Source organism: Metabacillus litoralis, assembly GCF_020524045.1.
In the GTDB taxonomy this organism is placed as follows: Bacteria; Bacillota; Bacilli; order Bacillales; family Bacillaceae; genus Metabacillus; species Metabacillus litoralis_C.
Genome location: NZ_JAIVKL010000002.1, coordinates 1 through 230,686 on the forward strand (window position 1 = coordinate 1; position 230,686 = coordinate 230,686).

Annotated in this window: 238 protein-coding genes, 1 pseudogene and 2 riboswitches (1 of these 241 cut by a window edge); of the genes and pseudogenes, 54 read left to right on the plus strand and 185 right to left on the minus strand. The window is 32.6% G+C overall.

Annotation, left to right across the window (positions count from 1 at the left end):
- Positions 1–386: 386 nt before the first annotated feature.
- Positions 387–602: a hypothetical protein gene (locus tag LC076_RS03350; RefSeq protein WP_226666196.1), complete on the minus strand. Its 216-nt coding sequence runs from the start codon at positions 600–602 to the stop codon at positions 387–389.
- Between the two features lie 536 nt (positions 603–1,138).
- Here LC076_RS03350 and LC076_RS03355 point away from each other — a divergent pair.
- The gene (locus LC076_RS03355) at positions 1,139–1,783 is read left to right on the plus strand and encodes a hypothetical protein (protein WP_226666197.1); all 645 of its coding nucleotides are present in this window, start codon (positions 1,139–1,141) and stop codon (positions 1,781–1,783) included.
- Between the two features lie 82 nt (positions 1,784–1,865).
- Here the strand turns inward: LC076_RS03355 and rfbG are convergent, their stop codons facing one another.
- The 6 genes from rfbG to LC076_RS03385 form a co-directional block, all read right to left on the minus strand.
- Positions 1,866–2,936 (minus strand): CDP-glucose 4,6-dehydratase, encoded by a 1,071-nt coding sequence (gene rfbG, locus LC076_RS03360; RefSeq protein ID WP_226666198.1) that lies wholly within the window; start codon positions 2,934–2,936, stop codon positions 1,866–1,868.
- A complete protein-coding gene (locus LC076_RS03365) occupies positions 2,926–3,903 on the minus strand; it encodes an NAD-dependent epimerase/dehydratase family protein (RefSeq protein ID WP_226666199.1) in 978 nt (325 codons plus the stop codon). The genes rfbG and LC076_RS03365 overlap by 11 nt, the downstream gene beginning before the upstream one ends.
- Positions 3,903–6,068: a putative nucleotide-diphospho-sugar transferase gene (locus LC076_RS03370; protein ID WP_226666200.1), complete on the minus strand. Its 2,166-nt coding sequence runs from the start codon at positions 6,066–6,068 to the stop codon at positions 3,903–3,905. Before LC076_RS03370 ends, LC076_RS03365 begins: the two co-directional genes overlap by 1 nt.
- Positions 6,069–6,088: 20 nt before the next feature.
- The gene (locus LC076_RS03375) at positions 6,089–6,829 is read right to left on the minus strand and encodes a sugar phosphate nucleotidyltransferase (RefSeq protein ID WP_226666201.1); all 741 of its coding nucleotides are present in this window, start codon (positions 6,827–6,829) and stop codon (positions 6,089–6,091) included.
- Between the two features lie 174 nt (positions 6,830–7,003).
- Positions 7,004–7,945, minus strand: coding sequence for a glycosyltransferase family 2 protein (locus tag LC076_RS03380; RefSeq protein ID WP_226666202.1), 942 nt, complete (start codon positions 7,943–7,945; stop codon positions 7,004–7,006).
- A complete protein-coding gene (locus LC076_RS03385) occupies positions 7,927–9,042 on the minus strand; it encodes a polysaccharide pyruvyl transferase family protein (RefSeq protein WP_226666204.1) in 1,116 nt (371 codons plus the stop codon). The genes LC076_RS03380 and LC076_RS03385 overlap by 19 nt, the downstream gene beginning before the upstream one ends.
- A 161-nt stretch (positions 9,043–9,203) precedes the next feature.
- Between LC076_RS03385 and LC076_RS03390 the strand changes: the two genes are divergently transcribed.
- From LC076_RS03390 to LC076_RS03400, 3 genes are all read left to right on the plus strand, one after another.
- A complete protein-coding gene (locus tag LC076_RS03390) occupies positions 9,204–10,145 on the plus strand; it encodes a glycosyltransferase (protein WP_226666205.1) in 942 nt (313 codons plus the stop codon).
- Positions 10,146–10,165: 20 nt separating this feature from the next.
- Complete coding sequence (locus LC076_RS03395) at positions 10,166–11,257, plus strand: polysaccharide pyruvyl transferase family protein (protein WP_226666207.1); 1,092 nt, start codon at positions 10,166–10,168, stop codon at positions 11,255–11,257.
- Positions 11,258–11,752: 495 nt separating this feature from the next.
- On the plus strand, positions 11,753–12,037 hold the full coding sequence (locus LC076_RS03400) for a hypothetical protein (protein WP_226666209.1): 285 nt from the start codon (positions 11,753–11,755) through the stop codon (positions 12,035–12,037).
- Between the two features lie 279 nt (positions 12,038–12,316).
- Here the strand turns inward: LC076_RS03400 and LC076_RS03405 are convergent, their stop codons facing one another.
- Entirely contained in the window at positions 12,317–13,582 is a 1,266-nt protein-coding gene (locus LC076_RS03405) for an MFS transporter (RefSeq protein ID WP_226666211.1), read from the minus strand.
- A 1-nt stretch (position 13,583) separates the two neighbouring features.
- Positions 13,584–14,180, minus strand: a complete 597-nt coding sequence (locus tag LC076_RS03410) for a TetR/AcrR family transcriptional regulator (RefSeq protein ID WP_226666213.1) — start codon at positions 14,178–14,180, stop codon at positions 13,584–13,586.
- A gap of 301 nt (positions 14,181–14,481) precedes the next feature.
- On the opposite strand from LC076_RS03410, the gene LC076_RS03415 reads away from it, so the two are divergent.
- Entirely contained in the window at positions 14,482–14,805 is a 324-nt protein-coding gene (locus tag LC076_RS03415) for a DUF3784 domain-containing protein (RefSeq protein WP_226666214.1), read from the plus strand.
- Positions 14,806–15,544: 739 nt separating this feature from the next.
- Here LC076_RS03415 and LC076_RS03420 read toward each other — a convergent pair.
- Positions 15,545–16,084, minus strand: a complete 540-nt coding sequence (locus LC076_RS03420; protein ID WP_226666216.1) for a hypothetical protein — start codon at positions 16,082–16,084, stop codon at positions 15,545–15,547.
- A 208-nt stretch (positions 16,085–16,292) separates the two neighbouring features.
- On the opposite strand from LC076_RS03420, the gene LC076_RS03425 reads away from it, so the two are divergent.
- Positions 16,293–18,257 (plus strand): clostripain-related cysteine peptidase, encoded by a 1,965-nt coding sequence (locus LC076_RS03425; protein WP_226666218.1) that lies wholly within the window; start codon positions 16,293–16,295, stop codon positions 18,255–18,257.
- 415 nt (positions 18,258–18,672) lie between these two features.
- The gene (locus LC076_RS03430) at positions 18,673–19,122 is read left to right on the plus strand and encodes an AraC family transcriptional regulator (protein ID WP_226666220.1); all 450 of its coding nucleotides are present in this window, start codon (positions 18,673–18,675) and stop codon (positions 19,120–19,122) included.
- 434 nt (positions 19,123–19,556) lie between these two features.
- On the opposite strand, the gene LC076_RS03435 is transcribed toward LC076_RS03430, so the two are convergent.
- From LC076_RS03435 to LC076_RS03500, 14 genes are all read right to left on the minus strand, one after another.
- Complete coding sequence (locus tag LC076_RS03435; RefSeq protein WP_226666221.1) at positions 19,557–19,889, minus strand: DUF1048 domain-containing protein; 333 nt, start codon at positions 19,887–19,889, stop codon at positions 19,557–19,559.
- Positions 19,886–20,239: a DUF1048 domain-containing protein gene (locus LC076_RS03440; protein ID WP_226666223.1), complete on the minus strand. Its 354-nt coding sequence runs from the start codon at positions 20,237–20,239 to the stop codon at positions 19,886–19,888. Before LC076_RS03440 ends, LC076_RS03435 begins: the two co-directional genes overlap by 4 nt.
- 150 nt (positions 20,240–20,389) lie before the next feature.
- Positions 20,390–20,713, minus strand: a complete 324-nt coding sequence (locus LC076_RS03445; RefSeq protein ID WP_226666225.1) for a PadR family transcriptional regulator — start codon at positions 20,711–20,713, stop codon at positions 20,390–20,392.
- Positions 20,714–21,102: 389 nt separating this feature from the next.
- Positions 21,103–21,684: a DUF4256 domain-containing protein gene (locus LC076_RS03450; RefSeq protein ID WP_226666227.1), complete on the minus strand. Its 582-nt coding sequence runs from the start codon at positions 21,682–21,684 to the stop codon at positions 21,103–21,105.
- A 90-nt stretch (positions 21,685–21,774) separates the two neighbouring features.
- Complete coding sequence (locus LC076_RS03455; protein ID WP_226666229.1) at positions 21,775–21,987, minus strand: hypothetical protein; 213 nt, start codon at positions 21,985–21,987, stop codon at positions 21,775–21,777.
- A 135-nt stretch (positions 21,988–22,122) separates the two neighbouring features.
- On the minus strand, positions 22,123–22,380 hold the full coding sequence (locus tag LC076_RS03460) for a lysozyme inhibitor LprI family protein (protein WP_413465936.1): 258 nt from the start codon (positions 22,378–22,380) through the stop codon (positions 22,123–22,125).
- Positions 22,381–22,813: 433 nt separating this feature from the next.
- On the minus strand, positions 22,814–23,521 hold the full coding sequence (locus LC076_RS03465; protein WP_226666230.1) for a DNA alkylation repair protein: 708 nt from the start codon (positions 23,519–23,521) through the stop codon (positions 22,814–22,816).
- A gap of 329 nt (positions 23,522–23,850) precedes the next feature.
- Positions 23,851–24,495 carry a lysozyme inhibitor LprI family protein gene (locus LC076_RS03470; protein WP_226666231.1) on the minus strand — a complete coding sequence of 215 codons (645 nt, stop codon included), beginning with the start codon at positions 24,493–24,495 and terminating at the stop codon, positions 23,851–23,853.
- Between the two features lie 78 nt (positions 24,496–24,573).
- Positions 24,574–24,870 carry a DUF4190 domain-containing protein gene (locus LC076_RS03475; RefSeq protein ID WP_226666233.1) on the minus strand — a complete coding sequence of 99 codons (297 nt, stop codon included), beginning with the start codon at positions 24,868–24,870 and terminating at the stop codon, positions 24,574–24,576.
- A 365-nt stretch (positions 24,871–25,235) separates the two neighbouring features.
- Positions 25,236–25,910, minus strand: a complete 675-nt coding sequence (locus LC076_RS03480) for an NAD(P)H-dependent oxidoreductase (RefSeq protein ID WP_226666234.1) — start codon at positions 25,908–25,910, stop codon at positions 25,236–25,238.
- 231 nt (positions 25,911–26,141) lie between these two features.
- Positions 26,142–26,297: a hypothetical protein gene (locus tag LC076_RS03485; RefSeq protein ID WP_226666236.1), complete on the minus strand. Its 156-nt coding sequence runs from the start codon at positions 26,295–26,297 to the stop codon at positions 26,142–26,144.
- A 94-nt stretch (positions 26,298–26,391) separates the two neighbouring features.
- Complete coding sequence (locus LC076_RS03490; protein ID WP_226666238.1) at positions 26,392–27,048, minus strand: hypothetical protein; 657 nt, start codon at positions 27,046–27,048, stop codon at positions 26,392–26,394.
- Positions 27,049–27,319: 271 nt separating this feature from the next.
- Positions 27,320–28,150, minus strand: coding sequence for a TetR family transcriptional regulator (locus tag LC076_RS03495; protein ID WP_226666240.1), 831 nt, complete (start codon positions 28,148–28,150; stop codon positions 27,320–27,322).
- Positions 28,151–28,182: 32 nt separating this feature from the next.
- Positions 28,183–28,740 carry a hypothetical protein gene (locus LC076_RS03500; RefSeq protein ID WP_226666241.1) on the minus strand — a complete coding sequence of 186 codons (558 nt, stop codon included), beginning with the start codon at positions 28,738–28,740 and terminating at the stop codon, positions 28,183–28,185.
- Positions 28,741–29,240: 500 nt separating this feature from the next.
- On the opposite strand from LC076_RS03500, the gene LC076_RS03505 reads away from it, so the two are divergent.
- The gene (locus LC076_RS03505) at positions 29,241–29,465 is read left to right on the plus strand and encodes a hypothetical protein (protein WP_226666243.1); all 225 of its coding nucleotides are present in this window, start codon (positions 29,241–29,243) and stop codon (positions 29,463–29,465) included.
- A 163-nt stretch (positions 29,466–29,628) separates the two neighbouring features.
- Here the strand turns inward: LC076_RS03505 and LC076_RS03510 are convergent, their stop codons facing one another.
- A complete protein-coding gene (locus LC076_RS03510) occupies positions 29,629–30,270 on the minus strand; it encodes a hypothetical protein (protein WP_226666244.1) in 642 nt (213 codons plus the stop codon).
- Positions 30,271–30,637: 367 nt separating this feature from the next.
- Between LC076_RS03510 and LC076_RS03515 the strand changes: the two genes are divergently transcribed.
- Both LC076_RS03515 and LC076_RS03520 read left to right on the plus strand, forming a co-directional pair.
- Positions 30,638–31,549 (plus strand): ferritin family protein, encoded by a 912-nt coding sequence (locus LC076_RS03515; protein WP_226666246.1) that lies wholly within the window; start codon positions 30,638–30,640, stop codon positions 31,547–31,549.
- Positions 31,550–31,769: 220 nt separating this feature from the next.
- Entirely contained in the window at positions 31,770–31,946 is a 177-nt protein-coding gene (locus tag LC076_RS03520) for a hypothetical protein (RefSeq protein ID WP_226666247.1), read from the plus strand.
- Here LC076_RS03520 and LC076_RS03525 read toward each other — a convergent pair.
- The 5 genes from LC076_RS03525 to LC076_RS03545 form a co-directional block, all read right to left on the minus strand.
- Positions 31,939–32,721, minus strand: coding sequence for a sulfite exporter TauE/SafE family protein (locus LC076_RS03525; RefSeq protein WP_226666249.1), 783 nt, complete (start codon positions 32,719–32,721; stop codon positions 31,939–31,941). The genes LC076_RS03520 and LC076_RS03525 overlap by 8 nt on opposite strands.
- 57 nt (positions 32,722–32,778) lie before the next feature.
- Positions 32,779–33,006, minus strand: coding sequence for a sulfurtransferase TusA family protein (locus LC076_RS03530; RefSeq protein WP_226666976.1), 228 nt, complete (start codon positions 33,004–33,006; stop codon positions 32,779–32,781).
- Between the two features lie 14 nt (positions 33,007–33,020).
- The gene (locus tag LC076_RS03535) at positions 33,021–34,154 is read right to left on the minus strand and encodes an MBL fold metallo-hydrolase (protein ID WP_413465937.1); all 1,134 of its coding nucleotides are present in this window, start codon (positions 34,152–34,154) and stop codon (positions 33,021–33,023) included.
- 63 nt (positions 34,155–34,217) lie between these two features.
- Entirely contained in the window at positions 34,218–34,607 is a 390-nt protein-coding gene (locus LC076_RS03540; protein WP_226666252.1) for a DsrE/DsrF/DrsH-like family protein, read from the minus strand.
- Positions 34,608–34,619: 12 nt separating this feature from the next.
- Positions 34,620–35,192: a sulfurtransferase TusA family protein gene (locus tag LC076_RS03545; protein ID WP_226666253.1), complete on the minus strand. Its 573-nt coding sequence runs from the start codon at positions 35,190–35,192 to the stop codon at positions 34,620–34,622.
- An 836-nt stretch (positions 35,193–36,028) separates the two neighbouring features.
- Between LC076_RS03545 and LC076_RS03550 the strand changes: the two genes are divergently transcribed.
- Positions 36,029–36,850, plus strand: a complete 822-nt coding sequence (locus LC076_RS03550; protein WP_226666254.1) for an STAS domain-containing protein — start codon at positions 36,029–36,031, stop codon at positions 36,848–36,850.
- A gap of 114 nt (positions 36,851–36,964) precedes the next feature.
- On the opposite strand, the gene LC076_RS03555 is transcribed toward LC076_RS03550, so the two are convergent.
- The 8 genes from LC076_RS03555 to LC076_RS03585 all read right to left on the minus strand — a co-directional run bounded on the left by LC076_RS03555 (position 36,965) and on the right by LC076_RS03585 (position 42,048).
- Entirely contained in the window at positions 36,965–37,417 is a 453-nt protein-coding gene (locus LC076_RS03555; RefSeq protein ID WP_319005485.1) for a histidine phosphatase family protein, read from the minus strand.
- Positions 37,381–37,506 (minus strand): hypothetical protein, encoded by a 126-nt coding sequence (locus LC076_RS24315; RefSeq protein ID WP_319005477.1) that lies wholly within the window; start codon positions 37,504–37,506, stop codon positions 37,381–37,383. Before LC076_RS24315 ends, LC076_RS03555 begins: the two co-directional genes overlap by 37 nt.
- 237 nt (positions 37,507–37,743) lie before the next feature.
- A complete protein-coding gene (locus LC076_RS03560; RefSeq protein WP_226666255.1) occupies positions 37,744–38,622 on the minus strand; it encodes a serine/threonine protein kinase in 879 nt (292 codons plus the stop codon).
- Between the two features lie 268 nt (positions 38,623–38,890).
- Positions 38,891–39,346, minus strand: coding sequence for a DUF2262 domain-containing protein (locus LC076_RS03565; protein ID WP_226666257.1), 456 nt, complete (start codon positions 39,344–39,346; stop codon positions 38,891–38,893).
- 237 nt (positions 39,347–39,583) lie between these two features.
- Complete coding sequence (locus LC076_RS03570) at positions 39,584–40,366, minus strand: alpha/beta hydrolase family protein (RefSeq protein ID WP_226666258.1); 783 nt, start codon at positions 40,364–40,366, stop codon at positions 39,584–39,586.
- 337 nt (positions 40,367–40,703) lie between these two features.
- Positions 40,704–41,246, minus strand: a complete 543-nt coding sequence (locus LC076_RS03575) for an HXXEE domain-containing protein (protein ID WP_226666260.1) — start codon at positions 41,244–41,246, stop codon at positions 40,704–40,706.
- Positions 41,247–41,458: 212 nt separating this feature from the next.
- The gene (locus LC076_RS03580) at positions 41,459–41,722 is read right to left on the minus strand and encodes a hypothetical protein (protein WP_226667002.1); all 264 of its coding nucleotides are present in this window, start codon (positions 41,720–41,722) and stop codon (positions 41,459–41,461) included.
- A 41-nt stretch (positions 41,723–41,763) separates the two neighbouring features.
- On the minus strand, positions 41,764–42,048 hold the full coding sequence (locus LC076_RS03585; RefSeq protein WP_226667003.1) for a hypothetical protein: 285 nt from the start codon (positions 42,046–42,048) through the stop codon (positions 41,764–41,766).
- A 420-nt stretch (positions 42,049–42,468) separates the two neighbouring features.
- On the opposite strand from LC076_RS03585, the gene LC076_RS03590 reads away from it, so the two are divergent.
- The 3 genes from LC076_RS03590 (at position 42,469) to LC076_RS03600 (ending at position 43,858) form a co-directional block, all read left to right on the plus strand.
- The gene (locus tag LC076_RS03590) at positions 42,469–42,879 is read left to right on the plus strand and encodes a VOC family protein (RefSeq protein WP_226666261.1); all 411 of its coding nucleotides are present in this window, start codon (positions 42,469–42,471) and stop codon (positions 42,877–42,879) included.
- A 472-nt stretch (positions 42,880–43,351) separates the two neighbouring features.
- On the plus strand, positions 43,352–43,654 hold the full coding sequence (locus LC076_RS03595; protein WP_226666262.1) for a hypothetical protein: 303 nt from the start codon (positions 43,352–43,354) through the stop codon (positions 43,652–43,654).
- Entirely contained in the window at positions 43,655–43,858 is a 204-nt protein-coding gene (locus tag LC076_RS03600) for a helix-turn-helix transcriptional regulator (protein ID WP_226666263.1), read from the plus strand.
- 103 nt (positions 43,859–43,961) lie between these two features.
- Here LC076_RS03600 and LC076_RS03605 read toward each other — a convergent pair whose 3' ends face one another.
- The 6 genes from LC076_RS03605 to LC076_RS24320 form a co-directional block, all read right to left on the minus strand.
- Positions 43,962–44,573 carry an alpha/beta hydrolase family protein gene (locus tag LC076_RS03605; RefSeq protein WP_264191410.1) on the minus strand — a complete coding sequence of 204 codons (612 nt, stop codon included), beginning with the start codon at positions 44,571–44,573 and terminating at the stop codon, positions 43,962–43,964.
- A 185-nt stretch (positions 44,574–44,758) separates the two neighbouring features.
- Positions 44,759–45,181 carry a DUF3237 family protein gene (locus tag LC076_RS03610; protein ID WP_226666264.1) on the minus strand — a complete coding sequence of 141 codons (423 nt, stop codon included), beginning with the start codon at positions 45,179–45,181 and terminating at the stop codon, positions 44,759–44,761.
- A 267-nt stretch (positions 45,182–45,448) separates the two neighbouring features.
- Positions 45,449–46,204 (minus strand): GNAT family N-acetyltransferase, encoded by a 756-nt coding sequence (locus LC076_RS03615; protein WP_226666265.1) that lies wholly within the window; start codon positions 46,202–46,204, stop codon positions 45,449–45,451.
- 42 nt (positions 46,205–46,246) lie between these two features.
- Positions 46,247–47,272, minus strand: coding sequence for a serine hydrolase domain-containing protein (locus LC076_RS03620; RefSeq protein WP_226666266.1), 1,026 nt, complete (start codon positions 47,270–47,272; stop codon positions 46,247–46,249).
- A gap of 251 nt (positions 47,273–47,523) precedes the next feature.
- Entirely contained in the window at positions 47,524–47,703 is a 180-nt protein-coding gene (locus LC076_RS03625; protein ID WP_226666267.1) for a hypothetical protein, read from the minus strand.
- A gap of 150 nt (positions 47,704–47,853) precedes the next feature.
- The gene (locus LC076_RS24320) at positions 47,854–48,339 is read right to left on the minus strand and encodes a DUF4367 domain-containing protein (protein ID WP_226666268.1); all 486 of its coding nucleotides are present in this window, start codon (positions 48,337–48,339) and stop codon (positions 47,854–47,856) included.
- Positions 48,340–48,672: 333 nt separating this feature from the next.
- On the opposite strand from LC076_RS24320, the gene LC076_RS24325 reads away from it, so the two are divergent.
- Positions 48,673–49,299: a CPBP family intramembrane glutamic endopeptidase gene (locus LC076_RS24325; RefSeq protein WP_226666269.1), complete on the plus strand. Its 627-nt coding sequence runs from the start codon at positions 48,673–48,675 to the stop codon at positions 49,297–49,299.
- Positions 49,300–49,683: 384 nt separating this feature from the next.
- On the opposite strand, the gene LC076_RS03640 is transcribed toward LC076_RS24325, so the two are convergent.
- From LC076_RS03640 to LC076_RS03705, 15 genes and pseudogenes are all read right to left on the minus strand, one after another.
- Positions 49,684–50,226, minus strand: a complete 543-nt coding sequence (locus LC076_RS03640) for a GNAT family N-acetyltransferase (protein WP_226666270.1) — start codon at positions 50,224–50,226, stop codon at positions 49,684–49,686.
- A 124-nt stretch (positions 50,227–50,350) separates the two neighbouring features.
- The gene (locus LC076_RS03645; RefSeq protein ID WP_226666271.1) at positions 50,351–50,635 is read right to left on the minus strand and encodes a hypothetical protein; all 285 of its coding nucleotides are present in this window, start codon (positions 50,633–50,635) and stop codon (positions 50,351–50,353) included.
- A 160-nt stretch (positions 50,636–50,795) separates the two neighbouring features.
- A complete protein-coding gene (locus tag LC076_RS03650) occupies positions 50,796–51,131 on the minus strand; it encodes a hypothetical protein (protein ID WP_226666272.1) in 336 nt (111 codons plus the stop codon).
- 85 nt (positions 51,132–51,216) lie between these two features.
- Positions 51,217–51,825 (minus strand): transglutaminase-like domain-containing protein, encoded by a 609-nt coding sequence (locus LC076_RS03655; protein ID WP_226666274.1) that lies wholly within the window; start codon positions 51,823–51,825, stop codon positions 51,217–51,219.
- Between the two features lie 67 nt (positions 51,826–51,892).
- Positions 51,893–52,309 (minus strand): GNAT family N-acetyltransferase, encoded by a 417-nt coding sequence (locus LC076_RS03660; RefSeq protein WP_226666276.1) that lies wholly within the window; start codon positions 52,307–52,309, stop codon positions 51,893–51,895.
- 208 nt (positions 52,310–52,517) lie between these two features.
- Positions 52,518–52,796 (minus strand): hypothetical protein, encoded by a 279-nt coding sequence (locus LC076_RS03665; RefSeq protein WP_226666279.1) that lies wholly within the window; start codon positions 52,794–52,796, stop codon positions 52,518–52,520.
- A gap of 194 nt (positions 52,797–52,990) precedes the next feature.
- Positions 52,991–53,758: a methyltransferase domain-containing protein gene (locus LC076_RS03670; protein ID WP_226666281.1), complete on the minus strand. Its 768-nt coding sequence runs from the start codon at positions 53,756–53,758 to the stop codon at positions 52,991–52,993.
- 188 nt (positions 53,759–53,946) lie between these two features.
- The gene (locus LC076_RS03675; RefSeq protein ID WP_226666283.1) at positions 53,947–54,762 is read right to left on the minus strand and encodes a lipid II flippase Amj family protein; all 816 of its coding nucleotides are present in this window, start codon (positions 54,760–54,762) and stop codon (positions 53,947–53,949) included.
- Between the two features lie 488 nt (positions 54,763–55,250).
- On the minus strand, positions 55,251–56,198 hold the full coding sequence (locus LC076_RS03680; protein ID WP_319005486.1) for a methyl-accepting chemotaxis protein: 948 nt from the start codon (positions 56,196–56,198) through the stop codon (positions 55,251–55,253).
- Positions 56,193–56,672 (minus strand): annotated as a pseudogene (locus LC076_RS24470) (cache domain-containing protein); the annotation flags it as partial. The pseudogene LC076_RS24470 and the gene LC076_RS03680, both read right to left, overlap by 6 nt.
- A gap of 66 nt (positions 56,673–56,738) precedes the next feature.
- Entirely contained in the window at positions 56,739–56,999 is a 261-nt protein-coding gene (locus tag LC076_RS24475; protein WP_413465938.1) for a hypothetical protein, read from the minus strand.
- 402 nt (positions 57,000–57,401) lie between these two features.
- Positions 57,402–58,511 carry a GerAB/ArcD/ProY family transporter gene (locus LC076_RS03690; RefSeq protein ID WP_226666980.1) on the minus strand — a complete coding sequence of 370 codons (1,110 nt, stop codon included), beginning with the start codon at positions 58,509–58,511 and terminating at the stop codon, positions 57,402–57,404.
- Between the two features lie 57 nt (positions 58,512–58,568).
- Positions 58,569–58,802 carry a hypothetical protein gene (locus LC076_RS03695; protein WP_413465939.1) on the minus strand — a complete coding sequence of 78 codons (234 nt, stop codon included), beginning with the start codon at positions 58,800–58,802 and terminating at the stop codon, positions 58,569–58,571.
- 6 nt (positions 58,803–58,808) lie between these two features.
- Positions 58,809–60,017 carry a Ger(x)C family spore germination protein gene (locus LC076_RS03700; protein ID WP_226666285.1) on the minus strand — a complete coding sequence of 403 codons (1,209 nt, stop codon included), beginning with the start codon at positions 60,015–60,017 and terminating at the stop codon, positions 58,809–58,811.
- Between the two features lie 20 nt (positions 60,018–60,037).
- Positions 60,038–61,621, minus strand: coding sequence for a spore germination protein (locus LC076_RS03705; protein ID WP_226666286.1), 1,584 nt, complete (start codon positions 61,619–61,621; stop codon positions 60,038–60,040).
- 228 nt (positions 61,622–61,849) lie between these two features.
- Here LC076_RS03705 and LC076_RS03710 point away from each other — a divergent pair, with 228 nt between their 5' ends.
- The gene (locus LC076_RS03710; RefSeq protein ID WP_226666288.1) at positions 61,850–62,947 is read left to right on the plus strand and encodes a GerAB/ArcD/ProY family transporter; all 1,098 of its coding nucleotides are present in this window, start codon (positions 61,850–61,852) and stop codon (positions 62,945–62,947) included.
- 118 nt (positions 62,948–63,065) lie between these two features.
- On the opposite strand, the gene LC076_RS03715 is transcribed toward LC076_RS03710, so the two are convergent.
- From LC076_RS03715 to LC076_RS03745, 7 genes are all read right to left on the minus strand, one after another.
- On the minus strand, positions 63,066–63,515 hold the full coding sequence (locus LC076_RS03715) for a hypothetical protein (protein WP_226666290.1): 450 nt from the start codon (positions 63,513–63,515) through the stop codon (positions 63,066–63,068).
- 656 nt (positions 63,516–64,171) lie between these two features.
- Positions 64,172–64,876, minus strand: coding sequence for a hypothetical protein (locus LC076_RS03720; RefSeq protein ID WP_226666293.1), 705 nt, complete (start codon positions 64,874–64,876; stop codon positions 64,172–64,174).
- A gap of 52 nt (positions 64,877–64,928) precedes the next feature.
- Entirely contained in the window at positions 64,929–65,480 is a 552-nt protein-coding gene (locus LC076_RS03725) for a GNAT family N-acetyltransferase (RefSeq protein ID WP_226666294.1), read from the minus strand.
- Between the two features lie 86 nt (positions 65,481–65,566).
- Entirely contained in the window at positions 65,567–65,710 is a 144-nt protein-coding gene (locus LC076_RS03730; RefSeq protein WP_226666296.1) for a hypothetical protein, read from the minus strand.
- A 66-nt stretch (positions 65,711–65,776) separates the two neighbouring features.
- Positions 65,777–66,079, minus strand: coding sequence for a hypothetical protein (locus LC076_RS03735; RefSeq protein ID WP_226666298.1), 303 nt, complete (start codon positions 66,077–66,079; stop codon positions 65,777–65,779).
- Positions 66,080–66,302: 223 nt separating this feature from the next.
- Positions 66,303–67,259 (minus strand): DUF2705 family protein, encoded by a 957-nt coding sequence (locus LC076_RS03740; protein WP_226666299.1) that lies wholly within the window; start codon positions 67,257–67,259, stop codon positions 66,303–66,305.
- Entirely contained in the window at positions 67,256–68,191 is a 936-nt protein-coding gene (locus LC076_RS03745; RefSeq protein WP_226666301.1) for an ABC transporter ATP-binding protein, read from the minus strand. Before LC076_RS03745 ends, LC076_RS03740 begins: the two co-directional genes overlap by 4 nt.
- Before the next feature lie 383 nt (positions 68,192–68,574).
- Between LC076_RS03745 and LC076_RS03750 the strand changes: the two genes are divergently transcribed.
- Complete coding sequence (locus tag LC076_RS03750) at positions 68,575–68,826, plus strand: hypothetical protein (protein WP_226666302.1); 252 nt, start codon at positions 68,575–68,577, stop codon at positions 68,824–68,826.
- Positions 68,827–68,958: 132 nt separating this feature from the next.
- On the opposite strand, the gene LC076_RS03755 is transcribed toward LC076_RS03750, so the two are convergent.
- The 5 genes from LC076_RS03755 to LC076_RS03775 form a co-directional block, all read right to left on the minus strand.
- On the minus strand, positions 68,959–69,414 hold the full coding sequence (locus LC076_RS03755) for a GNAT family N-acetyltransferase (RefSeq protein ID WP_226666305.1): 456 nt from the start codon (positions 69,412–69,414) through the stop codon (positions 68,959–68,961).
- A 111-nt stretch (positions 69,415–69,525) separates the two neighbouring features.
- Positions 69,526–70,320, minus strand: coding sequence for a phosphotransferase (locus tag LC076_RS03760; protein ID WP_226666306.1), 795 nt, complete (start codon positions 70,318–70,320; stop codon positions 69,526–69,528).
- A 78-nt stretch (positions 70,321–70,398) separates the two neighbouring features.
- Positions 70,399–71,277 carry an alpha/beta fold hydrolase gene (locus LC076_RS03765; protein WP_226666308.1) on the minus strand — a complete coding sequence of 293 codons (879 nt, stop codon included), beginning with the start codon at positions 71,275–71,277 and terminating at the stop codon, positions 70,399–70,401.
- Positions 71,278–71,360: 83 nt separating this feature from the next.
- On the minus strand, positions 71,361–71,732 hold the full coding sequence (locus tag LC076_RS03770) for a hypothetical protein (RefSeq protein WP_226666310.1): 372 nt from the start codon (positions 71,730–71,732) through the stop codon (positions 71,361–71,363).
- Positions 71,733–71,785: 53 nt separating this feature from the next.
- A complete protein-coding gene (locus LC076_RS03775; RefSeq protein WP_226666311.1) occupies positions 71,786–72,592 on the minus strand; it encodes a GNAT family N-acetyltransferase in 807 nt (268 codons plus the stop codon).
- A gap of 699 nt (positions 72,593–73,291) precedes the next feature.
- Between LC076_RS03775 and LC076_RS03780 the strand changes: the two genes are divergently transcribed.
- Together LC076_RS03780 and LC076_RS03785 are read left to right on the plus strand one after the other, a co-directional pair.
- The gene (locus LC076_RS03780) at positions 73,292–74,311 is read left to right on the plus strand and encodes an STAS domain-containing protein (RefSeq protein ID WP_226666312.1); all 1,020 of its coding nucleotides are present in this window, start codon (positions 73,292–73,294) and stop codon (positions 74,309–74,311) included.
- A 407-nt stretch (positions 74,312–74,718) separates the two neighbouring features.
- Positions 74,719–74,988, plus strand: a complete 270-nt coding sequence (locus LC076_RS03785) for a hypothetical protein (RefSeq protein WP_226666313.1) — start codon at positions 74,719–74,721, stop codon at positions 74,986–74,988.
- Between the two features lie 263 nt (positions 74,989–75,251).
- On the opposite strand, the gene LC076_RS03790 is transcribed toward LC076_RS03785, so the two are convergent.
- Positions 75,252–76,046, minus strand: a complete 795-nt coding sequence (locus LC076_RS03790; protein ID WP_226666314.1) for a fumarylacetoacetate hydrolase family protein — start codon at positions 76,044–76,046, stop codon at positions 75,252–75,254.
- Between the two features lie 498 nt (positions 76,047–76,544).
- Between LC076_RS03790 and LC076_RS03795 the strand changes: the two genes are divergently transcribed.
- A complete protein-coding gene (locus LC076_RS03795) occupies positions 76,545–77,336 on the plus strand; it encodes an SDR family oxidoreductase (RefSeq protein ID WP_226666315.1) in 792 nt (263 codons plus the stop codon).
- 280 nt (positions 77,337–77,616) lie between these two features.
- Positions 77,617–78,411: a histidinol-phosphatase HisJ family protein gene (locus LC076_RS03800; RefSeq protein ID WP_226666316.1), complete on the plus strand. Its 795-nt coding sequence runs from the start codon at positions 77,617–77,619 to the stop codon at positions 78,409–78,411.
- Between the two features lie 118 nt (positions 78,412–78,529).
- On the opposite strand, the gene LC076_RS03805 is transcribed toward LC076_RS03800, so the two are convergent.
- From LC076_RS03805 to LC076_RS03815, 3 genes are all read right to left on the minus strand, one after another.
- On the minus strand, positions 78,530–78,913 hold the full coding sequence (locus tag LC076_RS03805) for a MazG-like family protein (RefSeq protein ID WP_226666318.1): 384 nt from the start codon (positions 78,911–78,913) through the stop codon (positions 78,530–78,532).
- Positions 78,914–78,979: 66 nt separating this feature from the next.
- Positions 78,980–79,606, minus strand: a complete 627-nt coding sequence (locus tag LC076_RS03810; protein WP_226666320.1) for a hypothetical protein — start codon at positions 79,604–79,606, stop codon at positions 78,980–78,982.
- Positions 79,607–79,746: 140 nt separating this feature from the next.
- Positions 79,747–83,538 carry a DEAD/DEAH box helicase gene (locus LC076_RS03815; RefSeq protein ID WP_226666322.1) on the minus strand — a complete coding sequence of 1,264 codons (3,792 nt, stop codon included), beginning with the start codon at positions 83,536–83,538 and terminating at the stop codon, positions 79,747–79,749.
- Positions 83,539–83,874: 336 nt separating this feature from the next.
- Here LC076_RS03815 and LC076_RS03820 point away from each other — a divergent pair, with 336 nt between their 5' ends.
- The gene (locus tag LC076_RS03820; protein ID WP_226666323.1) at positions 83,875–84,726 is read left to right on the plus strand and encodes a DegV family protein; all 852 of its coding nucleotides are present in this window, start codon (positions 83,875–83,877) and stop codon (positions 84,724–84,726) included.
- Between the two features lie 191 nt (positions 84,727–84,917).
- Positions 84,918–85,016 carry a YjcZ family sporulation protein gene (locus LC076_RS03825; protein WP_226666325.1) on the plus strand — a complete coding sequence of 33 codons (99 nt, stop codon included), beginning with the start codon at positions 84,918–84,920 and terminating at the stop codon, positions 85,014–85,016.
- A 741-nt stretch (positions 85,017–85,757) separates the two neighbouring features.
- Here LC076_RS03825 and LC076_RS03830 read toward each other — a convergent pair.
- A complete protein-coding gene (locus LC076_RS03830; RefSeq protein WP_226666326.1) occupies positions 85,758–87,140 on the minus strand; it encodes an L-cystine transporter in 1,383 nt (460 codons plus the stop codon).
- A gap of 425 nt (positions 87,141–87,565) precedes the next feature.
- Positions 87,566–87,781, minus strand: coding sequence for a hypothetical protein (locus tag LC076_RS03835; RefSeq protein WP_226666329.1), 216 nt, complete (start codon positions 87,779–87,781; stop codon positions 87,566–87,568).
- 674 nt (positions 87,782–88,455) lie between these two features.
- Here LC076_RS03835 and LC076_RS03840 point away from each other — a divergent pair.
- Positions 88,456–88,680 (plus strand): Spo0E family sporulation regulatory protein-aspartic acid phosphatase, encoded by a 225-nt coding sequence (locus LC076_RS03840; protein WP_226666330.1) that lies wholly within the window; start codon positions 88,456–88,458, stop codon positions 88,678–88,680.
- Positions 88,681–88,718: 38 nt separating this feature from the next.
- On the opposite strand, the gene nikE is transcribed toward LC076_RS03840, so the two are convergent.
- The 5 genes from nikE to nikA are packed head-to-tail and all read right to left on the minus strand — an operon-like array spanning position 88,719 to position 93,806.
- Positions 88,719–89,543, minus strand: a complete 825-nt coding sequence (nikE, locus tag LC076_RS03845; protein WP_226666331.1) for a nickel import ATP-binding protein NikE — start codon at positions 89,541–89,543, stop codon at positions 88,719–88,721.
- Positions 89,544–89,571: 28 nt separating this feature from the next.
- The gene (gene nikD, locus LC076_RS03850) at positions 89,572–90,402 is read right to left on the minus strand and encodes a nickel import ATP-binding protein NikD (RefSeq protein ID WP_226666333.1); all 831 of its coding nucleotides are present in this window, start codon (positions 90,400–90,402) and stop codon (positions 89,572–89,574) included.
- 12 nt (positions 90,403–90,414) lie between these two features.
- Positions 90,415–91,248 carry a nickel ABC transporter permease subunit NikC gene (gene nikC / locus LC076_RS03855; protein ID WP_226666335.1) on the minus strand — a complete coding sequence of 278 codons (834 nt, stop codon included), beginning with the start codon at positions 91,246–91,248 and terminating at the stop codon, positions 90,415–90,417.
- Positions 91,245–92,189, minus strand: coding sequence for a nickel ABC transporter permease subunit NikB (gene nikB, locus LC076_RS03860; RefSeq protein ID WP_226666336.1), 945 nt, complete (start codon positions 92,187–92,189; stop codon positions 91,245–91,247). Before nikB ends, nikC begins: the two co-directional genes overlap by 4 nt.
- Positions 92,190–92,210: 21 nt before the next feature.
- Positions 92,211–93,806, minus strand: coding sequence for a nickel ABC transporter substrate-binding protein (gene nikA, locus LC076_RS03865; RefSeq protein WP_226666982.1), 1,596 nt, complete (start codon positions 93,804–93,806; stop codon positions 92,211–92,213).
- 252 nt (positions 93,807–94,058) lie between these two features.
- Between nikA and LC076_RS03870 the strand changes: the two genes are divergently transcribed.
- Positions 94,059–95,117, plus strand: a complete 1,059-nt coding sequence (locus LC076_RS03870; RefSeq protein ID WP_264191411.1) for an FAD-dependent oxidoreductase — start codon at positions 94,059–94,061, stop codon at positions 95,115–95,117.
- Positions 95,118–95,365: 248 nt separating this feature from the next.
- Here LC076_RS03870 and LC076_RS03875 read toward each other — a convergent pair whose 3' ends face one another.
- Complete coding sequence (locus LC076_RS03875) at positions 95,366–95,977, minus strand: TetR/AcrR family transcriptional regulator (protein WP_226666338.1); 612 nt, start codon at positions 95,975–95,977, stop codon at positions 95,366–95,368.
- Positions 95,978–96,123: 146 nt separating this feature from the next.
- Here LC076_RS03875 and LC076_RS03880 point away from each other — a divergent pair, with 146 nt between their 5' ends.
- The gene (locus LC076_RS03880; protein ID WP_226666339.1) at positions 96,124–97,011 is read left to right on the plus strand and encodes an ABC transporter ATP-binding protein; all 888 of its coding nucleotides are present in this window, start codon (positions 96,124–96,126) and stop codon (positions 97,009–97,011) included.
- Positions 97,008–97,817, plus strand: a complete 810-nt coding sequence (locus LC076_RS03885; RefSeq protein WP_226666340.1) for an ABC transporter permease subunit — start codon at positions 97,008–97,010, stop codon at positions 97,815–97,817. Before LC076_RS03880 ends, LC076_RS03885 begins: the two co-directional genes overlap by 4 nt.
- Before the next feature lie 1,085 nt (positions 97,818–98,902).
- On the opposite strand, the gene LC076_RS03890 is transcribed toward LC076_RS03885, so the two are convergent.
- The 7 genes from LC076_RS03890 to msrB all read right to left on the minus strand — a co-directional run bounded on the left by LC076_RS03890 (position 98,903) and on the right by msrB (position 107,177).
- Positions 98,903–100,327, minus strand: a complete 1,425-nt coding sequence (locus LC076_RS03890; protein WP_226666341.1) for a dihydrolipoyl dehydrogenase family protein — start codon at positions 100,325–100,327, stop codon at positions 98,903–98,905.
- Between the two features lie 15 nt (positions 100,328–100,342).
- The gene (locus LC076_RS03895; protein WP_226666342.1) at positions 100,343–100,927 is read right to left on the minus strand and encodes a CDP-alcohol phosphatidyltransferase family protein; all 585 of its coding nucleotides are present in this window, start codon (positions 100,925–100,927) and stop codon (positions 100,343–100,345) included.
- Between the two features lie 10 nt (positions 100,928–100,937).
- Positions 100,938–101,594, minus strand: a complete 657-nt coding sequence (locus tag LC076_RS03900; RefSeq protein ID WP_226666344.1) for a TVP38/TMEM64 family protein — start codon at positions 101,592–101,594, stop codon at positions 100,938–100,940.
- Positions 101,595–102,554 (minus strand): ABC transporter ATP-binding protein, encoded by a 960-nt coding sequence (locus LC076_RS03905; protein WP_226666345.1) that lies wholly within the window; start codon positions 102,552–102,554, stop codon positions 101,595–101,597.
- A gap of 1 nt (position 102,555) precedes the next feature.
- Positions 102,556–104,226, minus strand: coding sequence for an ABC transporter permease (locus LC076_RS03910; protein ID WP_226666346.1), 1,671 nt, complete (start codon positions 104,224–104,226; stop codon positions 102,556–102,558).
- Positions 104,204–105,454: an ABC transporter substrate-binding protein gene (locus LC076_RS03915; RefSeq protein ID WP_226666347.1), complete on the minus strand. Its 1,251-nt coding sequence runs from the start codon at positions 105,452–105,454 to the stop codon at positions 104,204–104,206. Before LC076_RS03915 ends, LC076_RS03910 begins: the two co-directional genes overlap by 23 nt.
- A gap of 598 nt (positions 105,455–106,052) precedes the next feature.
- Positions 106,053–107,177, minus strand: a complete 1,125-nt coding sequence (gene msrB, locus LC076_RS03920) for a peptide-methionine (R)-S-oxide reductase MsrB (RefSeq protein WP_226666348.1) — start codon at positions 107,175–107,177, stop codon at positions 106,053–106,055.
- A gap of 211 nt (positions 107,178–107,388) precedes the next feature.
- Here msrB and LC076_RS03925 point away from each other — a divergent pair, with 211 nt between their 5' ends.
- A complete protein-coding gene (locus LC076_RS03925) occupies positions 107,389–108,669 on the plus strand; it encodes an MFS transporter (protein WP_226666349.1) in 1,281 nt (426 codons plus the stop codon).
- Positions 108,670–108,869: 200 nt separating this feature from the next.
- Here the strand turns inward: LC076_RS03925 and LC076_RS03930 are convergent, their stop codons facing one another.
- From LC076_RS03930 to LC076_RS03960, 7 genes are all read right to left on the minus strand, one after another.
- On the minus strand, positions 108,870–109,610 hold the full coding sequence (locus LC076_RS03930; RefSeq protein ID WP_226666351.1) for an ABC transporter permease: 741 nt from the start codon (positions 109,608–109,610) through the stop codon (positions 108,870–108,872).
- A gap of 19 nt (positions 109,611–109,629) precedes the next feature.
- Positions 109,630–110,346 carry an ABC transporter ATP-binding protein gene (locus LC076_RS03935; protein WP_226666353.1) on the minus strand — a complete coding sequence of 239 codons (717 nt, stop codon included), beginning with the start codon at positions 110,344–110,346 and terminating at the stop codon, positions 109,630–109,632.
- A 760-nt stretch (positions 110,347–111,106) separates the two neighbouring features.
- Positions 111,107–111,547 carry a cell wall hydrolase gene (locus tag LC076_RS03940; RefSeq protein WP_226666354.1) on the minus strand — a complete coding sequence of 147 codons (441 nt, stop codon included), beginning with the start codon at positions 111,545–111,547 and terminating at the stop codon, positions 111,107–111,109.
- A gap of 526 nt (positions 111,548–112,073) precedes the next feature.
- A complete protein-coding gene (locus LC076_RS03945) occupies positions 112,074–113,297 on the minus strand; it encodes a sensor histidine kinase (RefSeq protein ID WP_226666356.1) in 1,224 nt (407 codons plus the stop codon).
- Between the two features lie 101 nt (positions 113,298–113,398).
- Positions 113,399–114,115, minus strand: coding sequence for a response regulator transcription factor (locus tag LC076_RS03950; RefSeq protein ID WP_226666358.1), 717 nt, complete (start codon positions 114,113–114,115; stop codon positions 113,399–113,401).
- A gap of 613 nt (positions 114,116–114,728) precedes the next feature.
- Complete coding sequence (locus tag LC076_RS03955; RefSeq protein WP_226666360.1) at positions 114,729–114,953, minus strand: YozQ family protein; 225 nt, start codon at positions 114,951–114,953, stop codon at positions 114,729–114,731.
- Positions 114,954–115,117: 164 nt separating this feature from the next.
- Positions 115,118–115,384, minus strand: coding sequence for a hypothetical protein (locus LC076_RS03960; RefSeq protein ID WP_226666361.1), 267 nt, complete (start codon positions 115,382–115,384; stop codon positions 115,118–115,120).
- A gap of 110 nt (positions 115,385–115,494) precedes the next feature.
- On the opposite strand from LC076_RS03960, the gene LC076_RS03965 reads away from it, so the two are divergent.
- Positions 115,495–116,193, plus strand: a complete 699-nt coding sequence (locus LC076_RS03965; protein WP_226666363.1) for a DUF421 domain-containing protein — start codon at positions 115,495–115,497, stop codon at positions 116,191–116,193.
- Between the two features lie 18 nt (positions 116,194–116,211).
- Positions 116,212–116,436 carry a hypothetical protein gene (locus LC076_RS03970; RefSeq protein ID WP_226666364.1) on the plus strand — a complete coding sequence of 75 codons (225 nt, stop codon included), beginning with the start codon at positions 116,212–116,214 and terminating at the stop codon, positions 116,434–116,436.
- 282 nt (positions 116,437–116,718) lie between these two features.
- On the opposite strand, the gene LC076_RS03975 is transcribed toward LC076_RS03970, so the two are convergent.
- The 4 genes from LC076_RS03975 to LC076_RS03990 all read right to left on the minus strand — a co-directional run bounded on the left by LC076_RS03975 (position 116,719) and on the right by LC076_RS03990 (position 119,063).
- The gene (locus tag LC076_RS03975) at positions 116,719–116,889 is read right to left on the minus strand and encodes a hypothetical protein (RefSeq protein ID WP_226666365.1); all 171 of its coding nucleotides are present in this window, start codon (positions 116,887–116,889) and stop codon (positions 116,719–116,721) included.
- 187 nt (positions 116,890–117,076) lie between these two features.
- Positions 117,077–117,370 (minus strand): spore coat protein, encoded by a 294-nt coding sequence (locus LC076_RS03980; protein WP_226666366.1) that lies wholly within the window; start codon positions 117,368–117,370, stop codon positions 117,077–117,079.
- A 15-nt stretch (positions 117,371–117,385) separates the two neighbouring features.
- Positions 117,386–117,589, minus strand: a complete 204-nt coding sequence (locus LC076_RS03985; RefSeq protein ID WP_226666367.1) for a hypothetical protein — start codon at positions 117,587–117,589, stop codon at positions 117,386–117,388.
- Positions 117,590–118,010: 421 nt separating this feature from the next.
- Positions 118,011–119,063: an LLM class flavin-dependent oxidoreductase gene (locus LC076_RS03990; RefSeq protein ID WP_226666368.1), complete on the minus strand. Its 1,053-nt coding sequence runs from the start codon at positions 119,061–119,063 to the stop codon at positions 118,011–118,013.
- A gap of 246 nt (positions 119,064–119,309) precedes the next feature.
- Between LC076_RS03990 and LC076_RS03995 the strand changes: the two genes are divergently transcribed.
- Both LC076_RS03995 and LC076_RS04000 read left to right on the plus strand, forming a co-directional pair.
- Positions 119,310–120,134, plus strand: coding sequence for an alpha/beta fold hydrolase (locus tag LC076_RS03995; protein ID WP_226666369.1), 825 nt, complete (start codon positions 119,310–119,312; stop codon positions 120,132–120,134).
- 20 nt (positions 120,135–120,154) lie between these two features.
- The gene (locus LC076_RS04000; RefSeq protein WP_226666370.1) at positions 120,155–121,366 is read left to right on the plus strand and encodes a SpoIIE family protein phosphatase; all 1,212 of its coding nucleotides are present in this window, start codon (positions 120,155–120,157) and stop codon (positions 121,364–121,366) included.
- Positions 121,367–121,440: 74 nt separating this feature from the next.
- Here LC076_RS04000 and LC076_RS04005 read toward each other — a convergent pair whose 3' ends face one another.
- The 7 genes from LC076_RS04005 to LC076_RS04035 all read right to left on the minus strand — a co-directional run bounded on the left by LC076_RS04005 (position 121,441) and on the right by LC076_RS04035 (position 128,656).
- Entirely contained in the window at positions 121,441–122,442 is a 1,002-nt protein-coding gene (locus tag LC076_RS04005) for an LLM class flavin-dependent oxidoreductase (protein ID WP_226666371.1), read from the minus strand.
- 114 nt (positions 122,443–122,556) lie between these two features.
- Positions 122,557–123,303, minus strand: coding sequence for an NRDE family protein (locus LC076_RS04010; RefSeq protein ID WP_226666984.1), 747 nt, complete (start codon positions 123,301–123,303; stop codon positions 122,557–122,559).
- A 357-nt stretch (positions 123,304–123,660) separates the two neighbouring features.
- The gene (locus LC076_RS04015; RefSeq protein ID WP_226666373.1) at positions 123,661–124,860 is read right to left on the minus strand and encodes a phosphoglycerate dehydrogenase; all 1,200 of its coding nucleotides are present in this window, start codon (positions 124,858–124,860) and stop codon (positions 123,661–123,663) included.
- A 137-nt stretch (positions 124,861–124,997) separates the two neighbouring features.
- Positions 124,998–125,076, minus strand: a riboswitch (ZMP/ZTP riboswitch).
- Between the two features lie 420 nt (positions 125,077–125,496).
- The gene (locus LC076_RS04020; RefSeq protein ID WP_226666374.1) at positions 125,497–125,988 is read right to left on the minus strand and encodes a hypothetical protein; all 492 of its coding nucleotides are present in this window, start codon (positions 125,986–125,988) and stop codon (positions 125,497–125,499) included.
- 66 nt (positions 125,989–126,054) lie between these two features.
- A complete protein-coding gene (locus LC076_RS04025) occupies positions 126,055–126,333 on the minus strand; it encodes a hypothetical protein (RefSeq protein WP_226666375.1) in 279 nt (92 codons plus the stop codon).
- 527 nt (positions 126,334–126,860) lie between these two features.
- On the minus strand, positions 126,861–127,142 hold the full coding sequence (locus LC076_RS04030) for a hypothetical protein (RefSeq protein ID WP_226666376.1): 282 nt from the start codon (positions 127,140–127,142) through the stop codon (positions 126,861–126,863).
- A 404-nt stretch (positions 127,143–127,546) separates the two neighbouring features.
- On the minus strand, positions 127,547–128,656 hold the full coding sequence (locus LC076_RS04035) for an HD-GYP domain-containing protein (RefSeq protein ID WP_226666377.1): 1,110 nt from the start codon (positions 128,654–128,656) through the stop codon (positions 127,547–127,549).
- A gap of 986 nt (positions 128,657–129,642) precedes the next feature.
- On the opposite strand from LC076_RS04035, the gene LC076_RS04040 reads away from it, so the two are divergent.
- Entirely contained in the window at positions 129,643–130,839 is a 1,197-nt protein-coding gene (locus tag LC076_RS04040) for an OFA family MFS transporter (protein ID WP_226666378.1), read from the plus strand.
- Positions 130,840–131,174: 335 nt separating this feature from the next.
- Here LC076_RS04040 and LC076_RS04045 read toward each other — a convergent pair whose 3' ends face one another.
- On the minus strand, positions 131,175–131,483 hold the full coding sequence (locus tag LC076_RS04045; protein ID WP_226666380.1) for a Dabb family protein: 309 nt from the start codon (positions 131,481–131,483) through the stop codon (positions 131,175–131,177).
- 350 nt (positions 131,484–131,833) lie between these two features.
- On the opposite strand from LC076_RS04045, the gene LC076_RS24330 reads away from it, so the two are divergent.
- Positions 131,834–133,312 carry a methyl-accepting chemotaxis protein gene (locus LC076_RS24330; RefSeq protein WP_226666381.1) on the plus strand — a complete coding sequence of 493 codons (1,479 nt, stop codon included), beginning with the start codon at positions 131,834–131,836 and terminating at the stop codon, positions 133,310–133,312.
- A 208-nt stretch (positions 133,313–133,520) separates the two neighbouring features.
- On the opposite strand, the gene LC076_RS04055 is transcribed toward LC076_RS24330, so the two are convergent.
- The 5 genes from LC076_RS04055 to LC076_RS04075 form a co-directional block, all read right to left on the minus strand.
- Positions 133,521–133,979, minus strand: a complete 459-nt coding sequence (locus tag LC076_RS04055; RefSeq protein WP_226666383.1) for a hypothetical protein — start codon at positions 133,977–133,979, stop codon at positions 133,521–133,523.
- Between the two features lie 442 nt (positions 133,980–134,421).
- A complete protein-coding gene (locus LC076_RS04060) occupies positions 134,422–135,018 on the minus strand; it encodes a cell wall hydrolase (protein WP_413465950.1) in 597 nt (198 codons plus the stop codon).
- Positions 135,019–135,152: 134 nt separating this feature from the next.
- Positions 135,153–135,932: a hypothetical protein gene (locus LC076_RS04065; protein WP_226666387.1), complete on the minus strand. Its 780-nt coding sequence runs from the start codon at positions 135,930–135,932 to the stop codon at positions 135,153–135,155.
- A gap of 99 nt (positions 135,933–136,031) precedes the next feature.
- Positions 136,032–137,402 (minus strand): TrkH family potassium uptake protein, encoded by a 1,371-nt coding sequence (locus LC076_RS04070; protein WP_413465941.1) that lies wholly within the window; start codon positions 137,400–137,402, stop codon positions 136,032–136,034.
- Positions 137,403–137,786: 384 nt separating this feature from the next.
- Positions 137,787–138,515: a DUF2161 domain-containing phosphodiesterase gene (locus LC076_RS04075; RefSeq protein WP_226666388.1), complete on the minus strand. Its 729-nt coding sequence runs from the start codon at positions 138,513–138,515 to the stop codon at positions 137,787–137,789.
- Between the two features lie 352 nt (positions 138,516–138,867).
- Between LC076_RS04075 and LC076_RS04080 the strand changes: the two genes are divergently transcribed.
- Positions 138,868–139,248, plus strand: coding sequence for a GtrA family protein (locus tag LC076_RS04080; RefSeq protein WP_226666390.1), 381 nt, complete (start codon positions 138,868–138,870; stop codon positions 139,246–139,248).
- 399 nt (positions 139,249–139,647) lie between these two features.
- Here the strand turns inward: LC076_RS04080 and LC076_RS04085 are convergent, their stop codons facing one another.
- From LC076_RS04085 to LC076_RS04095, 3 genes are all read right to left on the minus strand, one after another.
- A complete protein-coding gene (locus LC076_RS04085; protein WP_226666392.1) occupies positions 139,648–139,863 on the minus strand; it encodes a spore germination protein in 216 nt (71 codons plus the stop codon).
- 371 nt (positions 139,864–140,234) lie between these two features.
- Positions 140,235–141,953 carry an assimilatory sulfite reductase (NADPH) hemoprotein subunit gene (cysI, locus tag LC076_RS04090; protein ID WP_226666393.1) on the minus strand — a complete coding sequence of 573 codons (1,719 nt, stop codon included), beginning with the start codon at positions 141,951–141,953 and terminating at the stop codon, positions 140,235–140,237.
- Positions 141,954–141,977: 24 nt separating this feature from the next.
- Positions 141,978–143,804 carry an assimilatory sulfite reductase (NADPH) flavoprotein subunit gene (locus tag LC076_RS04095; RefSeq protein WP_226666395.1) on the minus strand — a complete coding sequence of 609 codons (1,827 nt, stop codon included), beginning with the start codon at positions 143,802–143,804 and terminating at the stop codon, positions 141,978–141,980.
- A gap of 614 nt (positions 143,805–144,418) precedes the next feature.
- On the opposite strand from LC076_RS04095, the gene LC076_RS04100 reads away from it, so the two are divergent.
- Both LC076_RS04100 and LC076_RS04105 read left to right on the plus strand, forming a co-directional pair.
- The gene (locus LC076_RS04100) at positions 144,419–145,420 is read left to right on the plus strand and encodes a DUF3231 family protein (protein ID WP_226666397.1); all 1,002 of its coding nucleotides are present in this window, start codon (positions 144,419–144,421) and stop codon (positions 145,418–145,420) included.
- Between the two features lie 314 nt (positions 145,421–145,734).
- Positions 145,735–145,875, plus strand: a complete 141-nt coding sequence (locus LC076_RS04105; protein WP_226666399.1) for a hypothetical protein — start codon at positions 145,735–145,737, stop codon at positions 145,873–145,875.
- 208 nt (positions 145,876–146,083) lie between these two features.
- Here LC076_RS04105 and LC076_RS04110 read toward each other — a convergent pair whose 3' ends face one another.
- Positions 146,084–147,442 (minus strand): IS1182 family transposase, encoded by a 1,359-nt coding sequence (locus LC076_RS04110; RefSeq protein WP_226666401.1) that lies wholly within the window; start codon positions 147,440–147,442, stop codon positions 146,084–146,086.
- Between the two features lie 128 nt (positions 147,443–147,570).
- A complete protein-coding gene (locus LC076_RS04115; RefSeq protein ID WP_226666403.1) occupies positions 147,571–148,548 on the minus strand; it encodes a ring-cleaving dioxygenase in 978 nt (325 codons plus the stop codon).
- A gap of 500 nt (positions 148,549–149,048) precedes the next feature.
- Between LC076_RS04115 and LC076_RS04120 the strand changes: the two genes are divergently transcribed.
- Positions 149,049–149,210, plus strand: a complete 162-nt coding sequence (locus LC076_RS04120) for a DUF1540 domain-containing protein (RefSeq protein ID WP_226666404.1) — start codon at positions 149,049–149,051, stop codon at positions 149,208–149,210.
- Between the two features lie 120 nt (positions 149,211–149,330).
- Here LC076_RS04120 and LC076_RS04125 read toward each other — a convergent pair whose 3' ends face one another.
- The gene (locus LC076_RS04125; RefSeq protein ID WP_226666405.1) at positions 149,331–149,912 is read right to left on the minus strand and encodes a helix-turn-helix domain-containing protein; all 582 of its coding nucleotides are present in this window, start codon (positions 149,910–149,912) and stop codon (positions 149,331–149,333) included.
- A gap of 96 nt (positions 149,913–150,008) precedes the next feature.
- Here LC076_RS04125 and LC076_RS04130 point away from each other — a divergent pair, with 96 nt between their 5' ends.
- A complete protein-coding gene (locus tag LC076_RS04130; RefSeq protein WP_226666406.1) occupies positions 150,009–151,013 on the plus strand; it encodes a multidrug resistance efflux transporter family protein in 1,005 nt (334 codons plus the stop codon).
- Between the two features lie 213 nt (positions 151,014–151,226).
- On the opposite strand, the gene LC076_RS04135 is transcribed toward LC076_RS04130, so the two are convergent.
- Positions 151,227–152,102 (minus strand): LysR family transcriptional regulator, encoded by an 876-nt coding sequence (locus tag LC076_RS04135; RefSeq protein WP_226666407.1) that lies wholly within the window; start codon positions 152,100–152,102, stop codon positions 151,227–151,229.
- 152 nt (positions 152,103–152,254) lie between these two features.
- Here LC076_RS04135 and LC076_RS04140 point away from each other — a divergent pair, with 152 nt between their 5' ends.
- On the plus strand, positions 152,255–153,028 hold the full coding sequence (locus tag LC076_RS04140) for a class I SAM-dependent methyltransferase (RefSeq protein WP_226666408.1): 774 nt from the start codon (positions 152,255–152,257) through the stop codon (positions 153,026–153,028).
- Positions 153,029–153,560: 532 nt separating this feature from the next.
- Here LC076_RS04140 and LC076_RS04145 read toward each other — a convergent pair.
- The 8 genes from LC076_RS04145 to LC076_RS04180 form a co-directional block, all read right to left on the minus strand.
- Positions 153,561–154,583, minus strand: a complete 1,023-nt coding sequence (locus LC076_RS04145; RefSeq protein WP_226666409.1) for a GGDEF domain-containing protein — start codon at positions 154,581–154,583, stop codon at positions 153,561–153,563.
- Positions 154,584–154,635: 52 nt separating this feature from the next.
- Positions 154,636–154,724: riboswitch (cyclic di-GMP riboswitch) on the minus strand.
- A gap of 264 nt (positions 154,725–154,988) precedes the next feature.
- Positions 154,989–155,585: a dienelactone hydrolase family protein gene (locus tag LC076_RS04150; RefSeq protein ID WP_226666410.1), complete on the minus strand. Its 597-nt coding sequence runs from the start codon at positions 155,583–155,585 to the stop codon at positions 154,989–154,991.
- Between the two features lie 42 nt (positions 155,586–155,627).
- Positions 155,628–156,116 (minus strand): GNAT family N-acetyltransferase, encoded by a 489-nt coding sequence (locus LC076_RS04155; protein WP_319005479.1) that lies wholly within the window; start codon positions 156,114–156,116, stop codon positions 155,628–155,630.
- A 113-nt stretch (positions 156,117–156,229) separates the two neighbouring features.
- The gene (locus tag LC076_RS04160; RefSeq protein ID WP_226666413.1) at positions 156,230–156,703 is read right to left on the minus strand and encodes a DUF523 domain-containing protein; all 474 of its coding nucleotides are present in this window, start codon (positions 156,701–156,703) and stop codon (positions 156,230–156,232) included.
- 190 nt (positions 156,704–156,893) lie between these two features.
- On the minus strand, positions 156,894–157,373 hold the full coding sequence (locus LC076_RS04165; RefSeq protein WP_226666414.1) for a GNAT family N-acetyltransferase: 480 nt from the start codon (positions 157,371–157,373) through the stop codon (positions 156,894–156,896).
- A gap of 398 nt (positions 157,374–157,771) precedes the next feature.
- Complete coding sequence (locus LC076_RS04170; RefSeq protein ID WP_226666415.1) at positions 157,772–158,302, minus strand: hypothetical protein; 531 nt, start codon at positions 158,300–158,302, stop codon at positions 157,772–157,774.
- Positions 158,299–159,786: an FAD-binding oxidoreductase gene (locus LC076_RS04175; RefSeq protein WP_226666416.1), complete on the minus strand. Its 1,488-nt coding sequence runs from the start codon at positions 159,784–159,786 to the stop codon at positions 158,299–158,301. Before LC076_RS04175 ends, LC076_RS04170 begins: the two co-directional genes overlap by 4 nt.
- Before the next feature lie 328 nt (positions 159,787–160,114).
- On the minus strand, positions 160,115–161,608 hold the full coding sequence (locus tag LC076_RS04180; RefSeq protein ID WP_226666417.1) for an aldehyde dehydrogenase family protein: 1,494 nt from the start codon (positions 161,606–161,608) through the stop codon (positions 160,115–160,117).
- Positions 161,609–162,458: 850 nt separating this feature from the next.
- On the opposite strand from LC076_RS04180, the gene LC076_RS04185 reads away from it, so the two are divergent.
- Positions 162,459–162,650 carry an alpha/beta-type small acid-soluble spore protein gene (locus LC076_RS04185; RefSeq protein WP_146945867.1) on the plus strand — a complete coding sequence of 64 codons (192 nt, stop codon included), beginning with the start codon at positions 162,459–162,461 and terminating at the stop codon, positions 162,648–162,650.
- A gap of 64 nt (positions 162,651–162,714) precedes the next feature.
- On the opposite strand, the gene LC076_RS04190 is transcribed toward LC076_RS04185, so the two are convergent.
- From LC076_RS04190 to LC076_RS04215, 6 genes are all read right to left on the minus strand, one after another.
- Positions 162,715–163,002 carry a 4a-hydroxytetrahydrobiopterin dehydratase gene (locus LC076_RS04190; RefSeq protein WP_226666418.1) on the minus strand — a complete coding sequence of 96 codons (288 nt, stop codon included), beginning with the start codon at positions 163,000–163,002 and terminating at the stop codon, positions 162,715–162,717.
- A gap of 147 nt (positions 163,003–163,149) precedes the next feature.
- Complete coding sequence (locus tag LC076_RS04195) at positions 163,150–164,394, minus strand: phenylacetate--CoA ligase family protein (RefSeq protein ID WP_226666419.1); 1,245 nt, start codon at positions 164,392–164,394, stop codon at positions 163,150–163,152.
- A gap of 40 nt (positions 164,395–164,434) precedes the next feature.
- Positions 164,435–165,772, minus strand: a complete 1,338-nt coding sequence (locus tag LC076_RS04200; RefSeq protein ID WP_226666420.1) for a phenylacetate--CoA ligase family protein — start codon at positions 165,770–165,772, stop codon at positions 164,435–164,437.
- Positions 165,773–165,930: 158 nt separating this feature from the next.
- Positions 165,931–166,449, minus strand: a complete 519-nt coding sequence (locus LC076_RS04205; protein ID WP_226666421.1) for a hypothetical protein — start codon at positions 166,447–166,449, stop codon at positions 165,931–165,933.
- A 498-nt stretch (positions 166,450–166,947) separates the two neighbouring features.
- Positions 166,948–167,202: a spore coat protein gene (locus LC076_RS04210; RefSeq protein ID WP_226666423.1), complete on the minus strand. Its 255-nt coding sequence runs from the start codon at positions 167,200–167,202 to the stop codon at positions 166,948–166,950.
- Between the two features lie 11 nt (positions 167,203–167,213).
- On the minus strand, positions 167,214–167,399 hold the full coding sequence (locus tag LC076_RS04215; RefSeq protein WP_226666426.1) for a hypothetical protein: 186 nt from the start codon (positions 167,397–167,399) through the stop codon (positions 167,214–167,216).
- Positions 167,400–167,681: 282 nt separating this feature from the next.
- On the opposite strand from LC076_RS04215, the gene LC076_RS04220 reads away from it, so the two are divergent.
- Positions 167,682–168,911, plus strand: coding sequence for a sensor histidine kinase (locus LC076_RS04220; protein ID WP_226666427.1), 1,230 nt, complete (start codon positions 167,682–167,684; stop codon positions 168,909–168,911).
- 235 nt (positions 168,912–169,146) lie between these two features.
- Here LC076_RS04220 and amyS read toward each other — a convergent pair whose 3' ends face one another.
- The 3 genes from amyS to LC076_RS04235 form a co-directional block, all read right to left on the minus strand.
- Positions 169,147–170,661, minus strand: coding sequence for an alpha-amylase (gene amyS / locus LC076_RS04225; protein ID WP_413465951.1), 1,515 nt, complete (start codon positions 170,659–170,661; stop codon positions 169,147–169,149).
- 725 nt (positions 170,662–171,386) lie between these two features.
- A complete protein-coding gene (locus LC076_RS04230) occupies positions 171,387–171,536 on the minus strand; it encodes a hypothetical protein (protein ID WP_226666431.1) in 150 nt (49 codons plus the stop codon).
- 263 nt (positions 171,537–171,799) lie between these two features.
- Positions 171,800–172,057, minus strand: a complete 258-nt coding sequence (locus LC076_RS04235; RefSeq protein WP_226666433.1) for a stage VI sporulation protein F — start codon at positions 172,055–172,057, stop codon at positions 171,800–171,802.
- A gap of 287 nt (positions 172,058–172,344) precedes the next feature.
- Here LC076_RS04235 and LC076_RS24095 point away from each other — a divergent pair, with 287 nt between their 5' ends.
- Both LC076_RS24095 and LC076_RS04240 read left to right on the plus strand, forming a co-directional pair.
- Positions 172,345–172,467, plus strand: a complete 123-nt coding sequence (locus tag LC076_RS24095) for a hypothetical protein (protein WP_264191419.1) — start codon at positions 172,345–172,347, stop codon at positions 172,465–172,467.
- A gap of 433 nt (positions 172,468–172,900) precedes the next feature.
- Positions 172,901–173,353 (plus strand): DUF2512 family protein, encoded by a 453-nt coding sequence (locus LC076_RS04240; protein WP_226666434.1) that lies wholly within the window; start codon positions 172,901–172,903, stop codon positions 173,351–173,353.
- A gap of 51 nt (positions 173,354–173,404) precedes the next feature.
- Here LC076_RS04240 and LC076_RS04245 read toward each other — a convergent pair whose 3' ends face one another.
- From LC076_RS04245 to gnd, 7 genes are all read right to left on the minus strand, one after another.
- Positions 173,405–173,518, minus strand: coding sequence for a YjcZ family sporulation protein (locus tag LC076_RS04245; protein ID WP_226666435.1), 114 nt, complete (start codon positions 173,516–173,518; stop codon positions 173,405–173,407).
- Between the two features lie 129 nt (positions 173,519–173,647).
- A complete protein-coding gene (locus LC076_RS04250; RefSeq protein WP_226666436.1) occupies positions 173,648–173,944 on the minus strand; it encodes a DUF3892 domain-containing protein in 297 nt (98 codons plus the stop codon).
- A gap of 89 nt (positions 173,945–174,033) precedes the next feature.
- A complete protein-coding gene (locus tag LC076_RS04255; RefSeq protein WP_226666437.1) occupies positions 174,034–174,447 on the minus strand; it encodes a GNAT family N-acetyltransferase in 414 nt (137 codons plus the stop codon).
- Positions 174,448–174,582: 135 nt separating this feature from the next.
- Positions 174,583–174,792, minus strand: a complete 210-nt coding sequence (locus LC076_RS04260; RefSeq protein ID WP_226666438.1) for a hypothetical protein — start codon at positions 174,790–174,792, stop codon at positions 174,583–174,585.
- 570 nt (positions 174,793–175,362) lie between these two features.
- Positions 175,363–176,895, minus strand: a complete 1,533-nt coding sequence (gene gntK, locus LC076_RS04265; RefSeq protein WP_226666439.1) for a gluconokinase — start codon at positions 176,893–176,895, stop codon at positions 175,363–175,365.
- A 114-nt stretch (positions 176,896–177,009) separates the two neighbouring features.
- Positions 177,010–178,353 (minus strand): GntP family permease, encoded by a 1,344-nt coding sequence (locus tag LC076_RS04270; RefSeq protein ID WP_226666440.1) that lies wholly within the window; start codon positions 178,351–178,353, stop codon positions 177,010–177,012.
- Between the two features lie 64 nt (positions 178,354–178,417).
- Positions 178,418–179,314, minus strand: a complete 897-nt coding sequence (gnd, locus tag LC076_RS04275; RefSeq protein ID WP_226666442.1) for a phosphogluconate dehydrogenase (NAD(+)-dependent, decarboxylating) — start codon at positions 179,312–179,314, stop codon at positions 178,418–178,420.
- A 151-nt stretch (positions 179,315–179,465) separates the two neighbouring features.
- Here gnd and LC076_RS04280 point away from each other — a divergent pair, with 151 nt between their 5' ends.
- Positions 179,466–180,320 carry a MurR/RpiR family transcriptional regulator gene (locus tag LC076_RS04280; protein ID WP_226666443.1) on the plus strand — a complete coding sequence of 285 codons (855 nt, stop codon included), beginning with the start codon at positions 179,466–179,468 and terminating at the stop codon, positions 180,318–180,320.
- Positions 180,321–180,389: 69 nt separating this feature from the next.
- Here LC076_RS04280 and pepF read toward each other — a convergent pair whose 3' ends face one another.
- From pepF to LC076_RS04360, 16 genes are all read right to left on the minus strand, one after another.
- On the minus strand, positions 180,390–182,177 hold the full coding sequence (pepF, locus tag LC076_RS04285) for an oligoendopeptidase F (protein WP_226666444.1): 1,788 nt from the start codon (positions 182,175–182,177) through the stop codon (positions 180,390–180,392).
- Between the two features lie 59 nt (positions 182,178–182,236).
- Positions 182,237–182,704: a DUF3052 domain-containing protein gene (locus LC076_RS04290; protein ID WP_226666445.1), complete on the minus strand. Its 468-nt coding sequence runs from the start codon at positions 182,702–182,704 to the stop codon at positions 182,237–182,239.
- Positions 182,705–182,735: 31 nt separating this feature from the next.
- Positions 182,736–183,563, minus strand: a complete 828-nt coding sequence (locus LC076_RS04295) for an alpha/beta fold hydrolase (RefSeq protein WP_226666446.1) — start codon at positions 183,561–183,563, stop codon at positions 182,736–182,738.
- Positions 183,564–183,914: 351 nt separating this feature from the next.
- Entirely contained in the window at positions 183,915–184,697 is a 783-nt protein-coding gene (locus LC076_RS04300) for an enoyl-CoA hydratase (protein WP_226666447.1), read from the minus strand.
- Positions 184,698–184,741: 44 nt separating this feature from the next.
- Complete coding sequence (locus tag LC076_RS04305; protein ID WP_226666448.1) at positions 184,742–186,076, minus strand: acetyl-CoA carboxylase biotin carboxylase subunit; 1,335 nt, start codon at positions 186,074–186,076, stop codon at positions 184,742–184,744.
- A 28-nt stretch (positions 186,077–186,104) separates the two neighbouring features.
- Entirely contained in the window at positions 186,105–187,244 is a 1,140-nt protein-coding gene (locus LC076_RS04310; RefSeq protein WP_226666449.1) for an acyl-CoA dehydrogenase, read from the minus strand.
- A 47-nt stretch (positions 187,245–187,291) separates the two neighbouring features.
- Positions 187,292–188,821: an acyl-CoA carboxylase subunit beta gene (locus tag LC076_RS04315; RefSeq protein ID WP_226666450.1), complete on the minus strand. Its 1,530-nt coding sequence runs from the start codon at positions 188,819–188,821 to the stop codon at positions 187,292–187,294.
- 66 nt (positions 188,822–188,887) lie between these two features.
- Entirely contained in the window at positions 188,888–189,793 is a 906-nt protein-coding gene (locus LC076_RS04320; protein WP_226666452.1) for a hydroxymethylglutaryl-CoA lyase, read from the minus strand.
- Positions 189,794–189,807: 14 nt separating this feature from the next.
- On the minus strand, positions 189,808–190,020 hold the full coding sequence (locus tag LC076_RS04325; protein WP_226666454.1) for an acetyl-CoA carboxylase biotin carboxyl carrier protein subunit: 213 nt from the start codon (positions 190,018–190,020) through the stop codon (positions 189,808–189,810).
- Positions 190,021–190,558: 538 nt separating this feature from the next.
- A complete protein-coding gene (locus tag LC076_RS04330) occupies positions 190,559–190,996 on the minus strand; it encodes a YueI family protein (protein WP_226666456.1) in 438 nt (145 codons plus the stop codon).
- 109 nt (positions 190,997–191,105) lie between these two features.
- On the minus strand, positions 191,106–191,711 hold the full coding sequence (locus tag LC076_RS04335; protein WP_226666457.1) for a YitT family protein: 606 nt from the start codon (positions 191,709–191,711) through the stop codon (positions 191,106–191,108).
- Between the two features lie 202 nt (positions 191,712–191,913).
- The gene (locus LC076_RS04340) at positions 191,914–192,873 is read right to left on the minus strand and encodes an ArsA family ATPase (RefSeq protein WP_413465942.1); all 960 of its coding nucleotides are present in this window, start codon (positions 192,871–192,873) and stop codon (positions 191,914–191,916) included.
- A gap of 6 nt (positions 192,874–192,879) precedes the next feature.
- Positions 192,880–193,116, minus strand: coding sequence for a cory-CC-star protein (locus LC076_RS04345; protein ID WP_226666986.1), 237 nt, complete (start codon positions 193,114–193,116; stop codon positions 192,880–192,882).
- 340 nt (positions 193,117–193,456) lie between these two features.
- Positions 193,457–195,193, minus strand: coding sequence for a carbon starvation protein A (locus LC076_RS04350; protein WP_226666461.1), 1,737 nt, complete (start codon positions 195,191–195,193; stop codon positions 193,457–193,459).
- A 251-nt stretch (positions 195,194–195,444) separates the two neighbouring features.
- A complete protein-coding gene (locus tag LC076_RS04355; RefSeq protein WP_226666462.1) occupies positions 195,445–196,605 on the minus strand; it encodes a M20 family metallopeptidase in 1,161 nt (386 codons plus the stop codon).
- A 132-nt stretch (positions 196,606–196,737) separates the two neighbouring features.
- Complete coding sequence (locus LC076_RS04360) at positions 196,738–197,649, minus strand: AEC family transporter (RefSeq protein ID WP_226666464.1); 912 nt, start codon at positions 197,647–197,649, stop codon at positions 196,738–196,740.
- A gap of 155 nt (positions 197,650–197,804) precedes the next feature.
- On the opposite strand from LC076_RS04360, the gene LC076_RS04365 reads away from it, so the two are divergent.
- Positions 197,805–198,119 carry a pyrimidine/purine nucleoside phosphorylase gene (locus tag LC076_RS04365; RefSeq protein ID WP_226666465.1) on the plus strand — a complete coding sequence of 105 codons (315 nt, stop codon included), beginning with the start codon at positions 197,805–197,807 and terminating at the stop codon, positions 198,117–198,119.
- 453 nt (positions 198,120–198,572) lie between these two features.
- Here the strand turns inward: LC076_RS04365 and LC076_RS04370 are convergent, their stop codons facing one another.
- The 4 genes from LC076_RS04370 to LC076_RS04385 form a co-directional block, all read right to left on the minus strand.
- Positions 198,573–199,172 carry a branched-chain amino acid aminotransferase gene (locus LC076_RS04370; protein ID WP_226666467.1) on the minus strand — a complete coding sequence of 200 codons (600 nt, stop codon included), beginning with the start codon at positions 199,170–199,172 and terminating at the stop codon, positions 198,573–198,575.
- Positions 199,173–199,263: 91 nt separating this feature from the next.
- Positions 199,264–200,022: an exodeoxyribonuclease III gene (locus LC076_RS04375; protein WP_226666469.1), complete on the minus strand. Its 759-nt coding sequence runs from the start codon at positions 200,020–200,022 to the stop codon at positions 199,264–199,266.
- A 281-nt stretch (positions 200,023–200,303) separates the two neighbouring features.
- Positions 200,304–200,885, minus strand: coding sequence for a cysteine dioxygenase (locus tag LC076_RS04380; RefSeq protein ID WP_226666471.1), 582 nt, complete (start codon positions 200,883–200,885; stop codon positions 200,304–200,306).
- Between the two features lie 51 nt (positions 200,886–200,936).
- Positions 200,937–201,863, minus strand: a complete 927-nt coding sequence (locus tag LC076_RS04385) for a DMT family transporter (RefSeq protein WP_226666473.1) — start codon at positions 201,861–201,863, stop codon at positions 200,937–200,939.
- 199 nt (positions 201,864–202,062) lie between these two features.
- On the opposite strand from LC076_RS04385, the gene LC076_RS04390 reads away from it, so the two are divergent.
- Positions 202,063–202,956: an MBL fold metallo-hydrolase gene (locus LC076_RS04390; protein ID WP_226666475.1), complete on the plus strand. Its 894-nt coding sequence runs from the start codon at positions 202,063–202,065 to the stop codon at positions 202,954–202,956.
- A gap of 110 nt (positions 202,957–203,066) precedes the next feature.
- Here the strand turns inward: LC076_RS04390 and LC076_RS04395 are convergent, their stop codons facing one another.
- Entirely contained in the window at positions 203,067–203,336 is a 270-nt protein-coding gene (locus LC076_RS04395) for a DUF1292 domain-containing protein (protein ID WP_226666477.1), read from the minus strand.
- A gap of 127 nt (positions 203,337–203,463) precedes the next feature.
- Here LC076_RS04395 and LC076_RS04400 point away from each other — a divergent pair, with 127 nt between their 5' ends.
- Entirely contained in the window at positions 203,464–204,141 is a 678-nt protein-coding gene (locus LC076_RS04400) for an SIMPL domain-containing protein (RefSeq protein ID WP_226666483.1), read from the plus strand.
- Positions 204,142–204,367: 226 nt separating this feature from the next.
- Here LC076_RS04400 and LC076_RS04405 read toward each other — a convergent pair whose 3' ends face one another.
- Positions 204,368–205,465, minus strand: a complete 1,098-nt coding sequence (locus LC076_RS04405; protein ID WP_226666484.1) for a PRK06851 family protein — start codon at positions 205,463–205,465, stop codon at positions 204,368–204,370.
- Between the two features lie 198 nt (positions 205,466–205,663).
- Here LC076_RS04405 and LC076_RS04410 point away from each other — a divergent pair, with 198 nt between their 5' ends.
- Together LC076_RS04410 and LC076_RS04415 are read left to right on the plus strand one after the other, a co-directional pair.
- Positions 205,664–205,966, plus strand: coding sequence for a hypothetical protein (locus LC076_RS04410; protein ID WP_226666485.1), 303 nt, complete (start codon positions 205,664–205,666; stop codon positions 205,964–205,966).
- 17 nt (positions 205,967–205,983) lie between these two features.
- Entirely contained in the window at positions 205,984–206,409 is a 426-nt protein-coding gene (locus LC076_RS04415; protein ID WP_226666486.1) for a VOC family protein, read from the plus strand.
- A gap of 120 nt (positions 206,410–206,529) precedes the next feature.
- Here LC076_RS04415 and fabF read toward each other — a convergent pair whose 3' ends face one another.
- The 14 genes from fabF to LC076_RS04485 all read right to left on the minus strand — a co-directional run bounded on the left by fabF (position 206,530) and on the right by LC076_RS04485 (position 223,541).
- Complete coding sequence (fabF, locus tag LC076_RS04420) at positions 206,530–207,774, minus strand: beta-ketoacyl-ACP synthase II (protein ID WP_226666487.1); 1,245 nt, start codon at positions 207,772–207,774, stop codon at positions 206,530–206,532.
- 365 nt (positions 207,775–208,139) lie between these two features.
- Positions 208,140–208,292, minus strand: coding sequence for a hypothetical protein (locus tag LC076_RS04425; protein ID WP_226666488.1), 153 nt, complete (start codon positions 208,290–208,292; stop codon positions 208,140–208,142).
- A gap of 28 nt (positions 208,293–208,320) precedes the next feature.
- Complete coding sequence (locus LC076_RS04430; protein WP_226666489.1) at positions 208,321–210,027, minus strand: M56 family metallopeptidase; 1,707 nt, start codon at positions 210,025–210,027, stop codon at positions 208,321–208,323.
- A gap of 76 nt (positions 210,028–210,103) precedes the next feature.
- Entirely contained in the window at positions 210,104–211,180 is a 1,077-nt protein-coding gene (locus tag LC076_RS04435) for a LolA family protein (protein ID WP_226666491.1), read from the minus strand.
- 8 nt (positions 211,181–211,188) lie between these two features.
- Entirely contained in the window at positions 211,189–212,646 is a 1,458-nt protein-coding gene (locus LC076_RS04440; RefSeq protein WP_226666493.1) for a sensor histidine kinase, read from the minus strand.
- The gene (locus tag LC076_RS04445; protein ID WP_226666495.1) at positions 212,643–213,350 is read right to left on the minus strand and encodes a response regulator transcription factor; all 708 of its coding nucleotides are present in this window, start codon (positions 213,348–213,350) and stop codon (positions 212,643–212,645) included. Before LC076_RS04445 ends, LC076_RS04440 begins: the two co-directional genes overlap by 4 nt.
- Before the next feature lie 1,289 nt (positions 213,351–214,639).
- Positions 214,640–215,410, minus strand: coding sequence for a DUF4397 domain-containing protein (locus LC076_RS04450; protein ID WP_226666497.1), 771 nt, complete (start codon positions 215,408–215,410; stop codon positions 214,640–214,642).
- A gap of 498 nt (positions 215,411–215,908) precedes the next feature.
- Positions 215,909–216,070 carry a hypothetical protein gene (locus LC076_RS04455; protein ID WP_226666499.1) on the minus strand — a complete coding sequence of 54 codons (162 nt, stop codon included), beginning with the start codon at positions 216,068–216,070 and terminating at the stop codon, positions 215,909–215,911.
- A gap of 27 nt (positions 216,071–216,097) precedes the next feature.
- Entirely contained in the window at positions 216,098–216,655 is a 558-nt protein-coding gene (locus LC076_RS04460; protein ID WP_226666501.1) for a helix-turn-helix domain-containing protein, read from the minus strand.
- A gap of 221 nt (positions 216,656–216,876) precedes the next feature.
- Positions 216,877–217,074 (minus strand): hypothetical protein, encoded by a 198-nt coding sequence (locus LC076_RS04465; RefSeq protein ID WP_226666503.1) that lies wholly within the window; start codon positions 217,072–217,074, stop codon positions 216,877–216,879.
- A gap of 86 nt (positions 217,075–217,160) precedes the next feature.
- Positions 217,161–218,468 (minus strand): MFS transporter, encoded by a 1,308-nt coding sequence (locus tag LC076_RS04470; RefSeq protein WP_226666505.1) that lies wholly within the window; start codon positions 218,466–218,468, stop codon positions 217,161–217,163.
- 668 nt (positions 218,469–219,136) lie between these two features.
- A complete protein-coding gene (locus tag LC076_RS04475; RefSeq protein ID WP_226666506.1) occupies positions 219,137–221,497 on the minus strand; it encodes an FdhF/YdeP family oxidoreductase in 2,361 nt (786 codons plus the stop codon).
- 340 nt (positions 221,498–221,837) lie between these two features.
- On the minus strand, positions 221,838–222,197 hold the full coding sequence (locus LC076_RS04480) for a DUF2294 domain-containing protein (protein WP_226666509.1): 360 nt from the start codon (positions 222,195–222,197) through the stop codon (positions 221,838–221,840).
- Between the two features lie 72 nt (positions 222,198–222,269).
- Entirely contained in the window at positions 222,270–223,541 is a 1,272-nt protein-coding gene (locus LC076_RS04485; RefSeq protein WP_226666512.1) for an OFA family MFS transporter, read from the minus strand.
- Positions 223,542–224,413: 872 nt separating this feature from the next.
- Here LC076_RS04485 and fdhD point away from each other — a divergent pair.
- Genes fdhD through LC076_RS04500 form a run of 3 tightly spaced genes read left to right on the plus strand, consistent with a single transcriptional unit; the run spans position 224,414 to position 226,484 of the window.
- On the plus strand, positions 224,414–225,199 hold the full coding sequence (fdhD, locus tag LC076_RS04490; RefSeq protein ID WP_226666514.1) for a formate dehydrogenase accessory sulfurtransferase FdhD: 786 nt from the start codon (positions 224,414–224,416) through the stop codon (positions 225,197–225,199).
- 19 nt (positions 225,200–225,218) lie between these two features.
- The gene (gene moaA, locus LC076_RS04495) at positions 225,219–226,241 is read left to right on the plus strand and encodes a GTP 3',8-cyclase MoaA (protein WP_226666516.1); all 1,023 of its coding nucleotides are present in this window, start codon (positions 225,219–225,221) and stop codon (positions 226,239–226,241) included.
- Positions 226,242–226,253: 12 nt separating this feature from the next.
- Positions 226,254–226,484, plus strand: a complete 231-nt coding sequence (locus tag LC076_RS04500) for a group-specific protein (RefSeq protein ID WP_226666518.1) — start codon at positions 226,254–226,256, stop codon at positions 226,482–226,484.
- Positions 226,485–226,731: 247 nt separating this feature from the next.
- Here LC076_RS04500 and LC076_RS04505 read toward each other — a convergent pair whose 3' ends face one another.
- Positions 226,732–227,250, minus strand: coding sequence for a DoxX family protein (locus LC076_RS04505; protein ID WP_226666987.1), 519 nt, complete (start codon positions 227,248–227,250; stop codon positions 226,732–226,734).
- 895 nt (positions 227,251–228,145) lie between these two features.
- On the opposite strand from LC076_RS04505, the gene LC076_RS04510 reads away from it, so the two are divergent.
- A complete protein-coding gene (locus tag LC076_RS04510; protein ID WP_226666520.1) occupies positions 228,146–228,679 on the plus strand; it encodes a YceI family protein in 534 nt (177 codons plus the stop codon).
- Between the two features lie 30 nt (positions 228,680–228,709).
- Here LC076_RS04510 and speD read toward each other — a convergent pair whose 3' ends face one another.
- From speD to LC076_RS04525, 3 genes are all read right to left on the minus strand, one after another.
- A complete protein-coding gene (gene speD / locus LC076_RS04515; protein WP_226666521.1) occupies positions 228,710–229,525 on the minus strand; it encodes an adenosylmethionine decarboxylase in 816 nt (271 codons plus the stop codon).
- A 126-nt stretch (positions 229,526–229,651) separates the two neighbouring features.
- Complete coding sequence (locus LC076_RS04520) at positions 229,652–230,320, minus strand: GNAT family N-acetyltransferase (RefSeq protein ID WP_226666523.1); 669 nt, start codon at positions 230,318–230,320, stop codon at positions 229,652–229,654.
- Between the two features lie 253 nt (positions 230,321–230,573).
- Positions 230,574–230,686, minus strand: the 3' end of a protein-coding gene (locus LC076_RS04525) for an SDR family oxidoreductase (RefSeq protein ID WP_226666524.1). The gene runs 532 nt beyond the window's last position; only the last 113 of its 645 coding nucleotides appear in the window; the start codon falls outside the window, past its right edge; its stop codon occupies positions 230,574–230,576.

Consider the following 230,686-nt stretch of genomic DNA (forward strand, 5'->3'; position numbering starts at 1 on the left):
GTTAACTTACCAATAAACCATTGGTGTGTTTGTCAAGAGCGATTGCGCAGCCTTTCCACCTAATAACTGGCAGAGAGCTTAAACTTCTAGGTAGTTTTCATAGAACTTTTGACACTACCCGTTTTATTACACTCGGTTTTTTTAAAAAAATAGATTGAACCTTTGCCATCGTCTGAACCAACTCTTTTAGCTATGAAGACAAAATAAAAGGGATAATGAGGATATATTATGAAATAAAACTGATTTAATAGAAAAACAAGTAAGTTACTAAAGTGAGGATTTTAGATTTTTGAAGTAGTTCATGATGTTGCTACCGAGTTATATTGGGAATCGATATAAAATTCCGATTGATTTTCACAATCGGAATCTTTTGCGACTTTCTATTACTATCTATGATGTTTTTTTGGACGATCTTCTTCATCTAATAGACCATTAACAAGGTCATTGATTAAGCAACGACGGACTGCATCACAAAAATCCTCTCCATCGATTGATGCACGCACAGGAACTTTAAAATCCTCATCGAAAATATCTGCTAAACGTTCTAATTTTTCATCAGAAACACCTGCTACATTGTTATTATTTCTTCTATAGTTTCCCATTCATTCCACCTCCTTGTTGATTCTTAATACATTATATGTTTGATAAGTAACTGAGGAAGGGCAAGTATAATCACTTTATAAAATGTGCTAGTTTCATCGTGTGCATATCTACTTATTTGTGATAAGTTAAACACAAAAATTCAAATAGCTAATAAATAGACCAATAATATAAAGAATAATATTGAAGGAAATGACTAAACCTTTGTATGTACTATGTTTTTTACAAGAATGATTATTTCAGGGATAGCCTATTAATACTATTAGTAGCAGTTTGTCATACATTTACATATGAATACGCGATTCTTTTTTAATCCTTATGAAGTTAAATAGCCATCTTATGTGGAGTTAAAAGTTTAATCTATTTTGAATAAAGTGAGTATGTTTAATATAACTTGTAAACGAAAATTGCTCTTTGGATTTGAAGAAATATGAATTGACTAAGCATAATTTGTAATTAATGTCAAAAGGTACAAACATCTAATAGTTATCAAATGTTGATTTTTCTCTATGGAATTATTGAAAGGGGTTTAACAAGAATGGATATTAATTTGTATGAATGGTTAGGGTACTTAGCTTCTCTCATAGTGCTGATCTCTTTATTAATGAGCTCAATTATTAAGTTAAGATGGGTCAATTTAATAGGATCTAGCTTGTTTTCCCTTTATGGATTTTTAATCGGGGCTTTACCTGTTGGCTTTATGAACTTAGGGATTGTTATCATAAACATTTATTATCTTGTAAAAATATATAGTGCCAGTGCTAAGCAAGAATATTTTAAGATCCTCCCAATTGAAAAGAATTCAGAGTATTTTAACCATTTCCTGGATTTTTATAAAGAAGGACTTAAGAAATTCACAGATCCAGTTAAGCTCAAAGCAAATTCTTACGAAGTTAGTTTTTATATTTTACGAAACATGGTACCAGCAGGGATATTTTTAGCAACTAAGCACAACGAAGACACTTTAAAGGTAGAACTGGACTTTGTTATTCCAGAATATCGTGATTTTAAAATCGGAAGCTTTGTTTACGAAGACAGCAAAAGTCAATTCATAGATAAAGGCTATAGTAAACTAATTAGTTTTACATCAAATGATGAACATATGAGTTATTTAAGAAAAATGGGTTTTAAGGAAAAGGATGAAAATGGTATGGTCTATTTCGAAAAGGTTCTATCGGATTAATACCATAACAAAAAAAAATATCTTTTTTGGTTGTTTTGTTTAGTTCATTTTTAAAAAGCCCCTTTTAATAGGGGCTAAATAATTACTTACTGCAATATTCTTCTATCTGATTTGTACATAAACTGAAAATTTCACAATTTTTGTAGGATTTATACCAATGGACTGTTTTTTCGATTGTTTCATTAATACCCCATCTTGGAGTCCAGTTTAATTTATGTTTTGCTTTACTAATATCTAAGCTTAACAGCTTTGCTTCATGAACATCTGTTTGTTGATCAATAGTCCAGATTCCTTCCCCCCAATTTTCAACCACTAAGCTAACAAGATTTTCAACAGAGATAATCCCTTCATCTCCAGGTCCAAAGTTCCAAGCTCCAGAAAATTCTGGGCCTTGTGAAAGAATTTGAGATGTTAATAAAAGATATCCGCTCAATGGTTCTAATACATGTTGCCAAGGACGAATCGATTTTGGGGACCGAATGGAGATTGGTTTTCCTTTTTCTAATGCACGGATACTATCTGGTATAATTCGATCTTCTGCCCAATCTCCTCCACCGATAACATTTCCTGCCCTTACTGTTGAAATTACCTTCCCATGTTCATGAAATTGATTTTCATTAAAGTACGAGTTACGATAAGATGCAATTAATAACTCACAGCAAGCTTTACTAGAACTATAAGGATCATATCCTCCAACAGGATCATTTTCTCGATATCCCCATACCCATTCCTTATTTTCATAACACTTATCTGTTGTAATAAAAATACCTATTTTTGTTTCATCAGTTTTTCTTATCGCTTCTAGTATATTTAATGTTCCCATTACATTAACATCATACGTTTCTTTAGGATGAACATAAGAATATTTAACTAATGGCTGTGCTGCTAAATGAAATACAATTTCAGGACGGTACTGCTGAAAGACCACTTCAACTGCCTGACTATCTCTAATATCTCCTCTTATATCAATTATCTGATCTGCTATTCCTGACAAGTCATATAAGTTGCTTTTAGTTATTGGGTCTAAAGAATAACCGATTACTTTTGCGCCAAGCATTTTTAACCAAATCGTTAGCCACGTTCCCTTAAAACCTGTGTGACCGGTCACAAGAACTGTTCTATTCTTAAACGTATCCGCAAAATCACCTATCATTAATCAATCCTCCTCCTTTACCAACATAATTTTGCTTATACCAATTTATCGTGCGGTTGATACCTTCTTGAAAAGATATGTTAGGTTGCCAATTTAATAGCTGTTTAATTTTAGAAATATCAGGTTGTGGACTCATTCTTTCATTCTCTCTATAAGTCAATGCACCATATTGTGGTATTAAGTCTGTTTTGGAATAGGCAAAAATGGTATCTATAAAATATTTAATAGGGTGTACTTCACCACTTCCTATATTGAAAATTTCATTTGTTATTTCCTGATTTGATATAGCTAATATGAAAGCATCGATGAGATTTTGAATATAGCAGTAATCCCTCAATTGTTCGCAAGGTGTTAACAACACTACATTGTTCTTTAAAATTTGCTGAATCACATAACTAAATAATTTATGTGATTCCTCCATTTCACCATACAAATTAAACGGCCTAAAAGTAATCATGTTTATTCCTATCTGAGAAGCCAACTGATGACCGATTAAGGTTGCAGACGCTTTGGTGCTGCCATATAAATCTAAGGGTTTTAGCATCATTTCTTCATGAATAATTGTATCTTTATCACCATACTCTGAACTAGAACCTAAATTAATAATTTTTTCTATATTTTTACTGTATTGTGCTGAAATAATTGTATTTGCGGTTCCTTGTATATTTGTTTTAATAGCATCTTGACAATTCTTTTTCGCATTGTTTACCCCATAGGCAGCGAGATGAAATATAACATGTGGTTGAAATTTCTCAACAGCATTCTGAATATCCTTACAAATGGATATATCCCCTGTGAATGTTTGTATATGAGGTAAAGCATTTTGGACTCTCCATGGATTTGAGGTATTTCTTGTGAAAACAGCTACCTCACAATCTTTATAAATTCTATTGATAAGGTGAGAACCAATAAAACCATATCCACCTGTAACAAGGATCTTTTTATTACTAATTGTATTTTGAGTCATTACTTAAACCTTATTTCACTTACATCTAATGGATTTTTCGCAGTATATTTTGAAGAAACTGGAGCTAAGAATGGAGTGAGATTTGAAGTTCCTGTTATGGCTTGTAACTTTAAACTAATTGTTTTTAAATGATGGATATAAGGTAAATAGATATAATTTATCACTTCTTCAGAAAAAGCTAATTTCTCAAGTTTCCAAAGATCATAGTGGTCTTTATTGATCATTAACATACTTCCAAAATGATAAGAAAATAACAGATTTTCATCTATTGTTAATTTTCCACTCTTATTTAAAACAGTATGTTCTCCTTTCATAACTAAATTCCAAGGAGCTACATTTATGCCGTTATTATCAATTATCTTAATATTTGAAAAGAGCTTTGGTATTGACTCTAAATATTTCTGATCTCCCCAACTATCATAATGAGAATTATATACATCTGAACAATGATCAATGCACTTCTCTTTCCACCAATCAAGAATCACAGCAGCACTATTGTCACGTTTAAACCCAATCAAACCTGCTTGGTACTGTCCATGAGTTTTTTCTAAATCCATTGTTCCATTCTGTTTACTTAGAAATATCGAATAACTGCCCCATTCATTCATTAATTCCAGAGGATCATTAAAGAAGTAGATATCAGTATCACAATAGATAATGTGGTCTAATTCTTTATAATGATTTAGAACATATTGACATAATGGTGCTTTTAAAGTCCAACAATACTCATGTATTGCACGTTCATTCTTCACTTTCAGTAATTGTTCATCCTCTATTTCTTCAAGTTGGATAAGTGTTACATTAGGCCAATTCATTTTGCTTAATAATTGGTGGGTTGTTTTATCTATCGTTAAAATCCACATGTGAAAATTTCGCATTTTTTTAAATATAGATTCATACAAAGCCAAACCTTTAATTACATATTCTTTACTCATAATCACGGTGAAATTCATAAACGTATCCCACTGATCCATTTCACGTCTTAATTTAGAATATTTGTAAAAAGTCTTTGCATTTGAAGAGTGTCCTTTTTGCAGACCCTGTTCTATATCAAGATTATCAATTTTTGAAAGTTCATTAATCTTTCTTCGAATAGCTTCTAAATATGGAACATAAATATAGTTAATTATCTTTGTGTCTATTTTCAGATTATTTAAAGACCACAAATCAAATTCTGAAAAATTGTAAATTGAGAGACAAGCAAAATGAAAGACGATTAATGGGTCGTTCTCAATATAAGGTCTATCTTCCTTTTTAGTTATCTCATAATCATTATTGTAAATTGTATTCCAAGGAGCAGCATCCACCCCTAGATGTGATGATATTTTAACTTTAGGGAAAAAACGAGCTAGATCATCTAAATACTTTTGATCTCCAAATCTATTTTGAGAAGATTCTTTAAAACACCACTCTATACATTTTTCTCTCCACCACTTAAGTGCTTCTCGACCATTATGATCATTCTTAAATCCTACAAGACCAGCTTGAAATTTTCCGTACTTTTCCTCTACCCAATCTAAATCTCTTTGGGGGCATAAATAAATTGATTTTTCTCCCCATTCTTTAAAAATGGGTTCAGGACTTGAGAAAAAAAACAAATCTCCATCTAAATAAATGATTGAAGGTAAATTGTAGCTTTCAAGTAGATATTCCATTAGTGGTGCCTTTAAAGTCCAACAATATTCATTTGTTTTTCTTGATTTTTTTACTTTCTTTAGCTTATTATCTTCAAAATCTTCTGATTTACCTAAAATTAAATTTTCTAGAGATAGTTTAGAAAAAATCGAATAGGTTACCTCATCAATGCAACATACAAATAAATAAAACTCATTTGAATATTTTTTTATAGATTCATATAGAGCGAGAACTTTAAAGATATATTCATTTCCTGATATTACACAAAAGTTATATTGCTTCTCTTCCAACTTTCTTGTGATTTTAACTGACTGTGCGTCGGATACTAAATGAGCCACGTTCATGTTTGAATTATTTTTGACTGACGAATCCTTTATACTAGTAGTATTAATAGTCTTCGGCTCTATTAATTCATCATAGTTTTTAGGACTCTTAGAAATAGATGTTGCATTATCCTCTAACTTTTGCTCATTCTCGTTACTCCACAACAATCTGATATTATTTACTAATCTATCAATATAATCACTCATTACTAATGTTTCCCTCCTTTCTAAGAGTTCCATATTTTATTTGCTTCAACTAAATCTTTAGGTGTATCAATTGACATCCATAACCCATCATGTTCAAAAATTGCCAATTCTTCATCTTTTATTAAATTTTTTAAGGGACGATCTTCAAGAACACAACCTCTATCATCACTCAAATAGCGAAAAAAGTCTCGATTACAGACAAAGAATCCACCATTAATAATTGAATTACCCTCAGGCTTTTCAACAAATTTCGTTGCAATGCCATTGTCTACTTCAAGAATTCCATATTGACTTTGTTTTCTTATACCGGTAAGAGTCACTGTTTTCCCCTTTTCCTTATGAAACTTGATCAAATGATCAATATTAATATCTGATAATCCATCTCCATACGTTAGTAGAAAAACATCATCTTCAATATATTTCTCGATATTTTTTATTCTAGCGCCAGTCATCGTTTCTAAGCCGGTATCTGCAAAAGTAATCAACCAATCCTCTACTTTATCCAGCGAAATAGGTTTGTTGTCGTTTAAAGAGAACTCAATATCGCTTTCCTTCCACTTGTAATCAATGAAATATTCTTTAATTTTATCTCCCTGGTACCCAAGTGGTAATATAAATTCATTACAACCATATTGACTATATAATTTCATAATATGCCAAATAATAGGTTTTCCATTCACACGTGCTAAAGCTTTCGGTATATTTTCTTCTAACCCTCTCATTCTAAGTCCCTTACCACCGCACAAAATAACAACCTTCATATCCATCACCCTTTCTATCAATGTAATGCATATGCTATTCAATTATCTCTTCAATGTATGAGGTAAATATATTAGAAGAAAAAAAACAGTTCAAACGAACTAAATTAAATAGACACAAGACATCTAATTTTCATTGGTAAATAGAAAAACACTCTTCCAACTATATTACTAATTTTAGTGAGTAAGATCTTTATTTCGTTGTTTTCTACAACCCAATCGTAAAAGAATTCTTTGTTTCAAATATAAAAATAAAGTTTTTACCTTTTTGATTTTAAATCGTTTTGTACTCATATTTTTAACGATACTGTACCCCTCTTTCGTGCGATTCGTTCTTATAAGTCTTTCGGCATAGTCCAATTCTACTTTAACTAAGTATTCCTTTAATTCGTTTGTTGGCTCCACCTCTTTATTTTGCAAAACATTTTTTAACGTTTTAATTATAGGATAAGGCTGTGTAGTATGGAGAACAGTACACATGCTATTTGGCAGACCACGATAATAAGTTGCTTGGTTTGTATGACTATATGCAATTTGATAATGAAGACTTATTCGAAACCACATATCTTGGTCTTCCCCATGATGATGATTTACAGCAAATACACCAACTTTTTCAAACGTTTTCTTTGGAATAAGAACGGCAGAAGAGATTATAGGGAGATCTTTGAGAACACTTTTACTATATTGATCTATTAGACCTTCCCAGGGTGATGGAAGAATGTATTCAATTTTTGGTGTGATTTTTCTGCCATTCTTTAAAAAAATTTGGTATGCGGTAGCATATGCTCCGGCTTCTGGATATTTTTCTATTAAACGGAATACAGTCTCAAGAAATGTTGGTTTCCATTCATCATCCGCATCTAAAAATGCGATAAAATCATTTTTAGCTTCTTTTATACCCTTATTTCTTGCTGCAGAAGCTCCGGCATTTATTTGTTTAATAATTCGAATTCGAGGATCCTCAATTTCTGCTAGTTTAATTAAGCTATCGTCTGTAGATCCATCATCAATTATCACAATTTCAAATGATTGAACAGTTTGGGTTAAAACAGATGTTACTGCTCTTTGTATAAAGCTTTCCTTATTGTAAAGAGGGATGACTACTGTGACATCGAACATAATGCTCCCTCCCAGTTTTTCATCGCTAGGTCTTTTGCACCTTGAAGAGGTAATTTTGGTGATGTGTACCTATCATGCAATATGTTCATGATAGATAAATACAACTGCTCTTCTTCAAAATTGTTTGAATCGATTGTGAAATTAGGATTTGCGTCAATCTGCTTTGCCCACCCTATGCATTTCGGATGATAAGACAAGATGACAGTAGGTGTTTCAGTTAAATAACCAAATATACAGCTATGGAGTCTCATTCCAACAAGTCCTTTACATCTTGAAATTAAATCTAAAACAGTAGCTGGATTATCTTGATAAGGTATTCGTGAAACGGGGATCTGGATGTTAAGCCTTCTCATCATTTCACTATGAATATCAACATCTCCAAATACTGGGTGCCCATTAAAGTCAATAAAAATCAATTCTTCAACATCTTCTTCTGTAAGACGATTTAACACATTTAAAATCTTCTCGAATCTTATTTTCTCTGTGGCAGTATTTAAACCAATATACCTTTCGTAATGGCATAACGAAATGGCAAGCCCCTTACGTTTTGAGGGACTCTTTTTGACGTTATTTTCTAGTTGAGTAATTGGAAAGAGTGCGGCTAAATCAAACGTTTTCTCTACATTGATGTCATGAGCTAAACTTTTAACAATATCGTAGCTTTCTTGATCACGTACGCCAATATATGAGAGATTATTCACAAATTTTTTACACGCTAGTTCTGCTCCACTATCTCTAAATGGCCCAAAAGAAACCCCTAATGCAATCGCACCTTTTCCTCTACTTAAATCAATTAAATCTGAGTCTCGTGTCAATTTATCCGTAGAATGAAAAACGGATCCTCCACCAAACACAATCATGTCAGATGTTAAAGCATGATAATACATTCTTAATAAATTTTCACTCTTCATGTTTTCTTCTTTCACAAACAAAGGTGCTACAGCAAATTTCTGATCAAGTCTTGGTAATTGTGCTGCAGTTGCTAGTATTTCATCAGATTGAAAAAATTGAGAGCATGCCCAAGATGATGAAACTAAAAGTGCATCATCACCTGTGTTGTATTCACCATAATACCCTGATAATAGAATTTTCCCCATGTTATCTCTCCTATCCTTTTTCTATTAATGTACGTAAATAAATAAACTAGGGTTCTAGTTTTATTTAAAACTAAATAATCTGTCTTGTTCCACAATGTAAATAAATTCATATGTTATGAATATATGATTTCTACCATTTTAAAAATAAGGAGAGAGAAGATATGTTGTTTAAAAAGTTAAAACTACTTTTTATAACAAAGGATTGGTCTAGTGGAATCGAACGAAATAATTACTATCTCTCCCAATCGTTAAGTAAACTTACTAAATTAACTATTTGGGAAGAATCAGGAAATATTCATGATATTCTGTCATCTCTTGATTTTATACCTGATTTTATTTTATTAAACGATTTACGACCAACTAGATGTCCTGAAATACAAGGGTTAAAAACATGTACTATTCCTGTAGGAATGATTATGCATGATTTACAATACAAAACTAGCTACAGAAAACAATTTATTGAAGAAAATAAGATAAAACACCTATTTACTCATTATCGCGATACTTTTATAGATATGTTTCCGGAATATGAGGAGAGAATGATATGGTTTCCTCATTTTGTAAATATAGATGTTTTTCAGAATTATAACCAAGAAAAAGACATTGATTTTCTATTAATGGGTTCAACGTACCCACCGATCTATCCACTAAGAGCAGCTGTATTAAAAGGAATGAAGGATATGCCTAATTTCATTTATCATGAGCATCCAGGATATGATAAAGAAAAATATGATGAAGAAAATTACCTTGTTGGAAGTAGGTATGCAAAAGAGCTTAACCGCGCAAAAATATTTTTCACTTGCGACTCTATTTATAAATACCCCGTGATGAAATATTATGAAGTGCTCGCTTCCCATAGTCTTCTAATGGCCTCACATTCAAAAGAATTAGAAGATTTAGGGTTTATTCCTGGTATACACTTTGTTGAGATTAACGAAGAAAACTATAAAGAAAAAGCCATGTATTATCTAGAAAACTATCAAACAATCGGAAATGAAATCGCTAAAAACGGGTATGAAATGGTTCGTAAAAAACATTCTGTCAAAGCTAGGGCTACGTTCTTAGTTAAAACAATAAAATCAATTCTAAAAAATACTAAGTAATAAGGAGTTGAATATCCAAATTGAAGGTATTATATATTGGCTACTTAGGATTTAATAATGTCGGAGACGATGTCTGCTATGAATCATTTGTCCATTCTATAAATAAATGGTCAAACTCTGTTGAAAAAGTCATTGCATATGACATTAAGGAAAATAAAGGAATAAAGCATTTACTTAGTAAGGAAACGATCAATGCTGTGGTTTTAGGAGGAGGATCACTGTTTCAAGGCGATCTTTTTTTAACACTTGCTGAAGAAGCAATCGAGCTTGGAATACCACTTTATAGTTATGGAACTGGAATCGACTATCTGACAGAGGAAACTGTATCTAAATATATTAATGGAGAGTACTATGAACCATCCACTTTTTTTAATAATCGTAAAATAAATACAAATCGGATAAAAAATGTAGTTGAATCAATCAAATATACGGGAATAAGAGGTCCGTTAACCTACAAATTTTTAGAAAGTTTAACACCAGTAAGATCTTCTGTTGAAGTGATTGGGGACTCAGGTTTTATTTATAGTCCTAATTTTGATCACTATATTATTAATAATTATTTAAACTCGATACAAAACCCACTAATCGCCATTAACTGGGGAACGACATTTAACAAACTTTTTGGATATAATGAAGCTTTACTAGAAGATCAGCTTATTGAAAGTTGTTTCTACTTGCAATCTAAAGGATACCATATTGTCATTTATCCAATGTGGGATCAAGATATTGAATCTTGTTGGAATTTTTATCATCGTCTTAATAACAAAGATCATGTAACGATCATTCCTGAGGTATGTCATGCATCACAAATATACTCTTTTTTAAGCAAATGTCATTTTTCAATTAACTTAAAGCTGCACGCAAATATATTATCGGCAGCAGCTTATACTCCCTTCATCCAGTTTGCTTATCGTTCTAAAGGATTTGACTTTGCTTTATCAGTAAACCAAGAAGACAATACCTTATTACCTACTACCTCAAATATACTTGAAACGATTAAAGAAAAAGAGGTGAATTTCAGCAGTGATCGTGAACGATACGCTAATTTGTTGAAGAAAGAAAAAGAGGTATACACCAACAAGCATAAAGCTTTTATAGAAAGATTTTTCTAGGTGGATCGATAGATGGATTGGTGGTTGTGTCGTTTTTTGTCGAAAAACTAACATATCTTGAATTAGCGCAAATAAATCGTACAAATTAGCAAATATATTTATAAAAAAAGCAAATATAATGGAAAAAGAGCAAATAAAATAGTCAACATAGCAAATATCCTGACCGAATAAATAATTTAAAGGGTGTAATCCTCATTAAATTAGATTACACCTACTCTAAAATATTAAATTAGTTGTCAAAAACATACTTATTGACATTAACATCAATGTTTTAATATGACCTATTCGGGAACTATTAATTATATCTACATATTTGAAACAGATGGTTACCACTTAAAAATAATATTATGATAAAATTTACAAGCAATTAATAAAACAAAGTATGAATTATGTTCACAAAAAAAGTTCTTTTTAAAAATAACCTGACAAACATCTCTTGATAAAGGAGTTACGTTTTCAGGTAATAAATTATAGATAAAAACTGGAGGTTTTAACATGAACGAAAAAGTGGATTTAGTGGCACTAAGAGAAGTATCGAGAGAAGAGTTTCTTGATTTAGCTCAAAATGGGGCAAGAGAATTATTTGAACTTGAAAAATATAAAGTGTTTGATGCGTTAAAAGGTGAAGAACAAAATTACTTTGTCTACGAAATGGGAACACACAAATGTTTTTTAATTAATCAAGATACATGCTATCAATTGGTTACTTCATTCTATTGTGGTGGAAATAAACCATCCATTCTTGACGGTTTAAACAATATTGCATCTTCTTTAACATAACAGAAATCGTCGATACTTAGAGAATATTAGTAATTAAGAGAACTCTTATATAGGGTTCTCTTTCTCTTTATAAATCTCTTTTCCCCATTTTTCTATCCACCGAAAAATAGGACATATTTCTTCAGAATAATAGAAAATTTGTTGAACTAATTATGTATCTTAGATTTTCGCAAAGAGTGACTAATTGTTTTTTGGATATATAAGCATTTGTCCCTGCTGATCAAATAAGCACGTTTGCTATTAGTTAACATACAAATATATACTTCTAGTTACGATCAATTAACTTACATTAGTAATAGTACTCTTTACTTCTTTCCGATTCTGTTTTATTCGATAAATAATAATTAATGATATAAAACCAAATACACCATAAATGATTGATATTTTAAAAGGCTGTATATACTGCATAAGTGGTACAAATAAAAACGCACATAAACCACCTATATGTCCAATTACATCTAGAATACTCAAGTATGTACTTCTATGTTCATCTGGAATTACATCAGCTGAGATTGTTTGTATTACTGGAGAATATATGATTTGACCAATTGACATAATAGCCATAGCTATATATAAAATTGATGGTATTTCACCCATACTAAGAGCTATATATCCTATAAAAAACAACATTACACCAAATAATAGAGATATCATTTCATAGACTTTCTTCAATAGATTAGTGATAACAAAAGTTAAAAAGAAAATAATAAGTGTATTTTCACTTCTTAAAAATCCTAAAATTGTATATCCCTCTGTTTCAAATATATTTACATAATGTACACTTAAATAATATGGTAATTGATTATTCATTAATGAAAGAATTAAAGTTAGCAAAACTAAGAATCGAAAAATAGGAGCTTTTAGCATATGCTGATAAACTTTAAGTTTATTACTATTAGGTTTTAATTGATTTTTTACACGGATATTATTTGTTTCCACTTTTCGCTTAATAAAATGATCCTGGATAAAAATTGCTATACAGATACATGATAAAATAGAACTACAACCTACTAAGAAAAATAATAAAGAAGAATACTGTTTAAATAAAAAACCTCCTAATATACTTCCAAGTGCAAAAGACAAATTTGACACCCATAGAAGTACAACATAGACAGATTTACGATTTTTATTTGTTGTTTCATCAATGATATAAGCACTATAAGCTGGACCTGATAAGCCAGAAAAAAAGTAAATTAAGAGAAAACTAATAAAAATAATAGCGATAAGCATTTCAGTAAATACACTTGAGAAACAGGCTAGGAAAAAACCAATTCCAGTTCCTATTTCCCCTAATATAATCATTTTTTTCCTTCCATATTTGTCTCCTAGCTTTCCTCCTAGTAACCCTCCTAGTATTCCAGCTATCCCTACACCTAAAACCATCAATGAAGCTTTGTTAATTCCAACCCGTTCAACAAAATATACAACAACATAAGGCATAACCGTTGCGTTAAAGAAGACAGATATTAACAAAAGTACAATTCTTAACTTAATCATTTTACTAAATGAATGATAGTCTTTAAGAAAACCTAATTTACTCAGCATCTTATAAAATTGGTCCGAACATTCTAATAGCGATTGAAATGAATTCGTGCTGCTCCTCTTCACTTGGATTATTGGCATATGAAAGGATTGTACCGAAAAGAAAATTAATATAAGCTACCGATAACCTCTCTGCATCTCCATCTATAAGCTGTCCTACCTCCTGACCGTACTTAATAAATTTTTTTATATCATTTTGAATTAGTTCTGTGTGTTGAGTAATCACTTTAAATTCATTTGGAAAACGTTCATGCTGGGCGATAACTTGAACGATTAATCTCAGATAAACCTTCATGTTAGAAAATAATATGAAATGTTGCTTAATCATTTCCTTTAATTGATCAATAATTGAAGTTGGATGTTTATTAAAATTCAAAAAGATATCTACAAACTCTTCTAAAGGTTGTTCAATACAAATAGCAAATAATGACTCCTTATTACCGTAATAAGATGCAACACTTCCAAAGCTCACATTTGCTTTTTTAGATATATCAGACATAGTTGTTGCTTCATAACTTTTCATACTAAACAATTCAGTTGCTACATGAAGTACTTCTCTTTTTTTCATTTCTAATGTTCTTTTATTTTCACTATTTATCATTAATATCCACTCCACATTCTATATACAATTCTAAAATGATTGATTAATCAATCATAATATTATAACAATAATCCAATCGGAAATTTTTGTAAATACTTTCTGTTTATTCTCTTAGTAAATTCTTTAACTAGTCAGATACTATTCTTAAATATGTTAACCAAGTAATTATCATAGAACTAAAAATTTTCGATACTTTTTGTGATCGCTTAATACTTTATGAAACCTATGAATTACTTCAAACGTATAAATAAGTACGGTCAAAAATTATAACTAAGCAATTTTCAAAAAGGTGGTAATTAGTGTGATCGGAGCACTTGTAAATTTTATTATCCTTATTCCATTTTTAATTTTCGCTGTAATCCTATCAAAAGGTAAAGGTGCATTCCTACTTGCAGGTTATAATACAATGTCTGAAAGTGAAAAGGCTGAGTATGACGAAGTAGCATTATGCAAATTTATGGGGAAAATTATGTTTGGTGTTAGCTTTTGTATCCTATTATTTGCATTCAGCGATATAGTGGAAAACCAGGTTTTATTTATGATTGCTCTTATTTTACTAATCTCTATTATCATATTTGCGTTAATATACACAAATACAAAAAACAGATTTAAAAAGAACGGATAAAAATAAAGAGGACTTCTGATCATGAAGTCTTTGGCTAATATAAGGTATTTGCTTATCCCTTTATATGATAAATTCAAAGCCTGTAGCTTCTTTAAAAGGTGCTTTAAATTCTTTAAAAATAAATTTTATTTCTGAAGAATCATCTGGTACAGATGGTGTGACAATAAAAGGATATGATGTATCACCTACAGAGCCTCCACCTCCCTCGTTTTGACAGTCGTATTCAGTTCCTTTTCCGTCATCTACTTCTAAACCAAACCAAGTTTGATCACGTTCTCGAAAATCCCAATTAATTTCATCAGTATCTTCTCTATCAATGCTGAAATGAACAATACTAGCATTATTATATTGGCGAATAAAAGTTACTGAATAAAATAACTCATCTCTTTCAAAAGACCTTAAGATTGGGATATTTTTAACAAAGCCTTGGTAAACGTTTCATTTTAGTGCCTCCTGAATTAAGTGAGTCACTTTACATTAACACAAAATGGAAAATATAAGAAATACAATTGTAGAAGACATTAATCTGACATTTAATAAGCTTTGGTTTACAAAAACTCAGTATGACTTTATTTTCATCTTAATAGATAAACTGAGCATCAAATTTATCTACATACCAATGTTGTTCTACCTCTCATCCTTCTTGTATTTGAGAAAAGCTAACTCTCCTTTCAAGTAAGTAGAAAGAACACATTTTTCATAGATAACATAGATACTTAAATTTTTTTCTTTAACCGATTCATTTCATGATAATTTCTATATCTTCAACTGTAGGTTCTTCGTCAGTGTAGGCAATCCAATACATATACTGCATAGAAAAATCTTCTGTGTATTCTTCTACGTACGTTACTGCTTTAGCTCTCTCTCCAAGTACTTTAACTCCTTTTACATTCGATTCTTGTGGTTGTTTATCTGATAAAATTAATGTTACAGATGGACCATCCTTCCTTCCAAATATCATTCCACCAACCTCTTGAGCTGTCATTGACATTGTTATATCATCTGGACCAGCAACCCATTCTAATCTTTTATTATTACTCTTTAAGATCACTAGATCTGGATTATGATTATTACTATTAATATGGTTATTTTTAAAAATGACATATATAAAATGATCTTTAATGTCATAATCAATAATTTCTTTATCTTCTAATTTATTTTCTACCATAACCCTGCTGATTTGTTCTTCTAAAGACAGTCTTTTTGTAGGTTCAACATCATACTTCGAACAACCGATCAACATAATCATCATGATAATAGCTGAAAATAACGTTTTCATAATATCACTTCTCCCTTTATTCAAGATCTTCTGTTTTAACATTAATCAATTGATTTTCCTAATTTTAACATAACACTTTATGTTACTGTCGCTGTAAATAAGACTCCCCCCCTTGAAACCCTCATAACGTGTGAAAAAACTTTCCCTCATTGCACAAAAAAATGATAAAATCTTCTTGTTTCTTATAAAACATAAGTAGGTGGACATAATGGGTTGGAATAGATCCAAGATTGGTTTGTTATGGACTAGTATTCTAGTACTCTTCGTTTTAGTTGGCTGTATAGATGAAGAGGTAACAACGGACGAACAAGACGAAAAGAAGATAAGTGAGGTAGAAAACAAATTAGACACAAGCAGTGATCCAATTAGAGCGGAACAAGCCGAGTACACATTTATGGTGTTTTTAAATGGCACAGATTTAGAAAGCACCGTCGATGAAGAAACCAATGAAATGTATGGTGCTGGTTCCTCTGATTTAGATGAAATGATGAAAATCGGCTCAAGTCCTGATTTGAACGTGATTGTTCAAACCGGTGGAACAAAGCAGTGGTTGAACGAAGAAATTGACCCCTCACAAAATCAAGTATGGCAAGTGGAAGAAGGACATTTAACAAATTTAGCTGACCTTGGAAATCAGAATATCGGAAAGCCTGAAACTTTAACGAATTTTATCGTTTGGACAATCCATAATTTCCCTGCTGAAAAATATGTATTGGATCTTTGGAACCATGGTGGAGGACCTCTTGGCGGATATGGTGTGGATGAAGTAAATGACTTAGACAATTTAACATTAAAAGAATTACATACAGCTTTACAAGATGCTTATGACCAAACTGGAGTGATATTTGAAGTTATTGGTTTTGATGCATGTCTTATGGCCTCTTTAGAAATTGCGCACACCGTTAGTCCTTTTGGGAAATATTTAGTGGCTTCTGAAGAATTAGAACCTGGGCATGGCTGGAATTATACACCTATTTTAGACGAATTAACTAATAATCCTTCTATGGATGGAGCTGCGCTTGGAAAAGTCATTGCAGACGGATTTTACAAGCAAGCAAAAGAGCAAGATACAGATGCTACCGTTACCTTATCAGTAACCGATTTATCAAAAGTGAAGCACGTTTTGAATGCACTTGATGATCTTATGGAAGTAGCAACTCCTGATTTACAAACTCCTTCCGAACGAAATATGATTTCAGGAAGTCTTAGCAAAGCGGAAAGTTACGGAGGAGGCAGTACCAATGAAGGATATTCAGACTTGTTTGATTTAGGACATTTTGCAAAAAATCTGACGAGTGAATATCCTGAAGCCGAACTTGTTTTATCTGCAATAAAGTCAGCGGTTGTTTATAAAATAAACGGAGACACTCGTCAATATGGTGAAGGTTTATCTATTTATTTTCCTTATAAAGATAAAAAGAACTTCTCTGATAATCTATCAACTTATTTAGAATTTGATTTTTCTGATGATTATGGTGATTTTATCCAAGAATACACAACTGTATCAGGTAGTGAAACTAACACGATTAACATTACAGATGTTTCTGCAGAAGATGATGATGTGTTTACCGTACAATTTAGTGAAAATGAATACGAAAACATTGAACATATTTATAGTACGTTAGGATACTATATTGATGAAGATGAGACAGAGATTCTTCATTTAGGGATGGATAATAACGTTATTTACGATCCCAACACAGGTATTGTTAAGGATAATTTCACAGGATATTGGACTGGCTTAAATGGTCAACTTGTTTCTCTTAATGTTAAGGAAGAGACAGACGCATACAACCGTTATTCGATACCTGTTGTCTTAAATGGACAAGACGTAAATATTATCGCATCTTGGTTTTGGGATGACAGTAAAGAGCCAGGTGGATATTATAAAATTCACGGAGCTTGGAGAGGCTTACTTCCCGAATCGAATATGCCAGATAAAAACCTCATATCCATTAAGCCAGGAGATGAAATTATTCCCCTCTTTGAATATACAAACGAAGAAACCGATGAAGAAGGACTTATGGAGGGTGATGCCTTCATAGTTGAAAACGAACTCATTCTTGAAGATGTGGAAGTTCCAACGGGGGCTTATGTTTACCAGTTTTATATAACCGATTATGCACAAAACGAATTATATACTGAACCGTTTATCATTGATTTAGAGGAATAATAGATCCAGGTATAAAATGTACCCTATAAGTAGACATTGAATTCTGTCTGACTTTAGGGTAATTTTTTATGTAATCCAGATATAGACCATTGTAGGAATAATGAGTAATAAGATAGTTACAGAGATAAATCAACAATATTTTTGAATTTTCCAACGAAATTCCCCTTTCCTCTGCCTACCCCTACGATCTCCATCAAATGACAATAACGAATGACTATGATCCATTTTCTTTTAAAACAATTAACACATAACAAACGCATATTTTGTTCATACTCTACTTCCTTTAGCATAGAAAAACAAGCTTAACTAACTCAATTTTTTTCACTAAATTTTAAAAATTAACATGTATAAATTTTTTAAGCATGCTACATTCGAAACGTACTAAACAAATAAAGATTAGAAAGGTAGGAAAATTATGAAATTCAAAATCGAAACAATACCAAACGATCGAATTGCTTATATGCGAAGAGTAGGTCCTTATGGTCCTGCTAATACGGAAGTAATGGAGAAGTTAAAAAATTGGGCTAAGGAGAAAAATCTTCTTGAAACTGCGATATTATTTGCAATAGCTCAAGATAATCCTGAAACTACACTTCCTGAAAACTGTAGATTTGATGCTTGTATAGTCATTCCAAAAGAATTTCATTGTGATGATTCAGTTTCTGAAGGAGAACTTACTGGTGGAAAGTATATGATTTGCGAAGTAAAACATACAGCAGAAGCTATTCAAAAAGCATATTCTGATATTTTTCAGTTACTTCAAATGCATGGTTATGAAATGGAAAACAAACCAATGATGGAAAAATATATTGGTGATCCAGTTAGCAACCCTTATTGTGACATATGTATTCCTATTAAATCATAACAATATTGCTTTCCTAAGCTTGCTTTCGATAAACAACATTAAAAATAAACGATAAAGACATTAAGGGTAACTCAACGTTTTTTATCGTTTATTTACTTATTTTTTTATCTATATCTATTAATCTTTTACGTTTATTAAAAAACAAGCTAAAATTTATTAACCAATGGTCCAACCTGCTCTTTACAGGTGTTTACAGTTTCTCAATCCTAAATAAAAAAAGCCCTTATTATGAACCGCACCGTTAATAGTGACAGTGTAATAAGAAGCTTTAACCTAATAAAAGGTGATTTCAAAAATAAAAAACACTTATTTATTTTAGCGCACTTAGAAAGTTTAGAGAATTAATATATAACAAGCTCGTTCAATGTACTTCAAGTATTAAAGTACTCAGGCAAAAGATTTATGGATTTTTTCCGTCAAAAGCTACATTTAACCTATCTTTTCATAGCTTTATCCACTTTTTCATTAACCGAATTTTGATAGAGATCCGCATAAGTTGGTGAATCTTCAATCAAAGCATCGCAGAAAGCAGCAACGTCTGTTCCTGTGACTTGAAGCACATCTTTTCCTGCAGCTGCACCTTCTTCAAAGAAGCTGAGAATGTCAGAGAACAGTCCAATACCTTCGTTAAGCTCCACAGGGCCAACTTTGAAGAGATATTTTTGGATTTCTTTATAAACAATTTGATAATCTTGAGGAAGTGCTTTGACGCGCGAAACATGAGCTCTCCATTCTTTTTTGCCTTCAATGATTTTTTTGATACTCATTTCAACCCTCCTAATTTTCTTGCTATGTTCTTGTTGAGTTGGTCACGCCATTTATCTCGATACGTTTTTGCTCCTTCGTCATCAACAAGTGCTGTGCAAAAGCCTTTAATATCATCCCCAAGTACTTCTTCAACGCTCTGACCATCTGCTGATGTTACTTCAAGCAGTTCTAGAGCACTGTCAAAAATAGGCATCAAATTACGACCACTAAAATCTCCGTGAACCCAGAGATTACTAACAATTTCTTTCCAAGCAGTTTGATATTCTGCTGGCAAGACTTTAGATCGTGCTTCAAAACCTTTCATTTCTTTCGTCATATCACTGCCAGTGATTTTTTCTAAAAAGTTCATTTTTCATCTCCTCCTTTAAGTAATAAGTTGTTTTACATATTCTCATTAGTTAATTGTATCTTTAATTTATGACATTCTTACCAAACAACAAATGCCTACTGCGACTTATTAAAAAGATTGCTTAATTGATCTATTTTTGTAAAAAGACTTCTATTGTTTTGCTTTTAATTCATTTAATTTGCTTGAGACAAAATCCCATTTTGTCCAAAAGATTTCTAGTTGCTTTTTACCTGCTGTGTTGAGTGTGTAAAATTTTCTCGGTGGTCCCACAGTAGATCGCTTTTTCTCAAAGTCCACCAGTTTGTTCCTCTCAAGGCGCGTAGTAATTGTATAAACTGTCCCTTCAACAACATCAGTAAAGCCAAGTTCACGTAACTGTTGTGTAATTTCATAGCCATAAGTTTCGCCGCGGCTAATGATCTCAAGCACACAACCCTCGAGTACCCCTTTTAACATTTCTGTTATATTTTCCAATTTTCTACCCCATTTGTATTTTATACTATTTTCCCAGTACTATTTATTACAGATATTCAGTATTACTTACTACCAGTATATTGTATCGCAGAGTAGTGTATCAAGTCAAGAATAAATCTTTTTTTAAAGAGTACTTCATCACGAGAATTTAAGTTTTATTATTCAATTGGTTACGTGTTAATTCAATCTAATTTTGATAGATGCTTTTTAACGACTAAAAATTGAGATAAATACCATTGATGTATTTTGAACAGCTTTGTTCTTTATATTTTAATACGTAGTAACCAGTATAGTACCGACCAAATTAAGTAAACAGAATAGAAAAAAGACACGATTCGTACACGCGTCTTTTCGTTTATTTGTTTATTATATTAACTGTTTGTTTAAATTTAAATACTTAATAAACCACGGAAACCTCTTGATCCATAATATGAGTCCGCTCCGTTATGATAAAGAAACACATGATCATAACGACAGTCACAAAATATTGCACCGCCACGATCTCTAATATCAGAAGGTGTTAGCACCCAACTAGATGTTTTTAAGTCGAATTTTTCAAGTTTCTGTAGCTCTCGATATTGTTCTTCATTTAACAGTTCAATGCCCATGGCAGCTGCCATATCCATTGCACTATTTTCTGGTTTGTTTTTTTTCCTTGAGTCTAGCGCTTTACGATCGTAACAAACACTTCTTCGCCCTTTAGGACTTTCCGCTGAACAATCATAAAAAATGTATTCATTCATCTCTTTATCATAATCAACAACATCTGGCTCACCACCCGTTCTTTCCATTTCATAGAGTGACCACAGTTTGTCATGATTATCATCCAATTTTTCTTGAACTTTACTCCATTCAAGATTTTTATGACGATGCATATTTTTCTCAAAACGCTCTTTCAATACACCGAGTAATTCTTCACGTTGAGCTAGAGAAAGCTCCTTGTTAGCAACAATTTCATCATTTTCTATCATTATAAATTCCCCTTTCACTTAAAATAAGTTTTGTAAACGTGAAATTTTATGTAAAATTATCTTTCGTACTCCTTTATGTTGGAAAAGTTTTTATGTCCTTCTAGTTTTAGTTTGCAAATATTGGATCAATCCTAAAACTCCACCTATAAAACCAGTAATGATAAGTGATATTCCCATTAACAAATCAAAAAAACCTTGTCCATTAAATAAGTAATAAACACCACTAAACCCTAATAAAATTCCCAGAATACTATAGATTATCGTGATTGTTGGATTTTCTAGTTTAGTTTTCTTCCTCACCATTATTTCCCTCCATTACTTTAATAATTTTACCATATTCCACATGTTTAAGATTACTTCTTTGTTATAGAGAAAAGGTTAAGTGAAGTTTTAATACCACACAACGATTTATATATAAGGTTAAGTTTATGAAAAATATTATTTCATATAATTCTCTACTAATTCATAACATCTTTCTTCTGTAAGATTTGCTAGCACAGCCACATATTCTAAGTGTTCCTGTGTACCGCCTTTATATTTTAGTGATGCTTCCAATGCTCGTTCATCTCTACTTTCTATCCAGGTCCGCTGTTCTTCCCTTAATTGGTTCATTTTTTTTTGTGATAATTGCTTCTTCAAAGCAGTATAAATTTCATTCAGCAATTTATCCCAAATTCCCCATCTATTATTTTCCATTTTTTTCAAAGAGTATAATGGAATTTAGTGACTTTTACCTTGTGAACACGGTCGATCCTGTTGGAATTGAAAACTTAAGTTGCAGTGAAACATTTGAAATTATTCGTCTTATCATTAAAATCAAATAATGGTTTTTTATTACATATATTTTGAAAAACAATAAAGAGATTTTAATGTCATGTTTACTTTAGTATTTGTCAGTTTGAATTCGGTTCCATGAGGGAAATCTTTTGGTAATTTCCCATTTTCACCATCAATGCCTGGAAGATCAGTCTTTCCTGTTGTTGCTGCCCATTAATCCCATTGAGGTTCAGCTATTTCCAACTTTGAGAAAAAAAAGAGCAATTTCATTTATAATGATGCTCTACTTTAAAAATTCTTGTTCCTTGAAATAAGCGTAAATCTTGCTTACTTATTTATTTGCAGCTGAAATTTAGCATCTAACATACTTCCGTTTGAAGCCTAGTCTTCCTTTATCGATTTCTTTTTGAATACTTTCGTAAGCATTTAGTAAGCTGCTTTTTTTATTTTCCCGCTTTATTTCTACTGTACCTACTTCTTTTGCTGTCTCAATCGCTTTTTCATTCAGTGGTAAATAGGAAATCCCTACAGTATATAGAAAATTATTCATAGCTGATTTCGTTCGTTCTGGAGAATTATGAATTTCTTTTTTAACAGTATCGAGCATTTGGGAAATCTTGCTTTCAGAAAATTCATTGTCTGGTTTATTTCCTAATAACCAGCAGTAACAACTCCACCCCGATGACATTTTCAGCTCCTGACCACTTGCAATCCAATGATCGGCAATGCTTTGTGCAAGCTCTGACTCAGCTAATGTTACAGCTACCACATAATCAGACAACATATAAAAATATGCTGCTTCAATCCAACGTTCAAAATCCGAATCAGTCATTGCTTTTGGGTCTGCAATTATACCTGCAAAATACATCGCATCATAGTTACCTGTAGCATAAAGCTCCTCAGCTAAAGGTTGATTTATTTTTATTTTCTTTGCGATTGGTTTCATAGCACCTGTTGCTACACCAAAAAGAGGGTCATGTGCTCCATTAGATATGTATATTTTTTTCGTTCGTTCCTTACCTAATGCCTCAAGCTCTTGCATAACTGTTTCGAAATCCATTGGTTTTGTACGTCCCTTCTAGGTATCAATACTAATTCGTTGTAGTGTAAGAATGCTTCATAAACTATAAACCATTCTAACTATAATTAGCTTAAAAAGTTTCTATGGCATATTTTAACTTATTTCCGCTTGATATCTAAATTCCTTTTAAATTCTTACCCTTTACTAAAATAATTCTTTAACATTTACTTTATAAATTCTAACACTATATTTATAGTAATTATTGTTATGATCAAACCAAATTGTTGATATTTCATAAACAAATCACTTTTCCTACTACAATCCATATATCCATTATATTTGCTCCTGATTATAATTAACTAATCTCTTTATTTCATATAATCCTCAACCAATTCATAGCATCTTTCTTCTGTAATATTTGCTGAGACAGCCGAATATTCTAAGTGCTCCTGAGTACCACCTTTATATTTTAGTGATGCTTCCAATGCACGTTCATCTCTGTTTTTTATCCAATTCCTCTGTTCTTCTTTTAATTGCTCCAATTCCTCTGCTGGCAATTGCTCTTTTAAAGCTCCATATATTTCATTCAGCAATTGATCCCACATTCCCCATCTATCGTCTTCTACTTTTTTCAAAGCGTATGTCGAAGAATCTGTAGCTTCCAATTTTTCTGCTTCACTTTTAGTTTCATTAATCTTCTTTACATACTTTTCTTTCATGTTCTCATCAGTATTATTAGAAGATGACGTTTCATCAATTGCTGTATTCTTGCTTGAAGTATCTTCTTTTTCATTTGTATCATTATTGTCTATTTCCTTTTTGTCACGATCATTGCTTTCAGAATCTGGAGCATTCTCCGAAAATTCTTCATTTGTACTTTGATTGGAGCTATTGTTTTGTGACTGATTTTCCAACGTAGTACTTGAATTTTCAGTTGAGCTTCCACAAGCAGACAATACAATAAAACACATTAAAGTAGAAAATATTATTAAAATCCCTTTATTTATTTTCATAATTCAACTCACCTCTTATAGATACATTCTTACTGAGACAAAATTCTTTACTATTTATGTAACTACTACACCGATCAACTAAATTGACATAAAAAGCAATACACCTACTACTATTAAAAATAATGTTATTAAGATACTTAAACAGCTACAAACAATTCCCACGATAGCCATTTTTCTTCCTTCATGTCCGAATCGTTTAATTTCATTTAATCCGATAATACCTAGTATTAACCCTGTAACACCTAATAGGAGACCAAGTCCTGAGAAAGCAATTGCAAGAATTGATAAAATACCTAAAATTAAAGTAGCAATAGCTTTTCCATTTGTTATTGGATTTTCTGATTTATTTTGATAATTAATTTTAATGACCTCCAATTAAAAATTGTGAATTTTTTACTTAACCTATCTATTTACTAACAATAAAAACACAATAATCCTACCCTTATACAATTTAACATAATTTCCTTTATTTTACTTTAAAAATCTTCTAAACTTTTACTTCGGTGTGTAGTAATAGTTTCTTATTAATTTCCACATATCAATTTTAATAATGAAAATAAAAAATAAGACACCAATTACGGCTAAGGGTATCATTCACGTATCCGGACTCTTACATCCAATAAATACGCCCTATGCCAAAAAGGTGTCTATAAGTAAGTTTCTTTATTCTGTTTGAAAAATGCTAATTGAGATTGAAGGTCTTAAGCTACAAGCAAAATCCACATTTTCCCCTCTAAATATTAGTCAATCCATTGAACTACATCTTCAGTAGCTCGTCGCGTTTTCGGACGCGCTGGATCTTCTGCGCGATAACCAAAAGCAACCATAGCAGATGCGGCGAACTTACCATCTTCAAGAAGTCCTTCGTTATCCAACATCTCATTTACTTTTTCATAATCGAAGCCCTCAATCGGACAAGAGTCGATACCAATTTGCGCAGCTGCTGTCATCATATTACCAAGCGCAATATATGTTTGTTTACTCGCCCAATCAAACAATGCTCGGCCGCTTTCGAACAGACGCTGATCATCCTCTTGAAAGCTTCTGTATCTAGGTTTCAGTGTCTCAAGCAAATCATCAGGCATTTGTTTGACAGTTCTTTGTAAATTTTGCACATACTCAGAATCATATCTAGCATCTGTACGTGCAAGAATAACAACAAAATGGCTTGCAGTCGGAAGCTGCCCTTGAGCGCCCCATGAAACTTCTTTTAATTTTTCACGAAATTTCTCATTTTGTACAACAAGAAATTTCCAAGGCTCATATCCAACAGAACTTGGAGACAAACGTCCTGTTTCTAAGATGAAAGAAAAATTCTCATCGGAAATTTTCTTAGTTGGGTTAAATACCTTTGTTGCATGGCGAAAATTGAACGCAGCAAGGATATCTTGTTTTTTTGCGTCATGATTGTTCATGTTGAATTCATCCTTCTCTAAATTGATTTAAAAACTTGAATTTATTCGGTGATCTAGTTTTCACAAAATACATTGTATATGATTTAACTTACTAATAACAAAAAATAAGCTCTAACTCTTAAAGCTTCTTCTTCTTAAGAGCTCGTATAGCCCTAAAATTATTAATTTCTTACTTAAACTATAAAAGTGGAAAAAATAAAAAACGACCCTTTAAAGAATCGTTCTTTTAAACTAATTAAATAGATTCTTAATCAAACGAAATAAGATTCTTGGTATAAACATCAAGATGTTCCAAAATACTTCAAATATGATAGAATCTCGGAATTCAATAAGTATATCCTTAACTATTCCACGGCGATCGTATCTTTTCACTTTTCTGATTTTCATCCTTTGTCTCCTAATTAGTTCTAATTGGACAGTTGTTTAAACAGATATGATAAGCAAGATAATTTTCAAAAAACGAATTTAGTCAAAAAAGCCTTTACCAATCAATATACCTGGCTTCACCCGCCTCAAACAATTTATCTGCAATAAGATGACCATCTTTATCAAGAGCTCTTATTGTCCATGTTGCCTCAGAATATTCATCAAGAACAAATAAGGCATGGTTATTCACTACCTCTTCAAGATGGTAGCTACCCCGATATTTTTCAACTGTATCCATAGTAAAGCTGTAGGTGTCTGATCGTTTCAACTTCTCTAGGTGATTACCAACAACAATATATTTAATGTTTGTGTCTCTAGTTCTAACTCCAACGATAAAACCGTCTTCTTCATCTCGTCCAATACCAGCAGCTTCGAATGGTTCATTTCCTTCTAAAAAATAGTCGGATGTCCCGCCTGCATCATAATACAGAAAGCCAATATTTCGATGAATATTCGCCAAACCAAATGTATTATTGTTTACATCTTCATATAATATAGCTTTTCCATAAACTGTATCTATACTTTTTACTGCTTTAGTTCCAGTAGGTAAAGCACTGTATGGTGTAAAACGAAAACCTAGTAGTAACAAGACACCTATCATTATGATCAAAACAATCATAATGAATCTCCAAGGTATCTTTTTATTTTTATATGTTAAATATAATGTGATCCCAATCAACGTTATGATTAAAAATATCAGTAAATTAAACATATATACTCCTGCTTTTAAATTATTACTTATTTTTATCCTTACTCCAATTGTAAGGCATTCTTGCCCAATGAATAAACAATAAAATCAAGTACATTATAAAACAAACAATTATATTTTCTATCCATCTAATATCTTTATTAATTATTAATTGCCAAGAAATCAAGACGATAAAATACACGAAAGGTAACTTAAGGGTTTTCTTAAACATAGTAATACCTCCGTCACGCTTCTTATGTTAAGTGAATAAATTGTCCCTCTTATAGTTAACTATTCACTCATACTCCTTATGGTTTATAATTCTATAAGTCTTCACATAAAGATCATCTATTGAAATAAAGTGATGTGATTCCTCTTTACCTAATCCCCTTGTAGTTCCTTTGATATTTCCTATTAGATGTGGATGTCTTTTCCCAATTTCCCAGCTATAAAGTTCTCCATTAGAGTTATATCGATCATGAAAATATGCGTACTTTCCTCTTACACAGAGACTATTTGAACCATGAAGAATTTTTGGAGTTTTGAAGGAATGAATCGTTTTGTTTATTGAATTGACTTGAAGTAATGGAAAGTCAGTATAAGGAAATAGCCAAATTGAAGAAGAATCACCTTTACAAATAGCGTAGCAATCAACAATAAACGGTCTACCAGATAAATCACTATGGTATTTAAAAATAGGAGTTCCTTCATAAGAAAATAGAACAAGCCCTTCAGTTGAAATACCTTCTCCAAATACTCCTTCATCGAAATAACTAATCCAAATCCCGTCGTTGCTAACTACGATATCCTCAATACCATCTCCACAATGAAAGGAATTGCGTAATGTGCCATCAGTGTTAAAAATATAAAGATTGTCTGTTTCTCCATCATTCCGTGCGTCAGCAATTAAAAAACTGTTAAAGCTAATCCACCTAACTAAAGGATATTTACAAGTTATTCTAACGTTTGAAAGCATGATTTGAGATTCCTTATATTGAACAATGAGGTTATTATTTTCTCTAAAAGCAACTAGTAAACCAAAATTGTCAGTCCAGTCAGCATCAAGCAACTCCATTTTACCTTTTTCAGGGTTACTCTTGTACAAAATGCTTTCAATAAATTCCATCTGTAAATCCTCTTTTCAACCATTTTTATAAATTAGAATGTTTCTTTGTATTGATTTAACATGTCATCATTATATTTCAAATTGGCTAGTAGCCTTTCCCAAAGTGTTCTTAATTCTATGTAATTCATCCTGGATAATAAATGATAATCAAGGTTTTCATCAAGATATTTTATATCAGTTAACCATATTTCTAGTAAGTCCAATGCTTCTCCATCAGAAACATCATTATTGTTTATCAAAGCTTCAAAATCATTTGAGGATGAAATATCACTGTAAATATCAAATAACTTAGCCAATTCTTTATACTTTTCGTCATTCGGCTCAACGATTTCCATTATATGTGTTGATAATTGTAAGCTCCCAGACATAGAAGTTAGATATTCTGCTTTTTGCTTTAAGGATAGGTCGTTGTAATTACTTACTAAACTATCTCCAAAATTATATGAATAGCTAACACCATTTTGAATTTTTTCAAACTTGGCTGTTCTTGATTCTTCTTTATTTAAAGTTAATTGTTGAAACAAGTAAATATTTACAATGAGGGATAAACCAAATCCAATTAATACTAGTTTTTTTCTATACCTTTTCATATTGCGAACTCCTTCCATCTACTAAATTTTACCACATCTTATCCTATTATTGTTTAACAAACCTAAAGGACATCTTTCTTAGAAAAATTCACAATCAGGTTTGAAGTGATCAATAAATGCAATTGTCTCTTCAACTAGCGGAAAATAAGAATCTGAATTCCCCAAAAAAACATGTGTAATAAAAAAACTGCTTAGTAGCAGCTTTTTAAAGACCCAACATTAGTTCATATAATTCAATGCTAGAAAACATTAGAGAGTATTCTCAGCTATTGGTTCAAATAATTTTATTAAAAAGCGATATTTAGTTACCTCATCATTTATTTATTATTCATGCGAATTGACAAAGGTAAAGTTTCATATTAAAGATACTTACTGCTTTCTTCATGTTCAACATTAAAGTTAGAGAAGTGACACATAATATCACTAAAATCGTAAATAATACGAACGGTATTCTTATATTTTTAAGTTCAATATATTCCACATTACAAGGAGTTAAAGAAATGGAAAACATCGATCATGCTGTTCATATAGGTGAGTTAATTGCTGTGTCTAAAGTTTTTCAATTAAATCCTTTTCAAATGATCACATTACTAGAAAAGGATGAAATGGAGGTATTTGAAAATAAGGACTCTTTTTTAGAAAAATACGGCAAGAAGGAAACGTATGACGAATTAGAAGATTGGTGTGAGTTAAATAATGGGAAAATTTTCACTAAAACAAGATAAAAAGTGATTAGGAAATAATTCATTGATAAAGCTGTTAATGGCAGTGGTAGACAAGTATATTAATCAACCTATTCTTCTTTAGCAAAATAGTCACTATCATCTTTTTCTTCTCTTCCTCATACCATGGAAGATCACTATCAAACCATCAACAGTCCCATTAGTTTCACAACTTATTAATCCTTTTTTGCTCTTGCTTTAGCAAATGATTGTATTTCATAAACTTTCCTAGATCATTCAAATGTTTTGCAAAATATCTAGCTTTATAAAATTTATTGAAAGAATCCTCCTCATTTTCAATTGCACTAAACGCTGTCTCTAAATCTGTATTGTTTCTTAACCACTTTAATCCATCATTTAAAAAAGACGTTTTAACATCGTTTATAACTTCTATAAGATTAGAGCCATCTGGTTCAATCCACCAAATATCATTTCGTTCTTTTTCAGCACGGTGATCAATATGATTGATATACTTTGATTGATCAATATTACAATGTAAGTTTTTTTGTAAATGACACTGAAGGTATTTTGGAAACAATTCACCGTTAGTACCAACTTTTATATCGTCATCCTCTGGGGGAATAAAGTCATAATAGATTCCTAAAACAACATGGATAGACATAGGAGACCAACCCGTAACATCTGAAAAATACTTCCCAACAGCAGTTATGTCCATCACCCAAATGCACTGATCAATCCATGCCCAATTGTGTCTAGTATTAACTTTATTAAATCCTGTTTCCTTTAATGTAGGAGACAGAGTTTTTCTAATTATTTTATTTATGTCAGGAGACCCGATCATCTTCATCCTCCTTGTCATGTGTCTATTTCTTATTATTGGTGCTCCCCTAAAACCTCTTTTTAAAATGATCTCAACATGTATCTCTATATCCCTCACTGTTAACTTTTATTTTTCAGAGTAACAAACTTAACCTTCTTGCTCATTTTAAAATACTTGATAGGTTCTACTTTCTTCTTTCTTAAAGATAAGGATTAAATCTACCAACGCTCATAAGTATGATTTTCTACACTCTCCCCAGATTCCCCAAAAAAGTGATGAATGGTTCCATAACAAGCTTTCAGAAGTGCAAGAAATGAACATGAACATGAACATGCACAACAGCCTATGCTATAAGCATAAGATAAGTTAATAGTGAAACATAAGGAGGAAAATCATGAATCCAAATCAATATTTATATTATTATGGTCCATCGTATACTGATTATGATCGGATAACAAATGACATTCAACTTGTTAATGATATTCAAAAAGCAATTAATGGAGAATACAGTGCTATAAATTGTTATGAGAAGTTAGCCAAGGATGCACCTACAAAAGAAGAAAAAAACCAAATACTTGAGATACAAAGAGATGAAAAACGTCATTTAGAAGAGTTTAGCAAGATCTATATCAATTTAACAGGCAGACAGCCATCTTATAAGATCATCGAACAATGTCCAGACCAATATAGAACAGGAATAGAATTTGCTCTAAAAGATGAACAAAAAACAGTTGATTTTTATTTAGATATAGCTGATAATGCACAAGATCCTCTTATTAAAGGCAAATTTAGGAGAGCAGCCGCAGATGAACAAAATCACGCTGTGTGGTTTTTGTTTTTATTTCAAAAAAATTCAAACGAAAGCTATCGACAGGTTGAAAAATATGGTGCTAAAGGGGCATTAAATTCGACTACATTGGAATTACCACAAATGTTGATTTATGCTCTTCAGGATGAATACCTAGCACAAGCAAGATATGATAATATTCTAGCTACCTTTGGAAATATTCGCACATTTACTGCAATAAAGGAAGCAGAACTTAGACATATAAATGCATTATTACCCCTTTTTGATCGTTATCAAGTGCCGTTACCTGAAGAAAAATCACAGTTATTCATAACTACACCAGAAAGTATTAAGGCAGCATTCGCTGCTGGTGTTCAAGGGGAAATAGAAAATGTATCTATGTATGAAAAATTCCTATCATTTAATATTCCTAACAACTTGAGAACAGTTTTTACACAGCTTCGTAATGCCTCTTTAAATCATCTTTCAGCGTTTGAAAGAGGTCTTGCCAGAGTTTAGCTAATTGTTTACAAAATTATATTAAGTCTATAAAAAACAGAAGAGCATTTCTCTCCTTCTGTTTTTTACTTTATTCACATCTATTAATATCCAGAAATTTTTTCCAACATATATAAAGTTTTACCTTACTACATATCTTTATTGAGTTTTTCAACATTCTCTTGTATAATACCTAGTATATCAATAGGAATTAACGACATAGAGATCAGGAGGAACTTATATGGGTTTTATAAAATCATTATTTACTGAAAAATGTCCTATATGCCATAAAGAGTTGGTTTCAGATAAAACAAACTTTTTGAGCAATATTGTTATAAAATCATGTCCAGAAAATCATTTCAAAAAAGAGTTTCATCCTGCTCTTGAAACATATATAGAGAGTAAAAAAATTAGTTGAATAAAATATCTGACCAGATCTTAATAGACGTACCTAATATTAATAATGCCAAAATCCATTGTAGGATTTTGGTATTTATTTTTTTTCCAACAAAAGCACCAAGAGGTGAAGCAATTAAGCTTGCAACGATCATGATAGATGCAGGGTAGTAAAGCACCTGATCTGTAGTAATCTTTCCAATTGTCGCTCCAATAGAAGATATAAATGTAATAGCTAAAGAAGTAGCGATTGTCATTCTCGTTGGAATTTTCAATACAACAAGCATAATTGGTACAAGAATGAATGCACCTGCAGCACCAACAATACCTGCTCCAATCCCTACGATAAGTGCAAGAGACGCAGCAAGCCATTTGTTATACGTTACTTGATCAAGTGGAATATCATCAATTCCTTTTTTAGGGATAAACATCATTACAACAGCAATGATAGCCAATACTCCATATACTATATTTATCCCTTCCTCTGTCATAAGCCTTGATCCATAGCTACCAATAAAGCTTCCGATTAAAATAGCTCCACCCATATACAATATCAACTGTTTATTTAAGTATCCACCTTTTCGATAGCTCCATACACCACTTATAGAGGCGAAAAAAACTTGAAAAGCTGTTATGCCAGAAACTTCATGTGCACTAAAAGCAATAATTCCAAATAATGGTGGGATGTATAATAACATTGGAAAATTAATAATGGAACCACCAACACCAACCATTCCAGAAATGAAAGAGCCTACAAATCCTATTAGAAATATAACTACAATAAATGCACCCTCCACACTTATACTCCTCCATCTAATAAGAAGGATAGCTGTTAACTACCCTCCTTATATTCTCTATCCTTTTTTTAACCAAAATTTAAAAACACCGTTTTCTTCTTCATCCTTTAATAAATCATGTCCACCTGACTTTACCCATGCTGTTAAATCGTTTTTTGCACCTTTATCAGTTGCATGAATTTCTAAAATATCTCCTGAACTTAAATGATCCATCTCTTTTTTTGTCCGTACAATTGGCATAGGACATGCTAGTCCTTTACAATCTAATACTTTAGTTGCTTCCATCATGTGAATCCTCCTTAGCGAACTGCACAGCGGTTTGGTCCAATCTCCATTTCACGCTGCTTCTCCTCTTCAGGAATGTCTTTCCCCATATTTGTTTCTCTTATTTCTTGATATGAATTAGGTTGAGGAGGAAGATTCTCGGTTACTGTTTTTCTAAATTCATGTTCATCTGTGATATTTAACCCATGGTTTTTATGATATAACGTACTTAGCTTTTCAGAAATGCTTCCATCAGTATTCATCTCTCCTATCCCCATAAAATGGGCTGGTAAGACTAGTAAGTCATCAGAAAGTTCCTTGTAACGCTCATATAAGGTCGCTCTTAAATCACCAACCCAATCCTCAGCTTTCCCTGCTAAATCAGGGCGGCCAATTGAATCAATAAATAAGATATCACCTGTCAATAAATACTGATCTTCAATGATGAAAGATGTGCTTCCAATTGTATGTCCTGGAGAATAGAGGGCTTTAATCGTTGCATGCCCTACCGTGTATTCATCACCATCATTTATTACCTCATAGTTGAATGTAACTTCGTTTGCATCTTTTGGAGGAAGGTAATACTTTGCATCAAGTTTATCTGCAAGCTTTCTACCTCCTGATATATGATCAGCATGTAAATGTGTATCAAGGACATGAGAAAGTTTAATATCATGTTTTTTTATAAAGGTTTCATAAGGTTCTAGCATCCTACTTGTATCAATTACAGCTCCCACTCCGTTTGAAATAATCAAATAGGATAAACACCCCTTACCTATACGTACAAACTGGTAAAGCTCTCCCCCATTCTTTAGCTCTCCAATTTTTATAGGCTCTAAATGCTCACTCCAAGCCTTCATACCTCCTGCTACAGAGTAAACATCCGTAAACCCAGCTTCTGTTATTTGTTGAGCTACAAACTCTGAGGATCCACCCTTTGCGCACACAACATAAATTTCCTTACTTTTTGGTAATTTATCTACTATAGAATCGACTCCTTCTAATAATTCAAAATAAGGAGTATTGATGATTTCAATGTTTTTACCTTCTATTTTCCAATCGTCAAAATCGTCGGTATTTCTTGCATCTATAATAAATAAATCTTCATGATTTAACACTTTTTTCGCCAACTCTTTGACAGTTATCGTTTTAACTTCAGTTTCAAGCACCATGTTAACCTCCCTAACTTTTTAAACAAACAAATAATTTGTGCTTAGGTGATTTCAATTTGATTAAAAAGTTAACGTAACATCTGCGTCTTGTGCAAATGTTAAAAATGTTACAGCTCCCCCTACATCGATACCTTCTACAAATTGTTCTTTTTCTAAGCTCATAACATCCATTGTCATTTGACAAGCTATCATCTTTACACCCATTTCACCTGCCATAGAAACTAATTCATCTACAGGTGGAACATTTGCTTTTTTAAACCCTTCTTGAAAATGCTCTTTTCCAGCTGGTAAGGCTAAGTTTTTATGTGCTTCATTATGAATTAAATTTAACCCCTCAAAAGTAAAAAAAATACCTACTTCAGCATCTGTAGCAGCGGCTGCTGTTGCAATATTGAAAACTTTATATGCATCGAACATCCCACCATTTGCAGCAATAATAGCAACTTTCATTCTTGTTCCTCCTTAGTCATTTTTATCAATAGGGCCTTGCCATTCCATCATCCCAGGAACAACATTTTTTACATTAGTAAACCCTTTTTCCGTGAGTTTTTGTGCAGCAAAATCACTACGACTTCCAGTTCTACAAATAATATGGATATTTTCGGCATGATTTAATTCTTCAAATCGTTCTTCTAGTTCTCCTAGTGGTAAATTGATAGATCCAGGAATATGACCAAAAGCATATTCAGCTGGTTCTCTAACATCAAATACTGTTATGTTTTCGTTTCCATTTAGGCGATTTAGCAATTCTTCTAAATTGACCACGTTGGGGTGTGTCGATTCAGATTTTTCTTCCTCAGCACTCGCCTTTCGAAGGTAATGTTTCAGAACATCCCCTTCTTCAACTGTTCCTAAATATTGGTGTCCCGTGCTATCGGCCCAAGCTCTAATATCAGATGTAGATCCTTTATCAGTTGCCTGTATCTCCATTACCTGACCCGGATCAAGTGCAGTCATTTCTTTCTTTGTTTTTACAATAGGCATAGGACATGCTAAGCCTTTCGCATCTAAGACCTTATTCACTGTTACTTCCATCCAAGTGCCTCCTATTTAGCAACATATATTCATTGACCTACTTACAGTCTCAAAAAGCATACAAGTCATTATTAGAATTAGTTGTTTCCTAATAATTATGTCTTTTACTTTTATCCATTTAAAATAATTATTCATCACATTGATTCTTAGATCAATGTATTACTAAGGAGTGAATTTAACGAATTAAAAAATAATCATAATAATCAATTTTGCCGGAAGTGCTAACTTCAGCTGAAAGTTTGAGAAGATTGGATGAAAATCCAGTTAAAAGAGGTAAGCATATAACCTTCGCAAATTGAAGTATACTTATTCTATTGAGGAAACGATAATAAACAATAGCAAATTAATAGTTCAAACGTTTGAAGATATGAGTAAAAGAATTTAATATAGCTTCAATGTAAGTGAATTAGAGCTGAATGATTCATACTTCCTAGCTAATGCACGTTTTAAACCACAATAAAATACTTACTTGTAATTTAGGCAAATGATCTCGTGGATGATACTTAAAAAAGTCGTTATGTTAAACGAATTTTAAAATTTGAGTTGGTTTTTGAGTAGACCACTTCCTTGTATTAAATTTTTTTATGGGTATTAGGCTTGTTCACTCTAGCTTTAGCTTCTGAATTCGCTGAATATTTTAAATCCTAGTATTTCATTTGTTCATACTAGCAAGAAATTCAATAGAAATCTTAAGCCTCTCCTATCATTATGTAAACAAGAATACTTTCTCTCTAAGGATACAATATTTAATAATAATTGTGGTTTTAACAATCACTATGTTGGGTATAAGTGGTATGAAAATATATCAAGTGGCTATTAGGGGGAACATTGTAGAAATGAACATAAAAGAAATCTTAAAGCATGAATTAGAATCTTACATTAAAAAAAATGAGATAACATTTGAAAACCAATTACTTTCCGAAGCAGTTAATGTTTCAGGAAAGATCAATGATATATTAAGAATGGGAAACATTGATTTATTAAAAAATGCTAAAAAGTTAATTTACTTTATTGTTGACCAAAACGGTGAAGAACTCATCTCTTTTGGTCAACACGAAGGTATTGCATGGGCAGGGCATTCACTAACACTTTCTTTAAAATTAGAATGGGTTCAAGCAATTAGAAGAACTTTGTGGGAGATTATTTCTACTCTTAACGGAGAAAAACAAATACATATTAAAGATTCCGAATTTTTCGAACTGGAAAAGGTAATAAATGACCAGCTTGACCAATTTCTAAATACATTCTTTATTAGTTATTCAAAATACAAAGATGAAATGCTTTTAAAACAGAGAGAAATAGTGGAACATTTATCGGTTCCGATTATTCCTGTCAGCGAAGCAGTTTCTGTTTTACCTTTAATTGGAAATATCGATTCTTTTAGGATTGAAATAATAGAAGAAAAAGTGTTAAATGAACTAGCTAAAACTAGATTTCAAACACTTGTTATAGATTTATCAGGTATCGCTATGATGGAACTAGATGTTATCGATCAATTTGAAAAGATTTTAGCAGGAGTGAAATTGATGGGTTGCCAAGCCATCATCACTGGACTTAGACCTGACCTGGTAAGAAAAATGGTGCATGCAGGTATTCGATTTGAAAAAGATGCAGAAACAAATGGTACACTTCAAGAGACATTAAAAAAATATCTTTAATGAACAAGACCGCTTCGGCTGTCTTGTTTAGTTTTATTTATAGTAGAAGACTTAATAAGCAAAACTTCAGTCTTTCACTATAAAAAGCAACTATAAAATAATCAAGTAACTTATTTATTCCCACACTCGTTGAAAAGTTACTTGATTAGCTTCATTCTTTAACAAAAAGACGTCAGGATTACTAAGCCTTCTCCACTGTTCGAACCTAAAATCCTTGTTAAAATACATTAATAGCAATGACATTAAATTCCCATGCGTAACAATGACTGTATTATTATTGGCTTTGCTATAAGCTTCCTCTACAACTTCAACAACTCGATTCATTGCTTCTCGACTGGACTCTCCCCCTTCAAACTTCAAGTCTATATCATCAAATGTACTTCTTAATTTTTCAAACCAATCAGGAATATTTTTGGTACTTAGAATTCGTTCTGATAATTTTCTATTAATCTCAACGTCTATATTAAACCTTGTTGCAAGTGGGGTTATGGAATCAATCGCACGTTTATATGGACTTGATATAATGCGATCTATATTAGTATTCGAAAAAAATAAGATAGTTCTAATGTTTGTTCAAGACCTACATCTGTAAGTAGTGCATTAGGTGACTGTCCTTCTGCTTCACAATGCCTAATAACATATATTTTCTTCAACATAGACCAACTCCCATTCGATTGTTTCTTTTTTTCGAGAAGGATTTATTCATTTCATGATAACAATCCGATTCTTATCATATTACGTATAGTTCATAAATGTATATTCGTTATTATATGTTTGTCGTAAATGAACGCACGTTACAGTAGCTTCAGTAAGAATCTAGCATTCAACTCATTCTTTTATGTTCAAAAAGGTGCCTATGTTATTACGGATACAATTTCGATTGCGGAACTATATCAATTAATTAATTTAGATGCAGCTGTAAGCCATACGGTGGAAAATTCTTTCACAGACGAATATCTATTATCTCTATTCTCTTCAACTGATTTTTTTGCTATTTCATAAAGTTCTTGGCTTGCATCCCACTTCAACCATGAACGATCTAGCTCTCCACCGAACAAACCAAACGCTATTGCACCCATATTAAATACATTTGTTTTTTCATCAATCATAGATCCATATTGGAACTCTTCTGGAGACATAAACCTTGAGGAACCCCAAAGTCTCCCCATTGAATTTATGAAAGGTTTTCTCTTATACATATCAATATCACATATTTTCGTTACATTATTTGTGAAGTCATATAATATACTTCCATCATAAAAGTCGACTGCTACATAATTTTTATTTTCCACTTCAACATGGAATTCCAATATATTTTTATATGATTCTAACCTCTGTTGGATTGAAAGTTGTCTATATCGACAATATGGAGAGTCAGGGTGAGTATATTTGTGTGGGGGAGGAAATGACCAATGTGAGTGTAAACATTCCCCATCAAACCATTTAAAAACAGCTACATAACCATTTTCAGTTTCAAAATGGTCCAGCAAATTAATTAAGTGTTTATTTTGTAAGTTTTTATAAATCTCAATTGAAGATTTTAACCTTGCTATCGCTTCCTCTGGTTGTCCAGTATATTCTTTCGTTTTTGCACCAGCATATTTCACAAACTTTTTTATTCCTTTAGCTTCGATACCAAAACATATATTACCTGAATCCTGTTGATCGAACACACAAAACACATCACCCATCGTTTTTAGCCAATCGAAATTATGCTTTTCTTTTAATTGGAACGATATTTTATCAAAGTTTACAGTGTGAATTTTTGTCATATATGATCTCAATCCCTCGTTCTCTTTTTGATAAAAAAAGTGTAAGTTAATACCACCATCTAGGCATTAACTATCTATTCCTTTATTTCAATTATAATCAATAATTATAGAAAAATTGCTAGTAGGTTCTTAAATTCTCCAATTCAGATTATTTACAGTAGGACAATTGGCTGAAGAGATATTGGTTTAATATACTTATTACCTTTCCTTATAACAAAGCATCATTCTATATCTCTAACTTTAAATATTGAAAACATCTCATTTCCAACTATATATTAACTCTTAATAACTCATAGCAACTATTAAAGTAAGCATGTATTCTATGCCCACCAAATAAATCACCATCATTATATTCACAGTAAATTTCATTTTCGCTTATTTCAATATCATAAAGAATTATTGCATCTCGAAATTCCTCTATTGTTATATCAAACTCTCCTTCATCTACAGCATCCCAATTAAGAGTTTTATCATTTTCATCATATTCAGGCCAGAAATCATTTTTATATTCAATCATATTCTCTGCAATAGCTACTTTCGCCTTACTATTGAATTCATCCAAACATAAAAAAAGTTTTTCTGCTGCTTTGATCAAGTCATCTACATCAAAAATATTACATATATCGATCTTCCAATGAATATTCCTCTCGTTTGCCTCATATGATTTGTTCCCCTCATTATATGTAAACTCACCAATTAAACTATTTTTTATTGATTTCTTCATCTCTAAATCCTTTCTATTAGACTAGAAAAAACACTATTATCTCTATTCTATTATGTAAGTTACTATCCTTCTTTAAAAGAAATGCCCTGTTCTTCCTCATACACTCAATTAAATCAACGATCATTTGAAAGGTTGTATGGAAAACCTAACATATATACTTTCTCACAAACCTGCTCTTTACATAAAAAAACGCAAATGTTACACATTCACCTTTGATAACTAGTAAGAATGACGCAGTTAGTCTTTATCAAAAACTACACTGATTACGGATTCCCATGCTGTCGAGGTAGGATCAATAATTTTGAAATGCTCAACATTTGGAAGAATTAATAGTTTTACATTACTACCTTTTTTTACTGCCTCTAAATAGTAATCTTTACTTAATTCTACTGGCACATGTCGATCAAGCTCACCATGAACTAAAACATGTTCTATATTCAATGGAGTCAACTCTTTTGGAGAAGCAGCTTTATATCGTTCACAAAACTCTTTTGGAGGTCCACCCATAAGTCCTGCTACAAGACTTTTAATACCTCTTCCTTCGTGATATTCCCACATTTTGTTTAAATCTGTTACTCCAGCTAAGCTTACTACTTTCTTAACGGGTACTATCAATTTGTTAAAGATTTGTTCTGTATTTAATGTGTTCACTCTAGAAGCAACCCAAAGTGCTAAATGACCTCCTGCAGAATGACCAATGATATTTACATTCGTTAAGTCTAAATTGTATGCTTCCTTTAGTTGATACAATTGATTAATTGCGTCAATTACATCATTAAAAGTACCTTTCCAACCTCCTCCTTCTTCCCCTACTCGGCGATACTCGATATTCCATGTAGCATATCCCCTACTCGTTAAATCTTTTGCAATAGGGTTATTTTCTTCAAGATCGAATTTAGATTGCCAAAAACCTCCATGAATCAAGACTATTATTTTGGATGGTTTATTGCTATCAGGAATTCTTAATACTCCAAATTGTGAGCTATGTTCCCCATAAGATATATTAATTGTGCGTGACATAACCTACTCCTTAACGAATTATTTTTAAGAAGATACCTCTCCTATCTATAGTACAAGTCTCATACCCTTTAATATCTATAACATTATTTCATGTTTAACACTCATTATTCCCATTAAAAAAAACGACGTTTCTTTTGGTACAGATAAGCGCTCTTGATTAACATATAATAAAAGCTCCCGTTAATTTAAAAAGAAAATTTCATAAATCATTTTGTTAGTTTGGTTATCACAAAGAACGAAATAAAGGTTATTATTTCCTAATACCAATAGATGTAAAAGCTAGTGTAAAGATGATATCAAGGGTGTAAGATAGATTTGTATACGAGACTAATAGTATCTATATTATGAGTTTTGCTATATAAAGCGCCATTAGTGCAAGAGGAGTTTGGGCGATAAAACCAATAGCAAAATAGCTTAGAAGTCTTAATTTAGTAACTTCTCTTTCTTTAATAAGAAACATAGCTGTAAAAAATGTATAAGGATACAAAATAAAAATAGATGTAATTATGCCGGGAACATAATCCTTGAAGAAAATGAACTGCCCAAAATGACCAATCCCATTTGCTAAAAGAATTCCCGGTACCAAAAACGCAAGGAAAGTAGTTGGTTTCATACCCAAAAACCTTTTGTCCTTAAATGCTATATAACAGCCCATCGAAGCTATAAACCATAGTAAAGTAAAAGCAAATGAAAACTCTAAAGTTGTTATACTAAATGGTAATACATTTGAATTTTTTTCAAGAAAACTCTCAACTGTTATGATCTCTTCAATATCATGAATTAAATATAACGGAGGAAAAAGTAATAAGAGCCTTCTAAACATTGAATCATCGTATTCTTTAACTATTTCCATACTTTTCACCTTTTCAACTTTTTTCAAATGCATTGAAGAAACTCCTTCAAATTTACTTTCTCAACTATCATCCCCTTTTAACTGTATAAGCCTTTTCCTTTTACAAAAAATGCCGTTCTATTGTAGAAAATCATTATTAAACATATTTTTTAATATTCAATCATTTGAATCAATTTCATAATTCACATTTCTAAAGAAACATAGACTTGCAGAATTTTAAACCTTATAAAATTTTGAGGTTAAACTGCTTTTTTCTGATTCAATAAGACATTGATTCGATAAATAACTAATTTTGATGCATTATAAACTAAAGTAACCAGGTCAAAGTGAACTTTGGCACATTTTCCGGTTCGATAATGAACGTTGTTCAATTGGAAGTTTATGCCCCACTCTAGATCTTGGAAAATCTCAGAACGAAGTGTTACTAAAGGAACGTCTAATGGATCTTCAAATTTCTTTTCAAAAAGCGGAAGATTAGATTCACGTTCCGCTTTTTCAATCAACCACTGATCACGTTCTGCCTTAGATTTTAGCCCACGTTTTTTTACCTATTGTTTTCAATTGATTTCGATTTAGTGAAAAGACCGGCAATGATTGTGACGATTCCACCAATCAATATGATGAAGTAAAAAAGCATTAAGGTTGCTGTTCCGTCGAGCCCATGGAGCAAATTGATTTCGTGTAACAACGGTAACATTAATGGATAGGTTAAAATCGATAATATTAAGACAAATCCAGTTATTATTCTATTTTTCTTATTCCTTGTAGTTAGGTATAAAGAGAAACAAACAATTACATTTGCTAATATTATAAAAATGGCTAATGTCATTTTAAATAACCTTCCTTTCATCTTGAATACATTTTACCATTTAAATCCAAAAACCTATATACCAAATCTACTTCTTTAACATTCAATAATAGTGAGTAATTTTCAACTTCAAAAAAACCTCTCAGTAAGGTAATAGTATCAACACCACTACTTGAGTTTGTTTTCCAAAAACACATTCATATCTTGTGATCATTTACCCATTTTAATCAATCCCACCTTAATAACTATAATCAGGAAGGAAATCGCTAGCATGCTTTATAAAAGCATCAGCTAGTTCAGAAACCTATGTTGAATTACAACCTTTACTTTACTTCATGATCTCTTACTTAAATAAACTATTTTTCAAAATCAAGAAGGAAATATATAAAAGCTAGAGAATTCTACTGTTATTAACTAAATTTTAAATTAAGAGGTGCATGTATGAGTGTCCAAGCCGAAAAAATTTTCATTAATTTAGCTGTTAATGATTTGAACAAAACTAAAGAGTTTTTTTCTACAATAGGATTTGAATTTAACCCTCAATTCACGAATGATTTAGCTGCATGCATGGTTATTAGTGAGCATATTTATGTGATGTTGCTAACAGAGGGTCATTTTAAGACTTTTACTAATAAGGAGATTGCAGACTCTACTAAAACAACTGAAGCTATTGTAAGTTTATCTCTAGATAGCAGAGAGAAAGTCAAGGAAATTGTAAACAAGGCTCTAGATGCTGGAGCAAAGCCCTCAAAAGAACCACAAGATCATGGCTTTATGTATGGATGGGGTTTCCAAGATATTGACGGTCATCTTTGGGAACTTTTTTACATGGACCCGAGTGCTATCCAATAAGATCTAATAATTAACTATTTAAACATGATGTTTATCAATTGAAAATTTGTAAATAGACTAATACAAACAATTCTTATACTAAACAAATTCAAAGACCACCAAAAATTTGGTGGTCTTTGAATTATTTATATTTTTTACAATCCAACCTTTAAAATGAAGAGATAAACGTAACCCTTCCATATCACTGGGCTCCATTCTTTAATATGTGAAAATCTTTCTTTTTTCTAACTTCACTTCTTATAATTAAATTTCCACCTACCGTTTCCACTGAATTTTGTTTTAGTGAAAGACCTTCAATGGTAAGTGGCAAGTCCACCAATATGATAAAATAAAATCTTAGTATAATAGATTGTTTTTTATTTTAAATTTCTTGAAAATCCAAAATGTAAAAAACATTTGACATTTTAGACACTAATGCTACAATAATAAATGTAAAATACTTTTTACATTTTAATAAGGAGGAAACTAAAGAATGGATTGGGTTAAATTAGTGTATTCAGTCATATTGTTAGTTTGCGGAATTTTGATTTTTGTAGCATCTTTTTCTAAAAAGAGTGATGAAAGAAGAAAGTTTATCAACACGAAAGCTCAATCATATGCATTTATCGTCGTTGTAGGTATGCTAATTTTAGAAGTTGTAGAGTCAATTTATCTAACTATTCAGGGGAATACTTCTTATGATGGTATGGGAATTTCGCCGATTGTGTTTTTGACGGTGATTTCAATTATATACCTGATAACATTACTAATTTACAGAAAAAAATTTGGTGATTAAATGAATAATCACATTAAGCAATTAAGAAAATCAGCTAAATTATCTCAGGAAGAACTAGCTAAACGCTGTAAGGTATCGAGACAAACAATAAATGCAATTGAAAATGATAAATACGACCCTACCTTACAATTAGCGTTTGACATAGCTTCTGTATTGGATACGACAGTAGATGAGCTTTTCATCAGTGCATCAATTAAAAAGTGAAAAATCGACCTCATTTTCAGAGGTCTTTTTTATACACTTCTCCGCATTTGTATTGTTGGGTTATCTGATCTTTCAACAATTGATCAATAAAAAATAAAACATGTTAACTATTCGTTTTTACAAACTCTAATGTCATCTCACTGACCTTCTTATTACTTGCTTCTGAAAAACCGTGACCTTCACCAGAAAAAATTTCAATTTTAGCTTGAGGATACACCATTGCTGCCTTCTTTCCATAGTCAAGTGGTACAATTTCATCTTGATCTCCATGAAAAATCACTACATTTTTATTAAAATTCCCAATATGTTCGAACACATTATATCCGTGAATTGACTCAAAGAATACTCGACCTAATTGAACACCCCATAATTCATGTGTATCAGGAATGCTCTCAAGTGTTGGAAATTTATTATTCCAATCATCTGCAATACATAACGCTGGAAAGAGCAAAAGAAGACCTTTAATTTCCTCTACATATTCTTCCGCTACTAATGCAGATACTAATCCTCCCTGACTTCCTCCAAATAAAAAGATATTAGTAGAATCAACATTCTCCCAATTCTTTACGTTTTCGATGATCGCACACAGATCATCTTTTTCTGTAAATATAGACATTTCATTCGTCTTAAGATCACTCTTTGAATGAACAGAACCACCACAAAAATCGAAGCATAAAGCAGCTATGTCATTTTTAGCTAAAAAGTCACTATTCATCGCAAAATCTACATTTGTTCCATTAAAACCATGGCTGAATATTACGAGGGGGACTTCTCCTTACTATTAGGTCTATAATAGACACTATGAATTTCCCTATCATGATGCTTAATCTTCACAATTTCTTTTTTATAACTACTCATTTTTATCCCTCCACCCTTAAATTTAATATTGTAAGCCATTTACTAATTCATAAGTCTATATATCTTTATATCTAAACCAGACTCAGCTGGAAGTCCTTCTGCAACTAATATGTCTTCGTTCAAAAAAGCTAACGACTTACTATTTGTAATCACTTTGGGATAAGATCTAAATAATATATTTGTCTTTTGCTTGTTAACATGACCGTTATTCTCAATATAAATGCTGCATCGTTCTCCTTTATCATCTTTTCCTTCAATCATATATCTAGCGGATAAAGTATGTCGATCACCAAAACTTCCAATAATTTGCGTATCAACTCCACCATCAAGGATCTCTCCTGTAAAATATTTACCTGTCACATGACCTTTAAAAGAAATCATGATTACTGTATCGCCTTCATTATTATTTAGCTTGTTCGTATTTTCTATTTTAACATGTACAGTTAAAACTTCTTCAAATTCCATGCTCCTACACCTCCTATAACCCACATGCTTGATACATTATGGTTTTATAAATACTAAAATTCTGAAATATAGTTTAATTATAAATGTTAACCATCAAACTTATTAGGTCAAACTATCTGATGATGTCTCGTTAGGGATTTGAATATATTATTTTGAAAAAATAATATATCCTACTCTCAACTTAAAAGACTGGTTAAAGAAAAGTTTCTATAGTCGTTTAAAAATATTTATTGTACAGGTATTCATTTTTTTCACTAAAGATAATGACTATTCATATATTTTTTGAACTTCATATTTAAATCCTTGATACTGGTAATTTTGTTTTTTGTACATTTCTCTCGGAGTATCTTCTCCGTCAGCTAATAAAATTACAGTTTTTTTGGGAAAAGATTGCATAACATATTGTTGTAATTTTCTTCCTATCCCTCTATTCCGGAATTTTTCATCAACTGTTAGGTTATCTATTTCTGCCGTTTCATTGGATATAATAATATCAACATAGCCAGCAGGATCACCTTTATAATAGGCCAAGATTTGAAGAATATTTTGTTCTAAGAATTGACCTTTGATCAGTTGCGCTTTTTGAGTGGCAAACTCAAATCCATACTCCAAATTATGTTGGTACTGAAGAGTAAGATATGTTTCTAAATTCTCATCTGTCACAACTGCAATATTTATATCTGGGTTATTCTTAAACACTGGAAACTGATTTGGTTGAATAGCATATAACTCCATAAATCCTATCTCATAACCTATCTCATTTAGGTGAGCTATTAATTCTGTTGTAGGCTTTTCATTAGCAGGAAAATGAAATTTTACATGTTTTTGACCCTTTTTCAAATGATATTCTCTCAAATAATTTTCAACCTCTGTAAATTCAGCTAAAGAGGGTAAATGTTTATATTCAATAAAATTACTACTATAACTAGTCAACATCTCCGGAAAATGAAAATGTTTATATTGGTCATTTTCAACCACTACTTTTCCAAGGGTATAAATATCATCAAATGTAATATGTTTCATTTATTTAGTTCTCCTCATTTAATTTTAATTGTAGCCAAACATTCATTCATTTTGCAGACAATTCATTACAGTGTCTCCAAACGATCTAACATCAGATAGATAATCATATCCTTCAGGTGAACCAAAACTATTAAACATACGAACTGCTACTATGTTTTCATTCGGAATGACCAACAAAGTTACACCCGTGTAACCTAGTATCTGGAATGATGCTTTTGGAATTGTTGCACCTATTTCTGATTTTTTAGCAGGTAAATCTTTTACAAACCATAAAAATCCATTTTGAGGTAAGTCTTTGTCTTTTAGTAAAGGACTTTGTAGGGATGTAGCGGTTTGTACAATACCTTTTGGAACAACTTGTTTTCCAGCTATCTTTCCGTTTTTGAGATGTAAATACCCCCAATAAGCTAATTCACGGGTCGACACATACATATTCGCCTTGTCTCCTTCGGTGCTTTCACTTGTTTGCCAATTCTCATCTCCTGAACGGGGAAGAATGACATCTACAAGTTTATCGTGCTTGTGTACATACCAATTTGATTCACTAAAATCTAAAGGACTAAATACATGCTCGTGAATAATATCTGAGACTGATTTCTGGGTCGTCTTCTTTACAATTTCAGTTAAAGCATCTATGCCTACTTGTTGATATGTCCAGCTTTGCCCTGGAAGATACTCTCGAAAAACATTTTCCTGCCTTTGTGATAGACCGTGTGTATGCGTTAATAAATGCCTGATCGTCGTTTCCTTCCAAATAGTTTCGTCAAGTTTAGGTAAGTATTTCAATACAAGGTCATCTATGTTATCAATGTATTTATGATACAAAGCATAAGCAACTGCAAAACCAATATAGCTTTTTCTTACTGAAGCTACATGAAATTGAGTTTCTTCATTCACCATTCTTGCGTCTCTTTTATTGGATTGTTTTCCTATATATTCTTCTAATACGATAGTGTCATTATGGATAATAAAAACTGAAGCTCCAGAACATAGTACTTGTTTAAAAGTATTATGAACATGATTTAATACGGAAGAAAACTGATTTTTAGGTTTATATGTAAGTTTCATAAAATAATCTCCGCCTGTTATCTCTATATCTATAATATTCATTCGATTTTTTTATTGTTTTTCCTTTTTATTTAAGTACAAGCAAGCTAGCATCTTCATATTCTATTTAATAAATATTCTGGAAGTCCAATTTTAGAAAGTACCTCTAAATGTCTTAAACTGAATAAGCGTCTTTCCACAGTTCCAGAAAAACGCACTATTACTAAATTTAATTATTCTCAAAATAACACATCACTCCATACGTTAATGTTTTATTCAGGTTTACTTGTTCTTTCTGATTTAGACACTAGGTAAGCAGTCATGAATATTAAGAATGTAAGGATCACATTACTTAGCATGTTATTAATTTCGTAACTATATTCAAAATGATCCATTATACCTGAGTATATACCAGCCATTATCGCTATTAAAATAACTTTACCTGTTCCCATAAACATCCCTCTTTACAGTTTAATCTAGTTTTTTTCAATTTATTTTAATCTTTTCGTTACAGTAAAATTCTACATACCATTTGCGTTAAATAGAACATTCAGAGGTCTTTTAAAGAAACTTACTCGTTATATGTGAATACAATATTACGCTTACTCAAATGATTTTGCCGTTTTAATTAGATCTTCTTTTGATATTTTGGTGTCAGATTGTTGTACATAAAAAGTTAATACATAATAAACATCATCTTCTATCCAATTTAATATCATTTCTTTTCCATCATTTAGTGCATACTTTCCTTTTAAATCACCTATTTTAACATCTTCATATTCTAGATCTGACTCAACTTTACCACCCTTAACAGTCATTAAACTCAAATGGTCTTTGTTTCCACTTTCATTTTCAGGACCAAAAAAATCAAAAGTAAGGATGCTACTAGGTTGTTGTTCTTTAGGAGGTGGAGTGAAGATTGCTTCTTCCACATCAAAAGGAAGGTTACTAGGCAGTTTTGGTTGAAATGATTGCTCTTTTATTTCTTCTTTTAACTTGGTATGATCAAAATCTATTAGGTTTTTACCCCCACTACACCCCATTACCAGCAATAATATTGGCAACAAAATAATAAAAATTTTTTTCACAAGAACTCCCCTTTTCTTTTTTATTTAGGCTATGTTAAAGCTTAATGTTGATTTTTAGCACTTTGTTGATTGGAGTGAAAGGCATGAGACTCCTGCGGGAGAAGCGTGTCAAAGGGAGACCCCACAGGCGCTTGCCGCCGAGGAGTCTCCCGGACCTAGGAAAAAACGAACTGCATTTTTTCCCGGGAAAGCGAATGTCTGTAACGGAAACCAACAACAAAGTTTAACAGAGCTTTTATTTAAGTTATGTTTCTATGAAATGAACTTATCATGTACAAAAGTATTTCTATATAGTATAATTTTCCAGATCGATTAACACGTCAAGGAGTTTTAGTGATAAAAAATAGAATTCTTTCTTCAATCATTGTTTATTTCGGAATATTAAGTATCATGAGTTTATTGGGTATATTTGTTGAATTTAATCCTCATTCAAAAGCTGTTATTAATTTGTTGTTATTCCCTATTTTATTATCAGTTGTTTTATTTCTATCAAAAGAAGAATTAAAGTTTTCTCCTTTTTCTAAGAAAAAATCTTCATTTTCAAAATCTATTCTAGTTGTAATTGTTGGATTCATCATGTTAATTATAGGCACTAATTTTATTACTCAATTAAAAGAAATATTAGGTGTATCTTTATCCAATTCTAATACAAATAACTTAATAAAAGCTTTGCCGATTGTGGCAACTGTGTCAGTTGTTATTGCACCTATCTTAGAGGAGGTTGTTTTTAGAAGGCATATACAAAGTTTTTTTTATAAAAAAACAAATGCCATGATAAGCATTATTTTAACTTCAATTGTCTTTGCAACTTGGCATTTTACTTTGATTGGATTTCCTAATTTATTTTTATCTTCTCTTATTTTCTCAACTTGTTATTATGTAACGAACAGACTCTCTGTTCCAATTATCATCCATATCCTTCTAAACTCAATAGCTGCATTAGGTAGTTTTTTTGCATAGGATGATAGATTTTAACACTATGGTTCACTTAACAATTATTTGAAAGGAGCTTCAAAATGAATTGGATAACCTTTTTTACTATGGTACCTATTTTCGTCATTTTGTTTTACATAGCTATTATAGGACTTATTATATGGTTTGTTCTAAAAGTACTTAAAAATCAAAACAAAAATTAAAAGTTCTCAAACTTGTTCTAAATATTCACTTTTCCTGGTGTAAATAGGACCCTTTTTTACTAGGTTAGGAAGCTCCACCCTCTATAACGAATGAGGTTTCCTCTTGACACATTTCTCTATATAAGAATCCCAATCACTTTCATTACATTCAACAAGGTGCTATAAATCAACATAAGCTTTATACTAACCAATATTTAATAGCACCAACTTATAACATCTTAATTAATTCTATATCAGCGTAATTTCCTACACTATGTTCTTTATCTCCAAAAATCCCATTGATCGTATTAAGTCCTACTTTGCTCCAAAACCTTAGAGCTGCCCAATTTTTCATAGCAACAATAGCACGAACTTCATTATAATTTTTCCGTTTTAGTATATTTAACAATTCAAAAACCACTTCTTGCCCCAGTCCAAGTTTTTGATATTCTTTATCAATGTAAAGATAGTTAATATACACGATTTCAGGCTGTGGGTATCCGTGATACGTTGTAAGTAAACCAATTATGTGGTCAGTATCCTTCAATCTAATTACATGGGTTTTAAATCGCTCTTTCATTCCATTAGGTGGTAGATCACCAACAGTAAAACAACGATGAACAAACTCTTTATCTAGGTTTCTTCCATCCCAGTTATGTATAAAACTTCCTTGTTCATATAACATTTGAACAGTTTGTATTTCTTCTCGAATTAGGTCCTTCATTTTGAGATTTTTTGTTTCCCAAACACTTGGAATCGTATCTCTAAACACTATCTAATCAACTCCTACTACTCAAATCATCTATATTCTTATCGAATAAATTGCCTTAATATTCACTTAATAGTAGCCCTCAAAAAGCTTAGAAATCAGACCTGAGCTAAGGAAGATAAACGGTTTAGCTTTTTTTCTCAAATACTTTTATTAATCTAACAAGCCAATACAAAGCTACCCAAGGCAAAACAAATTTTGTAGCCCATTCTATTAAACGAAAGGTAATATAAAGTTCAAAACCCATAAAATGCAAAATAGTAAGTAAAATAAATAAAATTGCCGCAAGTTGAACGTAATCTTTTGTTTTTGCAGGTAAAGATGTTTTATTGATATATGTGAAAAAAATGACGATTAGCCATATAATGATAAAATGTTCGATTACATTTATCCAATCAATTTCATATAACAATTTTATGCCCCCCCCATTCCTTTTTTATATTTTAATGGTATCACTTTTGGTGATTTTATGGGGTATTTTTCCACCTTCTAAAAATAAAGGAAAAGCACTAGCCTTTTTTATGGATAGCATTCAATTGTTGAATATACTTCACTAATTTTATCTGTAACAATTAAGTCTCACCATAGTATTCTGCTAAATAAAAAAAACCAAATTTTTTGACAAGGAAATTTCTTAACTCACCTTGTGTAGCTTTTTCAATCGGAGGTTTTATTAAGGTGTATGCTTTGGCATTTAATTTAGCAAATTTATTTCTATCTACTTCGTTATGATATTTATCATCTATAATCTCAGATGTCAAAGCAGCTTTAGGATAACCCATAAATAATACTTGTGTTCTTAATGCCATGCTTGGTGTTGAATGCAATATAAAAAACATAGTTGCTAAAGCTACTAAAATAATGACCTCTTTTTTCCAATCAATTTTTTCATAGAAAAAGTCCTCCACGTTACAAATAAAATTCCAAGTTTACATTAAAGTAAGGGCATCATTACCATCAACAAACTTAGATTTAAGCAATTTCATAGCATGTTTATAGATCATCTGGTAATTGGTATTTATACATTTCTAAAACATTGGTACTTTCTTTCAAAGTATCAATCGTTTTTCTATTAGGTTCGGTATATATAGTTGGATAATCTTTCTCATCGTAATTATTATCTATTTTAAATGCTAAAATTTCCTCATTTGTTGAAAATTCAGCTTTTATACCAGGCTTGTTTCCTCGTGCATCTACGCGAATCCATTTATTTAAACTGTTAATAAAGACTCCATTGAGTGTATGTAGGCAATACCCCTTTTCAGGTGTATCAAATATCATTAATCGTTGATAGCAAAAACCTGTTGGAATACCTTGTGATCTTAATAAAGCAGCTAACAAATTGGATTTAGCGTAGCAAATACCTTCTTTGTATTGCAGAACCTCTGATGCTTTACAAGTAACTTTAGTGCCTTGAATGTCCCATGAGTGAGATATTTTGTCTCTTACAAATTCAAATGCTGTCTTAACCTTTTCGATTTCTGTTTGTTTGTTATTAAACAAATTAAAGACCGTTTTCTCAAATATAGGATGAGAAAAATCGGCTTCTTCTAATTCTTTCAAATAGTCGTTAAAATCTGGGGATTCAACTTTTAGTTGCAATTACCATCACTCCTTTCAACTCTTACAACAATTTCATAAGTAATAAAATTTACTAACAATTGTAAAACTAAATCTTTTTTTCCATTGAAACAACTTTGATACTTACACCATTTGGGTTAAATACGACTTGTTCTTCGGATACTTTATATCCTGTAGAAAGATATAGCTGTATATTCCGTTGCACACTACTGCGGACTTTACATAACATTGTATTTACACCAGCTTTTATTGCATATTCCTCCAAATGTTTCAAAATCGTTTTCGCAATACCTTTACCTTGTTTTTCTGGAATGACCGATAGTCTGTAAAAATATAAACCCTCATTACTTAATTGAAATCTAACCATAGCAACGGGTATATTATCTTCAAGAGCGATTAGTGCTTTTTCTCCTTTTTCTAATGAGTTTGAGATCGACTGAACAGTTTCGTCTAAAGCACTTGATGGAGGAATTTCATTTCTATATTCTACAAATGCTTTCATCATTAAATCATGAATCACCGCTGCATGTGCAGTTGTTGCAGAAATTATTATTTATTTCATCCCCTTCCTTAATTGAATAATAATACATTATATAACATATTTATACAATTGTAACTAGTATTCTCATAAATAACTAGCTAAAATTTCTATTATAGGAATGCACTCTATTGATTGAGGGTCTAGAATGACACGCCCTCATATGTTAGTAAATCTATATAAAAAAACCGCTTATTATTGAATAAAGAATAGCCCCAACAAAAAATATTATAGGTAATGCACTAATAATTAATCCATACTTAGCAAACCTTTTATGAAACGAGATAACAGCACCAATGAACCATAAAACAATTAAAAGTAGAAGTTCCGGGTCAACAAAGAAGCTTTCAGTATAGTTTTCACCTATTGCTCCTGCAGCTAAAAATATTGTTATCGGGATAGTAATGATACCTGTTAAAATAAGATGTAGAATTCTATATATTTTAAAATTCAATGTAATCCCTCCTTCACTAATTTTACCATAATAATCCAATGGATGAACTCTTCTTATCCATTCTATTCAACTCTTTTGTTCATTTATGTGTCCTAAAGTCTTTTTCAACTGAACCTTTATTACAGCTCAGAATGCTAAAAAGCACTATCCTTGTTCTGGGATAGTGCTCAATTGTTGCAACATGACTTCAATTATTAAGTTTTTTGCTTACTGGAAGCAACTACTATAAATCGATGTTCATTGTTTAATACATATCCATTCTTTTTTAATTCGTTATAAACTGTTAACAGCTGGATATAATGATTTTCTACACTAAACCCTGGGAATTCCCATTTTATTACCTTTGCATAATATATAAGAGCTTTCATGTTAAAAAACTTTTGGTAAGGAAAGACTTCTTCAGCAAACATTATATCTAAATCATTCTCTTTTAAATCATGTAAAGTATTCATTAAATTGTGTGTTTCATATTTTGGTTGAAAGTTCGGAATAAGTATTTTTGATAAACGGTTCCCATTTTCACCACCAACTTGTTGTGTGATAAATACACCATTAGGTTTTAAAACTCTTTTAACCTCTTCGATATTAAATGATTCATGTCTATTAATGATCATATCAAAACTATTGTCACTATAATCAATGATGTCATCGTCGCCAATCGGAGCTAGTTTGATACCTAAAGGTACCAATTTGCTTTTTATAAGTTCAATATTTGGTTTCCAGCCTTCTGTAACCGAGGTTTTTTCATAAGGATGATTTAAGGTGAGCAGAAATTCTCCACCACCAGTACCCATATCAAGTAACTGTAAGTCTTTAGATAAGTAGTTCTTTATAATTTTTGCATAATTCCAAGGAAGAGCTTCATTTTCCCAGCTATACTTTATATGAGAAAAATCCCAGCCTTCAAAATTAAGCTTTTCATACTTTAACCATTCTTTTTTTAGCTCGTTATTATTTGTCATAACTACTCCTCCACTACTTATTAAGATAGATTGTGGACGATACAGTTAACTGATAGAAGTTAAGGTTTAGCTCGATACAGGTCTATCAGATTTACTAACTGTATCGAGTAATTAATTCGTTTCATTTATATGATCCTCTCTTTAGTCTTATACGTTTTCCAATACATTCCCTTTTGACATAATAACGATTAAACCATGAACTTTGTGAACCACGCTATATATCTTGCTCCCCATAAAAACAACAATTGAGCAAGAAATGTTCCTAATAACCTCGAAGTGACCATCATAATAGACATACTTTTTAGCTTATTGTAACTTCCCCTTTGATTTACAACATCATCTGCTATAACAGATATTTTCGGATCAATAAAAATAACCAAAAGTATTGTTGCTATACCATTTATTAAACCTGATGCCATAACTGCTGTATTTCCTCTTTCAGGAGCTATTAATGCTGCATATAGTGCTGATAATACACCAATTGTATAGATTGCTGTTATAACCATATTTATACAAAATAGACGTACTGGAATATCCTTAACCCTTGTGTCCCGCAAATATGAAAACTTTGGTAAGTTAAAATGAGTAATACCACGTTTTATGTATTGAAATGAAAATAACTTTTTCATTAAGGAAGGAACAGAGCCTTTTTCTTCAGATAAATGAATAATTGCCCGAGAAAAGAGAGCGATAAATGTAGGTAACAAAATGATACCAAACACTGTTCCAACCGTTGAGGCGCCAATAAGAAACCGAAATTGAGTTTCTACAAATTCCAAGGCATTTTCTGATGGAGCAGTATCAATTAAGCTACCTGTAAAAGGCTGCTGCATCATATTCGCTAACCTTGAAACGATGACCATTATATTAAATAAAGATAAAGCAGATGCAATCATCTTCACTCTCGCACCTGATAGCCTCACCGCATAGGCAAGTGTTTCGATCGAATGAATGATAAAAATAAATAATCCAATAAATAATAATTTTTCAGTTAAAAACTCCACTAAGTAACCTTCTTTTTTGTATTTTATTACCCTGATTTTACCATGATGTTTCTTTTTCCTTAAATCTACATCAACTCAGCTGGATTACATGATATCTAGTAATCATCTATTTTCATTATAGGCATATAATAAAAATCCAACTACATGATCTTCTTATAAAACTATACATGTTTCTTCTTCAATAGCGTTTCTACTATAAGCTTGTCGGCTATCATCTCCAATAAAACCTCTCTGTCTGTATATACTAACTTATTCAAATCGTTTATATGAGCTTTAGCTACGTTCTTCAAAGGGATGCACCTTATCACCATCAAACATTTATATTCAGCTACTGTTTTGAAATCTTTTAACCCTTTTTATATTAATCTATCAACATTTTAACATATATATCCAAACGTCTTTATATTTACTTAATTAATTTATTCAAAAGAATAAAAAAAGCAAACTGAAAAATTAGATTTCAGTTTGCCTCTTTGTTATATATCTGTTTATATATGATATTTACTCAACATATCATCCAGCTCTTTATTCATTACATTTAATTGCTCTGCTGATTTTGCAACCTGTCCTATCGCACTGTTTTGCTCGTCAATTGAAGAACTAATTTCTTCAACAGATGCTGCAGTTTGTTCTGAAACACCTGATGAACTTTGAATTCCATCTCCAATTATTGTAGTCTGATTAGTAATATTCTCTATTTCATTAGTTAGACTTTCTAGTGCTGATACAGTTTCCATTATTGAATGTGATAACTGGTCAAACTTATCCTGTGTTCCTACTACATCGTTATTTAATTGATTTGAAGTGAGCATTGTTTGCTCAACAATTTCAACTGTATGACCAGTTTCAGTTGCAATCGTTGATACAACTTCCCTTACTTGAATTGTTGCTTTCTTAGATTGTTCAGCAAGTTTTCTTATTTCATTTGCTACTACAGAGAAGCCTTTTCCATGCTCCCCAGCTCTAGCCGCTTCAATACTAGCATTTAATGCGAGTAAATTTGTTTCAGCAGCTATGTTTTCTATGGTTTCCATAATATGATGAATTTCCTGTGTTTTATCGTATAAACTTTTTATACCTGTATTTATTTTCTCTGATGCTGTTAAAGATGCAGCATTAGATTTTCTTAATGATGTAACGATTTCATTACCTTCGTTCGATAAAATCCTAGACTTACCAGTCACTTCTCTAATAATATTACTTTGTTGGTTCATTAAAGCAATTGAGTTAGTCAAAGTTTCAACACTTTCGTTAATTTTTTCTAAATCACTCGCTTGTTCTTGAGTTCCTAATGATATTTCATTAATAGCGGTCCCAATTTCTTCACTGCTTGCTAGAGTTTGTTCTGATACTGCAGAAAGCTCAGTTGCAGAGTCTAATAGGTACGAGCTTGTGCTTTTTACACCTTGTACTAATTTTAAAAGTTGATTCGACATCTTATTATACGCGGCAGCTAGCTGACCTATTTCATCGGTTGATTCAGCTAGATTTGTTGCCTGAATCTGTCCATTCGCAATATTATTTGACACTAATGCGACTTCTTTTAATAAGGATATCTTTTTTCTTATCGCTAAGTAAAACACTGATATACTTATCGAAATAATAATTAATGTACCCCATAAAATAATAAATTTAACGATTTCTAAACCTTCATAAAATTCATCTTCATACACGGTTAAACCAATCGACCAATCCCATGGCTCAAAATGCGTCATATATGATATCTTTTTTCTCATTTCTCCTGTTTCATCATTCAAATCATCGAAATAGATATACCTGTCTTCTATAGAGGAAGCTACTGAACCTTTAACCATTTTTTCACGATTTGTCGTATCCTCAGGAATATCTCCTACTGGATTACTAGGGTGAACTTGTGAAGAAAACTTTGCATCATAACCGAGGATATAGCCTTCTCCTTTATATAAAAAATGAGATTTTTTATAATCATGTTCCCCATTTTCTAGTTTCGGACCACTCTAAAGGACCCTTGCTTCCTCTTTACCTTCTTCTAGTGTTAAACTACCATTTTCCACCTGATTATTTATCGATTCTAATGTAGCTAATGTACTATTTACAATGTGATAAAGTTCTTGTTTACCAGCTTTATTCAATTGTTCTTTAGCAATGAAATAACTAGTTAACCCAATTGTTGAAACTGAAATAACAATAATAATAGTCAGTAAAACTAACATTTTTATAGATATACTCTGCCAATTCACTTTCAATTTACTCTTCAAGCTTAGCCCTCCCTTAATTACCTCATTACATATATCGACATTTTAAGACATTTATTGTGTATTTTCGACTTTATATTCATTGGTAAAATGTTGATAATTTGTAAATCTTCCGTTACTAGCTGATGTAGTTTTATTCGATAATCATATGAAATGGATCATTACACTTCATAACAAACGCATGTTTGCAAACAAAAAAGCATCTCTTTAAAAACAAGGGATGCCCTATGGCCAATTAAAATATCTGTTAAGTTATTTTTCATAGTATAAAGAGATCTTCCACTAATTCAAAACTCGCCTTTCTTCACGCAATTTTTCTGATCTTCTCTCAATATCACCAAAGTGATTTTTTTAAACTATATTACTTTATAGCTTTTTTATTACATCTAAAAAAATATCCATTAGTCATATATTTTTAAGTTTCATTTTGTATTTAAAAGTACTTATAATAAGAAGAACGAAAGGTATGCATACTTGAAGTGGTATATGTAAATATAAAGGAACAATTTCTAGCCCTATTCGTAGATGTTCTGTAAGCCCCTCAGCCATAAAAATTGAACTCGCAAGTAGCCCTGCAGCTGTTATGACTAATAGATATATTCGTTTTTGTTTTTTTATCTTAAATATCTTTTCAAGACCGTACAAACCACCAAAATAAAAAATAGTGGTCTTAAAATAGATACCGATAATAAGAATGCCAAGAGCAATGGGATCTAACCGTTGGATAAAATTAGCTATATTCACTTTTTCTATTGCATCCATTAAAGGAAATTGTGCTGTGCTTCCAACTGTAGGTCCTAATATACTTAGAATAACTGTCATAGTTAACATTAAAAGGGTGCCACTGAAAATTAAAGAAGCTAGACCTACTTTAAAAACATGATCTTGACGATTTAATAATGGAAATATCATAGTAAAAACGATGATCTCACCAAAGGGAAATGTTAATGTTAATGGAAAGGCTGCTTTTAAAACAGGTTCCCATCCTTTTTCTAGAACAGGAAGGAGATTTTCCACTTTCGGTAGTTGATCGATAAAAGCAGATATAAAGAAGAATAACGCCAATAATAGTAAGATAATAGAAAATATACTGCCTGCTCTTGCAATGACTTCTAATCCCAAGTAATAGCTGTACATCACTAGTAAAACAATGATTAAATTGACGATTATTAAAGGCGTGTTATCAAGTGCAGTAGTGATGATTAAGTCACCAAAATCTCGTAATACCCTTCCTGCTATGTAAAAGAAATACAAACTATAAAAAATCGCAAAAACTTTCCCGATGTACTTACCTAATATATCTTCTAAGTATTCGGTTAGTGTTTTATTTGCATTTTGTTTAAATAGTAAGAAGTAAATAGTAAAAAGAATGATTCCACCTATTAAAGCTAATAAAATTGCCAACCAAGCATCTTGATTTGCATTAAATCCTAGACCTACAACAATAGAACTACCAATTTCAAAAAGGAAAATTAGTATAAACAACTGCTTTGAGCTTATTTTATACGTATCTATATAGCATCACTTCTTCACATCGATTTCAAAAAATTTCACTTCACAATAAAATGTTACCTAACTTAACCAAGTCATAAAAACATCGCTAATTGGCTGATAGAAGAATATCAGTGCCTCTAAAGGGTTAGGTATATGTACGTTTAAAGCATTAGCTATACTTAAACCTACTCCTAAAATCAATAGGATACCGAACACCCATAGTTGTTTTTTCTCTTGCTTTCTAATAAGACTAGGTACTTCTGCCATTACTATTATTAATCCTAATGAAATAATGCCTATCATCTTCCACACAAAGCTTTACTCCTTTATTTCAGATGTAATAGAATTCCCGATCTTACCTAAACGACGAATCTTTATATCTGCTTTGACATTGATTTCAAGGTCAGTAAAATGTTTATCATTCCAGTTACTTTTCAGGTTTTCCCATTCTTCAGCATTAGCTCTATGAATAGCATCACCGAACCCAAAAACATCTGTACTAAAATCTTCTTGTACATTATTTATAGTCATTTCCACAAGATTCATCAAATCTTTTTCTACTGATTTCTCTAATTCTTCAATTGTTTTTTGTTTTGTTAAATCAATGTCACACTTTACTTCCCCAACATTTCCTTCGGACTTTATTTGGATCTCAATCTTGGGTGTATTATTTTCTACTTTTCCCGTTACTTCGGTTTTTGACTTTACAATCTCGTAATTAAATTTTCCTTCTTTTGGACAATTAACATTTGTTACTGTATTTTTTACATTATTCATAATAAAGTTATATCCTTTACTTTCATCTTGATCCAGCCAACCCAACATTTTATCACTCTTAAAAACAGCTAATCCTGAATATTTTAAGTAAGCTGTTGGCTTAATCGTTTCTAGATTTTTTTTTGTTTGACCAGCAGCAGGCTCGCCTATAACCTCTATACCTGTCAATACAGGATTTTTCCCTTCGGTTACCAAATCCTGTATTAATTTATCTAACGTAATAGCAGCTGTAGGTGCCCAAGTCTTTTCAGAAGTTTCAAGAGAGGATACCATGTTATTTGCTGGTATTTTCTCAATTGAAGTTAATATAGATAAAATATTTTCAGCACTTGTATTTTTCGCGATAACAATATAAAAATCACTTCGATATTCATGATCTCTTGAAAACATATCTAACACTTCACCTATACCTTCTTTTGCTAGAGATTCTCCTATGACAAGAACACGTAAATGAGAATGGTATATTGGTCTTGGACTTTTTGTTGTTAACTCGCGCATTGCTTCAAAAACTGTATCTTCAGTTGTAGTAAATATTCTTACCGGTAAGCCTGAAGCCGCACCGCTTGTCTTTGAAGCGATTTCGCCAGGTATGACAATTTGTGTTGAAATCTGATATTTCCCTTCATCATCTATGTCTATTCCCTCCCCAACACTTATTGCAAGTTCGTTTAATTCACGACGATTCCAGCAACCTGAAATAAACAAAACTAAGATAACTAAGATAACCAATGTGATCAATTTTCTAGTCATATAACAAACTCCACCCTTTTTTATTTATCTGGCGGTTTTGGAGAGGGACTTTGATTCCGCTTTATATTTTGTTCACTAATTAATCGAGGGCGTGTTTTTAAACCCCAATGTGGAAATCGAAATAGAGAATCCTTTTGATCTTGCAATATAAATGGTCCGAAGGGACTCATATATGGAATCCCAAATGAACGTAAACTACATAAATGTAAAATTAGAGCAATAAAAGCTGCTGTAATCCCAAATAATCCAAAGGATGCGGCTAGCCCCATAAATAAAAATCGGAGCATTCTAATTGAAATACTCATATTGTGAGCTGGGATAACAAAACTAGCAATGGCTGTTATCGCCACAACTATAATCATTGCAGCAGATATAAAACCTGCTTCAACAGCTGCAGTTCCAATAACTAACGTACCTACTATTGAAATCGCTTGGCCAACTGACTTAGGCATTCTTATGCCACCTTCTCTCAAAATCTCAAAGGTTACTTCCATTAAGATCGCTTCCACAAAAGCGGGAAAAGGAACACCTTCCCTTTGTGAAGCTAAACTAATCAGAAGTGGAGTTGGTATCATCTCTTGATGATAAGTAGTGATTGCGACAAAAAAAGATGGAGCTAATAAAGCAATGAAAAAGCATATGATTCGGAGAAATCGTATAAGTGTACTAAAATCCCACCGTTCGTAATGGTCTTCAGCCGCATGAAAGAACTCAATAAACAGGGAAGGAACTAAAAGGACAAAAGGTGTTCCATTTACTAAAATGGCTACACGACCTTCCAAAAGTCCTGCTGAAACAACATCAGGTCTTTCAGTATTATACATCGTAGGAAATGGAGAAAATGTTTTATCTTGAATCGATTCTTCAATATAATTACTTTCCAATATCCCATCTATCTTTATTTGACTAAGGCGTTCTCTTACTTCTTTTAAGACCTTTTCATTAACAATCCCATTAATATACATAATTGATACAGGTGTTTGTGTAACTCTTCCAATTTTTTTGGTCTCTATCCAAAGATCTGGACTATTAATTTTACGACGAATCAATGCGGTATTCGTTCTTAATGTTTCCGTAAAGCCTTCCTTAGGTCCTCTTACGACAGATTCTTGAGTAGGTTCTGTGACGCTCCTATCATTCCCACCACTTATCCCTATAGTGAGCCCCTTGGTAACTCCGTCGATCAAGAGAATAACATGTCCGGAAAATAAAGACGAATACAAGTTCTCAAAATCCTCTAAATCTTTAATACTCCCTACTGCAACAGCTGAATCTTTAATAGAACCTAACAGATCACTCTTAGATGTATGAAAAGCATCATTGTGAAAATCAAACATTAAAGTTTCTATTATAAATTCATTTATTTGTTGGGTATCAACAAGGCCATCAATATATATTATTCCAGAAGATATATTTCCTTCTTGCCCTACTTTTACTTTTCTGATGATCACATCATCACTTTCACCTAGCGCTTCATTAATAATCTTTATATTTTGCTTTAAAGAAGAATATAGTAATTTTTTTATGCGTTCTTCCTTATTATCTGTAACCAATGATTTATTATCTTTTTCTGGCTTTTTAAAAAAACTTTTAAAAAGTTGCATCAACCCTCACCTTACTCTTTCATCTAAAAGACCAATATTTGCTATATGTAATTTTATTATTTGTTTTAATAACAAGATTATTCTTACTAACTACATTTAAATGGAATTTCAAGAAATTAATACATGCTCAGACCTTATTAAGAATTAAAGTATACGTTTGGGGTAATGATAAATTTATTCATAGTTTCAGCAATAGATAGCATGGAAAATATCGTTAAGGAGAAAGTGATGGATTATAGAAGACAACAAATTAGTATTCATCAATTTACAGTATTACTTATTATTTATATTGTCGGTGATGCCATTTTAATCTTACCATCTATCATCGCAGCAGAAGCAAAAAAAGATGCATGGATAGCGGCTATTTTCAGTTTATTTATTGGAATGTTTATTGTTTATTTCATATATGGTGTAAGTAAACTTTATCCTCATTTAACCATAATTGAATACAATAAAAAGGTGATGGGAAAGGTTATTGGAAGTTTGATTTCTTTATTATATTTATCTTATTCTTTTTTATATGCAGCGGTTGCTTTAAGGGAAGTAGGAGATTTTTTAACAACTGAAATATTACCCGACACACCTATTGAAGCAATACATATTTTATTTGCACTAATTGTCATTATGGCGACCCGACTTGGTTTGGAGAATATTGCACGATGTTTAGAAATCTTATATCCATATGTATTTCTGCTATTCTTCATTCTTGTTATATCTTTAATTCCTCAAATCAATTTCGAAAATGTTCAACCAGTTTTAGAAGATGGCTTTAAACCTGTTGCTCGTGCTTCGTTAACATTCATTACCTACCCTTTTGTTGAACTTGTTATATTTATGATGTTTTTGCCCTACATCAATGAAAAAGCTAAAGTAAAAAAGCACTTTTTTGGAGGAGCTCTAATTGGAGGTCTTATTTTAGTTCTTTTTACAACTTTAACGATTCTTGTTCTCGGATATGAACAGACATCAAGATATATGTATCCTGGTTATTCATTAGCGAAGAAAATTAATGTTGGCCATTTTTTTTCAAGAGTAGAAGTGATCCTTGCAGGTATTTGGTTTATTACGATATTTCTTAGAATTACGATTTATTTTTATTTTACTTGTCTTGGTTTAGCACAAGTATTAAATCTTAAAGACTACCGACCATTTGTATATCCGCTCGGAATGATTATGGTTGTCCTGTCGATTAGTATTTCACCAAACGTTGTGTATATAAATCAAATGAGTTCAATCTGGCCTTTTTATGACTTAACTATTGGTGTGTTCTTGCCACTTTTATTGGTTTTATTAACTTTTTTTAGAAGAATATTTAATATTTCTTAAGATCGACCTAATATACTGGATTCCTTAAACAATCGATGAGAGCAAGCTTAAAAAAGCATTTTTCTGCTATTCAGCAAAGCACATCACGAATAGTTGCATATATTTAATTAGCAAGTAATTAAACAGTCTCAGTTAATAAGACAAAATATACGTTCAATCCATTCAGACTGATTGAAAACGCTCGACCTTCGAGGCACGAAGTCTTTTGAGGTGCGGAGTTATCTTTTTGGTAATTGCACCGCAACAAGATTAGTAATGAGTTTGTCAACATTTTGCAGACTTTGTTTTTCTTGATAGCTAAAATGACTATAAAGTTAACAAGGGAACCAAATAGAAGAGTAAAAGAGAAATAAACACTTAAAATTCCAATACTGAAACCTCCACCTATTACATGAAAAAAAGCAAGCAGTAACGGTATAATAAAAACTAAAATGGCCAATACAATAAGCATGATAGTCGGAAGAAATTTTTTTGAATAATGAACTTTTATCGTCCAATAAACTGAAGCTAAAATGATAAATAACGGTAATAAAAATGCAATTAAAACATTTCCCATAGATGTATCCAAAAATAATCCCTCCTTTTATAGCCTTCTCGGTACACATTCAGAAATAAGTGACACATGTACTCACCTATCATTCTACACTTTCTTTCATAACCTATTATTTTAACGCGACCTTCCTTTTATATAACCCCTGACAGAAATATTGATAAAACCATGAAGCCTATAAAAGAAACTGCCGCAAGTGAATTTGCTATAATGATTCTTTGCTAAGAAAAGTATTAACATTTACAATTAAAAAAATCAAATCAATACTAATTGAGATATTACTATGTTGTTATTCCTTTATTTCTAATAAACTGAGTTAGTTTCACTATTAAATTCCCTTTTAATTTCTTATTAACGTATTTCAAATATGTTGAATTACTTTGTTACTAAAATGTAAACTATTTAGGTTGATTGTAGCGAAAGGTGCGAGACTCCTGCAGGAGCAGCGGGACAGGTGAGATCCCACAGGCGTTTACGCCGAGGAAGCTCACCGCACGGCCCAAGGAAAAATCGGTCATTGAAAAAGCCGGTAGTTTGGCTTTTTAATATTTTTCCCTGCGGAAAGCGAGCATCCTGTAGCGAAAATCAACCTCCGCATAAACTATTTAAAATGCAACTAAGTTCTCAATAAAACCTTGTTATTTTACACTCGTATCGACTATTCTTCTATCATTCTATTTATCTTTAAAATAATAAGAATGTAAAATTAAAGCGACAATATACTCTTGATTAGATTGTTTACTCTCAATTACTTTAACGTTACTCAGAATATTATTTGGACTTAAAGTTGCATATAATTCTTCGTTATCGGCTAATGAAATCTTAGATGTAATAGTTGATGCAGAGGAGGTATATTCTGACTCGTTGAATTTAAATGTAATGGCTTCTTTTAATTTCGATGTGTTTTTAAGGGTAATTTGTGTAGCTGCTTTCCCTATTTGTTTTCCATTTTTATAAATCCTCCACTGATCTTGATTCGATAGCCATTTTTCACGATACCAGCGAACATCATATTTATTTTGATCAATTTCAATATCTAAACATAAATACCAATTGCAACCGAAAATATCACCAAAGGCATATTGCCATTTGTTAGGGAAATATCGTTTGATGTATCCTCTATGAATCGTTCCTTCATAAAGTGGTTTTTTAATGAGTAATGATTTTTGAATAGTATAAAAAGACCATCCAGTAATATCTTTAGGAAAATAGGAACGTTCTTTATCAGCCATTTTTTTACTAATTAGAAAAATAACTAGAGCAGCAGTCGGGAACAAAAAAATCATCGCAAACGATAATGGCTCAAATGCGTCAAATACAAGATAACGAGCAAGCGCTGTAAATAGCAATAAAACAAACAGTAGTAGTAATTCAATCATGATCGTTCACCTCGATCGGTATAAATTTTATATGTAAAACTTGATAAAACCTTTATTTTTTAGATTCACGAAAGGAAAGCCGGTGAAAAGTATTAAGATATATAAATAACTCCTCGCCAGTTATTTCTTTGGAATGTGCAATGAGGGGTATATACATAGCATGGTAAGTCTCAGGTACCCAAATGTACTGATGAACGTACTTTGTTAACAAAAAACCATACGAATTCCAAAAATGGATACGTCTTTTATTTTCTTCTGTTTCTTCTGCCTCAGTTTCAACAATTAATTTTTGATACCCTTCAGCACTAGCTTTTTCTCTAAGGTAATGAACAAATTGTTTACCAAGTCCTTGACCACGCTTGTCCACTGATATAGCTAAATAATCAATGATCATAACACGATTAGATGATAAAATCCCCGTAAGCGCCATACCTACCGCTTCAGTATTGTTGTACCACACATGAAGCTCGGCAATTCTTTGATTCAGCATATTTTTAATTACCTTAACTGGCTTTGCTCCTTTATCTCCAAACTCTTCGAAATAAATCGGACTAATATCATGCCAAATTTCATCACTCCAAGAACCAATTGTAATAATGTTCATGAAAATTTCTCCTAACTAATCAAAATAAAAGGTTTTTGCCGTCCAATTTTTCAGCTAGTTTAAATTAATTATTTCTGGTGATTTTTTTAAAAAAAGTAACTACTACCTCCCATTACAAATCCACCAAAAATACTCATTAATGTACCGATGATTATCCAATGAGTTGACAAATATATACCTAACATCAACATCATTACTCCTAGTATCGACAAAGCAATTGTTTTGTACATGATAATCCTCCATCAAATTTTATTGCTTCTTAAAAATTAATACTTATCTAGCAGAAACCGAGTCTATTACTCAAATAACAACTTCCCAAACATTTCATACCAAATATTATCTATTAATACGATAATGATTACTGCTAATACAAACGATGCAGCTGACAAAAGGATCTTTACACGCAATCTTGTCTTGAAATTTTTATATAACCTTCCCATAATACTTGCTAAAAAAATGACGATAGGAATACTTATACAAATGACCAATAAATCAACAAGATTAAATGGACTACCCATGTAGGAATCTGCAAAATAGTTAAGAAACAAAATTGTGATAAATAATATGAGTTGATACCCACTAAATTTAAGCCAGGTCATTTAAAGGCTCCATTCTGAATTGTTTAAAATAATAAAAATATAGACATTTCATTTATATTGCGTCATTTATTTGATCTCATTTTATCATTTATTCCTAATTTTAACATAATCTACTTAACCCTTAGGCATTGATTTATACAAAAAACAATCCCTCTAGAATGATGTTCTTCATCCAAAGGGATTTCTTTATTAGAGTGTGATTTTAACGAATGATTTACTATCTTTAATAAGAAACATCTTTCTTTTGGAAAAAGTAAAATGTTAATGTTAAAAATATAACAAAGTAAACTGATAAGATTGATAGTGAAAACCCAATTGTTGCACCTTCAAACATGGGTGCAGATTCAGAGATATAGCCTCTAATATCAAGATGTGGAAATAAAATAAATTTCAACCATTGGTATTTTTCAACAAATGATTGAATGAGTATATTCAGAGTGGATGAAGCAAATAAGATAAATATAGATATACCAACTGCAATTGATTGATTTTTAAATAAAGTGCTTAACATAAACGCTAATGTTGTGATAACCAAGAAGCCTGGGATCCAATAAACAAACATATTAACAACATAATCTCCAACTATGATAGGTGTAAATTCAAAGGATGATGGATCAATGATTTTATCAGAATATGCTCCATTACCAAACAGCAATGTACCTATTAAGAAGCTTGATGCTAGTAATATGAGAATTAATAACCCCGCATATATGACGGAAACAATATATTTAGATAATAATATTTTCCATCGCTTATAAGGTCTTATTAGCAATTGTTTTATCGTGCCATCTGAAAATTCAGACGAAACTGATGAACTACATACAATCACAACAAATAATGTAATAAACGATGTTAATAAAGTTGTCCAATCTGCCATATATGTCCAGTTTGTACTTAAATTAGGATTCATATTAGCATCTAAAAATTGTGTGTCATATGCAATTTCTTCCATCAGCATTGATTTTTCTGCTTCGTCAATATTTTCGTCTTTTATCGTTTCCTGATTTTCTTGTATTTTTGTTGTTAATTCTTCTTTCCAGTTTTCATTTGTATTTTCACCATTTATCTTCATTTCAATAAATGCCGTTCCGATTACTGCAATTAATATAAAGACGATGAACAAATAGGTAGACACCTTTTGAAATATTTTCATCCATTCATTTTTTAGTAAAGAGATCATACTGATTTCCTCATTTCTTGCTGAGTGATTTCAAAGAATTTATCTTCGAGTGATTTTTTTGTCACGTTTATTTCGTAAACATCCACATTATTTTTTATGAAACGACAATTTATTGCAGCTGTTTCTTCTCGTGTAGCTGATAAAGTAATCGTATGCTGTTCTTGTTTCAAAATTGGAGACGTAGTGAATTCATCTTTAAGAATGTTCACTGCTGTTTCAACATCATTGACGGTAAAAACAACTTCATTTATCGCTTCCGCAATTTCTTCTACTTTAGCATTTTGTTCATCATAAATGAGATGTCCTTTTTCAATAATGGCAAATCGATCACACATTAACTGCATTTCCGATAAAAGATGGGAAGAAATTAAAACACCTACGCCTTCACTAGCTAATAATTTTAAATGATCACGAAACTCACGAATTCCTTGAGGATCTAAGCCATTAGTTGGTTCATCAAATATTAATAAAGCAGGTTTATGTAATATTGCTTGTGCAACACCAAGTCTTTGACGCATACCTAATGAGTAGGTTTTTACTTTTTTGTCAATGGCATGATCTAATTTTACTAATTTCACCACTTCATCTATTCGTTCAGGGGAAATCTTACTTGATGACATACGAGCATAGTGAAGAAGGTTTTTTCTACCTGTCATATATTTATAGAATTCAGGATTTTCAACAATCGCGCCTAGTTGACTCATAGCTTTTTCGAAATCTTTATCAAGATCATAGCCATTAATGTTTACAGAACCACCCGTCCGATTAATAAGACCAGTAATCATTCGGATAATTGTCGTTTTCCCCGCTCCATTTGGACCAAGAAGACCAAATATCTCATTTTTGTTAATCGTAAAATCTACATTATTAACAACAACAGTTTTTCCTATTTTTTTATTTAAGGACTGTACTTTTAAAACAGCTTCAGACATAAATACATACCTACCTCTAGTTTATTTAAAATTTTAAATTGCTACTTCTTTTTCTTTCTCTTTCTATGATGCTAATATCTTCACTCTACTAGTAAGTTTGGTCAATGTTCAAAATAGTAGATGACTAGATTTTCACCTCATCGATATTACCCAAATCACACAAGGGTAATATTACCATACCGACTATAAATTTCCAACCCCCTAAAAACTATTTCTGGATAACTTTCAATCTACTAACCCGAGGGAACTGTTCCTCAGTTTTGTGAAAGGTTAACGTTTAGTAAAGATCCGTGTTATGAGAAATTCAATAAACCGAACTTTTTCATTTTACTTTCGTATTAATAGAAAACGAAGTAAACTATTTAACGTGTGGAGTTGAAATTATGTTAGGAATAAGTGTAAAAAAATCAAATGATACAGTTATTATTAAATGGCAGTTAACAAAGGTTATAATTCCAACATCAGAAATTCTTGAAGTGTGTTTAGATGATACATATGCAGGAGAAGAGAAAGAGGCGATTCGAATTGGCACACCTTATTGGACGACTGATAGAATTGTCATTAAAACGAAGACGCAAACTTATATTCTTTACACGACAAATACGACCACGATAAAAAATAAAATACTTTCTTAGCAGATCTAAACATCATTTCATTTCACACTATTTGAAGAATTGTTTAATGGTGAAAATAAGCACCCATCCAAGAACTGTCTTGTGAGGGGTGCCTTATAAAAAAAGAAGTCAAGATGATTTATTCTTATCTTTCTACAATTCCTTTTTCATGAACACACTGTTAGGATCTTCAATATAATCTGAAAAAGGCTCGCAATATTGAAACCCAGAACTTATGTATAATCTTTTAGCTGGCTCAAAGGCGTCCATTGATCCAGTTTCTAAACTTAATCTTTTATAACCGCGTTGTTTAGCTTCTTCAATTATATGAAGAAGCATTTTTTTCGCCACTCCTTTTCTTAAGTGTGACGAAGAAGTGCGCATTGATTTGATTTCAGCATGTTTAGAATCAAGTTCTTTAAGAGCACCACAACCTAACAACTCCTCCTCTTCCCACGCAGTCCAGAATGTAATAGTAGGTTTTTTTAGTTCAGATAAATCGAGCGCATGTATACTTTCAGGCGGTGAATGTTCAGTCATACTGTGAAGGTGTTCGGTGATTAAGGCTGCAACTTCATTTCTAGATAAATCATCTACTTTAATTTCCATAGTCATCACTCCAGTTTCAATTCAATTGATTAATATTAACTTTTCACCCCAAAATACTACATTACTATTTATAAATATTACTTTTAAGGGGCTTCGTTCAAAAACCTATCTTTACATCCACTCTTTACCATGTTCCCGAATGAATTTTATATCCTTCTCATAGTGTTCCAGATGTCCTTCATCTATCATTTTTTGAAAAGCACGATCACCTTCTAAAGCTTTCCTTTTCATGGTTTTACATAACCCTTCTAATCGAAGAAGGACCATTTTCAAATAATCCTCTTTTTCAATTCCTTCACCGTAAGAATCGAAAAACAAGGTAACTCTTTGTTTGATACGATCGGCATGCTGTAATGAATGATAATGAATTTTCTCACCCTTTTCAGAAAGATAAAATCTACTTAAAGGAATACAAGTATAAAGCGTATATGCGATATCCCAAAGCCTAGGACCAGGTCCAGCCACATCAAAATCAATGATACCGATTGGTTTTTCGTCATTAAAAATGATATTATACAGGGCAAAATCGTTATGACATAAAACTTCAAATGGTTCGGGCGTGTTATCAATACATTGCCAACTATCATTATATGAAAAATCCCGAACAGAATCATGATAAAGACTTAGCATTCTTGCAATTTCTATTAAAACATCATCAGACCACATGTATTTCTTTAAAGGATAATGACCTGCTTCTCCATCAATAAATGATAGGATCTCTCTTTCTTTTTCATCAATACCTAGAAACTTTGGTGCAGCATGAAAACCTTTGTTCTCCAAATGCTTTAATAGTTTATGTATGTTAGAACTTTCTGCTTTTATCTCTCTTCTTACAGTTTCTCCCGAACGATAAACGTTAGAAACATTTCCACCAGTTAGTGCTTCTTCTTTTTCATGATTTGACATCAACAACACCTACTTACTATGACTTTATATTTTTGTTAAGAGAAGCTATTTTAAGAGATTTTTCATCAATAGAGAATATTAATAATGTAATTTTAGAAATTCTTGAATCTCATTATTTATTTTTGTTAAATGACTTTCTGATGGAAAATGACCCATTTCATAGGTAATACATTTTTTTAAATTTGGAATAATCTCTTTTGCTGCTGTGTTTACTTTACTTTCAGGGAAGAAAACATCATTTTTTCCTGCTATAACTAATGTCGGTGATTTGTATTTTACTAGTTCGTGCTTGTTAGTTAACTTAGGCATGTCTTGCTCTAATTTGACATACTTAAATACATCTCCAATAATGTTCTTATCTCTTTCCTTCATACTATGATCAGACATTACCCCAGAGATTTTATCAAGATATTTTGTTGATGAAGTGATGTTAAAAAGGACTAAAGGAGTTAAAATTTCCTTAATCATTTTCATTTTAGAGCCTAAACGTAAACCTGCTGGTGAAACTAATATTGAACAATCAATTTTCTCTGGCATAAAAGTGGCTAATCTTAAAATAATTCCTGCTCCATATGATGGACCAACAAATGCACAGCTTTTAATCGAAAAATAATTCATTAGTTCCTCAATCCAATAAGCAAAACTATGATCTTTTGCTGAAATCCTATGTTCATCACTATACCCTGGATGACCTATCGTATCTGGAGCATAAACTCTATAGTTTTCTGTCAAAGAAGTAAACCATGATAATGTCATTGGGTTTATACAATTACCACCTTGAAATATGAATATAGGTTTTCCATTCTTTGGTCCTGCTACAAGTACATGAGTGTTACCATACCTTGTGTTTACATAAACTCGTTCAACTTCAAAATTAAAAGAATTTATATAATGATCGTAGTGTTGAAGAATTTCCTTTTTTCCTTTATTACTTTTATATATCGTTTTTTGTCCCATAACACACCTCTAATATTATTTATCTATGTTAAAGCAGAGATATTTAGTCAAACGAATCATTCACGCCAAGTTCTTTACTGAAACTAGCGATCCTTTGCCTTTGGGTCCATTTCTTTTCTACTATTTTCCTCTAGAAATTTAATAGCTTCTTCAACATCGTATGTTTTTAACTTTAATTTCTTCATTTCTCCGCCAATTTCAAAAATAAAAACTGCTGGTGCTCTTTGAATGTCGTAATCAGGATATTTTTGATTTGCTTTTTCTAAACTTGTGATATGTTCCACTTTAATAACAGAGTATTCATTGCTAGCAAAATGACCAAACTTCCCAGTTAAATTATTTTCTCCTTCAATAACTAGAACTGAGTGATTAATTTCATCTTTTGGGTTAGAGGAACAGCCGATAATCGTAAATAGAATGATGTAGATAAGACCTAAAGAAATCAAACGTTTCAAAGTACTTTCCTCCTCCTCTATTCTTGATTAAACAACTCTTTCATCTTTTTATTTTAAGATGGTAACCCTTCATAGCGAATCATTGTCCACATCCCTATGTCAGTAAATCCTAATCGTTTATAAATTTTACCTGCTGCAGGATTATCGTAAAATAAGCAAAGTGATTTTCCCTCAGCTATTAATTCACTACAAAGCCTTTCCATACATAAAGTTGCAAATCCTCTACGTTCAAAACCAGGTCTTGTTCCTACACCAACAATCATTGCAGATTGAGAATTTTCCGCTGTTGTAGATGCTGATGCGACCATTGTGCCTTCATCATTACGAACAATATAAGTGCGTCCAGAATTATACTTTTCTGCACGTTCTCTTGATTCAATACTAAAATTTCCTAAAGCAAATTCTGGTATTGAACGTAACATCTCAATATTCTCATGATATTCTGACGGCATTAAATAAGATGCCTTTTTAATTTTCTCCTTAGCTACCTCATAACTTAAACCAGTACATTTTGCATAATAAGTTTCACTAAATTTTCTAACACCTCTGTTTATATATGGTTGCAAAGGTTCAATTATATGCTTTAGTCCACTTACCTCAACTTGCATAGAATCATGATTAATTATTTCGGCAAAACCTTCCACATCATATTGTTGCTCACTAAACGGAATATAATTTTTGTCATATCTTAATAAAACAGCGATCAATTCATCGTCTTTAAATTGACCCCAAATATCTTGTATGTCAGAATGATAACCAAATGTTTCAATATCACCTATTAAAAATAAATTCTCCGCTGGTTTATGACCAATAAGTGCCATTACTGATTCATGATCTTCTTTATTTAGCTTACGAATCATTTTATCTACCCCCACAATAGATTGCTTAAGTGTTTCTTAAAGTAACTTTCTTTCATTATACAGAGAAATGGATAAGAAGACATAAAAATCCAATTTACACCTTCCTTTTATCTATTAATCTATTATCTCCTACCTCCACTCACAACCAAAAAGTTGGATATTCAATGTTTGCTTAGAACGTTTTTAATAATAAATAAAGGGGTGATATCTTTTCTTCATAAGATAGTACCTACTTTCTATAACAACAATGTTTCCACTTCATAATTAGGTGAATTAGCAACAATGTTTCCACTTCATAATTAGGTGAATTAGCAACATTGTTTCAGAAAAGAGCCTAAATAAATTAATAATGCCAAAACAACATAACTCCAAGTATAGGTTTAGAGTTCGTCAAAAATGGATCTATTCTTGCAAGTTCAAGGGTTGTTTTCATTAACAGCACCAAGGGAATTACAAAACCAACTACTAGCTTTATCACTCAAAACTCATTAAAATAGATGAACAAAATTATCCCACAAGTGATAAGATAAGATGACTTCCGTAATTTTTTTTGGTCTCATTGTAGTCTTTCGAAGAATCGAATTCATGAACATAAATGAAACGGATATTATGTTCATATGAGTCGTAATGGATTTTTAGTCGGCTAATACATATAATAATAGAATAGGTAAAATAGAGAGACATAAAGGTGGGGACTTAATGGGTAACGAAGCAAAAATTAATGTAGACGGCTTACAATTTGAATGGGATGTCAAGCAGGGAATCTTTCAATTTGAAGGTCAAGAGGCTGTTCTATTCTGGATCTCAACGGCAATGAAATCCTTCTTTGATACGATTGAAGAAATATCAGGAATTGAGGCATCAAGCTTAGTGTTTGAAACATCTGGATTTCGTCAAGGTATAGTTGTCGGAGAATATTTTGAAAAAATGAAGGATTTAAGTGTTGAAGAAGCGGCTAAATCCATTACGAGTACATATGCTACAGCAGGTTGGGGACAAATAGAAATTAAAGAATTGAACTATGAAACAAAAACGCTAACTGCTCACTTAAAGGACACCTGGGAACATAAAATCAATGTGGCACAAGGAAAACAACATGGAAGTAATTTTTTATCAGCCCATTTTGCAGGGATTTTTTCAGGATTATTTGGAACGAGTATATGGTATGAAGTAATTGATCAACAAATTGAGGGCAGTGAGCATACGATCATAAAATATTTCCCCTCAGATGTGACAATTACCCAAAATATACATCAACTTGCTAGAAAAAAAGAGTCAGAACAAATACAACAATTAGAAGAACTTGTTCTAGAAAAAACAAAAGAACTTAAAGATTTAATTAAAAAATTATCATCACCAATCATTCCCGTTTTAGAAGGAATTGTTGTCGTCCCATTAATTGGTACATATGATATTGATCGAGCAGAAGAGCTTGTAGCCAATACATTAAATAACTTGCCTTCACATAAAGCGAACTATCTTATCTTAGATTTAACAGGACTTGATAAGGATATGAGTGAGCACACTGCTAGTTTAATTGAAAATATCGGTTCCGCTTCCTCACTTATTGGAACAAAAACGATACTCGTTGGTATTACACCTGAATTAAGCTTAATCATTTCCCAATCTGCCATTAACTTTTCCAAGTTTGATTGCTTCCAATCATTACAGCACGGCATTCATTTTGCACTGGGACAAATGGGAAGAAAAATACTATAGTTCTGTCTGTTTCAAAGGATGAAGTTACCTAGGTGCTTCATCCTTTTTTGAAGTGAAGTATTTTATAAATAACTTTAGCTTTTCCTAATCTGCTCTAGATATTATAGTAAAACTACTAAAATTCACTTAGTAATATATGTAATGTGTTGATTCGTACAATCATTAATAATCTTTTCCAATCTGCCATTTAGAGTAAATAGTACATTTAAACGACAATATATATAAAAATTTTCCCTAAAACTTAAGATAATTATCATTAAAATCAAAAAAAATCTACAAAACCACATACTTTGTCTACCCCTATTATTTTTAACTGAATAGATTAATAGCAAAGAGAGGAATGGTAGAATCAGTAGTTTTGATATCTATTTTTTCTCTTTTTAATCTAAAGTAGGGAGATGATTTAGTTGGGTAAAAAGAAAGATTATGACAAGAAAAGGTATGGAAATTGGTTTTACTCGGGATACCATAAGTTCAACTATAATTTTTACTACAAAAAAAAGTATGCTAAGAAAAATAACAAAAGTTACAGAAAATACAACATGATTAGTAAGAAAGACGATAAAAACAATAAAAAATGGCAACTTGGCTATAAAAAACACACCAAACATCACACATGGAAGTATAACAAGTATAATAAGTACTTCGGAAAATACCATTATAATAAAAAATGGTAATCACGTTTCTTCATTTTTCACTAAGCAAAATAAACATTTATTCATTTGATAGAATGTCTGTTTATTCCCAATATGATCAATTAAGGATTTTGTGATTTTTCAGCACAATTTTGAAAATGTGAAGAAAAAAAAGTAAAAGTCCTTCTCCTACTTTTACAGCTTGAAGGACTTTTGCAACTTAAATTAATCTTTTTTTCATTAAAAGAAACACTGTTTTCACTCCAAATCCTGGTTACATAGTAACAATCGTTCAGAAAAGAGCCTTATTTAACATAATTAGTTAGCTTACCAATCTTCTCCACTTCAACAATAACAGTGTCTCCAGATTTCATTGGACAACTCCCTGATGGTGAACCAGTAGCTAAAACATCTCCTGGTTCAAGTGTCATAACTTGTGAAATCCAACTGATTAAATTAGGAATTGAATGGGACATTTGCTTCGTATTTCCCGCTTGAACCACTTTTCCATTTAAAGTTGTCTTGATGCTTAAGTTCGATGGATCTATTCCTGTGACAATATGCGGACCTAATGGACCAAATGTATCGAAGCCTTTACCTCTAGTAAACTGAGGATCTGATTTAGTAAGGTCTCTTGCTGTTACATCGTTAAAAATAGTACAACCAAAAACATAATCCAACGCTTCTTCTTCTTTAATATTTTTCCCACGTTTTCCAATAACAAGTGCTACTTCTCCCTCAAGTTCTACCTGATTAGTTAGGTGTGTGGACGGAAGAATGATTTCACCTTGATCAGGAATAATTGAAGAAGGTGGTTTTAAAAACAGAAAAGGTTCAGCAAGATTAGCTTTTCCACCAGTTTCAGTTGCGTGTTCAGCATATGTCCAACCAAAATTCACTATTTTTGAAGGAGTGACTGGAGCTAAGATTTTCACTTCATTATATTTAACCCTTACTCCATTATCATTTAGTTCATTGTTGGCTAAAGCTATAAAGTTACTGCATAATTCTATAATTTCATCTTCTTCAACAAGTCCATAATATACTTGATCTTGATACTCGTAGCGAACGATTGTTTTTGCTTGTTGTAGTATTTTCATTTGTGTAAAACTCCTTTAATTACATGATAAAGCATTGGGATTTATTAAGTCAGTTTTCTTTATTTTATCGAATTCTACTCTTTTTATAAGGCTCTTTTCGTAAACTTTGTTGCTTTTTAATATAAATTTCAAAATATATCGCCATGATTGCCAAAAATATCCCTGTAAGGATGGAAGAAAAGAGCTGCTCTCCTGATTCAGAAAGAAAATCCCTTGTATCAAGGGTAAAAATCCGGCCCCAGGGATTTTACCGAGAGCAACCATCTATGCGAAAACAGCCTTTGATAAATAATAATTACACTTAAACTAAATGGTTAGTTTCAACATAATAATCACCTTTTATATCAAGGATTATAACAGAAGTTGAGGATTTGTGGTTTTTATCAGAGAAGTTCAACACCTACCATTTAATATGCTGGTTATGTTCATAAGCACTGTTTATCTTCACACATTCTTGTAAAAGATAGTAAAAATATCAAAATCGGAGAGGATTTAATTATGCTAAGTAACCATAACCTTAAAGGAAAAGTAGCCGTCATCACAGGTGCTGGCTCAGGAATAGGACGTGCAGCTGCACTTTGCTTAGTGAGCGAAGGAGTCAATGTATGTTTGCTAGACATTCATGACGAAGATTTGATTATGGTAAAAAAACAAATTGAACAACTAGGCGGTACTAGCATTGTTCAAAAATGTGATATTACATCACCAAAAGAGATTCAAAATGGCATGAAAGCTACAAAGGATCATTGGGGTAGAATTGATATTTTGTTTGCTAACGCTGGTATTGCTGGTACATTGGCTCCGATAGAAACGATGGATGAATATGAATGGGACAAAACCATCAACACCAATCTAAGAGGTACCTTTTTAACGGTTAAATATGCCATTCCTTTCATGAAAGAACATGGAGGTAGTATTATTATCACAAGCTCTGTTAGTGGAAGTCGTATTTTTTCCCAAGCTGGATTTAGTGCATATAGTACCTCAAAAGCTGGACAGCTTGCGTTTATGAAGATGGCGGCATTAGAACTAGCTAGCTATAAAATTCGTGTAAATGCGATTTGCCCTGGTGCAATTAAAACAAACATTCAACAATCAATCCATCGATCAACTGATGTCAAAAATATTGAGATTCCTATTGTTTATCCTAAAGGAGATCAACCTCTTGAACATGGACCAGGAACATCGGCTCAAGTTGCTCATTTAGTTACTTTTTTAGCTTCTGACTTATCTTCACATATAACAGGAACAGAAATTTTTATTGATGGTGCAGAATCTTTACTAAAATAAGATCAAAAATATAACGTAAAATACATTAATTTCCCAACAAATTTAGAAAGGTAAAAAAACTCAAATTCAAAACACTCCCATAGAAAAATTCGAGAGTGTTTTTTTGATTGTGATTGTCATGTTTAAACTAAAGGTATTTTAGTTGCACAAGATGTCATGGTCATTAAGATTATATCAGAATAATACTATTCATTTAGAATACTAAAATAACCTACTACCATTGCATTTTTAATAAATTGTAGGAATAATAGATAAATAACCTACAATCAGGGGGCAAATTATGTATCTCATGGATTACCATCATCATACAAATCACTCATTCGACTCGAAAGCCATTATGGAGGACGTTTGTATAAAAGCGATCGACAAACAAATAAAAGAAATTTGCTTTACCGAGCATTTCTCAGTTAATCCCTTAGCACCGACATACGGGCATATGAATTTTGAAAAATACTTGAAGGATATAAACGATTGCAAAGAGAAATTTCAAGATTACTTAACAATTAGAGCTGGTATTGAACTTTGTGAACCACATCTTTTAATGGATAAATATAATAAAACTCTTAAACCACTTAACTTAGATTTCATTTTAGGATCCATCCATAATATTAATAATCAAAAATTACGATTGGTTCTAAAAGAACATCACCAGAATGCGTATCAGCTTTATTTTGAAGAGCTTTACAAAATGGTATCTGTAGCTGATATTGATGTTATTGCTCACTTGGATTTGATGAAGCGATATGCATATAAAGAATATGGAAACTATCAATTAGATGAACATCAAGAAATAATTGTACATATTTTACAAAAGGCAATTGAAAGAAATATAGGCATAGAGATAAATACTTCAGGTCTTAGCTGGGAGTTTAATACACCCCTACCTTCTATAGATATTATTAAGCTATATAAAGATTTGGGAGGGGAAATTCTAACCATTGGGTCTGATTCCCACAAAGCTGACTCTGTTGGAGCGAATCTTCGTACTGCCTATGAGATGGCGAAAGAATGTGGTTTTAACTATATTTATTCTTTCGAAAAAAGAGAAGCTACACCAATAAAGTTATGTAGATGAAATTTACTCTTGAACCAATTTTTGCATCAAGTTATTAATCTCAATAATTTAACCCATCATAAACATTCCTATATCAATGTTTGTGATGGGTTATGTTGCTGTACCTATATATTATTCTCTATTTATTCACCAAGCCAACATCTTTATTTTTCCGGTTTTTAACTTCTTCCATCTTAGTATAAAAACTATCCTCTAAATCGATCTCAAAGTAGTTAGCAAACTTTGTGATATAAGCTAAACAATCAGCTAATTCTTTTCCTAAATCCTCTTTAATAGAAGCTTTCGCCATTTCAAATGCTTCATGTTCATCCATACCATTATTTATAGCTGTATTTGTAGAATTAAATGCCTTCCTCAATTCCTCGGCTATTTCCGCAACCTCTGTTGTTAGTAACATGTAATTATTTAATAAAGAAGACTTCGTTCTCTCATAATCATCTGTTTTAATTTGCCAGTTCATCTCATCTTGAAAGTGTTTAGAGTACTCTTGAAGATTTTTCACGTGCCTAGTGTCACCACCCGGTTTTTGTTGAATTTTGTCAAGTTTAAAGGAGGAAGAAATAAACTGTTACTTAGCAACTTCATCTTCTGTTTTCCATTTTTCCCGCCATTCCACCATTTCGTTCTCTTCTATTTCTTTTTCTAGTTGCTCATCCCAGCGTTGTAGCAATGTATTCCATACTCGCGCAAAGAATATTTCTTTTTCTTTATTGTACAATTGAAATTCTATGCATGGTATATGTTCAACTTTTTGTTCGGTAAAGCTAGTCACAACAGACACTACTGTTTGAAAGCTATCTTCTTCTATCACTTCTTCTTTTTCTTCAAGCATTTGTAATAATCTAGCTTCGGTAATTTTTTCGGAATCTCCTTGCTTAGTGTAACGAAAAGCTGGTAAATCTCCATTTGTTTCAGATAAAGATGCAGAAATTTCTGGCCAAAGTTCGTCATGAGTCACACTGTATGAAACGGTTGTTGATTCTTCATCCATTTCTTCTGCAATGATTCCTTCCTTAAGCTGGTTAAGGCCTCTTAATGTTAATCTATAAATCTGATTTTCTAGTTTAATCAAATCCATTCTCTTCATTTTCTTTAATAAATCTTCTATAAACAGCTCTTCTACAAGCAGTAATTCAGACAAATTAGCTGCACGTCGGATTTCAGCTTGTTCAAAAGTGTGCAGCATCATTTTCATAAGAATGTCCATTTTAGATCTTTTTTCTCGCTTAAATGTCACATCATATGTGATGAGAGGTAAATGCCAGGTAACTGAGTTTTTTATAGTAATAGCTGGATTTTCAAGTAATGTTTTTTGAAGGTGATTTTTTAATGTATTTATGACAAGCTCACCTCTTTCACTGTTCGTAGTCCATCTTGTTTTTTTGCCGCTTCTAAAACATGGTTATACATCAATCTAGTATCTCTATGTTTGGTAGACTCGGTAAACATCTTCGTACTGCCAATCAACACCAGCAGCTCTCTTGCTCTTGATAAAGCAACATTTAATCTGCGATAATCCTTAGCAAAGCCTATATCATCTTGTTTATTATCATGATTACGCACCATGCTCAACAAGATCACATCCATTTCCATTCCTTGAAACCTGTCCACAGTACCTGTGCGGACTGTTAAATTTGTTAAGCGGAGCTCCTGAGAAATCATCCGATCAATTCTTTTTACTTGTTCACCATAAAAGCTTATAACACCAATGCTTTTCTTTTCATCACCATCCATTCTCCCAGCTTGTTTTGCCTCTCGAACTGCTTCATCCACTTCCTTTAGTAGTTCACCAATCTTGATTAATTCAGAAGGGTTATAAAGACTTTTTCCACCCTTCATTCTTTCTTCAAAAAATGATGACTCGTTTGGCATATCCACCCATAGTAAATGATTTCCCCTCTTAATAAGCGGTGATTCAAGAAGATGATCACGGTCTTTATTAGAATCCAACAAGCCACATAGAAGTTGTTCATTTTCTTGCTCATAAAACTGAGATATAGTTGACATAATGTTTTTATGCATCCGATATTGTATCGCAAGCATCGTTTTATTGGCTTTTGGTAGATTTTTAAACAAGCGTTCAAATAAAGACTCTTTTAACAAGTTTTTCAATTCGGTTTTTCCCTCAAAATCACTACTTTCTTCAGCCATTTCCTGTAGAGTCTCCTCTAATGTATCGTTACCTAAAAGAGGTGGAAGCTGGTGATGATCACCAACTAATATGATTTTCTTTCCTTTAAGCATGGGCAAAAGCAGCTCAGGAGGAGTTGCTTTTGATACTTCATCAATGATCACAACATCAAAAGTTGGATAGCTTTCAATAAAATCTTTACGAGCGGATGCCACACATGTTGTTCCAATGACATTTGAATGCTTCACATATAACTTTCTAATTTCATTTAAATCATGATCATTAGCATCTTTTAGCATCGATAGCCACTTGCCCTGGATTGACTGAAATAAAGGAAGCTTCAGCTTTTCCTGCTTTAGTGATTCTCGAGTAAAAGAAACACTTGCTAAACGTTTCAAAACATTTTCTTGCTCTTTTTCAGGTTCAGTAGATAGTATTAGCTCTAATGGTGATCGTTCGTTTTCCTTTTCATCTAGCAACCTTTTCAATTCTGATCTTCTAGCTATGATTTCTATTTCTTTTTGCTTTTCTTCTTGCATCATGAATGCTTTTTTTTCTCGATTTTGATGATTATCATCAATCCGAAGCTTAGCTTGCTCATATTGCTCTTTCTTTTTCAGAAGCTCAAGTGCCTTTGTTTCTTTTTGTTGAAGGAGTTCTTTTGCGTTTGAAATGATTTCTGTTGACTCGATCATTTGCTTATGTTCTAGTTGTAGAAAAGAGAGTTTTGAGGTCTTCTCGTCCATCACACTCATCCACTTTTCATGTGCTTGTTTATAATCATTCTGTTTAGACTGAAGCTGTAGGATTAGTTCTTGCTTTAATTGTTGAAGTACTTGCTGAGCCATTTTTATATAGTAATCATATGACTTTAGCATTTTCGCATTTTTCCAGATAAATAGCCTTCTACTATATAATCCTTCCAAAATGATACCAAGTCTCTGAGGAAGGATTTTAGGGTTTTCTATTAATTCATTTCTCAAATCATCTAAAAATTGATCAATTTCAACAGCTGTTGTAGAAATTGCTTTCACATTTTTCACTCGTTCTTGAATTTGATTTATGGTTATGTTCTGTCTCTGTAATAGCTTCTCAATATGTGTAATTGCACGGTTTAACGTTTCATTATACATTTTTAATTTATCAATTTTGCTTATTTTACTACGAATCACATCAATTTCTTCCATACATTGTTCAGCTTTTACCGTACGACTCATATTTTGTTCTAGCATAATCCATTTTAGAACATCGACTTTTTTCACACTTGTCATTCTTTCTATTACAGCATCAATCTTTTTCACTTCTTCTTTCGATTTCTCTGATTCAGAGGAAACCTGTTTCATGTTTTGCATTTTTTCTGCAATTTCGTCTTCAAGATTTCGCAAAATAACACTTTTTCGCAATTTCACAATTTCTTGTTGATTTTCATCACTTTCTTTTACAAGTAAACTACTATCCTTTTCATTAGCTAAAAACGATTCGTCTTTTTCAATAGAGTTAGTCAGAGTACGAATTGTGCTCTCTAGTTTCTGTAATTGCTTCTCTACACTATCTTGTTCCTGTTCAACACCAAGCATGTCCTTCTGAAGCTTATCAATGAAAGACTTTAAATCATTATATTGATGTTTTGCTTTCTCTTTTTCTTTAAGCTCTTCTTCAACGTTTTCAAGAGCTTGCTGTAATCGCTTTTGTTCTTTTTCATTCTCAGACGTTTCATCTTCGATAAGCATTTCTCGTTGTTTACGAGTTTCATATTGAGTAGAAACTTCCTGGAGTGTGTGATCTTTCCAATATTGTCCGACATTTTCTTCTATGAACTTTTTACCTTCTTCTTCAATGCTCTCTGTGCGCCCGACCCGAAGTATTCTAATATCTTTGTTTGCTAATAATCGACCAAGTGCATTATCAACAGCCAAATTTGACTGTGATGCCACTAAAGTACGCAGTCCTGCCTTTGCATTTTGCAAACAGATTTCAGAAATAACCGTCGTTTTCCCTGTGCCGGGTGGCCCTTGAATAACATATAAATCTTCTGCTGACATAGCTCCTATAACCGCTTCTTGCTGAAACTCGTTCAAACGATTATGAAATTGAAGGTTGTCCTTCTTCTTTACTGTTTTCACAGGTGGTTTATTTTCGAATAAAAGCCGTTCAAGCTCAGGATTCGCAGCAAGACCATTTTCTAATTGCTTAAAGCCTTGCCTTAATCTTTTCACCTGACTTAATGCCGCAAAATTACTAAAGGTTACTTCTTTTGGAAGATTTTCAAGCTTCTGTTTTCGAGCATGTTCTTCCATATAACCGTGTAATTCTACTTCAACAGTTGCTTGAGATCGATTCACTTTTAGTACCTTACCAATATCCTTATCAATACCTTTAAGCTTAACACTTAAATCCTTGATTGATTTCCATTCCTTTTCATTAAGCTGGCACCCTGTTATCGTAACTCGGCTGAAATTTTCATTATAAAGTAGCCTTGAATAACGGGAAGTCATATCAGGAATATCAGCACCGCGCTCTTGAATTTTCAAATAGCCTTCCCAACTTGCAATACGCTTTTTCACGTACATTGAACTTTCCTGAGCAACAGGCATGTTGGAAATTAAGTTCAGTAAATCAGTTGGAACGGATTCACTTCGATCTGAATTATATTCAAAAGCAATATCTAAAGCTTTTCGCCAATTAGAATGCAATGGTATATGAGCTGCTCTTGTTGTTACATTTGTTGCAACAAACCGATCTTGCTTAACAAGACAATGAAGTACAACCGCAAAATTATTAGATTTTTCGGCCAGGTTTACATTTTTTACATTATCAAAAAACAACGCAGCCGTAACAATGCGATCTGCCGACTGCGGATACTTTTCTATATAAATGTGAAACGATTTCTCCAATAAAAAAAACGATCGCTCATCAAACCCGAGCTCCCGCATCTTTTCCTTTGCTTTATTTGTCAAAGTTATCGGACATTGATATGTTGTTAATGTTGCTTTCACCTTGAATCCACCTGCTTTTTTTACACTGACAGAATTTATTGATAAGTGCTGTTTTCGAAACGTGTGTAACAGTTAGTACCTTGAATAAAACAGCCCTGTTTAAATTTTTATAGTAATTTTATACCTGAATTATATCATACATGTGAAGTGACTAATTAGGAAAACACCACTAATTTATCCTAATTATAGGAATACTCTTTAAGAATGAGGTAATTATTCTATCGCACTTTATGTTTTCAATTTTCCAATAACAACCTTTTTCATGTATAGTAAAGAAGATCTTTCTAATAGATTACACGAACAGTTTCGGCTTTTTACTATCAAGGGGGTAATATAGTGAGCAAAATTATTTTATCTACAGAAAGTGGCGCAGATTTACCAGAGGATTTAGTTAACAAGCATTCGATTAGAGTGGTACCAATGCATGTTATTATGGAAGATAAAGATTATTTAGATGGTTCGTTACCTGTACAAGATATTTTTGATTATTATGAGCGAACAAAGAAAATCCCTTCAACAACAGCGACAAATGTTTATGAGTATCAAACTTTTTTCACAAAGATAAAATCCGAATGCCCAGATTGCGTTATTATACATATTGGCTATACATCTAAAGCATCCTCTTCTTTTCAAAATGCGTTAATCGCAGCGGAAGATTTTGATCACGTTTTTCTCATTGACGCTTTAAATGTGACAGGTGGATTAGCGGCAGTTGTCATGTATGCTGTTTCTTTAATAAATGAAAATCCTACAATTGAACCTACTCATTTGATTGAAAAAGTTAAAAAAATCGTTCCTAAAACTAGACTTGCCTTTGTGCCCGGGAGCTTAGAATTTCTAAAAGCTGGTGGACGAGTGAGTAATATGGCTTATCTTGGCGGAGCTTTATTTAAAATAAAGCCACGAATTGAACTTCTTGAAGGAAAACTTATTTCAACGAAAAAATATCGTGGACAAATGAATGTTGTGGCAGAAAAACTAATCGAAGATTTTTTACAAGCATATACTATTGATCGAAAACAGCTTTATTTTCAATACTCCGTCGGACTTGATGATTCAATTAAAACAAAGATAAATGAAATCGCCAAGAAACATGGTTTCTCCAATATCACATGGATTCAAGCAGGAGCAATGATTTCTACTCATGCTGGACCTGGTGGCTTTGGGATTGCCGGTATAGAAGTTTAGTATGACTTAACATAAACCAAGTGAGAAAATACAGTTACAAACAGATAATTAGGTTCATTTACAATACTTGCAGAAAAAAGCTTTGATAAAACAAGCCCTATTTAGCATAATAGTCCAATTCTTACTGTTTCACGAACAAATTCTTCTCTTCTACATAGAGTAGTAATGTAAGGCTAAGGAGGTGTTAAACAATGTCAGGTTATGCAGGCAATAGCTTCGCGTTGATCGTTGTATTGTTTATCCTACTGATTATTGTTGGGTCAGCAGGGTTCTTTACACCAACTTACTAATTATGCATCTACGAGGAATGCAGGTTATTTCTATAACTTGCATTTCTTTTTTTTCTTAATTTTTTACTTAATAGGTTATACTATCGCAATACAAGACTATTTTTTATAATCTCTAAGAAGTTCTAATATTTTATCGTCAACACAATGAAGCTAATAATTGTAAGATGTATAAAATCGTTTATATCTTGTTCTATCCCCTTTTTGAATAAATGACGAAAATAACGACCTCTCATAAATAAGAAAAGTGCTCAGAGCCTATTCTAACTACAAAATGGCTTGGGAAAAAGGTAAAGCGATACAATTTGAAAAGTCCTTCCCTACTCCAGATGGCATTTTACGGCCTTGGGAAGTTATCTCCCTAATCTCTCTAGTGAAGATCAAGCAAGAATCATAGGAGAAAGAATAGTAAATAAATTAAAAGAGCCATGGCATATTGAAACTCAATTTTTCAAACAACCTCTTCAATACTAGTCCAATTCTATCGTTAAAACATTAATAGATCTTACAAAACTAATAGTCCCTTTTTCTATATAAATGCTTATTTTTTTATCAATTTTTAAGCAATAAGTTGTTTGGTTTGTACATTTATAGAAGTTTTACGAGCAACTGCCTGTTGCTGTAGTCGAAAAGTAGAAACATAGTTTTTTTTATATGACAAAGATAACTGAAAAAGGCATTTCCTGTTCGCGATTAAACAAGAAATGCCTTTTACTATTTATTTCTTAAACTGTTAATCAAGTATTATTCAACAACACTTTGACTCTCATCATTATAAGTGGTTATATCCAATTCTTTGGTCGCTTTACTCGTTACAATACCTGCTGTCATACTACCGCTAACATTTAGTGCTGTTCGGCCCATATCAATTAACGGTTCAACCGAAATTAATAAGCCAGCTAGGCCAACAGGTAGATTTAATGCAGACAATACAATTAATGCTGCAAAGGTCGCTCCTCCACCAACTCCTGCAACACCGAAAGAGCTAATAGCAACAACTGCTACTAATGTGAAAAGAAATGAAGGAGAAAATATATCGATTCCTACTGTTGGTGCAATCATAATCGCTAGCATTGCTGGATATATTCCAGCACATCCATTTTGACCAATGGTTAATCCAAATGACCCTGCAAAATTGGCTATTCCTTCTGGAACACCTAAATTATTAGTTTGTGCTTTTATATTTAAAGGTAACGTTCCAGCACTTGTTCTCGATGTAAAGGCAAAAGCAAGTACAGGAAATGACTTTTTCACATAAGTTATAGGATTCAAACCAACAATTGCTAAAATAATTAAGTGTATAATAAACATAGCTATTAAAGCTGCATAAGATGCCAAAACAAACTTACCTAATTTCCAAATAGCCGTGTAATCACTAGTCGCTGTCACTTTTGTCATTAACGCTAAAACCCCATATGGAGTAAGCCTTAAGATCAGTGTTACCACTCTCATGACAATCTTATAAAATGTCTCAACAAGATCAGCAAACTTTTCTGCATATTGAGGCTCTTTTCGTTTTACACCTAGAAAAGCAATTCCCAGGATCGCTGCAAAAATAACGATAGAAATTGTTGATGTTGGTCTAGCTCCAGTTAAATCCAAGAATGGATTAGTGGGAATAAGTGATAAAATTTGTTGAGGAATCGTTAAATCTTCCACTGTTCCTACCTGTTCTTCTAACTGTGCGGCTCTTCCAATCTCAGCTTCTCCTTGTTCAATTTGAATAGCTTCTAAATTAAAGATCATCGCAGAAGAAATACCAATCGCCGCAGCAATTGCAGTTGTACCAATTAATGTACCTAAAACCCATCCACTTATCTTCCCAATATTATTTGACATCTTTAGTTTCGTAAAAGCTGAAAGAATCGAAATAAATACAAGAGGCATAACAATCATTTTTAAGAAAGAGACATACCCTGTTCCAACAATATTGAACCATTCAACTGATGTTGAAACAACCTCTGAATCAGTTCCGTATATAAGTTGAAGAACGATCCCAAAGATGATACCTATACCTAACCCTATAAACACTCTTTTTGAGAAAGAGACATGCTTTTTCTGCATACTATATAATCCAACAATAAGTGCAAGCATGATGATAATATTTATTATTGTAAAAATAGACAACCTTAACACTTCCTTCTTCATAAATAAAAAATCATTATTTCGAAATATTACCACCATAATCCCTATAAGTAAAGTCGGATTAACTAGAAATTAAATAGTTTATATTATACGTATAATCTAAATCTTCTAACTTTATATACAACTGGATGATAAGAAGTTTATGGCTTGAGGCTTGTGGAGGATGAAGGATCGGTTTAAAACAAGTAAAGCAAACAGATATCAAGAATCTTAATTTGTAGGTCTAATGATTCTAAGACCTTACCAATGATTACACAATGGAGCATCACTAAAGTTGAAGCAGCGTAACTATACCTTCATCCATTCTTCGGTTTCTATTTTATCAAAATCCTTATATCCCAATCTCTTTGAAGTCCTTTACATGATTAAATTGAATATACATAATAGCATGGGGGTCATAAATATCCCTAAAATAAAGAACTAGGAATAACAAAATATCTTATCTTTGGAGTAAGTAAAATAGTGTCATTTAATTTTTCGTTTTTATCTTTCCAGCTTATATTCAATATGTATTTATCTTTTTTGTTACCAAATGATTGTGTTGTATAAAGATATTCAACAGGTTCCCTTTTTATAATCACTTCATTTCCATCCCAGTCATGAATAATGTTACCGTTTTTCATAAGAGAAACTTTTTGAATCGTAATTTGCTTATCTTGTTTAAAATAGAGTTTTCCACTCCAGTAGCCCTTAGGCGAAGTTAATTCATTAGTGAAATCTGAATCCCAGTTGCCACTCTCAGATTTACCACTCCACTTAGGTGGCTGATTTATTGAATAAGAAAACCAAATTGTTAGAGTGAATAATAGTAAAAAAATGAAATGATCTTCTTCTTTTTATACAATAAATAACCCCCTCTCAATCTTACAGAACAATAGTAGTATTTTGAATAATATAGAAATAATAAATAATTATTTTCTCCAATAAATAGACGAGTATTTTCAGTAAAAGTTACACCTAGCTTTTATTAACCCACAACTAGTAAACTTTGTTGTTGCTTTTCCTAAGAGGTATTTCTCTCTGCTTCTTCCGTGGAAGCCTCATGTCTTTCACTACATTAGCGATCAACATTAAGCTTATACATAGCCTAAATATTTAGAGCCTTTTACGGAAGGATAATGGTAAATTACCGACATTTTAAGATACAGTTTTTCTTATTTTATAAAGGCACTAATTTAAATGTATGTTAAATTCTTGACGAATTCATGCAAAGCACACAAAAGCATTTACATCTTTGGTTTTATTTGGTAATATAATTCTCTGAATCCAATAATCTTTAATTAAAGGAGTTTTAAAGGTGAATAGCACAATCTCTAAATACTCTACTAAGGAAACTGAATTGAAAAATAAAATTACCTTCCATAAACATGAGCTAATAGCAGTAGGAAAAACACTCGGCTTAAACCACCCTCTAACCATTTCTCAAAGTCAAAAATTAGATAAGTTAATCTATCAATATCAAAGAATGATTATGATTTCTAATGAAGAGGACCTACAAAATAAAAAGAATCCATTTTTTTGAAAAGATATTTAAAATGGATTCTTTAATTTCATGCCATATTAAGTTGTCTCATATTTAATCCTAATTGAACGATTCCTCGGATGCTCTGCTAGAATCGAATCTCTCATTTCTTTGACAACATGGTGCTCTGAACTGAAAAATTGACTTTTTGAATCATAAAACTCGACTAACTTCCCTTTATCTAGAATTCCTAAAGTATCACTAATCGTGTAAGCTGCCTTTATATCGTGTGTAATAAAGAAATAAGATAGCCCATACTCTTCTTTTAGCTCCATTAGTAAATCGAGTATAAGATTTTTATTAAGCATATCCAAACTACTAACAGATTCATCTAACACAATCAACTTAGGCTTTAATGAGATAGCTCTAGCAATATTAATTCTTTGCAATTGACCACCACTAAATTGGTGTGGGTATTTTTTCATGTCAGTTTCACTCAACCCTACTCTTTCCAATAAATGAATAACTGTTCGTTTTTGTTCAGCTATAGTAAGTTTTTCATAGTTCTCCAATGGTTCTGCAATAATACGTTCTGCAGTCAAACGTGGATTTACAGAAGAGTAAGAGTCCTGGAATACCACCTGAAGCTCTCGACGGATTTTGTGACGGATATGCTTATCTGCTGTATAAAAATCATGTCCCTGAAAAAGAACTTTTCCGCTTAGTGGCTGTTCTAAGCCAAGAATCACTTTTCCTAATGTGCTTTTACCAGCTCCACTTGAACCGAGCATTCCGAAGCAAGTTCCTTCATCAATAGTAAAAGATACATTTTCAAGAACTTTTTTAGATGAGTTACCCTTCCAGTCAAAAAACTTTCGAGATCCATAACTATGAGAAATGTCATTCACTTGTAATAAATTCATTTATTCACCCCTAAAAAGTCCAGCAACACTAAGCCAAATGAATGATTGTTTCATCTTCATGCAGTAGTGGACGAGCATCTAACAATTTTTTCGTATATTGATGCTGAGGATCATCAAATAACTGAAATACATCTGCCTTCTCAACAATTCTACCGTTTTGCATAACAGCTACTTCATCAGCCATTTCTGCTATCACACCAAGATCATGAGAAATTAATAAAATCGCTGATCCATATTCAACACGTATTTTATCTAAGTGATAAAGTACGGTTTTCTGATTTTTCACATCAAGTGCTGTTGTTGGTTCATCAGCAATGATTACAGCTGGGTGTGTACAAGCTGCAATAGCAATCATAACCCGTTGAAGCATTCCACCACTTAATTGAAAAGGATAAGATTTTAATAGCTTTGCAGGTTCAAGTAAATTAACATCACTCATAGCCTCAATAGCAATTTCCCTTGCCCGATTTTTACTGCATGATATATGAGAACGGATCGTTTCAATAAATTGATGACCAATCGTTAAAACAGGTGTAAAAGCATTCATTGGGTTTTGCATAATAAAGGCAATATCCTTACCACGAATTTTCCTCATCTGTTTAGAATTCAACCCGTTTAATTCTTGTCCATTCAGTTTAATGCTGCCTTCAATTGTTGTTGTTTTTCTATCAAGTAACTGAAGAATTGACATACTTGTCACAGTTTTACCGCTTCCACTTTCTCCAACTAGACCAAGTACACTTCCTTTTTTCACTTCAAAATTTATATTTTGAACAAGAGACAGTGTATCTCTTTTCGTAGAAACCTTTACTTGCAAATTCCTGACTTCTAACACATTTAACTGGCCTGCTTCCAACATGATCATTCCTTTTTAAAATCTTCGTTTCACACCGTAACGTTCTAATAATGCTTCACCTAATAAATTGAATGTAACAATGACAATCATAATGATCAAACCTGGATAAATCATTAATTCAGGATTTGTCCGTATATATGTTTTTCCTTCGTGAATCATTGCCCCCCATTCAGGTGTTGGTGCCTGTACACCAAGTCCTAGAAATGACATGGCAGATATATCCATGATCGCCCATCCCATTTCTAATGTACCCATAACAGCCAGCGGTGGTAGTACATTTGGAACAATATGTTTTCTAATAATCTTCCATCCTGAAGATCCACTTATCTTTGCAGCTGCGATAAAGTTTTGCTCTTTCAGACTAAGAACCATTCCCCTAAACATTCTTGCATAATATACCCATTGCACTAGCATGATCGCTACTATAACTTGCTTAAGACCAGGCCCAAAGATTCCTACAAGTCCTAAGATAAGAATTAGACTAGGAAAGGCCATCACTCCATCACAAAATCTCATCAGCAAATGATCAATTAAACCACCTTTATAACCTGAAAACGTACCGACAATTAATCCGATAACAATTGATGAAATAAAAATAAGCATCGCAAACCCTAATGAAATGCGTGCTCCATATAAAATACGTGACAATGTACACCTGCCAAGATGATCAGTACCTAGTGGATAATCCCAAGAAGGAGGCTGTAATTTCAATGCTAAATTAACAGCAATTGGGTCATTTGGGGCAATCCATGGTGCAATTAAAGCAATGATAAAAAGCATACTTAAAATAATCGTACAGATGGGAATAATTTTTTGATTTATAAATATCTGACGTATATTTCTTATCATTGCTTGTATCCTTCTTTCCTAGAAATCCGTGGATCTATATACATTTGAATCAAATCAACAAGTAAGTTACTAATAATAAATAAACTTGCACCAAGTAAAACATAGCATTGGATAACAGGTATATCACGGTTGAAAATAGCATCTATAAAATAACGTCCAAACCCTGGCCATGAAAAAACGGCTTCAACGATGATCGTTCCAGTTAGCAATTTCCCAAGGTTCATACCCAGTCCAGTAATCATTGGCGAGATCGCAATTCTTAATACATGTTTTGCCATAATAGTTTTCTCATTAATTCCTCGTGTGCGAGCATAAAGAACATATGGCTCTTCTAAATTTTCAAGAACACTAGCACGTAACAATCTTGTATAAATCGCAATTAACGGGAAAGCGAGTGTTACAGATGGCAGGACAAGATGCTGCCAAGTTCCTATTCCTTCAACTGGAAAAAGATCAAGTTTGACAGAAAAGAACAAAATCAGGAGGTAACCTAACCAAAACGACGGTATAGATGCCCCTAAAAAGGCAAGAACTCGACTAAAGTGATCGATTGCGGTATTTTTCTTAACCCCAGCAAGAAAACCTAGAGGGATACTAACAAATACTGCTATAAACAAACTACCTAAAGCTAGTTGAATCGTAGCAGGTACCCGGGAGATAACCTCATCCCAAACAGGCTTATTCGAAACATAAGATATGCCAAAATCAAATTGGCATATCCTTTTGATAGAATTTAGATATTGTATAATAAATGGTTCATCTAAACCAAACTCCTGACGCTTTTGTGCTAAATTCTCATCCGTCGGTTGAATATGGGCAGCCGTTAAATACGCCTCAGCAGGGTCGACCGGTGAAAGGTGTATCATCCCAGTTGTAAGCAATGTTGCTAAAAGAAAAACTGGAATAATTGAAACTATTCTTTTCAAAATAAAGGTACCCATAAAAAACCTCCTGCTAACTTACTACTTAATGCTAATTCCTGTAAATGGGTGTTCATCACGATTAGCAGGAAAAGTAAAGTTCTCCACATCTTTTTGATGAATCGCTACTTTCTTAATATACGAAATAGGAATAATTGCTCCCTGGTCTTGTATCGATGTCAAAATAGACGAATAAAGCTGTTGTCTCTCATCCTCATCTGTTGTTTGAGTGACCTTAGAAATTTGTTTCAAAATGTCTTCCTTATTTGGATACGCTGAAATTGCTTCATTAAATCCAAATCCTTCTGATGCAACAATATTTAAAAATGTGTGCGGATCATAAGGAGCTCCGTAGTTACTAAAGAAATTAATATCAAATTTATTTTCTTTAAATCGTTGAACTTGCTCTGCTAGTTCAACCCCAACAATATTTAATTTAACACCTATCGCTGCCCACTCTGATTGAAGAGCTTCTGCCATTGTTTTTTGAATCATTTCTGCTGAATCATACATTAACTCAACTTCCAATAATTGTCCATCTTTTTCACGGACTGCTTGACCTTCAGAAAGCTTCCAGCCTGCTTCGTCTAACAATGATTTCGCTTTTTCAACATCATAATTTATCAAAGTTGCATCGATGTTCTTCGTGTACGGAAGATTTGTAGGTAAAATATAGTCTGCTTTTTCTTCGTAACCAGATGTAACACCTTCAACTAGTGCTTCTTTATTAAAAGCGTAATGTAATGCTTGACGTACTTTTTCATCAGAAAGCTGCTTTTTCTTTGAATTAATGACAAGCTGTCTTGTTGCAACTGGCTCTGAAATACTTGTTTCATATTTATCAGTTGAATCTAACTGTTTAAAAGCATCTAAGCTAATTGTACCTTCACCATAAATAAGATCAATCTCACCTTTTTCAAATGCAAGAACTCTTGTTTCAGAATCAGGAATAACTTTCACTTTAATGCTTTCCTCTTCTGGCTTTTCACCCCAATAGTTTTCATTACGTTTGAAAATAGCATATTCGTCTACTTTATACTCATCTAAAACCCAAGGACCTGTACCAACTGGCTCCTCAACACCTTTTGACGTATCACCATCTTCAGGAAAACCTGCTTCACCTAAGAAACGAACTGGTCGTACAACTGCCAACTCCTGAATTGTTGGGTAATATGGCTCAGTTAATGTCATTTTGAATGTCAATTCATCAACTGCTTCTGTTTTTTCTATTTTTGAAAGAAAACCTAACCAACCATGCATATCAATCTTATTTAAAATTGTATCAAAGTTTCTTTTTACAATTTCTGCATTAAAGCTAGTTCCATCAGAAAACTTCACATTTTCGCGTAAATGAAATGTGTATTCTCTTCCATCATTTGAAATCTCCCAAGTCTCTGCTAAATGAGGTTTTAGCTCTCCACCTTCTTGGTAGCTAACTAATGGTTCATACACCATTGACTGAGCAAATAATTGCGATGGGTTATAAACATGGGGATTCATTTCCCCTACATCTCTAGGCCAAGCAAATGTAAGCATATTGCGATCTTCTTTATCTTCAGAAGATTTAACATCATTGCTAGTAGCACTAGTACACCCAATTAATACTGCTGATAAAATAAAAATCAATGTTAATAACATAATCGTTTTTTGTCTATGTAATCTATTAAACAATTTTTCTTCCCCCTACACCTCATTGATAATCATTTTCAATGATAATTGTAGTGTCGAAAGTTGTCAATATAATAATAGGAATTTTCTTTTAATTTCAATACCTTTCTCCTAGGATTTTTTTCATTTTTAAAAGTGGTCTTTATAGTACTCTACTCGATTATTTAACATTCATAAGGGTATGTATTAAAATAACTATAAAGAAAAATTGGAGTGATCATTTTGAGTCATATATTACTAGTTGGTGGTGGTCATGCACACCTTACAATTCTTCGATCACTACTTAGCGAAAAGGTTTCTCACAAAATTACTCTCATTTCCGCATCTACATATCAATATTATTCTGGTATGTTTTCAGGATTTACAGAAGGAGTATATCACGAGGAAGAAATACGGATTAATATACAGCAGCTATGTCAACGTGCTTCCATCGAGTTTATCGAAGACACTATTGTTACAATTGATCCTATTAAAAGAACCGTGATCGGAGAATCCGCTACAACTTACACATTTGATATTATTTCATTTGATATTGGATCCAATGGAAAAGCATTTAATGGAAATAGAATCAAACCTAATTACCTATTTACTGAAGAAATTTCTATGTTTCGTTCTTCAGAAGCACCAACGATCATTGGTGGAGGTGCGGCTGGAGTCGAACTTGCTCTTTCTACTTTAGCATGGCGAAAAGCTCATACTATGAAAGGTGATGTGACGTTGGTTAGTTCTTCACCATTACTTTCCACATATGGAGATAAAGCATCTAAAAAGATAAAAAACATCGCATTGCAAAAAGGCCTTAAAATTCATGAAAATGAACGTGTAGAGAATGTACGAGCTACAACCATTGTGACGAAAAACGGAAGAGAAATTCCTTATACACAAATTCTCTCTTTAACTGGTCCTACCGGTCACAAACTTTTTCAACATCTATCACCAACGGATAATGGATTTTTACAAGTAACGGACGATCTTAACCATCGAAAATATCCCTTTATCTTTGGTGCAGGTGATTGCATCACCTTAGAAAGTAATCCTACATTACCGAAAAATGGTGTCTATGCTGTAAGACAAGGACCAATTTTATGGGAAAATATAAAAAACTATCTAAGTGCAGAGATTTTATCAACCTTTAAACCTCAAAGAAAGTATCTTTCCATATTGTCAACAGGAAATAAACAAGCCTTGCTTACCTATGGAGATATCATCCTGCATGGAAAGCTACCATGGAGATTGAAGCATTTTATAGATAAAAAGTTTATAAACCAGCACGAAAAATAAAAGACTGATAACACATTTTAATAACAAGTTTGTTTTTAGTCAGAGTATACTTTTAAGCCCTTCAGACTGATCAAAACGCTTGACTTTCAAGACACGAAGCCTTGTGAGGAGCGAAAGCGGAGTTATCCTGTTAGGTAATGATCACTCTAGCAAGGTGAGTAACAAAGAAAGCGAGTTTGACAACATTCGCATTACAAAGGTTTTGCACATGAAAAGCTGTTCATACTTCAGATGAACAGCTTTCTCTTTTATCTATCTCCATCCTCTACTTTTCCCGCAAGTCCATAGAAAAATAAGTTAAGTAAATCCTCAATATATTTTTCCTCACTTTGATATGAGTTACTCATTTTCAGAAGCTCCTCTGTTTTATCACTAAAAATATTGATATAAAACAGAATCAATGACGCAGGAATATCTCTTTTAATTTCGTTTCTTTGTTTTGCATTATCAATCATTTTCACAACAAGTGGTAGAACTCGAGATGAGTAGATTTCTTCTACAAATTTCTTCATTTCTGGATTTTGAAGCATGATTTCATTTAATTTATTTGCAGAAAACTTGTGAACTGTTTCTTTTTTTTGAAACATAATATAACGTATAGTCTCTTGAAATGTATGTTCAGAATTTGAAATGTATTGTTCATATTCTGTTAATGTATCAACATAATAAGATTTAAGCGCTTCATTAATTAAATCATCCTTGCTTCCAAAATAATTATAAATGGTCACCTGAGATACTTTCGCAGAGTTGGCTATATCTGTGATCCGAATGTTTCTTGGTTCCATATTACTTAATAATTCCAACGTTGTATGCTTAATCTTTCCTTTTATTTTCTCTGCTCTTTTTTCAAATCCATTCATTAACAATCACCTTTAAACTTTAGTATTTATGAAATATAACAATTAATATATTTCATTATATCATTGACTTCATGAAAAAATAAAATTAAAATATATGTAATAAAAACTTTAATTTATTTCATAACTTTTTTTGTTGAGGTGAAAAAATGATAAAGGTTCATAATCTTACACAAACGTTTTCAAATGGAAAAGGTATTTTTGATGTATCGTTTCACGTTAAACAAGGTGAAGTATTTGGTTTTTTAGGTCCTAATGGTGCTGGAAAATCAACAACGATCAGACATTTAATGGGATACATGAAACCGCAAGAAGGTTACGCAAAAATTAATGGGGTTGATGCTTGGAAAGAACAAGGAAAAGCTCGAAGCATGATTGGTTATCTCCCAGGCGAAATTGCTTTTTTAGATGGAATGAATGGGTTAGATTTTATCAATATGATGATAGGTATGCAGGGTGTTTCAGACTTTAAAAAGAGAGATGAATTAATCGATCGTCTACAATTTAATCCCAAAACACCTATACGCAAAATGTCAAAAGGGATGAAACAAAAGGTAGGAATTGTTGGGACATTTATGCACAATCCCGAAGTTTACATTTTAGATGAACCTACTTCAGGATTAGATCCCCTAATGCAAAAAACATTTGTAGATCTTGTATTAGAGGAAAAAGCAAAAGGTAAAACATTTTTAATGTCTTCTCACAGTTTTTCTGAAATTGAGAAAACATGTGATTCAGCAGCCATTATAAAAAATGGAAAGATAGTGACCATTAAAGATATTCATGAACTTCAATATATGCAGCGGAAAGTATTTGATGTGACACTTCAACACATAGAGGATATTCAAAAACTACAAGCTTCTAATCTACTAATTGAATCGATTGTTGGAAATGTTGTTCGTGTGGCTATACAAGGAAATTATAATGAGTTTCTCAACGAAATTTCTCAATATCCAATTACTAATATGAGTGTTGGAAATCAAAGTTTAGAGCAAGTGTTTATGAATTATTATGATAGTAAGGAGGATTCAAAATGAATATTCCTCTATACAAACAAATGCTCAAATCAAATATTAGTACATTTATTAGTTTTGGATTTGGTTCGGCAATTTATGTGATTTTAATGACTTCTTTTTATCCAATCATCGCTGAACATACAGATAAAATTGATGAATTTATTAAGCTATTTCCAGATGCTTTAAAGAAAGGCTTGGGCTTAGAATCACTAGGATCTTATGGACAATTTATTTCAGTAGAATATTATGGGCTACTTTTCCCCATCATTTTAGGCATATTTAGTGTAATGACTGCTGTCCAACTTTTAGCAAAACTTGTTGACCGAGGATCAATGGCTTACCTCCTTTCCACAAAGGTAACACGAACACAAGTTGCTTTAACACAAGCCATGGTGTTAGTTACTGGTTTATTGATTATCATGACCTTCACTTTTTTAGGAGGATTAGGTGCTGGTGAAATTCTTCTAGATGATAAGTATTCCATTGCTTTTAAAACTTTTTTCCAAATCAATATTGTTGGATTCCTTCTCTTTTTTGCAGTTGGGGGATATTCATTCTTGATTTCGTCAGTTGTAAATGACCAAAAACTAGCTTTAGGCATAGCCGGTGGTCTGACCTTCCTTTTTTATGGCTTAGACATGATCGGTAAGCTAAGTTCTGAGTTAGAATGGATAAGAAAGATAACGATATTTTCTTTATATGAACCTAGCGCCATTTCAAGTGGAGAAGCAAATGTATTTACTTCTGCTTTAATATTGATTGGTATTGGGCTAGTCACCTACTTTGCTGCGATAATGATTTTTAAACGTCGTAACTTACCAATATGAAGGAAGTATCAATTATGTTCATAAGTCCAAGAAATTGCAAAACCAACCAATCCTATAACCTAAAAAATAAGTTTGGGACATAAATATTTAAGCTAATGATAAATCCGAGTTATTAGGTGATATTTCAATTAACTAATTTCCTTCTCATTCGGGTCTTTATTTGCTGCCTTCAATGGATTTTGTGATTATGCATACTATTTTAAAAGAAAGACTATGTTAAAGGTAAATGTTGCAACGAAAGTACTTAACCACATATTAAATATATCTACTATCATCATTTATATTTGAAATGACGGATACTTATCTAGCTTAATCCAATCAATATTAGTATAGAGCTCTATTAAAGTGCTGTTTACCGAATTATCCTTTATGGTCTATTATGGAAATAAAGGATATGAGAGGCTGTGTGCTGAATTGAAGACTATCATTCAATCATTAGGTATTTCCTTCATCATTCATTTAATTTATATAGTTGGAACTGTGGTATTTGGCTATATAAAAACAAGAAATTATAAGCCTGATATTGAGAATCAATGAAAAAATATCGAAACACTTCAAAATGAAGTCGCTTTCGGGGTAGTAGGTTCACCACTGTTTTTTCTATTAACCTTCATCGGAGTAGCATTAATTATCGGATTAATAATCATTACCTATGGGAAGTTTGTTGGTTAAAGTGAATTAACTTTACCAGTAACAATGAGGCTAGGACATAAGTATTTTAACTAATGATCAACCCGAATTATAATATGATATTTCAATTAATCATTCGCCTTATATTTTGTGTTTTTATTTGCTGTCATCAATAGATTTTTTGATTTTTTTATACTAATTCCAACAAATAGTGGAATGGAGCGGAAGACACTCGGGCACCTACTTAGAATTGAGGAAAGGCTGAGACCCCGCAGGCATGCCGAGGACGCTTAGCTTCCTCCCCGTGGAAAGCGAGTGTCTGCAGCGCAATGGAACGAACTTGTTTCTTTCAGCTTAATTGATTAATAGAACAAAGATGCTCTGCGAATAAAATTCATTACTAATTTAATATATTTAAAGCCTTAGAAATATTAACGTTATATTCATGGGTCATATCATCTAAACCATTTAATATATTTCTTTGTTAATTTAGGAAAAATGCCACTAAATAATTTTTCACGCCAGTATAAATCGGCTGTTCGTTGGATCGCTGCAGCATGATTAGGATATGGATAAATCATTTGAGATAAATCACCGATTTTTTTCCTTTGCTTGATTGCGTAAATTACCGTCTGCATCCAATCGCCTGCACCTTTACCAATTGCATGAGCTCCAATGATCTTACCCTTTGAATTTGTCAGTATTTTAATGCTTCCGTTTGATTGATGATCTGCTACAAAACGATCTACATCATTTAGAGGTATTTCATACTCAGAATACGTTATTCCTTTTTCTTTAATCTCATGCTCAGTTAAACCAATATGAAAAATTTCAGGATCTGTATAAATAATCCATGGAATTTGTTCATAATTCATTTTTTTCGGTATTCCGAGAACAGCGTTTTGTACAACCGTTTTCCCTTCTTCACCTGCCACATGTGTAAAAGCGAATTTCCCATTCACATCTCCAACGGCATAGATATGTGACACACTCGTTTGTAACTTCGCATTTGTTGTGATGTAACCCTTCTCATTCTTCGTAACACCTGCATTTTCTAAACGAAGGGTATCACTGTTTGGTGTTCGTCCAACAGCCACTAAAATTTCATCCACTTCTAGCTTAGACATCACGCCATTTTTCTCAACAGAGACAATCTTTTTATCGTTTCGTTTTTCAACATGTACAACATCTGAATCTAGTAAAATAGTTAATTCTTTTTCTAGCAGTTTTCCTGCAACATTTCTAATTGATTGATCTTCTTTACTTAGCAACGTTTTACTTCTTTCAACAACCGTTACATTTGATCCAAACCGAGCCATTGCTTGAGAAAGCTCTAATCCAACCGGCCCAGCACCAATAACGAGTAAATCTTTTGGAAGCTTTTCTTGATTAAAAATGTTTTCATTCGTCAGAAAACCAGCTTCTTTCAATCCTTTTATAGGAGGAATAAAAGCTCTTGAACCTGTAGCAATGACGATTCTCTTTCCATATATTACATCATCATTGATCTTCACTGTATGATCTGAAGTAAACACACCTAAACCTTTATACAAATCAATTCCCATGTTTATAAAGCGTTCATCAGAATCATGATGTTGGATCACATCAATGGAGCTTTTGATACGCTCGTTAATTTTCTTTAATGATCCTTCACCACTTACTTCTAAACCTAATTTCGTTGCTTTTTCTTTTGCTGAGTGGATCTCTTTTGCAGCTTTAATAAACGATTTAGAAGGAACACACCCAACATGTAGACAATCTCCACCAAGATGCTTTTCCTTTTCAATCAGCGCTACTTTCGCTCCTAATGAACTAGCACCAGAGGCTACAGTCAAACCGCCAGATCCACCACCAATCACAATCACATCATACTTTTTCAAGTTTACTCCTCCTTTCTATTTTGTTAACAATCTTTTCGCTTCATTTAATCGTTGAAATGCGGTGTAAAGTTCAACTACAAAGAATACGAGCGTTACTATCGTTAAATATGGAGTAAAAATAATCATCAAAGAAAATAAGATAAATCCCTCTGTTCGCTCTGCGAGTCCTGCTTGATAATAAAAGGACTTCATTCCTTGTTTTTCTGTTACTGCTCCAACTGTCAAAAAAATCGTCATCGATAATATAATTGACACACTTAGTAGCAATAATGCCCATTGTGATGCAGGAAATGCAAATGCTAACCCAAGAATCACGCTAATTTCCACAACACGATCAAATGTAATATCAAGAACTGTTCCCCAAGCGGATGGTTTTGTAAGTCGAGCCATCGTTCCATCAACTGCATCTAAAAACCCTGAAAACCATAAAACAACTACCGCTAAAACTAGTTGATTAAAATAAATAAGTAAACCTGATGTTGATCCGATCAGAAATGCAATCCACGTTACTTGATTGGCAGATAAGCCTAATTTCAGTAAACTTCTTGCTGTTTTTTCAATTGTTGGTTGTACATATTTCCTTCCATGCGTGTCAAGCAAAATTTTCACCTCATTTTGTTTCTTGTTTATCTAAAAAATTCTTAAATTTATTTTTAAATAAAACTGGAAAAATCATCACTAGTAAAAACAGCAGTATTGCCATTACAATGTTTAACAAATTGTTAGAAGTTGCACTAGCTCCTAGAAAGTTATAAGCAAATGTTCCAGGAATTATACCTAGTATTGTTGCTAATACAAAGTGACTAGTTTTTACGTTTGACAACCCAGCTGCATAACTAACTAAATCAAAAGGGAAAATCGGTAATAATCGAACTAATAGTATAGAAACAAAGCCATTTTTTTCTACTAAACTTTTTACTTTTTCGATTCGTGGACGAGTTTTTTTCTCTACCCATTTCCCCCCTACTTTCCGTGAAAATAAAAAAGAGAAATAGGCTCCTAGTGTTGCACCTATAATTGTTAACAATGTTCCGTAAAATGGTCCAAACGCCAAGCCACCTGCAAGTGATAAAACAGATGCAGGAAATAAAATGAAAGGACGTACCGAATACAAAGCAATGTAAATGATCGGAGCGAGAATTCCTAGTGAGAGGATCCATTGCTTAATGATTTCAGGACTAAAATCGATTACATGTTGATTTAAATAATAAAAAGTTGGTATCAAAACGATGATCAGTCCTATTAGGATACTTCTCTTCCTTTTCATTTACTTCCCACCTTTTAGCTTGTCTTTTTTGTATAGATACACTAATTTACCTTCTTGTGTGTTTTCTTTTCCTACCATCGTTAACTTTTCCTTCGTTTCTTTTACAGAAACAACAAGCTGAGCATTTCCATTTTGAAAATAGCTTTCTATTATTTCTGCTTTCCAAAACGGCTCATGTTCTAGAGGCTTTCTTTCAGATAATATTAATTGCTCGCTGGAAATAAATCTTTCATTTTCCCATAACCCACTTTGCAAAAAGCTTGAAACAAAACGATTGCTAGGATGATGATAGAGGTTCTCAGGAGATGCAACTTGTTGAAGTGTTTTTTCTCCTAATATCGCAACTCGATCACCAATCGCCATCGCTTCCTCTAGATCATGAGTAACAAATAACACAGTCATTTCTTCTTCCTTTAATAAGCGCTTCATCCACCTTCTCGTATCTTTACGAAGCTCTGAGTCAAGGTTTGAAAATGGTTCATCCAATAATAAAACTTTTGGTTTAACAATCAAAGAACGCCCTAAAGCAACTCTTTGCTTTTGTCCTCCTGAAATTTCATGTGGGAACCGCTTTTCTAAATTTACTAAACCTACCTTTTCTAGCATCAACTTCCCCGACTTTTCACGTTCTTTTCGTTTGATACCTAACATCTTTAACCCAAACGTGATATTGTCTAATAAATTCATATGAGGGAAAAGCAGCGAATCTTGAAACATGTAAACAACAGGTCGCTTTTGTGGTGGTATTCCTTTCATTGATATACCATCAATCAAAATTTCACCATAATCGTCATCACTAAGTCCTGCAATAGTTCGCAATAAAGTAGACTTTCCAACTCCTGATGGACCAATTATTGATAGTATTTCACCTTTATTTATAGATAGTTCGGAAATTGATAGAATTTGTTTATTTTCAAAGGACTTTGATATATTTTTTAACATGATATAAGAATCTTCCATATTACCACCTAGTTCTTTTTGTTGTTAGTTTTAATAGGAGTTCCATTAAAAACCATATGAATCCAGGAACGAAAACAAATAAAAGTGAAAAGCTAGCGATCAACGCATCGTCAGCTGAGTGAAAAAAGGGAAAATAAAGAATTGCCAAGGTTGTGACATTGCCTCCACCAATTAAGGCTGTTAATAAATACTGTCCTAATGAAATCACTGTTACTAAAAAAACAACACTTCTAAAGCTTTGAAGTAGCTGTGGTAGATAAATAGAATAGAAAATTTTAAACTTTTTAGCTCCAAGCGAAACCGCAATCTCTTCTTGTTTTTTACCTATTCTCTCAAAACCTGCTCGAAGAATTTTAACTGTGTAAGGTAATGTAGGCAATAAATGAACGATGATCACACCAAATATAGTATTAGCAAGACCCAATCGGATAAAGCTAAGATGAAGCCCCATTGCTACTAATAACGTTGGAATTAATATAGGTGCTAATAAAAGTGATGCTATCGTTGTTTTGCCTTTAAATTCATAAAATGCCATAGCTTTAGCAGCAGGTGTCCCAATTACGATATTTAGTAAAATGACACATGTGCTTATTCCAATTGACGTGAAAATTGCTTGGCCTATTTGAGTTTCTTGAGATAAAAGTAGCTCCCAAGTTCTTAAAGAAAATTCACTTGGGATAAGCTCACCATAATTCCATGTTTTTACGAAGCTTGTAACGAGTAATAAAAGGACAGGGATCATCGTGAACAAACATAAAAATCCAGCAATAATTGTTGATCTTTTTCTTATTTTTGAAATGATAATAGTCGATCCTTCTGTTTGACTCAAATGCCTTCTTTGTTTTTTGGTTATAAATAAAACAATCATCACGAGTAACAAAATTGTAAATGTTGTTAAGACCATTGAAGCAAATGCATAAGGCTGCCCGGACCAATCTGATCCGAAAAACCAATCGTAACTTAAAACAGAAAGCATTTTTGGATAAGTGACACCTAGTAAAGCTGGAACTTCATAAGCAGATAAAATGAAAGAAAAGAGAATAAAAAAGATTTCAATAATTACTGGAAACACATATGGCCATTCAACATGTTGAAACACAGTCCACTTGCTACCCCCCAATGTATAAACAAGCTCTTTTTGATTATATGAAAGCTGTTCATACACTGGCAGTAACATTAAAATCACAAAAGGAACTTCTTTTCCGATATACGTTAAAATGATTCCTAATCCAAAGGAATCTTTAACTAAGATTGGAAAATTAGTAGATTCATTTATGAAACCAATCGTACTTAAAACCGAAGAAAGAAAACCTGATTGTGATATTACTAAAAACACCATATACCCCCAGACAAAATGAGGAAACAACATTGGAAGCCATGCTACTAGCCTCGGGGCAAATTTCTTTAATACAGGATAACTACCCTTTACAATACCTAACCCAATTAAAATAGATGATAAGGTTGAAATTAATGTAATTCGTAAACTATAAAAAAACGAATCAATAAACTGGGCGTCAGTTAAAAGCTCCCAATAAAGTTGGAAACTAGGAGTATTTTTATATTGGATACTCTCTAAAAAAGCCATAACCAAACCATAACCTGTTAAAGAAATCGTGATTAGTAAAGCTGGTGTTAACAATAAAAAATGCTTATTTCGTTTGTACCACTTCATTCACCCAGTTCTCCTTAAGCCATGTCACATATTCAGCATGTATTTCAGGTTTCATGTACTTTTTTAACGTTTCTGCTGGTAAAACGGAATCACCACGATCAATTTTACTTAATTTTTCTTTGTCCTCTTGTGAAAGTGCTCCTGGATCAAGCGCTATATTATCTCCCCAATATGTTGAATCTAACTTTGCTAACTGTGCATTTGGAGAAAGCAAGAAATTAATAGCCACCATTGCTCCTTGTTTATTAGGACTGTTAAAAGGAATAGCTAAGAAATGAGTATTTCCTATTGATCCTGATTCTAAGATAAACGATTTTGTTGTTTCAGGAAAAATTCCGTTGTCAATGAACTTTTCAGCACGAGCTTCGTTATAGCCCATTGTCATCCACACTTCACCTTCGCTATACAATCGATCTAATTCATTCAAATCATTCGGATATGTTTGACCTTCACGCCATAGATATGGTTCTATTTCACTTAAATAATCCCACATCATTTGACTATTATCACTTGCAAACTGTTCATCATAGCCTTTATCAAGAATTTTTTGAACATCACCTACTGACTCATAAAATACTTGACGTAAAAACGCATTTCCTGTGAAATCGGTCGGATCAGGATATGTAAACTTCCCAGGGTTCTCCTTCACCCACCTCATTAGTTCGCTATAGGTTTTTGGAGGATTCTCCACTTTTGACTCATCATATTGAAATACAAATTGCACCTTTCCCCATGGTGCTTCAAAACCGTCAACTTTTGTTCCAAAATCGTATGTAACATCTAATGCTTCGTTATCTACGAATTCTTGTACATTTGGTAACTGATTAGAAAATGGTCCAAATAAAAGGTCATTTTCCTTAGCGTTTTTAAAGTTCTCTCCATTAATCCAAATAATATCCATATTACCCTTTGTTTGATTTGCTTTTTTCTCATTTCTTAATTTTTTTAATTGCTCTGGTGTATCCATTGCAACCCGCTCTAAATTGAGATCATATTGTTCTTTAAGTCGTGGGGCCACCCATTCATCCATATATCGGTTAATTCCTTCATCTCCACCCCACATGTAAATTCTAACTGTTGTTTCATTTGATTTCTGCTCTATATCAGACCAATCCGTATTCTTCAAATCATCAGGAGATGGAGAAGAAGTAGTCTGTGTATCGCTAGCACAAGCTGAAAAGATAACTAAAAATATAATACTCATAATACCCCAACAAATTCTTTTCATAGACTCAGCTCCTTTTCTTTAAAATGGTAAGTTATCAAAATCATTGCAAACACTTTATTCTTTCTTGTTCTCTAAGTAAGATTACATAAAATTCACATTTAAACCAAGAGCTACTCACGAATAATGTAGAATTAGGCAAAGCAAAACCATGAGAACGGAATTAGAGTGTTAGATTTTATAAAAGTATTGCTTTGCCGAATTTATATACCCTTAACATGTTATTGATGAAACCTAATAAGAGCGATCACAAAAAATAGTTGAGATGAACATAAATCTTTGCTGCAATAGGTTTTCATATTCATTTACCTTATGACGGACATTTCCGCGATCTTTTGAGACTGTTATGTCCTTGATCACCCTTATGACGGACATTTCCGCGATCTTCTAACACTGTTATGTCCCTCATCACCCTTATGACGGACATTTCCGCGATCTTCTAACACTGCTATGTCCTTCATTACCCTTATGACGGACATTTCCGCACTCTTCTAACACCGATATGTCCCTCATCTTTTGCTTTTCCCAATCAAAATAACAAACATTGAATAAAAGTTGGTGGTATTCTTCCTATCTTCCTAGATTCATAGCAAAATAACTCTTAATCAACAAACTCATCAAGAAATTCTCCATATCCTTGCTGTTCTAATTCATCTTTTGGAATAAACCTTAATGACGCAGAATTCAGACAATAACGAAGTCCTGTAGGCTGTGGTCCATCATTAAATACATGACCTAAATGAGAATCAGCATGTTTGCTTCTTACTTCTATTCTTTTTGTAAATAATGTATGATCCTCTAGCTCTACGATATTTTCTTTTACTAAAGGTTTTGTAAAACTAGGCCATCCTGTACCACTTTCATATTTATCTTTAGAACTAAATAGTGGTTCACCTGAAACGATATCAACATAGATACCTTCTTTTTTATTATCCCAATATTCATTATCAAACGCCTTTTCCGTATCATCTTCTTGGGTAACACGATATTGTATATCCGTTAACTTCTCTTTGAGTTCTTCATCTGTGAAACTTGGATATTGTGAGTTCGTTTTAGGTGTATACTTCCTGTCTTTTCCCCATGCTTTGTCGAGAAAATTATCTCTTCCTGAGTTATTTCGATAATATTTATAGCGAAGCTCATTTTTCTTATAATAATCCTGGTGGTATTCTTCTGCTTTGTAAAAGGTTTTAGCGGGTACAATTACTGTTACAATTTTTTCATCAAAACGACCAGATTCTGCTAACTTTTGCTTTGATTTTTCAGCGATATTTTTTTGTTCATTATTATGGTAGAAAATTTCACTAACGTATTGTGGGCCTCTATCAACAAATTGACCTCCAGCGTCGGTTGGATCAATTTGTCGCCAAAAAACCTCTAACAATTGTTCGTATGAAATGACATCAGGATCATATTCAATTTGAACAGCTTCAACATGACTTGTTTGCTTTGTTGACACCTCATCATACGTGGGATTTACTTCCTCTCCACCTGTATAACCAGAAATAACTGAATAAACCCCGTCTAGCTTCTCAAAAGGCGGCTCCATACACCAAAAACAACCTCCTGCAAACGTTGCTAGCTCATGATTTTGATTCACTTCATTCGTTTGAACGGCTTCACTGCCTACCGATTTCTGAGTCAAACTTTCATATACTTTCGGTCCTACAAATGCCCCGAGACCTAGTAGGAATACAAGTCCAATTACTAATGATAATTTTTTCATTGTCTACCTCCTTCGTCACGTTAAACACTTTTGATGTTATCTTCATCTTAACGTATGTAGCTATTATTATCTTCTTTTAACACTCACTATGGACTTACCCCAGCCTTTTAAAGGACGAACGCATGTAAGAATTCCCCAAAGTTCATCTCATTATTTGAAAGTGTTAGAGTATAATAGTGGAAGGTTAATTAAGGATTAGGAGCATGTGTAAATGGAAAAACAGAATAGTAGTTACAGATGGATTGTTTTTACGGTGGTGTTGTTTACTTATTTTTTAATTGTAAGTCAGCGGACAGCTCCTGGATTAATTACAGATCAACTTATGAAGGATTTTAATGTGACAGCTTCTACAATAGGTCTTTTGACAAGTATTCAGTTTTTAGCTTATGCTGGGTTACAAATTCCGATCGGGATTTTATCTGATCGTTTTGGTCCTAACTTTTTTCTTATAATTGGGACATTACTTAATGGAATTGGAACGATTATTTATAGTGTTGCATCAAGTGAAGTTTTGTTAATTGCAGCTAGGTCATTAGTTGGTATTGGAGATGCGACGATATGGATTAACTTGGTCCTTATCTTAAGTCAATGGTTTAAAGCTGGTGAATTTCTTAAATTACTTGGACTCGCTGGCATGACTGGAAGTCTTGGTTTTTTAATGGCGACTGTTCCTTTTTCCACTTGGATTGGATTATTTGGTTGGAGAGCGCTATTTTTCACAGTTGGCCTTATTTTATGCTTAACTAGTTTGCTGCTTTTCTTTGTGCTTGTGAAAATTCCAAAGAAAAAGCTATTACTTGAACCTCATAGAAATAATTCCGCTAAAAAAATAGAGCCTAAACGCGAAAAAATATTTTCGATATTACATCGGATTTTTTCTAGCCGTCAAGCATGGGCTACCTTTCTATGTCATTTTGGGCTTGTTGGTACTTATGTTGGATTCATCGGTTCGTGGGCTGTTCCATATGGAATGCATGTGTATGTGATGACTCGTTCTGGTGCAAGCCAGCTAGTGATGGTTGGTCTTTTTGGTGCACTTATCGGAGCATCTTTAACAAGTTGGCTTTCTGCAAAGTTTGAATCTATAAAACGTCCATATATTGTTGTTCATATGCTCGTTTTTTTAAGTTGGTCTACCTTTTTATTATTAGGAGGAAAGCCACCATTTTTTATGCTACTCGTTCTCTTCTTTTTTATTGGCTATGGAAACGGAGCTAGTGCATTGACATTTGCTGTTGTTCGTCAGTCATTTGATGTGAAAGAAGTTGGGGTTGTTTCAGGATTTGCGAATATGGGCGGATTTTTAAGTGCAGTTTTGTTACCGAGTGCATTTGGAAGAGTCTTAGATCATTTTCAATTGAGTGCAAGTAATACTGGATACAGCTTTGGTTTTATCATACCAATTTTATTCTCGATCATTGGCATCATCGGTGGAATGATGATTAAGGAACATTATCAAGAAGTTAAGCAACATAGAGAATTAACAAGTTAAACCAAATCAGAGAAAGCTAGATTATATTGTATCTAGCTTTTCCAATTTTGATCTAAAGATCTTCTTATTCATAAGTATAGGGAGCAGATCATCGCTGTTGAATTCAGTGACTTTTAAAAAGGCTCATCTACCACCATCTATATATCTATCTTTGCATATTAATCAACCTTATTCACAACACTTATCTTCTCCGCTTACACTCAATCCGACCAACGAAAAAACTTTGTCCCTATAACCGTAGCAACAACAAGTATTCCCGCTAGTACTGAGAAATCTACTATTGCACCTGAAGTAAAAAGGGTTCCGTTCCAGCCATCTCTTAAAATATTGACAACATAGGTGAGAGGTATGAATGTTGTCAATTTTTGCAGTACTTCTGGTAGAGCTTCTACTGGAAGTGTGGCTCCTGATAAAAACATCATGGGATACATCGCAATTAGAGCTATTCCTAATGCTGTTTGCATGCGCTTCGCTAAACTTGAAACAATAAACCCAATAGCGAAAAATGTAATGGAACAAAATGATAGCGCTAAAAAAAATTCAAAAGGATGTGCTGTTAAATTTGAACCAAAACCAAATTTTGAAATAAGTAAAATTTCAATGCACCCCACATAAATCGCAAAAAAACCTTTCACAATTGTTGCGGTAAAAATAGCCTTCTGATTCAATGGTGTTCCTTTTAATCGCTTATAAACCCCTTTTTCACGATCAATAACAATTTGTAGACCCATTGAAAAAAATGCTGTTGTAAAAATAATAATCGCGATCATACTAGGAATATATGCTTGAAAATAATCTAACCCATCATAAGTATTGCTCTGAAACATTAATGCTAAAACAATAAAGCTTACAGCTGGAACAATAAACGTAAATAGTACGGCAATTGTTTCACGGAAAAACAACGTTAATTCCATTTTTGTGTGAACTAAAATTGATTGCATATGTTAGGCCTCCTTTTTATCAACTGACTGCAAATTGCAAATAAACATCTTCCATTGATCCTTCTCCATCATTAAGAGAGCGAATTAAATTTTTAGGAACATCGCATGCAACAAGCTTACCTTTTTTGATAATCGCAATTCTGTCACAATGTCTTTGAGCTTCATCCATATAATGAGTTGAGAGGATCAGGGTTTTCCCTTCAGAACGATATTTATTTAAACAACCCCATAATTCAAGACGTGCCTGTGGATCAAGACCAGTTGTTGGTTCATCTAGAAAAATAATATCTGGATCATTTACTAATGCTAGTGCTAGTGATGTACGTTGCTGCCAGCCTCCTGATAGATTTTTTACATATTTATTTAAATAAGGCTCAAGACCAAGTGTTTCAATAATTTCCTTTCGATCTCTTTTTTTATCATAATAAGAGGAAAATAAATCTAATGCCTCTTTAACCTTAATCCGATCATATAGAGCTGTTTGTTGCAATTGAATTCCTATCTTTTGTTTAATTTCTTGTGATGAGTGATTCATATTCTTACCAAGAACTGTCACCGATCCTGAATCTGGTTTTTTTAGACCCATCATCATTTCTAAAGTTGTTGACTTGCCCGCACCATTTGCACCAATAATGCCAAGCACTTCTCCTTTATTTACAGTTAAGGATATTCCATCAACAGCAGTAACTTTTCCATAATTCTTAACGATATTTTCAACTTCAATGACGGTTTTCATCAATAAAACTCCTATCTACCATTTGTTTTATATGGTGTTTTTGCTTAGGCTAAAATTACTTTGTTACAAGGTAACATTAAACAGTACCAATTTCACAATTGAATTTTACCATCGCGACCTTTATGTACATTTATCTTACAATCACAATCTTAATTAAATCTTAACTTAAGCATATTTAACTATTAAGAATGCTGTTTTCACTAACTTTTTTGCTTTTAAATACCGGAAGCAATCACTGTATTAAGTCTAGCGGCATCTTTTCTTCATAAAATTGTACCCTAATAGTAGGAAAACACTGTTTTCACTCAAATTTTTCACAAAGCAACAATTGTTCAGAAAAGAGCCATTAAGAAATAGGAGTTACATGTCAAAACCGCTTTTTAAAAATATTTCCCCTCTGCATACACAACACTCCTATGAAATAGTCATGACAAAAATAAGTTACGATTATGATGTTAAGTTAAGGTAAAATTTGATTTACACCAAAATTTCGTTCCATTTTGAGCTTGATATAGACTTGATTAATGCTAAAAATAACCCCCCACAAATTGTGGGAGGTTATTTAGCAAATCAAATATGGATATAAATGTACTTCGTTTCTTTTTTTAGCAATTACTTTATGAACTTCTCAATTAAAAACCAGTTACCCAGTCTTCTTAGTAAAAATCAATCACCATTTCTTCATCATGTCAATTAAGAAAGTTTACACACTCCATATCATCCTATAGACAGAAGCTGATCAAGAAGCTTACGTTTTTACCTACCATAAATAAGCACCTTCGCATGTGTTAGCTATTGGTTCATAATAACAATGTTGTTTATATTGACCTGTTAATGGTTGATTATACCATGTAGGCGGACATTCAGCGTACGGATTAAAATACCAAAGAGCAAACTTGGAAGGATGTTCTCGCCAATAATCTAACGTTTGTTTGGCTAATTTTTTTTCTACACCTCTTGCTCTATTATAAAAAACATTTCCTTTTTGTACGGCTTCAAAAGAATAATTCCCACCTTGCCTTTGGTAAATGACTTGTCGTATTGATCTTAAATCTTTAAAATCTAAACAATTTGCTTTTCGACGATTGACAATTACATTACCAACCATAAGCATTCCTAGTTTCCCTTCACCTTCTGCTTCTGCCCTCATCATTCTTGCCATTAAGTCAACGTCACTATCGGTGTATTTTACTCTTGGCATTTTCATCACCTCTAAAAGAATTTTATTAACAAAATCCAACAAAAATGTTTACAGGATAAGTTTCAAAGGAAAAATTTATTCGCATAGAAATATAACTTCATACCATAACTTGTTTATCACTTTTATTTTAGAATTCTAGGAAGATGAAATCATACAATGATTAGTCTACAAATTTTTTCAAGATTGTCGTTAGATTAGTAAAAATGTACTTCAGATTAATATATGTTACATTTAACTAAAGAATAACTCCCTTCTTTTCATTCAAACGATCAATGAAATAAAAAATACGTAAAAAAGCCTTCAAGGTTGCAAGCTCGAAGTCTATTTTTATATCAAGATTCACTTACAGCGAATAAATAAAAAACACTCTGCAGACTTTTTCCAACTACATAAGTTCTAATAATCAACAGCGATCATTAACATAGTCATTGTCTAAGCAAAAGTTCACATAAAATGGTTTTATATCTTTTCATTTACTAATTTCTATACAATATATGAACAACCTAAAAAAATGTACTAATCTTTTTTAAGAAACGACATTAGGTAAAACGATTTTAAAATTTGTCTTACCTCTACTAGGTTTTGTCTCTAAAATCAATTTTCCATTGTGATTTTCAATAATTTTCTTTGAGATTGTTAACCCTAGTCCTGATCCCCCATCATTCAGCCTGTTTTTATCTCCTCTAGTAAATGGATCAAATAATGTTTTAGCAACCTCATCATTTATACCTATTCCATTATCACCAATTTCAATCAAGGTTGATTGTTGTGATTGATTTAAACTAATATATACAATCGTTTGTTCCGGATTATATTTTAATGTATTTTCTAAAATATTCGATATTGCTCTATAAAGAAGCTTCTGATCGAATTGATAAAAAATCTTTGTTGAAGGAATCTTAATTTCAAGTTCCATTTCCTTTTCTGCAAATACATCATAATACTCGACAATGATTTCTCTAAAAAACTCACATATATCGAGTTTTTCTTTATACATCTTAAAATCTGGATTATCTAATTTAGAAAACATAAACAGTTCATCAATAAGTGTTGTTACTCTAATTGATTTATCATAAATATATTTTAAGTATTTTTTCGTTTGTTCTTCATTATCAATAAGATCTTCATAAAGTGCTCTAGAATATCCTTGAATGGTTGTCATCGGAGTTCTTAGATCATGTGACAAATCTGCTAGCATTCTTTTTTTACTTTCTTCAAGCAATGTCATTTCCTTGTTTTTTTGTTGTAGTTCATCTGCAAGACGCTTTAAATCTTCACTTAGGTTTTTATAATTTAATGAAGCTTTTATCATAAATGGTAGAATACATCCACCAAATACAGTTGGTAATAACATATACACTAAATAAAGCTGATCAGGATAAACGGTGATAAAGATCAAATATACACTGATAACCCCAAAGCCAGCGCTTAACATATACAACCATTTTATTGGCAACTGAACTGCTTGGTAAACAAACACAAAGACCATATATAAATACATTGGATGATAAAAATAAGCAAAAATTAAAGTAATAACAAATTCAGCCATAATCAAAAAGATGATGTAATCTTTGCGCCAATAAGTTTCCCTATAGATCAAAATAAAAAGTCCCAACATCAAAAGTCCCACTAAAAGCTTAGCTGTTGTTTCTTGTAGTAGGAAATAAAGTGGAAAACAAATATTAATCAAATAAAGATACGGCAAATATCCTTCTTTCTTTGGAAAAACCTTATATAAAAGTGTTCTCAAGTTCATCTCTTCCCTAGTATTAAAATTGGCGCTTCTGCACCATATGTACTTCATAATAATCTCTTAATCTTAAATGAAACTTAATTACATCTTATATTTGACTAATTTCTTTCAACTTTATAACCTAATCCTCTAATTGTTTTGATGTATTTAGGATTCTTGGGGTTTTCTTCTATTTTTTCTCTTATTTTAGAAATGTGTACATTGATTGTGTTGTCTTCTTCTCCACCGATATAATAGTCATTCCATGCAGCTTCAAAAATTTGTTGCTTAGTGAAAACTCTCCCAGGTTTATCCATTAATAATTCAAGGATATTAAATTCGATTTTTGTTAAGGCAATCACATCATTATTTCGTATGATTGAAAATGTATCTTCATCAAGTATTAATTCACCCACCATTTTTTTTCGAGATATCGAGACATCATTTTCATTTGTTTTTTGATTTTTATAATTATAACTTCTCCGTAACAGCGCTTGAACTCTCGCAACTACTTCTAGGGGATTAAACGGTTTTTGTACGAAATCATCTGCTCCCAAACCTAGTCCAAGAATTTTATCATAATCTTCATTTTTTGCAGAAATAATAATGATTGGTAATTCTAGGGTTTCTCTTACTTTTTTAATGAGTTGATAACCATCAATGATCGGCATCATAAGATCAACTAAAAGTAAATCTATTTGTTGTTTATGTAGTATTTCTATCGCTTGACTTCCATCATATGCTTCTACAATTTGAAAACCTTCTTTTTCTAAATACAGCTTTAGTAATTCCGCAATTTCAGGCTGATCATCAACAATTAAAATGTTTCTTGTCACAGTAAATCCTTCTCTCTATGTAAATATTAATCTTTTTCAAAAAATGCCTACCATCCTAAAAAGATATATGTTAAAACATCACGTAGATTGTGAATAATCTTTATTTAATTATATCAAGTGAAGGGAAAACTTAATAGAAAATTATGACAGATGAATAAGCTAAGGTAGTACAGCACATATCTAATTTTTGAAAATGTTGAGAAAAGCAATTAACATAGTTTGCAGTCTGAAATTGTAGAGAAAATTCTCCTTTTTTCTTCTATACAAGGTGAACTATTATATTTAACTCTGTCTCATAGCTATAAACATGAAAAACAGACCAAATCACTTGAGGATTTAGTCTGTTAATTTGATTAATGCGTTCAACAAACAAAGATCAGTAAATGAGATTCTTCTATCTTTTAGGCTATGTTAAAGCTTAATGTTGATTTTTAACACTTTGTTGATTGGAGGTGAATATATGAGACTCCTGCGGGAGAAGCGTGTCAAAGGGAGACCCCACAGGCGCTAGCGCCGAGGAGGCTCCCGGACCGCCCGCGGAAAGCGAATGCCTGTAACGGAAATCAACAACAAAGTTTAACAGAGCCATCTTTTAAAACAACGGAAAACCCATTTATTCTGCTTCTTTGTCAAAGCCTTTTCTTTCAATTGTGATAACTTTACCATCTACATGATCAATAACTGCTTTAATTTCACCTTCCATATAGGCATCAGATACTTGTTCATGACTTGTTGCTAAACCTGATGAAAGTGTGTCTTCTGCTTTATAATCTCTTACTTCATAAGTGCGACCAGCTAGATCTGTTGAATTTACATTTTCGTTCTTATTTTTTGCCATTTTATATCAACTCCTTTTTTTTTACCTAAAAGTACTATTAAGTGTTCTCATCGATATCTTTCCAACTTTTTAATCTTTTATGTAACCTTTAGAAATAGAGATGTTAAAAAAGTTCACCTCTCAAAATACCTAGGGTAATGTTTTTAACATCTCTCGTTTTCTTCTTATTCTGAACTTCCAGATGAAGTAACAGGGCTACTTGGTACAAAACTTGTTGTATCTTCTTGAAAACCTTCGATTATACTGGAACCTTCCGTTACCAAATTACTTGTGATCCGGAGTGGCACAGCTTGGTATATGTGATACTTCCTCTTCGTTTCTTCAACCCAATTAAAAAATTCAACTTTTCGTAAATGGTGTGCTTTAGGATTAAACATTGTGCAAGGATCACCATAAGGTTCTAAAATTGGTAATAATAAAGTTGGGATCATATCTATTTCACCTTCGTTTTTCATCTATTTTATGCTTCTTGTTAAGAATTTGTGTATTTGTCGGTTATTTCAATAACTTTTACACAAAATAGTGGTTAGGAGGTTTGTTTATGACAACATTAGAATTAGGTGTACGGGTTCTAATTGCATTTCTAACTATATTAATTGTCACTAGAATTGTCGGTCGAAAAGATATAAGTCAAATGACTTTTTTTAATTTTGTTTCAGCTATCGCATTAGGTTCACTAGCAGCAAATCTTGCTGTTAGTTCAAGCTTAAGTATCCAGAATGGGATTTTAGCAATAATTGGTTGGGGCCTTGTTACAATTGCCCTTGGATTTTTAGATATCAAATCTAAAAAGGCTCGTTTACTATTAGAAGGTGAACCAATAATCGTCATTAAAGATGGTCAAATTATGGAGAATAAGCTGCGCAAACTAAGAATGGATACTGATGAGCTACAGTCCTTACTAAGAAAGAAAAATGTTTTCTCATTAAAAGAGGTTGACTATGCAATTATGGAATTTGACGGAAAGCTTTCTGTTATGAAAAAAGAAGCTAACCAAAATATAACAAAAGGCGATTTTAACTTTAAATCTATATCTCAACAAATGTATCCAATGTCTACCACAATTATTTCAGATGGAAAAATAATTAATGAAAATTTATCAAAATTGAATTTGAATGAAGTATGGTTGAATTCACAACTACAATCATTAGGAATTACATCTTTGTCAGATGTGTTTATAGCTGAACTACAAAAAGATGGTTCAATATATATCGATAAAGTAAATGATACTGTTCATTAATAAATGGAGGATATACTTATGAGAAATTATAGATATTTAGTAAGTGATAAATATAAAGCTAAGGAAATTGCTGAAGATTTGCGCGTACAGTTAGACATTAATCGTTACCAAGATGTGCATGTTAAAGCAGTAAATAATCGAAACGAAGTGATTGTTCAAGTACCACCTGCTAGCACCTTAGCTCTAGAAGAAACAGTAGACAGCTTTATGGCAGAATATAAAACAGGGGTAATACTAGAATAAAGACTTAGTGAAAAACTGAGTCTTTTTTTAATAAATTCTTCCTGAAGACTTGATTAAATAAGAAAAATATAAATCCTTACTCTGACTTCTGTCTTACTAAAATCTCTGTTAAACTTTATTGTTAATTTCCGATAAAAGCATTCGCTTTCCTATGAATTTTTCCTTGGATATATTCAACTCCAAACACCAAAGTGCTAAAAATCAACACTCAGCTTTTAACATAGCTCACTAAATAAAGAAAACACCGAACGGATAATCGGTGTTTATTTTACAGAAACCTCTTTAGTTTTTTTTATCTATATCATGATTTGGAGATGTGCTATTTCCAGTTGTTGCTTCATACCCTACATTATATGTTACTTTTGGTGCTTGTTTTAAAGCCTCTGGCATTTTATATTGCTCTAAATCATCCTGAAATTGTCTTGTAGAGGGACTTTGTTGCTGTTCTGTCATGTTTTAGCCTCTTTTCTTTATGAATTTATTAATGCTGTTTTCACAAACTTTGTGCTTTTAAATAACCATACCAATCAGCATTGTATTGTCTAGTGACTTCTTTTCTTAATAAAATAGTACCCTTTTATGGGGGAAACACTCTACATTTTCGGGTACATAGCAACAATCGTTCAGAAAAGAGCCTTTATTAAAAATGATTATCTGGATGTAAGTTATTTTGCATATATTCCTGGACTTGTTTAATTTGATCTGCACTTGCTAACTCTGTTTTATACCAGCCTTTTGCTTGTAGAATATCATAAATTTCATACTGATTTCGATTTGCATTATCCTGCATTTCACCATAAATTTCTCTAAGTTCTTTGTGACTTGTTTCTAGCATCGTGTTAGAAATCCCTCGACATCTTCCTTTTTCTAATTCTAAACAAAGCTGAACCATTTCACGATCTGTTAACCCTCGTCCTTCAATATTATTCGGCAATTTTTCAAAACCTCCTTACTGAATATGTTCAGATCTGTTGAAGTATTGTGATAGGTCTGCTATTTTCAACTGATGACTTTCGGCTATTTGCTCAAGTTGCTGCTTTAATTGTTGATCTTCACATAATGATGCACACCAATTTATTGTTTTCGCTGTAATTGCTTCAGCTCTTATTTCATCTTCTATAAAAGCTAACTCCTTTGTTGTAAGTTGATTCATTTTTCCACCTCCATTACTGAAAGCTTTTCTTATGTAGTATTTATTTTTCGATCAATTTTTATCCAACTAGCTTACTTATTGGACTATTTTAGTTGACTCTAATATTTAGGAAAGAATGATAACGAAGGGCAATAGTGAATATATACAGACAAGCAAAATATATTAAAATACTCTAGAACAACTTCTCCATTTTTAAACTAATCCCAAACGCAAACCACTATTCAATGATTGATCAACCAAGTATTGTATCACATGAATTATTACAACACTTAGATCGTTCAACAAAACATCAAATATATGTTAAACAACACTAAAAGACTAACTTAAAATAGACATGAATTCTACTTTCCGTTAGTCTTTTTATTTGGCTTTGTTCATTCCATTACTATAACTAGTAATAAGAAAGAAAAAAGTCTTAAACTCAGCCTTTTCTGTTTTCCCATTTTTCCACTTCTTCTCTCACTTTAGGCGCAACCTCTTTACCAAGTAATTCAATTGCTTTCATCACATCTTCATGTGGCATAGATCCAACAGGCACATGTAGCATAAATCTTGTAATTCCAACATTTTTTCGCAAATGAATGATCTTTTCAGCTACTGTTTCTGAATCACCTACATATAAAGCACCATCAAAACTACGAGCAGCATCAAAGCTTTCTCTTGTATATGGGCCCCAGCCTCGCTCTTTGCCTAATTTATTCATCACATACTGTGTGGATGGAAAGAACTTATCTGCAGCAATATCAGTGTTTTCTGAGATAAAGCCATGTGAATGTGAAGCAACAGGGAATTTCTCCACATCATGTCCAGCATGTGCTAAGGCTTTTTTATAAAGTTGCACAAGTGGAGCAAATTGCGTTGGTTGTCCACCAATGATTGCTAATACTAATGGTAATCCAAGAATTCCAGCACGTATAACTGACTCAGAATTACCTCCACTGCCAATCCAAACTGGTAAAGGGTCTTGAACTGGACGAGGATATACACCACGATTTTTGATGGCTGGTCGATGACCACCTTTCCAATTAACAATCTCCGAATTCCGTATTTTTAACAATAATTCAAGTTTTTCTTCAAAAAGCTCGTCATAATCTTTTAAATCATAACCAAACAATGGGAAAGATTCGACAAAAGATCCTCTTCCTGCCATAATTTCAGCACGGCCATTTGAAAGACCATCAACTGTAGCAAAATCCTGAAATACACGAACTGGATCTGCTGAAGAAAGAACTGTTACTGCACTTGTTAATCGAATTCTATTTGTTTGAGATGCTGCTGCTGCAAGAATAATCGCAGGGTTTGATGCAGCAAAATCCTCACGATGATGTTCACCTACTCCAAACACATCTAAACCTACTTGGTCAGCTAGTACAATTTCCTCAACAACCTCCCGAATCCTTTGTGCATGACTTATAACCTCACCAGTTTTGGGATCTGGAGTTGTTTCAACAAACGTGCTTATCCCTATTTCCACTCTACATTTCTCCTTACAAGTTTATTTTATATCAACAATTACTTGTGTAATATGTACTACTTTACATTTTAAATGAAAAAATTTTTTTCTACCATTATAGAGTCTTTTGTAACAACATTATCCCTATTTCAAACAAGCTGTTCAAAAAAATCACGAAAAGAAACCTTAACAAAAATCAGTTTATCAATGCTATTATATTTATATTAGAAAAATTTTCATCTACCTTTATACAGAGAGGATTCTGTTATGAACCTAGATATAGTTACACGCAATAATGTAAAAATAATAGGCAACGGTCCGAAAACGATATGTTTTGCCCATGGTTTTGGGTGTGATCAAAATGTTTGGAATTTAGTTACAAATCATTTCAAGGATGAATATCGACTTATTTTATTTGATTACGTTGGATCAGGAAAATCAGATAAAGAAGCATACAATTCAGATCGTTACGGAACTCTTGATGGGTATGCACAAGATGTTCTTGATATCTATCATGCATTAAATTTAAAGGATACCATTTTTGTCGGTCATTCTGTTAGTAGTATGATTGGAATGTTAGCTTCATTAAGAGAACCTAGCTTATTTTCTCACTTAATTATGATTGGTCCATCTCCTTGTTACTTAAATGACCCACCTAATTATTATGGTGGTTTCGAGAAAGAAGATATAGAAGGTTTACTGGATATGATGGAAAAAAATTATAAAAATTGGGCTAGTAGCTTTGCATCAATAGCTGTTGGGCACCCCGATCAACCAGAATTAAAACAGCAGCTTCAAAATAATTTTTGTTCAATCGATCCAGTAATCTCTAAACAATTTGCCAAGGTAACTTTTTATGCAGATCATCGTAAAGATTTAAAACAAGTTACTGTTCCTTCACTTATTTTACAATGCACTGAGGATATTATTGCTCCAGAGGGAGTTGGAATCTATTTATCAGAGCATTTACCAAATAGCACACTAAATATCATGGACGCAACATTACATTGTCCACATCTAAGTCATCCAGAAGAAACAGTTAAGCTAATGAAAGAATATTTAAAAAAAGTTTTACATACATGTAGACAATAGGACATGAGGTGAACGTTTTAATGGAGAATCAATTAAATTATGCCCCATTTGGATATTTGAGTTTATCAGAGGATGGCATAATTTTATCAATTAATAAAACGTTACTCGATCTACTCAACTTTGATGAAGAACAATTAGCTAAGAAACATATAAACCAAATTTTAACTGTTCCAACTAAACTTTTTTATCAGTTTTATTTTATACCTCTAATACAGGTGAATCATCAAGTTGAAGAAATGTATATCATGTTAAAGTCGTTTTCCAACGATGAAATTCCCGTGATTATGAATGCTAAATTAAGAAAAACAGATAATCAAACTCTTTTTGACCTTGCATTAATTCCTATAAAAAAAAGAAGTGAGTACGAAAATGAATTACTGACAGCCAAAATAGAAGCAGAAGCTGCATTAATAGAAAAAAACAAGGCAAATGCCGAATTAAAAATTGCGCTTGATCATTTAAAAATAAAACAAGAGGAATTGATTGAACTAAATAAACAAAATCATCAGTATAAAGTTGATACAATTGAAAAGCTTGAGCTTGCACGAAAAATCCAAGAAACTTCATTAGCCGATTCGATTGAACATGAACATATACAAATTGAGTCATATTACAAAGCATCTAGTGAATTATCTGGAGATATGTACGGCTTCTATCGAATTGATCAGGATCGATATGGAATCATTATTCTTGATGTGATGGGTCATGGTGTTTCTTCAGCTTTGATTACCATGTCACTTCACTCATTATTTCAGCGTTTAATATCTAACGGAAATAGTACTGAAATGGTTATGAAAGAATTAGATAATTATCTTCACCGCTTGTTTCATAATAATGAAGAGACAAGACATTATTGCACAGCTATTTACCTATTGATTGATACCGCTTCACAAATTATTGAATTTATCAACGCAGGACACCCTCCTGCATTATTACAAAAACAAGATGGAAGTCAGCATGAATTAGAAACAACTTCCCCTCCACTTGGATCATTTGAACATACCACGTTCAAGGCTAAATCATTTACATACACTAAAGGTGACAGATTACTCCTTTATACTGACGGTGTGACAGATCCACTTGGATTTAATCACCTAAAACCTTTATTAGTTGTTAACAATGTATTACCAAGCACAAGATTAAAAGAACTGATTATTCATACCCTAAATAATGAAAAAAACCTTCAACATCAAAGTGATGATCAATGTTTTATTATCATTGACGTTCACTAAGATCGTTCAAATAGGGATCAGACCCAACTAAAGAAGCAAACCTTTCAAAAGGTTTGCTTTTTCGATTTATCTACTTATTCCCCCTCTGTTACTTCTTTTAAAATCTCATAAGAGCGCTTTTGTTTTTCTTCATCATACATATAGGAAACGGCCATGATTTCATCAACATTATATTTTTCTTGGAAGCTTGTTAACTGCTTTCGAATCGTTTCTTTACTTCCTTGTAGTGATACACTTGTCATTGATTTTGCCATTTCTTTTTCGGATGGTGACCAAATGCCTTCCATACTATCCACAGGAGGACGCAAAGGATTTGATGTGCCACGAACAACATTTAAGAAAAATTGTTGCATTGTTGTTGCTTCCCTATTTGCTTCTTCATCCGTTTCCCCAGCAATTAAGTTCACACAAACCATCATATATGGTTTATTCAAATATTGAGAAGCTTGGAACCGACTTTTATAAATTGAAATCGCTTCTTCCATAAATCTTGGTGCAAAATGAGAAGCAAATACATATGGTAAACCCAACTTAGCTGCTAAATAAGCAGAATCTGTTGAAGATCCGAGGATATAAATTGGAATATTTGCATTCACACCAGGATAAGCTTTCACATAATCTTGATTTTCTTCCGGTCCAAAATAAGTAAGTAATTGTTTTACATCATCTGGAAACGTATAAACCGAATCATTTTGAGAACGTCTTAATGCATTTGCGGTATTCATATCAGTACCAGGTGCTCGTCCAAGACCTAAATCTAACCGATCTGGGTAAATTGCACTCATTGTTCCAAATTGTTCAGCTACTACTAATGGTGAATGATTTGGAAGCATAATACCACCAGAGCCTACACGAATTTTTTCAGTATGTTCTAATGTATGTTTGATTAAAATCGATGTTGCAGAACTAACAAGTGTTTTCGTATTATGATGCTCTGCAATCCAATATCGATTGTAGCCCATATTTTCTGTAGCTTTTGCAAGATCAACCATTGACTCAATTGCTTCTTTTGTTCCCTGACATTCTCTTATAGGAGCCAGATTCAAAACAGAAACGGGAATTTTTATATTTGGCATTTATATTTTTCCTTTCATCATCAAGTTTCGTTTATATCGTAACAATTTACACACTGAAAACAAATTAATATGCTTGAAAGTTACTAGGAGTATCTATTTTACCTAATCAACGAATTATATGAACTCTTTCTCCAGAAAATCTTTCCTATTAAACGTGCGTTCTACAAATTCTACTTTTTCTTTGTTCATGAACAACACAGTCGAAGATCTTGTCCCATATTCTTCAGATTGGATAAATAGAGATGAAAGCCTTCTCTCCCAATCTAGAGAAACACCAGTATGAGGTAATTCTTCATCACTAGCAGGATCAGCGTCTTCTAAACTTGAAAATAGACATTCCTTTAGATTGTCACTTTGACTTTTCAAACATGTTTCAAGTCCTATTCTGCCTTTTTGAACTTTAGGCCAATTAGTATTTAATAAATGGTTACTTACACCATAAATTCCTGGCTGAAGCAAAGTAATTTCATTTTCTACATTTGAATAATAGTAAAGACCATTTATATCACCTAAAATTAAATTAAATCCAGGATATTCATTTCGGGTCTTTTGGATATTTTCCAAGTAGCTTTTCGGGAGAGTATCCTCAGTCAAAAAATCACTCACTAATTCTCCACGAGACTTTTTATTTTCTGTTTTTTCATTCGGATCCCGATAATTAGTTAGTGCTGCAAAACGACCATTTTTCGTCACACCCATCCATGTCCCCATTTTCTCTAAATCTCTACCTGCCAAAACCTCTGGTGCATCTTCCCAAAAACTCGCTTGAGCAGTTCCTCTTTTGTAAAATTCATCTCGATTTGCTGCAACAACTAAATCAAATCGTGAATCGATTTTATAAGCAAAATTGATTAAACAGATAACAAATCACTACTTTCAATTAGAAGTCATAGCTCTATTATATGTAACTTTAATAAATTCTTCTTAAAATTAACACTTTATTAATAGTTCATTTTCAATAATTCCATCACAGAAATTCATTTTCATCGGAGGAATATGTTAAATTCCCAGTTCAATTGCTGCTGATTTACTCAAAATCCAGTTACTATTAGTCGATCTGGGTTGTAAAAGATTGCTACGGTGTTCAATTTACAATTTCTTCTCTTATATGCACAACGATAAATTTCAAAAAAATGTACACAAAAAGGTTGCTATTGTATAAATAGCAACCTTTTTCAAATCAATTTTATTATTAATGCCTTTCAGAAAAGAGACTTATTAAATTAAACGAGTTGTTACAATTCCATCAATTTGCTTAATTTGGTCTTCTAATTGAGGAATGATATCTCCGTTAACTTTACTATCAATGTCAATCATTGTGTACGCATATTCTCCACGACTTCTGTTGACCATGTCAGCAATGTTCAAGTTGTAGCTTGAAATTGCTTGAGTGATTTGACCAACCATATTTGGAACGTTTTTGTGGAAAGTTGCGACACGACGCTTACCTGTGAAAGGAAGTGAAGCATTTGGGAAATTGACTGAGTTTTTAATGTTTCCTGTTTCTAAGAAATCCTTTACCTGACGAGCTGCCATGATTGCACAGTTTTCTTCAGATTCTTTGGTAGACGCCCCAAGATGTGGAATCGGTACAACATTCTTCATTTTCAACACATTTTCATTAGGGAAATCTGTAATGTACTTTCCTACTTTTCCATTTTCAAGAGCAACTTCCATATCTGTTTCATTCACAAGCTCTCCACGAGAGAAATTTAGAATATGAACGTCATCTTTCATAATACCGAATGTTTCTTCATTGAATAACCCTTTTGTCTCAGGTGTTAATGGTACGTGCACAGTAATATAATCAGAATTAGCAAATAATTGTTCAAGAGACATCGCTCGTTGTACTTTACGAGATAAGCTCCAAGCGGTATCAACAGAGATAAAAGGATCAAAACCAATTACATCCATATCTAATTCAAGTGCATCATTGGCAACAAGTGCACCGATCGCACCTAAGCCGATTACTCCAAGCGTTTTTCCTTTAATCTCTTTTCCTACGAATTGCTTCTTACCAGCTTCAACGAGCTTTGGAATTTGGTCTCCTTCACCTTCTAGTGATTTCGTCCAAGCTACACCAGCAAATAGATTACGAGAAGAAGCCATTAATGTTGTAAGAACCATTTCTTTTACAGCATTTGCATTAGCTCCAGGAGTATTAAAAACAACAATTCCTTGTTCAGTACATTTTTCTACTGGAATATTATTTACACCTGCACCAGCACGCGCAATAGCTTTTAACCGATTTGAAAATTCCATAGAGTGCATGTTAAAGCTACGTAAAACAATTGCATCTGGATTTTCACTTTCATTGTCTATTGTAAAGTTATCTTTGTTGAACACGTTTAACCCTACTTCTGCAATGTTATTAAGGGTTTTAATTGTTTTTACTTTGTCTAAAAGAATTGTACTCATAATGATTCTCCTCTTTTCATATATGTTTTTAATTTTATGAATATTTGTATTTTATTAGAATAATGGAATCTTAGCGTAATTTCAACTTAAATATCATCCTTCTAATAAACAGAAAAAGGTAAGGGAGAAATTTCCCTTACCTCTGCCCAGGCGAACGGCTACGACACTATATGCTCCCTCACGGTAATCCGCGTTTCGCCAGTTACATATAGTCTTTAGATTTACTTATATTCTATCATATTTCCCTTTAACATCAAGTTTATTTTATAGAATTTTCAATTATATTGGATTATTTAGATTGTTATTTGTAGTAGCACATAAAGCTTTTATCAATTTGTGTCGAAAAATCAACAATTTGATATTTTAAAAATAAACAACCAAAACCTTTACTTTATCAACTAAAGCTGTATCTTTGTATCATTATTAAAAATGTAATATAATTGAATATTTTATTTTGTCGTATATTATGTATGAATCTGTCAGTTTATGCGCTTGCCTAGGAAATAAATGTGTTGCAAGGTTCATTATATTTCCTCGTCTTTGAAAAATCTATTGTATTATTACAAACTATATTGTGTTTCTATAAATCATCTCTTCAGTAATTATAGCTTGTCGTTTCAATTTCACAGAAAAAACTTATATCCCACTAAAAGATTCCCTCTTAAGTACTTCTTTGTTTTTTCCTCTAACAATAATTTCATAAGTTTCATTTTCCTTAAGTAAATATGGAAGTTGGTATAAAGTAATTATTTCATTACTTTCAAGAATGAGTTCATTTAATTTGTACTCGGTCTCAATGTTAGATTTCTGCATCGATGTGTTCAGATAATATTTTATTGGTTTTGGGTTAAAATCAATTGATATTGTTTTATATTCCGGATGATTGACTTTCAATTTTTCATCCATTGTAGGTATAACTGACATCCATTGATTTTCTGTGATATCAACTTTGTTTATCGTCGGATCATATGTAGAAGTAATCCCATGTTTATTATCAAGAAACACAAATATGATGAAAACTAAAAGAACAATGATTGCTTCTAATGTGTATTTTCTCTTGTTCTTTTTCAAATCTACTTTTTCTTTATATTTTTCTTGTAATCTTCTCCTATTGGAATTCACTTTCATAAGAGACTCCTTACCCAACAATTGATTTTGTCATAGATTAGTGAGCACCTAACAAGCTTCTAATTCTTAATTAACAGATCTTTCATTTGTTTTGACAGACGATCTAGCTATTACGAAAAAACCTCCCACAATAGCAACTAAACTTGCAATAAAAAAGCCAATAGCATAACGAGATATCTCTTTTGCAGAAACTTGGTCATTTATTTCTAATCCCAAAAATTGAATTCCTATCCCATCTCCATTAACATTTGCAGCAACAAGCCATAATTCGGTGCCCTTGCTTATCATTAAAATAGCAAAAATTGAAAGCAAGCCAAAAATGATATATCGAAAGACAACGTTCATTATCATAACCCCGCTTTATTTTTTACTAAATTCAATTAAACAACAATAAGTAATTTAAACGATTTTTAAACACACCTTAATTTTAACATAATTATCCATATAATGTTTATTTTTTACCAATTTTTATTTTATGCTCATATCTTTAAGAAGATGAAACTAACAAAGCTTAAAAATTCAATGTATTGCTACTTTCATTTATTAAACATCTATACCCAAAATAGAGCTAATATGAAACAAAATTTTCCCACTATATCAAAATAGTTCTTTAAAGGGTAAAATAATCAGCGACAAGAGCTCCTTCTTATAAGAACAAAAAATTCGTTAATAAAAAAGCCTTACCACATTGGATAGACTCCATGCACTAAGACTAATTTGAATAGGTATAGAATGAGGTTTTTACCGTTAATTCCTAAAGGCTTATGAACCCGAAGTTATATGTGCTTCAGCTAAACTTCAACATTGCTTAAAAAATAGACATCGTCTTAATTTGGAACAAAAAAACTCCCGAAATAGGAGCTTCTTCTATATTATCTCTTTAGTTCAAATTCATACTTTTTGTTAATCTTTTCAGCAATACCTTCAAGAAAACCTGCGACTGTTAACTTTTCAATCTTACTTGAATACCAAGCAAGCTTTGCTCCTTGATTCTTGCCATTGTAGTTCACTTCTAAAGGCCAATACTTTGCAGTAGCATAAGTATAATCAAAATGAATATATAATTCTTTACCTTCAGGACACTCAAGTAAAACCTTATAATTCGGGTTTTTACCTTCTTTGTTCAGTTTTACTTTTTTAATTTTTGCAAGCATAAAAGAGTCAGTCCCCTTATTTTCATAGTAGTGTACTACCTATTATCATAACCCAAGTTGCTATAATTTGCTAAAAAGATTTCGGTTTTCTTAAAAACAAGCTTGTTACTCCTAATAAATAAGCTTATGAAGTAGTCATTTAAAATAGAATACTTTTAAAAAAATAGATTCTGTTATTGATCTACGATACAGGCTTTCGCTTCTTCGAAGGAAATTATTAAAAACCTAACTAACAGCAACCAATTTTCCTAGGACAGTACCAGAGCTTCCTTTGACACACTTCGCCTTTGAAGTCCCATTTATTCACCTAATCCACTAAGTATAAAAATCTACTTTTAGTTTTTTAAAAATAATTAAATCTAGGGAAGTTAGCAGTCGAACAAACGTTTCCCTGTCATTTATTTTTATTGTAACAAGGCATCAGCTTCGACAATTTCCAATGTTAAATTTCCTTTTTGAGATAAATCTATTTCATATGGTGTTACCTTTTGACCTTCTTCATCATTTATAATCCGTATTTCAGGTCTTCCAACAGAATGAAAATTGTATTTTGTAACAATTCCTACTCTACCATCATTTAATTTAACCGTTAAGCCTTGAGGATAAATAGCAATACAATTTTTAAACATTTTCAATTGTTGTAAATCAAATTGTGTGCCACTACCTGAATATAATAATTCCATGCCTTGATGTGGGAGCATGGCTGGACGATATACCCTATGACTTGTCACAGCATCAAATACATCGGCAACACTTAATATTTTCGCATAAGGATGTATTTTGTCCTCAGTAAGTCCTCGCGGATACCCTGCCCCATCTAAACGTTCATGATGCTGAAGAGCACAGTGTGCAACAACTAAAGGCACATCATGAACTTTTCTTAAAATATCAAAACCTAATTCAGAATGTGATTTCATTTCTTCAAATTCATCACGAGTTAGTCTTCCTGGTTTATTTAGAACTTCTGGAGAAACAAAAATCTTCCCGAGATCATGCAATAATGCACCTAAACCTATCTCTTCAATTTGCTTTTGTGGTAAACCATTTTCAATGGCAAGTTGGCAGGCATAAATCGTTACATTTAGACTGTGTGTATAAACATGATTTTCGTGAATTTTTGTTGTGGCTAACAAATTAAGAACTGTCGGATTATCAGTTAAACATGTAAGAATTTCCTTAAAAATCTTTTGAAAATTTACTACGGCTTTTTCTGTTTTGATCATTCCTTGAAGACTCGGTTTTATCGTATTTACTTCTACAATTGTATTCAAACCCTCTGTGATTCCATTCGTTGCCTCATTCAGTAATTTTGCTGGAATCGATTCAACAATATCAATTCCTTCTGAGTCTTTATCTTCTATGTATACTGTGTAGATATTTAAATTTTGAAGTCTTTTAATAAAACTGTTCGTCAGTTCTGTTCCCTTTGATAAGAGAATTTTACCGTTTTCGCTATAAATGGACTGACCTAGTTTAATGCCAGATTGACATTGATTTAATCTAACTAAACGCATCTTATTCTTTCTCCTGTCTAACGAGTATTCTTGAAGGTTTTATATATTACAATAAGAAATGCGTTTCACAACTTTTGCATTCTTTAAAATTAAAAATTTTTGTTTCTTTTAGTCGATTATAGTCAAATTTTGTTACCTTTTCAATGATATCCAAAAATTTCATTTCTAATTTTCATTGAAAATAGTTTTTTGAATTTTGGCGATATTTAAGCTTAATGTTGATGTTCACCACTTTGTTGATTGAATTGAATATGAGACTTTTGTTAGAAAAGAGTCAATTGGAATCCCACCAGCCACACCACACAGCTTACGAAGTGGCTTCTGAAACTATGAAGAGTTGCATTTTAAACCCAGGTAGCTCATTTTTTCATTATCCTCCACTAAGGATTAAGAGTTGATTTTTTATAATTCTTATGATTATCAGTGATTCAAACAACCTTTATTGCAGATTTCATCTATGGGATATTATTAATGTGAATTTTTAATTAAGGCTGTTTTGTAAGTTTTGTTGTTTTTATAATATTGATGGAAAGAATTCTGTATAAAGTCTAATGGCATTTTTTCTCCGATAACACACTTGATCTAACAGATAAAGACGTCAATTAGCAACAATCTTTCCTAAAAGGGGCTTAATTAATCTTAACATTCTCCTTTTATCAGTGATTATAAATTTAATGATTGACACCTCATAAAAATATGACATAATAATAAGAGTTCAATAAAAGAGATCTGTTATTTAATGATTTAGATAGCTTCTACCAATGTCTTTTTAGACAAGGGTTGGAGAAATCGTAAGAAAATTGTTATTTCTCATTACTTCGTTCGAACATAAAACTAACAATATATATTGGTTGCTTTAGTAAACACTTAATGTGAGTACGTATAGAGACCAACGATGATGTTTTCACTCCATCTTCGTTGGTCTTTTTTTGTGTGAAATCGAACATTTGGAAAAAAAGTTTAATTAATCATAAGGAGGTTTTATTATGAATAGATGGTTTGTTGTACTTGGCGCAGTTTTAATTCAACTTAACTTAGGAGCAGTATATGCTTGGAGCTTATTCAATCAGCCGCTAATCGATAAATATGGATGGATTCGTGAGGATGTTGTATTCACATTCTCCATTACAATTGCTGTTTTTGCTTTCACGACAATTTTTGCCGGTAGATTGCAAGATCGTATAGGTCCAAAATGGGTAGCAACAATAGGTGGACTTTTACTCGGAATTGGATTGATTTTATCAAGTTCTGCATCAACATTGTTTCAATTATATGTCTTTTACGGAGTAGTTGGAGGAATTGGTATAGGAATGACTTATGTAAGTCCATTATCTGCATGCGTAAAGTGGTTTCCAGAAAAACGAGGCTTTATTAGTGGAGTTGCGGTTGCTGGGTTTGGTTTAGGTGGATTAATCTATAAACCGATCATAAGCTATTTCATTACCGAATTCGGTGTTTCTTCTGCATTTTTCTATCTAGGTATCATTTATATGATCTTAGTTGTTGCTGGGGCACAGTTGTTAAAAAATCCTCCTGTGGGTGAACAAGCATTTACAGCCAAAGGATTAAATACAGCACAATTTTCACCAATACAAATGTTAAAAACTTCGCAATTTTATGTACTTTGGATGGTCTTTTTATTTGGAAGTATCTCTGGTCTACTCGTTATTAGTTTTGCTGTTGACATTGGAGTTGAACTGGTACACCTTGATGTAGAAAAAGCTGCTAACGCTGTTATGGTGATTGCTTTATTTAATGCAGCTGGAAGAATTATCTTAGGGAAGGTTTCTGATCTATTTGGTCGTAAAAACACCCTTATGATAATTTATGCTTTAACAGCTTTCATCATGTTCTATATGAGTACAGGAATGATGAATTATCCACTTTTTTTACTTTCTGTTTCATTAGTTGGTTTTTGCTTTGGGGGATTTCTTGCCCTCTTCCCTTCAGTAACAGCAGATTATTACGGAACAAAAAACATCGGTTCAAACTATGGCTTTATTTACCAAGCCTATGGAATATCAGCTTTTGCAGGACCCTTCATAATAAAGGTTATTCCGTTTACTCAGGCATTTTTAATCTCAGGCTTTATTTGTGTAATTGCAATGATTTTAGTAAAACTTGTTAAAGCACCAAAACTTATAGAAACAAAGAATAAAATTATTGGAAACGAAGTTATATAAACTTTTAAAAAAGCTGTTTTCGCAGACTTTGTTGCTTTTAGTTACCTGCATCAATCAGCACTGTATTAAGTCTAGTGGCATCTTTTCTTCATAAAATCGTACCCTTATCGTGAAAAACACTGTTTTCACTATGAATTTTGGTTGCATAGCAACAATTGTTCAAAAAAAGAGCTTTTAAAAAAGAGGTTGTGACAAACGTATTTTAACAAAATAGAAACCGAACACAGTACTTAAGGTCTATTTATGTCGCTACTGAAATATTTAAGCTTAAACTATACCTTTGTTCGAAATTTCTGTTAATAACTAAGTTATGTCCCAACCTCTTTATTTTTTATTTATGTATAAATCTGAAAGTCTATTTCTTGAAAACGATCGACTTCTTTTTTCCAGCGTTCTTCTACAAAGTGAACATGATCTGGATGATTATTATATTTTTCATATGCTGAAAGATCAACAAATTCCATTGAAAATCCAAAATCATAATTCGATTTCTCACTTGTTTGGTAAACCACTTCAAAATTTTCCACAAATGAAATCGAGCTCAAGATTTTCTTGCCATCATTTAAGAACTTCGCTGTTTCACGTGATTGCAAATCATGTTTTAAAGAAAAAATGGCCATATGTCTTATTCTACCTTTTTCCATCGTTACCTCCATATAATTTATTAGAAATTTAATTCTTAGTATTAGTGTATCATAATCCTTGATATGATGATCGCTATGAAAAAAGAATTCAATTATTAGCATTTAACATTTGACGATATTACTTCTTGTAGGTTTGAGTTTTTTTACAATGATTCCTTACATTACAACTATCCTATTTAAACAGTTAACAAAACTCTTTCTACAAATCACCAAAAAAAAATTTACTAGGTTGATAAATTTTTATAAAAATAGTTAAAACTTGACAAACTTAAACCGATAATAATATTATAAGAAACTTGTCGTAAAATGACGATTTTTACGACATAAGATAAGATCGGGGATGATACATAGTGAATATTCAAGATGTGATGAAAAAGGATTTAAAAACAAAAAATAAGTTTTTATTCGGTGTATATTTTTTAACAATGCTATTGGGATTATTATTGTCGATTAGTAGTAAGGATCAAACGACAATCATATTATACAGTGTCGAGCTTATAATTGTTGTTTTATTATTTGTTGTAATCAATCACCTATTAAAAAAGCCATTCATTTATCCTTATGCAAGTGTAATTATTGTAGCTGCTTTTTCTATTTATAGTATTGCCACGTCAGGTGGAAACATGAATATTACCCTAATCGCTTTCTTTACTCTTGTTTTTTCGGTAGTTCCACTAAATCGAAAAGTGTTTGCAGTAGGCGCTTCATTAGGATTGGTTGTATTAATTTTTAATAGATTTAACAGCCAGCCTGAAGATCTAGATATTTTAACAAGTACGTTTCAATATGCAATTTTAATTTATCTTTTAATGTGTGTACTCCTTACTGTTGTTATCATCTTAAATACAAAAAATACAAAAATAGTATATGATCTTCTTTTACAAAGTGAACAACAAACGAAAGAGAAAGAAGAAGAAAAAAATATACTAAAAAGAAACCTTGATGACATTATTGATCATTTAGTCAATTCCAATGATTTAATCCAGTCGAACTTAAATTCTCAATCAGAGATGGTAAATGCCATTCAAGAGGTTGCTTCAGGTACAGAAGTTCAAATTAAAGAAGTGAATAAAATTAAAAACCAATCAACTAAAACTCTTGAAAAAATGACGGACTTAGGTAATTTATCTACAGCACTTCTAGAAACATCAAATGAATCTACTTCATTATTACACTCTGGAGAAGAAAAAATGAGTTTTCTAGTTGAAAATACTCGAGGTCTTCAAACAGTAATTCACGGATTACAAAAGAACTTTGACGTTCTTACCCATAAAATTGAAGAAACAAATAGCTTCGCTAATGATATTAGACAAATTACAGAACAAACAAACCTTCTTGCCCTTAATGCTTCAATTGAAGCAGCGCGGGCTGGTGAGGCAGGAAAAGGATTTTCAGTTGTTGCTGGTGAAATCCGCAAGTTAGCTGAGCATACAAATTCGATTACAGAGAAAATCTCCTCAAATCTGGCAGAAGTTAATCAAAGTAATAAGTTAGCTTTACAAAGTATGGATGAAAGCGGAGAGAAAATTGATAGTAATTTACAATCAACAGATTCTGTTTCAAAGGTGTTTTACAGTTTAGCTACTAACATCAAGCAGCTAGCAAATGAATTAGGAAATTTAGACAAGTTATCATCTGAAGTCACAGAAGGCTCTCATTCTGTTGATCATGCAACAAGTGAATTAGCTTCAGTAATAGATGAAGCTAGTGCAAGCCTTGAAGAATTAAGCGCAACAGTTGAAACACTTAACGTAGATAACGAAAAAATTGCTATTAATATGGCTAGCACCGTGGAAAAAGCAGAGCTTATTCAATCTAAAGAAAAATAAAAAATAACCTCTAGAGTAAATGGTAATTATCACTTTACTTTAGAGGTTATTTTAATTCTTCGCTGACTATTTTAATTGACTTATTCAAGAAAACTGGCTGTTTATATTTATAGCTATAGGAATAAGATATTAATACTGTAGTAGATTAATTGTCAGTTTGCACACTTCCCCTGGTGATTTCAAATGTGTGCCTAAGAGGAATAAGAATTTATTTCTTACTAGATAAGATAATCTCCCTTAACTTAGTAGACATTTTGATTGACGTCAGATAAGGTCCATCTTTTTCCACCATGTACATTAATGTACTTTTATCCCCTTCCTCCCCTATCCATAGATGAATAGCATGGGTAGGTAACCCCTCAGCATATCGTACTTGAATATCATAATCAGGATTTGATAATTTTCCAGATGTTTTCTGTCTAGTTGCTGTTTTAATAGCACGCTCAAAAACTTTAATAGACTCACTGTCTTCAAAATTCATTAATTCATCTTGATTCATTTCTCCAACACCGAGGGACTTAGATAGAACTATTTTTGTAATCTTTTCATCTAATAAGACCATCCTTTCACCTTGATCATTTAAGCACCCAGCTAGTAAGATACCACTCATAATAATGAATAAAAATAAAATCATTCCTCTAAATTTTTTTAAAAAGTATCCTACCAATTTTTGCAACCTCCTAAAAAGTCATTTATTTTTTTACGATTCTATGTTAAGAAAGTTTCCTATTCTCACCAAAAAATTATTTATGTTTTTCAATCCTTATTGATCATTGCTTGTATGAATTTTCATATATAAAACAACTTTATCACCTTTCTTTTGGTTCTACTATAAAAAAGATAGGACCTACTTTTACACAGTGATTGTTACTTTGAGTGAGGATAAGTAACAGATAAGGGCATTTCAGTGTTAAAAGAGCGTTCTATTGTTCTTCATAGGTAGATGATAGACATTTCAATGTTAAAAGAGAGCGCTATTGTCCGTCATAAGGCAGATGATGGACATATCACTGTCAAAAACCAAACTTCAAATCAAAAAAAAGATCAATTCATCAGCTGAATTGATCTACATCTTTAGGATTATAGTAACGATTTTTCTCATTCACATATTAAATAGCAAATGCATGATTACCTATAATCTTTGTAACATTACGAGTTCGAATCCAATCACTCGTTGCTGTATCAGGATTATAAAAATACAGAGATTCATCATCACTTTCTTTCAACGCCAGTGCATCAGTAACTGCCTTATATGCTTCTTTATCTGCTGGCTTTTTAATTGAGTCATTTTGCACTGGTTCAAAAGCATTCTTTTCATAAATCACTTCTTTCACTGTATCAGGAAATTGCTCATGTTCCACACGATTTAATACAACATTAGCTACTGCCACTTTCCCAATATATGGCTCACCTTTTGCTTCAGCATGAACAAGGCGAGCAAGTAATGATTGTTCTTCTTTTGAGATTATATTATCTTGATTTTTGTTTAAAGCTATTTTTGAATGCTTGTTTTCTATATTTAAAAATCGTACCTCTAATGAATCATTTACATTTTTATAGTTTTTGTAATGTTTTAGAGATAATGCTATTGTGTTACCTGTTTCATACGTTTTTTTCGTTTCAGCATTACTATTAATTTTCGGATATATTGTGTAAAAAGTCATGAGCAACACAAATGATATAACCAAAATAAAAGACCTTTTCATCATATTGTCTACCTCCTGTTTATTAGATTAACTATCATAACAGGTCAACAAAGGCTATGAAGGTAACAAGTCTAACACACAAGGCAACAATATGATAGGTTAAAGAAGAAAAAGGATTAAATTGGAAATACCCTTCAATAATTCTCTTCACTTATTTTCCACGTTACTTTGAAACGACCCTTCACGTCATCTCCAGTCACTACCATTCGATAAACAGCTGAGTTCCTCGCAGTAAATTTTAATCTATCTTCAGCTATTTCAGTCATTCCGACGAACTTACCTTTCTCATTTAATACATGAAAACCATGTCCACCACCATTTTCATTAAAAAAATCTCTTGATATGACTAAACATTGTCCTTCAGAAACCATAATAGGAATTTCATGTTTACCATTAAAAAAATTAAAACTCGCAGAATAGGAAGTACTGGTTTTCACTTCATTCCATTGCTTTTTTTCGGTAAAATCGATCGTTAGTAAGATCATAAAAAACAATGGAACAATAATAGCAAATAGATATTTAAATTTTTTTGATTTTGAAGATAAATACGTACCATAATAAAATAGAAGAGAACATGCTATACCTACCACACTAGCGATGATCAGAATGAAATTAACACCAATAATTAGAAAAAGAGCAAAGCCAGCAATGATATAAAGTAGTATTTTTATCAATTGCTTTTTCTTATTTATTTTTAAAACGATTAAATCAATCATTCCCGAACAAAACAAACCATAACCAAATATGATTAACCAAATTGTTTTATTCGAGATTACTTCTACAAATTTAAAAAGATCTACCTCAGTTAAAAACAAAAGTCCAAATATAATCGATAAAGAAAATCCTGCTCCAGCAAGCTTAGTTAAAATATAAAATGCAACTGTAGATATTTTTCGATTTTTAATTAATTGCACATTTACCTCCTTGAAAGGACTCATAGAATACCTAGCAAAAGTTTTTCAAAGAGAGCTCCAAGACTTTCAAAACACCTTTCCAAAATGAGGATATATAAATTACCCTATTATCACTTTCTCTTTTGGATATTTAAAATTTTCCTTTACTGTTTTTCCTCTAATTAAAAATAGAAAAGAAAAGATCCCTATTCTACCAACAAACATAAGCACGATAATCACTAACTTACCATATAAACTAAGCTCAGGTGTAATTCCCATCGATAAACCTGTTGTTCCAAAAGCGGATGAAACTTCAAAAATGATTTCAATAAGCTTAAATGATGGTTCCAAAATACACATGAGAATAATGGCGGTACTGCAGATCATGACAGCTGTTGTGATGACGATAAAAGATCGGTGTATATCTTCCGGATCAACTTCACGACCAAATACTTTAATGGAGTCTTTACCTTTTGCATAGAAAAAGATGCTTAATATCATGATAGCAAATGTGGTCGTTCTTATTCCTCCACCCACACTACTAGGAGATGCCCCAATAAACATTAATCCACTAATGAAAAGTAAAGTAGGTTCTGTAAAAAGACTAACATCCATAGTTGCTAATCCACCATTTCTTGTAGATGTTGATTGAAATAGTGAATAAAATAGAGCTTCGTGCCAGGTTTTATCTACAAAAAAATGATTACGTTCAAACAAAAATATAATTACTGCACCCAACACAATTAATAGACAAAACGTAACCGTTGTTAATTTAGTAAATAGAGTAAATCTATAGCTTGCGTTTTTGTTCTTTGTTAAAAATTCTTTTAATTCAATAAGAACTGGAAACCCAATCGCTCCAAGAATAAGTAAAATCATATTTATAAACTGAACAAAATAATCGTTCGCAAATGGAAGGAGTGATGTTCCCGTTATATCAAATCCCGCATTTGTTGTTGCACTTACTGAGGCAAAAAAACCTTGTAAAAACGCTTCCTCCCATGTTGGAAAGTATTGAAGAAAATGAATACCCAATATGATTGCGCCTATTATTTCAATTGTTATGATAATGACTAAGATTTGTTTCATCAACTGAACCAAGCCTGAAAAAGTCGAACGATTTTGATCTGTCATAATTAGTTGGCGATCTTTCAAACCTATTTTTTTCCCAAACAATATCCATATGAAGGTTCCTAATGTCATTATACCAATTCCACCGAATTGTAAAATAAATACTAAGATAAAGTACCCTATTTCATTAAATGTTTCTACTGTTGAAACAACTGTCAATCCTGTAACACTAATCGCACTAACAGCAGTAAATACCGCATCAATAAGAGACAATTCAACATTAGGTCTATGTGCAATCGGAAGACTTAACAATAATGTAGAAACCAAAACTGCGGTTAAATAAAATAACACAATTAATTGTACAGATGATAATCTTCTCGTTATATTAGATGATTTTTTTGTTATATTCAAATACGTCACAACCTTATTTCCTGATTTACATAAATACTCTTTTCTAAAGAATTGTTGCTATTTAACCTAATTTCCTCTTAGTAATAATGTTCTTATCATAAATAAGTGCTATTCAAATAAGAAAAGATGCCAGTATACTTTATACTGTGCTTTTTTCTTCATATGACTAAAAGCAACAAAGTTTACGAAAACACCCTACACTAAAAAATAAAAAGGTAATAAACCTAACATACCCTATTTAACATGTTAACATGATTATATCTAATGTTGCTTTTCATTTAATGGCTCGGTTAATGGTAAAAATCCACACAAAGAGCCGTTTCACAAAAATAAATTACTGTAAGCAAATAGAAATCCTGCGGTCATAAATTTTTCAAACTAAAAATAAAATGACTATTTATTATCTTTCACTTTCTCTAAATAATAATCACTGAGGTCTTGAAACTCTATTAATTCCTTTACCCCTTTTTCACTAATAGAATAGACTCCTCGCTTTACACGTTTAAACCATCCATAATAATTTTTCGTTAATATGGATGGAGTTTTATCACCTGTTCCTATTTCTTTTAGCGATTTTGGTGAAAGTTCTCCAAAAAAATGGAGATAAGCTGCAATTTGGATACAATTTTCCTTATAAGCTGTCATAATTTTTGTTCGATAACTTCCACCTATATTGTAATCTGCACTACGACCTCTAATTTCTTTTAAAAGTAATTCTCTCTTTCTTTTGTTTCTGCTGTTACTCTTTTTACGGTCGAAACTAGCTGGATGACAGACAACATCCAACTGTTTACGATTTCCCACAAATGAGACTATAATCAAACCGAGCTCTAATCTACGAACCAAATGACAAATATCTGTCCACCGTTTTGATCTTAAATTGTAACGAGGCTTCGGTATCGCTATATATACTAAATCAGTCAGTTTCTGACGTTTTGTTGCTTGAATAAGCAGATCAACACTTAAATTTAGTTTTAATTCTATAACGATTAATTCATCGTCTTTAACAATTGCCATATCACAATCTTTTACTTCTCCATAAACCTTATAGCCTTCACGAATGAAATGTTGCTGTATCGGTTTATATAAATCTGATTCTTGTCGTTTTTTCTTTTCTACCATAATCTGTACACCATCCATGCTGTTGTTAAATAATTTCCCGTTTTTATCTTTGATCATATCCTTTATAATCAACATAGGTGGAAAATAAAGGCTGTTTTCACAAGCTTTGAAGTTTTACTGTAGTTAAACGGAATCATGAGTTCGTACCATTGCCCTCCACTAAATGAATAATTATCATATCAAAAGCAACAATCTTTACAAAAACAGCCAAAATAAATTAATAGAACTTTTCTTAGTTACCTATTACAATCCCTGCTAAATTAAAAAATTGATTATAATATTCAACTTATTAAAAATAAAGCACGATTTGACGATACTAAAATGGAATACAAAAATTTGCAAAGGAAAAATTATGATATTAAATAATCTAACGTTTAAATTTATGAAATATAGCTTTGTAGGCATTGTATGTACCTTAATATACTTTTTATCAATGTTTATTTTTGTAGAAACTCTAGATAAAGATCCTGTTTTAGGAGCAACAATCTCGTTTACTATTATGACATTCTTTTCGTTTCTATTAAACAAGAAATATACGTTTGGTGTTGTTTATTCTCATCAAAAACTTATCAGATTTTCGATCGTTTCCATCATTGGATTTACACTTAATTTTATTATTATGTATATTATTGTTCATATGCTTTCTTTGCATTATTTTTTAGGTGAATTAACAACTTTATTAATCATTCCTGTTGTTAATTTTACGTTAAATAATATATGGACTTTTAAGTAAATGATAAGTTGTTAGTGATCTTATCCCTTCCATCACTAGCTAGAAACACAAACATTTATCACTATAAAAGAAGGATGCTTTCATTTATTGCTATTAAATAGTGATGCAGAGTTAAAGACACTCGATTTCCTTTTAAATGTGTGACGAGATTCCACAGATTAAACAGCGGAGCCTAGCACACCTTTCCTACCAAGGAATCTTGTGTCTTGTAAAAATATAGAACGGAATTTTCTTCCTATTAAATTTTCAGAAACGACTGCCAAATTTAAGAAGTGTTCGATTTTTTTCTGATTATTTTATTACCCTAGAAAAAATTTTACTTTCGAAGGACGAAGTTTAGTGAGGACCTAGTTACCTTGTTTGGTAATAAGCAACACAGAAAAAGAACTATTTTATAAACTAGCCATCTATCACATTTTGATCTGTTAAACCTGTATCTGTTCCGTTCGTTACACTAGATCCGTTTGTTACAACTTGATTGTCACCCACTCCTCCTCCACCAGAGCCTGATATTGTTTTATTAACGTTTATAGGAGAAATTTTGATTACGTCACCAAAGTTTATAACACCACCGCTAACACTATCAATGTTTATTTTACCTACTAAACAAGGCATATCATATCCACTCCTTTCTAAGGTTTTTTTATATAGTTTTGTAGTACCTTTTCTTCACAATGAAACTAATATGACATAATACACTTTTTAACTGAGTATTATTTCAAGAAACAACAACCATTCAGAAAAAAGCTTTTCTAAAATAGATGATAGTATTAATATATGAATAAAATATAATGCTTGTATAGTAGAAAAGCTGATATTGCTATGTTTTGGGAGATTGTTTTCAAAAAATTAATATGTTAATAGCCAATGTTATGATCGCCATCGTTTTTTTAAGTAAATAAAAATCCACTAGATTTCTTTTTAGATTTCTTTTAATCTGCTCACACAAAAAGAGACAGGGCACTACTCCCTGTCTCTTTTGATAATTAATGATGAAAATTTGTACCATCAGTTGTAGCTTGAATAACACCAGCGCGAATAACAAAGTCACCGAAATGTTCATCTTCATTTCGCTCTTTTGCATAGCGAGGAATAAGATCATTAAGTACTTTTAAGATTTCATCTTCACCGATATTTTCACGATACATTTTACTTAGACGACTTCCATCATGTGCTGCACCAAGATACATATTGTATTTACCTGGAGCTTTTCCAATAAAGCCAATTTCACCTAAAGCATGGCGGGCACAGCCATTTGGACAGCCTGTCATACGGATGGTAATTTCTTTATCTTTAAGACCATTTTGATCGACAATTTCATCGATTTTATCAATTAATTTTGGTAAATAGCGCTCTGCTTCCGCCATAGCTAAACCACATGTTGGTAAAGCAACACATGCTAACGCACTTCGACGTAAAGCAGAATAGTGTTTACCATCTGTTAAACCATATTGGTCAATGATTTCATTAATTTTTTTCTTTTTCTGACTTGATACATTTCCAATGATTAAGTTTTGATTTGCTGTTAAACGGAAGTCACCTGTATGGACTTTAGCAATTTCTCTAATTCCAGTCATTAACTTGTAATCTTCATAATCCGTTATACGTCCACCTTCAACAAATAACGTGAAATTCCATTTTCCTTTTACACCCTTTACCCAGCCATAACGGTCACCGTTATGATCAAAGTGGAATGGTTTTGCTTCCTCAAGACTCCAACCTAGACGACTCTCTAATTCAGCAACTACAGTATCAAGACCAAGGCGATCGACTGTATACTTGAAACGAGCATTTTTTCGAACAGATCTGTTACCATAATCACGTTGAATCGTAATGATTTTTTCTGCAACATCATAAGCTTGTTCAGGCTTAATGAAACCAATTACTTTTGCAAGTTGTGGATATGTTGCTGTATCACCGTGACTCATACCCATACCACCGCCAATAGCAACATTAAATCCAATTAGCTTGTCGTTTTCAACAATCGCAATATAGCCCAAATCTTGAGAATATACATCTATATCGTTTGATGGAGGAACAGCAATTCCGATTTTAAATTTACGTGGCAAATAAAGTGGGCCATACATTGGCTCAAGTTCTTCACTATCAGGTGTGCCTGCCACTCTTTCTTCATCAAGCCATATTTCATGATAAGCTCTTGTACGCGGTAATAAGTCATCACTTAATTTTTTAGACCATTCGTACACCTCTTGGTGAACGTCTGATTGATAAGGATTTGCGACACACATCACATTTCGATTGACGTCACCACATGCAGCAATTGTGTCTAGTAATGAAGCATGAATACCTTGAATTGTTTTTTTCATATTCCATTTTAAGATTCCATGCATTTGGAACGTCATTCGTGTTGTTAGCTTCAACGTGCCATTTCCATATTGTTGGGCTAGTTCATCCATAACAAGCCATTGATTAGGTGTTGCTACACCACCAGGTAAACGAACACGCAGCATAAATTGGTATGCAGGCTCGAGCTTTTGTTTTTGTCGCTCATTTCGAAGATCACGATCATCTTGCAGATAACTTCCGTGATGTTTCATCAAGCGGTTATCATCATCAGAAATTCCTGAACTTAAAGGCTCAAGCATCGATTCTTTAAGTGTACCACGTAAATAGTCACTTCTCTCTTTTATGCCTTCAACATCACTTGGTGCGCCTTCTGGTGCTTTTAATATATTATTTGCCATGTGAGAATCTCCTTTCAATCAAAATCAATATACATCGCGTTGATAGCGTTTATTTTGTTGCATGTCAGCAAGGTAGTTTTCCGCTTTGTCACGGCTTAACCCGCCTTCTTTTTCAATAATACTAATAAGTGTTTCATGAACATCATGTGCCATATGCTTTTCATCACCACAAATGTAGACAACTGCTCCTTGTTGAAGCCATTCAAATAGCTCTTTGCTGTTCTCTTCCATACGATGTTGAACATATACTTTTTCCTCTGTATCACGAGAGAAAGCAACATCCATTCTTGTTAACACACCATCTTTTATCCACTTTTGCCATTCTGTTTGGTAAAGAAAATCTGTCACAAAATGCTGATCACCAAAGAACATCCACGACTTACCTTCTGCTCCGATTTCTTCTCGCTCTTGCATAAAAGAACGGAAAGGAGCTACACCTGTTCCAGGACCAACCATAATAATTGGTGTATCTGGGTTTTGTGGTAGTTTAAAGTTTTGGTTATTTTGGATATAAATTGGTAATGTATCACCTGGTTGTAATCGTTCAGAGCATAAAATTGAACACACGCCATTTCTTTCACGACCATGTGTTTCATATCGAACTGCACCGATTGTTAAATGAACTTCTTCAGGGTTCGCTTCTAAACTACTTGAAATAGAATAAAGACGTGCCGGCATTTTTCTTAGAATTGAGATGAATTCTTGTGCCGAAACACCCCATGGTCCAAAATCGCGAACTAAATCTAGTAAATCACGACCATTAATATATGCTTTTAATGTTTCTTCATTACCAGCTGATAGTAGCTTTTTTAAATCTTCATTAGCTGATAGTTTCGAAGCTTGTTCTAATAAAGGTTTTGTTAAAACAGTAATTTCAAAATGAGATTGTAAAGCCTCTTTAAGTGATGATACGTCACCTTGTTTATTCACTGTTACAATATCTTCAGAATTCCAGTTCATTTCCTCAAGAAGTAATTCTACTAATGCAGGATCATTTTCAGGATAAATTCCTAAACTATCACCAGGTTGGTATGTAAGACCTGAACCTTCAAGTGAAATCTCTAAGTGTCGAGTTTCTTTATTCGATCCACGACCATTTAAATTTAAGTTATCAAGTACTTCTGCTTTAAATGGGTTTGTTCTTGAATAAGCTGATTCTGCTGCGTGTGGTGTAGCTGTAGCTTCAGCTACCACAGTACCTTGAGTTTGTTGTGCTTCACTTAGTCCAGCTAACACACCTTCAACCCATTCTGCTGCAAGCTCATCAAAATCAAGATCACAATCTACTCGATTGTATATACGAGTACCACCAAGTTCTTCTAACTTCTGGTCAAATTCTTTACCTGTTTGACAGAAAAATTCATAAGAACTATCTCCAAGTGACAAGACAGAAAAGCGAAGATCATCAAGTTTCGGAGCACGTCGACCATGAAGGAATTCATGAAAAGATATCGCATTATCTGGTGGCTCACCTTCACCATGCGTACTTGCGACAATTAATAGGTTTTTAACCTTTTTTAAATTATTAGGTTTAAAATCACTCATCGAAGAAACAGTTACTTCAAAGCCTCTATCTTTTAGTGTTTTACCAGCGCTTTCAGCAAGTGACTGTGAATTTCCTGTTTGTGATCCGAAAAGAATTGTCACTTCTTTTGAAATTGGTTCCACGTTCGTTTCCACAGTAGGTTGTGGTACTTGTTTGTCTGCTATTACTGATGATGTAGCAGCTTGGTTTGCAGCTAAATAACCGCAAAGCCATATTTTTTGTGATTCTGTTAATGTTGGCAGTAATTTATTTAGTAGCTCTGCCTGCTCCTGACTAAAAGGACTGTTCATTACCTGAAGTTGCAACGATATCCACCTCACAAAGGAATAAAACTAATTTTTATACGATTTCAAAAATTCGAGTAAACTTTTCAGTAAATTTATGAATACTACTATAATAGATTCACTATTCCTATAAGTCAAATAGGATTTAATTATCATAACGATTAAATTTAGTTATAGTACATGAAGTTATTTTACCACTTTGTAGAGAAGTATTTATGTCGTTTTTTGTCGATTATTCAACATATCTGACATTTCAGCAAATATTAAAATGATCAGGAAAATAAAAAAAGCTTTCAGATAAATGTTCTCAAAGAAATTAACGAAATCTTTGTTGTTTTTGAATCCTATTTAAAACATCTCTGTATTAAGTATAGTGGCAATTTCTCTTCTAATGATTGTCCCTTTTATGGAAATCACTTGTTCTAACAAATTAAGATATCAATTAGCAACAATCTTTCAGAAATGAACTCTTAAAAGTTAATCCTCTCTATGAATTTTTAAGTTCTTTTGTATATAAGTATTTGTCATGTGAGAAACTTTATAGAAGTAGCATCATCCTTAGTAATCAAGACAAATATAATTAATATAGTAAGTATTAAATATCTAAACTATGGAATTAACTATGGAGGATAAACATGTCTGATCAAAAACATATAAGCTCGAGTGAATTAGCAACACTTTGGATGACGTATCAACAGAAAACGATGACTCGGAGAATATTGGAGTATTTTATTGAAGCAGCCGACGATGAGCAAGCTAAAGAAATTATGCAAGATACACATAAAAAGATAATCAAATATATTGATCAAATTACGGTAATCCTCAAAGATGAAGGTGCTGTCATTCCTCTCGGTTTTACAGAGGAAGACGTAAATCCTTGTGTTCCAAAGTTATTTAATAATTATTTTGATATCATGTTTCTTCGATTGTTAAAAGAGATTAGCATGGGTTTACATACTTTACATCTTAATATGGCTTACCGAAAAGAAATCGTCCTTTTATATAAAGAGTTAACTGGCTTTACTCAAAGTGTTTATGATAAGTGTGTAGATTATTTACAACAAAACAATGTATTATCACCCCCACCTTCAGTGACAATGCCAAAAGCTGTTGAATTTGTAAAAGATACTAGTTATATGAGTGGATTAAATCTCTTTTCAGACAAAAGAGCATTAAATACTGTAGAGGTTTCATACTTATATTTCACGATTGAGTCAAATATACTGGGTATGCAGATGATAACAGGGTTTGCTCAAGTTGCTAATAAACCAGAAGTAAAGAAATACTTTCTAAAAGGCAAGGAATTGTCTAAGAAGATTGTAACAGATTTTACACAAGTTCTCCTTCAAAGTGATATTCAGCCTTCCTCAACTTGGGGTGCAAAGGCAACAGACTCAAAGCTTGCACCTTTTTCAGATAAGCTTATGATGTATTGTACAAGTTTATTTTGTAACTTTAGCTTAGGTAATAGCGCTTTAGGAACTTCTTTTAGTTTACGTAGTGATCTTCCAACAATGATGACTCTCGTTGCAAAGGATATTTTGTCCTATGGACAGGATGGTGGAAAAATAATGGCGAAAAACGGATGGATGGAACAACCACCAGGAATGGAAGACAGAAATCAATTGATAAAATAAGGATATTTTCGTAAACTTTATTGCTTTGACAATCTTGAAGGAATCAGCACTTTATAAAGTCTAGTTGCATCTTTTCTGCTAGCTATGCACCATTTATGAGATAAAAAGACTGTTTTCAACAGATTATTAAAGCAATTAGCAACAATCTTTCGGATAAGAGCCTTAAATAATAAACATGTCCATTCTTCTCAGATTGGGCAAAGACCACCTAGTATGTTATAATAAGGATATTCATAATCTAATGTTGGAAATGGTATCACCTGTATTTATTTTCTAGATTTTGAAAATAAAATTAAAGGATGATCCTTATTAAAATGGGACAAAAAGTTATATACGGTAGTAGGATACATTACTTTTTCTTTGATCACGGAAACGCATTTTGTGAAATACAAGATGGTGAAACTCAATCGATCATGTTAGTTAACTACAATGATCTTATTCACCGAGTTAAATAAGAAAGTGCAAAGTGACCGTTATCAACAGGAGCTAAATACTAACATAACTTTAAAAACTTATATTTTCACACTTAAAAAGTCAACAATAATTGTTGACTCAGATTGTAGACAAAAGGCATTCGGAATGAACTTATTCCGAATGCCTTTTGATTTAGGTTACTAATCTTATCCCTAATTTTATGAAAAGAGGCCCTACTAGGCCCTATATTTATATCAATTGTTGCTCCCGCCATGTCCAGTTGGCGATCTTTTTTAAATTCATGGAAGCGAAAGTAAGCATCGCCTGCATTGACAATTTTTTAAGTCCCCTTAAAGTTGTCCAACGCATGCCATGCTTTTCTTTAGCGTCTGCGAAAACTCGCTCAATTGTTTCTTTACGCTTTTTGTATATTGGTTTTACGTCTTTGTGATGGCGAAGATGATCTGCCTCTTCCACATACTCTTGCCAAATATGACGTGTCACTACTTTTTGATGATCCTTACTTTCTGTACATTGAGATAAAAAAGGACAAGTACCACAAAAGCGCTTTGGTGACTTGTACTCCCGATACCCTTCTTTATTCGTAGTCGAGTATTTTAAAGTCTCACCTGTAGGGCATATGTAACAATCATAGTATTCATCATAAACATATTCATGCTTACGGAAAAAACCATCTTTTGTTCGTGGTCTTGTGTAAGGCAAAGCTGGTGTCATTTCGTTATCTAATAAGTATTTAGTAATCGCAGGTGTTTTATAAGCTGCGTCTGCCGCAACAGCTTTAGGTTTTCCAATCTTCTCAATCACACGTTCAACTAGTGGCTCTAACATATTACTATCATGAGTGTTACCAGGTGTTACAATAGCCCCAATCACAAAACCTTTACGGTCAGAAGCTGCATGGAAGGAGTAAGCAAATTGCTTAGTACGTTCGTCTTTCACATAATAACCACTTTCTGGGTCCGTAGTATTTTCTTTGATTTCCTTAGATTCTTCCCCTTTAAATTTATTTGGTGGGAAAGGTTTCTTTCCATGGTCCTCACGATCTTCGTTAATTTCTTCATTAAGACGTTCTTGATAAGCACGGGTTTCTTTACGCACAACTTTCTTTTCAAACCTATGCTTATTTGCGCTTGCTTTCACATGTGTTGAATCAATAAATACATGTTCAGCACTAATTAAGTTCTTATCAGCAGCTGTTTTGAGGATACGATAGAATATCTGTTCAAATAGATCGGTTTCTTTAAATCGGCGCTCATAGTTTTTACCAAAAGTAGAGAAATGAGGGACTTTATCATGAAAACCAAAGCCTAAAAACCAACGATAAGCCACGTTCGTTTTTATTTCCTGGATAGTTAGACGCATCGAGCGAATACCAAAAGTATACTGGATGAAGGTTAATTTAATTAAGATGACAGGGTCAATGCTTGGGCGACCAACCTCCGAATACACATCTTTTACAAGATCGTAAATAAATGAAAAATCAATAGCTGCCTCCATTTTTCGAACTAAATGATCTTCAGGAACTAATTGATCTAAAGCAACCATTTCAACTTGATCTCTTTGTATAGAATTGTGTTTCGAAAGCATATCAATCACCTCAGTTTATATTCTTAATTTTATTTTATAACAAAAAAAACTGTAGACAAGCTCGATTTTATCGAGTTTGTCTACAGTCTGAGTCAACAATAATTGTTGACTTTTTTGTGTTAAATAAACTATTCCTTAATAAAATTTTTCGTACTTCTAACCGTATCAATGGGCCTTACTAATTTTTCAATAGACTCACGCTTTGGTTCTAAAAATGGTGGTAATGATAATTTCTCTCCTAAAGTTTCATAAGGTTCGTCGCCCATGAAACCAGGACCATCTGTGGCAAATTCAAATAGAATTTGTGGAGCCACTCTTGTATATAGCGATTCAAAGAAATGACGATCAACATAGCCTGATGTTGAGAAGCCTATTTTATCCAAACGTTCTGTCCATTCATCTAAAACAGAACGATCTTCCACACGGAATGCAACATGGTGAACTGTACCAAAACCTTGACGACTTTGTGGTAATGTTTCGTTGTGCTCAACAATCACCTGCGCACCATTTCCACCTTCTCCTACTTCAAATAAATGAAAATCCCCTTCTTGAGCAATCTCTTTAAAAAATAATGCCTTTTCTAATACATCTTTTAGTTGGCTAAAATTTGCTATTGTTATAAAAATTGGTCCTAAACCTGTTATAGCATGTTGGAGCGGGATTGGACCATTTTGCCAAGGTGTACCTGATGATATTCCTTGATTAAATTCATCGGAAATCAATTGATATTGTTGGTCATCTTCATCTACGAATGAAAGAGTCTTTTTTCCAAATTGATTTTGGATTCCATTATGTTTCACTTGAAGACGATCAAATCGTTTTTCCCAATACTCTAAAGATTCATCCGATGGTACACGAAAAGATGATTTAGAAATTTCATTTGTACCATGAATCCCTTTAGGAATACCGGGAAAATCAAAGAAAGTCATATCTGTTCCAGCACTTCCAGTATCATCAGCGAAAAACAGATGATACGTTTGTATGTCATCTTGATTTACTGTTTTTTTAACAAGTCTCATTCCTAATACATATGTGAAAAACTCATAGTTTTTTTCAGCACTACTAGTAATTGCTGTAACATGATGAATTCCTTTTAAATGATTCATTTATAATTCCTCCTTATAAACACTGCTATTATATCTCAATTTAAAATATCTTTAATTCAAGATAAATATATCATAAAACAAAAAAACCTGTCAATCAAATTACTTAAGGTTTTTTCTTTTAGAAATCTAAAGAAATCAGCATTGTATAATGTTCAGTGACATCTTTTCTTTTCTGCTAGAAATCGTCTTTTTACAAGGCTCTTTTCTGAACGATTGTTGCTATGTAACCAAAGTTTTTAGTGAAAGCAGTGTTTTTCACTATAAGGATACTATTTTATGAAGAAAAGATGCCACTAGACTTAATACAGTGCTGATTTCTTCAGGTATTTTAAAGCAACAAAGTTTGCGAAAACAGCCTTTTACAATAAAGCAAAGTTTCTAACAGATCAGATAATGAGATCAATTAGCAAAAAGCCCAAACTAATGATGAAATGTTGGGTACATACTGAATAGGAATTAAGTAAATTGTTCATCCTAAAGATGAAGGAGGTGTTTTAATAATGGCACTTGATGTATTATGTGAAGTAAATAGCTGTGTTCATAACATTAGTAATGAAAATAAATGTGGTGCAACGCAAATTTATGTTGTAAACCATAAAGAAAAAAATGCTTCTTCAAGCTCTGAAACTGATTGCAAAACGTTCGAACCGTCTGATCTCTAATCATACCCTGAGGCAACCACTACCATGGTTGTCTCTTTATAACTTTAGTATTGAAAATAATTATCATTATTATTCACGTAAAATGAAAGTTTTTCAAGATTAGCTATAAATTATACATTTTTAAGGAGACGAATACATCATAACAAAATGTAAAACAGCTTCGGTATCTGTAGGATTAATATAAGCATGCTCCACATCACCGCTGAATTTTATTGAGTCATACTCATAAAGCTGATAGGTTTGGCTTTGCACTTTTATTTTTACTTCTCCTTTCATAACTGTTACATATTCTACAACTCCTAATTGGTGTGCTCCTGGGCAGTATTCACTAAAAGGCTTTAGAAATGCACGATGAATCTCCATTGAGCCATACGAAGATGAGTCAAATATCGGTTCTAGTGTGCATGCTACATTTGCACTTACTACTTTATTTCCTTCATTTTTACGAGAAATCACAACCTCTTCACGTTCATTAAGTAAAGTAGAAATTGGAATAGTAAGGCCATTAGCTATTTTCCAAATAACCGCAAGAGAGGGATTTGCTTCTCCTCTTTCAATATTACCTAATGTTAATTTGCTTACTTCAGTTATTTCAGCCAATTCCTCTAGATTAATTTTTCTTTCGAGTCTTATTTTTCTCAGTGTTTTACCCACTTGTTTTGCTAATTTTTCAACATTGCTTGCTTGATTGTTTTTCTCCATAATATTTTTCTCCTTTCCACTAACATATTTAACATACAAACGATATAATATAATTAATATTAAGTATATTATATTATACTAAAAGGTTGGTGTATGATGAAAGAAATTATAATTGGCATTTTCGCTTCCATGTTTTTTGCAGTCACATTTATACTGAATCGTTCAATGGAACTCTCTGGGGGAAGCTGGATCTGGAGCTCTTCTTTACGATTTATATTTATGATCCCTTTTCTTTTCTTAATTGTACTAGCAAGAAAGAATATAAAACAAGTATTGCTTGAAATTAAGAAACATCCATTCCAATGGATGTGCTGGAGTTTTGTAGGATTCGTATTATTTTATGCACCGTTAACATTTGCTGCTTCATATGGACCAGGATGGCTTGTTGCAGGATCTTGGCAGCTTACCATTGTAGCAGGTACATTATTAGGCCCACTTTTCTTTCATACAATTCATACGAAAGACGGTCAGAAAATGGTTAGAAATACGTTACAAATAAAAGCACTTTTTATCTCGTTTGTTATCATAATAGGTGTGGCACTTATTCAGCTTCAAAAAGCTAGTCAATTATCAATAAGTGAATTAATAATAGATGTGTTACCTGTTATGATCGCTGCTGTTGCCTACCCATTAGGAAACAGAAAAATGATGGAAGTTTGTGGTGGAAGATTAGATACCTTTCAACGAGTATTTGGTATGACATTCGTTAGTCTTCCATTTTGGATTTCTTTAAGTATATTTGGTGCTGTTAACGTAGGAATGCCTTCAAATGAGCAAGTTCTTCAATCTTTTATAGTTGCCATTTGTTCTGGAGTAATTGCTACAACTCTATTTTTTATTGCAACAGATCGTGCGAAAGATCATCAAGGAAATCTTGCTGCTGTTGAAGCTACTCAATCAAGTCAAGTTATTTTTGTCATGATTGGTGAAACACTCCTATTATCATCACCATTACCAAAAAACTGGACACTTGTTGGGTTAATACTAATCATTGTTGGAATGCTTTTACATAGCTATTTCACTCAAAAAAGTACTCGAAATAGACTAACACATTTTGCTGGAAATCATGAATTAAAACAGGAAGCACCTGTAAAAGGGTAGTCAAATAAACTGGGATGAATGAAAGTGTTTCACCCAGTTGTTTACGCTCTAAATCGGTATTCTATTTTTTGAAGTTTCACAGGGTAAGAGTTTCTTGTCATATTATACACAAACATGACAGAAGAAATGAAGTTGCGAAATCACTGATAATGAACTTCTAACTCGATAGAGCTTCTAACTGTTCTAGCATGTTAATTCCCCTTACGAATTTCATTAAAATTTATTTATTTCCAACTTAAAGTACCTAACAAAATGATCTACTTCACTAGTATTTACCTTTGTTAAAACATATGTAGAAGAATAAGGGAGTGTTATTTGATTTGTTTTAATTTCTACTAGTTTTCTCAAATTTATTTCCTCCTTCACCATTGAAAGAGGTAAATAAGAAACTCCAAGTCCATGCTCGATAAACTTTTTGGAAACTTCAATTTGGTTTACCTTCATTGTTTTAACAAATGGATAATGTCTTTTTATATCTTTGATAAGAAAATCCCAATATTCTGGATGGTTATGAGTGATAAGCCTGTACTTTTCTAAAACCTGCCTTTCTTTCATTTCTTTACCTTCTTCCTCAAGGTAAGAAGCAACTAAAATTACCGATTCTTTATGAACTTCTTCACAATGTAGAGTTGAATGAGTTGGTTGTATTCTTGTTAAACCTAGATCTGCTCTACCATCACTAACTTCCTCTCCTATATCATAAGAATTACATACATTTATTAACACCTCTATATCTGGGTATTTATCCATAAAGCTTCTCAAAATTAATGGAAGCACAGATGCCGCAATTTGTGGTGAAGTAGCAATAACTAACCTCTTTTTATACCCTTGTTTCCATAATTCAAAATCTGTTAAACCTTGATCGTATAAGGAAACGATTTCTTTTGCATGTGGCAGAAAGCGAGATCCAGCTGAAGTAAGGACGATTTTCTTACCAATTCTTTCAAATAATTGAATATCTAAGTTTTCTTCAAGTCTTTTAATATGTTTTGTTATGGCAGGTTGTGTTAAAAAAAGCTCTTCAGCCGTTTTACGAAAATTTTCATGAGTTGCTGCTATTATAAATGTTTTCAACCATTTTATCTCCATAGTTCCACCTCTCTAATAACAGTTAGTAATTAATATTAATCTAAATCGTTAATTTCTTTTATATATATATCTAATTATAATGAAATTAACAGATATATACAGTTTTGTTTTTAAGAACATTCATTTCTAAACAAAGGAGAGTTGATCACAAAATGAAAAGCCAAATTTCTAACGATCCATGGAATGCTGATTTATATGATGGAAAGCATTCATTTGTATCTAATTTCGGAGATCGTTTAATTGATTTATTAGATCCAAAAGAGGGGGAAAAAATTCTTGATTTAGGTTGTGGAACAGGAGACTTAGCAAAAAACTTATTTGATAAGAAAATCGAAGTAATTGGTATTGATAAATCAGAAAATATGATTAATCAAGCAAAAACAAAATATCCCGAAATTGAATTTTTCGTTGAAGATGCAACTGAATTATCATATCATCAAGAGTTTGATGCAGTTTTTTCTAACGCAGCTCTACATTGGATAAAAACGCCGAAAAAAGCACTGAATTGTATTTATAAAAGCTTAAAAAAGGATGGAAGATTTATTGCTGAATTTGGTGGTAAAGGAAACATTAAACTGATATCAAACGAAATTACTCAGCAAATAAAAGAAGCAGGTTTTGAATTCAATAACAAGCCATTCCCTTGGTATTTCCCTAGTATTGGTGAATATACCTCATTAATGGAAGAAGTAGGTTTTAAAGTGACTTTTTCGCAACTTTTTAATCGACCTACAGCATTAGAAGGTAAAGATGGATTAAAGACTTGGATAGAAATGTTCGCAAGTGATATGTTGGAAGGAATTGCTTTTGATAAGAAAGAAGTGATTATTTCAAGAGTAGAAGACCATTTAAAAAAGCATCTTTATCATAACGAAACATGGATAGCTGATTATAAAAGAATTCGTGTGGTTGGAATAAAGGAGTAGATTTCTTTGAGAAATAAAAATAATAGACTTCGTTTTAGTGGCTAGCACTAGAGACCATCTTTTCGAAATTCTAATTTAATGCAATTCTATGAGTACCTTCTCTATCAAATTTTTATATTTACTGATCTCAATAAAAAGTGGCAGAGACATAAGTATTCAAACTAATGATAAACCCGAAATAAAAGTCGATATTTCAATTAATCATTCGACTAGTTCGGTTTTTTATTTGCTGTCATATCATCAATAGATTTTTTGATTTTGTATACTATTTTTAAGAACTAGTGGAATGAAGCGGAAGACATTTGACTCCTGCGGGTGCTGAGGAAAGGCTGAGACCCCACAGGCGCTTGCGCCGAGGAGGCTTAGCTTCCTCCCCGCGGAAAGCAAATGTCTGCAGCGCAATGGAACGAGCTTATTTCTTTCAACTTAACTGAATTTAGATTTATTCGTCTTTTTGTATGACATCTTTATTTATGCCAACCTCTTCTTAGCTAATGAAAGCAGAAGCAGAAAGTAGTGAAATTTATTAAAGCTAATTAAATCTCACTTGATTTCTCCCACTACTTTTTGCTACATATAATGCTTCATCTACTCGATTTATTATACTTTCTGCAGTATCTTTGTTATGTGAAACAGCTATACCAAAACTAGCAGTCACGTTATCTACTTCTGGGAAATGATGTGCTTCTATTTTTTTTCGCAATCTTTCTGCTAGGTCAATCGATTCTTTTTTATTTCGATTAAACGTTAGGATGATAAATTCTTCTCCACCCCATCGTCCAAAATGGTCTGTATCCTTTAATATACCTTGAACTAATGATGATACTTCAATTAAGACTTTATCACCTACTAGATGTCCATGTTCATCATTTATTCTTTTAAAATGATCTAAATCAAAAAATACCACTGAAAATTCTTTCTTCATTTCTATCGCTTCATCTAACAATAGATAAACCTTCCGCCTGTTAGAGATTTCAGTCAGTGAATCCTCATAAGCTATTTTTTCAAGCATTTCAGCTTTCGTGTATGCACTAATAATATGTCGAGAGAAAAATAAAAAAATAAAATATACTAAATTAGATAAAAAATATTGAATTAATGACTCATTCGCATAATTTGGAATGTCATTCCAATAAATGAAACCAATAGTCACAGTCAAGCACCAAAGAGCAAAAGAATAGACTACACCGATTTTCCCTTTGATTGAAACAATAATGAGCGCAAATACAAGTGGTGTCCAAAGAGTCGCATTTCCTGTAGCAATATTTTTGCCTATAACCATATCGTAATAAACAATATCATAAACCTTAAGTAGATGAATGACACTTATCAAAGCTACGTTTAAAAGCTCTACATATTGAAACCACTTTCTTCTATATACAAAAAACCAAGAAACACTGTAAACAATAGCAAGCAATGGAAGGACTGTGTTGTTAAACTGATGATACTCATCATTATAAAATAAACTAATAACTAAAGCTGATACAATAATAGGTAAAATCAATAAATATAGCTTACGTTTCACTTCTTCGAATTTGTTTAATTGATTTACCATTTCTTTCACTCCTAATGTAAAAAACTAATCAAATTGATTAGTTTTCAAGTCAATCGGTAACTGGCTAGCTTATTCTTTTTAAAGAACTTAGCTCCTTAAGCTTTGCGTACTCATCTTTCAATGAGCTTGCCTTTTTCATCTCTATTAGGTTTTTGCAAAGTTAAATATTACAGGTCTATTATCCTATTATTAACACATAAAAACAAGTATTCACCTAAACTTTCTAATCTATTACCTAGGCACTTCTCTGACCGAATGTTGGTATGTAGGCAAAATTTTTACTAAAAACAGTGGTTTTTCACTATAAGGGTACTATTTTATGAAGAAAAGATGCCACTAGACCTAATACATTCCTGATTGCTTCAGGTATTTAAAAGCAAGAAAGTGTGGGAAAAAAGCCATTATTTAAAAACTCTTAAAGAAATTCACAGTTTCAAAATAAGCCTTTACGCTTGAGTCTCTTTGATAATTTTCACTATAAGGATCACAACATCCATGCTTTCCTTTAAGTTGATGTATATTGACTTTCTTATCTTTTAATCTCTTTATTAACTTCTCAACATTAAAAGAGCTTTCTTGTTCTGGAAAAAATAATAAAACAGGACATGTTGGTTTTCTGTGAAGATAATCTCTTATACGCGTACCATAATAACCAACAACACCATCAACTAACTCTTCTTCGCTACACATCCAAGCAATCGTTGCTCCAACACTAAATCCTAAAACAAATATTTCATCATAATATTTCCTATTTTGTTTGATTAATTCAATAATTTGATTGAATCCATATTCAAACCCTTTATGTTCTTTAAAGTATTCGTACGCCTTCTGTTCTTCTTCATACTTAAAAGCTGTTTTCATATCCAAAAGATTTGGGCAAATAATATCAACATTAAGCTTTGATAAAGACTGACAAAAGTGCTTAATGTGCTTGTTAATACCATAAATCTCGTGAACAACAATAATAAGTGTTTTAGCAGAATCATTTCCAATATTAATCATAATTTCCCCTTATATCACTAGGAATAAAGCAAACTTCTAATCTTAATTTGTACCAACTTTAGTACTTCTTCTCTCTAATAAAACAACATCTCTCCATTTACCATCCAACTTAGCTATTTTCTTTCGAATACCAACTTCTCGAAAACCATATTTCTTATGTATGTGTATGCTTGAGTAGTTTTCTGGAAAAATTCCAGACTGCAGCATCCAAAATCCACTTTCTTCACTTTGTTCAATTAATGACTTAATAAGTAAACTACCAATTCCTAATCCTTTTTTATGTCGACAAACATAAACACTTACCTCTGCAACACCGGAATAAACAGGTCTTGTTGAAATAGGACTTAACGCTGCCCAGCCTATAACTTCTCCTTTTATTTTAGCAACAAGTCGACAATCGTTAATATGCGCCTCATCCCATTGTTTCCAAGATGGAGATTCTTTCTGAAAGGTAGCATTCTTAGTAGCAATTCCTTCTAAATATATATTTTTGACATACTTCCAATCTTCCTGTTGCATCTGATCAATCAAGACTTTATTCTCCATAATAACACCAGCTTTATTGTGATTAATTAATTTAGTCTAAAATGCTTACTCACTATATTCCTAGTGAGCTTTGGGAAAATAAAAATGAAATAAAAAATCTACATTTTATCTAACTCATGATACCCATCTGAAAAACTTTCTTCAGAAAACACTTGAATACCATGCCTTTGTAGTAATGCTGTTGTTACTCCAACCCCATCAACCTGCTTATTTTCAAATGTCCCATTATAAATCATTGAACTTCCACATGAGGGACTGAATTCTTTTAGAATCACTGCTTTTGCATTAAGATCTTGTGCTTTTTGCAGTGTCACATAAGCTCCTTTCATATACAACTCTGTCACATCGCCTCCAGATTTTTCAATCACTTTTGCTCGACCTTCAAGTACATCAAAACCATTACCACCAATGATCTCAGCTGGTTCTCTAGGAGTTGAGAACCCACCAAGTATTTCTGGACACACGGCAATGGCTTTATTATCACCCAAAAGCTGTTGTAATTTTTCATTTAAACAATGTGTTCCATTATAGCGTACCTCAAAACCTACTAAACAAGCACTTACCAATATCATTACTCATCTCCTCAATCTACGATTTTTCTTTGCACTATTTATCTGAAAGAATATCAATATTCTTCGTTTGATTTGTTGTAATTTCTTATACAGTAATTGCTTTTTATCCGGAGTCTCATCTTCCTAAAATTCCCAACAGCAATCACAAACGTGCTTTATATATAGATTTAGCTTATCTTATCCTGCTAGATCATGGTGATATGTTAGAGGTGAGTTTTCGATAAACAAACTCACGGTATTTCAAAAACCCATGCTTTCTATAAAACGCTTTTGCCGAACTATTTTTATACCAATAATCTAATTCAATCAAGTCTATCCCTTTATTAATAGCTATACGATATATGTGTTCCATTACTGATGACCCATAACCCATGTTTCTTTTCTCTTCTATTATACTAATTTGATGAATATAAACAGATGTATACCCTTTTTTAAATGGATTATCTATATAGTTCTTTATTTCAAACCAAGCATATCCAACGGCCTCACTATTTTCTTGTAGTAAAAGAAAATAATGAGCTTCATTCCTCATAAGTTTCTTAAATACCTCTTTCATTTCGTTGTTATTAAACTTATTAAAATAATTTGGATATAATTCACAATGTAAATCATGTACAGGTTTATTAAGTCTTGCGATCACGTCAAAATCCTTTGTGATACTAATTTTCATCTTTCTATCTCCGATTCTACTTTTCTATATTAACTAATAAAAATAAAGACCAACTATTAATTATTTGGCTATGTTAAAGCTTAATGTTGATTTTTAGCACTTTGTTGATTGGAGTGAAAGGCATGAGACTCCTGCGGGAGAAGCGTGTCAAAGGGAGACCCCACAGGCGCTTGCGCTGAGGAGGCTCCCGGACCGCTCGCGGAAAGCGAATGCCTGTAACGGAAATCAACAACAAAGTTTAACAGAACCAATTATTTAAATATCCTGTTAATTTACAGTCTCTCCAAAAGTCTTCTATCCCTTATCTCAGGCTATATTTAGAAGAGAAATCACTATATCTAGCTTTAAAACAAATCACAATCGACTATGATTTCCTAGCGTATTTCATTTTTAAATGATCACTTCCTATTGTCTTGTTTAAAGTTCATAAGTTTTACACATAGCTCCCAAAAACTAAGTAAACATAATACACTTCCAAAGAAGATCAAAAAAAACACTGGAGAAATAATATGAATAAAGGACAGTCCAAACATTGATAAACCAACAAGTAAATAATGATGAACAGCATCTACATGGTATGTTTTTTGATTAATATGCCAAGCACGAAAATACCCTTGTAAAAATCCGATTATCACTTGAAATACTAATGCTATGTATGGAAGGTAATCTTCAACATCATTTGATAAACCAATAAGACAATAAACAATACCCATTACAGCATAAATAATAAAAATAGGAGTTTTATCTTTTTGCTTATTTGTCTGAAATACACGATAACCCCAAGCAGCGGAAAAAGAAAATGCTGCAAAAAACCATGCAAATAAAGTGAAGGTTAAAGAAACCTCCTTTAACCAGATAATATAGTAAGGAAAAATCACCACTTGTCCAACTGTTACTATAAGAGGTATATATCTTTGATTTCTATTCATCTTACTGTACCTCTTGTTAAGATGTAATTGGTATAAAATGTATTTTGAAACACTTCATTAGGATCTCTTCTGCTTTTTTCTAATTTAAAAATAGCCCAATTAGGGTAAGAATTGTAAAATTGTTGTTTCGTTTGATAAGGATAATACGGTAGATAGTATGTGCCATTAAACTCAAGAGTTAAGTCCGTCCATTTTTTTATGATTTCTTGTGCATGGGCAATCTCCTTTTCGTTTACCCCATGTTGAATTAATACAACCAATCCAAACATATCTTCACTAGCATAATTTAAAGTCGTTTGGTCATCTTTTGCAACATACCTGACAGTTATATTGTGGATTTTGAAATTTTGATCTTTATCATTTGAAGGTAATAAGTTCTTTACATTTTTCATATATTCATCAAACAAATGAACAGGGATAAAAAACTCCTGTAACACTTCAACTGAATCTGATTTCGTAAATTCCATAAATGTTGATTCCGAACGCATAACATTATTCCTTGTAATGGTTGTTCCATCAAGAGATTGAATATAGTGTTTCTGAGTTTTCCAAAAAAGATCTTCTAAAACTCCACCTTGCCTGCCAATATCAAGTGCGAGTTTACTAAGTCGAACACCATTTTCTTCTTTTAAAGGTGTTTTATTATCTATTTTCCCTGTATAGTTATAATCGATCACATACATTTCTTCTAAAAAGCTACTTGTAGCAACACTTATTCTTGCATAATGCATCGCTGTTTTTTCTCTATTCATTACATCCATAAAATAATTTTCATATTCATCTGTTTCTATTTCTTGTGTATGAATGGTATAAATATGATTGTCTGTTAGTTCCAATGTAACATCTAAAATGACCCCAAATAACCCGTAACCACCTAATACATATTTCATCCATTCTTCACGATCATTTTTGCTGATTGTCTTTATTTCTCCTGTAGGAGTTAATAGTGTTATTTGTTTAACTGTACTTGCCATCGATCCAAAGCGAATATCTCTTCCATGGGCATTAACAGATAAAGATCCACCGATTGTAAATATCGACTGTGATTGGGTTACTTTCAAGGCAAGACCATAAGGTATAACCGCTTTTTGAACATCCTCCCATGTTGCTCCACTCTCAACCGTAACGGTTTTCTCTTCTTCATTTACTTCTAGAACCTTATTAAAAGTCTTCATATCAAGAACAACACTATCTTTATAATATGTATGACCACCTTGTGAATGTTGTAAACCAGCAACAGAAATTTTCTTACCTGTTTTGTTTGCATCTCTTACAATTTCTTGTAATTGAATTCGATTTTCTGCTTTAACTACCCGTTGAATCTTTTCCGGAAGTAAACCTGTATAATCTGTTGCTAAGTTACTTTGAGAAAGTCCATATTTTCGCTTTTCAATTGGAATATTCAAAAAAGTAATTACGACAAAAAGTAGAACTAGAAAAGCTATAAACCATTTATTTTGTAAAAAACTAGTGATTGGCTGCATAAAATCCCCTGAATTTTTAGAGTAATAAATCTTCTTCAATTTTACACTAATATGGTTTATTTTAACTATTAATTTTTCTAATGGGATCTGTAAACATTTGTTTTTGATATTAGTTATATACATCCGTTTTCACCGGTATAATATTCAGCTTAATTTATTCAAGAAGATAAATTGCAAGATAGTAAAAGCTTTGTTCCATTTTGCTATACTATATAGAATTCAAAACAAAAGTCTCTGAAATCAGCCAAAAAAAGACCATAACCACCGGCTATGATCTTAAAAATATTTAAAATGTCGTTTTATAAACAAAATATCCTCTAAAAATAAATTACTCCATATTCATCCAAACACTTTTCACTTCTGTATAATTTTCTAATGCATAGCTACCCATTTCGCGACCAATACCTGATTGTTTGTAGCCGCCGAAAGGACTTGCTGCATCAAATACATTATAACAATTTACCCATACTGTACCTGCTTGTATACGATGTGCAATATTATGAGCTTTTTTCAGATCTTGTGTCCATACACCTGCAGCTAAACCATAAGTAGAATCATTCGCTTTATCAACTAAATCATCTAAATCATCAAATGGCATGGCTGCTACTACAGGTCCAAAGATTTCTTCTTTTGCTATCGTCATCGAATTATTTACATCTGCAAAAATAGTAGGGGAAACGAAGTAACCTTGATCATAAGGAATATTCCCTCCTGCTAATACTTCTGCACCTTCTTCAATTCCTTTATCAATATATCCTTTCACTCTGTTTTGCTGTTGTGCAGAAATTAAAGGACCCATTGTTGTTGCTTCAACTAAACCGTTACCTTGTGAAATTTCTTTTGTTAAAGAAACAAGATCTGCTACTACATTATCATATTGTTTTTTCTGAACATATAAACGACTACCAGCACAGCAAACTTGACCTTGATTAAACATTATCCCCATTAATGAACCTGGAACCGCTTTCGAAAGATCTGCATCTGGAAGAATAATATTTGGTGATTTACCCCCTAATTCAAGAGTCACTCGTTTTAATGATTCACTTGCTTGTTTCATGATTGCTTTTCCAACAGCAGTAGAACCTGTGAACGCAATTTTATCTACTAATGGATGATTTACAAGTGGTGATCCTGCTGTTTGCCCGAACCCTGGAACAATATTTACAACGCCTTTTGGAAAACCAGCTTCATTGATTAATTTCCCTAAATATAATGCCGAAAGTGGTGTTTGCTCTGCAGGCTTTAAGACAATTGTACAGCCTGAAGCTAGAGCAGCACCAAGCTTCCATGCAGCCATTAACAGTGGGAAGTTCCAAGGAATAATTTGACCAACAACACCTACTGCTTCATGGCGGGTATAGTTAAAGTAGTTTCCTTGAACAGGAATGGTTTGTCCAACGATCTTAGTCGCCCATCCAGCAAAATAACGGAAATGCTCAATTGCTAATGGAATATCTGCATTTGACGTTTCACGGTATGGTTTTCCATTATCTAGTGTTTCAAGCTGTGCAAGCTCTACTTTATGCTCTTCTATTAAATCTGCTAGTTTATAGATAAGTCGGCTTCTTTCAGCAGTTCCCATCTTTGACCATGAACCATGATCAAATGCTTCTCTAGCTGCTTTAACCGCTAAATCTATATCCCCTTCACCAGCTTCTGCTACTGATGCAAGTTTTTCCCCTGTTGCAGGATTTAATGTATCAAAAGTTTTACCTGTAAGAGAAGCAACAAATTCCCCATTAATAAATAATTTTTTCTCTTCTTTTAAAAACTCTACTAATCTAGGACTTAAATCAATTTGCTTAGCTGTTACATTTTGCATGCGCTTACACTCCCTAACATAATTAATTGATTTACCTTTACTACAAACAAGAAGATATTCATGAAGTTAGTAAATTGATGTTAATCTTTTATGTACTCGTAAATCTATTTTTAGTATATTCTCTATAGTATTCATTAGAACCAACGATCTGTTATTTTTTGTAATAAATACATAAATCCTTGTAACAACTATGTAGTCTATGATGACTTTCATAATGGGTTGAGTTGTTGGATAGAGTTTGGAGAAGTAATAACTACGAATAAAAAATAGATATTGGGCAACATAAACAGTAATTAAAGGGGGGTTCATATTGTACTCTCTCCTATTTAACTAATCTGTAGTAACTACCTAGTATTCGGAGAGATAAGTTTGAATGAAACTATAACCTCTAGTCAAACTGAATTCTTGGGTATTTTACAGTTGATCAGTAAATAATTGTAGTGAATCGAGATTTATATAACCTTTCGATACTGTATACCAGTGACATCTATAAGATCAGCATTTTATTTTGAAATTGTATGATATAAGCTCTTGGTCCAATGATCGGATAAGCATCTAAATGCACATCCCAAAATCTTTTCCTAACAACTTTTTGGCTTCTTGATATGTATTAAAATTCTTATTGTTTTTTTCATAATTTCCCTCTTTTGTTTTTCTTAGATAATTATGACAATACCTAAGAAATCATTATAGTTGTCTTCTTATTTATTTCTATCTTCTTCCTTTTACAAAATGCTTTTGAATACAAAAGTATAGAATCTATAAAATATTAGTTTTGGGGCATTCTAAAACATGAGCATCTCATCGGTGCTCACAGTTCCTAAAATCCATTCAAAAGGGGTGTTGTACGATGGCAAGACAAAAATTGTTAGTGCCTGGTGCAGAAAATGCTCTAAATTCCATGAAAGAGGAAATTGCGAATGAATTAGGAGTTGAACTAGGTGCCGATACGACAGCTCGTGCTAATGGTTCTGTTGGTGGAGAAATGACTAAGCGCTTAGTCGCGTTAGGTGAAAGTCAGCTTCAGAATCAGAAGCAATAACTAAAAAAAACCAGGAGATGAAATAACTCCTGGTTTTTTCCGTGTATGTAGTTTGCAGAATTTATTAGCCAGTGTAAATTTCATCATATTTCTTAACTAACTCAAAATCTAGTTTTGTTATTCCTTTCGCGTTCCATGAAAACAACCTAATGGTCACAAGTTTATAATCGATTGATATAAAAGGATGATGGTTTTCCTCTTCTGATAGATTTGCCACTTCTTGTACAAATTTGATTCCGTTTAAATAATCCTTGAATCGATATTTTTTCTCGAGCCACTTATCATTAGTGATCTTCCAGCCTTTTACCGTTTTTAATGACTCTTCAATTTCTTGATGAGATAACTTTTGCATAGATACACCATCTCCTTATATCATTAGAGTTTATTAAAATTGCTAGGATTAAATTTGATTTTTACATTACTTGACATTCGTTCTATTGTATCGAAAGAAGGGCTGGACAAAAATATTTAATACCTTAAGTTTTGCCCAGCTTCTTTATTAGTCTATACTATTAAGAATATAATCAAGTTCATGCTGTGTTAAAATATATTTCGGCTTTCCTTTCATACCAAAAGACAATGGTTCTTGTCTGTCATAAAGTGCACCTTTTTCGACGATATAAATTTTTATCTCAATTCCATACTGATCTCGAAGAAGATCTAAATAATGACAATCTACATAATCACTAGTATTCTCCCTTTCTATCACAACATACAACACATGATCACGTGTTCCAGCAGCCCAAAACTTTCGACTAGAAAGAGGTGAAATCATTCCTTCTAAATCCCAAATGTCAAATTGACGTCCTTTTACTTTCCAAAGAAGTTCTTTTCTGCCATGAATCTCATAGATTTGTTTTCCACACTGACAAAGCTCTTCTTGAACCTTAACAGTATCACCAGTTTTATAGCGGATCATTGGTGTTGCTGATTTATTTAATGTTGTAATAACTAGATTACCAATCTCTCCTTGTTTTGTCGAAGTCTTAAAATCATCTTCTAAAACCTCGATATAGAAATCATCAAGTGCTGGATGTAGATGGTGATACATACAATCAACCATAATTGTACCAGTTTCAGTCATGCCATAATTATCAAAAATTGGTACACCCCAGATATCCTTGATTAAGTTTCTTCTATAAGAAGTAATTGGTTCACCAGCAGTACAGATTGCCCGAAGGTGTGGAAAATCTACTTTAGGATCTAATCCTTGATTAATTGCTACTTCCGCAAGCATGATTGCATGAAGAGACATACAGGAAAGTATTGTTGTTTCACATTTTCTTAATAACTCAATGATTCTAGTCATCGGGGTAATACTTGTTCTACTGTCTGCAGGAATAATGCATGTTTTGTTGCTTTTACCTGTGTCCTGCATCGTATGAGCAATAATTGACATAGCATAAGGGAATCTAACGATCATTGTGTCGTTCTTCGAGAAAAAAACGGCAGTTTCATTTGTACGATTAACAATATTTTGTAAGTCTTGTTCACTATACCATATTGAAATTGGTTCGCCGGTCGTCCCTGAAGATTCATGATATTGTACAAGCTTTTCTTTCCTTACTGCTAAGAGACCAAAAGGAGAATGATTTCGCAATTCATCTTTTGTTAAAAAGGGGATGTTTTTAAAATCCTCTAGTGTTTCAATATGTTTCTGTAAAAGATGCTTTTGATAAAATGTGGATGTTTTTGCGTGCTCAATCGCCTCTTGTAATCTCGTTATGAGTTTTTGTTCTTCCATTACAAACACCCTTTTATTTAAACTTAAGGCTCTTTAATAGTTATTTGTATACAACACGAATTGTTTTCCCTTGAGGTCTTGGTAATTCTTCTACAAATTCAAAAGTGAAAGGAATTCCTGTTGAGTATTCCATTTTACTTGCCAAAGAATCCGCAAGCTCTTCTGATGGTGTAACATCTTTAGCTAATTCACAACGAACATGGATGACTTCATTATCTTCTACAGGATCAATGACAAACTCATACCAGTTTCCTACTTCCTGTTGACTCATCAAAAATTCTTCAAGATAAAAAGGAGAAAAAGATGTTCCATTGTATTTAATTTGATCACGAACTCTTCCACGCAAATGAAATTTTGGTAATGTTACCCCGCATTCACATTCTTCCGTTTCAATATAACCTAAGTCACCTGTTCGGAAACGAATGATCGGTGCGTCATAACGTAACATACTTGTTATAACGATTTCACCAATTTCACCTGGATCAAGTACTTCACCGGTTTTTGGATCAATTATTTCCATATAAACATGTGCCTCTGTAAGATGGTAGCCACTATGATCATCACATTCGATCCCGAGAACTCCACATTCTAGTGAACCATAAAAAAAGTTAGCTGTCGCACCAAAGATTTTTTCTACTCTTCTTCGGAAGGCCGGCGAACAACCTTCACCTGTTAAATAAACAGATTTTAGCTTTAAGCTTTTAAAATCAAAATTCTGTTTTTCTGCTTCTTCTGCTAACATGATCGCCCATGAAGGACTTGTTATAATAACGTTAGGCTCCAAGTCACGAATCATTTTCAACGTTTTTGCAGGCGTTGAGTAAGCTCCACCTTTACCTGCAGGAATAACTGTCGCATTACACCCTTCCATAAATGTCTTATGAAAAGCTAAACCAGCAGCACTCATTTCATAAGGTAAACCATTTAAACATACATCTGGTGGATCGATTGGGAAAAGTTTAGGGTATCTAGGTGCTAAATCATGTAAATAGTAATCATTCCATGTATAGAGCATATAAATTTCTTCTCCACCAGTTGTTCCAGTTGAAACCTGGACAAGGGCAATTTCCTCTTTTTCGCATGTTAATAAAACATAAGGATTACCTCTAAGATCTTCCTTTGTTAGGAATGGCATGTTTTGAATATCTTCTAAAGATTTAAAGTTTGCAGGTGTAAAATCCACTTCATCCATTTTAGCTTTGTACATTTCATTTTTTGTGTATGCACGTTTCAAAATCTCACTAAGTGAATCTAGTTGGTATTGTTGGATTTTCTCTGGTGTCATAGAATCGGGATGAAGCGTGTTAGAGGCAAAATGCCTTGAAATAGGCATTGGTTTTTTTAACTTACGAATTTTATCTTCAAATAAAGATGTCATACTTTTCTTACCCTCCTGATATTCTCTTCATTTCGTATTGTCCAAATACAATAAATAGCAAGCTGTTTGATACTTTATGTTAAAAACATAAAAAAGTGATAGAGACAATCATAAACTAGTAAATTGCCTACTAGATTAATAAACTATATCTTGGTCAATCATGCAGAATTTTGATTTCTGCTAAATATATCTGAATTAAAGTATTCAATGATCATGAAACCTGGTTCTTTATAATCCTCAAAATAAATGTTATATGCCTTAAACGGAATATAGACAGTTTTCGATTGAAATGAGATTTGAACTGGTTCACTAAAAAGATTAGTCAACTTGTTCCTATCTATAAACCCATTCCTTGTAATGCGTCTATTGGTTTTGACGTTATGCTCATTCAAGAGATGTCCGATTCCTTTTTTCTTCCATATCATGTTGTAATAAAGGAATGTAGGAATATATTTTGGATATAGAAGGACAAAGTTATGTGAAACAACTAGATTTTCCTCAGGATAAGTTACGAGACTTTCTCTGTATAAAGGAATACCATTTGTATTTTTCACAAACTTATATCGCTGACTCAAAACCTTTATTGTTAATATCTTCCCAATTAACTTCTCTAACATTTCTGTTGTCTTATTATCAGAATTTAGTAACTGATCTATTTGATCATCAAATTTCATCATCGGCTGATCACTATCTAAAAATTTGCATTCTATCCTGTTCACCTCCCTGTAGACCACACACTGCTATATATATGATTTTGATTAAACTCGGCTTGGATAATTCAGCCTTTTTAAAAAAATAAGGCATCATCCTATCCAGGAAAAAAGTAGAGAAATTCGTCTGTCGGTGACAAACAAAAAAGGGAATAGTAGAGAAAAAACTTGTCATTTCCTATACATATAGGGATTTTACATTCCACTTCGAGCCGATGCGCCCTAATCTAGACATCAAACTAAGGTGTATAGTCCATTTTTTAGATAATCTCTTACTCTAGTTCCCGTAGGAACCCGAGTGTATTATGTTCCTTTTCACTTGCTCTAATAAATAGTAGGCAAAAACTAATATTTTTTAAAGACAACAAAAAAAGACCCGAAATATTAGGTGAAAGATTAATTGAAACATCACCTAATATTTCGGGCTTATCATTAACTTACATACTTATGACTTTGCTTGCGATACTAGCTACCTTGTGTAAATTGTTGTTTTACTTGTTGAACATCTTGTTCTTCAGCTTGAGAAGCTGGTGTGTAGTAATTATGTTGAAGAGCTGCTTGATAAAGCTCCCATTGTTTTTGTTCATCAGCATTTCTAATTTGTATAATCGCATTTCTTAAGGCTTGATTATCACATTGTGAAATAACTTGAGCATACGTGCTTAAACTAGTGTTTATATCTGATAAGTAATCTGATACCATATCTTTTTCCTGTAACATCTAAAAACCTCCTATCCTAAAAATGTCATTAATTGCTGTTTTGTTTGTCTAGCACTGTTCGCATGATTTTGTAGCATAGATTTAATTTGTGGATCTGTACATTGTTGGGCATATGTATCTAATTTCGTCGCACATGTTTCATGTCCCCCAATAAGATGACGAAGATTTTGAAGTTCTAACTCGTTTAAATTTGTCATTAACTATTCCTCCATTCATCTAAAGTGACACTAAAAAGTAAGAGGCATTAAAGACGAACAATTTACTGTAAAATAGCTGTTTTAAAAAATAAACTTTTTCAAAACTACAAATCTGCCTCTTCAAAACATACTTTTTGTTTAATTACTGATTTTTATCCAAAGATTTCACTTAAAAATGTTAAGAATTTGTTAACAAAGAGGGATTTTAGGTACTTTAAACGAATTAATAAATTAATGACAATGCTAGACTATATAAAACTATTCTGAAAGCTAGGTTGAGTTATGTTATATGATTTAATACTTAATTTACTATTTATATTGGTTGGCATTTTTGCGCAACATTTATGGGCAGATAAAACAGGCGATTATCAAAGTAAAGTCATCCTGACTGTCGTCTCTTCTATCACAATCTCTCTATGTATCCAATTTCGTATTTATGAATCATTTTTACCAGATCTTGCTTTTATTCCATATATAATAGGTGGACTTTATGGTGGCTTATTTGTGGCAGCTATTTTATTCATTTTTATGATGTTAGCTTCTATATTCCTTTATGGATTAACAACTTCTATTTTCTCATTTGTACTAATCTTTGCCTTATTAGGTTTTGTGTGCGGACTTCTCTCTAAAAAGTTTTTAAAGTCTAAGATGTCTGAAAAACTTCTCTTAATGACTTGCATTGCTTATTGTTACACTGTCGCTATGTTTTTATTGAAACAAGGTGATGAAATTAATCTATTAAATACGCTACTATTTTTAAATATTCCCGCTATTGCTATGCTAATCATAGGTTACATTATGGAATCGATAAGAGGAACCATCGTTTTACGGCAACAAATTTTTAAATCAGAAAAATCTGAAATTGTCAGTCAACTAGCAGCGAGTGTTTCTCATGAAGTTCGAAATCCGTTAACAGTTACAAGAGGATTTCTCCAATTAGTTTTGGAGGATGAAAATCTCCCCCCAGAAAAAAGGTCAAGTTATATTAAATTAGCAATTGAAGAGTTAGACACAGCATCCAATATAATAAACGACTATCTAACATTCGCAAAACCTGCACCTACCAATTGGGAACTACTCGATATAAAAGTTCATTTACAGCAAATTGAGGATATTATTTTAACTTATGCAAATATGAATTCTGTAAAGCTTGATACAGAATTTGCCACTTGTGTGATTCAAGGAAACAAACAGCAATTTCATCAATGCTTCTTAAATATTACAAAAAATTGTATTGAGGCTATGCCACAAGGCGGTCTTTTAACAATTTATACATCTATTTTTCAAAAACACGTACTAATAGAGATTTCTGATACGGGAATTGGCATGACAGAAGAGCAAATAAATCGTATAGGAGAACCATATTTTTCCACAAAAGAAAAAGGAACGGGTCTTGGTATGATGGTTGTATTCGGTATTGTTAAAGCAATGAAAGGAACAATTTCAATTCAAAGTAAAGTAGGAACCGGAACCAAAATTTCAATCCGTTTTCCAATTGCTATACCGCAATAATTGGTTAATAAGAACGTTAGGAATTCTCTTATTAAGCTTTTGTTAAATTTCTCGTTTTTAAAAGATCGGTTATTGTATGAGGATATTTGCTGTAGCATACAGTAATATTTTTGAAGAAAATTCATTATTTTTAGAATGAGACTAAGGAATTATCCTTAGCTCATTCAGCATTAAATGACTAATTACATAGAATATTCTCCATCTTCCAGCTTAGAATCTTAAAGAATTTTACCCTTTATTGCTGCCTATAAACAGAAACAGATCCCCCATTAACAGAGAAGTTACCCCAGCCGTCATTGTTTATAGTTACATTATTTGATGAATTACCTGTCATATCAGACCAAGTTTCTCCGGCATTTTGCTTCCCCACATACATCCATTTGCTTCCACCAGGTCCATCACTTAATAATGTTGCTAACCCGGAATTTGTATGCGATGCATCTCCTTCTCTTGTCCAACCAATGATATCGTGGTGATTTATATAATCATGTTGAGTTCCATAAGCATATGTTTTTCTTGCCTTCAATAATGGATCTAACTTATTACCTAAAGCCGGTATTTCATAAGATGTTGATCCTCTAGTTCCATAATAGTCACCATAAAATAGAGTTGGATACCCTTGTGATCTAGTCAAGATAAACGCATACGCTAATGGTTTAAACCAGCTTTGAACAGTTGATTCTAAAGCCTGACCCGGTTGTGAATCATGATTTTCAACAATTGTTACAGCTTTTGAAGGTTGTGAAGCAACTAATGTCCCATTTAAAATATTTCGCATATCGTAATTTCCACTACTATTAGAAGCTTTTTGAAAATTATAGTGTAATGGCACATCAAATGCAGAATGGTTGTTACCCGATTTGGCCAAATAATTTTCAATAGCACCTAAATCATTTTGCCAATATTCAGCTACTGTGAACATTTCTTTACCTGTACTTTGTCTCACACTTGAAATCCAATTCCCTAAATAAGAATGTTTTATATGTTTAACAGCATCCAATCGAAAACCATCTAAGTTAAGTTCATTTGCATACCATTCTCCCCAATTTTTCATTTCCGCTTGTACATCAGGATGATCAAAATCTACATCAGCATACATAAGGTAATCATAATTTCCATTTTCAGAAGAAACTTCCCAATCCCAATTCTTTCCTGTACCACGGAATTTAAATATACTGCTTTTACTTCGTGATTGATCCCAATCAACTCCATCAAAATGATACCATTGCCACTTAAAGCTTGAATGCGTATTGTTCCTACCCGCAAAATTAAATCCAGTCCATGCTTGTATTTGATACTGTCCTGTTGTTTCATAATTACGATTGTTAGAAGCGACCTCAACAGCATTTACATATTGTGAGTAATCTGCTCCTCCTTTATGATTCATCACTACATCTCCGTATACCTGAATTCCTTTTGAGTGTAAGTTAGAAATTGCATTTTTTAACTGTTGCTTCGTTCCATATTTTGTTCTTGTAGTACCTTTTTGATTAAACTCACCTAAATCATATAAATCATAAGCTCCATACCCTACATCATTTTGGGATGTCCCTTTATATGCTGGAGGAATCCAGACAGCTGTGATACCGATATCATTTAAATGTGTTGTGTCATTATTAAGTTTATTCCAATGCTGACCATCATTTGGTAAATACCACTCAAAATATTGCATCATTGTTCCGTTAGTGTATGCACTTGCGCTTGAGGTACCAACAGTACTTCCGAATAAACCCACTCCAATTAATACGATAAGTAATCGTTTTAAAACATTCAAAGATGATTCCCCCTACCTAAAATGTTTTGAGAAAACGCTTTCATAAAAGTGTGACATGAATAATGATTTTGACAATTCACCTCCCTATTTTGAAAAATTCTTATGCAAGCGTTTTCACAAGTGAGTATATCATAATTTTTATCGAAATATTCCAAATTCAATACAAACAGATATATTATCCTAAATATCTATTAATTTTTTAGTTCTTATGAAATAGGCTTTTTACGATGAATGGTTCATATTTAGTATAAAAAACAACTGTTTACGTTTTTATGTAACGAGTTCATCAACTATCATGATTTTTTACACAACATTTATTTAAAAAAGCTGTATTCATAAACTTTGTTGTTTTTAAAATCTTGTTAGAAACATCTCTGTATAAAGTCTAGTGGCATCTTTTCTTCTACAGATTGTCCTTTTATTCTATGAAACACTTGTTCTAACAGATAAAGATGTTAATTAGGAACACTCTTTCAGAAAGAACCTTGAAATAATCAGCCAAAAATAAAAATACAGCCACATTACGCAAACTAGGTACGGTGACTGTATTTATAATAAAATTTTCAGTTTTACTTTTACTGGACGCTTTCACAAGAACTGAATCTAAATAAACATTATTTTCATTAGAATGCCACAAACTAGATCGATCTTTCAAAAACCACCCTTTATGTATAAGAAGAAAAAGGATGGTAATAAGTCCATTAGATTCTACACTCACTATTTTTGACAGGAGTTACAACAGCGTATAAGTTTTCTGTACAATCAGAAACATTGTATTCAATCACCTTTGAGCATGTTATAATTTGACCAATTTTCTTATCTTCTAAAAATTTAATTTTATTATCTTTCATTTTTTTCACTTCCTTTCTGAAATAATCTCACACAAAAGTTAAGTTATTCAAAAACTTGAAATATGTGAACGTTCTCTCAAAAAATAATATGTACGTCTACATAAAAGAAGAAGACTGTCTATTAACTAACTCAGTCTTCAACATTGATTTAACTTAAAAAACTAAAAGCATAATTAATAAAGGCTGTTTTTTAACAGATAATTAATCAATTAGCAACAATCTTTTAGAAAAGGACCTTTTTAAATAATGAAACGCCACTTTAATTATGAGCCAATGTTCATCTTATTTAAAAACTTCGAGAGCTCCTTAGGAACTTTGTTATTTAATATTGTGTGAACAATACTTTCTTCCATTTCCTCATTAACAGGACCTTTAGAAAATGCTGATAATTTGCTCACTATATTTCGAAGAGCTTCTTCGTCTTTAATTTTGGACTTTTCAATTGAATTTACAACCTGCAACACGTCACTCATAGTTAAACCCGTTTTCTTTTCAAGTTTACTTAACAGTTTTTTATCCATCTCCTTACCTCCTCCCATATAACATTAGAACAATAAACATCATATGGTAAGTTAATTAATATTGTATCGTCAACTATCATTAGCTTCATAAAAATCCACTATACTCACAAGAAATCTTCTATTAAAACCCAATCAAAAATTCATATAGAAGAATAGATTATCTTATTAATGATTTATCATTGGTTTTTATGAAGTTTATAGTATTTCTTTTTACTAGAACTTTTTAAAATCTTGTAGTAGAAACATTTTGGATGAACATGAGTATCTTTTAAAGAGGAGTGAAAAGTATGCCATTTTTCGGACCAGGTTTCGGTCGTAGACGTTTTGGATTTCGACGTGGATTCGGCCCAGGTTATGGTTTTCGTAGAGGATTCAGATTACGACGTGGTGGATTTCGTCGATTTTACTAAATTCTTTTAAAAAGAGGAGACTTTGATATGAAGTCTCCCTTCCTTAATTCTTAGTTATACTCTCATAATTTTATTCATATAACCGATATGACCGCACAGGGGCGCAGCATGGAAGGGTCTTCAGAAAATAGGGAAATTGCCTATTGAATTACTATCTTTTCTTGATAAAGGAAGTGCCTGCAACGGAAATCAACAACAATGTTTTTCAGAGCCTATATAAAACACTTACCTAAGGGCATTTTTCAAGCTCTTTTTAAAGTTGTTTTCATATATTTACATAAAAAAAGTTTTGTGAAAAAAAGCCGTTTATTCACCAGAAATATAGCTCATTAGGTCTTTAAGTTAAACAGAAGAAAAGAATGATCTTTGTTTATTATTTATTACATAACAAATTAGATGAAAACAAATAATACTTTTAGAAAGGAGCTCGTGAATGAATACTTTTAAAGCGTTTCTTTTAAAAGCAATGGCTATTTTTGTCGTCACGTTACTTATACTTGGTTTTGTTTTTAATTACTCTTTGTCAAATGTTTTGGCTATTTCAATTATTTTAACTTTTGCTTCATATGTGCTTGGGGATTTATTACTGTTGACAAGAACTAGTAACATTATAGCAACAGTTTCAGATTTTGCTCTCGTTATGTTAATCACTTGGTTTTACCTAGCAAATTTAACTTTATATGCTACTAGTGTTTTTGCCGCTTCTATCTTATTATCAATAGGTATAGCGGTTTTTGAAAGCTTTTTTCACAGATATTTGAAGAGGCAAATATATATTAATGATAACAAGAAGATAATAAATGCTCCTCTAAGATATCAAACTGAAGCATCTGACGAAATCACACCTAACAAAAGCAGAATCCAAAGAAAAAGTTCTAAAAAATAAGCAGGCAAGATCAATTTGATCTGCCTGCCCTTTTTATTGTTAATTTACGTTTTAGTAACCGTATCCACTTCCACCGCCAACATATGCTGCACCAACAATTATTAAAAGAATGAATAGTACAACAATCAAGGCGAATCCACTTCCTCCAGCGTAACCACCGCTCATAAACGACACCACCTTTACAATGGAATACTTTATCTTATGTTAGAGGAAGTAATTCGGAATAGACATTGGCTTATTTATTTTGTTTTTTTTAAAACTCTAAATGTGAAGATTCAGCAGGTGCATTACTTCTTAAAATTCAGGTAATGAATCAAGATTGTTTTCTTTTATTCCGTCAGGTTCACTACGTAATATATCACGACCATATTTATGAAACACATCTATATGAGCCAATCTTCCTGATTTTGCCTCAGAAAGTGCTTCAAGATAATCCAGTTCTCTTCCTGATTCAGTTTTAAAAGCAATTATGTCACCATCTTCATTTTTACGAACTGCAATAATCTGTTCTCCTTCTGAATAATTCTTATTAAGATCATTCGGTGTATCTTGATTTTGATATTGTCGAAAAGCTTCTTCAAATCTATCCATTTTATCACCTCGTTAATCTTATCTCCTTTGTTTACTTTTTTATGCTCTATACTCAATAAAAAAATCTCAGTTTCAATTAAACTGAGATTTTATATATACAGTGTCATAGCTGGTGCATCTTGTTCTCTTTCTTCAAACCCTAATTTTTTATAAAAAAGCTGTTTCCCTTTTGCAGAAAACAACTGTATAGACTGAATTCCAGATTCTTTACATTTATTCACTAATTCTTCAATCACTTGTTTACCAAGCCCTTGCTTTTGAAATTGTGGATGAACCATCACATCGCAAATTAATGACTGATAAACACCATCGGATATCATTCTTCCAAAAGCTATTAACTGTTCTTCATCATAAATTGAAATATGATACCAACTATTTTCTGCCGCTTGATATAATTGTTCTCTTGTATATTTACCTTTTTTACTTTTTATTAACCCACTTGCTTCATGCAGCTCAACAAATTGGTTAAAAGAAGGAAGTTTTTCTGAAAAGGAATAATGCATTATGCTCACCTACTAAAAAGATTCAATATGTATATACATATATTTATACATTATATTGAATAAAAATTCAACAGAAAATGTTAAAGAATTAAAAAAAGACGAGAACCTCGTCTTTTTCATTCTATAAACTGTTTATTAATCTTTGTATTCTTCATCTTCATCAACAATCACTTTTTCATCACGAATTTGCTCAACAGGGCGTCGTCCCCAAAACATTCCCCAAGGATTTCTTCGCTCATAACGTTCTTCTTCTACTTCCTCACGTTCATTCACAATTTTCACTTCTTTTGCATGAATAACCAACGTATCAACTTTAATTACTTTTTCTTTCTCATTTTTAGACATTTTACCTCTCCTTTTCCCTTAAAATCGTTACATATTATTCAAGGAGAGATAAATAGGTATGGGCTTTTTCTTTATTTTATCAATCAAAAACAGATTAATTAATTAGAAATTGCTATTATAACAGGGATTTCTGAGTAATTAATCTTTTTCAGTTTTTTTGAAAATTATAAGTGTTAAAGAGTTTTAAGCTTGAGAAAATGAGTTGATCACTATTATAGACGTTCAAGACAACGACAAATAAAAATGAGGCTAGGACATAACTTGGTATTTAACAAAAATTCCGAACAAAGTAATAGCTTAGCGCGGTATATATTCCATGAGCGATGGTTACTACACCTACAACCATTGTTCGGTACTATTTTGTGAAAACTGTTTTCGTAAACTTTGTTACTTTAACAAATCCAAGTAAACAGCACTATATAAAGCATAGTGGCATCTTTTCTTCATAGAATAGTACCTATTTTGCCATAACCACAACGTTTCCCCTGCATAATTAGATCAATTAGCAACAATCTTTCAGAAAAGAGCCTTTGTTAAAATACTTTTGTCCCAGCCTGATCTTTAAGCTCTTTACATATTTTTTTGGAATTGGCTAATTGCTTCATATTCTTTTTCTAATAATCTTGGAACGCGAATAAAAATTGGCATAAGCTCTCGATAAGCTGCTGTTGCTTCTTTATTTGGTTGATGTGAATGAATGGAACCTACCATTTTATTTACTTCATTTAATGATTCAATTTCACCAAAACCATACATTCCAAGAACAATCGCTCCTAAACAAGAGCTTTCAAAACTCTCAGGAATGGTAACTTCTTGATCAAAAACATCTGCGAGCATTTGTCGCCAAAATACTGATCTTGCAAAACCTCCTGTTGCCTGAACAGAAGTTGGAGTACCTATTAATTCCTCTAAAGCAAGAAGTACACTATATAAATTCATCATGATTCCTTCAAGTACGGCACGAATCATATGCTCTTTTTTATGGTGCATACCTAAACCAAAGAAAGATCCTCGTGCGTTGGCATTCCACAAAGGTGCTCTTTCTCCTGCCATGTAAGGATGAAAAAGTAGTCCATTAGAACCAGGAGGAACTGTAGAAGCAATTTCAGTTAAAATTTCATATGCATCTTTTCCTAATCGTTTTGCTGTTTCAACCTCAGCACTTGCAAGTTCATCACGAACCCATCGGAAGATCATACCTCCATTATTTACTGGACCACCGATTACCCAAAGCTTATCTGTTAAAGCATAACAAAAAATCCGCCCTTTAGGATCAGTAACTGGTTTATCTGTAACAGCTCTAATAGCCCCACTTGTGCCGATTGTTACTGCTACAACACCTGGCTCAATTGCATTAACACCTAAGTTCGATAGCACCCCGTCACTTGCACCAACCACGAATGGAGTGTCACTGGAAAGTCCTAGTAATTTTGAATATTCAGGAGCTAATCCTTTAATACTTTCAGTTGTACTAACAGGTTGTGATAATTGTTCCTTCGTTACTCCTGCAACTTGAAGTGCTTCTGCATCCCAATTTAAATTTTCCAAGTTAAATAGTCCAGTAGCGGAGGCAATCGAGTAATCAATTACATATCTCCCAAACAAACGGAAAAATACATACTCCTTTATAGAAATAAATTTATTCTCCGGTTGAAAAAGCTCGTGATGTTCTTTGTTTAACCAAACAAGCTTTACCAAAGGTGACATCGGGTGAATTGGCGTCCCAGTACGCAAGTAAATTTCATGTCCACTATGTATTTCTTTTACAATATCAGCATATTTAGCACTTCGATTATCTGCCCAAGTAATTGAGGGAGTTATTGGTTTGCCTTCTCCATCTACAACAATTAAGCTATGCATTGCAGAACTAAAAGACACAAAACGAATTTCTTGACCTGATACCTTTGCTTTTTCTAAACAATTTTTCATGCTAGTTAACACAGCCTGGAAAATTTCCTCTGGATCTTGTTCAGCGGTTACAGGTGTGGGTGTGTGTAACGGATACTCAACACCAAAACGACTTATAGCCGCTCCTTCTTTATTAAAAAGCACTGCCTTTGTACTTGTTGTCCCAATATCTACTCCCATCATAAAACTCGCCATAACAAACCTCCTATAATGTAAGAAAAGGGAAAACCTCTTTGGTTATCCCTTTTCCTCTTAATTATTGCTGGATAAACTTTTCTTACATTTCCTTATACAAATATCTAACTTTAATTAGCCAATAAACACTCCTAAAATAAGTGCCACAGTAACTCCGACTAAACCAATTAATGTTTCCATCACAGTCCATGTTTTTAATGTATCTTTTACACTTAATCCAAAATAACGGTTTACTAACCAAAATCCAGAATCATTAACATGTGATAAAACCGTTGCACCCGATGCAATGGCAATAACAATCAATCCTAGAACAGGTCCTTCAAGACCTAAAATAGAGATCAGTGGTGCCATCAAACCTGCTGCTGTTACCATTGAAACAGTTGCTGAACCTTGTGCTACTCGTACTACAGCAGCAATTAAAAAGGCTAATAAAATTGGTGGTAAAGAAGAACCTGCCATCATATCTCCAAGCACTTGACCCACACCTGAATCAATAAGAACTTGTTTAAATACACCACCAGCACCTGTTACTAAAATAATAATACCTGCTGGTTCAAGTGCTTTTGTTGCAATATCTTGAACTTCTTGACGAGAATAACCTCTTCTTGTACCTAGTAATACAAAAGTCAAAATTGTTGCGATTGTTAATGCAACAAACGGATGTCCCAAGAATGTTAATATTTGACGTACTATATTTCCTTCTTCTAATAATACACCTGAAACCGTATTCAGTAAAATCAAAACTAAAGGTATCATTATTAAAGAAGCAATCAATTTAAAGCTAGGTAAATCTTTATCATATTCAATTTCTTCTAAATTCATATAATCAGGTACAACCACATGAATCTTTTTTGAAATATATTTAGCAAATATCGGTCCTGCAATAATCATAGCAGGAATACCAGCTAATGTACCGAATAAAATAACCCATCCTAATTCTGCACCAATCAAATCTGCTACAGCGATTGGCCCTGGTGTAGGAGGAATAAAGCTATGTGTTACAGCTAAACCTGCTAACAGTGGAATACCATAATATAATAGTGACTTCCCTGTTTTCTTTGCTAATCCATAAACAATTGGCACTAAAATAATAAATCCTACATCAAAAAATACTGGGATTGCAACAAGAAATCCTGTAAGACCTAAAGCCCATTGTGATTTATCTTCACCAAATTTTTTAACAAGTGTTTGTGCTAAACGCTCAGCACCTCCGGAAACTTCTAGCATTTGTCCAAACATGGCACCTAGCCCAACAACAACTGCAACAAATCCGAGGGTACCTCCCATTCCATTTTGCATCGATGTAACAACATCATTTAATGGCATTCCTGCTAAAATACCTACAATTAAACTTACTAGTAATAAAGCTACGAATGCATGTAATTTTGTTCGTATAACTAAAAATAATAAAAGAAAAATACCGGCTAATGCAACAAGAATTAACATTTGATCTGACATACTGATTCACTACCTTTCTTAAGTGTATTCTTTCCTCAATTACCTCTAAAATAATTACTTTTGTTTATTTTTTCTCTACTGCATGTCCACCAAACTCATTTCGAAGAGCTGCTACGACCTTACCAGTGAAGGTATCGTCCTCTAATGATCGATAACGCATCATTAATGCAAGTGTAATAACAGGAGCTGCAGCTTGGAGATCTAGTGCAGTTTCAACTGTCCACTTTCCTTCTCCTGAAGAATGCATAACACCTTTTATTCCTTCTAAATTTTTATCCTTTGAAAAAGCATTTTCAGTTAGTTCCATTAACCATGAACGAACAACAGATCCATTGTTCCAAACTCTAGCAACCTTTTCATAATCAAAATCAAACGGGCTTTTCTCTAACAAATCAAATCCTTCAGCAATTGCTTGCATCATGCCATATTCGATTCCATTGTGAACCATCTTCAAAAAGTGGCCGCTTCCAGCTTTTCCTGAATAAAGGTAACCGTTTTCAACGGTGATATCTTGAAATATTGGTTCAATTTGACGAAAAATCTCCTCATTACCACCTACCATTGTGCATGCACCATTTCGTGCTCCTTCAACCCCACCACTTGTTCCACAATCAAAAAAGTAGATGCCTTTTATTTCTGATTTTTCATTTCTACTAATTGAATCTTTGTAATGTGCATTACCACCGTCGATGATTCGATCTCCTTCTTCTAATAAATCTACTAACTTATCAAATACAGCTTCTGTAGCGTCACCTGCTGGAACCATCATCCAAACTGTACGAGGCTTTTCTAATTGATTAACAAGCTCTTCAAGTGAATCAGCTGTTTTAATATCCAAAGAAGAAATTTTTTTCATTGAATCTTTGTTTACATCAAAAGCAACAATATCATAATTTTTATCTACAAGATTAAGTGAAAGCTGAAACCCCATCTTCCCTAACCCGATCATGCCTATTTGCATCATTTATCATCCTAACTTTTGCGAAATAAATTTTCTTGATATCTTTATTATAAGAAAAAAAATTCTTTTTGCAAGCGATTCCAGAAAAATATTTTTTCTTTCTTTATAATTTAGTATAATAGAAAAAAAGCCCTGTTAGGAGGGAAGCAGGATGAAAAAGACACAAGACACTTGTTTAATCACGGTTCGAAAGCTTTATCCAAAGTTCAGTGTGACCGAAAGGAAAATCGCTGATTATATATTAAAAAACCCAAATAAAATTATTCACTCTTCAATAAATCAATTAGCAGAAGATCTTGAAGTAGCTGATTCAACTGTTTTTAGATTTTGTAAAAGAATTGGTTACAAAGGATATCAAGCAATGAAAATTGCTCTTGCATCAGAAATTGTTTCTCCTCTGCAAGATATACACGAGAAGGTTAATGAAGGAGATTCCCTTGATACAATCGCATCAAAAGTATTTCGATCAAATATAAAGACGATTGAAGATACGTTAACAATTGTCAATGAGGATCAGCTGCAACTTGCTGTTGATACGATAATAAAAGCAGAGTCAGTAGAATTTTTTGGGAGTGGTGGTTCTAGTATCATCGCACTTGATGCCTATCATAAATTAGTTCGAACTGGACTAAAGGTGCATGCAGTGATTGATACACATTTCCAGCTTATGGCTGCATCACAAATGACGGAAAAAGATTGTGCCGTTTTTATTTCACATTCTGGATCATCAAAAGATATCCTTCATATTTTAAATGTTGTGAAAGCAACTGGTGCAAAGATGATTGCCATTACAAATCATGCTAAGTCTCCACTTAGTGGTGGTGTAGACATTCCTCTTTACACAGTCTCAGAAGAAACAGAATACAGATCTGAAGCACTTTCATCACGAATTGCACAGTTAACTCTTATTGATGTACTTTATGTCAATATATTAATAAAGCGAGGACACGAAGGGAAAGAAGCATTAAAGAAAATGCGTGAAGCCATTCTTGTAAAACGAATATAGAAAAAAACCAAGATAAATTGAGCTGCACAAACGTCTCGATTTCATCTTGGTTTTTTTACGATAAATTAATTATAACTGAGAAAACTCATCGACTAGCTTTCTAAACTTACTAAGGGCATTTTCAATGGGATCTGCGGAAGTTAGATCGACTCCAGCTTTCTTTAACAATTCAAGAGGATAATCAGAGCTACCACTGCTTAAAAATGATAAATAATCAGATAAAAAATCTTGATCTCCTTCAAGAATCTTTGTGGCAATATGAATAGCTGAAGCAAAACCAGTAGCATATTTATACACATAAAATGGTCGATAAAAATGTGGAATTCGCGTCCAACCAAATTTCACTTCCTCATCAAATACAACATCAGGTCCATTATATTCCCGAAATAAAGATTCATAAGTTTCATTAAAAACATCTACATTTAGTGGCAAACCCTTCTCTGCCAATTCATGTGTTTTCATTTCAAATTCTGCAAACATGACTTGAGTAAAAAATGTCCCTTTAAATTGATCAATAAAATGATTCATTAAATGTTTTTTAACTTCGTTATCTTTTTCATTTTCAAGTAGATAATTTATTAATAATACCTCATTCACTGTAGATGCAACCTCAGCAACAAAGATACTATAGCGAGCTGTAATTTGAGGCTGATGAAGAGAGCTTAATTTACTATGAACACCATGACCACATTCATGAACAAGTGTAAATAAACTATCCAAATTATCTTGATGATTGAGTAAGATAAATGGATGAACACCATAGACACCAAGGTTATAGGCACCAGAACGTTTTCCAGGAGTTTCTCTCACATCAATATAACGTGATTCTTTGAATTCTCTTAATGTTTGTACATACTCTTCTCCTAAAGGTGCAAGAGCTTTACACATAATGTCAAAAGCATCTTCATAAGAAATCACCTGTTTCACTCCACTAACTAGTGGAACACTCAAATCATACTGTCTAAGCTCATCAACAGCTAATTTCTCTTTACGAATTTTTGAATATTGATGAAGAGAATCAATATTCTCCTTTGTTGTTGAAATAAGATTTTGATAAACCTCTTTTGGCACTAAATCTCCAAATAAAGACTTCTCCAATGCAGATGGATATTTTCGAAGTTTTGCTAATGTTACATTATTTTTAATAGATGCCGATAATGTTGAGCCAATAGAATTTTTCAATTGTAGATAAGGCTTGTAATATGCTTTATATGCTTCTCTCCGCTTATCACGGTCTTCATCTTCAATTAATTTTGCATACATACCTCTAGTTAATTCAACTTTGTCTCCTTCTTCATTTGTCACTTCCCCAAATTTTAAATCTGCGTTATTGATCATAACAAATGTATGACTAGGAACAGAAAGAGCTTCTCCTAATTGAGATAGAATTTGTTCTTGATCTTTATTTAAAATATGTTCTTTATACCGAAAAGAATCAAATAAGTCTTGTTCAAAATAAGCTAGCTTTGGTTCTTCTACTATGTATGCTTTTAACTTGGCTTCATCAAGACTTAATAGATAAGGCATAAAAAAGGATGTAGCAGAACTAACCTTTACACTTAAATGTTTAGCTCTATCAAGAAGTGACTGTGAATTCGTTTCTCTTGTATCTTCGTCTACCTTAAGCATTGCAAAAGCATAAACCTTATTAAATAAAAATGAAAGCTCTTCTTTCTTCTTCAAAAAATCATATAATAAAGATCCATTGGTCATATGACCATCAAAATGCTTTAGTTCTTCAGCAGTTTTTTCAATCATTAGATAGTCTTCTTGCCATTTTGTAACATCAACATATAAATCTGATAAATTCCATTTTTCACTAGTAGGTACTTCATTTCTTGATTGATATGTATTCATTTTCTCTCTCCTTCCTATAAGCACTACATTATGCACTCTGTTCATATGTATTCAAATACTTATTCATCAATACGTTGTTTTCCCTGCTCTGTTACTGCAAATTTACGCTTCATTTTCTTAATATTTTCAACTTTACGAAATCGTAAAGCAGACCAATCTTCATCAATAGCAACTTGACGTACAGGTTCATAACCTACTTCAGCGAGCATCCCCCCAACCGATTCACGACTACAATCCGAACCTTTATACGTTTTAGATGTTTTTTTAGGATAGCATAACCAAAAAAGACCATCTTCCTTAAGAGCTTTTTCCGCTGTAATAGCTAAGGATTTTAGTTCATCATTTGTTGTTCCAAACACTTGAACAAATTCAATTTCATTTTGATACGCTATGAATTCTCTTAACACTTCTCCGCTAAAGTTTTTAATTATATCTTCATATTCCCTAGGTGAATTTAAAATCAATACTTGTTGAGCTTTATCTTTAAATTGTAGTTTTTTTATAACTGAATTTTGTTCGGTTTCCATATATACTTCAACTCCAGTTTTACATAATCTCTTATTGATCTAACACTTCATTATTTGTCCTTACTAACCAATCTTTAATAAGGTCTTGAACTAATTCACGCTTTTCAATTTGTAGCATATGACCTGCTTTATCTAATATAGAAAATGTTGAATGAGAGAATTTTTCAAGTAGAAAAAGATGATCTTTATAACCACAAATGGCATCTTGCTTTCCTACTATAATTAATGCAGGTTGGGAAAGCTCACCGATGTCATGAAAAGGTTCTTCAGACAAGAAATAGCCATTTTCTCTCCAATTAGACGCTAAAAATTCTCTATTAGCAATTAAACGACCAGGTTGTATTTCTTTTAAAAAGTAATTTAATCTCTCTCGATCTTGATAAATCATCAATGTTTGGAAAGCTGTTTTGATATCGGGCTCTAGCTCTTGTAATAAATCATCATCTTTAGTAAAAGTCATCTTATTAGGTAAAGTTCTTTCTTTAATATGAAGAGCAGGTGCTATTAAACATATGCTTTGAACTTGATTCAATCGTTGATGTAATATCCCTTGTGCTAGATAACCTCCGTATGAAAAACCAATCATTGAGAAAGGTTCATTAGGTATGATTTTATCAATACATCCTAAAATATTGTTAATCATATCATTTGAAGACTTAAAGCTTTGATCAATTAGACTTTTCCCATGAGCAGGTAAATCTATATAAATTCTTTGAAAACCTTGTATAGAATCAAATATTGGTTCTACCCATGATTTCATTGATTTATGGTCGGTTCCCATTGAATGCAATATTAATAACGGAAACCCATGACCTTCTATTTCATAATAAATACTTCCTTTTGAAACTATACACTTCATACATTTTTCTCCTATTCAAAGAACAAACGAGACATCTTAAGTTTGAAAAACATTAATTCAATATACCCATTTTTATTTAAACGATCAACATGATTTCTAAAGCAACAACTCTAGAAAAAAAACTTGTAAGAAATCAACTTTTAATGGATTTAAAAAGATTACAAGGTAAATTATACCATGGTTTATTTTTGAAATTAATACATGGTCGTAAGGCTTTCACATAAACAATGAGATATTTAATCTTTCTTATCCTTAACGACAAAAATGACTAAAAACGCTAATTTTTGTTAGTCATTTTTGTCATCTGATTTTTTATTATAAAGACGTAAAAGGTCTGTTTACTATAATCTTTTACTTTCCTGTAAATCTTGGTAAGCGCTTTTCTTTAAAAGCTCGTAATCCTTCAAGGCGATCTTTTGTTGAAATCGTCATATCATATGCATGTCTTTCAATTGTAAGGCCTTTGGTAAGATCAATATCATGCCCCCAATTTATCGCTTTTTTTGCTTGCTTAATTGCTATAGGAGCATTTTGGGCTATTTCAGATGCCAAATCAAGTGCTTTTTTTTCAAGTAATTCTACTTTTGTGACATATTGAACTAAACCAATTTTATGAGCTTCTTTTGCATCTATTTTTCTAGCTGTATAAATTAATTCTTTTGCTTTTGCAGGCCCAATTAATCGAGGTAAACGTTGTGTACCCCCAGCACCTGGAATAATACCTAATGATGTTTCCGGTAAACCAAATATAGCCGTTTCAGAAGCAATTCGAATATCACAAGCTAACGTGATTTCCGTTCCACCACCTAAAGCCACTCCATTAATTGCTGCAATAACTGGTTGTGGGATTTCTTCAATAGCGGTTATACAGTCCCCAATTAGCTGAACTGTTTCTCGAACTTGTTGATCTGTCATTGCTGATCGTTCTTTTAAATCTGCTCCAGCACAAAAGGCTTTTGCTCCAGTGCCAGTGAAAATAAAGCAACGTATGGATTCATCAGCTTTGCATTTATCTATTGTATTTCTAATTGTGTTCAGTAATGCAACAGATAAAGCATTTGCTGATTCCGGACGATTTAATGTAATAATACAAATACCATTTTCAAGCTTTGATACTAGTAAATGATCTTCCAACTTATCACCCCTTTATTGTTCATTTCTTCTAGACTTGGATATATTTATAGGTGATTTTTAACAAAATCTGTTGTTGTATCACCATCAATAAATACTTGATGAGTTACAATTTTTTGTAACATTGGAATATTTGTTTTTATTCCCTCTATTTGATAATTATTTAATGCTGTCTGAATTTTTTCAATGGCATCTTGCCGATTAACTCCTTTAACAATAAGCTTCGCTATCATTGGATCATAAAAAGGAGTAACAGTTGAGTTAGCATGAACACCAATTTCATGCCTTACACCTTCATCATGTGGTAATGATAGCTTTGAAATTGTCCCTGGAGATGGATAATAGGTTTTTGGATCCTCAGCATAGATTCTTGCTTCAATCGCATGACCTTCTCGTTTAACCTGCTTTTGTGTAAAAGGTAAAGAGTGTCCTTGTGATATCTTTATTTGTTGTTCAACAATATCGATTCCTGTAATTTCTTCTGTCACTGGGTGCTCTACTTGTATTCTTGTGTTCATTTCAAGAAAATAGAAATTTTTGTTTTGATCAACTAAAAACTCTATGGTCCCTGCATTGGTATAACCGATATTCTTGGCTGCAAGAACCGCAACTTCTCCCATACGTGATCTTGTTTGTTCATCTAAAAAGGATGAAGGTGCTTCTTCAACTACTTTCTGATGACGTCTTTGAATAGAGCACTCCCTTTCCCATAAGAACACAATATTACCTTCATAATCGGCAAGCAATTGAACTTCTATATGACGTGGATTTTCAATATATTTTTCGAGATACATCACACCGTTGCCAAAAAAACTATTTGCACGTTTTTGATTACTTTCATATGCTTGATGAATTTCTTTGCTTGATCTTACAAGCTGCATGCCAATCCCACCACCCCCCGCTGATGCTTTTAACATGATAGGATAACCAATTTTCTCCGCTTCGTTAACTGCCTCTTCAACAGATCCCAATGGATGTGAAATTCCAGGAACAACAGGCACACCTGCTTTTTGCATAATGCTTCTAGCCTTAATTTTATTTCCCATGCTAACTATTACTTCTGGTGAAGGACCAATAAATACAAAGCCCATTTCTTCACATCTTCTTGCAAATTCACCGTTCTCTGAAAGTAATCCATAGCCAGGATGGATCGCATCGACATGACATATTTGTGCGATCTCAAGGATTTTATCCATATTTAAATAACTCTCAAATACACGGGGCCCACCTACTAAATAGGCTTCATCAGCAACCTTAACATGTAGTGATTCCTTATCAGCTTCTGAATAGATAGCAATCGTTGATATTCCCAAATTTTCACATGTTCTCATGATTCTAACAGCTATTTCTCCACGATTGGCAATAAGAATTTTTTCAAACAAGAAACAACACCTCCATTCTAATTTAAATTTAGCAACCTATCTGTCTTGCAATAACCATTCTTTGCACTTCAGACGTTCCTTCACCAATTTCCAAAAGCTTTGCATCCCTAAAAAACCGTTCTACTTGATATTCCTTCATATATCCATATCCACCATGAATTTGAATGGCTTGGTCACAAACCCTCATACACATCTCAGAAGAAAATAGTTTCGCAATCGCTGCTTCTTTTTTAAACTTTTTCCCTTGATCTTTTAACCATGCTGCTTTATAAACCATTGTTCTTGCCAGTTCAATATTCATTGTCATGTCAGCTAGTTTAAATTGAATGGCTTGAAACTTTGATAAGCTTTGACCAAATTGTTTCCTTTCTTTTGCATATTGAAGAGCTTTTTCATATGCACCTTGGGCAATACCAACAGCCATAGAAGCTATTCCAATTCTACCGCCATCTAAAGTAGCTAAAAATTGCTTATATCCATGTCCTTCTTTACCTAGTAGGTTTTGTCTTGGAACTCTAACATTCTCTAACACTAGTTCTGTTGTGTTAGAGGCATGAAGACCCATCTTTTGATAATGATCATAAATTGTAAAGCCTTCAGCATTTGTAGGTACAATAAACGCACTTATACCATTTGTTCCTTTAGAACGATCTGTTACAGCTGTAATCGCAAGATATTTAGCATAACTAGCATTCGTAATATAGCATTTAGATCCTGAAATCACCCAATGGTCTTCATCTAATATAGCGGTTGTTTCGGTACCACCTGCGTCAGATCCTGCATTAGGTTCTGTTAATCCAAAAGCTCCTAAATATTCGCCATGACATAAAGGCTTTAAATACTTCTCTTTTTGCTGCTCTGTACCAAATAAATCTAATGGGGCAGCACCTAAAGAAATATGTGCTGAATACGTTATCCCAGTTGACGCGCAAACCTTACTTAATTCTTCAACAACGATCGCAAAGCTAATTGTATCTGCTTCTCCACCGCCATATTTTTCAGAAAATGGTAAACCCATCATTTCTAAAGCTGCTAATTCATCAAAAATCTCCTTTGGAAAAACTCCTGAAGAATCTCTTTCATCAGCTTGTGGTGCGACTTTTTCCTCTGCAAAATCATGGATAACTTTGCGAATCATTTTATGTTCTTTTGTTAGCTCAAAGTCCATTGCATATCATCCATCCCTTCAATAATAAGATCAAATTGCCTTTTATCTTAAACAGGATAAACTGGATGCTTTCTTTCTGAAAAAACAACGTATTTTGACAGATATGCTTCATAACGACTAGTCAATTCTGATCTCAACGAATTAGCAGGGATAATACCATCTATGATTAATTCAGAGGCAAGTCGATAAATATCGATATCTTCTCGATATTCCTCTCTCTTTTGTTTAATAAAGTCTTGACGTTCCTCTTCTGGTAACTCAGAAATTTTCTTAGCATATACTGCATTCACTGCTGCTTCTGGTCCCATAACTGCAATAGAGGCAGTAGGTAACGCTAAACAGCAATCAGGATCAAAAGCTGGTCCTGCCATTGCATATAATCCAGCTCCATAAGCTTTTCTAACAATAATCGATATTTTAGGAACCGTTGCTTGAGACATACTTGCAATCATTTTAGCTCCATGACGAATGATTCCTGCTCTCTCAACCTTTGTGCCAATCATAAATCCTGGTATATCTGCTAAAAACAAAAGCGGAATATGAAAAGCATCACATAGGTTAATGAATTTTGCAGCTTTATCTGCTGAATCGTGGAAAAGAACCCCTCCTTTTACTTTCGGTTGATTAGCTATTATACCAATTGGTTGACCATTTAGTCGGCAGAGGCCAGTAATAAGTTCAGGAGCAAACAATTTTTTTATTTCAAAAAAACTATCTTCATCAATGATTCTTTCTATGAAATCATACATATTAAATGGAGTATTCTGGTTTTTAGGGATGATTTCTTCTAGCGTTTTTACAAATTTTTTTGGAGAAATAGGGTCTAAAATAGGTGGCTTTTCTAAATAATTTACCGGAAAGTATGTGAGGTATTGTCGAGAAAGATGAATGGCTTGTTCTTCAGTTTCTGCTAAAACATCACCACACCCTGAAATCGAACAATGCATTTTTGCACCTCCCATTTCTTCAAGGGAGACTTTTTCGCCAATAACCATTTCTGCCATTCGTGGTGAACCTAGATACATTGAAGCATTTCCATCTACCATAATGACAACATCACAAAATGCAGGTATGTATGCCCCTCCTGCTGCTGAAGGTCCAAATAAAACACAGACTTGAGGGACTTTTCCTGAAAGTTTCACTTGATTGTGAAAAATCTTCCCTGCTCCTCGGCGACCTGGAAACATATGAAGCTGATCTGTAATTCTAGCTCCAGCTGAATCGATTAAATAAACTAGAGGTGCATTAAGCTTTTCAGCTGTTTCTTGCATTCGAATCATCTTTTCTACGGTTTTCGCTCCCCATGATCCTGCTTTAACGGTTGAATCATTGGCAATCACACATACTGTTTTTCCATTTACCTTCCCTATTCCTGTTATGACTCCGTCTGCAGGTAAATGATCATCGTGACAATTTGCTAATATCCCATCTTCAACATCGAGTCCATTATCAAAAAGAAGTTTTAAACGATCTCTAACAAACAACTTCCCCTTTGAACTATTTTGTTCATGATATTTACTAGGTCCACCCTTATGCACAGCATTCAACGACTCTTCAAGCCTTTTTTCTAAAGACAACTAGCATTCCCCCCAATTTCACTAAAATTCATAAGTTATTAAGTTCCAATTCTTCAGTGATCATGCTTACTCCAAAACATTTCTTACAATTTTACTATCATGACTAGATAAAGGTTCGCCGGTTTTTTCTTGGATAAACAAAGCGGCACGATGTATTTTATTTTTATTAACACCAGTTTCAATTTCCATTGCTTCTAACATATATAAAAGATCATCTGTTGCAAGGTTTCCTGAAGCACCTGGTGCATATGGACAGCCTCCAAGACCACCTATTGAACTATCAAATTTAGATATCCCTGATATTAAGGAAGCGTTTACATTAGCGAGCGCTGTACCTCTTGTATTATGAAAATGCATCGCCAAAGAATCTGCTGAATAATAATCTAATAATGTATCTAAAACTTGTTCCACTTGTTTCGGAGTTGCCACTCCAATCGTATCTCCAAGGGATATCTCGTACACACCCATCTCAAAGAGTTTTTCACATATATGCAAAACCTTTGATATTGAAATTTTACCTTCATAAGGACAACCAAACACTGTAGAAATATAACCTCGAACCGTTTTATGAGAAGCAATCGCTTCTTGGGTCACACCTTGAAGAATTGGAAAGGTATGAGAGATTGATTTATTTATATTGCGTTCATTATGTGTTTCACTTGCTGATATAAACACAGATATCTCATCAACATTAGCATCTAATGCTTTTTCCAATCCTCTTTTATTTGGAACAAGTGCTGCGTATGTGACACCATCAACGCGAGAAATTCCTTTCGCTACTTCCAATGAATCTGCTAACATAGGAATCCATTTAGGATGAACAAATGAGGTAATTTCTATATACGATAACCCAGTTTGTGACAATTGGTTAATCCAGTTAATTTTATCATTCGTTGAGAGTACACTCTTTGTATTTTGCAAACCATCACGAGGACCAACTTCCTTAATGGTAACTGATTTAGGCCAATTCACACGTTTGCTCCTTTCTACTCTAATTCAATTAACACATCATCCTCGTTAACAAAATCACCTTCATTAATATGAATTACTTTTATTTCCCCTGTCCCTTCTGCTGCAATTGGGATCTCCATTTTCATTGATTCTAAAATGACAACATCCTGTCCTTCCTCAACTTGTTCCCCTACACCTACCAATACCTTCCATACACTTCCAGCCATAGATGCTTTAATTTTGTACACGACTTACCCCCTCATTTCTATTTATTTTGAATTGCTAAAGCTACTCATTGATTCATTTAGACACAACTTGAATAAAATAAATTCTTTGTTTAAGATTTTAAGACTTTAAAATTCAAAAACTAACCTAAAGCAATTTACTAAGAGTTAATCAAAAGGACAATTTAACAGACTATAATAAGCCTACTACTATACTATTCGAGATTTTTTTACTTATAATCGAAGATGTTTAATTTAAATATTCAGAAAAATCTTCATAAACAAGAAGGAGAACGGAGGAAATTACATCTATAAAAGACATTAAAAAAAGCACACTACAAATAATAGCGTGCTTTACTCGATAACATTTTTTCTCGAATGAAGGCTTTTTCTTAAATCTCTTTTCTAAAAGATTGTTGCTAATTAATTCCTTTATCTGTTAGAACCAGTATACTACAGAATAAAAGATGTGATCTTTAGAAAGAAAAGATACCACTAGACCTAAAAAGAGTTGTTTCTATAAGTTTTCTAAAAACAACAATGTCTACGAAAAAGACCTTTCCTAAAATAATTTTTTGAAGAATTTAATCAAACTATTTTCATCATGCTCGTGAGTTTGTTGATTTTCCAGGGGTTTTGTTAGGTAAATATCTTCTTTATCTATGGCATAATCAAAAGCTAATACTAAGCCTAAATCTGTTTCACTTTGTTTATCTGTAGAAATTAGAAATTTATTACCAGTTTTATTTGCTAATTTTATGTAATCTGACAAAAAAGTGTAGTTCATTGTCCCATTTAAAAATAGTGTTGCTTCACTATTTTTTTTCATTAATTCTTCTACTTCTTTATAAGTCCCTTTCTCTCTTACTTGCTGCTTTGTTAAAACTACGACAACTCTTTCTCTTAAAGTACCAAGAAATTGACGTCTTTCATCAGGATTAATTTCACGAACGCCATAGATTCCTTGTTGAATGTATTCATCAATCTTTGTTTTGTCCATCCTTATAAACCTCCACATACATTCATTATCAAGCTTTTTCACTTAATACCTTTAATAATAAATTTTCTCTCTTTGAACTGAATGACTTTTAAAATAAAAAATATTGTTTTCAATAACTCTTCTTTGCAAATGAAATGCTAGGTAACACAGGAAGCTTGTAAACAAAATCCAGAATTCTTGTTCCGATAAACTGACAAATTACCGCATAAATGATAATTTTCAAATCAACAACAAACCCAGTTGAAAGTAAAAGCAATCCGTTAATTACAAATAATATTTTCCCTGGAGGAAGTCCGCTTATCTTCGCAAGAATTAAAGCTAAAATATCCATACCACCAGAAGATGCACCCATTTTAAACAATATTCCTAAACCTAAGCCAAAAATCACTGAACCAATGACAAGATCGAGAAAAACATACGATATTGGAGTTATCATGATCGGTGTAAGAAGGTTAATTGTTGCTGAAGTAATCGTTACACAAAACATTGTCCATAAAGCACTTTCTTTTCCAAGCCATTTAACAGCTATTAGCAGAAAGCTTGCATTTAGAGCAAACAGAGTGATAGCAAATGGGATATTAACCAGGAAATTCAACAAAACACTTATACTAGCTGCACCACCAGATGGAATAAAATGTGGAAATAGAAATAATGTCATGGCTAATCCTTGAATCATTGCAGCTATCGCAAGAATCGATGCTTTTTTTACAATCATAATCATGTTGACTCCTTATTTTATACCTTATAACAGAAAATAATGTATATTTTATCGATATTACTAAGCTAAATCAATTTCTTTAGTGCATATTTCATAGCAATGTTAACACTTTTTTGTTAATTTGACATAATTAGCTTAAGAAAACATGGTAATGAAAAAGATTATACGTAATTTTTTCCGATGCCACAAAAAAAGAACCTCAATAGGTCCTCCTATAAGACAAAAAGTCTTTTTCTATTTGCTGAGAAAAAGCCGATAACAATTCCAAGCTATTAATATCTGATTGCAACAAAGGGATGAAGTATTTTTCTTGTGAACGAAACTCCCTTTCAATCCACCTAATATAATCTCTTTCATTTTCTTTACGATTCTTCCAAAACTCCCCTTCTATTTCTTGGGGCAGTATTTTATTAATAAAAAGTGCATTCACATCAATATTATGTTTGGCTAAAACTTGAACAGCATTAGTTGTTTCTAGAATTGACAATCTTTCAGGATTTAAGACAAACATAAATCCTGTATCATTACTATTTAATAAGATGCTTCTAACACGAGCAAACCGTTCCTTTCGTTTTTGAAGAATCTGAAAAATGGGATCTACAATAGGTTCTCCATCATTTAATAGCTGAGTATAATTATCATTTCGCTTTTTTCTTCGCTCTAGCATTCCATCTATCCATACACTCATTAGTTCTGGCAGTGTTAGTAATCTAATCGTATGTCCAGTAGGCGCAGTATCAAAAATGATTTTATCGTATTTACCACCTTCATCTAGAATGATAGATACCATTCGATCAAATAAAGCTGCCTCCTCAGCACCCGGAGATGAGCTAGCAGCATCAATTTGTCGATTTACTTCATGCTGCATGGACGATTTCACTACCCCTTTTATATTGTTTTTTACTGATTGTATATATTTTAATGACTCAAGTGAAGGATCGATTTCAATTGCATGAAGATGTAAACATACTTCCTTTGCCTGATTATTAAGTTTTGTATGAAAAATATCTCCAACATTGTGTGCAGGATCAGTTGATACTAATAAAACATTTTGGTTTCTTTGAGCAAACATTAAAGCTATCGCTGCTGCACTCGTCGATTTTCCCACGCCACCCTTTCCACCAACAAAAATCAATTTCTTTTCAATAAACATGGTCATCATCCTTTAACAACAACGTATTCCATCTAATGGTGACTTTTCCATTCCCATTCTTAAGTGCCAATCATGAAATTTTTCGATCATATAAGGGTAAAGCTCTAAAGTATAGTAAAATGCAGGATTTGGTAATCCTAATGTTTCAGATAAACATAGTAATAAGAACAAATCATCTTCATCTCTCAATTCACGTGCAATTTCTGTTCGATGCTGCACAGACAAAATATCATCATATAGTTGTATCATTTTTTTAATTGTTACTAATCCTTTCACCTTAACCCCCCTTTTTTTAATAAGGCTGTTTTCGCAAACTTTGTTGTTTTTAAAAAGCTTAAGCAATCAGCACTGTATTAAGTCTAGTGGAATCTTTTCTTCATAAAATAGTACCCTTATAGTGGGGAAACTCTGTTTTCACTCCAAATTTTGGTTACATAGCAACAATCGTTCAGAAAATAGCCTTTAAAAAAGCTATCTTCAGGCTCATTGTTGATTAAATCTGAATATATTAATATCTTTTTACAAGGAAGGGAAAAGAACCCCCCCTTGAGGAGGCCCATTTCCCCCACCTCTATGAAAATAAACTCAGCTATCTCTTTAAAATTTTATCTTCTTTTTTAGTAAGCTCTTTTAGTGCAGTTAACATGATCCATATCGCAAAAACGAGAATGATACTTCCAAATATAAATAATAGTAGATTTGTATCTGTGCCACCCAAGCCTGACCATTCAAAAACAACTTGTTGAACCATTGCCCACACAGTCATAAATAAAATAAATACCATAGGAATGAATGTGACCAGATAATTCCTGCCTAGGCGTTTGAGCCAAATAGAGATTAATAGTAAACTAATTCCTGCCAATAATTGGTTTGAAGTACCGAATAATGGCCATAACAGGTATCCACCAGAGCCAAAACCATTTGGTCCTTTAGGTAATAAAACTAATGCTGCACTTGCTACAACAGCAAGTGATGTAGCAAAATGAGACTTTGTTAGACGGTCTATCTTATACTCTGTTCCAAGCTCTGCAATAATATATCTCATTAAACGAACTGATGAATCAAGTGTTGTTGCAGCAAAACTTACGACAATAACCGAAATAATTGTACCCGCAATATCAGCAGGGATACCAACACCAGTCGCTAATTGAGCTCCTCCTGCGATAAAATTACCTAGACCACCACCGTTTGCTGCTGCGAAACTACTGTATGCTGCTTTAAATTCACCTACATTAGAAAATGCAGTCACACATGCAATGATCGCAATAAGAGCTAAAAACCCTTCACCAACAGCTCCTAAATATCCAACAAATCGCGCATCCGTTTCTTTATTTAGTTGTTTTGAAGTTGTACCTGATGAAACAAGTCCATGAAATCCGGAAATGGCTCCACATGCTATTGTAATAAAAAGTAATGGAAACCAGGATTTATCTGTAGCATCTGGATTTGTAATTGGGGCTGTGATTTCAGGGTTTAAAAATAGTAACCCCGCATACATAATAACGAGTCCCACAACCAATTGATGAGAATTTATATAATCTCTTGGTTGAAGTAGTTTCCATACAGGAAGAATTGACGCAATATAACAATAAACCATTAAAATTATAATCCAGACAAAAAATGCTAGCGAAACACCATTCAAACCAAAAAGTGTTGTTGCTTCTGCACCACCAAAATATTTTACTAAGTCTATTTGTAAAGCAGGTACCTTACTCGTTAAAACCGCACTTCCATACATAACAGCAAGTGCAACAATCGATGGAATAAGCATACTTTTCTTTCGTTTGTATACTGAATATCCAATCCATACAGCTAATGGAATTTCAATAAATACCGGAATAACACTAGCTGGGAATTTGATAAACAAATTTGATATAACCCAAGCGAATACGGCATTAACCATTAAAACCAAAATAAGTATAATAAATAAAAATAATAACTTTGCTTTTTTGCCTATTAACTTGTTTGCAAGTGTTCCTACTGATTGTCCTTTGTTACGTACAGATAATACTAGCGTTCCAAAATCATGTACACCTGCAGCAAATACAGTACCTAATAATACCCATAATAAAGCAGGCAACCACCCCCAATAAACTGCTATTGCAGGTCCGACAATTGGAGCTGCTCCTGCTACGGAAGTAAAATGATGTCCCCATAAAATACTCTTTTTTGTAGGAACAAAATCAACACCATCATTAAATTCATGTGCAGGTGTGACAAAATTAGGATCAAGTCGATATATCTTTTCTGCAATGAATTTTGAGTAAAATCTGTACCCTAAAATAAATACAATTGTCCCTATAATGGCTAACCAAATTGCATGCATACAAACCCCTCCTACTAGCTTCATATTTTAGTTATTCAGAATATCACCACCATTATATGTAAGCGTTAACAAACTTAGTAGAAAAATACTAATCTTTTCATTTGATTATTTACACGTAATACTTTTTTAAAGTACTATGGGAAAAGAAACTAGTAGACATAACAAAAGACCAACTCACAAAATTGAGTTGGTCTTTTGTTTCTACATATTGAATTTTTTAAAAATAGCAGAATTAGGATATTGATTACTAATCATTTCAACGTATTGGATGATTGTAGCTTTTGCGTAAGTCTTTTAATAATTGTAGCAAGTAAAAGTGTTCTTTCGACTAAGCTAGGTACTTCTAAATACTCCTTGTCACTATGAGCATTTCCCCCAACTGGACCTAATCCATCAATTGTTGCGACTCCTAGAGATGATGTGAATGAAGCATCAGATCCACCACCTGTTGAGGTGTCTTCAATTTCTATTCCAATTTCATCCCCTACATCTTGAATAATTCGAAGTAAAGCACGTGTTTTTTTATTTTTTTCCATTGGTGGTCGATTCATTTCACCTTCTAATGATATTTTCGTACCTGCTACATCTGAAGATGCACAAATCTTTTCTAATCTTTCCTCAAGAAGCTCTACTTGCTCTATCTCTTTAATTCGGATATCAATTTGTGCTTCTGCATGATCCGAAACTGTATTCGCACTGGAACCACCTTCAATTAACCCAACATTTACACTAATTCCATTTTCATGATCAGATAATTCATGTAATTGAATAATTTTATGAGCTAATTCTGCAATTGCACTTCTACCTTTTTCTGGCTCAATACCAGAATGTGCAGCTTTTCCTTCTACAATTAAGGTATAATTTCCTTTACCTCGTCTTGAAGATACTAAGGAACCATCTTTTCTTGCAGGCTCCATCACAAGTGCATATTTCTTCCCCTTTGCTTCTCGCTCAATAATCGATCGTGAAGAAGGTGAACCAATTTCCTCATCACTATTTAATACAATCACAATGTTTTTATACCCTTCATGACCTTCTGATAGCAGTGCTTTGATTGCATATAAAACCGTTGCATGACTTGCTTTCATATCAATAACACCTGGTCCATAGGCGCGATTTCCGATCATTTGAAAAGGTCTCTCTGATACAGTTCCCTCTGGAAAAACTGTATCCATATGAGCAAGAATAATAATTGCTGGGTTTATTGCATCTTTATGTTGAATAATCAGATGATTTCCATGTTCTTCTTGAGATTCAACAATAACATTAAATCCGAGCTCTTTATAATGCTTAGTTAAAATTTCGCCGATCTTATCTACACCTTGTTTATCATATGAACCACTGTCAATATTAACTAATTTTTCTATAAATGCGAGCATTTCAACCTCATGCTGTTCTATAAATGTTTCCATCTAGCGTTTTCCTACTTTCTATCCTATCCTGGCAGAGTTATGGCTGTAACATAAATTTATATCTCCGAATGCTGTTGTTAATTAAGATTTTACCAGATTAAAGGCAACTGTGTAAGTGGGGCTGATGAAATATTACATCATTACATTAGCAATCACCCATAGTAACACGAAACTGATCACGATTGTTATGTTAGACAACGTTCCTACGAATTTTTTATCATACTGAAATTCGACCGAATATGGCAGAACTGATACAGAAGTTGGCAAAAGAAAGCCTATAAGCAATGTATATTTAAACATGTTATCATATGGCAAAAACAGAAAACAAAGAATTCCTGCTAGTAGTCCAATACCATATCGAATACCTAAAAATTGAAGCATTAGTTTGACATATTTTTTATTAAAAGTAAAATTCAAATAAATTCCTAATAACAGTAAAGACATCGGCATATTAGCTTCTGAGATAATGCTTGCAACATTAATCATTGTACTAGGAAGCTTTAATCCTATGACATTTAATATAACGACGGAGATATATGTCATTAATGGAATTGATTTAGTCATTTTACGAATTACTGTTTTGAAGTCTAGTTGAACATCTCCTTGTGAATAAAAGCTTCCAATCAAATAACTTAAACCAAAAACAATAAAAGCATTCCCTACATCAAACATACCGAAGTAAGTGATTCCCTTTTCACCAAAAATCACCTCAACAAGTGGGTACGCAAACAAGCCGATATTAAAACCTGGAATCATCATACCTACCATACCTTTGGTTTTTCTATTCTTCTTTTTTAAGAAAAATAGTCCTAGAAATCCGATAATAATTCCGTATATAAATCCAATGAATATGAGAATAAATAGAGAGTTATCAATTTTTAACCCATTAAAAGTTACGATGATTAAACATGGTAGAGTAAGGTTGAAGATAATTCTTGATAATCCTTCTCCATCTCTTTCTTTAATAATATTTCGTCTTTTTAATAAATAACCTAATGCAATGATGATAATACAATATAAGAATTGTAAGTTAAAACTATCCAATGTAAGAACTCCTTAGAAAAAATGATAATGTAAACTATTATACTCTATTTTTCATTTGCTTTCAGTTGAAGGTTATTCCATTATTCTAGTAAACTATTTGATTATTCCTAATTTTATGTTAAATTTAAAGGTATGACAAAGAAAGGGTGTTTACTATGGATCAATTTACTAATATTACAATCGACAAGAAAGCAAATGTTTACTTTGAAGGTAAAGTGACAAGCAGAACAGTTTTATTTGAAGATGGAACAAAAAAAACACTAGGAATCATGCAACCAGGAGATTATGAATTTGCCGCTGTTTTAAAAGAAGAAATGGAAATTGTTGCTGGACATTTAGATTATAAATTACAAGGTGAAGATTGGCAGACAATTGAAGGAAGCGGTGTTTTTTACGTGCCTGCTAATGAATCATTTCAAGTTAAAGCATATTCTGTTGTAGATTATTGCTGTTCTTACATAAGTGAATAATAAAGATGGAAAAATGAAGAGGCTGGGACATAAGTATTGATGCTAATGATAAACCCGAATTATTAGGTGATATGTCAATTAAACACTCGCCTAATAGTTTGGGTTTTTATTTGCCATCTTCAATAGTTCTTTTGATTTTGCATACTATTTTTAAGAACTAGTGGAATGGAGCGGAAGACACTCGACTCCTACGGGAATTGAGGAAAGGCTGAGACCCCGCAGGCGCTTGCGTCGAGGAGGCTCAGCTTCCTCCCCGTGGAAAGCGAGTGTCTGCAGGGCAATGGAACGAACTTATTTCTTTCAGCTTAACTGAATTTAGATTTATTCGTCTTTTTGTAAGACTTCCTTATATATGTCCCAACCTCTTTTTGGTTTTGTTGTTCATTTATTTCAAGATCTCTTGGTAATTATTTGATAAATGACAAAAAAAGATCCTAACACGAAAGCAAAAGTTTATTTTTCTTCTACAAATTCAACTAATTTGAACAAAAATTGATATATAGTAGCTAATACATCACCAATAGAAGAACTCTCCGTAACATTTTCTACTAAATCCAAAGGGAAATTTAAATCCCATAATCCGTCTTGTTGATTAAACATTAAATTAAATTTATATTCTTTCTCAGAGTGATGTTGATTTAAATATTCTTTTATGTTGTTCTCAGCCTTCTTTTTTAGTTTCAGTCCAAGCATAACATCATAGGTGCCAAATACATCATCAACCTCTAAAGAAAGAGAATCAACACCTATCATTTCAAACCATTTAGATTCAATGTAGATAAATTCCGCTTTATGATGTCTTAAATAAGATATCGACTCATTAAGAAAGCTCGATTCTTCAACACCAAGACTTTCGTCTGTTTCTTTATTACTTCGTTCAATATATGCTTCACGAAAACGAGATAAAGAATTTGTCACTTTAAGGTTTGCTTCATCAGCTGAAAGCAATTCATGTTTTTGGAGATAATCTATTTCTACTTGAAAAAGCACCTCTTCTTGACCTTTATTTTCGACTAGCGGTATTAAGTCTTTCTTTACTTGTTCAATTAACAAAGTGTATCCTCCATTCAGCATTTTACTGATGTTTTATCATTTCTACTAACTTAACTATACATAAAAAACAATGTAATTGAAAACAGCACTTCTATGGTAAGTCAATTTCGAGTAGAATAGGGCAATGATCACTACCTAATACGTCTGAATGTATTTGAGCATCAGAAATATGATTAGCTAATTGATTAGAAACAATGAAATAGTCAATTCTCCATCCGATATTTCTTTCTCTCACTTTACTCATATAAGACCACCACGTAAAACAGTCACCTTTATCTGGATAAACATGCCTAAAGCTATCAACAAAACCTGATTCCAAAAGCTGTGACATTTTGCTTCTTTCTTCCTCTGTAAACCCTGAATTACCTTTATTAGATTTAGGATTTTTCAGATCAATCTCATTGTGTGCGACATTTAAATCACCACATAAAATAACAGGCTTTCTTGTTTCTAGTGTTATTAGATAATCCCGAATTTCATCTTCCCATTCTAACCGATAATCAAGTCTTGCCAGATCTCTTTTAGAGTTAGGTGTATAAACTGTGACAAAATAAAAATCTTCATATTCTAACGTAATAATTCTTCCTTCTGCTTCATCGTCTTTTTCACCTAAACCGTATGAAACAGAAAGAGGCTTTCTTTTTGTGAACACAGCTGTGCCAGAGTAACCTTTTCTTTCTGCGTAATTCCAATATTGATGATAACTATCTAACTCTAGCGTAATTTGTCCTTCTTGTAATTTCGATTCCTGAATACAGAAAATATCTGCATTCACTTTATTAAAATAATCCAAAAACCCTTTGCGAACACACGCTCTAATTCCATTTACATTCCATGACACTAATTTCATCTATTACTCAACATCCTTTATTTCAAATACTGTATTAGAATTACTATCATAAACTATTTTTCTACTTTTCTAAACTATTATCAATTTGTTTGATCTACTAACGAAAGTAATTAGTGAAATGATAGATAATGATCTAAACTAAATTCACATCACGATTCTTCAACTATGTGCTGAACTGGTTGATGGAAAATACTCAGACTTAAAGAATAGTTAACACCTAAAAGAAAAATCTACAAACAATCTTACTAAAAAACCCTATAAAAAAAACTGACCATAACTAGTCAGTTTTTTCTCAGCTTAATTTCTTTTACCTTTTGAGTTTGATCATCTGGCCACCATGCACCACAATCATCAGAAACAATACATGCTGCACATTTTTCTAAATCAAACACCTTCATCCCTGTTATTGGTGGAGAATACAGATGAAGTGTGACAAGATTTGAATCTTTCGAAACAGCCATTTTGTGAATCCCTTTATGTGGAGCAAAAAACAACTTCCCTTCTTCTTGGAGCTCTGTAAGTAGTTCTATTGGAAATTGATCACCTTTCATCTCATAAACCGTATTTTTGGCTGTGCCTTTGATTACTTGAATCCAACCATAAGATTGACCATGATCATGTGGAGAACACTCTAATTCAGACCAGTCCATAACTAAGAGCTCTAAACAATCATTTTTAAATAACAATTTTCGATAATATGGTTTTCCTGCTGTATCACTCCGAATTAAAATATCTTCTAGATCTCTATACTGAATATTTAAGTTTTTCAGCGATTGTTTTAAGCCCTCTTTAGAGTAGTCTTCAACATTTTGTAGAACTTCATCAATACGATTTTTTACATCCAGAGAAATCGACCTCCTCATCTACATAAAAGTGAACAGAATAGTCAATTTTTTAGGATATTAGATAATGTTTTACCTCTTTTTAAATTGAAAAAATCGAGTATATATCTTGTGAAATTGACCATTTACAAAAATAACTCCTATTATAATTATGATGCCACCTATCATACTTATGATCATGAATTTTTCATTAAGAAGAATAATAGCTGCAATTAAAGTGGCTAATGGCTCTAGATAAAGAAACACAGATACCTGTGACGCCTCTAGAACAGTTAGAGCTTTCGCCCAATACCAATAGGCAACACCAGAAACGAATATCCCTAAAAAAAACAAATGCCCCCATTCTCCACTATTAAGTAGGGTTAACTCTTCCCATCCCTTATTCCGAAATAAAAATGGCAAGGTACACACAAAGCCTAATAAACTCATATAAAATGTGATAACTAATGGTGATAATTGGATATTTAATTTCTTTAAAAGCACAGAATATACGGCCCAATTTAATGTACTTAAGATCATTAATAAATAACCAAAATTTAAAGAAGGTGCAACTCCATTTTCAGAACCGGCTGATGTTACCATAAGAACACCGAATATCGCCAATATCATACCGATCACTTTCATAACCGTAAGTTTTTCATTTAAAAATATCATCGATAAAATTACGGTAAAAATCGGAGAAAAAGAGATCATCCATCCAGCTGATGAAGCCTCTATTGATAAAAGCGCTGTTGCTTGAATTACTTGGTGGATAAACACACCTAATATACCTAAAACAAACAAATGAGGAAGATAAGATAAAGAAATCTTTATTTTTTCACCTAGTAATAGTAATAAAAGTAATAAGAATAGTGAACCAATTCCAAAACGTATAACTAGCAATGTATATGGATCAAGCTTATCTAAAACTGCTTTCGTAGAAACAAAGGAAACTCCCCAAAACGTAATTGACATTGTTGCGTATATTGAAGCAGCAGTATTTTTAGTCGGAAAAATCATCAATTAGATTCCTTTCAAAAAAGTCTATATCTTATCCTATGCTTGTCCCTTTTAACCATGTATAAAATCATGAAAAAATCCTATCGAGCCTCTCTATTAAAAACAGAGCTAGAAAAAAATTCATCTGCAAAAAGATATATGATATAATGAGTGAACGCTCATTCATTATAATAACCACAAAAAAGTGGAGGGGATATTCTTGAAACAAATCGGTCCTATTAAAATTATTGAAGGTCCTAATCATAGCAAGGTACCTTATTCTAGAAGCTTGTATATTGATTGTCAGGAAAAAGTGTTAATTGATACTGGTGCAGATCCAAAGTTACTTCTTAAGCTAGAGGAAGATCATGGAGTAAATTTAATTGTAAATACACATTACCACCCTGATCACACATGTCATAATCATCTATTTCCTAATGCAGAGAAATGGATCAATCCTATTGAGATTGAAATTGTTTCTTCTATTGATCAAGTAGCAAAAAATAATGGGATTTTTCAAGAATGGGGAGAAAAAGGTGTTGAAAAATGGAAAGAGAGCATTCCCGAAGAATGGGTTAAATCTCTTTCAAGTATTGATGGTACATATGAGTATGACAAACAATATACTTTTGATGATGTTCATGTGATCTTTTTACATACTCCAGGACATACGAAAGGATTTGCTTGTCCTTATTTCCCAGATTTCGGTGTTGTTTACACTGGAGACTATGATATGACCTCATTTGGTCCTTGGTATAACGGTACAGATGGTCATATTAATGATTTCGTTAGATCTGGGCAACAGCTTCTAAATCTTGATGCTAATGTTTATATTACCGGACACCAAAAAGGTATTTTCACAAAAAAAGAATTCCAGTCTGCGATGGAAGAATATTTAGCAATTATTGAACAACGTGATCTCATCATTTCTAAATATGTAAATTCGGGAATGAATTTTGAAGAATTGTCATCACAAGGTATTTTTTATCCGAAGAAAACACTAGAACATACTTTATTGTTGACTTGGGAAAGAAGTGGAATTAGAAAGCATCTTGAAAGACTTGGTTATATTGTTGAAGGAAATGAAATAAAAAGCTATGTTCCGACTAAATAAGAAAAGCTGCTCTTTTTTCTCCGGAATAGCGAATAACTGAAACCGAAATCAATAACGATTTTTAAGAAAGCTTGTAAAAAAGAGAAGAATTTCAGAGGGGTTCCCCCCCTCTATTCTTCTTCTTCCATTAAATCTTCAAAAGCTGATGAAACTTTTTCAAATTCTTCATCACTTTCAATCGGTGAAAAATCGCCCTCTTGATCAACCATTAAAAAGAAAACATCAATGTCTTCTTCTGACTCATCTTGAATATCATCAACAAACCCTACAGCAACATAATCTGTATTATCTAGATTTATTGCAGCTAACACTTCTACTTCATTTTCTTGCCCTTGTTCATCTGTAATTGTAAAAATTTCGCCAACTTCAATCTTTTCCATGTATAAAAACTCCCTTCTAACGTACATATAGTACCATTACTACAATAATGTTGCCATTAATATGAAATTTCATGCTTATAAAAGGGAAAACTTGTCTACAAAATGAGCATTTAGAGGAGGGAACTTGTTGGCTTATCATCAATCACCATATTATTTTAGATCTACACCTATTTCAAGAGAAAACCATGGAAAATTAACAGTTGAAGGTACTGGGATGGTCACAGCCATGCCAAACAAAGCATCCATTACTTTAGGAGTAATGACAGAGAATCAAAATGTTGAAGAAGCGCAAAATCAAAATGCTGTGATCACTAATAACGTCATCACCGCATTAAAAAACAGCGGACTTACCAATGAACAAATTCAAACCATTTCATATACGATTCTTCCTATTTATCGTAACATTGAAGAACAATCAATTCTTACAGGATATAAAATCAATCATATTCTTGAGATCGACTTATTTGACTTAGATAAAATTGGAGAAGTTTATGAAATTGCCATCTCAAATGGAGCAAATATTGCTGAGGGCTTACGATTTTCATTAATAAATGAAGAATATCATTATCAACAGGCTCTTAACAAGGCAATGAAACAAGCTACATTAAAAGCAATATCACTTGGACATCAAATTGGTGTAACTTTTAATCCTATTCCTTCAAAAGTAACTGAAAATTCATCTTCTCAACTTTCTAGAGAAATAATGTTCTCCTATGCAGCTGAAAGTCCATTTCAAACAACACCACCAATTCAAAAAAGAGAAATATCAATACAAGCAAAATTAACTGCAGTTTTTTATTATTAATTCTATCTGGTTAATAACTTCGAATTTAAATGCTCAAATTTCTCTTATTACCACTAAACTATAAAGGCTATCATATAAGATAACTTTCGAAGCACGAAGCCATGTGAGAAGCTGAGTTTCCCCTATTTGGCATTGAGTCGAGACCAACCCAAGCAAGGTGAATAACGAAGAAAGCAAGCGTTTGTCAACAGTCTGAGACGGATACAAACGTATCCGTCTCATATAGTCATTTTCTTTCTAGTAATAACTCAATCTCATTTATAATGCTTTGCTGAATTTCTTCTACCTTTATAAAGTCCATTGCCTCTATATAATACGATTCTAATTCATCTCTTAATTTTTTAGCCTCAGCTAAATATCCAATCGCTTCTTTCATTTTACCTTTATATGCTTTCGTAGTTCTCTCTATATCTGATGCAAACTTTTCATCAGTACCTTGTGTAATACATGTTTCATACATATCAATAATTTCATCAGAGCTACGATCTGGAAAATATTCATGAGGTGCTGTACTATCGAAGATTGCGATACCTTTTTCTCGTAAAATCACCATGTCAAGACTATTAGGGGCAAATCCACAATGATATACCTCTACATCAAAGCCCCTCTTCTCACCTGCTGAAACAATTTTCTTTAACATAGTTGATTTACCTGATCCTGCTCTGCCTTTAATAAAGTACCGCTTTTCTATATCTTCCGTTAAATTTTGGATAAAATCTACTGCTCCATCTGGTGTTGCTGCACCTAAAAATCGATGCTTTACAATTGATTCCTTTTTAAAAAGTTCTGATCCATAAAATTTTGAAATTAGATTTTCAGTGAGCTCATTCGCTTTTGTGAAATCCATATTTGAAATATATATATCTTCAATATCATCATGCGCACTTAGAGATTCTGCAAATGTTTCATACGCTGCTTCAAATTTAAGAGCGATATGTTCATTAAGTTTAAGTATTGCTTCTTTATTACTAATTAACTGCTGTGAATCCCAGGCTTCTCCTAAGTTCACATACTCTTCAATGACTCCAGGTGCTTTCGGTTCTATCACATGTGGGGCTGTTCCATCAACAACCCCAATTTTCTCGTTTGTTAAAATAACACCATCTATTGAATTTGTATCTGATGCACAGTGAAGGTATTCTACATCTAGTCCTTTATCTTCCATTAATTTTCCGATTTTTTTCATTAAAGAAGATTTCCCTGTACCCGGGCCACCTTTTAAAATAAATAAACGTTCTAAATCATTTAATACGGAATCATAAAGACTGAAGAACCCTTTTGCTGTATTACCTCCAGCGTAATAATGACGAACTTTACCACTCATCAAATCACCCTTTCACATCCATTTCTCACAACATATGTAGATTATCTTACAAGGGTGAATGCCTATGTTAAATTGAAATAAATAGATAAACTACCTCCTCTTATGAAGAATTCACTATTTTCATGTATAATAAAGTTTATTGAATAAAGAAGTTATTACATCGACTATTGAACACACTGGTATAAAGGAGAAATGACCTTGAATTCTAAAGAAATCGAAAAGAAAATTATTGAAAACTATCAAAAAGATGAACATATGATGATCTTAATTTTTTCCCAATGGTGTATTAATAATAACCTTAATCCCCTTGAAATATATGAAAAAGCTTATCCAAAGCAACAAGTAAACCCTGCGCTTAAACAAGCAATAGAGTTAACTGTTCCTAAAGAAGAAGCTGGCGATATTGCTAATCAAACTTTACTTAATATTTTATCATTATACGGAAATGAAGATCTAGCATTTGTAGTATCAGAAGAAATGCGAATAAAAGAAAAAAGCTAGAGTAGGAGGCTGAATTCATGAGAAAAAAATTAGATCACATCGGTATTGCTGTACGAGATTTAGATAGTAGTATATCATTTTATATAAAGGTTTTGGATGCCTCATTAATAGATCGTTATACAAGTCACGCTAAAGGTGTTGAAAGTGAAATAGCGATTATTGATTTGGATGGCGAAAGAATTGAGCTTTTATCTCCAACTAATAATACAACATCACCAATTGCAAGATTCATCAAACAAAAAGGAAAAGGTGTACACCATGTCGCCTACCAAGTTGAAAATTTAGATGAGGCTCTCAAAGAACTTCAGGAACAAGGAATACGAGTTTTGGAAGATAGCCTTAGGACAAACAAACATGGCAGAAGGCTAATTTATTTAAATCCCGCAGACACTGAAGGAACAATCATAGAATATTGTGATTATCCTACTAAAGACAAATTCTAAAGTACTACTTTTAGAGAATACTATTTTAGAATTTGGTTCTGTTAAATACTAAATAACATTCTTTAAATATATGAAATAGAAAAAGACCATTATCATTTTGTCAATGATAGTGGCCTTTTTTTATTTATTGTTGTATTTCTTAAAAATCAACGTTGCATTATGACCACCAAAACCTAGCGAGTTTGATAAAACGACATCAATGTTTGCCTTCTTAGCACCCTTTGTCACGTAATTTAGGTCCAACTCGGTGTCTGGTGTTTCATAGTTAATTGTTGGAGGAAGGATTCCTTCTTTAATCGCTAATAAAGAGAAAATGGCCTCAATCGCCCCTGCCGCTCCTAGTAAATGACCTGTCATTGATTTTGTTGAACTAACTGCTAAGTGATAAGCATGCTCCCCAAATACTTCTTTTATAGCTACTGTTTCATATAAATCATTGTAATATGTGCTGGTTCCATGTGCATTAATATAATCCACTGTATTTGGTTGAAGATTCGCATCTTTTAGAGCTAACTTCATCGCACGTTGTCCTCCTTCACCATTTGGTGCTGGAGTTGTAATATGATGAGCATCACCTGTTGCACCATATCCAACTAATTCACCATAAATATGTGCTCCACGTGCTAAAGCATGTTCAAGTTCCTCTAGTATAATCGTACCTGCACCCTCTGCAATGACAAACCCATCACGATTTTTATCAAAAGGACGACTTGCTGTTTTAGGATCTGGATTAGTAGATAAAGCAGTCATATTAGCAAATCCTGATATGGTCATCTCTGTGATAGCAGCTTCTGCTCCACCTGTTACCATCATATCAGCATCTCCATTTTGGATAACACGGAAAGAGTCTCCTATTGAATTGGCTCCTGATGCACATGCTGTTACAGAACAGTTGTTAATTCCTTTTGCACCTAATTCAATCGATACTCGTCCTGAGGCCATATCAGGAATAAACATCGGGATAATAAAAGGACTTACACGTCTAGGTCCTTTATCTAAAAAGCGCTTATGCTGTTCCTCAAACTCATCAAGTCCACCAATACCTGAGCCAATCCAAACACCTACTCGCTCTGCTGAAATATCCTTACCAATTTCAACATTAGCATCCCTAATTGCCATTTTACTTGCTGCAATAGCAAAATGTGTGAAACGAGCCATTCTTTTTATTTCTTTATGATCAATAAAATCACCAGGAATGAAATTATTAACCTCTCCTGCTACTTTTACATTGAATTTTTCTGAATCTATTCTTTTCATAGGAGCAATACCAGATACACCATTTATTATATTATTCCAAGAAGTTTCCACGTCATTTCCTACTGGTGTAACCGCTCCAACTCCTGTAATGACAACTCTTTTTTTCATCTTACTTACTCCCTTCTCTACTTACAGTTTCAGGATATGAATATATTTATATAAAATTAACACTTGGTACTAATACCATATGTTTATATCTTATACTAAAATCTATTAAATGAAAAGTCGCTGTACCTATGGCATCACATTTTTATTAAGGATTGGTTTTGTTAAACTTTGTTGCAATCCTTTACAGGTATTCATTTTTTCTTAGGGAAGAATTGAACTTTGAAAAAGCCAGTAGTAATAGCAAATAATATAAAAAACCCCCAAGATTGGAGGTTTTGAGAGAAACGCAAGACGCTATTTTTTTCACCAATATACGTTACTCAATCGGCTGAGCCCTTAATAAACTAGTAATCCAGTACTCTCATTCAATGTGCTCTCGAAGATAATAATGGGGCACTAAAAAAGATAAACATTCCACTTAAAACACTTAAAATTACGCCAATCATAGAAGTTGATGCAAGATAGATTCCAAATGGAAATAAACATACACCACATATAAAGAAAACTTTAGCAAACATGTCAAACACCACCTCTATTTTTACATCGTTATTTAGTAAAAGATTCTTTCAAACGATCAATAGCCCAGCGTCTTACTATTGCTTTTCCCCAGCCTTTATTATTTTCTTCAAGTGTACGAACACGCCAATACATTGGAGGATGTGCCATAAATTGAAATTCTACTAGACGCCAAAACCAACGATCACGATCTAATGAGGAAACTTTCTTTTTCTGTTCTGCTTCTGTCATGCTATAAGAAAAAGACTTATTAAGAGCAATATCCTGTTCGATTGTAAGTAATCTTAAACTTTCAGCCATTTGCTCTTGATTGCCATCTAATAATGAAGAACCCATATGATCTGCTCTTACCTCCATCCATTGAAGGTAAAACGATTGATAAATGGGATAAAACATCATAATGAACCATATAACAAAAAACAACGGAATCTTGTAATCATCTATATTTGTTATTTCTTTTTGAATCATTAAAACAAATATAAGGATAATTGATATATATATCGCTCTACAGATTTGTCCCCACAATATATCACGTTTTTTCACATGAATTATTTCATGTGCAAGGATCCCTTCAATTGCATGAATTGGCAGTTTTAATGTAGCTGAAGTTAAGGTAATCATTGATCTACCAATATTCATTCCTGTTGCAAGACCATTAAACTCTGACGATTCTGTTTCATAAAGCTCAACATTTTTTATTCCTGCTCGTGTACACATTCTATGAGTCAAAGAAATAATTTCTGGATCTTTTATTTTTTTCGCATCCATTGCAACCTTTAATACACGATCAGATAAATATATATTTAATAGCCAATAAGCTAAAACAACAACGATCATTAACCATGGAGGAGCTTTCAAATAATATAAAAGTAATAATACAGCTGAATATGCAGAAATTCCCTTTACCGTTGCTGCAAAATAGAGCTTTCCTATTAATCTTTTTATATTTTTTCTATGATAAAAAGGGTATACAATTATTTGTTGCATTTCTTCCAACTGTTGATTTTCTCTTAATATTTCTTTCATTCGATCTAACTCTTTCACTGTTACATAAATTGTTTCTCCTGGTAATGAAAGTTTTAATACCTTATGGATGCTAGTCGTAAAATCTGTATTTGTCATAAAAAGCGTTAAAAAAGGATGTAATTTTAACATATCAACTGTAGATTCTACTTGTGCGAAATCACAATCTTTTGCAGAAAATTTACGGGATTCATATTTTGAAAGAATAAAAAATGTATCATTTTTTTCCTCATAATATAACTTTACTTGAAAGTAAGTCAAAACTCGTTTAACAATCTCAGAAATTGCTGTAAAAAGACTAATGATGATCACGTATTTTAAAGGACTTCCTTCTGGTCCAAAAATTAAAAATACCATCGCAAAACTTAAAACAAAGAGGGAAAGTGTGATATCTATAATAATTCGTTTGAAATCACGTTGCAGTTCAATTTCTTCTACATCTATGTCTTTGATCTCCAATAATATTTCTTCATACTTTTTACGACCCGATGTGACAGTAATGAGAGCAAAATAACTACTTGAAACAATAGCTAAATAGATAAAGCTATCTAAAAAAGATTTGGTATAAAATACATATCCAATTACACAAATGACAAGAGTCATTTCAATAATTACACTTATTTTCTTTCGATAATTCCCTAATAATGTTCCTATAAAATGAATACAACAACCTATTAAAATATAAGAAATTGTTTCTATAAAATTCGGGATCATAGTACACCTACATTCTCTTTTAAGCTGAATGATCTGATAACGTTGTAAAGCTAATCAACAATAGAGATTTTACAAATTATTGATATTCCATATCTTCAGTCCATTTTATAACTTCTTCAATTGTAAGGTCAGGATTAGTAATCATCACGTTATATCTTAATCCATCTTCATCCCAGCTAATTGCTTTAATTTCCTCCATATATTCTGCATTATGACCACGAACAACCCATTGTGTTTTTTCAATTTCCATATCATCACCTTTTGGGGTAGGAAAAACAGAGACTAAAAAGTAAGGAGTCGCGTCTTCAGTACTAGCATACATTATATTTACCTCTGTTCGATTGATCTCGCCCCCTATTTCTTGCCAATCAACTGATTCTACCTTAACGTTATTTTCCGGAAAAACTAATATTGATTTTCCTACTGCTTTTTCGGCTTCTGATATTGTACCTGTCTGACTATTGAATTCTGTATCTAAAGGAACAGCTTTAATGCCTTCAGGTAAATTCACTTTAAATGTTTCATCTGAAAAATTCGGTGACGTGTCTACCTTTTCATAAACAATTTCTGAAATCATATCTCCTGAGGTAGTCACTGTTTTCATCATAAACCATGTTTTCTTATCAACCCAAAATTCCATCGTTCCTATAATAGAATCAGAGGTTTTTGGTGTAGCTTTTAAATGATAAGTATTTACTCCGTTTATCTTTTCTTCACCAACAACTTTATAGGTATGACTATTCTTCATTCCTTCTAATATATTGATAAGCTGTTCTTTTTGAGTATGATTGGTTTGTAAATCTTCATCTGATAAATCTATTTTTATAGCTTGTTGAGTACTCTCATCAAAAGTAATTAACTCATCACCAGTATTATAGGCGAAAGCTTTTTTCTTATTGTTCAAATCAGTTGTAATTACCTTTCGTTGACCATTTTTTGCAACATACTCTTCAATTACTAGATTTTCAGTTTCTACATCTTCTGAATACATTTTGAGAGTAGCTTTTCCATAATAATCAGTTACTTCTTTTCCTGATTCAAGTACATTAAGAACAATATCACCAGAAGAAGCTTCTACATCTTCCGAGCACCCTGCTAGTAATCCTATTTGACAAACAATCGCTGTTCCAATTAGTAACCTTTTTAATATCATTTTTAAAGTCATCCTTTCTTTAACCAACAAGCTACTAAAGTTCCGTATCCTTTTTTAGACCATAGCTTGATCTTTCCTTCATGTTTTTCAATCAACATTTTCGATATACTTAAACCTAAACCACTACTTCCTCCAAGCCCCCTTGCTCCTTCTACTTGTTTAAATGGTTCGAATACTGAATGTAGAAGGTGATCAGGAATTGCTTCTCCCTCATTTTGAATAACAATTATTGTTCCATCTTGCCTCCACTTATCTAGTTCGTTCATAAAAGGAGCAAAGACCCAATTTGGTACTGGCGTTTCTTCTGAGAAAGCAGCGAGCCAGATAGTTTGTCCGCTATCAGTATGGCGAATGGCATTCGTCATTAAGTTGTCAACAATTCTCATCATTTGCTTAACATTCACGTGATAATTACCTTCTATTTCCTGGTGAACGTGGAGAGTAAGGCCCTTTTTGGCACATGGCTCATCATAGCTAGATAAAAGCATTTCGAAAAACTCTTGTCCCTCAACATCAATAAGCTCTATCGTATTGTTTGTTGATTGTAAACTCGCATAAATTGCCAAATCATCAAGCATTTGTCTCATATAATGTAATTTTTCAAAAAGTATTGTTCTGTAATCGATTTTTTCTTCTGCTGATAATGATTGTTCATGATAAAGTGCCTCTGTATATGCTTGAACTACAGTTAGTGGGGTTTTTAGATCATGAGAAAGTGCTGCAACAATAAACTCTTTTTCCTTTTGTTGTTTTTCAAGCTCTTCTCTCGTTTCTTCTATCTGTTTTTTCATTGAATCGAAGTGAATAAATAAATCACCGATTTCATCTTTTTTATATTTATATGAATTATCGATATTTGTTCCTTTAGCAAAAGCATTCATTTGATTTTGTAAAATAAATAATGGTTTGTTAAGTTTTCGATTCAATAAAATAACGATTGTTACATATAATGAAAGGAAAAAAACACCTACGACAGTAAATAAAAATATAGAGCGTTTGTTGAATCCTTCTACCCATTGCTCTCTAGCTATAGTTATTTCATAAAAACCGATAAGTTTACCTTCAAGAAAAGATGGTTTTTTTATTACATAAGATCTGTGTTTTTTTTGAATTTCGTTTAGATTTTGGTATAAAGCATGAAGATTAGTCTGATATAGCATTGTTGTTGCTGGATCTTCAACTGAAGAATATAAGATTACTCCATCATAACGATAAAGAACAATCTTTATTTTACTGCTTACTAAACTAGCTAAGTTTTCATAGTTTTCTTTTGATTGAATGTTATATAAATCAGGATTTTGCAGGGTATTTTCAATAGAAATCGTTTGATTATAAACATTCATATATTCAATCACGTCCTGTTCTTCGTCATAACTACTAAGACTAATATAAAGAAGATATAACGTGATCATTGGTAACAGCATGACTATCAAAAAACTCATCATTAACCAATACTTAATTTTCATATAATCTCCTCACCAATAAATCGATAGCCCACTCCCCATACGGTTTGAATATATTTAGCAGATCGGCTAACATCGTTTAACTTAGTACGTAAGCTTTTAATATGGACTGTAATCGTATTGTTTCCTTCCATATCTTCTTGTTGCCAAATATGTTCGTATAACTCTGACTTAGAAAAGGTTTGGAAAGGATTTTTAGCAAGTAACAACAATAATTCCCATTCTTTTGTTGTTAACAATATCGGCTCATGATTTAAATAAGCAACCTTTTTGAGAAAATCAATCCTCAATCCGTGATCATACTTCGTTTGATTGCTGTTTTCATCTTTTCTTAAATACCTTCGATACCTTCTTAAATGTGAGCTTAATCTAGCGCTTAATTCTTCAAGACTAAAAGGTTTTGTTAAATAATCATCTGCACCAAAATCTAATCCTTGAATTTTCATTTCATCCTCATGTCTAGCACTGATAATAAGCAACGGAATATCACTTTCTAAACGAATTTTCTTACACAGTGTTAAACCATCCATTTCAGGAAGCATTATATCGATTAACACTAATTGGAAAGATTCAACCTTAAAATCTTCCCAGCCTTCTTTACCAGTAGAGGCCCATGAAATATGGTACCCTTCCTTTCTGAGGTGATCACAAACAATTCTTGCAATCTCTTGATCATCTTCTACTAATAAAATTGAGTCTTTATTCAAATGAACTCCCTCTTTCACTTACAATTATAACTATAAAAAACATTGCCTCTCATTTCTTTATAAACTCTTTATAATTTCATCTATTTACATATCCTTTTAAAACCATCTTGTTAAAATAATTCTTAATTTTTTGTATAGTTTGTTTTACTGGCAGTATCATACTCGGCTGTTTTCCCTATGAATGTTACGATTGAATTTTCTGTTATTGAATGAAATGAAGAGGACTATTGATTTTTGCATATTTAGAGGAAAAGCAAAGAGATGGAGCGTAATGAAACGATTTCCTTACTTCCTAACAACTTTCTAAAAGCAATCAAGTATGAGAAATCGGGCTATTATTTGTACCATCCATAAATAAAAAAGGCTAACATCTAATTGTTAACCTTTCTGCTGATATTGCTATGTATTTATTCGTTAATGACTAACCACTTTAAAAAATCTTGTTCGTTTTTTGTTAAAAACCGCCCTAGCCCTTCGGAAAAATGAATATATAATTCGATGTATCTTTTTGCTGCTTCGTCCATCTTTTACCCCCTGATATATATAAGAACTTTTTTATTTTACCATGAATCTCTATTAATATTGAGACCTTATCACTTTTTTTCTTAAAATATTTTTCTTGTTTTTTCTCATGCTTTATTAAGCTCACTTCCTTGTCTACAAGCAGGATGTTTATTCGTCCGCATCGTGAGTTATTTCTTGATCACTCACTTCATGATTTTTCTTGTTATATTTATCAAAAAATCCATTCACCTTGTTTATGAATCCATTATTATCAGCTTCTTCATAATGATTTACTTAAAAAAATCTTTCACTGAATAAACCTGAAGTAGTTTATCTTTTTCTGTGTAACGGAAATTAAAAATAAGAATAACATTGTCAGTTAATTAACTAGAGAAGTTGTAGTAGATGAAATCCGTTTTCGCTTTTCGTGGAAAAAAATACCCTTTATTTCTAGGCAGCCTCAGCCGTTACATTTTCTAAACAGGAGTCTCATTTATATTCAAGTCCAATTAATAAATTGTTAAAAATCAACACAAACTTCTTTAACATAGAAATTTAATAAAATCTCTTTTCTGAATAATTTGTTGCTATGTAACCAAGATTTGGAGTGAAAATAGAGTTTTTCACTATAAGGGTACTATTTTATGAAGAAAAGCTGCCACAAGACTTATTCCAGTGCTGATTGCTTAGGATATTTAATAGCAACAAAGTTTGCGAAAACAGCCCTTATAAAAAACAATGACAATAAGGAAAAGTCACAAGATTGTAACTTTCCCTAAAAGATTTTAAGACATTAAAAAGATTGCATCTAATGCTGGCATACCATTCGCTAACCCAACAGCAACTGCAGTGTAAGTTTTTCCGGCTTTTAGTTGTACTTGTGGAATTGATAAAACCACATTATTTGTTCCAGCAACTCTTACTTCTAAATTAACCGTCATAGGTGATAGTGTTAGATAATCTGTCGCTTTTTTAAATGGTACATTTCTAAATAACACATCTCCACCCTTAACAGCAATATCTACATTTGGTGCATCTGGTGACAAATGGATGACTCTTACCTTACTTTGATTCGGACTAACATATGGTTTATCAACAAAAACATCAAGACTAATGTTAGCTAATTTACCTGTTGCTGCAGCTGTATAGTATGTGTTTCTTGTTAATGCGACACGTTCCTGGAGAACTAGTTGTGACATGTCTCCAGCAGGATACACTTCAATTGTGTATTGCCCTGGCGGTAATCGTAAGTAATCAGTTGTTTCTTTAAATGTTAAATCAGTTATTACTTTTTGTCCATTTACGTATACGTCTACAGCAGGTGCATCTGGTGATGTATGAAGAACTCTAACAAAAGAGTTTTGTTCTCCCGCTCTGGTGTACATTTGATTTTCTTGATACCCTCGATAATCAGCAGCTGCTAACTGCTGGATACACATTAAATGTTTCTGATAATACATCATTGATAGTGATGGGTTTGTGTATTTATAAAAGTTGGCTAACATTTCGTTCTTAGCTGCACTCAACACAAGTGATTGTTCATCTTGAAAATGCATAATTTTCACCTCTTCATAAAATTTTCAACACAATACAATATGTTAAAAGCCCGAATTGTTTCCAGTTTAAATAATAGGCTCTGTTAAACTTTGTTGTTGATTTTCGTTACAGGCATTCGCTTTCCCGGGAAAAAAGTACCTTTTTTCCTAGGTCCGGGAGCCTCCTCGGCGTCAAGCGCCTTTGGGGTCTCCCTTTGACACGCTTCTCTAAGCAGGAGTCTCATGCCTTTCACTCCAATCAACAAAGTGCTAAAAATCAACATTAAGCTTTAACATAGCCAAATAATAAGAAAAGGGGAATGAGCTTATCATTAAGCGACAAGCATAAATCAAATAGAAATAGAAGATGCTCTTTACCTTCCACAATAAAAAAAGCCCGTTCTTTAGCATGATGCTAAAAACGGGCTTCATAAAAATTCGTTCAAAAACATGTAAATTACAATCAAATAAACTGAAAGAATATTCTACTATTATGCTATTCTAGCGAGTTTCTATCACTTATTCAGACATTTCTTTTAACTCAGATTTTAATGCTAGATTCACTTTAAAGCCTTCATCATCAACTTTCTTAATCTCTACTTGACCATTATTATAATCATGAATAATGATAAAAACATCAGAATTTTCATTTATATATGTGACCTTAGACCCTAATTTCATAAACGATCTCTCCTGACATTCATTTTTTCAATCCAAGTCCATTTCTACATGAGTTAAATCTGTGGAGACAGACGAAGCTCCGATAATCTCACCTTTACTATTAAATAAAGGACGACAAAACACATGATAGGTATGTATAGCATCTGATAAAGGAAAACTTATATTTCTACTTATTTTCTTTTTCGAGTTTATCACCTCTCGCTTTAAATTTTTTAATGCTAATGTTCCATTATTTACAGTAATTTCATCATCTGTCTTCCCAATTACATCTTTTGGATTGAAATCTGGATGGGAATTAAATATCCAAGTATAACTTAAATCTAAATCACAATGGGCAATAATAATAGGTGAATCATCAAGAGCATAATGAAAAGGATTTGCTTCTAATTCAAAAATGGAAGGGTGAAATCTTAATAATTCTGCAATACTATTAGCAATTGATTTACTAGGATTTCGTTGAGCATTTTCTATTCTAGAGTAATAAGCTCGATCAATATTTAATAACTGTGAAAGTGTTTCTTGTGAATATCCTCTTTTTTTTCTTAAGTTGATTAACCAATATCTATCATTCTCTTTTTCAATCATGAAGTATTACCTCTAAAGTTTTATAATTTATATTGTATACAAATAGACGGTATTCTTTTGTGCCTCTTTTGACACATTATCGTTTTTTATTAATCTTTACAAACTAGTATGTATTCCTTGCTCACTATCCAATTTAATAATCATAAAAAAGAGGATAACTCATAAGGGTCAGTAAGTCTAACCCCTGGATTATGAGTCATCCTCTTCCTGATTTTTAACAATTACCAGGGAAAGCGCCTTTTTCTATTATCTTCAACACCTAACACATTATCATCATCGTATCTTCTTCGATCTTCCACTCCTGCAACATCTTCTCTTCTGTGACGTCTTTTATCATTTGCTTCGATGATAATAACCTCTTCTGCGTTAATGATTACTCGCTCTGCGTTAATAACAGGTCTTCTTCTTTGCTCTGACATTAACAATCACTCCTTTCATCTGTTTCTATATCTTATGAATATAGAAATAAGATGTGTAGACAAGTGTAATAGAATAACATCCAATTTTAATATAAAGAGACCTTCTTTTTCATATTTTTAATATAAAAAGTAAAACTAGTTATTGCAAATAAAACTAAGATAACTAAACCTGTAAATATATTTCGATAAATAATTTCTTCTGTAAATTCTTGCTGTAACGTTATCATAATACCTGTAAGTGTAACTCCAAACGCTCCTCCAAAAAACTGAATAAGCTGAGCCATTCCCATTCCTGTTCCGATATCCTCTTTTGGTAAAATACGTGATACTTCGTTTGCCACACTAGATGTTAGTGCTGAAAAGCCTATACTCATGAACATATATGTAAACAAGATCGAATAAGGGGAAACTGTTGCAAACAACGCAAATAAAATTGTTGCAATTAAGAGAAATAATTGACCAAAAATAATTAATGGTTTGTTTCCAAAACGATCAATTAACCGGCCAATTAATTGAGCAGCAATCGCAGATAATATTGCACCAGGAAAAATAATCATCCCAACCTCTGCTGGATCTTTTTCAAATACAATTGTTAAAATGATTGGCATGAGAAATAATGCTGCAAAATGACAAATGAAAGCTGTAAACCCTACAAATAGTAATTTTATATATTCTCGATTTTTCAGTAACTTAGGTTGGATAAATGGAATTTCTACTTTATGAATATGTCTCCACATGAATATCATACAAATGACACTACTTATTAAGATCATGATATTAAAGTTTGACAAAAACAGTAATAACCCGGTAACCGTTAAGGCAGTTAATATGCCTCCAAATGTATCGAACTTCACTTTCTTTACATCTTCTTTTGGTAAGAGTTTCTGAAAAATAGGAATAAACAAAACAACTAAGCCTGTTATTGCAAACAAATAATTCCAACCTAAATATTGTGTAATAGCTCCACCAATGACAGGTCCTAACCCAAAACCTAAAGAGGAAGCTGAAGCGATTAATGCCATTGCTTTACCTCTTCGAGAAACTGGTATATACCTACTCGCTAACACCATTGCTAATCCGGGTACTGAACCAGCTCCTGCTGCTTGAAGAATTCTAGAAGCAAGTAACAATGTAAAATTATTCGAGAAAAAACCAATGAGTGATGCTAAGCTTAAAATGGATAATCCAATGAATAGTAGTTTAGAAATTGGAATAAAATCAGACAATCTACTAAATGTTAATGTTGCGATAGCAAATACGATGGAATATCCTGACACAATCCATGAAGCAGTTGTTGAGTTTAATGAAAGATCTAATAATACACTTGGTAATGCTACATTAAACATGGTTGTATTCATAACAACAAGCCAAACGGTAAAACTCCAAAATAGCACTACTTTATTCTCTTGAATAGTTTCACTTTGTTTAGGAGCTGTACTAGTTAAAGTTGAGATAAAATCACCTTATTTCTTTGTATATTTCACTTTCATATCATAATCCTTAATCTGTTATAAAGAAAAGTAAAATGATTCGAGACTCGAAAAAAAGATGGGACATAATTAAAGAAATCATCCAAAAAAGCGAATAAATCTAAATTCAGTTAGGTTAAAAAACAAGTTCGTTCCATTGCGCTGCAGACACTCCATTCGCCGGGGAGGAAGCTAAGCCTCCTCAGCTACGCCTGCGGGGTCTCAGCCTTCCCTCTATTCTAAGTAGGTGCTCTAGTGTCTTCCGCTCCATTCCACTAAGTTCTTAAAAATAGTTTCCAAAATCACAAAATCTATTAAAGACAGCAAATAAAAACCCGAACTATTAGGTGAGTGATTAATTGAAATATCACCTTATAATTCGGGTTTATCATTAGTTTAAATACTTATGTCCCAGTCTCTACAAATTATTTATTCTTCTATTAATAAAGCTCACTTCTCAAAGTTTGTTGCTATTTGACGTCTTTATCTGTTAGAACCAGTGTTTTATCTCATAAAAGGTAGGATCTGTAGAAAAAAAGATACCACTAGACTTTGTTTAGAGGTATTTCTACCAGGGTTCTAAACACAACAGATTAAACTGGTGCATTTACCTCTAAGTCTTCAATTCGCTTTTCATTGTACTGAACATCTTTACGCGCATTAAAGCGATCTGCCTTTTCAACAGTTGCCGTAATATTATAATCAGGAATACCAGCGAATTTTTCATATCTTCCTCTTGGTAATAAAAAGTTTCCTTCAGGAAAGTGAACCTCAACATTACCTTTTGCGATTTCAACAAATTTTGCTTTTCCTTGAAATACACCAAAGCCATTATAAACAACAATACCTTCACCTTCTGCAATACTTAATCGTTTTGCATCTTCAGCATTCATTAATACATCATAGCGGTCAGCACCATTGAATGGATCTACTTCCTTATATACCATTGAATTAAATTGCTTACCACGTCTTGAAGTGACAATGAATTGTCCTTCTTTTCTATTCAAATCAGGAATTTCAACTGAAATTAAATTACCCTTTCCATCAGGTGTTGGGCATACTCCGCCTTCACATAACCATGCACCACCCCATTGGAACACGTCACCCTGCTTCTTTAAATGTTGAACCCCATCATAATCTCTGTTCGCAACAGCAATTTCATCACGGATTTCCTGACCAGTCTTAAAATCTACTAAATGAGCAGTTTCCGGCTTCACACGCTTAGCAAGATCAATATAAATTTTCCATTCTGATCGAGCTTCTTCAATATAGTTTTTGTTGCCTTCGATTTCAGGAGAGAAATACACCATGCGTTCAGTTGATGTAGATGTTCCTCCGCCATCTTGTTCATAGCGAGTTTTCGCTGGTAACACAATAACAGCTTCTTTTGCATCAACTAATGTTGATGTATTAAAGATGATATCCTGATGCACACGAATATCTAGCTCTGATAATGCTTTTTCCACAAAGTCAGGATCTGGCATCGTTTCTAAGAAGTTACCTCCAGATAAATAGTACATCTTTATTTTTCGTTCATGATCTTCTGGAAGAACGATATTTTCAAGAGTAACTCCCACAATATCTCCTTGCCACTTTGGAAGATCAAATCCCCAAATTCTTTCAATCCGCTCTACATTTTCTGTATCAAAACCTCCTCCAGGAAGAACAAATGGATCTGCTCCCATTTCTCCAGATCCCTGAACAGAAGAATGTCCACGAAATGGCATTAATCCACTGTTTTTACGACCTAAGTAGCCTCTTAATAAAGCAAGGTTTGCTACTTGAGAGATATTATCTGTTGCAAATGAATGCATTGTTAATCCTAATGCCCATGCAAAAACAGCATTTTTACTATTGGCAAGTAAAATCGCTAATTCTGCAATTCTTTCCTGTGATATACCAGATGATTTGATAATCTCATCCCATGACTGTTGTTCAACGGTTGCTTTTAACTCTTCATAGCCATTAACATGTTTTTGCACAAATTCATGGTTAATAGCGGATCCGTGAGATTTTTCTTCCATTTCAAACCAATGCTTCATTATGCCGTGCATAAAGGCAATATCTCCACCAATGTTTACCTGATAAAAGTCATCTGCAATTTTTGTCCCAAACAAAGCGGACTCCATATTAGAAGGAATCCAATATTCATCCATTGCTGGCTCTTTATATGGATTAACTACAATAATTTTAGCTCCACGTTTTTTTGCTTCTAACATATATTTAGTAGAAACTGGAGACGCATTAGATGCTACACTTCCCCAGAATAATAAGACATCTGTACCAAACCAGTCTTGATAATTTGCTGTTGAAGCTCCAACACCAATCGAACGCTTTAACGCTGTTTTACTTGGTGAATGACAAATACGCGAAGCATTATCTATATTATTAGTTCCAAGAAAACGAGAAACCTTTGCTGCTACATAATAAGATTCATTCGTAATTCCACGTGATGTTAAGTAAAACGCATATTGCTTAGGATCTAATTTCTTCATTTTTTCTGCAATCACATCCATTGCTTCATTCCATGACAGACGAGAGAATTTCCTTTCTCCTTTTCTGCGAATAAGTGGATATGGAATTCTTCCTAGCTTTCTTAGTTCTGTACTACTATATTTTCTTAGTTCATCAATATCTGCATGTACAATTTCTTCTTTTAAAGCCGGCATAGTATTTAAACGTAATACATTTAGCCTTGTTGTACACATATGAGGTCCTTTAAGCGTTTGATCATACAATCCAGAAACCCCTAAAGCACAACCATCACAAACACCTTTAGTAACAATTCTTGTTGCATATCCTAAATTATCTCGATTATCCCATGCAATTTTCATTGTATCGCGGAAATGCTGTGGCTTCACTTTACCTAAACCAAAGGGAATTGGACTTACCCAATGCTTTGGTTGTGGTGACTTTGTTGCTTTTATAGGTCCTTGATGTTTTGATTCTCCCATATGAATCACTCCTTATCTATTAAACTATGAAAGAAAGCTCTAACTAATGTGATTTAGTATAAAACTCATCGATATAAATTAAGAGAAAAACTAGCTTATTGGTAATTAAGATGAATTAGCAATAAGCTAATTTTTCATTTGAATTAGATTTGTTTATCAATTAATGTTGTTTAATTTGTTATTGATTTCCGTTAAACCAATGCCTAAAGACAGTTTAACACCTCTAAATCAGGTGACATGTACAACTAAAGAAAAAACCACCGCTATCCCAAACTAGTTAAATTTGAGTTAAACGGTGGTTAGTCTTTTGCAGGATCGCTACTAAGTGCCATACCTAAATTTATTTACAAAATTTCTCTTGAATATCTTCGTCAAAAACAAAGATTGACATACCAAAATCTCGGTCTATATCAATGTCTACAAAAAGATCAACATAATGACATCCTAAAAAATCTTCCATTTCAACTGGAGGATGCTTTTTATACATTTGCTTTACCATTTCAGTTCGAGCAGATCTTAAGGCTTGTTTTCCCTCATCTGCACTAGCAATAAATTTCTCAACTGGTGATAAATTCCCTTCCATTTCACATATAGCCCAATTTTTACAAAATGTTGTCGTAATCTTACTTGGGCCTTTTCCCATATGTTTCTTTCGAAAGGAACGAACGATATTACTGAATTCTGCTTCGTACTTATTCATTATACCCTCCTACCTACTAGAGGTGTTAGCATGAGGTATTTTAACACAACTATAAACGTTTTGGAAGAAGAATTAACCAGCCATTGTGCTATTTGATTTTTCACCAACATTTTGTTGACGTAGCTTATTAATATCACGACGAATGAAGATAGAAACAGCTAGAGCAATAACAAACATACCAGCAAAGAACGTTAGACTTGTTGCATAACTTCCTGTTGTATCTTTCATCCATGCTGCAAACATTGGTCCTGCTAATCCTGCTGCTGCCCATGCAGTTAAAATATATCCATGGATAGCCCCTAGCTGCTTTGTTCCAAATAAGTCACCAATATAAGCAGGAATTGCTGCAAATCCCCCACCATAACATGTATATACAATGGCTAACATAACCTGGAATAACATTGCTTCTTGTGTATGTGGTAATAAAGCAAATAAGATAATTTGCAAAACAAAGAATGTGGTATAAGTGTTCGGTCTACCGATAAAGTCTGAGATTGAAGCCCATCCAATACGGCCAAGACCATTAAAAATTCCTAAAACACCAACTAATGCAGCTGCTTCTACTGTTGAAAGACCAATACTTTCTTGTGCAAGAGGTTTTGCAGCAGATAAAATCGCAATTCCACATGTAACATTGATAAATAGCATGATCCATAGATAATAAAATCTTGACGTTTTGATTGCTTCATTTGCTGTTAACTGTGACAAATCTTCTTTTATTCTTGATTTTCTAGATTTCACTTTTTCATTAAATCCTTCAGGAACCCAATTAACCGGTGGTTTTTCTAAATATAATGATGATAAAGTCATAATAATAAGATATGAAGCTCCTAAAATATAAAATGTATTCGCTATACCAACTGAATTGATTAAAACTTCCATGATTGGGCTGCTAATTGCTGCAGCAAATCCAAAGCCCATAATTGCAAGGCCAGTTGCTAAACCTCTTCGATCTGGAAACCATTTAACTAATGTTGAAACTGGAGCAATATAACCTACTCCAAGGCCTATTCCCCCAAGTACACCATATGTAGCATAAAGGAGTGTGAGAGAACCAATACTAACAGCAAATCCTGCACCTATTACACCAACTCCAAAAAATGCCGCTGCAAGAAGCCCTGCTGCTCTTGGTCCATACTTCTCAACAAAATGCCCTAAAAATGCAGCTGACAAACCAAGAAATAAAATAGCTAAACTGAATGTTAATTGAACTTGTTGTGATGTCCATCCGAATTCTTCCATTAAAGGATTTGTAAAGTTACTCCAAGCATAAACAGATCCAATTGAAATATGGATTCCTACTGCTGACGCAGCAATTAACCACCGATTTTTTGTCTTTTTCACAAATTCATCTCCTAACTTATTTACTACAAGTCGCTTTCGTAATGATTGTTTTACTACTTAAGTACCTCACCTTACATATTCACCTTATCTTCGTGCTCTTTTCACATTATTACTTAGTTCTTTATCTAAAGGTCATTATTTAGATCATTCTACATGCAAAAATTTTATAAAAAGGCTGTTTTCGCATAGAATGTTGCTCTCGGAAAAATCCCAGGAGCCGGATTTTCCCCCCTGGATACAAGGGATTTTCTTTCTGAATCGGGAGAGCAGCTCTTTTCTTCCATCCTTACAGGGATATTTTTTGGCAATCAGGGCGATATATTTTGAAAATAAAATTAAAAAGCAAAAAAGTTTACGAAAAGAGCTTATAAAAAAGAGCAGGATAACAAAGAAAACCGCCAACCTCCAAAAACATGCAACAAAATTGTGCAAATTTTTGGTGATTGACGGTTAGTTTCAAGCAGGATTCGCTACTATCGGACCAACAGTTAATCGCTTACATTTCTGTAACAAATTGAGCTGTTAACAGGTTCGCTGCCACAAGAACAAGATGTTACAAAATCATGAACTTTGTAAAGAAATATTAACATGTTCTTTTTATAACCGCAACATTTTTTTGCTCGCTTTGTTAACAGTGCTTGAAACCTTACATCATAATGTTATTACTCTATTCAAGTAATTTCATGACACTATCCTTAAGGTAAACTTTTATCTAATCGTAAATCAAAATCTACCATCCCTACATAATTGATAACTTCGATTGCTTTTTTGTAATAAACTTTATACAAAAAATGATAGCTAATCTTTACTACTTGTTTTAAAAAACATTATGTGTTTATACTTTAGTAATCTAAAAATTCAGGTGATGTATGATGGATATGAGTATTAATCGTAAAATTATAAAATATGAAAATGGAAATTTGATAAACACTGAAGACATTATTGTTTCAGAATTTCCTTTAACCATTATTGTTAATGATCAAGAATTTGCTACTATGGTATGCACCCCTACTCATTTCGAGGAAATGGTTGTTGGATTTTTAGCATCTGAGGGTGTTATTCGGTTTTATGATGAAATTAAATCTTTACAAATTGACGAAGATACAGGATTTGCTTATGTAACTTTGCATGTTGATATTGGAACTAATCCACAGCAATACACGAAACGATTTATTGGATCCTGTTGTGGGAAGAGTAGACAATTTTATTTCAAAAATGATGTTAAAACAACGAAAACATCAACTTCAAAATTAACAATTACTCCCCAACAATGTATCCAATTAATGCATGAAATGCAATCTAGTAGTGTTGTTTTTAAACATACAGGTGGTGTTCATAATGCTGCTTTATGTAGTCCAGAAAAAATGTTTGTAAGTCGAACTGATATAGGTCGACACAACGCTTTAGATAAATTATACGGATATAGTATCCTACAAAAACTACCTGTTCGTGATAAGATTATCGTATTTAGCGGAAGAATTTCTTCTGAGGTTTTAGTTAAAGCAGCAAAAATCGGTGTAGGTATTGTTTTATCCAAATCTGCTCCTACAGATTTAGCGATTAAACTTGCTGATGATTTAAATATTACGGCTGTAGGATTTATTAGAGGTCAATCATTTAATGTTTATTCACATCCTGAGAGGATAAAAGGGGAATAGTTTTAAGGAGGTACACAGGTTGAATTCAAACAATAACGAAGTTTATGATTATTTTAATCGTCCTCTACGTGATTTAAGAATATCTGTTACAGATAAATGTAATTTTCGTTGTACTTATTGTATGCCAGCTGAAATCTTCGGACCTGATTATCCTTTTTTAAAGAAAAGTCAGCTTTTATCTTATGAAGAAATAGAAAGACTTACAAAGGTATTTGTCCATTCACTAGGAGTGCAAAAGATTCGAATTACAGGTGGAGAGCCACTAATGAGAAAAGATTTACCCCAGCTCATAGAGAAGATTAATAAAATTAAAGGTGTAGAAGATATTGCCATGACGACGAACGGTTCCCTTCTACCCAAATTTGCAACCTCTCTTAAATCGGCTGGCTTAAAACGTGTTTCAATCAGCTTAGACTCTTTACAAGACGAAGTATTCGGAAAAATAAATGGTCGTGATGTTTCGGTTAAAACGGTATTAGACGGTATTGACGCTGCTGAACAAGCTGGTTTGAAGGTAAAAATTAACATGGTCGTAAAACGTGGTATGAATGAACAAGAAATACTTCCCATGGCTAAATACTTTAAAGACAAGGGACATATTTTACGTTTTATTGAATTTATGGACGTAGGAAACACAAACAAATGGAACTTAAAAGATGTATATTCTAAAAAAGAAATTATTCAAGATATACATGAAGTCATGCCACTTGAAGCAATTGACCCTAATTATACTGGTGAAGTTGCAACACGTTATCGTTACAAAGGGTCAAATGAAGAAATTGGAGTTATTTCATCTGTTTCAGATGCATTTTGTTCAACATGTAATAGAGCCAGACTATCAGCAAATGGCATGTTATATACATGTTTATTCTCATCAAAAGGACATGATCTACGAGAGCCAATTAGGTCAGATGCAACTGATGAGCAATTAACAGACTTAGTAGAGAAAATTTGGTTTAAGCGAAAAGATCGTTACTCATTAGATCGTAGTGAGTCTTCTACTACTCGTAAAAAGATTGAAATGTCACATATCGGCGGTTAGGAGGAAATAAAAATGAGTTTCTGTAACATTGATCATACTTTAGATGATGTTAAGAAAAAACTAACAGAACAAAAGCCATATTTACCAGAAGAGTTGGCAGTTTCTTGTTTTGACTATTTAACCTATTCACATAATCAAACAGAATTAAATGAATTATTTCATCTCCTCAAAAAATATGATTTAGCTTCCGATGAGGAAAGGGAATTACGCAACAAAAAATTTAGAGCTCTACTAAGTGTTTGAGAAAAAAGTTTTTTCAAAAAATAGAATCGAACAATGATTGTAGGTAGTTTACATCGCTCCTAAATATCCTCCGCTAAGCTATTAGGCGTGAGGAATAAATAGGATAATGTGTTATAATCTTTCCCAATTATATTGCCTGCCTTATAGAAATGAAACCTAAGGACAAATATTTATACTTTCTTATCTCTAACCCAAAAAAGGACAGTTTATCTGTCCTTTTTTGTTTACAAACATCACCAGTAGTAAACTAGTGAACTGGAAGATGTTTGTGATGATGGTCATTTCTGTTCTTTTCCCGACGTTTTTCTAGTTTTATTTTGATATAAGGAATCAGAATTCTATCACAACCGTAGTAATAACTTGCTGCACCAACCCCTATTAGTATAATGGCTGCTGTATATAATATTGGATTGGTACTTACCGTACCTGCTAGTAAGAAGTTTAAGTTCATAAATCCTGCTGCCACTAATGCAGGAATGGTTGCAACTCCTAGGATTAAACCTAAACCTACTAATACTTCTCCCCATGGAATTAAAATGTTAAATAGTCCCGCATTAGGTAGTGCAAATTGTTCTAGAAATGTTGCATACCACCCTTGCACAGCTGGGTGATCTCCACTAGCCTTTGCAATAGCTCCTTGTAAATATCCTGTAGCATCAAACCCTTCTGTTATTTTTGGTAACCCAGCTTTAAGCCACTGTATTCCCAACCAAACTCGTAATATTGTCCAAATGATAGCCATTTTAGGTCCTTTTAAAAATTCCATCATGATCTTTCAGCTCCTTAGTATTTGTGAATAATTTCACATAAACCATTAACATAATCTTAAGCTAGCTAGCTTTCATTCGAAAGTTTGTGAATGTTTTCACTAACTTTCTATATATTAAATTTACACCTTTTTCATCAAACTAACAAGTGACTTCACAATCTGTTCAGAATAAAATAAATATTTTCTAACTTGTGATGAAACTCACTGAATCTTTTCTCACCTTTGAAAATTAAACATTGTCGGCATTGAAAGTGAAGTCTTTAACAATGTAAAAGCTACTTTTACACATAGGTTCGGAAAATTCATTACTGGAATGTAAATGCCAGATTAACGATATAAAATTTTGATCGTTTATAAATGGAATAATCAATTAACATCTTCTTTTTCTAAGTAATCAATGCACTGAATTAGCCGTTTGGCATCTTCTTTTTTAAGTTCATGATAAGTCCAAGGATATTTAATAAAGTAGGTACTCATGTCCTTCATCTTTTCTATGACGATCTTTTACTCTGGCTTTCCTCCCGTTTATGTCCTTCATCCCCTCCCTCTATGACATCCTTTTACTCGGACTTTTGGACATTATTAAATAAGCATTTATATTTAAATTTCTCACCTTACAAATATTTAAGCATTTTTCTTCATATATAAACGTATACTACGCTGGTGAGTACTATTATTTCTGATTATTGTCTTTAGCTAGATTGTTTCATTATCTAATAGCTTTCTAGTAAAAACCTATTGAACTAATAATTTACTAGCAAGAAAATTAATAGATACATTTTTTCAAAGCAAACACATTGACATTTCTTCTTTAAGATCATATAATTATCTCGAAGTTATAAATCTTTAAATCGAGATATATTAATTAAACAAATAAATGGAGGAATTTAAAATGACAAATTCAAAATGGAATCTTGATGTAGCACACAGTAGTGTTGATTTTTCTGTAAAACATATGATGTTCGCAACTGTTAAAGGTGGTTTCCAAAGCTTCGAAGCAAATATTGAGGCGGATCCTACTAACTTAACTACAGCTTCTATCTCTTTTTCTGTAGATTTATCAAGTGTTGATACACGCAATGAAGATCGTGATAATCATTTACGTTCTGGTGACTTTTTTGACGTAGAAAATCACCCTAAAATGACATTTACATCAACAAATATCGAGAAGACAGATGATAATGAATATAATGTAACTGGAGATTTATCATTACATGGTGAAACAAAAACAGAAACTTTTGCCGTGACATTTGAAGGAACAGGTATTGATCCTTGGGGAAATGAAAAAGCAGGATTTTCAGCAGAAGGCAAAATTAAAAGAAGTGACTATGGCTTAACTTGGAATGCTCCATTGGAAGCTGGTGGCGTTCTTGTGGGAGATCAAATTAAGATCTCACTACAACTTCAAGCTGCTAAAGAAGCTTAATAATAAAACTGGTGGGAGTTTTCTCCCACCTTATTTATTTTCTTTAATATTCTTCCCATAAAAAATTTCATCCATCTCTTTTGTTAAACTATCCGTAATTTGTTCTTGCTCTTCTTCACTTAACTTATCCTTTGAATAGCCAAAAAGGTAGTTATTCAAATCAAAGTTTTTAAGCTTACATTTCGTGTGAAAAATATTTTCCTGATAAATATTCACATCAAACATATGAAAATCATCTTTAACTTCTTCAGGAATATAGTTTTGAATAGAGCTTATGTCATGATCTATAAATAACTTATCTCCATTAATATCTCGAGTGAAACCTCTTACTCGATAATCCATTGTCATAATATCAGTATCAAATGAATGAATTAAATAGTTCAATGCTTTTAATGGAGATATTTCTCCACATGTTGAGACATCAATATCAGCTCTAAACGTACTAATCCCCTCGTTTGGGTGATATTCTGGATATGTATGAACGGTAATATGGCTTTTGTCTAATCCCATTACTACTGCAGATGGTAATGGACCTGGTGATTCATCATATGATTCATTAGGCACTTCAACAACTGGACCTTCAGAAACTAAAATTGTCACACTTGCTCCTTGTGGTACATAATCCTGTTTAGCGATATTTAATACATGCGCACCAATGATGTCAGTGACAGATTCTAAAATAGCTGTTAATCGATCAGCATTATACTGTTCATCAATATACTCAATATATGCTTCACGTTCCTCTTTTGTTTTTGTATAGCAAATATCATACATATTAAAGCTTAATGATTTTGTTAAATTATTAAATCCATGTAGCTGTATTCTCTGTTCTGGTGTTAGTTTCATTCCTAATCCCCCTAACTAGTTTTCCGATACATGATTATACATTATTAACATACCCTTATTTGAAGAGGAAAAATCATTTTTTGTCTTGTTTTGTCACTATGATGCTTTTCATGAAGTATAGAGGTATTAGCTTTGAACAAAAGGACTTTTCCATTCCATTAGAGCTGCATAATTTAAAGAGTCCTCATCCTCGAGATAGTTAGGAATAATGTGCAAAGGAACTCTTCCACATCTTAGTAAAAATGTAATCACAGGGTCTTTTATGTTTCCTTTTACTACAGCGTTTAAATATTGCTCAGGAGACATTTCATTAGATTTCTCTTTATACCCAGGCATTCTTCCTCCACCTAACAACCTCTCTAGCTTTTTTTCAACTACAATATTATACATAGAAAACATAAGCCATTTTCCTAACCCTAGTTTACGAAATTCAGGCATAACACTTATATCGACTATATAAAGACTATTTCCATTTGGATCATGAGTACGGATATAGCCATTATCAGTAATATCTTCCCATGTATGGTGCTTATGTTCTTTATTGTAATTAATGATAAGGCCTGTCATTGAACCTACTAATTGATCATCAATTTCTAAACATAATGCTCCTTCTGAAAACAATTTAATATGATTATTTAACTGCTCTTTATTCCATAACAATTCACTAGGAAATGGTGGTGGAAAGCACTTTTTTTGAATATGTATAAGCTGATCAAAATCCTCTTGTGAATACGTTCGAATGATTGCTTTAACTGGCTTGTCTTTATCAAATACGTAGAGCTCTTTCTTAAACATAGCACCCTCCTATTCTCTACTTCCTTAGAAAGAGGATGATTCCATAGAGGGAACCAGGCCCTGAACATCCTCTCTATCTGTTTTATATTGCCTGTATTCGCAAACTTTGTTGCTTTTAAATACCCCAAGCAATCAGCACTGTATTAAGTATAGTGGCATCTCTTCTTCATAAAATAGTAACCTTATTGCGGGAAAACACTGTTTTTCACTCCGAATTTTGGTTACATAGCAACAATCGTTTAGAAAAGAGCCTTTATATTTGTTGTAAGGACTCTTCTATTGAAGTTTCTCCAGAAATAATGTCAAAAGCTTTTTTCATTGTATTTTTATTCTTAATAGAAGCCATTATTGTTTGTGCTACATCAG

Coding starts and splice junctions, on each gene's coding strand:
- LC076_RS03700 (WP_226666285.1), bottom strand. CDS start 60,017: ATGACTAGAAAATTGATCACATTGGTTATCTTAGTTATCTTAGTTTTG.
- LC076_RS04200 (WP_226666420.1), bottom strand. CDS start 165,772: ATGACATCTTTATTTGAAGATAAAATTCGTAAGTTAAAAAAACCAATG.
- LC076_RS03510 (WP_226666244.1), bottom strand. CDS start 30,270: ATGAAGATGATCGGGTCTCCTGACATAAATAAAATAATTAGAAAAACT.
- LC076_RS04415 (WP_226666486.1), top strand. CDS start 205,984: ATGAGAAAAAAATTAGATCACATCGGTATTGCTGTACGAGATTTAGAT.
- LC076_RS04250 (WP_226666436.1), bottom strand. CDS start 173,944: ATGGATAGATTTGAAGAAGCTTTTCGACAATATCAAAATCAAGATACA.
- LC076_RS04235 (WP_226666433.1), bottom strand. CDS start 172,057: ATGGATAAAAAACTGTTAAGTAAACTTGAAAAGAAAACGGGTTTAACT.
- LC076_RS04260 (WP_226666438.1), bottom strand. CDS start 174,792: ATGTCTAAAAATGAGAAAGAAAAAGTAATTAAAGTTGATACGTTGGTT.
- LC076_RS03520 (WP_226666247.1), top strand. CDS start 31,770: ATGGGTTTTATAAAATCATTATTTACTGAAAAATGTCCTATATGCCAT.
- speD (WP_226666521.1), bottom strand. CDS start 229,525: ATGAAACTAACACCAGAACAGAGAATACAGCTACATGGATTTAATAAT.
- LC076_RS03495 (WP_226666240.1), bottom strand. CDS start 28,150: ATGGAATTTATTGAAAGCATTTTGTACAAGAGTAACCCTGAAAAAGGT.
- LC076_RS04520 (WP_226666523.1), bottom strand. CDS start 230,320: ATGTTTAAGAAAGAGCTCTACGTATTTGATAAAGACAAGCCAGTTAAA.
- LC076_RS03835 (WP_226666329.1), bottom strand. CDS start 87,781: ATGAAAAACGGTAACATTATTCATGACTGGGATGGAAATGAAGTGATT.
- LC076_RS04160 (WP_226666413.1), bottom strand. CDS start 156,703: ATGATATTGGTAAGTGCTTGTTTAGTAGGTTTTGAGGTACGCTATAAT.
- LC076_RS03420 (WP_226666216.1), bottom strand. CDS start 16,084: ATGAAAACGTTATTTTCAGCTATTATCATGATGATTATGTTGATCGGT.
- LC076_RS04060 (WP_413465950.1), bottom strand. CDS start 135,018: ATGAAAAGGTCTTTTATTTTGGTTATATCATTTGTGTTGCTCATGACT.
- LC076_RS03940 (WP_226666354.1), bottom strand. CDS start 111,547: ATGCCAAGAGTAAAATACACCGATAGTGACGTTGACTTAATGGCAAGA.
- LC076_RS04310 (WP_226666449.1), bottom strand. CDS start 187,244: ATGGACTTTGAGCTAACAAAAGAACATAAAATGATTCGCAAAGTTATC.
- nikA (WP_226666982.1), bottom strand. CDS start 93,806: ATGTTATTAACATTGATTTTTATTTTATCAGCAGTATTAATTGGGTGT.
- LC076_RS03585 (WP_226667003.1), bottom strand. CDS start 42,048: ATGACATTAGCCATTTTTATAATATTAGCAAATGTAATTGTTTGTTTC.
- LC076_RS03775 (WP_226666311.1), bottom strand. CDS start 72,592: ATGATTCGTAAGCTAAATAAAGAAGATCATGAATCAGTAATGGCACTT.
- LC076_RS03405 (WP_226666211.1), bottom strand. CDS start 13,582: ATGCTGAGTAAATTAGGTTTTCTTAAAGACTATCATTCATTTAGTAAA.
- LC076_RS04135 (WP_226666407.1), bottom strand. CDS start 152,102: ATGGAGATAAAATGGTTGAAAACATTTATAATAGCAGCAACTCATGAA.
- LC076_RS04365 (WP_226666465.1), top strand. CDS start 197,805: ATGGATCAATTTACTAATATTACAATCGACAAGAAAGCAAATGTTTAC.
- LC076_RS04220 (WP_226666427.1), top strand. CDS start 167,682: ATGTTATATGATTTAATACTTAATTTACTATTTATATTGGTTGGCATT.
- LC076_RS04040 (WP_226666378.1), top strand. CDS start 129,643: ATGAATAGATGGTTTGTTGTACTTGGCGCAGTTTTAATTCAACTTAAC.
- LC076_RS04130 (WP_226666406.1), top strand. CDS start 150,009: ATGAAAGAAATTATAATTGGCATTTTCGCTTCCATGTTTTTTGCAGTC.
- LC076_RS04330 (WP_226666456.1), bottom strand. CDS start 190,996: ATGGACAAAACAAAGATTGATGAATACATTCAACAAGGAATCTATGGC.
- LC076_RS03970 (WP_226666364.1), top strand. CDS start 116,212: ATGAGAAATTATAGATATTTAGTAAGTGATAAATATAAAGCTAAGGAA.
- LC076_RS04140 (WP_226666408.1), top strand. CDS start 152,255: ATGAAAAGCCAAATTTCTAACGATCCATGGAATGCTGATTTATATGAT.
- LC076_RS03660 (WP_226666276.1), bottom strand. CDS start 52,309: ATGATGAAAGCATTTGTAGAATATAGAAATGAAATTCCTCCATCAAGT.
- LC076_RS04290 (WP_226666445.1), bottom strand. CDS start 182,704: ATGGAAACCGAACAAAATTCAGTTATAAAAAAACTACAATTTAAAGAT.
- LC076_RS03975 (WP_226666365.1), bottom strand. CDS start 116,889: ATGACAGAACAGCAACAAAGTCCCTCTACAAGACAATTTCAGGATGAT.
- LC076_RS04245 (WP_226666435.1), bottom strand. CDS start 173,518: ATGAGCGGTGGTTACGCTGGAGGAAGTGGATTCGCCTTGATTGTTGTA.
- LC076_RS03505 (WP_226666243.1), top strand. CDS start 29,241: ATGGAAAACATCGATCATGCTGTTCATATAGGTGAGTTAATTGCTGTG.
- LC076_RS03925 (WP_226666349.1), top strand. CDS start 107,389: ATGGAAAAACAGAATAGTAGTTACAGATGGATTGTTTTTACGGTGGTG.
- LC076_RS03605 (WP_264191410.1), bottom strand. CDS start 44,573: ATGAATAGTGACTTTTTAGCTAAAAATGACATAGCTGCTTTATGCTTC.
- nikB (WP_226666336.1), bottom strand. CDS start 92,189: ATGGGTACCTTTATTTTGAAAAGAATAGTTTCAATTATTCCAGTTTTT.
- LC076_RS03425 (WP_226666218.1), top strand. CDS start 16,293: ATGGGTTGGAATAGATCCAAGATTGGTTTGTTATGGACTAGTATTCTA.
- LC076_RS04505 (WP_226666987.1), bottom strand. CDS start 227,250: ATGGAATTTTTAAAAGGACCTAAAATGGCTATCATTTGGACAATATTA.
- LC076_RS04150 (WP_226666410.1), bottom strand. CDS start 155,585: ATGATTAATATTGGAAATGATTCTGCTAAAACACTTATTATTGTTGTT.
- LC076_RS03390 (WP_226666205.1), top strand. CDS start 9,204: ATGTTGTTTAAAAAGTTAAAACTACTTTTTATAACAAAGGATTGGTCT.
- LC076_RS03380 (WP_226666202.1), bottom strand. CDS start 7,945: ATGTTCGATGTCACAGTAGTCATCCCTCTTTACAATAAGGAAAGCTTT.
- LC076_RS24315 (WP_319005477.1), bottom strand. CDS start 37,506: ATGTTGAAGAAAATATATGTTATTAGGCATTGTGAAGCAGAAGGACAG.
- LC076_RS04195 (WP_226666419.1), bottom strand. CDS start 164,394: ATGGAAGAACAAAAACTCATAACGAGATTACAAGAGGCGATTGAGCAC.
- LC076_RS04480 (WP_226666509.1), bottom strand. CDS start 222,197: ATGAATAAGTACGAAGCAGAATTCAGTAATATCGTTCGTTCCTTTCGA.
- LC076_RS04465 (WP_226666503.1), bottom strand. CDS start 217,074: ATGTCAGAGCAAAGAAGAAGACCTGTTATTAACGCAGAGCGAGTAATC.
- LC076_RS03590 (WP_226666261.1), top strand. CDS start 42,469: ATGAGTGTCCAAGCCGAAAAAATTTTCATTAATTTAGCTGTTAATGAT.
- LC076_RS03880 (WP_226666339.1), top strand. CDS start 96,124: ATGATAAAGGTTCATAATCTTACACAAACGTTTTCAAATGGAAAAGGT.
- LC076_RS03440 (WP_226666223.1), bottom strand. CDS start 20,239: ATGAACTTTTTAGAAAAAATCACTGGCAGTGATATGACGAAAGAAATG.
- LC076_RS03725 (WP_226666294.1), bottom strand. CDS start 65,480: ATGAACATTATTACAATTGGTTCTTGGAGTGATGAAATTTGGCATGAT.
- LC076_RS04030 (WP_226666376.1), bottom strand. CDS start 127,142: ATGCTTGCAAAAATTAAAAAAGTAAAACTGAACAAAGAAGGTAAAAAC.
- LC076_RS04045 (WP_226666380.1), bottom strand. CDS start 131,483: ATGGAAAAAGGTAGAATAAGACATATGGCCATTTTTTCTTTAAAACAT.
- LC076_RS03680 (WP_319005486.1), bottom strand. CDS start 56,198: ATGTCGAATCAACTTTTAAAATTAGTACAAGGTGTAAAAAGCACAAGC.
- LC076_RS03620 (WP_226666266.1), bottom strand. CDS start 47,272: ATGAAACTTACATATAAACCTAAAAATCAGTTTTCTTCCGTATTAAAT.
- fabF (WP_226666487.1), bottom strand. CDS start 207,774: ATGAAAAAAAGAGTTGTCATTACAGGAGTTGGAGCGGTTACACCAGTA.
- LC076_RS03400 (WP_226666209.1), top strand. CDS start 11,753: ATGAACGAAAAAGTGGATTTAGTGGCACTAAGAGAAGTATCGAGAGAA.
- LC076_RS03600 (WP_226666263.1), top strand. CDS start 43,655: ATGAATAATCACATTAAGCAATTAAGAAAATCAGCTAAATTATCTCAG.
- gnd (WP_226666442.1), bottom strand. CDS start 179,314: ATGCAAATAGGCATGATCGGGTTAGGGAAGATGGGGTTTCAGCTTTCA.
- LC076_RS03955 (WP_226666360.1), bottom strand. CDS start 114,953: ATGGCAAAAAATAAGAACGAAAATGTAAATTCAACAGATCTAGCTGGT.
- cysI (WP_226666393.1), bottom strand. CDS start 141,953: ATGGCAAATAATATATTAAAAGCACCAGAAGGCGCACCAAGTGATGTT.
- LC076_RS03515 (WP_226666246.1), top strand. CDS start 30,638: ATGAATCCAAATCAATATTTATATTATTATGGTCCATCGTATACTGAT.
- LC076_RS04375 (WP_226666469.1), bottom strand. CDS start 200,022: ATGAAATTAGTGTCATGGAATGTAAATGGAATTAGAGCGTGTGTTCGC.
- LC076_RS03500 (WP_226666241.1), bottom strand. CDS start 28,740: ATGAAAAGGTATAGAAAAAAACTAGTATTAATTGGATTTGGTTTATCC.
- LC076_RS03615 (WP_226666265.1), bottom strand. CDS start 46,204: ATGAAACATATTACATTTGATGATATTTATACCCTTGGAAAAGTAGTG.
- LC076_RS04425 (WP_226666488.1), bottom strand. CDS start 208,292: ATGTTTGCTAAAGTTTTCTTTATATGTGGTGTATGTTTATTTCCATTT.
- LC076_RS03885 (WP_226666340.1), top strand. CDS start 97,008: ATGAATATTCCTCTATACAAACAAATGCTCAAATCAAATATTAGTACA.
- LC076_RS03465 (WP_226666230.1), bottom strand. CDS start 23,521: ATGGATTTCGAAACAGTTATGCAAGAGCTTGAGGCATTAGGTAAGGAA.
- LC076_RS04350 (WP_226666461.1), bottom strand. CDS start 195,193: ATGCATGCAATTTGGTTAGCCATTATAGGGACAATTGTATTTATTTTA.
- LC076_RS03350 (WP_226666196.1), bottom strand. CDS start 602: ATGGGAAACTATAGAAGAAATAATAACAATGTAGCAGGTGTTTCTGAT.
- LC076_RS03410 (WP_226666213.1), bottom strand. CDS start 14,180: ATGATAAATAGTGAAAATAAAAGAACATTAGAAATGAAAAAAAGAGAA.
- LC076_RS03905 (WP_226666345.1), bottom strand. CDS start 102,554: ATGGAAGATTCTTATATCATGTTAAAAAATATATCAAAGTCCTTTGAA.
- gntK (WP_226666439.1), bottom strand. CDS start 176,895: ATGGCGAGTTTTATGATGGGAGTAGATATTGGGACAACAAGTACAAAG.
- LC076_RS03470 (WP_226666231.1), bottom strand. CDS start 24,495: ATGAAAATAAATAAAGGGATTTTAATAATATTTTCTACTTTAATGTGT.
- LC076_RS04005 (WP_226666371.1), bottom strand. CDS start 122,442: ATGCCAAATATAAAAATTCCCGTTTCTGTTTTGAATCTGGCTCCTATA.
- LC076_RS03430 (WP_226666220.1), top strand. CDS start 18,673: ATGAAATTCAAAATCGAAACAATACCAAACGATCGAATTGCTTATATG.
- LC076_RS04075 (WP_226666388.1), bottom strand. CDS start 138,515: ATGGTAGAAAAGAAAAAACGACAAGAATCAGATTTATATAAACCGATA.
- LC076_RS04085 (WP_226666392.1), bottom strand. CDS start 139,863: ATGCCTTGTTTAGTAGGTAAAATAAACATTGATAGTGTTAGCGGTGGT.
- nikE (WP_226666331.1), bottom strand. CDS start 89,543: ATGAATTTATTACAAGTGAATGACATTTCTCATAGTTATGGATCTCGA.
- LC076_RS04080 (WP_226666390.1), top strand. CDS start 138,868: ATGATATTAAATAATCTAACGTTTAAATTTATGAAATATAGCTTTGTA.
- LC076_RS04145 (WP_226666409.1), bottom strand. CDS start 154,583: ATGGTAAATCAATTAAACAAATTCGAAGAAGTGAAACGTAAGCTATAT.
- LC076_RS24095 (WP_264191419.1), top strand. CDS start 172,345: ATGCCATTTTTCGGACCAGGTTTCGGTCGTAGACGTTTTGGATTTCGA.
- LC076_RS04435 (WP_226666491.1), bottom strand. CDS start 211,180: ATGATATTAAAAAGGTTACTAATTGGAACAGCGATTGTTTGTCAAATA.
- LC076_RS03710 (WP_226666288.1), top strand. CDS start 61,850: ATGGATTATAGAAGACAACAAATTAGTATTCATCAATTTACAGTATTA.
- LC076_RS03485 (WP_226666236.1), bottom strand. CDS start 26,297: ATGAAAATCAGAAAAGTGAAAAGATACGATCGCCGTGGAATAGTTAAG.
- LC076_RS04210 (WP_226666423.1), bottom strand. CDS start 167,202: ATGTTACAGGAAAAAGATATGGTATCAGATTACTTATCAGATATAAAC.
- LC076_RS03995 (WP_226666369.1), top strand. CDS start 119,310: ATGAACCTAGATATAGTTACACGCAATAATGTAAAAATAATAGGCAAC.
- LC076_RS04000 (WP_226666370.1), top strand. CDS start 120,155: ATGGAGAATCAATTAAATTATGCCCCATTTGGATATTTGAGTTTATCA.
- LC076_RS04270 (WP_226666440.1), bottom strand. CDS start 178,353: ATGTCAGATCAAATGTTAATTCTTGTTGCATTAGCCGGTATTTTTCTT.
- LC076_RS04395 (WP_226666477.1), bottom strand. CDS start 203,336: ATGGAAAAGATTGAAGTTGGCGAAATTTTTACAATTACAGATGAACAA.
- LC076_RS04120 (WP_226666404.1), top strand. CDS start 149,049: ATGGCACTTGATGTATTATGTGAAGTAAATAGCTGTGTTCATAACATT.
- LC076_RS03480 (WP_226666234.1), bottom strand. CDS start 25,910: ATGAACAATCATGACGCAAAAAAACAAGATATCCTTGCTGCGTTCAAT.
- LC076_RS03930 (WP_226666351.1), bottom strand. CDS start 109,610: ATGCAATCAATTTTAGTTCACACAAAAATGGAATTAACGTTGTTTTTC.
- LC076_RS03730 (WP_226666296.1), bottom strand. CDS start 65,710: ATGTACAAAACAATTGCTTTGTCGATACTAGGAGTAATGATGTTGATG.
- LC076_RS03370 (WP_226666200.1), bottom strand. CDS start 6,068: ATGAGTGATTATATTGATAGATTAGTAAATAATATCAGATTGTTGTGG.
- LC076_RS03595 (WP_226666262.1), top strand. CDS start 43,352: ATGGATTGGGTTAAATTAGTGTATTCAGTCATATTGTTAGTTTGCGGA.
- LC076_RS04180 (WP_226666417.1), bottom strand. CDS start 161,608: ATGCAAAATGTAACAGCTAAGCAAATTGATTTAAGTCCTAGATTAGTA.
- LC076_RS04185 (WP_146945867.1), top strand. CDS start 162,459: ATGGCAAGACAAAAATTGTTAGTGCCTGGTGCAGAAAATGCTCTAAAT.
- LC076_RS03810 (WP_226666320.1), bottom strand. CDS start 79,606: ATGAAAATGATGCTGCACACTTTTGAACAAGCTGAAATCCGACGTGCA.
- LC076_RS04100 (WP_226666397.1), top strand. CDS start 144,419: ATGTCTGATCAAAAACATATAAGCTCGAGTGAATTAGCAACACTTTGG.
- LC076_RS04380 (WP_226666471.1), bottom strand. CDS start 200,885: ATGAGGAGGTCGATTTCTCTGGATGTAAAAAATCGTATTGATGAAGTT.
- LC076_RS04115 (WP_226666403.1), bottom strand. CDS start 148,548: ATGAATCATTTAAAAGGAATTCATCATGTTACAGCAATTACTAGTAGT.
- LC076_RS03570 (WP_226666258.1), bottom strand. CDS start 40,366: ATGTCACGCACAATTAATATATCTTATGGGGAACATAGCTCACAATTT.
- LC076_RS04455 (WP_226666499.1), bottom strand. CDS start 216,070: ATGAAATTAGGGTCTAAGGTCACATATATAAATGAAAATTCTGATGTT.
- LC076_RS03720 (WP_226666293.1), bottom strand. CDS start 64,876: ATGATTGAATTACTACTACTGTTTGTTTTATTGCTATTTACAGCGCTT.
- LC076_RS04175 (WP_226666416.1), bottom strand. CDS start 159,786: ATGCAGCCAATCACTAGTTTTTTACAAAATAAATGGTTTATAGCTTTT.
- LC076_RS03960 (WP_226666361.1), bottom strand. CDS start 115,384: ATGATCCCAACTTTATTATTACCAATTTTAGAACCTTATGGTGATCCT.
- LC076_RS04475 (WP_226666506.1), bottom strand. CDS start 221,497: ATGGGAGAATCAAAACATCAAGGACCTATAAAAGCAACAAAGTCACCA.
- LC076_RS03460 (WP_413465936.1), bottom strand. CDS start 22,380: ATGGAAAATAATAGATGGGGAATTTGGGATAAATTGCTGAATGAAATT.
- LC076_RS03490 (WP_226666238.1), bottom strand. CDS start 27,048: ATGTTTAATTTACTGATATTTTTAATCATAACGTTGATTGGGATCACA.
- nikC (WP_226666335.1), bottom strand. CDS start 91,248: ATGATAAGAAATATACGTCAGATATTTATAAATCAAAAAATTATTCCC.
- LC076_RS03385 (WP_226666204.1), bottom strand. CDS start 9,042: ATGGGGAAAATTCTATTATCAGGGTATTATGGTGAATACAACACAGGT.
- LC076_RS04355 (WP_226666462.1), bottom strand. CDS start 196,605: ATGGAAACATTTATAGAACAGCATGAGGTTGAAATGCTCGCATTTATA.
- LC076_RS03755 (WP_226666305.1), bottom strand. CDS start 69,414: ATGGAAATTAAAGTAGATGATTTATCTAGAAATGAAGTTGCAGCCTTA.
- LC076_RS03355 (WP_226666197.1), top strand. CDS start 1,139: ATGGATATTAATTTGTATGAATGGTTAGGGTACTTAGCTTCTCTCATA.
- LC076_RS04385 (WP_226666473.1), bottom strand. CDS start 201,863: ATGATTTTTCCGACTAAAAATACTGCTGCTTCAATATACGCAACAATG.
- LC076_RS04450 (WP_226666497.1), bottom strand. CDS start 215,410: ATGCATTTTCAAGATGAACAATCACTTGTGTTGAGTGCAGCTAAGAAC.
- LC076_RS04170 (WP_226666415.1), bottom strand. CDS start 158,302: ATGAATAGAAATCAAAGATATATACCTCTTATAGTAACAGTTGGACAA.
- LC076_RS04105 (WP_226666399.1), top strand. CDS start 145,735: ATGGGACAAAAAGTTATATACGGTAGTAGGATACATTACTTTTTCTTT.
- LC076_RS04345 (WP_226666986.1), bottom strand. CDS start 193,116: ATGATACAACTATATGATGATATTTTGTCTGTGCAGCATCGAACAGAA.
- LC076_RS04205 (WP_226666421.1), bottom strand. CDS start 166,449: ATGATGAAATTTGATGATCAAATAGATCAGTTACTAAATTCTGATAAT.
- LC076_RS03780 (WP_226666312.1), top strand. CDS start 73,292: ATGGGTAACGAAGCAAAAATTAATGTAGACGGCTTACAATTTGAATGG.
- LC076_RS03735 (WP_226666298.1), bottom strand. CDS start 66,079: ATGACCTGGCTTAAATTTAGTGGGTATCAACTCATATTATTTATCACA.
- LC076_RS03740 (WP_226666299.1), bottom strand. CDS start 67,259: ATGATCTCTTTACTAAAAAATGAATGGATGAAAATATTTCAAAAGGTG.
- LC076_RS03625 (WP_226666267.1), bottom strand. CDS start 47,703: ATGGGAACAGGTAAAGTTATTTTAATAGCGATAATGGCTGGTATATAC.
- LC076_RS03455 (WP_226666229.1), bottom strand. CDS start 21,987: ATGGTGAGGAAGAAAACTAAACTAGAAAATCCAACAATCACGATAATC.
- LC076_RS03915 (WP_226666347.1), bottom strand. CDS start 105,454: ATGAAAAGAATTTGTTGGGGTATTATGAGTATTATATTTTTAGTTATC.
- LC076_RS04335 (WP_226666457.1), bottom strand. CDS start 191,711: ATGATTGTAAAAAAAGCATCGATTCTTGCGATAGCTGCAATGATTCAA.
- LC076_RS03935 (WP_226666353.1), bottom strand. CDS start 110,346: ATGAAAACCGTCATTGAAGTTGAAAATATCGTTAAGAATTATGGAAAA.
- LC076_RS03560 (WP_226666255.1), bottom strand. CDS start 38,622: ATGACAAAAATTCACACTGTAAACTTTGATAAAATATCGTTCCAATTA.
- LC076_RS04165 (WP_226666414.1), bottom strand. CDS start 157,373: ATGAAAATTAGTATCACAAAGGATTTTGACGTGATCGCAAGACTTAAT.
- LC076_RS04405 (WP_226666484.1), bottom strand. CDS start 205,465: ATGAGTGGTAAAGTTCGTCATTATTACGCTGGAGGTAATACAGCAAAA.
- LC076_RS04015 (WP_226666373.1), bottom strand. CDS start 124,860: ATGAGTACAATTCTTTTAGACAAAGTAAAAACAATTAAAACCCTTAAT.
- LC076_RS03435 (WP_226666221.1), bottom strand. CDS start 19,889: ATGAGTATCAAAAAAATCATTGAAGGCAAAAAAGAATGGAGAGCTCAT.
- LC076_RS04460 (WP_226666501.1), bottom strand. CDS start 216,655: ATGATTGAAAAAGAGAATGATAGATATTGGTTAATCAACTTAAGAAAA.
- msrB (WP_226666348.1), bottom strand. CDS start 107,177: ATGAAAAAATTATCATTAGTAATTGGACTTGTATTCCTACTAGGTCTC.
- LC076_RS04280 (WP_226666443.1), top strand. CDS start 179,466: ATGAAAAAGACACAAGACACTTGTTTAATCACGGTTCGAAAGCTTTAT.
- LC076_RS03800 (WP_226666316.1), top strand. CDS start 77,617: ATGTATCTCATGGATTACCATCATCATACAAATCACTCATTCGACTCG.
- LC076_RS03900 (WP_226666344.1), bottom strand. CDS start 101,594: ATGAAAAGGAAGAGAAGTATCCTAATAGGACTGATCATCGTTTTGATA.
- LC076_RS03610 (WP_226666264.1), bottom strand. CDS start 45,181: ATGGAATTTGAAGAAGTTTTAACTGTACATGTTAAAATAGAAAATACG.
- LC076_RS03790 (WP_226666314.1), bottom strand. CDS start 76,046: ATGAAAATACTACAACAAGCAAAAACAATCGTTCGCTACGAGTATCAA.
- LC076_RS04295 (WP_226666446.1), bottom strand. CDS start 183,563: ATGAAGTGTATAGTTTCAAAAGGAAGTATTTATTATGAAATAGAAGGT.
- LC076_RS04110 (WP_226666401.1), bottom strand. CDS start 147,442: ATGCTTTCGAAACACAATTCTATACAAAGAGATCAAGTTGAAATGGTT.
- LC076_RS04255 (WP_226666437.1), bottom strand. CDS start 174,447: ATGCATTATTCCTTTTCAGAAAAACTTCCTTCTTTTAACCAATTTGTT.
- LC076_RS03745 (WP_226666301.1), bottom strand. CDS start 68,191: ATGTCTGAAGCTGTTTTAAAAGTACAGTCCTTAAATAAAAAAATAGGA.
- rfbG (WP_226666198.1), bottom strand. CDS start 2,936: ATGATAGGTGATTTTGCGGATACGTTTAAGAATAGAACAGTTCTTGTG.
- LC076_RS04035 (WP_226666377.1), bottom strand. CDS start 128,656: ATGCGTTTAGTTAGATTAAATCAATGTCAATCTGGCATTAAACTAGGT.
- LC076_RS04025 (WP_226666375.1), bottom strand. CDS start 126,333: ATGAACGTTGTCTTTCGATATATCATTTTTGGCTTGCTTTCAATTTTT.
- LC076_RS03825 (WP_226666325.1), top strand. CDS start 84,918: ATGTCAGGTTATGCAGGCAATAGCTTCGCGTTGATCGTTGTATTGTTT.
- LC076_RS04190 (WP_226666418.1), bottom strand. CDS start 163,002: ATGCAAAAGTTATCTCATCAAGAAATTGAAGAGTCATTAAAAACGGTA.
- LC076_RS03365 (WP_226666199.1), bottom strand. CDS start 3,903: ATGACTCAAAATACAATTAGTAATAAAAAGATCCTTGTTACAGGTGGA.
- LC076_RS03750 (WP_226666302.1), top strand. CDS start 68,575: ATGTTAGGAATAAGTGTAAAAAAATCAAATGATACAGTTATTATTAAA.
- fdhD (WP_226666514.1), top strand. CDS start 224,414: ATGGATATGAGTATTAATCGTAAAATTATAAAATATGAAAATGGAAAT.
- LC076_RS03545 (WP_226666253.1), bottom strand. CDS start 35,192: ATGGAAGTAACAGTGAATAAGGTCTTAGATGCGAAAGGCTTAGCATGT.
- LC076_RS04125 (WP_226666405.1), bottom strand. CDS start 149,912: ATGGAGAAAAACAATCAAGCAAGCAATGTTGAAAAATTAGCAAAACAA.
- LC076_RS03965 (WP_226666363.1), top strand. CDS start 115,495: ATGACAACATTAGAATTAGGTGTACGGGTTCTAATTGCATTTCTAACT.
- LC076_RS03985 (WP_226666367.1), bottom strand. CDS start 117,589: ATGAATCAACTTACAACAAAGGAGTTAGCTTTTATAGAAGATGAAATA.
- LC076_RS03530 (WP_226666976.1), bottom strand. CDS start 33,006: ATGGAAGCAACTAAAGTATTAGATTGTAAAGGACTAGCATGTCCTATG.
- LC076_RS04240 (WP_226666434.1), top strand. CDS start 172,901: ATGAATACTTTTAAAGCGTTTCTTTTAAAAGCAATGGCTATTTTTGTC.
- LC076_RS03705 (WP_226666286.1), bottom strand. CDS start 61,621: ATGCAACTTTTTAAAAGTTTTTTTAAAAAGCCAGAAAAAGATAATAAA.
- LC076_RS03550 (WP_226666254.1), top strand. CDS start 36,029: ATGAACATAAAAGAAATCTTAAAGCATGAATTAGAATCTTACATTAAA.
- LC076_RS04440 (WP_226666493.1), bottom strand. CDS start 212,646: ATGAAAATTAAGTATTGGTTAATGATGAGTTTTTTGATAGTCATGCTG.
- nikD (WP_226666333.1), bottom strand. CDS start 90,402: ATGTTGGAAGCAGGCCAGTTAAATGTGTTAGAAGTCAGGAATTTGCAA.
- LC076_RS04230 (WP_226666431.1), bottom strand. CDS start 171,536: ATGAAAGATAATAAAATTAAATTTTTAGAAGATAAGAAAATTGGTCAA.
- LC076_RS04500 (WP_226666518.1), top strand. CDS start 226,254: ATGAGTTTCTGTAACATTGATCATACTTTAGATGATGTTAAGAAAAAA.
- LC076_RS03540 (WP_226666252.1), bottom strand. CDS start 34,607: ATGAAAGTTGCTATTATTGCTGCAAATGGTGGGATGTTCGATGCATAT.
- LC076_RS04215 (WP_226666426.1), bottom strand. CDS start 167,399: ATGACAAATTTAAACGAGTTAGAACTTCAAAATCTTCGTCATCTTATT.
- LC076_RS03450 (WP_226666227.1), bottom strand. CDS start 21,684: ATGATAGAAAATGATGAAATTGTTGCTAACAAGGAGCTTTCTCTAGCT.
- LC076_RS03565 (WP_226666257.1), bottom strand. CDS start 39,346: ATGAAGAAATCAATAAAAAATAGTTTAATTGGTGAGTTTACATATAAT.
- LC076_RS03375 (WP_226666201.1), bottom strand. CDS start 6,829: ATGAAGGTTGTTATTTTGTGCGGTGGTAAGGGACTTAGAATGAGAGGG.
- LC076_RS04340 (WP_413465942.1), bottom strand. CDS start 192,873: ATGACCATGTTTATTGAAAAGAAATTGATTTTTGTTGGTGGAAAGGGT.
- LC076_RS04510 (WP_226666520.1), top strand. CDS start 228,146: ATGACAAATTCAAAATGGAATCTTGATGTAGCACACAGTAGTGTTGAT.
- LC076_RS04020 (WP_226666374.1), bottom strand. CDS start 125,988: ATGAAAGTGAATTCCAATAGGAGAAGATTACAAGAAAAATATAAAGAA.
- LC076_RS03670 (WP_226666281.1), bottom strand. CDS start 53,758: ATGACAAATAATAACGAGCTAAAAAAAGAATGGTTAAAGTATGAAAAG.
- LC076_RS03765 (WP_226666308.1), bottom strand. CDS start 71,277: ATGGGACAAAAAACGATATATAAAAGTAATAAAGGAAAAAAGGAAATT.
- LC076_RS03875 (WP_226666338.1), bottom strand. CDS start 95,977: ATGAATGGATTTGAAAAAAGAGCAGAGAAAATAAAAGGAAAGATTAAG.
- LC076_RS03760 (WP_226666306.1), bottom strand. CDS start 70,320: ATGTCAAATCATGAAAAAGAAGAAGCACTAACTGGTGGAAATGTTTCT.
- LC076_RS04430 (WP_226666489.1), bottom strand. CDS start 210,027: ATGATCCCGAATTTTATAGAAACAATTTCTTATATTTTAATAGGTTGT.
- LC076_RS03795 (WP_226666315.1), top strand. CDS start 76,545: ATGCTAAGTAACCATAACCTTAAAGGAAAAGTAGCCGTCATCACAGGT.
- pepF (WP_226666444.1), bottom strand. CDS start 182,177: ATGAATACATATCAATCAAGAAATGAAGTACCTACTAGTGAAAAATGG.
- LC076_RS03910 (WP_226666346.1), bottom strand. CDS start 104,226: ATGAAGTGGTACAAACGAAATAAGCATTTTTTATTGTTAACACCAGCT.